This window comes from Brucella gallinifaecis (genome assembly GCF_006476605.1).
In the GTDB taxonomy this organism is placed as follows: domain Bacteria; phylum Pseudomonadota; class Alphaproteobacteria; order Rhizobiales; family Rhizobiaceae; genus Brucella; species Brucella gallinifaecis.
On record NZ_ML636801.1, the window covers coordinates 113,862 to 344,547 of the forward strand.

The following is a 230,686-nucleotide window of genomic DNA, read 5'->3' on the forward strand; positions in this document are numbered from 1 at the left end:
CGGTAATGTATATCGTCAGGCTGGACGTCTTGATCAGGCATTGAGCGATTACAATCAGGCTATTGCGTTGCAGACGACGGATGGTCGCGCTTATCACAATCGTGGTCTGATTTATCAGGCCAAGGGCCAGCACAAGCAGGCGATAGAGGATTTTTCAAAGGCGATCTCGCTCAATTCGACAGCACCAGAACCTTATAATGGCCGCGGTATTTCTTATGTCGCACTGGGCGATTACGATAACGCATTTGATGATTTCAACACGGCAATCACGCTTGATGGCAACATTGCTGAAAGCTGGGCCAATCAGGCACTGGTATACGAACAGCGCGGTGACAAGGCCAAAGCTGCAAATTCCTACACACGTGCGATACAGCTTGATCCGGGCTATCAGCCAGCAAAATCAGGCCTTGCCCGTACGCGCAGCTGAGAATCGTGGGTGATATGTAACAAAGTGGCGCTCGCTTGAGTTGTAGTCGCCACTTTCCTTTCCATTCAGCTGGCATATAATAGTTTGTATGTCGCTTTTCGATCATATCGGCTTTGCAAGCAAAGATATTCGCCGCAGCCTTTCTTTTTATGAAAGCTGCATGCCCAGGCTTGGTCTTTCCGTTGTTGCCCATTCGGACAGTGGTTTCTTTGTGAGTGGTGGCGAAAGGGCGCCGGTGCCTTTTCTATGGATTCATAAGGGGCAGAATAAGGGTGCTGATGCGCCTGATAGCAAGCCGGGTAATCATCTACATCTGATGTTCAATACGAGCAGCCGTGAGGCTGTTGATGCTTTTTTTCATGCGGCGGTTCAAAGTGGTGGAGCTGAGAGCAGCCCACCTGCCCATCAGGGACCGGAAGAGATGGGTTATTATGCGGCCATTGTCTATGACCCTGATGGAAATACGCTGGAAGCGGGTTTTCGTGAGAGGAAGCGTTAGTACTGAGGTCAATTTTTGACAGTTAAAGTCTTGCCCCTAAGTGATACGAATATCAGATCTACTACATTAGCGTGTGACGCTAGCCCAGATAGCCTTGAGGTGGTGCATCTAAAGTATATTATGCTTTATCATATTCAGATGACACGCTAGCTCCCTTTATTTGAAGCATAATCTTATCGATCCTCGTTTTGCTCCGATAGGACTTATGCTCTAATCTTTTGTTTTCATGCATGTTTTTGTCTCAAGCCGGTTCCTGCTTTCAGGAGATGTTTTAGGGGGCGGAACTGCGTTGGCGGTTGTGTCCCTTCCGGGGGCTGTGTCTTGACTTACCTGTTGCTGACACTTATCAAGCTTTAATTATCCTCACTAATGACGAACGGATTTTCTGATGCGGCCTTTGCGCAAGGTTGGGTATTATATATCAAATTTCGCCGTGGATAATTTCTCTACATATATATACAGTGAACGTTTCTATTCTCTTATAGATTCATATCCCATTGATGAAATTATCAGATCTTTTGACAGACTAAATTATTATAATAAGTTAAGTCATGAATTTTCATTAAGTAATTGTAGGGAGATTGGTAATATAGAAAAAAATAGTAGTATGTATTACTACGATTTGAAAGAGTATGCGCGGTTCTTTCCAAAGAAGTCCAAAATCTCCTATGTTTTTGGTGATATTACAGAAATTCCAGCTACGCCATCTATTGTGAAGAGCAGGCCGATCAACGGTGACAACTCAAACTCCGTTATCCTGAATCTCGATAAATTCCGGCATTATTATACTGTGAAGGACAGGCGCGATTTTCGTACCAAGCTTCCTAAAGCCGTATGGCGGGGCAGAAATAACAACAGCAAGAGGCTGAAGCTCGTCGAAAGCTTCCATGATCATCCATTGTGTGATGTCGGTCTCGTACATGAAAATCTTCTAAAAGAATACACTAAACCTTGGTTATCGCTAAAACAGCAGCTTCAGTATCGATATATTATATCAGTGGAAGGAAGAGATGTTGCGACAAATCTGAAATGGATTATGTCCAGCAAATCCTTGTGCATGATGCCAAAATGTATCTACGAGACGTGGTTTATGGAAGGCCGATTGATACCCGGATTTCATTTCGTTCTGCTGAATGATGATTTTTCAGATTTGCCAGAAAAAATTGAATATTATAATAAGTATCCGTTGGCGGCGGAAGAAATAATCAATAATGCGAATGATTATTGCACTGATTTTTTTGATAAGGATAAAGAGAAGCTAGTATCTCTTCTCGTATTGATGAAGTATTTCTACCTCAGTGGACAAATTGATTTGCCAGATCGTTTGAAAGATTTACGCTGGTGTTAGAGCACTGATCTGATTGAATTAGATCAGTGCTATAAGTCTTTTTGTTTGTTTTTACGTATGTCTTTATCCCGAAACCGGTTCCTGCTTTCGGGAGATATGCTTTAACGTTCATAGGTGTTCATGCCGAGAAACTGTTCCTCGATATGGGTGTAATGAATGCCGGTCTCAGACTCTCAGATTGCGCTTGTCAAGGCGGTTGACCAAACGATCACCGATCCATTGGATTCCGCACACCATGATGATCAGAATGATCACCACAGCAATCATGATCTGTGTTTCAAAACGTTGATAGCCATATCGAATGGCCAGATCGCCCAAGCCGCCAGCGCCAATGGCGCCAGCCATTGCTGATGCGCCAATAAGCGTGATTATGGTTACGGTAAAGCCTGCGATAATGCCGGGGAGGGCTTCTGGCACCAGCACTTCACGCACGATTGTCCAGCGGTTTGCGCCCATCGAGCGGGCCGCTTCAACAAGGCCGTTATCCACTTCACGCAGCGAGACTTCAGCAATACGCGCATAATAGGGAATTGCAGCAATCGACAATGGCACGATGGATGCCCATGTGCCAATTGATGTGCCGACGATAAAGCGGGTCACTGGAATGAGTGCGACCAGCAAAATGATGAAAGGAACCGAACGGAACCCGTTGATGATAGCACCGAGGATGGTGTTAACGGTCAAATTCTGTGCGAGGCCACCGCGCTCGGTCAGAATCATGATGAGTGCCAGCGGCAGACCGACGACGAGCGAAATCAGGCTCGAAAAGCCGGTCATGATGATTGTTTCCCAGAAGGAGCGCCAGAGAAGATCAAGCATTGCTTGAGACATAGCCGAGAACCTCCGTAGCGTCTGCATGGGTGTTGAAATAGGCGATAGCGGCGTCCAGTTTTGCCTTGTCCCGGGTGGGCAAGCCAATGAACATGGTTCCAACCGGTTCACCCTGAATAGTATCCATGCCGCCATGGATCAGTTGCAGCGCAATATCTGTTGCCAGTGTTGCTTCGCTGAAAAATGCACCCTTGGCAGCGAGGCCCGAGAGCTTGACCCTGGTAATGGCAAGATCGCCGGTTGTGCCAAGGCGCTCGCGCCACACGGCAGGCAGTTCCGGCTCCAGAACTTGCAACATGCTTTGCGTGATGGGCGATTGCGGATTGGCAAACACTTTCCAGACCGGGCCTTGTTCGGCGATTATGCCGTGATCCAGCACGATCACCCGGTCAGCAATACGGCGGATAACGTCCATTTCATGGGTGATGAGCAGGATGGTCAGGCCAAGCTTGGTGTTGATATCTTTTAGCAGCGCCAGAATCGACTGGGTTGTTTCTGGATCGAGCGCCGAGGTTGCTTCATCAGAAAGCAAAACAGCGGGTTCGGCAGCAAGGGCGCGTGCAATGCCGACGCGCTGCTTCTGGCCGCCGGAAAGCTGGGCCGGATATTGCGTGGCCTTGTCGGAAAGACCGACCAGTTCAAGCAATTCCGCTACACGCTTGATGCGTTGCTTTTTTGCTATGCCTGCGATTTTGAGCGGCAATGCAACGTTTTGCGCAACGGTTTTGGCAGATAGAAGATTGAAATGCTGGAATACCATGCCGATGCGGCGGCGTACGGGACGTAGCGCATCTTCACCAAGGCCGGTGATTTCACGGCCTTCAATTTTAATTGAGCCGCTATCGGTTTTTTCAAGACCATTGACGCAACGGATCAGCGTGGATTTACCCGCGCCGCTGCGACCAATGATGCCGAGAATTTCGCCCCGTGCGACAGAAAGAGAGACGCCATTGATCGCCGGAGTTTCGCCGAACATTCGGCGCACGTCTTTCATTGCGACGATGGGCGCTAATGCGGCGGGAGGCTGTTCAATGGTCACGGTCGTTTCTTCTGTTTTTTATGTCGCGGTAAAAAACCACGGCTTGCTAAATCGACAAGGCTTCAAGGAAGATGACGCCAAATGTCATAAGCGCTTCTAATTAAAGGTGCGTCGATGCTTTTGGGCAATTTTTTTGCATACGTCAATAAAAGCCGCGCCGGAAATGATATCCGGCGCGGTATTTCAGGCTGCTGAAAAATCAGTTCCAGGCTGGAATGCCTGTGCCCTTATAAACGCGGTCCAGTTCGGCCTTGACGGCATCATTCTGGAAGGAGGCAACAAGGTTCTTTACCCAGTCAGCATTTTCATCCTCAGTGCGCACTGCAATGAAGTTATTATACGGGTTGTTTTCCTTGGATTCCCAACCGATCGCTTCTTCTTTCTTAAGGCCAGCCTTGCCAGCCCAGTCATTGTTCACGATTGCCACATCCAGATCGTCAATCGAGCGACCAACGACACCGGCGTCGAGTTCCTTGATTTCGATTTTCTTTGGATTTTCAATAATATCGATTGGCGTTGCGAGGATACCTGCTTCAGGATTGAGCTTGATGAGGCCGCTTGCTTCGAGAACGCGCAGGGCACGGCCTTCATTCGATGGATCATTCGGCACGCCGACAACGGCGCCCTCTTTGAGTTCATCAAGGCTTTTGACCTTGCGTGAATAGATGCCGATTGGCCAGACAGCCGTGTAACCTGCAACGCTGATCTTGTAACCGTGCTGCTTGATCTGCTCATCAAGATAAGGCTTGTGCTGGAAAGCGTTTGCGTCGATTTCCTTGCGCTCCAGCGCTTCATTTGGCTGGTTGTAATCGTTGAAGGTTACGCGCTCAATGATGAGACCGTGCTTCTTGCCTTCTTCGGCAACGACTTTCCAGACGTCTTCATCTTCACCACCCATGATACCGACCTTGATGGTCTTGTCTTCGGCGTGGCCTGGGGCACTTGCAAAACCGAGTGTCAGGGCGGCTGCGGTGAAAAGAGCGGCTTTCAGACCGGCGCGGCGGGTCAGCGAATAACGGGAAAGGACTGACGACATTCTTTTTTCCTTGTCTAAAGTTTTTTGGGGAGCCAGATCCGGGAAATAATCATTTTAGATGATCTTTCTCCTTCTGCCCACCTTGAGGCCGATCATTTCTGGTTATGAGGCAAGAAACAAGAAAAATTATTTCAGTTTTGCCGGATTCATCGTGAGTAAAATTGCGTTCGCATCATAATGAGCGGATTGTCTTTTCCATTCACGGGGTTGACCAGAATATGGTTCTAACAATCATCCATGCTGCCCTTTTTAAAACGTCAGCAAGCTTTCAGATATGGGTATTGGGGATTTTAAAGCAATCCACCAGCGATTGCATAAATGCAGGTGATGATAAGCGCACTGAAGCCAAAACCAATAATGAACAGATTAAGTATGCGCACTTTCTCCTCCCGATGAAGCCCGGGCGGTTATGTGCGAGTTGAACGGAAATGTCTACCTTAAATTGTATGCATTCAAACTAAAGTTGTAACGTCTGTATTAGGGCCTGACCCTAAGGTTGGCCGGGGCTTGCTCCGACCAACCTTAGAGCGCCAATCTGATTCAATCAGATTGGCGCTCTAACTCCTTTTACTTGAAGCATAATCTTATCGATCTTCGTTGAACGAAGGTCGGATCATGCTCTCGTGAAACTCTGTAATATGAGACCTGTCAGCGTTGTTTTGCCAGTCCCTGTTCCCGCATTTGGCTTAATGTCATTTTGGGTGAAAGCGCTTCAGGGTCAATGCGGATTTCAATAAGGCCCGGCTTGCCAGACTGCTCGCATTGTTTGAAGGCTTTAGCAAAGTCTGCCGTTTTTTCTACCGTTTCCCCATGCAGGCCATAGGCACGGGCAAGGGATGCAAAGTCAGGATTGGCAAGAGCTGTACCAGATACGCGACCCGGATAGGTACGCTCCTGATGCATGCGGATTGTGCCATACATGCCATTATTGATGACGATAAAAATTGCCTTGGCGCCATATTGTGCGGCGGTTGCAAGTTCCTGGCCGTTCATCAGAAAACAGCCATCTCCAGCAAAGCAAATGACGGTGCGCTCCGGTGCTGTCAATTTGGCTGCGACGGCTGCCGGAACACCATAGCCCATCGAACCGTTGGTTGGCGCCAATTGGCTGCGATAAGTGCAATATTGATAGAAGCGATGCGGCCATGCTGAATAATTGCCGGCGCCATTGGTAATTATTGCATCTTCAGGCAGATGGGCACGCAACCATTCCATGATCTCGCCCATCTGGACATTGCCCGGAATGGTGGGTGTTTTCAGATTGTCGCGGTAATCAGCATTGGTGCTTTCTGCCCATGCTGTCCAGCGAGGATTGGGGATTGCGTCAAGTCTGGATGCCGCTTTGGTGAAGGCGGGCATTGTGGCGTTGACAGGCATATCTGCGTGATAGACACGGCCCAGCTCTTCCGCGCCTGTGTGAACATGGATGAGCTTCTGCCTGGGCACCGGTATATTGACCAGCTCATAGCCTTGTGTGGTCATTTCGCCAAGGCGTGCGCCAATCACGATTAAAAGGTCTGAACCCTTGACGCGGGCTGCCAGTTTCGGACTGATTGATGTACCCATTTCGCCAGCATAAAGCGGGTGGGTGTTGTCGAACATATCCTGACAACGGAAGGATGCAGCAACCGGCAGTGACATATTTTCTGCAAAGCTTTGCAGATCGCGGACCGCTTGTGCATTCCAGCCACCGCCTCCGACGATCATTAATGGACGCTCTGCCTTTTCGAGAAGCGCTTTCATGTCCTGCAACTGCTCGTTGCCGGGATGTATCTCGATCTGCTTATAGGGCGGTGCATCGCTGACGGTCGCAAGTGATGTCAGCATATCTTCAGGAAGGGCAATGACGACAGGGCCTGGGCGTCCATTGACGGCTCGGTGAAAGGCTTGGCTGACCAGTTCCGGGATACGCGCGGCATCATCGATCTGCACGACCCATTTGGCCATCTGGCCGAACATGCGGCGGTAATCAATTTCCTGAAATGCTTCGCGTTCCACCTGATCGCTTGCAACCTGTCCGATGAATAAAAGCATCGGTGTGGAGTCCTGAAAAGCTGTATGAACACCGACAGAAGCATTGGTGGCACCGGGACCGCGCGTGACAAAACAAATTCCGGGCTTGCCGGTCAGCTTGCCATAGGCTTCGGCCATGTAAGCCGCGCCACCTTCCTGACGACAGACGATAAGATCAATTTGCTCACTCACGTCATGAAAAGCATCAAGGGCTGCAAGATAGCTTTCACCGGGCACGCAGAAAACGCGGTCGACACCGTGAATGTTTAAAGCATCCACCAATATCTGGCCGCCATTGCGTGCGTTGGAGCTGGTTATGGATTTGTGCATTTCCCCTCCTCTCAAAATGTCGAAACGACTTTGGCGCAATGCGTTTTATTTTTTGCAATATGATCCGATATCTTGTCTTCGATATCTGGCTCCTCCTCGCAAACGCCATAAGGGATAACAGCATAGTGAAGCATGCGAATACAGCGTCAACATGATGAGGAAAGCTGATGAACTCATGTTGGGTAATTATGGATAAAATGCGCTGGAAAATGCCAGTCATGATCTATGGGCTGTAATGGCCTTGATTGATCGTCCGAAATGATGCGTCTTTGCATCTATTGTTTTTGTGAGTCTCGAGTCGACCATGCCGAAGTTTGATACGTCTGCCCTTGAAACCTTCGTTCGCCACATTCCGCAAAATTATAAAGGCCCGGGTGGTGTGGTCGCTGTATTGAAAGATGGCGAAGTTATCTTGCAGCATGCCTGGGGTTTTGCAGATCTTCGTGCACGAAAGCCCATGACGGCAGAAACACGGATGCCGATCTGCTCGGTCAGTAAACAGTTTACCTGTGGAATATTGCTTGATGTGGTGGGCGAACCAGAGCTTCTCGATGATGCGCTGACGGCTTATCTCCACAATTTTGAAGCAGAGCGCCCCGCCGTTCGTGATCTTTGTAATAACCAGTCCGGCTTGCGTGATTACTGGGCATTGAGCGTTTTATGCGGTGCTGAGCCGGAAGGTGTTTTTTTGCCTGAACAGGCGCAAAGTCTGTTGCGCCGCCTCAAGAGCACACATTTTGAACCCGGCACGCATTATTCTTATTGCAACGGCAATTTCCGCATTCTTGCTGATTTAATCGAAACCTATACCGGACGCCGTTTGATTGATCTTTTGCGCGAGCATATTTTCAAGCCTGCGGGTATGAAGAGTGCCGAGCTTATTCCCGATACGGCGCTGTTTGATGAGTGTACAGGCTATGAAGGCGATACGGTTCGAGGGTTTTTACCTGCAACCAATCGCATTCACTGGATGGGGGATGCCGGTATTTGTGCCTCGCTCAATGATATGATTGCCTGGGAACAATTTATTGATGCAACGCGCGATGATGATGAGGGGCTTTATCGACGATTGAGCAGCCCCCAGACGTTCAGGGATGGGTCACAGGCACCTTATGGTTTCGGACTCCGCTTTGAAGAGCTTGGTGGAAAGCGCTTGAGCGGCCATGGTGGTGCATTGCGCGGCTGGCGCTGCCAACGCTGGCATTGTGCGGATGAGCGGCTTTCGACAATCGCCATGTTCAATTTCGAAGGCGGGGCTTCCGAAGTTGCTTTCAAACTGATGAATATTGCTTTGGGCCTGTCGACGACTGATGTGTCAAAGGTCGAGGCTGATGCAGCATGGTTTGGTTCATGGCTGGATGATGAAACAGGACTTGTTCTGAGTCTGGAGGATGCCGGTCGTGGTCGCATGAAAGCGCGCTTTGGCACCAGCCCTGAAATGATGGATGTGGTCAGTCCAGATGAAGCCCGTTCATCTGTCACCAGAATTCGTCGTAAGGGAGATGTTATTACGCTTAACCGACCGGAAGAGAAGCTTAGTCTGACCATGCATCGTGTTAAAGGCGCGGCCAGACAGGATATTATCGGGCGCTATCACAGCGATGAACTGGATGCGGATTTGCTTCTGGTTTCCAAAGGTGGCGCGATCTATGGCGCTTTTGAAGGCTTTCTCGGCAAAAGCGATATGTATCCGCTTTACAGCGTCGGGGCAGATGTCTGGCTGCTGCCGGTTCAACGCTCGATGGATGCACCGTCTCCGGATGAGTGGAAGCTTGTTTTTCGCCGTGATGATCAGGGTGAGATCACAGATTTGAGCGTTGGTTGCTGGCTTGCTCGTGGTGTTGAATACAGGAAAGTTTAGCCACAAAGGGATTGAAAACAAGCACCTGTGCAACAGGCGTAATCAGATTGCCTCGAGAATGCGTTTAACGCCAAATGTAATCACGCCTTCCATGGTTGCGCGTGCTTTTTGCTGGTCGCGTGATGCGATTGCATGGGCGATGCGCAAATGATTGGCCGCGCATTCGGCAATGCCTTCGGGTGAGCTTGCAGGGGAGGAGAGCTGGAACGAAATGGCAAGAGCCGCCTCGATCAGGCTGCTGACCGAGCGCATAAAAGGATTTCCGGACATGCGTGCGATTGCCAGATGAAAATCCAGATCCACTTTGGCAATGGATTCAGGCGTATGCTTTGGATCGTCGAATTTGGCTGCAAGAGCATAGAGTTCAACAAGTTCTTCGCTGGTTGCATTTTTTGCGGCCGCTGCCGCTGCCGCAGGCTCCAGCGCCATGCGCATTTCGGCCAGATGATCGACAAAGACTTCATCGAAGCCAGCTTCAAAACGCCATGTCAGCACATCGGGATCGAAGAAATTCCAAGAGCTGGCACCAAGGACACGGGTGCCAACCTTGGCTTTTGCCTCGATCAATCGTTTGGCTGCGAGCGTTTTCATGGCTTCGCGCAGAACAGTACGGGAAACGCCAAAGCGCAGTGACAATTCATTATCACCCGGCAGTATCGAGCCTTCGGCAATGGTGCCTGCGACAATGCCACGACCAAGCTCATCGACAACAACTGCATGGCTGTTATAGCGCTTGCGTCCGGTTATGGCCGTTTCCAGCAGTCCCAATTCAGACCTCCTTCATGCGTTGTCGGGCTATCCGTATATTGGAAAACCATACAAGTCCCCGCTGTAGCGCAATGAACAGGAACAGCAAGATGCCGAGTGCTATTTTTGTCCACCACGAGGACAATGTTCCATCAAATACGATATAGGTCTGTATCAGTCCCTGTATCAGAATGCCGACAAAAGTTCCTGCCACCAGACCAGCCCCGCCGGTCAGAAGCGTGCCGCCGATCACCACTGATGCAATGGCGTCAAGCTCCACTCCAACGGTTGCAAGGGAATAGCCGGATGAAGTGTAAAGCGTATAGACGATCCCTGCTATGCCAGCAAGTACGCCTGACATGGTGTAGATGCCGATGGTGGTTCGGCCAATGGGCACACCCATCAGTTCGGCTGATTGTGCGTTTCCACCGATGGCATAGATATTGGCGCCAAAGCGCGTCCGCTTTGCAATAATGGCACCAATGACGAAGATCAGCAGCATCAGCATGGCAATGAAGGTCAGCCTTCCGCCGCCCGGCAACCGAAAATAAAAGCCTTGCAGCGTTTCGATGAAGGGATGCGAAATCGGCACTGATTGTGTGGAAATCAGGAAGGCTGCACCGCGTGCCAGAAACATACCGGCCAGGGTTGCTACAAAGGGCGGGATGCCAAGGAAATGAATCATCATTCCCATCCATGCGCCAAAGAGGGCTGCGATTATTAAAACGAGGCCAAAGGCCATCAGTGGATGCACACCCAGTTGACCAACGAGTACGGCTACAAAAACACTGGTGAAGGCGATGACTGAACCGACAGAAAGATCGATGCCGCCTGAGATAATGACAAAGGTCATGCCAACGGCTGCGATGCCTAAAAAGGCATTGTCGGTCAGCAGATTACCGATCACCCGCGTTGACAGCATGTTTGGAAACTGGATAACGCAGATTGCATAAGCGATCAGGAATATCGCGAGCGTTGTGACAAAAGGCAGATTGCGAAGCACTCTCATTGCCGTGCTCCTTGCTGGTTCTGGTGAGATGTGTTGAGCGTGTTGCCTTTGCGTTCAGCACGCAGAAAAGTAATAAAACTGACGATTGCCGGTGACTGGAATGTCAGCACAATCACGATAATGCCAGCCTTGATGATGAGGTTGAATTCCGGTGGAAAGCCTGCCATCAGAATGCCGGTATTGATCGCCTGGATGATCAATGCGCCCAGCAGCGAAGCCATAATTGAAAAACGCCCGCCATTGAGGGATGTGCCGCCAATGACGACCGCCAGAATGGCGTCGAGTTCAAGCCAGAGACCGGCATTATTGGCATCTGCACCGTGAATATCAGCGGTGGCGATCAGCCCGGCCAGTGCCGCACAAAGGCCAGAAACCGCATAGACGCTGAACAGGAGAAAACGTGCTTTAACGCCCGCAAGCATTGCTGCGCGACGATTGATGCCGGTGGCTTCAATCAGAAAACCCAGTGCGGTGGATCGTACAACAAGGCCGATTGCAATCCCGGCCAGAATCCAGATCAGGATGGGTATCGGCACGCCAAGGAAGGAACCGGAACCAAGGGCTGCAAAGGAATCATTGTTGAAGGTGAGGATTGCGCCTTCAGTGATAAGCTGGGCGATACCGCGTCCTGCGACCATTAAGATCAGCGTTGCGATGATCGGTTGAATGTCGAAAACGGCCACGAGAAAGCCGTTCCACAAGCCACAGACCAGACCGACGCCAAGGGCTACGGGTATGACGATTGCCAGTGGATAGCCTGCAACGATGAGCGAGGCGGCTGTTGCACCGCTGATTGCCATGACCGCCCCGACCGACAGATCGATGCCGCGTGTGGCGATCACCAATGTCATGCCGATCGCGAGAATGGCAACAGGAGCTGCACGCACCAGAATATCAATCAGGCTTCCATAGAGACGTCCGTTTTGAAAGGAAATACCCAGAAAACCCGGCGCAATGATGGTATTTGCGGCCAGAATGAGCGCAAGGGCAGCCAGTTGAGGGCTAAGTCGTTTGAGCTTTCTGCCTATACGGGCGATCATGCTGCCGCTCCCTTATCGCTTTCAGTCTCGGCAATCGCCCGTACAATATTGTCGGCGGTGATTTCTTCGCCCTTGAGTTCGGCCACATGGCGGCGGTCCGAGAGCACCACGACACGGTTTGCCACGGCTGCAAGCTCTTCAAATTCTGAGGAAATAATGACCAGTGACATGCCTTGTGTGCAGAGTTCGCCGATCAGTTTGAGGATTTCGGCATGGGCGCCGATGTCGATACCGCGTGTTGGTTCATCAAGGATCAAAAGGCGCGGATCAGTGGCCAGCCAGCGTGCCAGAATGGCTTTTTGCTGGTTGCCTCCCGATAAAAACTTGATCGGCTTGTCCGGGTCCGGCGGGCGAATATCAAGCGTTTCGATATAACGTTGGGCGAGAGCCGCTTTTTCGCGCGTGGAAACCGGCTTCGACCAGCCGCGCTTTGCCTGTATGGCGAGCGCAATATTTTCGGCTACGGAAAAATCACCGATGATACCGTCATTTTTGCGTTCTTCCGGGCAGAAGGCAAAGCGTTCGGCAATGGCTGCGACAGGCGAGGGCAGTTTTGTATCCTTGCCGTCGATGGTGAGGGTGCCGCTGTCGGCCTGGTCCACGCCGAACATGAGCAAAGCGGTTTCTGTGCGGCCAGAGCCGAGCAATCCGGCAATGCCGACGGCCTCGCCCGGTTTAATCGCAAGATCAAAAGGCATGACGCTGCCTTTTTTGCCAAAACCGGTGAAATGGATCGGGGCGGACTTGTTGTCGCTTGTTTCCTCTGTCCGTTGCCGCTGGACGGTTTCCTGCAGCTGATGACCGAGCATCATCGAAATCAGATCGGTGCGGGGCAGTTCCGAAAGATGGCGGCTGCCGACCAGCCGACCATTGCGTAGCACTGTGGCGCAATCGGCAATAGCATAAACCTGATCCAGAAAATGCGTGATGATAATGATGCCAAGGCCTTCAAGCTTCAATTGACGCAAAACCCCAAACAGCATTTCGACTTCATGGGCGTCGAGACTGGCAGTCGGCTCGTCCAGCACAAGCACCTTGCCGGAGACATCGACGGCGCGTGCGATTGCGATAATTTGCCGGATAGCGACTGAATAGGCGGACAAGGGGGCACCGACATCGATTGTCAGACCGTAGCGGGCAAGAATGGCAGCTGAGTCTTTTTCCATTAAACTGTTGTTGATGAGGCCAAGGCGTCGCGGCTGGCGACCGAGAAAAAGATTTTCGGCAACCGTCAGATTTTCAAGGAGATTGACCTCCTGATAGACCGTGCCAATGCCAAGTGCCTGTGCCTGCATGACGGAAGCCGGAGCAATCGGCTTGCCCTCAAGCAATATTGTGCCGTCAAACCCGTGATAGGCGCCGGTTAATATCTTGATAAGCGTTGATTTTCCTGCACCATTCTCGCCAAGCAGCGCATGGATTTCACCACGATGCAGCTCAAAATCGACGTGATCGAGTGCCGTCACACCTAAAAAGGATTTGGTTATTGAACGCGCTTCAAGAAGCGGTGTTGCTGGCGTCTCGCGCACAGCCATGTCAGGGCGAGCCATAGCAGTCTTCCGTTTGCGGATTGCAAAACTCGCTTCGGACCATGACGAGACATGGCCCGAAGTCGTTAACAGTGATGCGAAATCAGTAGCCGAGGCCTTTTTTGGCTTCGTAAACGGCTTTCGGATCATCCGCCTGCGTATAGAGTTTCGACTCTGTCTGGATCCACTTTGGTGGAACTGTGCCTTTTTCTTTGAAGACCTCGATCACGTCGAAAGCCGGGCCTGCCATGTTCGGCGTCAGTTCAACCGTGGCATTGGCTTCACCATTGGCCATGGCCTGGAAAATATCCGGTACGGCATCGATGGAGACAACCTTGATGTCGGTGCCGGGCTTGAGACCAGCTTCCTTGATGGCCTGAATAGCGCCGACCGCCATATCATCATTATGCGCGTAAACTGCGCAGATGTCCTTGCCGCCATTTTCAGCCTTGATGAAGCTTTCCATGACTTCCTTGCCCTTGGTGCGGGTGAAGTCGCCGGTCTGTGAGCGGGAAATCTTGATATTGTCGTGACCGGCAATGGCTTCTTCAAAGCCTTTCTTGCGGTTGATTGCCGGTGAAGAACCTGTGGTTCCCTGAAGCTCGACAACCGAGCAAGGCTTGTCGCCCACTTCCTTGACCAGCCAGTCGCCTGCGACCTTGCCCTCATGGACCTGATCGGAGGTGACAGCGGTCAAATAAAGGTCTTCCGGCGCATCAATCTGTCGGTCGAGAAGCACGACAGGAATTTCCGCTTCCTTGGCTTCCTTCAAAACCGCATCCCAGCCGGTTGCGACAACCGGCGCGATCAGGATGGCGTCAACGCCCTGAGCAATAAAGCCGCGAACTGCCTTGATCTGGTTTTCCTGCTTTTGCTGTGCATCGGCAAATTTGAGTGTATGGCCGCGCTTTTCAGCCTCCTGCCTTGTTACGCTTGTTTCAGCGGCACGCCAGCCCGATTCTGAACCGATCTGCGAAAAACCAACCGTCAATGAGGCGGCAGATGCGCTTGAAATCAATGCAAGTGAAAAGGCGGTTGTCAGGGCGGCCGTCATGGCCGTCAAACTGCGTTTCATATTCGTTCCTCCCAATAAAAGGCTCTCCCAGCCTTGTGGTTTATGAAGCATATAATATTACTTTATGGCAAGTGCATTTCGTGAATTCCTTCAGGATTGGGGGTGCGACAAACGTGCATATTTTATAATTTTATATTAAAATCATATAGTTATATGCCAGGATGGGACTGTCTTCCGTGAGGGGGTATCGGCAGGGTGTTTCCCTTGCTTGACAAAATCATGTTTGACGAAATAGTCATATTAATAAGAAGAAACCATTGATTGGTAGATTGGTGCTTTTTCAATGGTCGGGAAGCATGTTCCACATCGGATTTGTGGAAAAGGGAGGTTCAATGTTGCGTCTGGTACAGTTCCGCAATGCAAGCGGAGAAACACGTGTGGCTGCGTGCGATGATGAGGGCGCGGCACATGTCGTCAATGGCGTAACGACGACCTATGAACTGGCATGGGCCGCAATTAGCGCAGGTATCAGTCTGAATGAGCAGGTAGAGCGCAATGGCAAGGGCGAAGCCGTTGATATTGATGCAGCGCTCGCTGACGGTAAGGTGGGTTTGCCGATCACCCATGAAGACCCGGCGCATCTGATTGTTGCAGGCACCGGTCTTACCCATCTTGGTTCTGCTGACGGTCGCGACAAGATGCATAAGGCCGCACAGGCTGCTGAAAAACCGACTGATTCCATGCGTATGTTTTTGATGGGCGTTGAAGGCGGCAAGCCAAAGCCCGGTGAAACAGGCGTGCAGCCGGAATGGTTTTATAAGGGCGATGGTTCGGCGCTGGTTGAAACGGGTGGTGCGCTTGTCTCGCCAGCTTTTGCCGAAGATGGTGGTGAAGAACCGGAACTCGCAGGCATCTATCTGATCGGCCCGGACGGTACGCCGTTTCGCCTTGGTTTCTGCCTTGCCAATGAGTTTTCGGATCATGTGACGGAAAAGCAGAATTATCTCTGGCTGGCGCATTCCAAATTGCGTCAGGCTTCGCTTGGACCGGAGCTTTATGTGGGTGATCTGCCGGATCATGTGGAAGGCGTTTCGCGTATTCGCCGTGGTGATCAGGTGATTTTTGAAAAGCCGTTCCTGTCGGGCGAAGCCAACATGTCGCATACGATTGCCAATCTGGAACATCATCATTTCAAATATGAACTGTTTCGTCGTCCGGGCGATATTCATGTGCATTTCTTTGGCACGGCAACATTGTCTTTCTCCGAAGGCGTGAAGACGCAAAACGGTGATCAGTTTGAAATTTCGGCCAAGCCGTTTCGTTATCCGCTGGTCAACAGGCTGGCTGAGGCGCAGGCTGAAGATATTGTCGTGAAGGCGCTCTGAAATGGTGGCTATATCCAACATTAATCTTGCAATTATTGGCCTTGGCAAGATAGCACGCGACCAGCATCTGCCAGCGATTGAAGCTGTTGACGGCATTGAGCTGAAAGCCATTGCCAGCCGCAATGCCGGTCTTGATGGTTTGCCTTCGTTTCATGATATTGAACAATTGCTTGAGAGCGATATTGCCATTGATGCGGTGTCGCTTTGCACGCCGCCGCAAGGCCGTTTCAATCAGGCCTATGCAGCACTGAAAGCTTTTAAACACGTGATGCTGGAGAAACCTCCGGGTGCCACCCTTTCAGAAGTGCAGGCATTGGCGCGTTTTGCCGAAAAGCAGGGCGTCACGCTTTATACGACATGGCATTCGCGCGAAGCCGCAGCGGTTGAACCGGCCCGTGAATTTCTGAAAAATGCTGCAATCAAGTCCGTTGCGGTATCGTGGAAAGAAGATGTGCGCCATTGGCACCCCGGCCAGCAATGGATCTGGGAGCCGGGCGGTCTTGGTGTGTTTGATCCGGGCATCAATGCGCTGTCCATTGTTACGCAAATTTTGCCGGAACGTTTTTTCCTCACCAAATCCGATCTTTATTTCCCTGAAAACCGGGCGGCACCGATTGCGGCGGATCTTGCATTTGAGACGGAAAGCCGCGTGCCTGTTTCTTTTGAACTCGATTGGCGTCAAACGGGGCCGCAGACATGGGATATTCGTGTCGAGACCGATAAGGGAACGCTGCTTCTCAGCCATGGCGGTAGCCAGCTGAGCATTGCAGGAGCTGAAAAAATAGCTGAGCCTGATCGCGAATATCAGCGCCTTTACCGCAATTTTGTGCAGCTCGTTCATGACAAGCGCAGCGATGTCGATTTGGCGCCGCTCACTCATGTTGCCGATGCTTTCCTTTTAGGCCAGCGCCATATCGTTGAAAAATTTGAAGATTAGGAAATGAGACCGCGCGGCGGTCTCTTACCCAGCAGGACAATGAAATGAATAAGCCCGTCGATCCAAAAATGCCACGATTCCGTTCTCGCGCATGGTTCGATAACCCGGACAATGTCGACATGACTGCGCTCTATCTTGAGCGCTACATGAATTATGGTCTCAGTCAGGAAGAGCTGCAATCGGGTCGGCCCATCATCGGTATTGCCCAGACCGGTTCCGATCTGTCGCCATGCAATCGTCATCATCTCGAACTCGCAAACCGCGTACGTGAAGGCGTGCGTGAAGCGGGTGGTATCGTGATCGAGTTCCCGGTTCATCCAATTCAGGAAACCGGTAAACGTCCGACTGCCGGCCTTGATCGCAACCTCGCATATCTCGGTCTTGTCGAAGTGCTTTATGGCTATCCGCTTGATGGTGTTGTGCTGACAATTGGTTGCGACAAGACCACGCCTGCCTGTCTGATGGCTGCTGCAACCGTCAATATTCCGGCAATTGCGCTCTCGGTTGGCCCGATGCTCAATGGCTGGTTCCGGGGCGAACGCACGGGTTCGGGCACTATCGTCTGGAAGGCACGTGAATTGCTTGCCAAGGGCGAGATCGACTATGCGGGCTTTATCAAGCTGGTTGCCTCATCCGCTCCGTCAACGGGCTATTGCAATACGATGGGTACGGCAACGACGATGAATTCGCTTGCTGAAGCGCTCGGCATGCAGCTTCCGGGCTCAGCGGCAATCCCAGCGCCTTATCGTGACCGTCAGGAAGTGGCCTATCTGAGCGGACGTCGTATTGTGGAAATGGTCTATGAAGACCTCAAGCCTTCCGACATCATGACCAAGGAAGCTTTCATCAATGCAATCCGCGTCAATTCAGCCATTGGCGGCTCGACCAATGCGCCGATCCATCTCAATGCTTTGGCGCGGCATGTCGGTGTGGAGCTTACTGTCGATGACTGGCAGAAATATGGTGAGGACATTCCGCTTCTGGTCAATCTTCAGCCAGCGGGTGAATATCTTGGCGAAGATTATTACCATGCGGGCGGTGTGCCAGCGGTTGTCAATCAGCTGATGGGGCAGGGGCTTATTCATGAGGATGCGCTGACTGTTAACGGCAAGACCATCGGTGAAAACTGCAAGAATGCCACGATTGAAGACAGCAATGTTATCAAGACCTATGATGAGCCATTGAAGAAACATGCCGGTTTCCGTGTGCTGCGCGGCAATCTGTTCTCGTCGGCGATCATGAAACTGAGCGTTATTTCGGAAGAATTCCGCAATCGTTATCTTTCTGACGACAAAGACCCGAATGCCTTTGAAGGCAAGGCAATCGTTTTTGATGGCCCGGAAGATTATCACCACCGGATTGATGATCCGTCGCTGGAAATTGATGAGCGTTCGGTTCTGTTCATGCGCGGCGCAGGGCCAATCGGCTATCCGGGTGCGGCGGAAGTCGTGAACATGCGGGCACCGGATTATCTGCTCAAGAAGGGCATCAGTTCCCTGCCTTGTATTGGCGATGGCCGTCAGTCGGGCACGTCCGGTTCGCCTTCGATCCTCAATGCTTCGCCGGAAGCGGCTGCTGGCGGTGGTCTGGCGCTGCTTAGAATGGGCGACCGGGTGCGTATTGATCTGGGACGTGGCACCGCAGATATTCTGATTTCAGACGAGGAACTTGCAGAACGCCGCAAGGCTCTGGAGGCGGCTGGCGGTTACAAATATCCGGAAAGCCAGACACCATGGCAGGAAATCCAGCGTGCGGTTGTCGGGCAGATGGAAACGGGTGCGGTTCTCGAAAACGCAGTCAAATATCAGGACATTGCGCATAGGCGCGGCCTGCCGCGAGATAATCACTAAATGTCCGGCGCAAGAACACCGTTTGTAGCAGTTGCGGACTGGGGAACCACCCGGTTCCGCCTCTGGACGCTGGATGTTGATGGCAATGTCATCAATGAAAACCGCGGTGATGACGGATTGTTGCATGCAAAAGAAGCGAGTTTCGAGGTAACGCTCGAACGGCATCTGGCTCAGGTTGATGCACCCGATGATCTGTCGGTTGTCATCTGCGGCATGGCGGGTTCTAGAACTGGCTGGATCGAAGCGCCCTATATGAGCCTGCCTGCCGGGCTGGAAGGTATCGTTGCGGCTGCGGTTCGCGTGCCTGCGAAACGTCCTGTCATCATGTTGCCGGGTGTGGCACGGCGCAGCAAGGATGCGCCTGATGTCATGCGCGGCGAAGAAACCAAGCTGCTTGGTCTGGTGCATCGTGGCACGGTTGATGCTGTGGTGGTGATGCCCGGCACGCATGCGAAATGGGTGCAGTTATCGGATGGCCAGCTCAATGATTACCGCTCATTTATGACAGGCGAATTATTCGCGCTTCTCAAAGACAGGTCGGTTCTCTCCGGTGCACTTGAAGGAGCAGGGCCGGTTGAGCCTGAGAGTGCTGCATTTGCGGCCGGTGTTAAAGCTTCGCTTGAAACACCTGAGCTGATTGCCAATGCGCTCTTTACGGTGCGTGCTGGCTGGCTGGTGCATGATTATAAGCCGTCCGATCAGCTTGCACGTCTGTCGGGTCTTTTGATCGGGCTGGAAATTGCCGGTGGCCGCACTCTGTTTGGAAAAGCACGAGAAGTCCTGCTGCTTTCCGATGGTATGATGGGTGCGCTTTATGCGTCGGCGCTTGAGATTGCTGGCGTTAAAGTAAACCGCATCGAAGCCGATGAACTGGTGCGTGACGGGTTGTTCATGGCAGCCCGATACGCATTTGCAGGAGGTGCGCAATGAGCGGACATATCACATGGCCAAAGCTTCGCTATCCTCTGGTGGCAATCCTGCGCGGCATTCACCCTGATGAAACTGAAGCTATTGTTTCTGCCTTGATCGAAACAGGCTTTGAGGCGATTGAAATTCCGCTCAACTCGCCTGATCCATTCGTGTCCATTGAAAAGGCTGCGAAACTCGCGCCCTCTGATGTGCTGATTGGTGCTGGCACTGTATTATCGGTCGAGAATGTGGATCGGTTGAATGATGTTGGTGGCAGGCTTCTGGTCAGCCCCAATGTCGAGCCTGATGTTATTCGACATGCGACCAGGCATGGCATGGTGACAATGCCGGGTGTGTTTACACCGAGCGAGGCTTTCAGCGCCATTCATGCAGGTGCATCGGCACTGAAATTCTTTCCGGCCAATGTGCTGGGTGCTGATGGCATCAAGGCTATTTGTGCCGTGCTGCCAAAAGATATTCCGGTGGGTGCTGTGGGTGGTGTCTCGGAAAATGATTTTGCAACCTATCGGGCAGCAGGAGTGAGCTGCTTCGGTTTGGGTTCCAGTCTGTACAAGGCTGGATTGACAGCCGCGGAGGTGCGCGATCGTGCGTTACGGGCTGTTGAAGCATGGGACAAGATCGCGGGCTAATTCTTGCCTGTGATGTGTTTGGAGGAATTCCGCAAGCCTGATCGGCGGGGGCGGAAATATGGGAGAATGGCAGGCTCAACGAGCCTGTTCCACTATGGGAGAGAGACAATGGCAGGCATAAAAACATTTACTCTTGCTGCGGCATTTGCCGCTTTTGCCTTTACCGGCTTTGCGCAGGCAGAAGACAAAGGTCTTGTTGGCGTAGCAATGCCAACCAAGTCGTCGGCACGCTGGATTGCCGATGGCGACAATATGGTGAAGGTGCTTCAGGAGCGTGGTTACAAGACCGATCTTCAATATGCTGAAGATGATGTTCCAAACCAGCTTGCACAGATCGAAAATATGGTCACGAAGGGTGCGAAAGTTCTGGTTGTGGCATCGATTGATGGCACCACATTGTCTGATGTTCTGGCAAAGGCCAATGACGCAGGCATCAAGGTTATCGCCTATGACCGCCTGATCCGCGACACGCCGAATGTGTCTTATTATGCAACCTTCGATAATTTTCAGGTTGGCGTGTTGCAGGCACAGTCAATCGAGAATGCCCTTGATCTGAAGAACAAGGAAGGCCCGTTCTATATCGAGCTGTTCGGTGGTTCGCCTGACGATAATAATGCCTATTTCTTCTATAATGGCGCAATGTCGGTTCTCCAGCCTTATATTGACAGCGGCAAAGTCATTATTGGCAGCGGCCAGACCGGCATGGACAAGGTAGCGACGCTGCGCTGGGATGGCGCAACCGCTCAGGCGCGTATGGATTCGATCCTGTCCGCCTTCTATTCCGATAAGAAGCTCGATGCTGTTCTGTCACCATATGACGGTATTTCCATCGGTATCCTGTCGTCATTGAAGGGTGTCGGCTATGGCAGCGGCGATATGCCAATGCCGATTGTCTCCGGTCAGGATGCTGAAGTGCCTTCGGTCAAGTCGATCCTAGCCGGTGAACAGAATTCGACCATCTTCAAGGATACCCGCGAACTGGCAAAAGTGACTGTTGATATGGTTGACGCTGCGATGAGCGGCAAGGAGCCGGAAGTCAACGATACCAAGACCTATGATAATGGCGTCAAGGTTGTGCCGTCTTATCTGCTCAAGCCGGTTATCGTCGATAAATCGAACTGGAAAGAAGTTCTGGTCGATAGCGGTTACTACACAGAAGACCAGATCAAGTAAATTTTGTGCCCGGACGCGCTTGTAAAGGCGCGTCCGGAAAGCCTGCTGCATTGCCATCTTTTCCTGTCCCGTTTTGAACCGGGTTAGGCACAAGGGATGACAGCGCTGTCTTTTTCAAGTGCGGGGGCATCTTTAAATGGACGGCACAGCAGGTTTGTTATGGGAGCGAGCGAATGAATGTAGCCAATTCTGTCCCGCGTGAGACGGGCAGTGAAAGAGCACATATACATGGCCAGCCGCTGCTTGAAATGCGCGGCATCAGCAAATCCTTCGGTGTTGTGAAGGCGTTGAGCGACGTTAATTTCACAGTTATGCCGGGCGAGATTCATGCTTTTGTCGGTGAAAATGGCGCAGGCAAATCCACATTGATGAAAGTGTTGTCAGGTGTCTATCCCTCTGGCAGCTATGAAGGCTCGATTGTCTTTGATGGTGAGGAACGCCACTTTCGCGATATCAATGATTCCGAAGCGCTGGGCATTGTCATCATCCATCAGGAACTGGCACTTGTGCCGCTGATGTCGATTGCCGAGAATATTTTTCTGGTCAATCCACCCGGCTCTTACGGGGTGATTGATCGCGGCGAGGTCTATCAGCGCACGAAAGTTCTGTTGAAAAAAGTGGGCCTGACAGAATCGCCTGACACATTGGTAACGGATATTGGTGTGGGCAAGCAGCAGCTTGTCGAGATCGCCAAAGCGCTCTCCAAGCGAGTGCGGCTATTGATCCTTGATGAGCCTACTGCAAGCCTGAATGAAACAGATAGTGCGGCACTTTTGGCATTGCTGAAGGAGTTTCGTGCGCAGGGCATCACCTCCATTCTGATTTCGCACAAGCTCAATGAAATTCGTGAGGTTGCAGATAAAATCACGGTGCTGCGCGACGGACGTACGGTTGCGACGCTGGATTGCCATGAAGGGGCGGTCGAGGAAGATGATATCATCCGCAAGATGGTCGATCGTGATCTTGAAAGCCGCTATCCAAAGCGTGAGAAGAAGATCGGTGATGTAATTTTCGAGGCTGAAAACTGGTCGGTTTATCATCCGCTGCACCCGGAGCGGCATTCGGTCAAAAATGTTTCGTTTCATGTGCGCGCCGGGGAAATCGTCGGCATTGCGGGTCTGATGGGGGCAGGGCGTACTGAATTTGCCATGAGCCTGTTTGGACGGTCATGGGGCACGAATATTACCGGCGAAGCGCGGATGCATGGCAAAGCAGTTGATATTTCTACCGTTGCACGCGCTATCAAGTCGGGGCTTGCCTATGTAACCGAGGACCGCAAGAAGCTGGGCCTTGTGCTTGGCGAGAATATTTCGCGCAATATATCGCTTGCGCATTTGCGCGGTGTCAGCCCCAAGGGCGTAATTGATAGCATCCGTGAAATGAAGGTTGCGAATGATTATCGCGCCCAAATGAGCATTCGCTGCCATAATGTCTATCAGGAAACGGGCACGCTTTCAGGGGGTAACCAGCAGAAGGTGGTGCTGTCGAAATGGCTGTTCACCGGGCCGGATGTGCTGATCTTGGATGAGCCGACGCGCGGCATCGATGTGGGCGCAAAATACGACATTTACACAATCATCAATTCATTGGCCGATAGCGGCAAGGGCGTGGTCGTCATTTCATCTGAAATGCCGGAGCTGATCGGTATCTGCGACCGCATTGTTGTCATGCATGAGGGAGCCTTCGTTGGCGAAGTGGCAGGCAGCGAGGCAACGCAGGAAAATATCATGCGAGCGATCATGCGCAATAAGGGAAAACAATCATGAGCGAGAACGTAGTCCAGAGTGGTCAAAGCGGCCAGAAAGCGCCGGGCGGTATCGGGCGCTATCTCAAGAACAATCTGCGTGAATCGGGCATGTTGCTTTCTCTGATTGCGATCATGATCTTTTTCCAGATCATGACGGGCGGTGTGCTGATGAAGCCGCTGAACCTCACTAACCTCGTGTTACAAAACAGCTATATCGTCATTATGGCGCTTGGCATGTTGCTGATTATTGTGACCGGCCATATTGATTTGTCGGTCGGGTCAGTATGCGGATTTATCGGCGCACTTGCGGCAGTGATGATGGTGCGATGGGGGATTCCGTTTCCGATTGCTGCTGTTCTGTGCCTCATAGCCGGTGGTATTATCGGTGCGATGCAAGGTTTCTGGGTTGCCTATTTCAATATCCCGTCCTTCATCGTAACCCTTGCCGGGATGCTGGTGTTCAAGGGCTTGATGCTTGCCGTTCTTGGTGGACAGTCGGTTGGACCCTTTCCACCGATGTTTCAGAAATTGTCATCGGGCTTTATTCCTGAATTTATCGGGGTAATGGGCGGCGTTTACATGACCTCGCTTGTCCTTGGTCTGGTGCTTGCCGGTTTTCTCGTCTGGCAGAGCACAAGATCACGCGCACGGCATATTGCGCATGAGGTGGAAACAGAACCTTTTGCTTTGTTTGTGATCAAGAATATCTTGCTCTTTGCCGGTATCGCCTATCTCGCATTGCTGATTTCTTCACATCGCGGCATGCCCAACGTATTGATTATCATGGCAGTTCTGATTGCCGCTTATGCGTTTTTAACCACGCGCACGGTGATCGGTCGTCAGGTTTATGCGGTTGGTGGCAATCGTCATGCGGCCAAACTTTCGGGCGTCAAGACCGAGCGGCTGACTTTTCTTGCTTTCGTCAATATGGGTGTGCTGGCAGCGCTTGCCGGTCTGGTTTTTGCAGCGCGGCTGAATACCGCAACGCCCAAAGCCGGACTTGGTTTTGAGCTTGATGTGATTGCTGCCTGCTTTATCGGTGGTGCGTCAGCCTATGGTGGTGTGGGACGTGTAACAGGTGCTGTGATTGGTGCATTGATCATGGGCGTGATGAACAATGGCATGTCGATCCTGGGGATCGGGATTGACTATCAGCAAGTGATCAAGGGTATCGTTTTGTTGGGGGCAGTCTGTATCGATGTCTATAATCAGCGCCGCTAAAATGGGATTTGCCACGGGTTTGCCATATTATTGACATGGGTTTGCCCCTGAAATCACAATTTTAACATCGCTTTTTTGCATGAAATGCGCACAAAAAGCACAAAATAACGGTTTTGCTCCGCCCTTTTGGGGGAGGAAGGGCGGGAGCCAGTCGGGTCGGAACTCAGTTCCGGCCCGATCTGTTTTCAGTCTGGCTATTATTTTTCAGATTGCAGTACGGCGTGCATGGTCAAGATAAATTTCACGCAGCTTGAGCGCGACAGGACCGGGTTTTCCGCTGCCGATTGGCTTGTCATCAATAAACGAAATCGGCGTTACAAAAGTGCCGGCACTGGTCAGGAATGCTTCTTTTGCAGCATAGGCTTCATCAATCGTGAAAAGACGCTCTTCAAGCTTCATGCCGGTTTCAGCAATGAGTTGTAAAAGAGACAGGCGTGTGCAGCCGGGAAGCACGGCATTGCTGTTCGGGCGGGTGACGATGACATCATTTTGCGTGACGATATAGCCAGTCGAAGATGCGCCTTCGGTGACAAAGCCATCCTCTAACATCCATGCTTCATCGCAACCGGCATTTTTGGCGATCTCCTTGGCGAGAGCCTGTGGCAGAAGGCAAACCGTTTTGATGTCGCGGCGTTTCCAGCGCAGATCATCAAGTGAAAGCACGCGGATTCCGGTTGCGGATTCCGGCCTGTCGGCGAGGGCCTTGACTTGAGTGAACAGAACCACTGATGGCTTGAGGCCCTGGGCTACAAAATCACGGTCGCGACCGTCGCCGCGCGTAACCTGCAAATAGACCAGACCTTCATTGAGATTGTTGCGGCGGATCAGTTCGCGCTCGATCTCAACTATTTCATCTTCGCTCATCGGCATTGGGATTCCAATTTCGCCTGTGGAACGACGCAGACGCTTCATATGCGGGGCGCTATCGACCAGCTTGCCGTCAAGGACTGCGGTTACTTCGTAAATTCCGTCACCAAAGAGAAAACCACGATCAAAGATCGAGATTTTTGCATCACGGGCGCTAACATATTCGCCATTGACATAAACGATACGGTCTTCAATTTCTGCTGAAACGCTCATGTTTGAAAGGTCCTGAAAATAGTGCATCCCGAAAAATATACAGTGTTTATCGGAACAGATGCGAGCAAACGTAAATAAGAATGATTGAGAAATAGTCGCAATCATTCTTAGGACATCATTTATTGAGTTGGAATAATAATTTCAGGCAGCCTGCTGATACATTTGGGTGCAAATAAACCAGCAGGTCCGGGCTTTCTGTCCAGACAGGGCGTCAGGAATCCTCTCTTCACTGAAAGGATCAGATTTTTCATAGATTATTGATTATGTTTGAATAATCGAAATCCGATAGATGATTCCCTTACCAAGAAGTTCTGGAGAAAACTGAGTCTCTCCCGACATGATCAAGCAATCATGCGTGCTTAGATGTGCGGTTTCCTTATCTGTTTTCAGATCGAAATTTCCTTCTGCACAGAAAGCAAGCATTGTGTTGGCGTCTGGGGCAAGCACTAACGAATCATCAATGACCATACGGTCGACATGATGCGCAAATTTTCCGCGTCGCGTCATGACATTGAGATCGGTGATCGGACCGTTTATCAGGCAAGCGCCGGAGCTGGCATCGGCGGCAAAAGCAAAGGGTGGAGTTTCGCGGGTGAGGGTGGTTTTTGCACCTTCCACATCAAGGACAATGCCGTTGCCTTCAAGCACCGACAAGGTGCGGTCAATGCCCGGAAAAACCGAGAAGGGGCCGTCATTGGCAACACTTGCTGTGGAAACACGCCAGTCGAAATTATCGACTGACGCATGGATCGGATGGATTGCAATTTCGATCGTGACGCCGCCGCCATTTTTCCATGGCATGCGGCGATGATCCTGCGCTTTAAGGATCTTGAAACCCATCAGTTCAACCAGCCGTTTGATACCGCCCAGAAAGCAACCGGAGCTGTGAGCAAGATGCTCAACGCCGTACGGATATACCAGATGACAATCAGGTCGCGGAATTTCAGCGGGACAGATGTTGCCAATACGCAAGGAATTGATGCCGAAAGAAACAGAACCTGACTGACGGAAACGACAGCAGCCACAAATTTCAAGGCGACATCGGCGTCTTTGAGAAGAATGGCAGGCAGGAACATTTCGGCCAGACCGGAGGCCATGGATTTTGCTGCAAGCATCGGATCTGAAAACTGTGCCAGCCAGGTGAATGGATAAAGCGCCAGACCAAGAATATCAAAGAGCGGTGTATATTTTGCTGCAAGAAGACCGAGGAGTCCAACGGCCATGATGCTTGGCAAAATCATAGATGCCATGCGCAGGCCGTCGAGGAAAGTTGCCCAGAGCAGAGGCAGGATTTTCGGTGCGCTTTGCGCCTGTGTAATGCCTGCATCAATTGCGGTTTCAATGCGTCCCTTACCTTCAGGCAGCGGCATGTCGCGGTCTGCGGGATGATCCATCTTGCTCAGAGGCCAAAGCCTTGCAGTGATGGCCGATACAATGAATGTAACGAAAAAAGTTGTCCAGAAATACAGGTTCCATGATTCCATCAGACCAAGTGTCCGGGCGACAATAATCATGAAGGTTGCGGAAACAGTCGAAAAGCCGGTTGCAACGATCGCCGCTTCCCGCGCTGTATATTTACCTTCCTTATAAACCCGGTCCGTAATCAGAAGTGCCAGCGAATAGCTGCCGACGAAAGATGCCACCGCATCAATGGCCGACCAGCCGGGTGTACGCCAGATCGGGCGCATCACGGGCTGCACAATAACACCGGTAAATTCGAGCAGGCCATAACCGATGAGGAATGCAAGCGCCAATGCACCGATTGGGACAATCAGACCAACGGAAAGCACCAGCTTGTCAAACAGGAAAGGCAGCATGTCAGGGGTGAACAGCAATGCCGGACCGGTATTGGCGAGATACATAGCGGTGAGAACCAGACCAAGCAGGCGCAGAACCGAGAAGATTTTTTCGGTCAGGTTCTTCTTCCATGTTCCATTGAAGAATGGCCCAAAGGCGCCATAGGCGATGAGCAGGCAAACAAGCGTCAGAGCGAGCGGGCGAAGCTGCGCTGCGAGTGCTGTTGCTGCGTGATCGAGCAGGATAGTCGATTTGCCACCAATGGTTACAGGTACAAAGAAGAAAAAGATCCCTATGAAGCTGTAAATAACCAGCTTCAGGGCTGCAATTGTGCGAGAGGGCTGCTGGCCGCCAAGCGTTGTGTCTGTCATCGGTATTCCCCGGTATTAGGTGTTTTTTGAACATGAAAAAAGGCGGCCCCCGAAAAGGCCGCCTTGAATTGGATTTTTAATTTCCAAGGATTGCCGGAAGGCGAAGTCCCTGTTGCTTGGCCCAGTCGAGGGCTTCTTCATAGCCTGCATCGGCATGGCGCATGACGCCGGTTGCCGGATCATTCCACAATACGCGGCCAATGCGTTCATCGGCCTCTTGTGTGCCGTCACAGCAGATAACCATGCCCGAATGCTGAGAAAAGCCCATGCCGACGCCGCCGCCATGATGGAGCGATACCCATGTTGCACCCGAAGCTGTGTTGAGCAGCGCATTGAGCAATGGCCAGTCGGACACGGCGTCTGAGCCGTCTTTCATGGATTCGGTTTCGCGGTTTGGCGAAGCAACGGAGCCTGAATCAAGATGATCGCGACCGATGACGATCGGTGCCTTCAATTCGCCATTGCGGACCATTTCGTTGAATGCAAGGCCGAGGCGGTGACGATCACCAAGACCAACCCAGCAGATGCGGGCTGGCAGACCCTGAAACTCGATACGTTCCTTTGCCATGTCGAGCCAATTATGCAGGTGCTTATTGTCCGGCAGCAGTTCTTTCACCTTGGCATCGGTCTTTGCAATATCTTCGGGATCACCGGAAAGCGCTGCCCAGCGGAATGGTCCGATGCCGCGGCAGAACAGCGGGCGAATATAGGCAGGCACGAAGCCCGGGAAGGCAAAGGCGTCTTCCAGGCCTTCTTCGAGCGCCATCTGACGGATGTTGTTGCCGTAATCAACCGTTGGAATGCCTGCATAATGGAAGTCGAGCATGGCCTGAACCTGCACTTTCATCGAAGCACGGGCGGCTTTCGCAACTGCTTGCGGATCGCTTTCCTGTTTCGTGCGCCATTCGGCAACGCTCCAGCCGATTGGCAAGTAGCCATGGACCGGATCATGGGCCGAAGTCTGGTCGGTCACGATGTCGGGACGCACGCCGCGCTTGACGAGTTCGGGGAATATTTCAGCGGCATTGCCAATGAGAGCTATGGATTTGGCAACGCCCGCCTTGGTCCATTCATCGATTTTGGCGAGAGCTTCATCAAGGCTGTGGGTTTTTTCATCGACGTAACGGGTACGCAAACGGAAATCAGCGCGGGTTTCGTCGCATTCAACAGCCAGACAGCAGGCACCAGCCATGACGGCTGCAAGAGGCTGTGCGCCGCCCATGCCGCCAAGTCCGCCGGTCAGAATCCATTTGCCCTTGAGGTTGCCGTCATAATGCTGGCGACCGGCTTCGACAAAGGTTTCATAGGTGCCCTGAACGATGCCCTGTGCGCCAATATAAATCCACGAACCGGCGGTCATCTGGCCATACATGGCGAGACCCTTCTTATCCAGTTCGTTGAAATGATCCCATGTTGCCCAATGGGGCACCAGGTTGGAATTGGCGATCAGAACACGCGGGGCGTCTTTATGGGTGCGGAACACGCCGACCGGTTTACCGGACTGCACCAGCAGGGTTTCGTCGTCATTGAGTGTTTTCAATGTTGCAACGATGCGGTCAAAATCATCCCATGTTCGGGCAGCGCGGCCAATACCGCCATAGACGACCAGCTCATGCGGGCGCTCGGCAACATCGGGGTCGAGATTGTTCATCAACATGCGCAGCGGGGCTTCGGTAAGCCAGCTTTTGGCGTTGAGCTCGGTGCCGCGAGGGCTGCGCACTTCGCGCTCGTTATGACGTGGGTCAGACATGGTTTACTCCTCAGGATTTCAGCTCGGCGGCAATGTTTTCGAGCCGCTCAAGAATGGATTTGAGATGCACTCGAAGCTTTGCAGCCTTCGCCTCGTCATAGGCAAAGGGAACGGTTTCGGTGGTTAAATGGGTTGATTGCGCCAGCTCCATCTGGATTGCGTGCACGCCGGTTTCGGGCCTGCCGTAATGGCGGGTTGTCCAGCCACCTTTGAAGCGGCCATTGAGGATGGATGTGTAGCCGGTGGCGTTTTGAGCGATTTCAACGACGGCAGCTTCGACCTTTGGATCGCAAGTCTTGCCAAGGTCTGTGCCAATGTTGAGATCCGGCAGCTTGCCTTCAAACAGGAATGGAATATGCGAACGGATCGAGTGGCAATCATAGAGGATTACCACGCCATGGATCGCCTTCACCCGTTCAATTTCAGCGATCAAAGCATCGTGATAGGGCTTGTGAAAACGCGCCATGCGATCTGTAATATCGGCTTCACCGGGCGCTTCACCGTCTTTCCAGATGGCCAGACCGTCAAAATCGGTTGTTGGTATCAGACCCGTGGTGTTCTGGCCCGGATAGAGGCTCACACCTGCCGGGTCGCGATTGGCATCGATGCAATAGCGATGAAACGTGGCGCGGACGGTGGTGATATTGTCCAGAAGCCCCTCATAGAGCTTATGGATATGCCAGTCGGTGTCGGCAAGAATACGGCCATTGTCATTCAGTCGTGCCCAGATGTCTTCGGGCACATCTGTTCCGGTGTGGGGCAGGCCAAGAATGACGGGTGATGACCCTTGATGGACTTCAAAAGCACTCATATTACGACTCCAGAGATGGCAGAATGTTTGCGCTGATGCTGCCGATGAAGGACCCATCGGCAATGATGGTGCTAGCGGCTGCAAGATCATTCGCCATATAGCGGTCCACATTGAGCGTCGGCACATGCGCACGCAGAACGGCGATGGCAGCTTTTAATTCGGGGCTGGTTTCAAGCGGTCCGCGTAGTTCGACACCGAGCGCACCGGTCAATGCTTCAATGCCGATGATTGCGTTGAGGTTTTCGGTCATCTGCAACAGGCGGCGTGCACCATGGCAGGCCATGGACACATGGTCTTCCTGATTGGCGGAGGTTGGTGTGGAATCAACCGATGCCGGATGTGCCATTTGCTTGTTTTCGCTCATCAGTGCGGCGGACGTGACTTCCGCAATCATCAGACCCGAATTAAGGCCCGGCTTTTTTGCAAGGAAGGCTGGAAGTCCGAAGGAAAGGGCAGGATCGACCAGAAGTGCAATGCGGCGCTGGGCAATTGCGCCGATTTCGCACACAGCAAGGGCGATCTGGTCGGCGGCAAAAGCAACCGGTTCTGCATGGAAATTGCCGCCTGACACGACGCTGTTGTCCGACAGGACAAGCGGATTGTCGGTGACGGCATTGGCTTCGATTTGCAATGTGCGGGCAGCCTGGCGCAGTATATCGAGGGCTGCACCATCAACCTGCGGCTGGCAACGGATGCAATATGGATCCTGCACGCGCTGGTCGCCTTCAAGGTGGCTCTCGCGAATGACCGAACCAGACAGCAGATTGCGCAGTGCTGCTGCCGTATCGATCTGGCCCTGATGACCGCGCAATGTATGAATATCCGGGTGGAAGGGTGCAGTTGAACCCATGGCCGCATCGGTCGAGAGTGCGCCGGTGACAAGGGCTGCCTGTAATGCGCGATGTGCGCGGAACAGTCCGGCCAATGCCAGTGCGGTCGATGTCTGCGTGCCGTTGATGAGTGCGAGACCTTCTTTTGCAGCCAGAATAACCGGCCTGAGACCGGCTTGTTCGAGGGCTTTCGCCGATGGCATACGCTTACCCTGATAGAAGGCTTCGCCTTCGCCAATCATCGTCGCTGCCATATGCGCAAGCGGCGCGAGATCACCCGATGCGCCGACCGAACCCTTGGCGGGGATCATCGGGATCACGCCTTTTTCAAGCATGGCTTCGATAAGCGTAATGAGTTCAAGCCGTACACCCGATGCACCACGGCCAAGCGAAATAAGCTTCAGCGCCATGATAAGGCGCACGATGTTTTCGCTCAGAGGTTCGCTCACACCGCAGCAATGCGACAGGATCAGATTGCGCTGTAACGTTGCTACGTCTTGCGCCGCGATGCGGATAGAGGCGAGCTTGCCAAAACCGGTATTGATGCCATAAACCGGCGTGTCACCTGCGGCAATTTCGGCAATGCGGGACGCTGCTTTTTCAACGCCCTTATGAAAAGATGGATCAATGCGAACGGCATGGTTTTCGCGGTATATTTGCTCAAGAATGCCAAGCGACACGCTGCCGGGATGAAGAATAAGGGTCATGGAAAACTCCATTGAAAATTACTGATAGCGGCCTTTGAAAACGCGCTTCCAGAGCGGGTTGAAGCCGATGCGGTAAACAAGCTCTGCCGGGCGCTCGACGTTCCAGATTGCGAGATCTGCATCCTTGCCGACTTCCAATGTTCCCGTATGGTCAAGAATGCCAAGGGCGCGGGCGGCCTCACGGGTGACACCTGCAATGCATTCATTGACCGTCATACGAAACAGCGTTGCGCCCATATTCATGGTGAGCAAAAGCGAGGTCAGCGGTGAAGTGCCGGGATTATTGTCGGTGGCAAGCGCCATTTTAGTGCCAGCCGCACGGAAAAGATCGACGGGGGGCTTTTGCGTTTCGCGGATGAAGTAATAAGCGCCGGGAAGCAGAACGGCGACAGTTCCGGCCTTGGCCATGGCGGCTGCACCTTGCGCATCAGCATATTCGACATGATCGGCGGAAAGCGCATTGTAAGAGGCTGCGAGCGCTGCGCCATGCAAGTTGGACAATTGGTCGGCATGGAGTTTCACAGGCAGATTATGCGCTTTTGCAGCATCGAACACGCGGGCGATTTCATCCGGCAAAAATGCAATGCCTTCACAGAATCCATCTACCGCATCGGCGAGATTTTTGGCTGCAATAGCAGGCAGCATGTCATTGATGATCTTGTCGATGAAAGCTGCTTTATCGCCATTCATTTCCGGCGGCAGGGCATGCGCGCCCAGAAAGGTGGTGCGGATAGCGACATCGCGTTCATCCGCCAGACGGCGTGCGGCACGCAGTGATTTTATCTCGCTTTGCGTATCAAGACCATAGCCTGACTTGACTTCAACCGTGGTCACGCCTTCTGCAATCAATGCATCAAGGCGGGGCAGGGTTTCGCGGACCAGATCATCCTCGCTTGCTGCCCGCAGGTTTTTGACCGATGAAACAATGCCGCCGCCAGCACGGGCGACTTCTTCATAGGTGGCACCATTCAGCCGCAGCTCAAATTCATGGGCGCGATTGCCTGCATGGACCAGATGTGTGTGACAATCGATCAGGCCGGGTGTGATCAGACGGGTTTCGCAGTCGATTTTCTCAAACGCAGCATATGCGGCGGGAAGGGCATTTTCTGCGCCTATATAAGCGATTTTGCCATTTTGAACGGCGATCGCTGCGGCTTCAATCAAGCCAAGCCCTTCTGCCTGCTCGTTGAGCGTGGCGATGCGTGCATTGGTCAAAACGAAGTTCGATTTTTGTGACATGAGCGTTTTCTCGCTTCCCCTGTTTTTCGATAATGTATATACATATTAGCGAAGCCGCCAAGAGAAAAAATGCATCCGATTACGAACTGTTGAAAAATGGTTCTGCAAAACGGGTGCAAAGAGGAGCGAAAAAGCATGTCAGCCATGGTCGAAAAAACGCAATTTATTCATGCACAACAAGCGCTTTTGCAAAGCGGCTGGGCAGAAGATGTGCGGCTTGGCCTGGCTCATGGAAAAATTGCTTCTGTGGAGACTGGTGTTCAAGCCAGGCCGGGAGATGAGCACTATGAGGTGATTGTCCCCGGCATGGCAAATCTGCACAGCCATGCGTTTCAATATGGCATGGCCGGTCTTGCTGAGCGGCGCGGGCAATCGGCTGACAGTTTCTGGAGCTGGCGCGAGATCATGTATAAATTCGCACTGACCATGACGCCGGAACAGGCGGAAGCGGTGGCATTGCGGCTTTATGTCGATATGCTGGAAGCGGGTTTTACCCGCGTTGGCGAGTTTCATTATCTGCATCATGATCGCGACGGCACGCCATATGGAAATATTTCGGAAATGGCGGATCGCATCGTGTCGGCAGCGCAAGCTGCAGGCATTGGCCTGACCCTGTTGCCGGTGCTTTATGCGCATTCAAGTTTTGGGGGTGCCAAACCCAATGAAGGTCAGCGTCGTTTCATCAATGATCAGGCAAGTTTTTCGCGATTGATTGAAGGCTGCCAAAAGGCGCTTTCAGGTTTTGATGGTGCCGTGCTTGGTGTAGCGCCGCACAGTCTGCGTGCTGTCACCCCGGATGAGCTGACATTTGCAGCAAGTCTGTTGCCCGATGCACCTTTGCATATTCACATTGCCGAACAGGTCAAGGAAGTAGAGGATTGCATTGCGTGGTCTGGCCAGCGGCCTGTCGAATGGCTGCTTGAGCATCAGGAATTGTCATCACGCTGGTGCCTCATCCATGCAACACATATGAATGACACGGAAACTCTGCGCATGGCTCAAGCCGGTGCGATTGCCGGTCTTTGCCCGGTTACGGAAGCCAATCTCGGCGATGGCACCTTCAATGCCACCGTGTTCGATGCCAATGGTGGCCAGTTTGGTATTGGTTCTGATTCCAATGTGCTGATCGGTATTGGTGATGAGTTGCGCCAATATGAATATTCGCAGCGTCTCAAACATGGCGCACGCAATGTGCTGGCGAAAAATGAAGGCTCGACCGGGCGTTCCATATTTGATGGCGCCGTGGCTGGTGGCAATATTGCAATGGGTCGTGAGGGTGATGGATTGCAACAGGGCGCCTCGGCAGATTTTGTCTCACTTGACGTTGGGCGTCTGCCCCATGCAAAAGGGGATGCAGTGCTTGATGGCTGGATTTTTGCCGGACGTGCGCGGGCATCTGATGTGTGGGTGCGTGGTGTGAAACAGGTGGAGGGTGGACAACACCACTTGCGCGATGTGGCAGAGCGTGCTTTCCAGAAAGTGATCGGCGAATTGCTGAACTAATTAAAGGGAACAAAGTGCAGGATACTTCATCCAGACAAAGCGAAGCTACGACATCGCTGCATAAACGTATTCTGGATGATATTGAAACGCGCATCATTTCCGGTGAATGGCAGCCCGGTCATCGCATCCCGTTTGAGCATGAGCTGACCGAGCATTATAATTGTTCGCGCATGACCGTGAACAAGGCGCTGACCCAGCTTGCAAAAGCCGGTCTGATTGAGCGCAAGCGCCGTTCGGGCAGCTTTGTTTCCTTTCCGCAATCACAAGCCGCGATTCTCGAAATTCATGATATTCGCGATGAAGTTGCAGCGCTTGGGCAGGCTTATCGTTTTGAGCTGCTTAAAAGAGGTGAGCGCCTGAGCGGTCCTTACGATGCGCGTCATATCGACATGCCGCGGCATACACCGCTGGTCGAACTGGTCTGCCGTCATTATGCGGGAAAGCGGGTCTTTGCGCTGGAAGAGCGTATCATCAGCCTTGATGCCGTGCCGGGCGCGGCTGAGACCGATTTTGCAGAGCATTCACCCGGTCCATGGCTTGTTGCCTGTGTGCCATGGAGCAATGCGCAGCATTCGATCCGGGCTGTTGTGTCAACGGAGAAGAATGCGGCGATGCTTGGTGTGCCTGCCGGTTCGCCCTGTCTTGTTGTGGAGCGCCAGACATGGAATGCCGATCAACCGGTGACGCATGTGCGTTTTACTTATCCCGGTGACAGTCATGCGCTGGTGGCGAAGTTTACACCGTCACAAAGCTGATTTTTGCAATGTAATGTAACGTTATTACGCTTTTGGAGGTTTCGCGCGTAGTGGCTGCTAATATGATAATGCGCAGAATCCTTTGCGCAATATTTCAGATAATGTGATTCATAAAAAAGTCGCCGCAAGGAGAAATCTCGATGCGGCGCTCTGTTGTGGCATTAGAGCGCATTTCGATCTGATTGAATCAGATCGGCGCACTAAATATTTGTTTTAACGCGCATCTTTGTCCGAAAACCGTTTCACACTTTTCGGGATGCGCTCTAATGGGGGATCAGGCGGCGCGTTTCAATGCATCTGCGATCATGGAAACGATTGTGTCGATCTGTTCTTTTTCCACGATGAGCGGTGGGGAAAGCGCGATCACATCGCCTGTGACGCGGATCAAAAGGCCCTTCCTGAAGCAATCGACAAAGACGTCATAAGCGCGTGCGCCAATAGCGCCTTCGCGTGACGACAGCTCGATTGCGCCAACAAGGCCCAGATTGCGGATGTCGATGACATTTGGTGCGTCTTTGAGCGAATGCAGCGCATTCTGCCAATGCTCGGCCAGTTCTGCGCCGCGGGTCAGCAGACCTTCTTCGGCATAGATTTCAAGCGTGGCAAGACCGGCAGCACAGGCAACCGGATGGCCGGAATAGGTGTAGCCGTGGAACAGTTCAATGGCGTTTTCAGGACCGGTCATCAATGCGTCATAGACTGTGCGGCTTGCAAAGACAGCACCCATCGGAATTGCGCCATTGGTCAGCCCCTTGGCAGTGGTGACGAGATCAGGTTTGACGCCGAAATAATCAACAGCAAATGGCGTGCCCAGGCGTCCGAAGCCAGTGATGACTTCGTCATAGATCACCAGAATACCGTGCTTGTCAGCAGTTGCGCGGATGCGCTCGAGATAGCCTTTTGGTGGCAGAACAACACCGGCGGAACCGGACATGGGTTCAATGATGACGGCAGCAATTTTTTCTGCACCATGCAATTGCACCAGACGTTCGAGATCATCGGCCAGTTCAATGCCATGGGCTGGCAGACCTTTTGAGAATGCATTGCGCTCAATATCGAGTGTATGGCGCATATGGTCGGCAGGAATCTGCGGGAAGACGCGGCGGTTATTAACAAGACCACCAACAGAAATACCGCCGAAACCAACGCCATGATAGCCTTTTTCCCGACCGATCACGAGGGTACGGGTGCCCTGACCAATGGCACGCTGATAGGCGATGGCAATTTTTAGTGCTGTATCAACCGATTCCGAGCCGGAATTGGTGAAGAACACGCGGTCAAGCTTGGCATCAGGGCCGCCGGGTGCAATGGCTGCGAGCTTTTCGGCAAAGTCGAAAGCGATATTGTGGCCCATCTGGAAGGTTGGCGCGAAATCCATGGTCGAAATCTGGCGCTCAACTGCCTGCGTAATCTGCTTGCGGCCATGACCGGCATTACAACACCAAAGGCCAGCCGTTCCATCCAGAACCTGATTGCCGTCGACATCGGTATAATACATGCCCGAAGCGCTTGCGAGCAGGCGTGGGGCGGCCTTGAACTGGCGGTTTGCCGTAAAAGGCATCCAGAAATTTTCAAGACTTGGTGTGTTACTAGGTGCATTGCTGGGTGAATTGGTGTTGTTAAGCATTGGAACCTCCTATTTGTGACCAACAGGCCATGCTTTGTTGAGGGCAACAAGTCCTTTTCTTCAGAAGTTTAAGCTATTGAAATTATGTGCTTTGAAAACGAGATTTGTGATATATCGAACATCATAAACAATAAGGGGACGCATCTATGAGCATCGATATCGGTGGCAGGCTTCGTTATGTGCGCATGCGGCAGAATTTGTCTCAGCGTGAGCTTGCAAAACGCGCTGGCGTGACCAATTCCACCATATCGCTGATCGAAGCCAACCAGTCCAATCCATCCGTTGGTGCATTAAAGCGTATTCTGGACGGGATTCCTATCGGCATGGCTGAGTTTTTTGCGCTTGAGCCGGACGCGCCGCACAAGGTTTTTTATCAGGCGGATGAGCTGGTGGAGATTGGCAAGGGGCCGATTTCCTATCGGCAGGTGGGCGATCATCTGTTTTCGCGCTCGCTGCAAATCCTCAAGGAGCGCTATGAGCCGGGATCGGATACCGGCAAGGTTCTGCTTATGCATGAGGGCGAGGAGGGCGGGATCGTCATTTCCGGTCGTATTGAAGTGACGGTCGGCAGCGAGCGTCGAATCCTTGGGCCGGGCGATGCCTATTATTTTTCAAGCAAGCTGCCGCACCGGTTCAAATGTGTGGGGCCAGTGGCGTGCGAGGTGGTGAGCGCCTGCACACCACCGAGTTTCTAATAAGCCTCCCTATTCAATGGGCTAAATCAAATCATTGTGGATTTGATTCAGGAAACATTATGCGTAGCGCGAAATGCCCAGATCATCGGCCTGAATATCCGGCTTGTTACCGGAAATAAGATCGGCAAGCAGCTTGCCTGATCCCGGTCCCATGGTCCAGCCAAGCGTGCCATGGCCCGAATTGATAAACACGTTATCAAAGCGGGTTGCACCGATGATCGGTGTTGAATCCGGCGTCATCGGGCGCAGGCCAGACCAGAAGCTTGCAGCCTTGAGATCACCACCCGGGAACAGATCGCTCACTGACAGATCAAGCGTTGCACGGCGTGCGGCTGGCAGGTCTTTGGTGAAGCCTGAGACTTCGGCCATGCCGCCCACACGGATGCGGTCGCCAAGGCGGGTGATGGCGATCTTGAAGCTCTCATCCAGCACGGTGGAGACCGGAGCCAGTTCTTCATTGATGATCGGTGCGGTAATCGAATAGCCCTTGACCGGATAGATCGGGGCATTCAGCCCAAGCGATTTGATCAGAGCAGGCGTATAGCTGCCCATTGCCACGACATAGCGATCAGCGCTCAGAATACCTTGCGAAGTTTCAACACCGGAAACCTTGCCGCCGGACATCAACAGCGATTTGATGTCGACGCCAAAGCGAAACTTGACGCCCAGACCTTCAGCGATTTTTGCCAGTTCATTGGTGAATTTGAAGCAATCGCCGGTTTCATCATGCGGCAGGCGCAGGCCACCGACGAATTTGTCTCTGGCGCGGGCCAGAGCCGGCTCAACACGCACGCAATCTTCGCGGTCGAGAACTTCAAACGGTACGCCATCCTGACGCAGAACTTCAATATCCTTGCCAATACCGTCGAGCTGATATTGCTCGCGGAACAATTGCAAAGTGCCCTGCGTGCGCTGGTCATATTGAATGCCGGTTTCGTCACGCAGTGCGACAAGGCAATCACGGCTATATTCTGCCACGCGCACCATGCGGCTTTTATTGACCTTGTAGCGGCTCTCGGTGCAGTTGGCGAGCATCTGCAACAGCCAGCTATACTGCTTGGGGTCTGTGGTCAGGCGCAGAACCAGCGGTGCATGTTTCTGAAACAGCCATTTGGCGGCTTTTAATGGAATGCCCGGTGCTGCCCAGGGTGAAGCATAGCCCGGCGAAACCTGTCCGGCATTGGCGAAGCTGGTTTCCAGTGCCGGGCCTTCTTCGCGATCAACGACAGTGACCTCATGACCAAGCTTTGCCAGATAATAGGCTGTGGTGACCCCAATAACGCCGCTGCCGAGAATGATGATCTGCATGTTCGCCTCTTATTATTATGATTTAGAAACTTCGCTATCCACGTAAATGCGGGCATAGCGATTGCCTAATGAAGTCAGGATTTCATAGGGAATGGTGTCGCAATCTCGCGCCACATCCTCGAGCCGCTGATGTGGTCCAATGAGTTCGACCAGACTGCCGAGTTTAAGTGTGCCTTCAGGCAGCTCAGTTACATCAAGTGTGATCGAATCCATCGAAACGCGACCGACAATCGGCAGGCGCGTATCACCATAAAAAGCCGCACCCTTGTTGCTTAAAGACCGGAACCAGCCATCGGCGTAACCGACTGCAATGGTGGCAATCCGCATCGGCTTATCAGCTATGAAAGTTCCGCCATAACCGACCGCGGCACCCTTATCAATGTCGCGCACTTGAATGACGCGGGCGGACAATTCCAGCACGGGTTTTATAGGGTTTTCGCCTGTTGCAGGACCGACGCCATAAAGAGCTACGCCGGGACGGGCGAGGTCGAAATAATAGGTGTTATCAAGGAAACAGCCGCCGGAATTTGAAAAGGCGACTGGCATTTTGGGTAAACGTTTGAGGGCCGCATTCATGGACGCAAGCTGGCGGGCATTGGCTGGATTTTCCGGCTCATCGCCGCTCGCCAGATGGCTGATGACAAATTTTATATCAATAGGGTCAAGCAGATGCCGGTCTTCGACCAATTGGTCAAGTTCCTTGGGCGAGAGACCAAGACGCGACATGCCGGTATCGATCTGCAACAGTGCTGGCAGTTTTTCATTGAGGCTTGCAGCAAGTGCTGACCAGTTTTCAATCTGTTCCAGTGAATTGAGGACAGGCAGGATTTTTTCGCGTGCGCAGGCAGCTTCTGTGCCGGGCTGAAGGCCGTTCAGTACATAAAGCGTCGCATCAGGATTGAGAAAGGGGCGCAGCGAAATTGCTTCGCCCAGATGGGCGACAAAGAAATCGCGACAACCAGCTTCGTAAAAAGCAGGCGCAACGCGATCCGCACCCAAACCATAAGAATCAGCCTTGACCACTGCTGCTGCACGGCTTGGCGCAATGCGCTTTGCAATGGTCGAATAATTATGGCGAAGAGCCGCAAGATCGATGGTGAGCACACCGCCTGCGGCGAGGTCTCGTTCTGTTTGTGAAAAATGCATCGACATAGGGCTCATTTCCAACGCGCCAGATATGATAAAGGGAGGCTGGAATCTCATCCGCTTCCTCCCAAAGCTTTGAATATTATGATAATCGAAGACTATTCGAATGTTTTTGCTATTTATCGAATATTATGCGAATTATAGCATGATTTACGCACTTATTAGCTTATAGATCGAAGATTATGCATGGCGACACTCGATAGCATCGACCGTAATATCATCCGATGCCTGCGCCGTGACGGGCGCATGACCAATAGCCAGCTTGCAATTGAAGTTGGTCTTTCACAGTCAGCCTGTCTGCGGCGTGTGCAGATATTGGAGGAAAGCGGCGTTATTCGCGGCTATACGGCAATTGTCGGTTCATCGGATGGTGATGAACGGCTGGTTGCGATTGTTCGTATCACGCTGGACCGGCAGACGGAAGAATATCTCAATCGTTTTGAAGAAGCCGTGCGTCGTCATCCTGAAGTGCAGGAATGTTATCTGATGACGGGTGATGCGGATTATATCCTGCGGGTCGAGGCTGAAAATGCGGCTTCCTATGAAATTATTCATAAGGAAATCCTGTCGCGTTTGCCCGGTGTTGCCCGTATTCATTCGAGCTTTGCAATCCGCACAGTGCTCTTATCAAAAACGCCCGTTACGAGGGCGTAAAAAAACCCGGCCTGAGCCGGGTTTTATAGATGTCTGATGCGCTCTAAATATTTGTTTTAACGCGCATCTTTGCCCGAAAACCGTTTCACACTTTTCGGGATGCGCTTTAATTGAACTCGTAGCGAAGACCTGCGCGAACCGTGTGGAGGTTGAACCCGTTATCATGGGCCTGTGTACCGGTTGCACCTGGTCCTACGGCGTTGCCATAAGGATTTGGATTGCGATCATCGGCGTCGTAACCATAGGCCTTGCCGCCATTGATACGCAGATAGCGATAGCCAAGATCAAGTTTGAGTTGCTGGGTAAGATCATAGCTCACACCAGCCATCAGACCCATGGCAAAACGCCAGCTGTCAAGGCCCCCTTTGTCGCTGGTATATGTACAACCTGCGCAAACTTCGTGGGATTTGAAAGTGTCATAATTGACGTAAGCGGCACCAAGTCCTGCACCAAAATATGGTGTCAAGGCGCCCACTTTTGGCAAATCGACATAGGCATTAGCCATTGCTGTCCAGATATTTGCTGTCGATGAATCCTCATAGTGGCAATTGTCCAGAACAGGATTGAGGCCTTTGGAGGATTTGATATAGCTTGGGCAGTTGGTACGGCCTTTTATGCCTGCGCGGAAGAAATCCAGCGTTGCGTCTGCGCGGAACATTTCGTTGAAGCGATAACCGACACCGACCCCGTAAGATGCGCCGCCTTTGAGCGTGAAATCATCATATTTGAAGGTGTCGTCAATGCCGCGCCAAGGCGGATCAAACTGATTCCAGAAAGCCCAGTCGCCATCTGTCTTGCTTTTGAAATTATAGCCAATATCGCCGCGAATATACCAGTTAGAGGCTGCTGGTGGCGCTACTACTACTGGCGGCTCTTCATAAATAATGTCAGCGGCTTTCGCGCCATTTGTAGCCACCAGCACACCAAATGATATGAGCGCTATTGCAGAAACATATCTCATCAATCCAACTCCAACCGAAAATAAATGCGGTTCTCGCACCGTTAGTTGATCATGGTAAATGAATATGCTTAAGCGAAGGTTACTTTTTATGAGTGAGTGCTAAACTTAAAAGTGTGTCCGGCAGCGTTTGGCCCGGTTCTTTTGCAAAAGAAACCCGGCCTGAGCCGGGTTATGCAATTTTCAATTGAAATTAGTTTCAATCAAAATTCATGGCGTGGATGATTGAGTGGTCTATATCATTAATATCCCGCTTGCCGCAAAGCGCCATGGTAATGTCGAGTTCCTTACGAATGATCTCGAGTGCCAGCGAGACGCCTTCCTTGCCCATCGCACCAAGTCCATAAAGGAACGGCCGCCCGATGAATACGCCTTGTGCGCCGAGTGCACGGGCCTTGAGGACATCCTGACCTGAGCGTATGCCGCCATCCATATGCACTTCGATCTTGTCGCCAACGGCATCAACAATCGGCTTGAGCATTGAGATGGACGAGACTGCACCATCGAGCTGACGACCGCCGTGATTGGAGACGATGATTGCATCTGCGCCGGATTTTGCAGCCATTTTTGCATCTTCAACGTCGAGAATGCCCTTGAGGATCAGCTTGCCGCCCCATTGCTCCTTGATCCATGCAACATCATTCCAGTTCAGCTTTGGATCAAACTGCTCTGCTGTCCAGGAGGAAAGCGAAGACAGATCGGTGACGTTTTTCGCGTGGCCGGCAATGTTGCGGAAGGTGCGGCGCTGCGTGCCTAACATGCCCAGGCACCAGGCGGGGCGGGTTGCCATCTGCCAGATGTGCTTTGGTGTGAATTTCGGTGGCGCTGAAAGTCCGTTGCGCAGATCTTTATGGCGTTGTCCAAGAATCTGAAGATCAAGGGTCAGTACCAGAGCTGAACAGCCTGCGGCTTTCGCACGGCTGATCAGGTTTTTGACAAATTCGCGGTCTTTCATCACATAAAGCTGAAACCAGAACGGCTTTTTGGTTACGGATGCCACGTCTTCGATCGAGCAGATGCTCATGGTTGAGAGGGTGAAAGGAACCCCGGCTTCTTCGGCAGCCTGTGCCGCCAGCATTTCACCATCAGCATGCTGCATGCCGGTGAGACCTGTCGGGGCAAGGGCTACTGGCATTGAGACCTTTTCACCGATCATTGTTGTTTCAAGCGAGCGATTGGTCATGTCAACCAGAATGCGCTGGCGCAGCTTGATTTTCGCAAAGTCGGATTCGTTGGCGCGATATGTCGATTCGGTCCATGCGCCTGAATCTGCATAATCGAAGAACATTTTGGGCACACGGCGTTTGGCCAATCGCTTCAGATCCGCGATTTCAACGATTTTGGGCATTCTCCACCTTTGTGGTCAGTTTTGTTTACCAGTCGCATGAAGGATTGTGTAACCGAAATCAAGAGCTAAAGCATGTCGCGGAAAAGTGGGAACCGGTTTTCTGATAATGACATGCGTAAAAACAAAAAGTTGAAGCATTTTGTATGAACAGAATAAAATGCATCACGCTTTAAAGGATGATCTGCTACAGTTTGCTCCCGGTTATTTGATCCCATGTCGCTTTCAATTATACTATCAGGTGGTTTTGTGGCTGAGATGTTGATGCCATATGTTATCGGGTAAAGAATGTGTTGCGCCGTTTACGGCTACAATCCGGGCGAGGATAGAAAAATGAGCAAATCTCATGACACCGGGTTTATCGGTAAAAAGTCCAGTGCTGCAGGTGGGTGGGGTGCATTGAAAAGCTGCGGCAAGCAATTGCTGGCCAGCGGTGCGCCTTTGACGGGCGCACGCGCACTTTTCAAAGCCAATCAGCCTGACGGTTTTGATTGCCCGGGTTGTGCATGGGGTGATCCCGAGCATGGTTCTTCCTTTGAATTTTGTGAAAATGGTGTGAAAGCCGTTGCATGGGAAGCCACGGAACGGCGCACAACGCCAAAATTCTTCACCGAACACAGGGTTTCCGAATTACGTTCATGGACGGATTATGCGCTGGAAAATACGGGTCGTCTGACGCATCCGATGCGCTATAATGCGCAGACAGATAAATATGAAGCTGTTGAATGGGATGAGGCTTTTGCCTCTATCGGAAAGATTTTAAAGAGCTTTGATACGCCTGATCGGGTCGAGTTCTATACATCGGGCCGCGCTTCCAATGAGGCAGCATTTCTTTATCAGCTTTTTGTGCGTGCCTATGGCACCAATAATTTTCCAGACTGCTCTAATATGTGCCATGAAGCGAGTGGTGTTGCGCTGACGCAAGCGGTTGGTGTGGGCAAGGGAACGGTTCTGCTGGAAGATTTTGAGCATGCGGATGCGATTTTCGTTGTTGGCCAGAATCCCGGCACCAATCATCCGCGTATGCTCGGCGATCTCAGACGCGCGGCGGAGCGTGGCGCGAAGATTGTGGTTTTCAATCCTGTGCGCGAGCGTGGTCTGGAGCGGTTCTCTGATCCGCAGAACAAGCTTGAAATGATGCATGGCGGCAGCGAGGCGATTGCCAGCGATTATTATCAGCCGCGTCTTGGCGGTGATCTGGCGGCTTTTCGCGGCATGGCAAAGGCGGTATTTGCCGCTGATGATGCCGCACTTGCAGCAGGCAGGCCGTCAGTGCTTGATCGGGAATTCCTGGCGCAGCATACGGCAGAGTTTGAAGCCTATCGCAAAGCCGTTGATGCGACATCATGGGAGGCGATAGAAGACCAGTCCGGCCTGCTTCGTCAGTCGCTTGAACATGCGGCACGGATCTATATGCAGGCCGGTAAAGTCATCTGCACATGGGCGATGGGTGTTACGCAGCATCGTCATTCGGTGAGCATCATTCGTGAAATCACCAATTTCATGCTGCTGCGCGGCAATATCGGCAAGCAGGGGGCTGGCCTGTGCCCTGTGCGCGGACATTCGAATGTGCAGGGTGATCGTACAGTCGGTATCAATGAAAATCCGTCATCGGCATTTCTTGATGCTTTGGAAAAAGAGTTTGCTTTCAAAGCGCCACGCAAGCCGGGGCACAATGTTTTAGGCGCTATTGGCGCCATGCTTGACGGGTCTGCAAAGGCTTTTATCGGTCTTGGCGGTAATTTTGCACGCGCTACACCGGATAGTCCGATGATTGCCAGAGCATTGTCCAGCCAGCGATTGACTGTGCATATTGCAACCAAGCTCAATCATTCACATCTTTTGCCGGGCGAGGATTCATTCATTCTCCCCTGTCTTGGCCGTACCGAGATTGATCTTAATTCCAAAGGCGTTGCACAGATTGTTACGGTTGAAGATTCCATGAGCATGGTTCATGGATCGGGCGGTATCAACCGTCCGGCATCGCCGCTTCTGCGTTCGGAAGTTGCAATCATTGCCGGCATGGCCAATGCAACCCTTGGGGCAAAGCCGGTTGACTGGCTGGCTCTTGCGGATAATTATGATCTGATCCGCGATCATATTGCACGGGTTCTGCCTGATTTTTATGATTTTAATGAGCGTGTGCGGGTGCCGCGCGGTTTTCACTTGCGTAATGCGGCGCGTGAACTGGAATGGCGCACGCCAGCGGGCAAGGCGACTTTCTGGAGCGGGCCGCTGCCTGAAGCCATCGAGCATCAGCAGGCGCGCGGGATGCCGGGACGATATGTGCTGCAAACCTTTCGCAGTCATGACCAGTATAATACGACAATTTACGGTATGGATGACCGTTATCGCGGTGTTTATGGTGAAAGACAGGTTGTTTTCATGAACCCTGCCGATATGTCGGATATTGGTGTCAGCGCTGGGGATCGCGCTGATATTATTGGTGATTTCAATGACGGGATTGAGCGTATCGCGCGTAATTTCCGTTTTGTGCCTTATGATATTCCGCGTGGCTGTATTGCCGGTTATTATCCTGAAATGAATGTGCTGGTACCGATTGGCAGTGCAGGCGAAGGCAGCGACACACCGACTTCCAAATCGGTCATTGTTTCGTTTCGTCCTTTGCAGGCAGCCGCTGCCTGATGGAGGAAGCTCAATATCTGGCCTTTGTTGATGCGCTGGAAGGGCAGTCGGGTAAGATCTCGCGACTAGGCGCAGGGATCATTGCGGCTCTGGCGCTTGAGATTGCAGCCGATAGCCGGAGCTTTGCGCGAATATTCGGGGTGGCTCATGCTCTTGTATTGCGCGAGCTTGTGGTGCTTGGTGCAAAAGACGGTTATATCCGCATCCGGCAAAGGGATGAGAGGACGCAGCGCACACGTTATGAGTTGAATGGAGCCGGTGTCCGGCTCGTGGAAGAAACGCACTCTAATTAATTTTATTTATGGCGCTTCCAATTTAGGGTCAGGACTCATTAATTTGACGGGAATGGTGTGAGGCCATCCGTTCGGATTTGATAAGAAAAGGCGAAGGAAATGTGGTTCATTTTCAAGCCTTTTCGACGAAGTAGGCCGGACGGATGGGCCACATCCTTCGGACATCGAAATGACTTGGCGATCTGCTGCGTCGAGCCGCTCAACCGGGGGACCCCCCCCGGTCCTCACGTCTCTCCTAGCATAGTCTTCTCATTTCAGATGCCATTCTCATCAAATTAATGGGTCCTGACCCTAACTGTTTCTAGCCTTGATCCTAAATCTGTTTATAAAGCCTGTTATCGGGGGCATCCTTCAGGTTGCATCCTCTGTGCGAATAAACCAGTGAGATTCGTTTTAATGACCTCAGGAAATTTTCCTCTTGTTCATGTCATGCAAGGGCTGTGCAAAAGAGTTGCCAGCATTGTTATTGCCATGACAGCGGTTCTTGCTGCCGGCCTTGTGGCCCGTGCAGAAATGAGCGGTATCATCCCGGTCGCAGTGATGGAAAGCAAGCTGGTTGATTACCAGCCGCAATTGACCTTGTCTGGCGCGATTGCAGCCCGCTCGCTGGTCAATGTATCCTTTCGCCTGAATGGTCAGGTTACTGAGCGCATGGCCGAAATTGGCCAGCATGTTGACAAGGGCGCAATTCTTGCGCGTATCGACAATGCCGAGCAGCAAGCCAATATGCGTGTTGCACAGGCATCGCTGGATGCTGCGAATGCGCAGCTTGTGCAGGCGGAGGCGAGTTTTAAACGTCAGCGGGTCTTGTTGGAGCAGGGGTTTACGACACGCAGCCAATTTGATCAGGCGCAACAGGTTTTGCGCACGGCTGAAAGCATGCTCGAAAATGCACAAAGCCAGCTTGGCAACGCGCGTGATGAGCTGTCCTATACGCAACTTCATGCGCCTGTATCGGGTGTCGTGACTGCCCGCAATATCGAAACGGGGCAGGTGGTGCAGGCAGCCCAGACGGCTTTCTCGATTGCGGAGGATGGTCCGCGTGATGCAATTTTTGATGTTCAGGAAACCCTTGTGAACCATGCCAGAATTGGAATGGATGTAACTTTGGCCCTGTTGTCGGATGACACGGTTCAGGCTGAAGGGAAAATTCGCGAAATATCACCCGTTGTCGATGCACGTACTGGCACAGTGCGGGTCAAGGTTGGCATTGCCGATACACCAGAGCAAATGGCGCTTGGTGCGATTGTAACAGGCACGGTGCATATGGGTCATCAGCAGGTTTTTGTGCTGCCATGGAGCGTATTGACTTCAGATACCGGGACTTCAGATGCGGGGCATATGGCTGTCTGGCGGGTCGCAAAAGATACAAAGATTGCCACTCTTGTTCCGGTTGCAGTTCTGGCTTTTGAAAAAGAGCGGGTCATCGTCACATCCGGCCTGAATGAAGGCGAACTGATTGTCACAAAGGGAGCACAAATGCTGCGTTCGGGTGCTCAGACACAGATTGTTCAGGGGTTTGGGGAAGAGGCTGCTGAATGAAACTGGCGATGATTTTCTGGCGCCGTCTGGCCATGGCTTCTCTGCTTATCACGCTTGCAGCCTGTGGCAAGGATGACGGGCAGACAGAGCAGGCCCAAGCCATTCGCCCTGTACTCTATATGGTTGTCACACCCAAACCTGCCATGCAGACCAGTTTTGCAGGGACGATTGAGCCGCGTTATTCGACCGATCTTGCCTTTCGGGTGCTTGGCCGCATTATAGAACGTCCGGTTAATGTGGGCGATCTTGTCAGCAAAGACCAGATGGTTGCGATGATCGATCCCGCAACGCTTGATCTTCTGGTGCAGTCGGCACGGGCAGATCTTGCCAGCGCACAAGCGCAATTTGCCAATGCATCTGCCAGTGAAGAGCGGTTGCGTATCCTGCTTGAAGGGAACAATATTTCGCAGGCCGATTATGATGCGGCCAAGCAGTCGCGTGACAGTGCGCAGGCAGGGCTTGAGAAGGCCAAAGCAGGTTTACGCAAAGCACAGGATCAGCGCCTCTATGCTGTTTTAAGCCCGGATTTTGACGGGGTGATTTCTGCAATCCATGCAGAAGTGGGGCAGGTCGTGGCAGCCGGACAAGCTGTGATGACGGTCGCAAGGCCCGATATTCGTGAGGCCGTTCTTGATATTCCTGACCGTATGACGGATTATTTTGTGGTTGATACACCGTTCAGGGTTCAGTTGCAGGCGGATCCCGGCGTGACAGGGCAGGGCAGAGTGCGTGAAGTTGCACCACAGGCTGATGCGCAAACCCGTACACGGCGCGTTCGTATTGCACTGGATAAGCCGCCGCAAGGTTTCCGGCTTGGCGCTACCATTCGTGCAGGGCTTGCAAGAGCGGAAGAAAACCATGTGCTGTTGCCAATACAGGCTTTGTTTGAAAAAGACGGCAAAACAGCAATCTGGCTCGTTGATCCCAAAACACAGACCGTAAAGCTTCAGGATATTAAGATTGTCGAACGGCGCGGTGATGGCTTTATCGCCAGCAATGTTGAAGCAGGCAGCTATATCGTCACCGCAGGCGTGAATGCGCTGAAAGACGGACAGAAAGTCCGCCTTGACAAGAAAGGAAGCGGCCTGTGAAAAAAGGTTTCAATCTTTCTGACTGGGCTTTGAACCATCGTTCGCTGGTGTGGTATTTCATGCTGGTATTTCTGGTGGCGGGTCTTGTTTCCTATCTTGATCTGGGGCGTGCTGAAGATCCGGAATTTACCGTCAAGACAATGGTGGTGCAGGCCAACTGGCCGGGCGCATCCATTGATGAGACGATGAATCAGGTCACAGACCGTATTGAAAAGAAACTCGAAGAGCTGGATACGCTCGATTACACCCGCAGTGTAACGACGCCCGGTAAATCGGTCGTGTTCGTGTTTTTGAAAGATACGGTGCGCAAGAAACAGGTGACAGATGCCTGGACGCAAGTGCGGCATATGCTCAATGATATCAAGCCTGATTTGCCGGAGGGTGTTTACGGTCCTTATTACAACGATAAATTCGGCGATGTGTTTGGCAATATCTATGCTTTTACATCCGATGGTTTATCGCTGCGCCAGCTTCGCGATTATGCGGAAGATGTACGCACAAAAATCCTGACCATTCCAAATGCCGGCAAGGTTGAGCTGATCGGTGCGCAGAATGAGGCCATCTATCTTGAATTTTCAACCCGGCAGGTGGCGGCTCTTGGCCTTGATCAGCAGGCGATTCTGAAAGCGCTTCAGGATCAGAACGCCATCACACCTTCAGGTGTCGTGCAAGCCGGGCCGGAGCGTATCAGCGTGCGGGTGAGCGGCCAGTTTAATTCCGAAGATGATCTGCGTGCGGTTAATTTGCGCGTCAATGACCGTTTTTTCCGCCTGTCGGATGTTGCCACCATCACCCGTGGCTATGTTGATCCGCCAGCCTCGATTTTTCGTGTCAATGGCGCGGATGCGATAGGGCTTAGTATTGGCATGAAACCAAATGGCAATTTGCTGGAATTTGGTGCGCAACTTGATGCAATGATGAATGCGGTGAAGGCGGAATTGCCGGTTGGCATAAGTGTTTCCAAAGTTGCTGATCAGCCTGAAGTGGTTCAGGATGCCGTATCTGGCTTTACCAAAGCACTTTTTGAAGCGGTTGCGATTGTTTTGGCCGTGAGCTTTATCAGTCTTGGACTGCGGGCCGGTTTTGTGGTGTCGCTATCGATCCCGCTGGTGCTGGCGATTACCTTCCTTGTGATGTCACTGATGGATATTTCGCTGCAACGGGTGTCACTGGGTGCATTGATCATCTCGCTCGGGCTTCTGGTCGATGACGCGATGATTGCAGTTGAAATGATGGTGGCGCGGCTTGAGCATGGTGATCCCATCCATAAGGCTGCGACTTATGTTTATTCGCACACGGCATTTCCAATGCTCACAGGTACGCTTGTGACGATTGCTGGTTTTATACCGATTGGTCTTAATTCCAGTCAGGCGGGTGAGTATACTTATACGCTGTTTGTTGTCATCGCCGTGTCGCTGATTGTGTCGTGGATTGTGGCCGTGTTGTTTGCGCCTTTGCTTGGCGTCACGGTGCTGCCGAAAACAATGAAACGCCATTCGGAAAAGCGCAGCCGCTTTTTTGAAACTTTCTCCAGAACGCTGCTTCTGGCGATGCGCTATAAATGGACCACAATCATTGCAACAATTGCACTGTTTGTCGTTTCCGTTTTCGGAATGGGCTTTGTTGAGCGTCAGTTTTTCCCGCAATCGGACCGTCCTGAACTGGTGATCGACTGGACCTTGCCGCAAAACAGCTCAATTGCTGATACCAAAGCGCAGATGGAGCGTTTTGAACAGACGGTTCTCAAGGACAATCCCGATATTGAGCATTGGAGCACGTATATCGGGCAGAGTGCCATCCGCTTTATCCTGTCCTTCGATGTGCAGCCAGCCAACCCCTATTTCGGGCAGATGGTTGTGGTTGCCAAAGATGTTAAAGCGCGTGATCGCCTGAAAGCAAAATTCGATGAGATTTTGCGTAAAGACTATGTCGGTACAGACACATTCGTGAAGTTTCTGGAGCTTGGCCCGCCGGTTGGCCGTCCTGTGCAATATCGCATCTCCGGTCCTGATATTCAGCAATTGCGCGGCATCGCGCAGGATTTTGCCGGTATCATGGGTGCCGATAAACGTCTTGGTGTTGTCAGCTATAACTGGAATGAGCCGGGCCGGGTTGTTCGTGTCGATGTGATGCAGGACAAAGCCCGCAAGCTCGGGATTTCATCAAAGGACATTGCGACGACATTAAATGGCGTTGTGGGCGGCATTCCGATCACGCAAGTGCGCGATTCCATTTATCTGATTGATGTCATCGTGCGGGCGCAAAAAGACGAACGCGATTCCATCGATACGTTGCAGAGCCTGCAAATCGCAACAGGCAGTGGTACGTCGGTTCCGCTCGCAGCCATTGCCAATTTCCGCTACGATCTTGAGCAGCCGGTGGTTTATCGTCGTTCACGCCTGCCGACCATTACGGTTGCCGCCGGTATCAATGACAAGACAATGCCTGATACAATTGTCAGTGAGTTGCAGCCTGCGGTGAATGGTTTCATCGAAAACCTGCCAGCGGGCTATTCGATTGTGACAGCCGGTACGGTTGAGGAAAGCGGCAAGAGCCAGGGACCGATTGCGGCCGTGGTGCCGTTGATGCTGTTTGTGATGGCAACAGTGCTGATGCTGCAATTACAGAGCTTCCAGCGGCTGTTTCTGGTGGTTGCCGTGGCGCCTCTTGGGTTGATCGGCGTTGTTGCAGCGTTGCTGCCAAGCGGTAAACCGCTTGGTTTTGTAGCAATCCTTGGTGTTTTGGCATTGATCGGAATTCTCATCCGCAATTCGGTCATTTTGATTGTTCAGGTCGAAGAGCATATAAGTGAGGGCATGCATCCGTGGGATGCAGTCGTGCAGGCAAGCCAGCATCGTATGCGGCCCATTGCATTGACCGCTGCGGCTGCAAGTCTGGCGCTTATTCCGATTGCACGCGAAGTGTTCTGGGGACCAATGGCCTATGCCATGATGGGCGGGATTATTGCCGGAACAGCGATTACGCTTCTGTTTCTGCCAGCACTTTATGTTGCATGGTTTCGCATCAAGGAACCCGAGGTGAAAAACCCATAGGCAAAATGCATCCTTATCTGAGCGGATTATGATCTTTATGCATTATCGACTTGATAGCGCAATCCGGTCAGTGCATTACGCATTCTGGCATGGTTGGCGCTGTACCGTATACTAGAAGTGACGGTGTGGTTGCGCTTGCGTAATAGAGGAAGTTCCTGATGCATAATTTTGTCCTGACCGTCACCTGCAAATCCACACGTGGTATTGTTGCTGCCATTTCGGGTTATCTTGCGGGCAGGGGGTGCAACATCATCGACAGTGCCCAGTTTGATGATCTGGACACTGGTCGTTTTTTTATGCGTGTCAGCTTCATTTCCGAAGATGGTGAGGCGCTTGAGGTGTTGCGTGAAGGATTTGGTCCGGTCGCGGCACCGTTTGAAATGGATTTTGATTTCCACGATAATGCCCATCGTACCAAGACGCTGTTGATGGTGTCGCGCTTTGGTCATTGTCTCAATGATCTGCTCTATCGCTGGAAAATCGGTGCTCTGCCAATTGATATTGTCGGCGTCGTCTCGAACCATTTTGATTATCAGAAAGTTGTCGTCAATCACGACATTCCCTTCCATCATATTGCCGTGACCAAGGCCAATAAGCCGGAAGCAGAGCAGCATTTAATGGATATTGTCGAGAATACGGGCACAGAACTGGTTGTGCTTGCACGTTACATGCAGGTTCTGTCTGATCAGCTTTGCCAGAAAATGTCAGGCAGGATCATCAATATTCATCACTCGTTCCTGCCGTCCTTCAAGGGTGCAAACCCTTACAAGCAGGCCTATGAACGTGGCGTGAAACTGATCGGTGCAACAGCCCATTACGTGACTGCGGCTCTCGATGAAGGTCCGATTATCGAGCAGGATGTGGCACGGGTGACGCATGCGCAAAGCGCAGCAGATTATGTGTCGATTGGCCGTGATGTTGAAGCGCAGGTACTGGCCCGCGCCGTTCACGCCCATATTCATCACCGTTCATTCCTGAACGGCAACCGCACCGTCGTCTTCCCGGCGTCACCCGGGTCGTTCGCCTCCGAACGCATGGGCTGATCGACCAGTCGATATTTACGCACTGACGGCCTGCAAATGACGCCTCTCTGCGCTTCCGGTGCTCATGTACCCAAAAGTACACTCCGCTCCGGTTCTCGAGAGATCACCATTTTCGCCGCGTCATTGCAAAAATCTCAACCAGTCGATGCATTGCGGCTTATAAAAGAAAACCCCGTTTTTGACGGGGTTTTCTTTTGATCTATCGTGAGATCGATCAGTCGATGTCGAAGGAAACGCCCTGTGCCAGTGGCAGAGCTTTTGAGAAGTTGATGGTGTTGGTTGCACGGCGCATATAGCCCTTCCATGCATCCGAACCCGATTCACGGCCACCGCCGGTTTCCTTTTCGCCGCCAAATGCGCCGCCGATTTCAGCACCCGAAGTGCCGATATTGACGTTTGCAATGCCGCAATCCGAACCTTCAACCGAAAGGAAGCGTTCTGCTTCCTGCAGATTGAGTGTGAAGATCGACGAGGACAGACCGGCGCCAACTTCGTTATGGCTCGCCAGAACATCGTCGAAGTCGGAATATTTCATGACATAGAGGATCGGTGCGAAGGTTTCTTCGAGGACCGGGCCTGTCTGTTTTGGCATTTCAACGATAGCCGGGCGCACATAATAAGCGTTTTCGTAGCCAGTATCGACACGTTCGCCGCCCTGTACCTTGCCGCCATGAGCGGCTGCTTCTTTGAGTGCCTTCTGCATGTTGTCGAAAGCAGCCTTGTCGATCAATGGACCGACCAGAGCTGTGGTTTCGAGGGGTGAGCCGACGGTAACACTGGCATAGGCTTTTTGCAGGCGCGGAACGAGTGCGTCATAAACGCTTTCATGTACGAAAAGACGACGCTGCGTGGTGCAGCGCTGGCCAGCAGTGCCCATTGCGCCAAAAGCAATCGCACGCAGTGCCATGTCGAGATCTGCCGATGGGCAGACGATGCTTGCATTATTGCCGCCAAGTTCGAGAATTGCGCGAGCAAAACGCTTTGCAAGGCGTGGGCCAACTTCACGGCCCATACGGGTCGAGCCAGTTGCCGACACAAGGGGAACCTTCGGGCTGTCGACAAGAACTTCTCCCACTTCACGATCGCCGAGCAGCAGCAGCGAAATGCCTTCCGGTGCTTCGCCGAAACGCTTGAGCGCACGCTGGAAGATCGCATCGCAGGCAAGAGCGGTAAGCAGGGTCTTTTCTGAAGGCTTCCAGACAACCGAGTTGCCGCAGACAATTGCCAGAGCCGTATTCCACGACCATACAGCAACGGGGAAGTTGAAAGCTGTGATAACACCGACAACGCCAAGCGGGTGCCAGGTTTCCATCATGCGATGGCCAGCGCGTTCGGTTGCGATGGTGAGACCGTAAAGCTGGCGCGAAAGACCAACCGCGAAATCACAGATGTCGATCATTTCCTGCACTTCGCCAAGGCCTTCCGAAGGAATCTTGCCTGCTTCGATTGAAACAAGACGGCCAAGATATTCCTTGGAAGCGCGGAGTTCTTCGCCAAGAAGACGGATCAGTTCGCCACGCTTTGGAGCCGGAACAGTGCGCCATGCGCGAAAAGCTTGATCAGCCTTGTCGATGATCTTGACGGCATCATCCTTGCTGTGGGTCTTGATCGAAGCGATCTGTTCACCGGAGACAGGGCTGAAGCCAGCCAGATCGCCCGACGTGTAAAGAGCTGCGTCAACGCCAAGCTTTGAAAGCAGCTCGGTTGCTTCCTTTTTCACGTCGAGTTTTTTAACAGCGGTGTTCATATTTATCCTCTTAGCCTGTCTTAATCACGAGAGCAGTTTAAATCAGTGCGATTTCGTAGTTACTGCTCTCGTTGTTTATATTTACGCATTGTCCGACGCAAAACCGCTTCGCACTTTTGCTGGAAATGCTTTTATTCCGCTGCTTCAAGACCGCTCAGGCGGGCTTTTACAGCTTCAATGGAGCAGCGTTCGATGCGGGCATAATGCTCGAATTCATTAAGAACCTTTGCGCCAAGGTCTTCCTCGAAACGCTTCTGGTTCGGGCTTTCCACAAAGTCCTGTGTGTCATCATCGCCCAGATTTGACTGGAAGATACCAGCAGCACTGACCGGCAGGAAGTCTTCATAGATGATCGGATCGAACTGGACCGCGCCGCCTTCGATCAGGGTCTCAATATCGGTACCGGGTTTGAAAGCTGCAAGACGTGCAGCATCTTTCAGCGAATAGGCGAAATAGCCAAGACCCTCTTCGCGAATTTTAGCCCATGTATCCGGGAAAGCGGCGAAGGTGTCGCTCAATGCTTTCATATATTCAGCCGCGTTTGAACCATCGGGGGCCGGACGGGCAATTGCTCGCGTGTCGTTGAGCAGCTTGTCGTAGAGTGCGCGGCCTTTTGGCGTGAGCGCTATACCGCGCTGTTCGATTTCACCAAAACGGGCCGTGTGCGAGCCGGGGGTCCAGCTGCCGTCACTATTGACGAATGAGACTTCTTCTTCCAGTGCCTTGAACGATGTCTGGCGCAGAAGGATCGGGCATTTGCGGGTTGGCGGACCTTCGACAACAGCCTTCGGGTTGATACCACGATCCGGCATCTGAACCTGCACGGCATCAATATCGAGCGTGCGTGGTGTCAGGTGGTTGATGTGCGGACCCTTGAAGGAGACAACATCGGCAATCAGCCGATGCGCATCGTGGAGGCGATGATACAGATCGGCACTGACATTGGCATGATCGTGCCAGCGGAACGTCTCTAACACTTCTGCGACGAAGGTCTTTGCGTCTGTTTCATCAAGGCCGCCATTGGCTTCTGCCTTCTCGACAAGTGCGATTGCGCCGGGCGTGAATATCCGGCGCTTTGCGAGTACTGCTTCCGATTCTTCGCGCAGCTTCTTATCCGAAATCAGATCAAGACGCAGGAGAGAGGTGAAAACACGGAACGGATTGTGCTTGAGTGCGCTATCCTCAATCGGACGGAATGCCGTTGAATGAACAGGCACACCGGCAGCGCTCAGATCGTAATAGCCGACCGGAAACATGCCCATGACCGAGAAAACACGGCGCATCATCGACAGCTCTGCGGCGGTGCCAAGCCGGATTGCTCCGTGACGTTCTTCGGAAATACGTTCAAGTGAATCGGTTTCCGTCAGGCGCTCATAAAGATGCTTGTCGTCTTTGAGAACTTTTGCGTTCACGTCCGAGACAAGTTCCATCAATGTGCCGTAAGCAGGCACTTCTTCCTTATACATGGCCGACATTGCTGCCGAAAAGGCAGAGCGAATGGCGTCTGGCGAAACGAATTTCTGCTTATTCATTGCGAAGGCTTCCGTAGAAGTTGGATGGTCTGCTTAGGGGCATGTCTGAAAATAAAAACATACCGTCATTATGATGATTATGTATCATATCAGCCGATTTGCCGTTATGATTGCGACGAACGCAACTATGTTAATGCGAGATTGGAATGAAGCTTAGCAGGAGACTGATCCCCGACATTGCCACTTTACAGGCATTTGAATGTGCGGCCCGGCATGGCAGTTTCACGCAAGCCGCCAATGAACTTAATCTTACACAGAGTGCTGTCAGCCGTCAGATCAAGGATCTCGAAAGCCAGCTTGGGGTCTTGTTATTTGAGCGTATTCGTCAGCGCATTCTTTTGTCTGATGCAGGGCGCAAGTTTCTGCCGGAAGTGCGGCGTCTGCTCCACCAGACCGAAGACACGATGCTGCGTGCCATGGCCTCGGCACAGTCGACATCCTCATTCAGTGTGGCGACGCTACCGACATTCGGCACGCGCTGGCTGATGCCGCGGATTCCTGATTTTGTTGAAAAACATCCTGGAATTGCCATCAATGTGGCTTCGCGTTCCGGCGTTTTTGACTTTGAAGAACAGCCATTCGATCTTGCTATTCATTATGGCCAGCCCGTCTGGGCCCATGCGACCTGCACGTTTTTGTGTTCGGAAGTGATTGTGCCTGTTGCAAATCCGGCTTTTCTTAAAGCACGCCATCCGGCAAGCCCGGAAGAGCTGGAAAATGAGCCATTATTGCATCTGGCGACGCGGCCTAAAATGTGGGCGCAATGGTTTGAAAGCTGCGGTGTTGAAGGCAAGTCCGCTTATCGGGGGCATCGTTTCGATCAGTTTTCGATGGTAATCGGGGCCGCTCTTGCAGGTCTTGGTTTTGCATTGCTGCCGCTTTATCTGATTGAACAGGAATTGCGCAATGGTGAGCTGGTCATGTTGTTTGAGCAGCCAATGCGGACCGAGAATGATTATTATCTGGTGGTGCCCGAAGGCAAGCTTGAGAACCCGCTGACGCAGGTTTTCTGCCAGTGGATTGCGGGCCAGGTTGGCAATGCTGTAACTCAGGGTTAGTTCATTCCCATTCGGCATGAATTGTTGCCGAAATATTGCTGTTCTTGAAGCTTCCGGTGCATGAAATAGCATGGGCGGTAAAAGCCGTCTGTTTTCCACTATTTAAAATGGTTGCTTTCAATGTTGAACGATCCGCGCTCGCATGGCCTTTGGGAAAAGACCGCTCCTGCTGCACCAAAAACCGATGCGCTTAAAGGCGATCTCACGGCTGATGTGGTGATTGTGGGTGGCGGATTTACAGGCCTTTCGACGGCTTTGCATCTGGCAGAAAAAGGCACCAGCGTTATCGTGCTGGAAGGTATTGAAATCGGCTATGGCGGCTCGGGCCGCAATGTGGGTCTGGTCAATGCCGGTATGTGGGTGATGCCGGATGATCTGCCGGGCGTGCTTGGTCAGAAATATGGTGATCGTTTGCTTGACGTACTCGGCAATGCGCCAAAGCTGGTTTTTGAATTGATCGAAAAGCACAAGATTGCCTGTGAAGTTGAAAAGCAGGGCACACTGCATTGTGCTGTTGGCAAAAAGGGTCTCAAGGAACTTGAAGACCGTTATGAACAATGGGCGCGGCGTGGCGCCAATGTGAAATTGCTTGATGCAAAAGAAACCGAAGCCAAGGTCGGCAGCAAGGCCTATGCCGGATCGCTGCTTGATTTGCGGGCCGGTACAATTCAGCCGCTTGCCTATGTGCGCGGCCTCGCTCACGCTGCCATTGCTGCCGGTGCCCGGATTTTCACGCAAAGCGTGGTGACAGGTGTCAGCGAGCAGAATGGAAAATGGGTGGTGAAGACCGCTTCCGGCATGGTTACGGCTGACTGGATTGTGGTTGCAACCAATGCCTATACCAATGCGCCATGGCCGGAAATACGTGCCGAGCTTGTGCATCTGCCTTATTTCAATATGGCCACCAGGCCTTTGTCAGACAATTTGCGAAAGAGCATTTTGCCAGAACGTCAGGGCGTGTGGGACACCAAGGAAGTTCTGTCGTCTTTCCGCTTTGACAACCAAGGTCGTCTGGTGTTCGGCAGTGTTGGTGCGCTGCGCAATACGGGTGCAGGCGTGCATAAGGCATGGGCGAAGAAATCGCTGAAGCGTCTCTTTCCGCAGATTGGTGATGTCGAGTTTGAATCGGAATGGTATGGCAAGATCGGCATGACCAATGACAGTCTGCCGAAATTCCATCGCCTTGCACACAATGTTGTTGGCTTTTCCGGCTATAATGGGCGTGGCATTGCACCGGGCACTGTCTTTGGCCAGTATCTTGCCATGCTTGTCTCTGGGGAAATTAGCGAGGCTGATCTGCCATTGCCGGTCAGCGATCCAAAAGAACAGAGTTTGCGTGGTTTGCGTGAGGCTTATTATGAAGCTGGTGCACAGGTCGCGCATGTAGCCGAGATAATACTTTGAGCTTGTCATATAATTGAAGCCTAAGCCCTTTATGGCATCCGCATCGCTTCCAGAATGGAAGAGATGCGGAAGGTCAAATGAGCAATGCCCTTCTGCGGATTAGAAATCTGCCGGAGGGCATTTTGCTTTCTGAAACCAGTTTCGATTTGAAACCAGTTTCGATTTTTTGGCGGATGCTTTAGAGATTTGTTTGACAGGTGAGTCATGAACAGGAATGATCGCGCTTCTCGATATGACAGTATCTGCGCCATTTCAGCTCGTATGCAGCGTAATCACGCCGGAGCGGTTGCGCATGCTGCCGAAAACCACACAGAGATTCGAGGAAAAAACGCCATGACCAAGATGTTGAAGCGGGCCACAGCAGTTCCTGCTCTTCTTGCTCTGTCTATTGTTGTTGCACAGGCTGATACACTCACCCTTTACACATCGCAGCCAGAAGCTGATGCGACCAAAACGGTTGAAGCTTTCCGCAAGGTAAACCCTGATACAGATGTGCAGATTTTCCGCTCAGGTACGAGCGAACTCCTCACCAAGCTTGCTGCCGAGTTTTCGGCTGGTGCGCCACAGCCCGATGTTCTGCTGATTGCCGATGCGGTGACAATGGAAGGCCTCAAGAAGGACAAGCGCCTGCTGCCTTATACGGATGCCAAGCTTGATGGTTTTTCTGCTGACAGCTATGATGCAGACAAGACCTATTTCGGCTCCAAGCTGATCACCACTGGTATTGCTTATAATACGAGCGCCGCCCAGAAGCCTGAACATTGGGCCGATCTTGCCAAGGCCGAGTATAAGGGGCAGGTCGTCATGCCAAGCCCGCTTTATTCGGGGGCTGCGGCCTATTTGCTGAGTGGTTTTGCACTGGATAAGGATCTCGGCTGGGATTATTTCAACAATCTCAAGGCCAATGAACTTTCAAGCGTTAAAGGCAATGGCGCTGTGCTGAAGTCGGTTGCGAGTGGCGAAAAGCCATATGGTATTCTGGTTGATTTCATGGCGTTGAACGCCAAGGCCAAGGGTTCGCCGATCGAATTCGTGTTTCCGTCGGAAGGTGTGCCGGCTGTGACCGAACCCGTTGCGATCATGGCGACCGCCAAGAATGTCGATGGCGCCAAGAAATTCGTTGATTTTATCCTGTCGGATGATGGCCAGAAACTGGCATTGGAACAGGGTTATCTGCCTGCCAAGGAAGGCGTTGGCCGTCCTGCATGGCTGCCGGAAGGCACCAATATCAAAATCATGTCGATTGATACCCAGAAGGTTCTCAATCAGACGGATGCCGACAAGAAGCAGTTCTCTGAGCTGTTTGGCGGATAATAAGCTAACATGCGCATGTTTCGAGATATTCAGGGCCGTGATGCGGCCCTGATTGTTGGTGTAACGCTGATTGTTGCAGTGCTGTCGCTGTTGCCAATGATGCGCCTGCTTGTGGAACTTGTTGCGCCACAGGGACAGCTTTCGACATCCGTTTTGACTGAAACATTGAGCCACCGCTCGACATGGATTGCCACATGGCATTCTGTGCAAATTGGCATTGGCGGCACATTGCTGGCGCTGGTGTTTGGCATTGTAGCGGCGTTGCTCGTTGGTCTCACTGACATGCGCGGACGCAATGTGTTCGTGCTTTTTTATGTGACGCCGCTGCTGATTGCGCCACAGGTAACTGCACTTGCCTGGCTTCAGCTTTTCGGACCTTCCAGCCAGTTTCTCAAGATTATCGGCATGGCGCCGCCGCTTGGCAGCCGTAACCCGCTTTATTCTGTCTGGGGCATTATTTTTCTGCTCGGCGTGCAATATGGACCGCTGGTCTTTCTGATCGTACGCGCTGGTCTGCGCAAGCTCCCGCGCGAGCTGGTGGAAGCGGGCCTGAGTGCGGGTGCCAGCAAATGGACGGTTCTGCGCACCATTATCCTGCCGCTGATGACGCCATCAATCATAGGTGCAGCGGCCTTGGCTTTTGTGTCCTGCGTCGGCAATTTCGGCATCCCGGCATTTCTTGGTATTCCGTCGAATTATCTGGTTCTGCCAACGCTGATTTATCAGCGTCTTGCAGGTGGTGGGCCAGCCGTGCTCTCCAGCGTCGCCGTGCTTTCTGTGCTGATCGGTCTGATCGCCATGGCAGGGATCGCCGCACAGGATTATGCCTCGCGCCGCCGTGATTTCCGCATTGTTTCAACCTCGCTGCCAGCCGCACCTTTTGCGCTTGGTATATGGCGCATCTGGGCGGAGCTGGCTGCATGGCTGTTGATCGTGATCGTGCTGTTTCTGCCGCTGATTGGTTTGACCCTTTCGGCACTGGTTCCAGCCTATGGCGTGCCGCTGACATTTGCGACCGCAACGCTTGAAAATTTCCGCTTTGTGATGCTTGAACATGGTGGTTCGGCACGGGCCTTTGGCAATAGTCTGATGCTGTCCTTTGCGGCTGCCATATTTGCTGTGCTGATTGCAGTTCCGCTGGCCTATATGCTGGCATGGCGCAAACGGCGCTGGACCCCGATCCTTAATTTTGCAGCCGAGATGCCCTATGCGCTTCCGGGTGTCGTACTGGCCATTGCCTGTCTGTTGATGTTCCTGAAGCCGCTACCGGTTGTTGGTGTCAGCCTTTACAACACGCTCTGGATCATCCTGTTTGCCTATCTTGCACGCTTCTTCGTGCTGGCGCTGCGGCCAACGGTGGCTGGCCTGCATCAGATTGACCGTGCGCTGGAAGAAGCCGCACGAATTGCAGGTGCCGGGCTTTTCTGTCGGCTCAGGACCATTATATTTCCTCTTGTTGCACCAGCGACGCTTGCAGGCAGCGTGCTCATTTTCATGACCGCCTTCTGTGAGCTGACGGTTTCGGCGCTTTTATGGGCGTCGGGATCGGAAACGCTGGGCGTGGTGATGTTTTCTTTTGAACAGGCGGGGGATTCCGCCTATGCGGCTGCCATATCCATTCTGGCCGTTGCGGTGACATTCATGCTGATGCTTGCAACAAATCTGTTTGCGCGGCGTCTTCCAAACGGAGTGCTGCCATGGCGCGACTGAAAATCACTTCTGTTTCCAAGAGCTTCAATGAGTTTCAGGCCCTGTCTGAAGTGTCTCTCGATGTGAAGGATGGTGAGTTTGTTGCCATTCTCGGACCATCAGGCTGTGGCAAGACCACGCTTTTGCGGATGATTGCCGGTTTTGAAGAAGTCGACGGCGGCGAAATCCATATTGGTGACAGTCGCGTTTCCCATGTTGACGGCAATGTGCCGCCGGAGAAGCGGCAGGTCGGTATCGTCTTCCAGAATTATGCGCTCTGGCCACATATGAGCGTCGCCGAAAATGTCGGCTATAGTCTGCGGGTGGCAAAGGTCGCCAAAGCCGAGCGTGAACGTCGTGTGAAAGAAGCGCTGGCGCTGGTCGATCTTGACGGGTTTGGTGATCGCCGTCCGGCCAATCTTTCGGGCGGTCAACGGCAGCGTGTGGCTCTGGCGCGGTGTCTCGTTGCAGCTCCTTCGCTGGTCTTGTTTGACGAACCGCTTGCCAATCTCGATGTGCATTTGCGTGCTTCGATGGAAGACGAGTTTGCGGCTTTCCACAAGCGCACCGGCACGACAATTATCTACATCACCCATGATCAGGCTGAGGCCATGGCGCTTGCCGACCGGATTGCAGTGCTTGATCATGGCAAGCTTCAGCAGTTTGATACGCCGCGCAAGCTCTATGAGGAACCGGCCAGTGAAATGGTTGCGTCCTTTATTGCGCACGGCATGGTGCTGCCTGCGGAGGTCGTATCTTTTGCGCAAGCGGGGCATTGCGAGGCTTTGGTCTTGGGAAGCCGTGCGCAAGTGCGCTGCTCCGGCATTGAAATGCCGCGTGCCAATGCGCAGCTCTGTGTTCGGGCAGAGGATTTGCAACTGGTGGAAACAGGGGGCATCCCTGTGCGGGTCAAGCGCTCTGTCTATCGCGGGGGCGGTTCGCGCATTGAGGCTTCACCTGTTTTCAAGTCGGATATTCACCTGCATTTTGAAGTGCGTGATCCGGTGCGGCTGGAAGAAGGCGATGAAGTGCGTGTCGCGATTCAAAATGGCTGGATCATCCCCACCGATGAAATGCCGGTGAGAAAAATCTCCACCGGCTTTCCAATTGGCAACAAGATTTAGCTTATTTCTTTTTCATTGCTTCAAGAAGCGCTGCGCCGAAACCGCCGGTTGAGGGCTGCTCCTGTTTGCGCGGGGCAAAGTTTTGTTTTGGTGTGGGCTTCGTATCGCGCTGCGCATTGTTGCGTGGAGCCGGGGCTTCGCCGCCATCCTTTCTCATCGTGAGACCAATGCGCTTGCGTGGTACATCGACTTCCGTCACGCGCACCTTCACCACATCGCCAGCCTTGACCACTTCATGCGGGTCTTTGACAAATTTATCGGCAAGTTGGGACACATGGACAAGCCCGTCCTGATGCACGCCGATATCGACAAAGGCGCCGAAGGCCGCAACATTGGTTACAGTGCCTTCCAGCATCATGCCGGGTTTGAGGTCCTTGATGTCATCAATGCCATCGGCAAAGGTTGCGGTCTTGAAGCCCGGACGCGGATCACGGCCCGGCTTGTCCAGCTCTGCAATGATGTCGCGCACGGTTGGCAGGCCAAAACGCTCATCAACAAAGATGCGTGGATCGAGCGCTTTCAATGCCGCACTGTCACCCATGAGGCTGCGCACATCGCGGCCACAGGCGGCAACGATCTTTTTTGCAACGCCATAGGCTTCCGGGTGAACAGAGGATGCATCAAGCGGCTCGGTGCCGTTGGCGATACGCAGAAAGCCTGCGCATTGTTCAAAAGCGCGATTGCCAAGGCGGGCGACTTTCAACAGCTCCTTGCGGTTTTTGAAAGCTCCCGCTTGATCGCGATGGGCAACAATTGCTTCGGCGAGAGATTTACCAAGCCCCGATACACGCGCCAATAGCGAGGCGGATGCCGTGTTGAGATCAACGCCGACAGCGTTCACCGCGTCTTCGACCACGGCATCAAGCGAACGGGCAAGGCGTGATTGATCGACATCATGCTGATACTGGCCAACGCCAATGGATTTAGGCTCGATCTTTACAAGCTCGGCCAGAGGGTCCTGCAAGCGGCGGGCGATGGAAACCGCACCGCGCAGCGAAACGTCGAGTTGCGGGAATTCGGCAGCTGCGGCTTCTGACGCAGAATAGACCGACGCGCCTGCTTCCGATACGATGACTTTGAGCGGCTTTGGCGCTGGCAGATCATTGAGCATATCCACGACAAGCCGTTCGGTTTCGCGGCTGCCTGTGCCATTACCAATCGCAATCAGCTCAATCTTGTGTTTGCGGATCAGGCTTGCAAGTTCGGCCTGAGTGCCGCGCACATCGTTCTTTGGCGGAAACGGATAGACGGTTGTTGTGTCGAGCAGCTTGCCGGTACCATCGACAATTGCGACCTTGACGCCGGTGCGGATGCCCGGATCAAGACCCATGGTGGCACGCGAACCGGCGGGGGCGGCCAACAACAGGTCTTTCAAGTTACGGGCAAAGACGTTGATAGCTTCTTCTTCAGAACGTTCACGCAGCTCGCGCATCAGATCAAGCGACAGGGAGAGCGAGAGTTTGACGCGCCATGCCCAGCCTGCAACTTCCATCAGCCATTGATCGCCGGGTAATGTCCCGCCGATATTGTAAGCGCTCGCGATCTTGCGTTCGACCGGCTTTACAGGGGAAGTGTCGTCGGCGTCGATTTCAATATCGAGCGACAGAAAGTCCTCGTTGCGACCGCGCAGCATGGCAAGAGCGCGGTGGCCGGCAACATTGGCCCAGCGCTCGGAATGGTCGAAATAATCGGAGAATTTTGCACCAGCTTCTTGCTTGCCCTCGATAACGCGCGAGCGCAAAACTGCACGTTCTTTGAGATAATTGCGCAGATTGCCGATCAGCTCGGCATTTTCTGTAAAGCCTTCGGCGATGATGTCGCGTGCGCCTTCAAGGGCTGCTTTCACATCGGCAACGTTTTCGTTGATATATTGTTTGGCAATCTCGGCGGGAACCAGTCTGCGGTCGGCAAGAATGGCCTCAGCGAGTGGGCCAAGGCCGCGTTCGCGGGCAATTTCCGCACGGGTCCGGCGCTTGGGCTTATAGGGAAGATAAAGGTCTTCAAGCTCGGCCTTGGTCTGGACGCCTGCAATTTTCAATTCCAGCTCCGGCGTCAGCTTTTCCTGTCCGCGGATTGATTCCAGAATGGAAATGCGTCGTGCTTCAAGTTCACGCAAATAGGAGAGGCGCTCTGAAAGCTGGCGCAGTTGTGTGTCGTCAAGCCCTCCGGTGACTTCCTTTCGGTACCGCGCGACGAATGGCACTGTTGAGCCTTCGTCCAGCAAGCCAATGGCGGCAATTGCCTGTTCCGGCTTTGCGTTGATTTCCGCTGCAATGATTGCGGCAATGCGCTTGATGTCGTTGGCCATTCATTATCCCAATTCAAAATATATAATGCGAACATAGTCGGATAGCGCTTTGACGCAATCAAGAGCGTCATAATGGTCCACAGGAAAGCATGATTTTTTCTCTTCACGTGCCTGTGAACAAGCGAGGTCTTTAAAAATCGAAATTCAACGATACATATATCGTTAAATGACGATATGAATGAAGATCAGCGAGGTGGCCATAATGTCGGAGATTGAAACTATAGCGCAGTCTGATTCATTGGCTATGCCTTTGGACGAGATACTCAAGGCGCTTGGCCATCCTGTTCGTCTCGACATTTTAAGCTGGCTCAAAGAGCCGGAGAAACACTTTTCCACCCAGCACATGTCCTTGGAGATGGGTGTGTGTGCCGGTCAGTTTGAACGGTGCGGCCTGTCGCAATCCACCGTTTCTGCCCATTTGTCCGTGTTGACCAAAGCGGGGCTGATTACGCCGAGCCGCGTTGGTCAATGGACCTTCTACAAACGCGATGAAAAGGCGATAGCCGCCTTGCTTGAATCACTGTCCGATCTTTAAATATCTCTCAATCTAAAGGAAAATGCCTATGACCACATTGTTTGATCCGGTTACTATTGGCGATTTGAAGCTTTCAAACCGAATTGTTATGGCACCTTTGACGCGCAATCGTTCACCCAAGGCTGTGCCCAATGATCTCAATGTTACCTATTATGAACAGCGTGCAAGCGCTGGTCTGATTATCACAGAAGCAACACCGATCAGCCATCAGGGGCAGGGCTATGCCGATGTTCCGGGCCTATATTCTGATGAGCAGCTTGCAGGTTGGAAGCGCGTAACCGATGCTGTGCACAGCGCAGGCGGCAAGATCGTCGTGCAGATGTGGCATGTGGGTCGTATTTCGCACAACAGCCTGCAGCCAAATGGCGGCAAGCCGGTCGCGCCATCAGCTATTACGGCCAAGTCGAAAACCTATCTTGTGCATCCAGACGGCACCGGCGAATTTGCACCGACGTCTGAACCGCGTGCCCTTGAAAAGAGCGAGTTGCCGGAAATCGTTGCAACCTATGCCAAGGCTGCCAAGGATGCTGTTGAAGTGGCTGGTTTTGATGGGGTCGAAATTCACGCTGCAAACGGTTATCTGATTGATCAGTTTTTGCGTTCAGGCAGCAATCACCGCACCGATGAATATGGTGGTTCGATTGAAAATCGTGCACGCTTTTTGTTTGAAGTGGTGGATGCGATTACCAAATCTGTTGCGCCGGGCAAGGTTGGCATTCGTCTTTCGCCGGTAACACCTGCCAATGACGCATCAGATCCCGATCCGCAGCCATTGTTCGATTATGTGATTGAAAAGCTGGCCGCCTATGGTCTTGCCTATATTCACATCATTGAAGGTGCAACCGGCGGTCCGCGTGATTTCCAGCAGGGTCCGCAGCCATTTGATTATGCGCGTCTCAAGCAGGTCTATCGCGATGCCGGTGGTAAAGCTGCATGGATGGTCAATAATGGTTATGATCGTGAACTGGCGCAAAAGGCTATCGAAACTGGCCTTGCCGACGTTGTTGCCTTTGGCAAACCGTTTATCTCAAACCCTGATCTGGTGCGGCGTTTGAAGGAAAATGCGCCGCTTAATGAAATCAATCAGGAAAATATGTATGGCGGTGGTGCCAAGGGATATACGGATTATCCAATCCTCGCCTAGTGTCTGTTCCAAAATCCGCCATGCCGGTCTGCAAATGGCAATTTGTCTGCGTTCCGATGCTCATGTACCCAAAAGTACACTCCGCTTCGGTACTCGAAAATCACCATTTTCGCCAGGGCCTGCCGCTTTTGGATTCAGACACTTACTCATAAAATAAAAAGCCCGGCCTTGCGCCGGTTTTTTTTTATTAAAGACTGTATTTTGACTACAGTCTGGCCCGTGTTGAGCGCGGCGTTGCCAGAAGAAGATTGGTTTCGCTTGCCTTGATGCCCGGCACCAGTCGAATGCGGCGCAGGACTGCATCAAAATCGGTCAGCGTTGCAGCACCCAGTTCTACCACCAGATCGAAGCGACCATTGGTGGTGTGGATTGCTGAAATTTCCGAGAAGCCGCCCAGCGATTTTACCACGCGGTCGGCGACATGACCTTCGATTTCGATCATCATGATACCGCGAACGGGAAGATCAACTGCGTCAGAGCGCAGGATCACCGTATAGCCGATGATATCGCCTGATTGCTCCAGCTTTTCCATGCGAGCGCGAACCGTTGCGCGTGAAACGCCGATATCAAGGGCTATATCCGAAATGCTGCGGCGTCCATTATGGCGTAAAAGCGTGATAAGCTTTTCGTCCAGATCGTCCATGTTTTCTCCAATTTGAAAAGCCAATCCACCATTCTGATAAACCAAACCGTTAAAATTGCCAATCCGGTTGCTTCACATCGCCAAGCTTAAATGGTGAATTTCAGGTAGAAAAAAGAAGGATTCCTACTTTATGCATTGCAAGATTTTGGGATTGCCTGTTCAGGAAGGTACTGGACGCCTCGGCTGTAATATGGGCCCGGATGGCTATCGCGCTGCCGGTATTGCAAAAGCCATTGAAGAACTCGGTCATGCGTTCACGGATCTTGGTAATCTGGTGCCGGCAGAGCTGCGTTCGTTCGATCACCCGAACAAGGCGCTCAAAGCACTCCCGCATGCAGTTGCATGGATTGAAGCAATCAGTGAAGCCGCCTATCGTGAGAGCGAGGAAGGCTTTCCGATTTTTCTTGGTGGCGATCATCTGCTTGCCGCAGGCACGGTTCCGGGTATCGCACGGCGTGCGAGCGAAAAAGGGCGCACCCAATTTGTGCTCTGGCTTGATGCGCATACGGATTTCCACACATTGGAAACCACGGCGAGCGGCAATCTGCATGGCACGCCGGTTGCTTATTATACGGGGCAGAAAGGGTTTGAAGGCTATTTCCCTGATCTGGCCGCTGCTGTTGATCCCAAGAATGTCTGCATGATGGGGATTCGCAGTGTCGATCCGGCAGAGCGCGAAGCCATTCAAAAGACCAAGGTTTCGGTTTTCGATATGCGCCTGATTGACGAGCACGGCGTTGCTTCGCTTCTTCGTCGCTTTCTTGAGCGCGTGAAAAGCGAAAACGGTCTTTTGCATGTCAGTCTTGATGTGGATTTCCTTGATCCTGCAATTGCTCCTGCGGTTGGCACGACCGTTCCGGGTGGTGCGACCTTCCGTGAAGCGCATCTCATCATGGAAATGCTGCATGACAGCGGACTGGTGACAAGTCTTGATCTGGTTGAACTCAATCCGTTTCTTGATGAGCGCGGACGCACGGCAACCGTCATGGTAGATCTGATGGCCAGCCTTCTGGGCCGCAGTGTCATGGACCGTCCGACCATCAATTATTGATTATTCGTTGCTGGCGAGCCAGCAGAGCTGGCCCTAAGGAGCTGGAATGACCCAACCGAACCTTAATATCGTACCTTTTGTCAGTGTCGATCACATGATGAAACTGGTTTTGTCTGTTGGCGTTGAGACTTTTCTCAAAGAGCTTGCGGATTATGTCGAAGAGGATTTCCGCCGTTGGGAGAGTTTTGACAAGACGCCGCGTGTGGCATCGCATTCGGATGAAGGCGTGATCGAGCTGATGCCGACAAGTGATGGCACGCTTTATGGTTTCAAATATGTGAATGGGCATCCGAAAAACACACGCGATGGACTTCAGACAGTAACCGCTTTTGGTGTTCTGTCGGATGTTGGCAGCGGATATCCGATGTTGCTGACTGAAATGACCATTTTGACTGCGCTGCGCACGGCCGCAACGTCAGCAGTCGCTGCCAAGCATCTTGCGCGGGAGAATGCACGCACCATGGCGATCATCGGCAATGGTGCGCAGAGCGAATTTCAGGCTTTGGCATTCAAGGCAATTCTGGGTATCGACAAGCTTCGCCTTTACGATATCGACCGTACGGCATCTGAAAAATGCGCTCGTAATCTTGCTGGTGCCGGCTTTGATATCGTGATTTGCAAGGATGCGGAGGAGGTTGTCGAGGGGGCGGATATTATTACGACCGTTACCGCTGACAAGCTCAACGCGACGATCCTGACTGACAATATGGTTGGCGCTGGCGTGCATATCAATGCAGTTGGCGGGGATTGTCCCGGCAAGACTGAACTTCATGGCGATATCCTGCGCCGCTCAGATATTTTTGTCGAATATCCGCCGCAAACCCGCATTGAAGGCGAAATTCAGCAGCTTCCGGAAGATTATCCGGTCAAGGAACTCTGGGAAGTGATTACCGGCAAGATTGAAGGCCGCACGGATGCGCGGCAGATTACACTGTTCGATTCTGTTGGCTTTGCGACGGAAGACTTTTCTGCGCTGCGTTACGTGCGTGACAAGCTCAAAGATACCGGTTTTTACGTGCAGCTTGATCTGTTGGCTGATCCTGATGAGCCGCGCGATCTTTTTGGCATGTTGCTTCGGCACGAAAAACAGCTTCAGAGCTAAGAACCAAACCTGTCGCTAAAATTTGAATGCCTGCCTTCTCTATGAGGCAGGCATTTTTTTATAATGGTTTGCGCGAATGACGCGGGGTGGAAAATGTTCCGCCATGCGTTGCAATGGCCATTTCAAAACTATCGGCGATACGCCTTGCGCGGTCGATAAAGATGACGGCAGCCTCTGGCGGAAATATCTCGCGGGCTGTTTTCTCAAATAATTCCAGCCAACGGTCAAAATGATCGCCTTGTAGTCCCAACCGTAAATGGGGCGGCATGGGGCGGCCTTCATAGCTGCCAGTTTTAAGAATAACTGAAGACCAGAATTCCGATATCTGCGCCAGATGATGATCCCAGTCGCTAACGGCTTTCGCGAAAATCGGACCTATCAGATCATCTTCACGTGCCCGGCCATAAAAAGTGTTCACAAGCTGGCTGATCGACGCTTTGTGTATGGATGGATGAGGCTGATTGATAAGCTGGATCATAGTCTTTTGTTTGCCTCTCACTGCGCTTCATTACTGGATACGGTTATTTTTTCCACTCGTGGCGGATAACCAGATAAATGAGGATAACAAATGTTACGACAGCGAAGATGCTCGACGTATAGAGCATGACGATTGCATCGCCGATTCGTTCATTGGCAATCATCCAGCTGGCTATGGACAGGCCACAGGCTATGCCGAAAATCCATGCGATGAATAAGGTCAAGAATCTCATTTCAACTCCGCTTTATTGTTTTGCTGCGTTTCCTGGAGCATTGCCTGTCTAGGGTCCTGACCCTGGATTGAACCATTGTGTATGCTCTAGATATAAGAAGTTCTTATGGTGAAACGAGGTTATGTATGATGGTCAGAACATAGACGGCTGCTTGTCCCAGTGCAGCAATAGCCGCTGCTGTGGCTGCCGCTTTATTGTATTGCGTTGCTTTAACCCAGCCCTTGTGGTGTGAATCGAGATTAGATGCGACTTCATTTATCCAGGCGGCTGACAAGGAACCATCGGATTCCCGCAGCTTTCTTGAGGGTTTGATAGCAGGTACATTCACACTTGCAGACCGCATCCAGAGAATGCCGGCGGCAACACCGCTCACTACAGAAATCAGATGAAGTGCAAGAAAAACAAAATTCAGATCAATCATATCGCCAACTTATAGTTCCCGTTGATGATTACAACAGTTCGACTGCTTTGTTGATCTGAAAATGACTTGAAACTGTGAATGTTTTGCTGGTGCGCTGGTAGCGGAGGACGGATTCGAACCGCCGACACAAGGATTATGATTCCTCTGCTCTAACCTACTGAGCTACTCCGCCAACCTGTTGCAAGATAGGTATAACTGTTTCCAGTTATCCAGATTGATATCTCGCAAGGAATGGCGGCGGTATATGTGGGGAACTTAACCCTGTCAAGCATTCTTAGGGTCAGGATTCACTAATTTGATGAGAATGGCATCTGAAATGAGAAGACTCTGCAAGGAGAGACGTGAGGACCGGGGTGGTTCCCCCGGTTGAGCGGCTCAACGCAGCAGATCGCCCAAATCACTACTTGGCATTTCGATGTCCGAAGGATGTGGTCCATCCGCCCGGCCTACTTCGTCGTAAAGTCTCGCAAATGAACGACATTTCCATCGCCTTTTCTTATCAAATCCACCCGGATGGCCTCACACCATTCCCGTCAAATTAATGGGTCTTGACCCTAGACTGGAGCGGGAAATTATATTTTAGGGCATGGTCTGCTTTGCATTACACCTGAAAAAGTAACCGCGCATAAAGCCATATATAGCTTTCGCCTTGTTTTCCGTGTCGTGCATGGATAAATAACCGGTGGAAAGCAAAGGCTTAAGTTTATGGCACCTCGTATTGCGGTTTTGGGTTGTGGCTATTGGGGCGGCAATCATATTCGTACCTTGAAGGGGCTCGGTGTCCTTCACGGTGTTTCTGACGCGAACCCACTCAATGCGCAGCGATTCGCTGCTGAGTTTGGTGTTCCTGATATTCCGGTTGATGAGCTTTTCAGGCATCCCGATATTGACGGCATCGTTATGGCGCTGCCTGCGCAGTTTCACGCACAATATGCGATTGAAGCGGTCAGAAACGGCAAAGACGTTCTGGTTGAAAAGCCGATTGCGCTTCAAGTCGCCGATGCCGAGGCGGAAGTCGCGGCAGCACGTGAAAATAATCGCGTATTCATGGTTGGCCATATTCTGCGCTTCCATCCCGCATTTGAGAAACTGCTTGAGATGGTGAAGAGCGGTGCTATCGGCGATGTTCGCTATGTGCATTCTCATCGGGTCGGTTTTGGCAAGTTTCATGACAAATTCGATGCGCTGTGGGATCTTGCACCGCATGATCTGTCGATGATTCTCGCCATTACCGGTGAAGAGCCATCAGCCGTTCGCGGCGAGGGTACGGCCATTATCGACAAGATCAGTGATTTTGCGCATGTGCATCTGGAATTTCCAAGCGGTATTCGCGGTCATCTCTTCGCTTCGCGGTTGAATTCCTATCGTGAGCGCCGTTTGAGTGTCACCGGAACCAAGGGAATGCTGGTATTTGATGATGCTGAGCCGTGGGATCGCAAGCTCGCATTTTACAAGCATGAAGTCTGGCGGGAAAATGATCAGTGGGCTTTCAAGTCGGTTGAGCCAGAATATGTCGCTGTTGAAGAAGGCATGCCGCTGACGCGCGAATTGCAGCATTTCCTGCATTGCATTGAAACGCGCGAAACCCCGCGCACCGATGGTCAGGAGGCAATCAATGTATTGCGTATTTTGACCGAAGGTTCGGTTCGTCATTAATGGGTCCTGACCCTAGTTAATGGCCAGATAATTCGGGTTTGACAGAATTTTCTGTCAACTGGTGTTACGAAACTCGTAAAACTTTGAACGCTTCACCCATGGTCGTTCGAGGCGGGAAGGAATAAGAGAATTGTCGTGGATTCGCTTCTGATGGGGCGAACCAGATATATTGGAGCCAACATGCAGTTCATTGATCTTGGAGCGCAACGCGCACGTATCGAAGACCGTCTTAATGCCGCCGTTTCCAAGGTAGTTGCGGAAGGCCGTTATATTCTTGGGCCTGAAGTGGCTGAGTTTGAAAAGAAGCTTGGCGAATATCTGGGCGTTGAACATGTGATTGCCTGTGCCAACGGTACTGACGCGCTTCAGATGCCTTTGATGGCGCGTGGCATTGGTCCGGGTCATGCCGTGTTTGTTCCGTCGTTCACTTTTGCGGCAACTGCTGAAGTTGTTGCCCTTGTCGGTGCCGAGCCGGTTTTTGTCGATGTCGATGCCGACACATACAACATGAATGTTGAGCAGCTTGAAGCGGCTATCGCTGCGGTTCGCAAGGAAGGCCGTCTTGAGCCAAAGGCGATCATTCCTGTTGATCTGTTCGGCCTTGCTGCCGATTACAATCGTATTAGTGCTGTTGCCGATCGTGAAGAGCTGTTTGTGATCGAAGATGCAGCGCAGTCGATTGGCGGTAAACGCGACAATGTGATGTGCGGTGCTTTCGGTCATGTCGGTGCAACGAGCTTCTATCCTGCCAAGCCACTGGGCTGTTATGGCGATGGTGGAGCAATGTTTACCAATGATGCTGAACTTGCGGATACGCTGCGCTCTGTGCTGTTTCACGGCAAGGGCGAAACGCAATATGACAATGTTCGCATTGGTATCAATTCGCGTCTTGATACGATTCAGGCAGCTATTCTTCTGGAAAAGATGGCGATTCTCGAAGATGAGATGGAGGCGCGTGACCGTATTGCCAAGCGCTACAATGAATTGCTCAAGGATGTGGTCAAGGTGCCTGACCTGCCTGCTGGCAACCGTTCGGCCTGGGCACAGTATTCGATTGAAAGCGAAAACCGCGATGGTCTGAAAGCGCATCTTCAGGCGGCGGGTATTCCATCGGTTATCTATTATGTGAAGCCGCTGCATTTGCAGACTGCATACAAGCATTATCCGATCGCTCCGGGCGGTCTGCCGGTTTCGGAAGCCTTGCCTGCACGAATTCTGAGCCTGCCGATGCATCCTTATCTTTCGGAAGAAGATCAGGACAAGATCATTGGTGCGATCCGTGGTTTCCACGGCAAATAAGTTTGATAATCAGTGATTACGAAAAGCCCGGCGAAAGCCGGGTTTTTTTTATTGTTGGCGCAAGCCGGGTTTTTTATTGTTGTTGTTTCTTGACTATCGAAGCTACAAAACGGGCAATTGCCGGGCCAGCAAGCAGAACGATGAAAAAACGGCTGGTTTGCATGGCAATGATAAATGGCAGATCAACATTGCTCGAGGCTGCAATAATGGCCACTGTGTCAGCTCCGCCGGGGCTTGTGGCGAGATAAGCGGTGAGGGGATCAAGGCCCAGAAAATGGCCAAGCATCATGCCGAACAGCCCACAGACAGCGATCAGAATAAGCGTTGCACCAAAGACTGCCGGAAAAGCGCGCGCTGCATGGGCAATGATGCTGCGTGTGAAACCAAGGCCGATGCGCCAGCCAATGAAAATATAGCTACCCGCCAGCAACCATGGTGGCAGATCAATGGTCATGAGGCCAATATCTTGCAGCAATGCACCTAAGGCGAGCGGTATGAGCATGGCGCCTGTTGGAATGCGTGATAATTGGCCGAGATAGGCACCGCAGACGATCAGGGCGAGTGTTGGACCAAGTGTGTGCCAGTTTATCGCAGGAAACCATTCTATGGCCGCAGGCGCCGCTATTTCGATGTCGGTTGTCAACATGACGACAAGTGAGGCTGTGGTGGCAACGAGGACCACGCGCAGATATTGCATGAAGGCAATCAGTCTTGCATCAGCGCCAAAGGATTCAGACATAATCACAATTGCAGTGGCGGCTCCCGGCGAAATCCCCCAGACAGCAGTTGTGCCGGGTAACACGCGAAAGCGTGCGAGGAGATAGCCGACCGTTGTACTGGCGAGCAAGGTGAAGCCGGTCGAAAACAGGATGATCGGCAGATGTTGCCCCAAATTGCTGAAAAATTCCTGCGTCATGGCGCGTGCTATCAACAGGCCGACAATTGCCTGAGCAAAAAGCGATATATGGGTATGAACCTTGATAGCGCTTTCGCGTGATGCCAGCACGATTGCGCCAAGCATGGCTCCGAGAAGGAATGCGGCTGGCAGTTCCAGTCTCTCGCCAATGTAAATAAAAAAAGCAGATGCAATCAGCAGCAAGCCCCATTGAATCGGCTTTGCTGTATTGCCGAGTGCAAATTTGGCACGGGCTTTATCTTGTCTGGGCGGGATAGGGTCATGCATCACATCATATCCCTATAACCAGCCGTGGCGGGAATGCAAACCAAGAATTGGTGCATGGTGTCACGTTGATGTTTAATGCAGAAAAGCACCGCCTGTGATAGGCGGTGCTTTTGAGGATAGCCCGAAATTTTATTAGCCGATCATCGCGCGACGCTGGTTGAGCGGGCGCTCAACGATTTCGCGAGGTGCCTTGACGCCGTCGCGCTCTTCCAGCGCTTCTGCTTTCGCAAGGTCGGCTTCAGCGACGACCAGTTCTGCTTCGGCGGCTTCTTTTTGCTGCATCAGGTCACGAATCGAGCCAACGAGATTGTCGCGGCGCTGACGTGCAGCTTTTGCAAAGGTTGGATAGGCAAAATGATTGATGTCAGTGATGCCTGCCTTCTTCTCTTCCGATAGAATCTGGGCGTCGAGTTCCCCGGCCATCCGTTCGAACTCACCCATCATCAGATCAAGTTGACCCAGTTGACGGCGCTTTTCCTTCACCTGGAACAATTTCAGCCTGACGAGGCTTTCACGTGGCTTCATACGCAATACTCCTTGAACACCAACCAGCTCTCTTAATGTTGGGGCGTTCCCCCCGACTTTATTAACAGGCATATCAGGGAGCCGTTTTCCCGTAATATGCCATCTAAACCATTGCAAAGACTTGCTTTTTTACATGCAAGCCATGCTGCCAAGCATAAGAAATGTCTGTTCAAGCGAAACAAAAAGTTAAGATTTCGCTCTTTTGGTAACCATTCCTTTACCGGCAACGTTAATCATATGCGTTAGGAATTAAGGCTCGGTAAATAGAGTGTGGTTTTTGAGTAACAGGCGAAAGCTAGAGTCAATTGAATCACTTAAGAGGTTTTCTTAATGTGATTCATGAGTGTCGAGTGAACAGAAGAATTGCATATGATTCAGTTGGATAAGAGTTTTCTCTAATCAGGAAAAAATTATGCTTGCTAACCGGAATCATATTTTGTTAACCATTTGCAGGCACCTTCATGCTAAGGCAACGACAGTTCCGTCAGCTGCCGTGAGGGAAAACTGGTCAGCGGCGGAAAGGGGATAAGATATGCGCGTCCTTTTGATTGAAGACGACAGTGCTATCGCACAAAGCATTGAACTAATGCTTAAGTCCGAGAGCTTTAATGTTTACACCACCGATCTTGGTGAAGAAGGTATCGATCTCGGCAAGCTCTATGATTATGATATCATCTTGCTTGATCTGAACCTGCCGGACATGTCCGGTTATGAAGTTTTGCGTACATTGCGCCTTTCAAAGGTCAAGACGCCAATCCTGATCCTCTCCGGCATGGCCGGGATTGAGGACAAGGTCCGCGGTCTTGGTTTTGGCGCAGACGACTATATGACCAAGCCATTTCACAAGGATGAGCTGATCGCCCGTATTCATGCGATTGTTCGTCGTTCGAAGGGCCATGCCCAGTCGGTCATTACAACTGGCGATCTGATTGTTAACCTCGACGCCAAGACGGTCGAAGTTGCTGGTCAGCGCGTGCATCTGACTGGCAAGGAATATCAGATGCTTGAGCTGCTTTCGCTGCGCAAGGGCACCACGCTTACCAAGGAAATGTTCCTCAACCACCTTTATGGCGGTATGGACGAGCCTGAGCTGAAGATTATCGATGTCTTTATCTGCAAGCTGCGCAAGAAGCTTGATGCTGTTTCCGGCAGCCAGAGCTTCATCGAAACTGTCTGGGGTCGTGGCTATGTGCTGCGCGAGCCGGATGGTGCAGAGCTGCGTGAAAGCGCGTAAGCTTTCGCACATTGTTGAATTGAAAAAGGCTCCATTGAGTTGAGAAAGGTTCCGGGCACCCGGAGCCTTTTTCTTTTGGAGCTGGTCAGCAAAAAAGGCGCAGGGCTTAACCTTGCGCCTTTTGTTGTGTGTGGTGTTCTTTATTCAGCCGAGAAAACGATGTCTTCTGCAGTTGCGTGAATAGAAATTGTCATACCGGCTTCTTCAGCGAGCAGCAGCGTGTAATATGGCTGCACCGAATGCGCATCGATTGGTTCTTCCGGTTCTGCGCCGGAATGCAATTCAAGAAATTTCGGCGGTACGCGCAGCATCCGCCCCTTCACAGTAATGACAAAACGCGGATTGGTATCGTCATTTTCAAGACGAACATTCAGCGAGCCGCCGCGCGGGATCGCAGCATTGCCGATCAGCATCAGGTTAAGCAGCAGCTTGACCTTGTTTTTTGGCAATAAAACGCGCGTACCTTCCCATGTCAGTTCCGGCTTTTCATTGGCAAAATATTGCGTGGCGACATGCTGGGCGTCGCCGGTATCGATCTGCACGCCTGCGGAACCGGCTGCACCAAATGCGATGCGGGCAAATTGAAGGCGGGCCGAGGCATTGCGTGCGCTTGATTTGATGAGTGCCATTGCGTCTTCATCTGCACCGCCTTCTTCCAGCAGTTCAAGGCCATTGTTAATGGCACCGACCGGTGAAATAATGTCATGACAGATGCGGCTGCACAGAAGCGCACCAAGATCGAGTGCGGAAAGGGTCACAGGCAATGGCATGGTGTTTTCTCCAGGCGCTAACCAGCTCTGCTTATCGACCTATAGTCGAATGTCAGGCGGAAATCAGTTGATCAATATAGCCCCCGACGAATCATCATATGAGGCCTTGGGAAACTGGATACACGTGACATCCGGTTACCGCAACAAAGCTGTTTTTGCCGCCATTCTAAAGCCAATTTCAGCAAATAAAGATTTAGACAATAAATTAGCGTTTAAAATAAGCGCGATTCGGTAAAAGCGTTCACAAGAAACGTATACGAGGGGCAGGACCCCAGGCTTTTAACAGGGCTGTCAGATAGAGAAGCTGGTAGGCAAAAGGAATTATAAATGGCCATACCGTCCCTGTCGCAGATCAGGTTCCGCAATGCGATCTATTTTATCGCGTTTTTTGCGGCTTTACTGATTTCAATTATCGCCGTGCCGCATCATGCGCAGGCACAGAGCAGCAACACATATTCAGCCCAGGAAGTTGTTGAATCCGGGCATCGTTTTTTTGGATCGACTTCCGGTGGTATCGCCAGTGCTGTCGAAAAAGCTTTTCAGAGTTTCGGTCTCCCGAATGGTTACATTTTGGGTGAAGAAGGCTCAGGCGCGTTTATTGGTGGTCTGACTTATGGTGAAGGCACGCTTTATACAAAGAATGCAGGCGATCACCGCACGTTCTGGCAAGGGCCATCGCTTGGCTGGGATTTTGGCGGGCAAGGCTCCCGCGTCATGATGCTTGTCTATAATCTTGATGATATTCAAAGTCTCTATGGTCGTTATGCCGGTGTTGCCGGTTCGGCCTATGTCATTGCCGGTGTTGGCTTTAATGTGCTCAAGCGCCAGAATATCATGCTTGTGCCAATCCGTACGGGAGTTGGTGCGCGTCTGGGTATCAATATCGGTTATCTGAAGCTTTCCGCTTCACCAACATGGAACCCGTTTTGATTTTTGTCATGAACACTCGTCAGTCATTGCAGTGGCTGACGCCTTCTTTCTTTTCAACGCGCATCCCGAAACGTGTTTCACATTTTTCGGGATGCGCTCTAATGTGAAAAAATTGTGATCCAGTCTGCGCTCATTTTCATACTTGGCATTCTTGTGGCGGTTTTCGTCGTGGTTCTGCTTGGGCCATCGGTCTGGCGACGTGCCTTTGTTCTGGCGCGACGTCAGGTTCATGCGGAGTTGCCGGTAACGCTTGCAGAAATTCGCGCAGATCGTGACGGGTTGCGTGCAGAACATGCCGTGGTTGCGAGCAGGCTTTCGCAACAACTTCGACAGGAGCGCGAGAAAACATCCGCCCAGCTTATCAGGATCGGCGAGCAATATGATGAGTTGAAGCGATATTCAGCCCTGGAGACGGAGCTTGCAACGCTTCGGGAAACGCTTGTTGCAGGTAACAAGCTTATCGAAGAAATCAGTGCGGAGCGTGATAGTGCTGCGCATAAAACAGAAATTGTTGAAGCAGAAGCAAAGCGCCTTGAGAAAAATCTTTCATCTCTTCAGGAACTGGCGGATATGCTTCGTATCGAGATCACGACCAAAGAAGCCGAGTATAGCCGTTTAGTTAATGAAATGACTGAGATGCGTCGGGATCGTAAAGATGCATCTGCCCATTATAACGAGGTCGCGACCCAATTGACTGCAGTCCAGACTGAACTGAAAACCCAAAAGCGCCGCAATATGGAATTGCAGCAGAAGCTTGACAAGCTGATCGCTGATTTTTCAGACGCACAGGAACGGCTTGAACGCTATGCCCGCAAGGGCGATGCGGGGACTGTTGTTCCTGCCGAAATTCTGAAAGAAAATGCAGCACTTCGGGAGGAAATGGCCGTTCTGGCAGCAAAGATGGTCGCTGCAACAGCAGAGAATGAAGGTGATGCTTCACCGATCCATAAGCTGCTTGAAGGTGAAAGCGTTGAAAAATCTGGCAAGCGGCCTAAAAGCCTTGCCAGCAGGATTCGCGAGCTTCGTTAGGGTCAGGACTCATTAATTTGATGAGAATGGCATCTGAAATGACCAGATTTGCCCGAATATTCAAAGAGAGGGACGTGAGGACGGGGTAGTTCCCCCGGTTGAGCCGCTCGACGCAGCAGATCGCCCAAATCGCATATTTGTCATTTCGATGTCCGAAGGATGTGGTCCATCCGCCCGCCTACGTCGTCGAAAAGTCTTGAAAATGAACCACATTTCCTTCGTCTTTCCTCCTCGTATCCGAACGGATGGCCTCACACCATTCCCGTCAAATTAATGAGTCCTGACCCTAAAAATCACTCATCGGTAATGACATCTGCCCATTCGCTGTGACGCTTTGCCTGTACCTGCATGAAGCTGCATCGGGGTATGATTTTCCAGCCTGTTTTCCGGGCATCTTCAATTGCATTGAGCGCCAGTGCTTGCGCAATGCCTTTTCCGCGCATCGAATCGGGCACGAAAGTGTGATCAATGGCAATGAGCGACGGAGCTAATTTTAAATAGGTCATTTCAGCTTCATCACCATCTATGTTGATGAAATAGCGACCGCTATCGGCCGTATCGCTTTTTGAGATCTTCATATTTTCAACCATGACCAGATTTTCTTAGAGCGCGTTTCGATCTGATTGAATCAGATCGGCGCTCTAAATATTTGTTTTAACGCGCATCTTTGTCCGAAAACCGTTTCACACTTTCCTGGATGCGCTCTAAGTGCAGGTATTTTCATTTTATATAGGTCAGGCGATAAAAATAAAAACCCCGGCCAGTAAACTGGCCGGGGTTTGATTTTGCGTTTTGCTGTTTCAAGAAAGCAGCAAAAAAACCTAGTGTCTATATTGCTGGATTCGCGTTGTCCTGAGACCGGCGAGACCATGCTCGTCGATTGAGGACTGCCAACCCAGAAATTCCTCCACTGTCAATGTATAACGCTGGCATGCTTCCTCAAGGCTGAGAAGACCACCGCGGACAGCGGCGACAACTTCAGCCTTTCGGCGAATGACCCAGCGCCTCGTTGAGGCGGGGGGGAGGTCTGCGATAGTCAGCGGACTGCCATCGGGACCAATAACATATTTTATACGCGGTCTTGTCAGATCGGTCATTGTACTCTCTACACAACACTCAAGGACCTAATCGAGACCGAGACTAACCCGACAGCTTTAAGAATTACCTAAACAGGCGGTAACGCTCTGGTAACACTTGCCAAAAAAAGCCATATTTTGAGAGAAAGTCATAAAAAAACCGGATGGACGGGTGTTTTTTTCTCCGGCTCACGCGAAGTTGTGGCGCTTTTCGAGCAAAATAAGCGTTGTTTTCGCTGCGACATCTTGGCAAGCGCCTATAGTGTGACCTATATAGAGCGCAAATCTAAACTTTGAAAAGCAGGGCATATGCCCGGAAGCTGGATACAATCATGAGCTTGAACAGCCTCGATCTGCCGGGAAAGCCGGAAGACACGCGCGTTGTCGTCGCCATGTCTGGTGGTGTCGATTCCTCTGTTGTGGCCGGTATCCTCAAACGTGAGGGCTATGATGTCGTTGGCGTGACATTGCAGCTTTATGATCATGGTGCGGCTGTGCATCGCGCTGGTTCATGCTGTGCTGGTCAGGATATTGAAGATGCGCGGCGCGTTTCGGAAAGCCTCGGTATTCCTCATTATGTTCTCGATTACGAAGCGCGGTTCCGTGAGGCGGTAATCGATACATTCGCCAATTCTTATGTCAGTGGCGAAACACCGATTCCCTGTGTTTCGTGCAATCAGACCGTGAAGTTTGCGGATTTGTTACAGACGGCGCGTGAGCTTGGCGCCGATGCTCTGGCAACCGGCCATTATATCCGCAGCGGCTTTAATGGCGAACATCGCGCGATGTTCCGCCCGGAAGATTCTGATCGTGACCAGAGTTACTTCCTGTTTGCGACCACGCAGGATCAGATGGATTATCTGCGCTTCCCGCTTGGTCATCTGCCCAAGGCGCGGGTGCGTGAAATCGCGGAAGAAATGGGGCTGAGCGTCGCCAAGAAGCAGGACAGTCAGGATATTTGTTTTGTGCCGCAGGGCAAATATACCGATATTATTTCCAAGCTGAAGCCGGAAGCGGCAACACCGGGCGATATTGTTCACATCGATGGACGTGTATTGGGCCGTCATGATGGTATCGTTCACTATACGGTCGGCCAGCGTCGCGGCATTGGTGTGGCCACGGGTGATCCGCTTTATGTGGTGCATCTTGATGCCGCCAATACCCGCGTTATCGTTGGACCGCGCGAGGCACTTGAAACCCACAAGGTCTTTCTGCGTGACGTGAACTGGCTCGGTGATGACACGCTGGATGCGCTGCCCGAAGGCGGTCTGGAAGTGTTTGCCAAGGTTCGTTCGACACGTCCGCCGCGCCCTGCTGTTTTGCATCATGCCGATGGCAAGACATGGGTAGAGCTGGTTGATGGCGAAAGCGGCATTGCCCCCGGGCAGGCCTGTGTTCTTTATTCAGACGATAGCAATAAAGCGCGTGTCTATGGCGGCGGGTTTATTGCACGTTCTGAACGGGAACCCCGTGCTGAGGAAATGTTGCGCCGTCTTGTTGCCGGATCTGCGAGTGTTTCGGCTGCCTGAGGCTTTTGCGTAATTATTTGAACTTGCTGAAGCGGGAGAGGGCGATGCCTGATGCCGTCGCAACATTGAGACTGTCAAATTGTGATGACATCGGAATGCGTGCGCTTGTGAACCGCTTGAGCAGATGCGCGGGAAGTCCTTCGCCTTCGGTGCCCAATAGCAGTGCCTGCCGGTCATGATGCGGCGCTTGATAGATGCTCAGTTCTGATGAGGGGCTGAGCGCCAATATGTTGATTCCGGCTTCTTGTATCTGTTCGACAATTGTTTCGATGGTTGCGCCGTGAAAATAGGGGACTTTCAAGGTGGCGCCAACCGAAACGCGAATGGCTTTTCGATAGAGCGGATCGCAGCAGGTTTCATCCATCAATATACAATCGGCCTCAAAGGCGGCCGCATTGCGGAAGATTGATCCGACATTGTCGTGATTTGATATGCCGCACAAAACCACGACTAACGCGGTTGCAGGCAGTCGGCTGATTATATCTGTGAGGTCGGGTTGGTGTTTGCGTTTGCCGACAGCGAGAATGCCGCGATGGACATGAAATCCGGCCACACTATCCATGACGGATTGCGGTACAGAATAGACTTCTACGCCGGAGGGTAGCTGTGCAAGCTGCTCTTCAAGGCCATTCAGCCGGTTTTCCAAGACAAGAAGCGATTCAGTTTCAAATCGTGCCGCTTGCGAAAAAAGAACATTGAGAACGACTTTTCCCTCAGCGATAAAACGCTGCTGGCGTCCTACCAGGTCTTTTTCACGGATATTTTTATACGCCGCAAGCCGTTGATCCCGGGCGTCAGAAATCTCGACGACAAAGTCGTGCGATCCGGTTTTGTTTTCCTTCATCGCACGACTTATGCCTCATGAGATGCGAATTATTGGTGAAGCGACGACACTAATTCGTGTTGACGCGGAGCTGGACTCATATAGAGGCTTGATAGCGTCGACAACATCAATTCGATATGTGGCGACGAAACCATATAATAGATTGTTTGTGCATCGCGTCGTGTTGATACGAGGTCAAGGGCACGTAGCTTGGCGAGATGCTGTGAAAGTGCAGATTGGCTTAAGTCAATTGCTTTTGCCAGAGCGCCAACAGACATTTCATTATGCAACAATTTGCATAAAATAAGTAATCTTTTGTTGTTGGCAAGAGCTGATAAAAAATCAGCAGCAGAAGAAGAATTATCTACTAAATCAATAAATTTTTTTTCTGTAGTCATTTGCAGTCATACCCCCGTAAGACAGCAGAAGGTTAAAAAAGCCAGCCATTTATTTGGTATCTGGCGGGTTAAAATTAATACTATATGGAGGAATTGAAAAGAGCTTGCTTATATTAGTTGACAAAAAAAGAGTGGTGATTTGTCCCAAAATTATAGGCTTTTTGTTCCATGGGCCAGATTCTGGCATTTTTGCCAGTTGTGTTGAGTATTTTTCTATAGATGGGCGAGGGTGGCGGCTTCCGGGTCTGATCCGATTATTTTGCTGCCTGTGGCATGGTTTTTGGGTCTTGCAGGGTAGATATTGATAATTATTGGCATGCACTGCGTTCAAAGTCTCAAGCAGCTTTTCGTGAGCCTTTGCGATAGCTCGTAAAGCGAGCCTGTCGGATATAAGGCCATTCTATTCAGGGTGAACAGCTTTCCTATTATATATCAGGGTTGTGAATATTATTATAATTTTATTACATTTAGCGCAATTTTCTAAAATGTGGCACATATAAGAAATTATAATCTACAAATTTTGTTTAAAAGTGGTTGAGAATACGATAATTTTCTAAAAATACCGCTTGCATTGTGGTGTGTCACACGTTTCCATAAGGGTTCGGTCCATAAGGTCCGGCTGTGCGCTTAGGGTGTGTGCGGCATGATTTTCCGTGGAGGCGGGTATTAAATGAAATTTTATAAAACACTTCTGGCGGCAACGGCAGTTCTCGCTCTGATGAGCGGTGCAGCTTCGGCCAAGACTTTTGTATATTGCTCGCCAGCTTCCCCTGAAGGCTTTGATCCTGCTGCTTATACGGGTGGCGATACATTTGATGCGTCCGCGCATCCTGTCTATAACCGTCTGGCAGAATTTGAAAACGGTACAACAGAAGTTGTTCCGGGTCTTGCAGAAAGCTGGGATGTTTCTGAAGATGGGAAGGAATATACTTTTCATCTGCGCAAGGGTGTTAAGTTTCATTCGAGCGATGCATTCACGCCAAGCCGCGATTTCAACGCCGATGATGTGATCTTCTCGTTTGACCGCATGGCCAACAAGGAAAATCCCTGGCATGAATATACGCCCGGCATTGTCTACGAATATTTCGATTCGATGGAAATGGGCCCGTTGATCAAGGAAATCCAGAAGATCGACGATAATACGGTCAAGTTTGTGCTGAACCGCCCGGAAGCTACATTTCTGGCAAATATCTCGATGCCTTTTGCTTCGATCATTTCCAAGGAATATACCGACAAGCTTGCAGCAGACGGCAAGCAGTCAGATCTCAATCAGTTCCCGGTTGGTACAGGCCCTTTCCAGTTTGTAGCTTACCAGAAAGACGCTGTTGTTCGCTACAAGGCCAATCCCGACTATTGGGGTGAAAAGCCGAAGATTGACGATCTTGTTTTTGCAATCACGACTGATCCGGCTGTTCGCGCACAGAAGCTCAAGGCTGGCGAATGCCATCTGATGTCCTATCCTGCACCAGCCGATATCAAGGATCTTCAGGCTGATCCCAACCTCAAGGTTGATGAGCAGGCTGGTCTGAATGTTGCTTATTTTGCTTACAACACAATGGTTGCTCCGTTTGACAAGCCGGAAGTGCGTAAGGCGCTTAATCAGGCTGTAAACAAGCAGGCAATTGTTGATGCGGTTTATCAGGGGCAGGGCCAGGTTGCCAAGAACCCGATTCCACCGACAATGTGGAGCTATAACGACAAGATCGAAGATGACAAATATGATCCGGAAGCCGCCAAGAAGGCTCTTGAAGCTGCTGGCGTCAAGGATCTCAAGATGAAGCTCTGGGCAATGCCTGTCAGCCGTCCTTACATGCCAAATGCCCGTCGTACTGCCGAACTGATGCAGTCCGATTTTGCCAAGGTTGGTGTGGATGCCGAAATCGTTTCGATGGAATGGGGTGAATACCTCAAGAAGTCCGGCGAAAAAGACCGTGACGGTGCTGTTATTCTTGGCTGGACCGGTGACAATGGCGACCCGGACAACTTCCTTGGTACACTTTTGGGCTGTGCAGGTGTTGGCTCCAACAACCGTGCGCAGTGGTGTTATCAGCCATTTGAAGATCTGATCCAGAAGGCCAAGGTTTCGATTGATCATGACGAGCGCGTGAAGCTTTATGAAGAGGCACAGGTGATCTTCAAGGAGCAGGCTCCATGGAACACCATTGCTCATTCGACTGTGTTTGTGCCAATGTCGGCCAAGGTTACAGGCTTCAAGCAGAGTCCGCTTGGTGATTATCGCTTCGAGGAAGTTGATATTTCCGAGTAAAAATCCCGACAACACCAGCGGCCGGGTGCGGAGGGTTTCTCTGCACCCGGTCGGAGTTTTTGTATGTTTCGTTTTATATTGAACAAACTGCTTTATCTGATACCGACTTTCATCGGTATCACGATTGTGGCTTTCGCTTTCGTCCGTGTTTTGCCGGGTGATCCAGTGTTGCTGATGGCGGGTGAACGCGGCGTAAGCCCGGAGCGACATGCGCAGCTTCTGGCGCAGCTCGGCTTTGATCGTCCGCTATGGGAGCAATATCTCAATTATGTGTGGAATCTTCTGCATGGCGATTTCGGCCAGTCATTGGTGACGAAAAAGCCTGTTCTTTCAGAATTTTTTGCACTGTTTCCGGCAACGATCGAGTTGGCAGTCTGCGCAATTATTGTTGCTGTCATGCTGGGTATTCCGGCAGGTGTTATCGCAGCGGTCAAGCGCGGATCGTGGTTCGATCAGGGATTGATGGGCATATCGCTGGTTGGCTATTCGATGCCGATTTTCTGGTGGGCTTTGCTGTTGATCATATTCTTTTCGGGCATGTTGCAATGGACGCCGGTCTCAGGCCGCATTTCATTGCTTTATTATTTCCCGCCAGTGACAGGCTTTATGCTGATTGACAGTCTTCTGTCTGGACAGAAGGGCGCCTTCACATCGGCGGTGTCGCATCTGATATTACCGACGATCGTGCTTGCAACGATCCCGCTTGCGGTGATTGCACGTCAGACCCGTTCGGCGATGCTGGAAGTTCTAGGCGAGGATTATGTGCGGACTGCGCGTGCAAAAGGTCTGCCGGTTCGCCGCGTTATCGGTCTTCATGCGCTGCGCAATGCAATGATTCCGGTCATTACAACAATTGGTCTTCAAGTCGGTGTGCTGATGGCAGGTGCTATTCTGACTGAAACCATCTTTTCATGGCCTGGCATTGGCAAATGGATGCTCGATTCTATTTCGCGCCGCGACTATCCGGTCGTTCAAAGCGGATTGCTGATCATTGCGTTCATCATCATGATCGTAAACCTTATCGTTGATCTGCTTTACGGCCTGATCAATCCGCGTATCCGGCATCAGTGAGGGTATCATGACAGACCCAACAATTCAGTCGGCAGCAATTCTGCCGGAAGCTGAAATGGAAGTCGGGAAACTCCGGGCTTTAAAAGATTTCTGGTTCTATTTCAGCGTCAATCGTGGCGCTGTTATCGGTCTTTTCGTATTTCTGGCATTAGTGATCGTTGCGATTCTCGCGCCTTTTATCGCGCCGCATAATCCGAGCGAACAGTTTCGTGATTATCTGCTTACACCTCCTTTCTGGGAACAGGGCGGTACAACGCAGTTTCTGCTTGGAACGGATGCGGTTGGTCGCGATATGCTCTCACGCTTGATTTATGGCGCACAATATTCACTCCTTGTCGGCTTTGTTATCGTCATCATTTCGATGTGCCTTGGCATTACCGTTGGTGTGATTTCCGGTTATTTCGGTGGCGGCATCGATACGGTTTTCATGCGGATCATGGATGTCATTCTGGCGTTTCCGTCGCTGCTTCTGGCGCTGGTTCTGGTGGCTATTCTCGGACCGGGCCTGATCAATGCGGTGCTTGCGATTACGCTGGTTCTGCTGCCGCATTTTTCGCGCCTGACGCGTGCAGCCGTGATGGCGGAAAAGGAACGTGAATATGTGACGGCTGCAAAACTTGCCGGTGCAAGCAAGCTGCGTCTGATGTTCAAGACGATTCTGCCAAATTGTCTTGCACCATTGGTCGTTCAGGCCACCATGTCGTTTTCCAATGCCATTCTTGACGTTGCAGCGCTTGGCTTTCTTGGCATGGGTGCGCAGCCGCCGACACCGGAATGGGGCACAATGCTTGCTGAAGCGCGTGAATTTATCATGCGTGCATGGTGGGTTGTAACCTTCCCCGGCCTTGCGATCCTGATCACTGTTCTTGCAATCAATCTGATCGGCGATGGTCTGCGTGACGCGCTTGATCCGAAACTGAAAAGGAGCTGATCGATGGCTTTGCTTGAAATCAAAAACCTGACAGTTTCGTTCGATACTTCGACCGGGCCATTCAAGGCTGTTGATGGGATTGATATTTCGGTCGATAAGGGTGAAGTGCTGGCGATTGTCGGTGAATCCGGCTCTGGCAAATCAGTGGGCATGCTTGCCGTCATGGGGCTTCTGCCCAAGACTGCGACCGTTACTGCCGATAGTATGACATTTGACGGGCAAGACCTGAAAAACATGTCCGACAAGGAACGTCGCCAGATTATCGGACGCGATATTTCGATGATCTTTCAGGAACCTGTTGCAAGCCTCAATCCATGTTTTACCGTTGGCTATCAGCTTGAAGAGGTGCTCAAGCGCCATTTGGGGCTTAAGGGTGCTGCCAGCCGTGCCCGCGCGATTGAACTGCTGGAACTCGTCGGCATCCGCGATGCGGCTGAACGCCTGTCGAGCTTTCCGCATCAGATGTCGGGTGGTCAGTGCCAGCGTGTGATGATTGCGATTGCGATTGCATGTAATCCGAAACTGTTGATTGCTGATGAGCCAACAACCGCACTTGACGTTACAATTCAGAAACAGATTCTTGATTTGCTTATGAATTTGCAGGTTGAACATGGCATGGGGCTGATCATGATCACCCATGATATGGGCGTTGTGGCAGAAACTGCGGATCGTGTGATCGTGCAATATAAGGGGCACAAGATGGAAGACTCCGACGTGTTGTCGTTGTTTACCGCACCAAAGCATCCTTATACACGCGCACTGCTTTCAGCCTTGCCGGAAAATGCGACCGGCGACCGGCTGCCGACGGTTTCCGATTTTGTTCTGGCCAATAATGCCGCAGGAGAAGCGTGATGAGCGAGATCGTTCTCGAAGCGCGTGATATCAAGCGCGATTATCATGTTGGCGGCGGTCTTTTTGGCAAGCCAAAGGTTGTTCATGCCGTCAAGGGCGTGAGTTTCAAGCTTGAAAAAGGCAAGACGCTGGCAATTGTCGGTGAATCGGGTTGTGGCAAGTCAACACTTGCTCGCATTCTGACTATGATTGACCCGCAAACTTCCGGTGATCTGCTGATTGGCGGCAAGAATGTGAATATTGCCCGTGATGGTCTGACTGCCGAAATGCGCCAGAAGGTGCAGATCGTGTTCCAGAACCCCTATGGCTCTCTCAATCCGCGCCAGAAGATCGGTGATGTTCTGGCTGAGCCTTTGTTGCTCAATACCAATATGTCTGCCAGTGAACGTCGTGAAAAAGCGATGGAAATGCTTCAGAAGGTCGGTCTCGGGCGTGAGCATTTCAACCGCTATCCGCATATGTTCTCCGGCGGTCAGCGTCAGCGTATTGCCATTGCACGTGCATTGATGCTCAATCCGAAGCTGCTCATTCTTGATGAGCCGGTTTCAGCGCTCGATCTTTCGGTGCAGGCGCAGGTGCTCAATATTCTTGCGGATTTGCAGGAAGAGTTTGGCCTGACCTATGTGTTTATCAGCCATGATTTGTCGGTTGTGCGTTACATCGCTGATGATGTGATGGTGATGTATTTCGGTGAAGTTGTGGAATATGGCTCGCGTGACGAAGTCTTCAACAACCCGCAGCACGATTACACCAAGAAGCTGTTTGCTGCGACGCCGCGTGCGGATGTGGATGCAATCCGTGCGCGTGTGGAAGCGCGTGCGCAAGCACGTCAGGCTGCACATCAGACTGCTTAGGCGTAGAGCTGTTTAAATTGGAAATGAAAACGCTGCCCTTTGAGGCGGCGTTTTGTTTTAATGCTGTCCGCGCTGCTGATGCCAGGCGAGTGCGCGTACAATGTCATCGGCACTGATCTTGCCGATAATCGCACCATTCTCGACAATGCCGACATCGCCGCTGCTGTCAGCGACAGCATTCATCAGTTCCCGAACCAGTGTTTCGCGCCGTGCAGTTGCTGCAAAGGGGCGCGGTGCTGCATTGCGGTCAAATGGCGTCATGATATCGCCAGCTTGCAGGACACCGAGCGGGTTCATATGGGCTACAAAATCCGTAACATATTGGTCCGACGGATGAAGCAGGATGTCTTGCGGCGTACCGCACTGAACAATCCGTCCGCCTTCCAGAATGGCAATGCGGTTGCCGATTTTCATAGCTTCGTCGAGGTCGTGGCTGACAAAAACGATGGTCTTTTTGAGCCGTGACTGAAAAGTCAGAAGTTCATCCTGCAGGCGTGTGCGGATCAGTGGATCAAGTGCGGAGAATGGCTCGTCCATTAACAGAATTGGTGCGCCGGTGGCAAAGGCACGGGCGAGGCCGACACGCTGCTGCATGCCGCCTGAAAGCTCGCTCACTTTGCGTTTTGCCCAGTCTTGAAGCCCAACCAGTTCGAGCTGGTCGCGTGCCAGAGCAAGCCGCTCCTGTTTGCTCATCCCCGATATTTCGAGGCCAAAGGCCACGTTTTCCTCAACCGTGCGCCATGGCAGCAGACCAAATTGCTGAAACACCATGGATACAAGCTCTGTTCGCAGGTGGCGCAGTGTCTTGCGGTCGGAATTGCCCACGTCAATGGTGTTTTCGCCATCGCGGATCAGAACACGACCGCGCGAAATTGGATTAAGGCGATTAATGGCACGCAGAAGCGTTGATTTGCCCGAGCCGGACAGTCCCATCAGGACCAGAATTTCGCCTTCCTGAACATTGAGCGAACAATCATGGACGCCAAGAACCAGATCGGTTTCAGCCTGAATTTCGGAACGCGATGCTCCGCGATCTGCCAAGTCCAGTGCGTTATCGACATTTTTGCCAAAAATGATGCTGACATTTTCTACAGCAATGATTGTCATGGTCGTCTCTTTTTTATTTTAGCGCATAATCTTGTCCGAAAAGTCATGCAACTTTTCGGGATGATGCTCCTACTTGTCGCGTGAAGCGCGGAAGATGCGGTCAAGCACAATGGCGACGACGACGATCACAAAGCCCGATTCAAAACCAAGCGATGTATTGACCGAGTTGAGTGCGCGAACCACCGGCACACCAAGACCGTCTGCACCCACAAGGGCCGCAATGACAACCATGGAGAGTGACAGCATGATCGTTTGCGTGAGACCTGCCAGAATTTGTGGCATGGCATAGGGCAATTCAATCTTCCAGAGAAGCTGTCTGCGCGATGCTCCGAAAGCTTCGCCTGCCTCGATGAGTGCGGCTGGTGTTGAGGAAATACCCAGATGTGTCAGACGTATGGGGGCAGGCAACACGAAAATTGCCGTTGCCAGCAGTCCCGGAACCATGCCGATGCCGAAGAAGACTATAGCCGGGATCAGATAGACGAAGGTTGGCAGCGTCTGCATCAGATCAAGGATAGGTCGCATGACGGTATAGAGCTTTGGGCGATGGGCTGCGAGAATGCCGAGCGGGACACCGAGTACCATACAAAGAAAGCAAGCTGAAAGCACGAGTGTCAGTGTTTTGAGCGTCGCATCCCAGTAGCCTTGATTGATGATGAACAAAAAGCCGATGATGGTGAGGATCACCACGGAAATGCGGCGCTGTATAAACCATGCAATGGCAGCGAAAATGATGATCAGGACAAGCGGGTGCGGCAGTTGCAACAGGTATAATAATCCATCAATGAGCCACTGCATGACAGCGGCAAGCGTATCGAAAAAGCCGCTCATATTGTCTGTAAGCCAGTCCACTACCGATTTGGCAGTTGGTCCGACCGGAATTTTATAGTCCGTCAGCCAGTTCAACGATGATGTCTCCTGCTGCGTGCTTTTTCATTTTCACGTTTTAAAAAAATGAGCCGCGGTGATCCGCGGCCCGATGTCATGAGCAAGATTATAAGCCCAGAGCTGCCTTGACTGCTGGCAGACCTTCCTTGCCGTCAACAGTTGTGACACCGTCCAGCCAATTGTCGAGAACGGCAGGATTTGCCTTGAGCCATGAGGTTGCCGCTTTCGCAGGGTCTTCACCGTCGTCAAGAATCTTGCCCATGATTTCGTTTTCCATTTCAAGCTGGAATTCGAGATTGGTCAGGAATTTGCCAACATTCGGGCATTCCTGCGTATAGCCTGCGCGGACATTGGTTTCGACCGTTGCGCCACCAAGATTGGGCCCGAAGAAATCATCACCACCGGTGAGATAGGCAATTTCAAAACGCTTGTTCATCGGATGCGGCTCCCATGCGAGGAAGACAACCGGATCCTTACTTTTAATGCTGCGTGCGACCTGTGCCAGCATGCCCTGTTCTGACGATTCTGCCAGTTCAAATGATTTAAGGCCAAATGCATCCTTGGTGATCATGTCAAGGATCAGGCGGTTGCCATCATTGCCCGGTTCAATGCCATAGATCTTGCCGCCGAGCTTGTCCTTGAAAGCTGCAATGTCCTTGAAGTCTTTCAGACCTTCATCATAGGCATATTTTGGCACGGCAAGGGTGTATTTTGCGCCTGTCAGATTGGTGCGCAGTGTTTCGACACTCTTGTCATCGAGATAGGGCTTGAGATCCGCGCTCATGGATGGATTCCAGTAGCCAAGAAACACATCAATGTCTTTTTTGCTGAGCGATGCATAGGTTACTGGAACGGAGAGAACCTTGATGTCAGTCGTGTAGCCAAGGCCTTTGAGCACCTCAGTTGCCACAGCCGTGGTTGAGGTGATGTCGGTCCAGCCCACATCGGAGAAGCGCACGGTTGAGCAGCTTTCAGCTTCCGCAGCGCTGGCTGTGGCCGGAATGGCGAAGATTGCTGTTGTCATTGCCAGCATATGCAGCACGCTTCTCATCGAAGGCGTTGATGGTAACTTCATTTCTCTCTCCATTTGAGCGCTTTTGGTCTGATTAAATCAGATCGGCGCCCTCATTATTTGTTTTAATGCGCATCTTACCCAAAAAATATTTCACAGTTTTTTGGGATGTGCTCTCACCGGGCCCCTTTGTCGCATTGATTGTTTTCCGGTTCCGGCTTTAGCAAACACCAAAATTTTCGCCGATCAAGTACCATTGCGGCGAAAATATTTATGATTGCGACTTTCTGGGATATTTTACTCGATTTTCCGGACCATCAGGCAAAAAGTTCGGCATAAAAAGTGGGTTGGCCGAAGCAGGCGAAGTGGTGCAATGTTACTTACGTATTGCCGTGTTTCAACCCTTCAAGCAGGAAAAGCTTCGATAATTATCCTGTGATGGCCGTCAATAGTTGTCGAAATGCCAGTCACACTCTATGTGATGAAAGATAAAAGTGTCATCATTTGTCGGCTGGCGACAGCTTGCCTTTGCGGATGCTGCCACCGACAGAAAAAAGTGTCAGAGAGCCTGTAATTGCAGGCAACAGGAAGGATTTGATATAGTGTGGAATGCAGTTCGAGGCGTTTTCTCCTTCCTTGGCCGGTTCATTGCAGCGCTGGCACGTTTGATCGCTGTGCCACTGGGTGCTTTATGGCGGCTTTTTTTGCAGCTTGGAAATTTGTGGAAAGTTGCAATTGCTCTGTTTGTGATCGTTTTTGGCGGTCTCTATGTCTATTTTATCTGGCAAACACAGGTCTGGACCAACTTCAATCCTGATTATCCTGCCAAATACAGCTATCAGACTGCCATAACGCCGGGGGAAGAGGTGCAAACGACAGCTGCACCACTTGTATCAACGCCTGCGCCAGCGCCTTCTGAAAGCAGCACAGGCGATACGGATGACACAGTTTCTGCCGGTGATGCTGATACAACATTGCCGCCTGAAACCCAGACCCAGCAGGCAATGCAGGCGGCACAGATTCCATCAAGCGCACGCAAATGTTCACCATCAGCCATTGCCGAAGTGGCTGCTGATCTTACTGATTTCAATGTAAACCAGAATGCATGGATTTCTTCCATGCTGCTCTACAAGCTTGGTTTCTTCGGGATGGACTGGGATCGCACTCCGTTTCTTGATAACAAGGCGTCTTTCCAGCGCGGTATCAATGCAGCCGTTCGCCGGACGGCTATCGAGCTTGTCGATAATATTGGCCGTTTGCGTGGCACATCGCAGATTGACGGTGATCTGCAAAAAGCACGCGGTAATTTACAATTTGCAGAAGATTCGTGGTATTTTGGCATAAGCCCGTTTGGTCCCAAGACCCCGACACCAAGCTATTATCGTTCAGCAATCAAGGATTTGCGTTCATTCAATAGTCGCCTTGAAAATTGTCAGGCGACATTTGATGCGCGTGCCGACAATCTGATCCAGTTTGTGGATCGTATTGCGAGTGACCTTGGCTCAACCTCTGCAATCCTCAAGGATCGTGCCGAGAATTACCATGCCGGCTGGTTTGATACCCGTGCCGATGATCGCTTCTGGTTCGCCTATGGTCAGCTATATGCCTATTATGGCTTGCTGCGTGCGGCACATTCCGATTTCCGCGGTGTGTTGGCGGAAAAGCATCTTGATGGCGTGTGGGATGAAATGGAACGGCAATTGCGTGCAGCGCTCGATATGCAGCCCTTTATCGTTTCCAATGGCAGCCCGGATGCATGGTTTACGCCGTCACATCTGACGACGATGGGTTTTTACATCCTGCGTGTGCGTTCCAATCTGGTGGATGTGAAACAGGTTCTGGAGCGTTAATTTATAATGGAATTGCCACCACTCTTGCGTCAGGCTGTAGACGCGGCGCTTGAAGGGGTGGCTTTGGCCGACCTCAAGCATGCATCGGCAGTTTTATCAAAGCGCTATCGTGCGGAAACGCGCGATGGGCGTCTGCATATTTCAGATGAACTTGCGGCCAAAGCCTATCTTGCTGCCCGATTGCCTGCGACCTATGCAGCAGTGCGATCAAGTCTGGAAAGTGTTGCAGAAGTCTGTTCTGATTTTATACCGCAAACCATGCTGGATGTTGGCTGTGGACCGGGAACTGCACTTTGGGCAGCACGTGATTGCTGGCCTGATTTGCAAACGGCAACGATGATTGAAGCAAGTCCGGCAATTCGCGCTGTGGGTCGTGATCTTGGACAAAATGCCGGTCTTGAAATTGAATGGCGTGCGGGTGATGTGATCAGGGAAAAGATCGATTTTCCCCATGCCGATCTGGTGACAATAGCCTATGTGCTGGATGAGCTGGCGCCCCATGATCGTCAGATACTGGTGGAAAAATTATGGGCTGCAACACAGCATCTGTTCGTGATTGTAGAGCCGGGAACACCGGCCGGATGGCAGCGTATTGTGGATGCACGGGCTGCTCTCATGAAACAAGGTGCGCATATTGCAGCGCCTTGCACCCATCAGTTTGATTGCCCGATCAGCGCACCAGACTGGTGCCATTTTTCACGCCGCGTTGCACGCTCGCGCATTCATCGTCAGACAAAGGATGCGGAAGTGCCGTGGGAAGATGAAAAATTCATTTATCTTACAGCAATGCGCGATCCATCTCTTGCTGTATCGGCAAGGGTAATTGCGCCAACGCGCGTTGGCGGTGGCAAAGTTTCAATCAAGCTGTGCAAGGATGACGGGTCTGCGCAAGAGCGTCTTGTGACCAAGCGTGACGGCGAGTTTTTTCGCTGGGCTCGCCGTGCCGATTGGGGCGACGCATATTTATGACATTTGCAATTGGGGCTGCTGTCTTGGACGCGTGATGAGAAACACCATTGCAGCGGCTGCAAAACACATGGCTCCGGCAAGGATGAGAGCTGGTGTATAGCTGTCATAATCGGTGCGTACAAAACCGGCAAAAGCGGCTGCGGCGGCGGCACCCACCTGATGTCCGGTGAAGACCCAGCCGAAGATCATGCCTGCTTTTTCAGGGCCGAATTTTTCGGCTGCAAGCTTCACGGTTGGCGGCACGGTTGCCACCCAGTCAAGGCCATAAAAGACGGCAAATAGCGCCAGTTCATAGATCGAGAAGTCGGTAAATGTGAGATAGATCAGCGACAGGCCGCGCAGCGCATAGAACCAGAACAGCAGCCAGCGATTGTCATAGCGATCAGTAAGCCAGCCTGAGGCGATGGTTCCAATCAGATCGAATGCACCGATGACAGCAAGAATACCGGCAGCGCCGACAGGAACGATGCCATAGTCTCCGCAAAGAGCAATCCAGTGCGTCTGGATCAGGCCATTCGTTGAAAACCCACAGACAAAAAAGGTCAGAAACAACACCCAGAACGTGGTTGTTGAGGATGCCTCACGCAATGTCACCAATGGGGATAACAGCATGGCACCAAACTGCTTTTTGGGTTCTGGTGCAGGCATGGGAGCGGTGCGGCCATAGGGCTTTAATCCGACATCCGATGGCTTGTCGCGCATTAAAGCCAGCACAAGCACAAGTGCTGCCAGCAAGAAGGCAATGACAATTGTCAGTGACATGCGCCAGCCTATATTCTGGCTTACACTGGCCAGAATGGGCATGAAGATAAGTTGTCCGGTTGCGTTGCTGGCTGTCATCATGCCAACGACGAGGCCGCGCCGTTTTTCAAACCAGCGTGCGGCGACGGTTGCGCCGAGCACAAGGGCGGTCATGCCGGTACCAAGCCCTATAACGACACCCCAAAGTGCTACCATCTGCCATTGCTGGGTCATGAAAATAGAACCGACAAGGCCGGATGAGATCATGATCAGTGCTGCCATGACAACGCGGCGCAAGCCAAACTGGTTCATGAAAGCAGCTGCAAATGGCCCCATCAAGCCGAACAGGACAAGGCGCAGGGCCATGGCGAAGGAGATATCTGCATTTGTCCAGCCGAATTCGCTTTGAAGCGGCTCAATCAATATGCCAGCCGAACCCATGGCTGCGGCTGTCGCCAGCATGGTCAGGAAAGTGATGCCGGCAATAATCCATCCATAATGGATGTTTCTTTGCGCGAGAAAGCTGGCCAGGCTGTTTGAGATCATCGTCGGCACTTTCTGTTTTGGCTGGGTTTCAATCGACTAAAGATTGGAAGACCAAAATCTGTTATTATTGCTGATGCGGGGTTCGGTCATTGTTTCTAGTCAAGCAGGTGCAGCACGGCTTACAATGCATCAAGAAGCATTTGTAATTGTTGCATGCCTTCATGCCCAAGCCGTTTTTCAATTTCGATTTGTGCCTGATCCCACAAGGGTTCTCCCAGCCTGACGATATTATGCCCTTCATTACTGAGCGTAAGACTGGCTTCACGATGATCTTTGCCCGGTGCAGGTTCAATCAGGTTCATTTTTTGCAGCACTTTTGCATTGCGCCCCATTGTCGATCGATCCAGCTCGGCACTGCGGGCCAGTTCTGTCAGTGAAACTGTACCGGCCCGTGAGATTTTTCGCAGCAGGCTGAATTGCGCCACACTGATGCCAAGGGGCGCCAATGCTTCATCATAAATGGCTGAAGTTTTTCGGGCTGCCTTGCGCAGATGAATGCATATACATGGCTTGGACATAATGCGGGTATATACCCGTATCATGTCTCTGGCAATATGCTGTGATGGAGTTTTGTGATGTTGTGCAAAATAGCGGGCGGGAAATCCGGCCGGTTAAACGGCTATATGTGAGGTTTCCTTGACCTCTTCCATCACGGCGTAAGTGTGTGATTCACGCACACCGGGCAGTGAAAGCAATGCTTCGGAAAGAAAGCGCCGGTAATGATCCATGTCGGAAACGCGTGCTTTTATCAAATAGTCAAAGCCACCGGCAACCATATGACATTCCAGAATGTCAGGGTGGCCACGTGTGAAAGTGGAGAAATTTTCAAAGACTTCAGGTGTGGTGCGGTCAAGCTTGATTTCAATAAAAACCAGCATCGATCGATCAAGCATTTTGGGTGACAGACGGGCCGAATAGCCAAGAATATAACCCTCGCGGGTCAGGCGCTTGACACGTTCGGCGGTTGCCGTCTGGGAAAGATTGATACGATCTGCAAGTTCCGTATTGGTCAGACGGCCATTTTCCTGAAGCGCAGACAGAATGTTTCTGTCCATTACATCGAGATGTTTCATTGTTATCCCCATTGGACCGGCTTGAAGGACGGTTCTTATTGTTTGTTTATGAATGTTCTGCGCACGAAATGAATCCGAAATCAATGGCCGGTGCAAGGTGAAAATGCACCCAGTCATACAAACAGTTATGGTCACGGCCTAAGCATATTATACTTGCATAAATTAAATAATTCATTTCCGGCATGTGTGTAGTTTTAAAATGAAAGCAGTAGATGCAATGTTTTACAGGGCTGGGGATAAAGTTTAAGCCTGATAACAATCTCAAGTTGCATTTTTAATACAACCTATGATAGAGTATATTTGTACTGAAAGTTATATTAGACTTATAAATTTTACCTTCCGGGCTTTGCCCGATCTGATCAGTGAAGGGTCCCCGCTACCTTTTCACTGCATTGTCCTCATTAAGGGCAAGGAGGAAATCCGGGCTACTTTACTGGGTCCGGATTTTCTTTGCGTGGTTTGATAGTGCACAAATTTTCTCGTTTTATTTTGTCTGAATTTTCCGGTTGCAAGCGAAGCAAGGGAAGGCTAACAGTATCGTCATGAACATTTCGCGCATTGAAACAAAAATCTGGTGGTGGGCTCGCTAAAAGCGGCCACGCAGGCGTTTGTGCATTTGCGTTTTAGATAAGGCCGCTGGGATTGTCCGGGCGGCCTTTTTGTTTGGCTGTTTGAATGATACCGGGTTTTGGAAGTGCTCGATAACGAATAACAGTTGGGAATTGCCAGTCATGAATGCGAAGATTGCGGATAGCGAGATATTCACGCACGAAACAGTGGGCGGCATTGTTGTCGAACGCGTGCGTCATCTGACTGCTTATAAGGGAGCTATCGAGACTTATATCGATGCTCTCAATGAGCGGCGGGGTGCGGTGTTTTCTTCCAATTACGAATATCCGGGTCGTTATACGCGATGGGATACGGCAATTGTCGATCCGCCGGTGGTGATCACGTCTCGCGCCCGTAAAATGCGTATTGAAGCGCTGAACAAGCGGGGCACAATTCTGCTGCGTCCGATCCTCAAGACGGTTCAGGCACTTGTGGAAGTGACGCTCGACAAGGCTGATGAAGATCGTATCGAGCTGACGATTGCTGAACCGACCGGTACATTTACCGAAGAAGAACGTTCGCGCATGCCTTCAGTCTTCACTGTGCTGCGGGCGATTGTCGGGCTTTTCTTCTCTGAAGAAGATGCCAATCTTGGTCTTTATGGTGCGTTCGGCTATGATCTGGCGTTTCAGTTTGATCCGATCCAGTACAAATTGAAGCGCCCGGATGATCAGCGCGATCTGGTTCTTTTTATTCCGGATGAAATCTTTGTTGCCGATCACTATTCAGCACGTGCCTGGGTGGATCGTTATGAGTTTAGCTGTGGCGGTTCATCCACCCATGATCTTGACCGGGCAACGCCGGTGCAGCCATTCAAGCCCGCAGAGCGCGATCTGCCGCGTGGCGATCATAATCCGGGCGAATATGCCAAGTTGGTCGAACGCGCGAAGGAAAGCTTCAAGCGCGGCGATCTGTTTGAAGTCGTGCCGGGGCAGACTTTCTATGAGCGCTGCCACACGGCGCCATCAGAAATTTTCCGTCGCCTGAAATCGATCAATCCGTCGCCTTATTCGTTTTTCATTAATCTGGGTGAAAACGAATATCTGGTGGGTGCATCACCGGAAATGTTTGTGCGTGTTAATGGTCGCCGCATCGAGACCTGTCCGATTTCCGGCACCATCAAGCGCGGTGAGGATGCAATTTCAGACTCTGAGCAGATTCTGAAATTGTTGAACTCCAAGAAAGACGAATCTGAGCTGACCATGTGTTCGGATGTTGACCGCAACGATAAAAGCCGGGTCTGTGAGCCGGGTTCGGTGCGGGTGATCGGTCGTCGTCAGATTGAGATGTATTCGCGTCTGATCCATACGGTGGATCATATTGAAGGCCGTCTGCGCGACGGTATGGATGCTTTTGACGGTTTTCTCAGCCATGCATGGGCTGTGACGGTAACGGGTGCACCAAAGCTGTGGGCCATGCGTTTTCTGGAAGAAAATGAGCGTAGCCCGCGTGCATGGTATGGCGGTGCCATCGGCATGATGCATTTTAATGGTGACATGAATACGGGGCTGACGCTGCGTACGATCCGGGTCAAGGATGGTGTGGCTGAAATCCGTGCGGGTGCAACGCTGTTGTTTGATTCTGACCCGCAAGAGGAAGAAGCGGAAACCGAATTGAAAGCATCCGCTATGATTGCTGCTGTGCGTGAAGCACAAAAGAGCAATCAGGTGGCTGAAGAACGGGTCGCATTCAAAGTGGGCGAGGGGATAAAGATCCTGCTGGTCGATCATGAAGATTCCTTCGTGCACACATTGGCCAATTATTTCCGCCAGACGGGTGCAATTGTTTCAACCGTGCGTTCGCCGGTCGCAGATGAGGTGTTTGATCGCGTTGATCCTGATCTTGTCGTGCTGTCGCCAGGGCCGGGTACACCACAGGATTTTGATTGCAAGGCAACCATTGACAAGGCACGCAAGCGCAAGCTGCCGATTTTCGGTGTCTGTCTTGGTCTTCAGGCCTTGGCAGAAGCTTATGGCGGTACGCTGCGTCAGTTGCGCGTGCCAATGCATGGCAAGCCGTCGCGTATCCGGGTTTCAAAGCCTGAACGCATCTTCTCCGGCTTGCCAAAGGAAGTAACGGTCGGTCGCTACCATTCGATTTTTGCTGATCCTGAAAGGTTGCCGGATGATTTTCTGGTGACGGCGGAGACGGAAGATGGTGTCATCATGGCTTTTGAACACAGACACGAGCCTGTGGCGGCGGTTCAGTTTCATCCCGAATCCATTATGACATTGGGTCATAATGCGGGCATGCGCATGATCGAAAATGTCGTGACACATCTGGCGGCCAGGCACAAAACACGCCGTACCAACTATTAAGCTTCATTTTACGTGACAATTAAAGAACCGGCCGTGGTGAAAACTGCGGCCGGTTTTGCATTTATCGTTCTATAAAATCAGGGTTTTTTCAACATGCTCTGGCAAGTCATTTGCAACTATAATGCATTGCATTTGCAAGAGAAAATTAAATGGGTGAAGTAAAAAAGAGGGGTTCGATAATCCATTTTTCTGGGTTATAGAACGTCTGTCGAAATGCTGCTGACTGGCCTGGCCAGCGTGAATGCGCAGTGAGCTTAAGCTTAAGCTCAAACCCGGTTGTCGGGATAAGAATTTAAAGAATTAAGGTTCGTGATGGACGCGAGTGTAAAAGTTCGGCGGCTTGCCGCATGGTCGATTCCTGTTGCGTTTGGCGTAATGGGTTTGAAATATCTCGCTTATGCGCTGACCGGCTCTGTTGCGCTTTATTCGGATGCGCTTGAATCCATTGTCAATGTGATCGCGGCTTTTGGTGCCTGGTGGGCGATCAGCGTCAGCTACAAGCCAGCCGATGAAAATCACCCGTTTGGACATCATAAGGCTGAATATATATCGGCAGTTGTTGAAGGCGTTTTGATCACGATTGCTGCGCTTTTGATTGCCAAAGAAGCATGGTCTGCGATGCAAACACCGCGCCAGATGGACGAGCCATGGCTGGGGCTTGCAATCAATTCTGTTGCAGCAGCGATCAATTGTTTCTGGGCGTTGCTGCTGATCCGCACGGGTCGCAATGCGCGTTCACCTGCTTTGGAAGCCGATGGGCAGCACATCATGACGGATGTGTTTACCTCGGTCGGTGTTCTGGTTGGTCTTGTGGGAGCCGTTATTACCGGCTGGGCCATTCTCGATCCGCTGCTTGCCATTCTGGTTGCGATCAACATTCTCTGGCAGGGCTGGGGTGTTATCAACAAATCCGTGCAAGGATTGATGGATATTGGTGTCGAGCCTGCCGAGGAAATGCGTATTCGCGATGTGATTTCAGCAAGTGCAGGTGGTGCGATTGAAGTTCATGATCTCAAGACCCGGATTGCTGGCCGTGTTACCTTTATCGAGTTTCATCTGGTGGTGGCCGCTGAAATGAGCGTGGGTGATGCGCATGTCATATGCGACCGAATCGAAGATGCCTTGAAATCACAGATCGAAAGCGCACGTGTTGTGATCCATGTTGAACCGGAGGATGAAGCAAAATTGCCGATTGGTACAAGCTCAGTTCCGTTTGCGTGAGCGAAATAGCAGCTTGCGCGTTTAGAACCTCACGTGTAAAAGCGATTGCATGGTAATGAAGAACGCAACATCTTTGGAACATTCTGCCGCCGCTTTCAGCGCGCGTGTGAATGTTTGCGTTCTAAACTCGCTTCTTACCCTCGGCCTTAGCGGCGATCGCCGGGCTCGTTGAAAGGAGCGTCCGGCGGTCGATTGAAGTCCCGCTGACGCATGCTCCTTTCTCAAAATCCGAGTTTGAATTTTAGAAGAGATGACCGGGTCGTTATGACAGTAGAGAACTGTCCCATGCGCCGGGAGGATGAGAAGACCATGAACCAGAATGTAAATACGCCCAATTCCGCAACGAGCCATATGGAAACTACGCAGACGCAAACCAAGTACAAGGGTATGCCTGATGCTGCGGTGAAGTATTCACCCTTTCCTTATCCGAAACTTGACGACCGCACATGGCCATCAAAACGCATTGAAAAGGCACCTGTCTGGTGTTCGGTCGATCTGCGTGACGGTAATCAGGCGCTGATCGATCCAATGGGCCACGACCGCAAGGAGCGCATGTTTCGCTTGCTGGTCGATATGGGTTTCCCGGAAATTGAAATTGGTTTTCCATCGGCTTCGCAAACCGATTTTGACTTCTGCCGCTGGGCAATCGAGCAGGGTGATACGCCTGATGAGGTTGATTTGCAGGTGCTGGTTCAGTGCCGCCCTGAATTGATCACCCGTACTTTTGAAGCGCTGGAGGGTGCCAAGACGCCAATCATTCACTTCTACAATTCGACCAGTGAATTGCAGCGTCGTGTGGTGTTTAACAAGGATGTCAAGGGCATCAAGCAGATTGCAACCGATGCCGCCAAGATGATCATGGATATGGCTGCGAAAGCTGGTGGCGGTTATCGCTTCCAGTATTCACCGGAAAGCTTTACCGGAACCGAGCTGGAAGTGGCGCTGGAAATCTGCAATGCGGTGACGGAAATCGTCAAGCCGACGGCTGAGCACAAACTGATTCTCAATCTGCCATCGACTGTCGAAATGAACACGCCAAATGTTTATGCCGACCAGATTGAATGGATGTGCCGCAATCTCGATAATCGTGAAAACCTGATCATTTCGCTGCATCCGCATAATGATCGTGGCACGGGCATTGCTGCGACCGAACTGGGCCTGATGGCTGGTGCTGATCGTGTTGAAGGCACATTGTTTGGCAATGGCGAACGCACCGGCAATGTCGATGTGGTGACGCTGGCGCTCAATATGTATACGCAAGGTATTGATCCGCAACTCGATTGCCGTGACATCAATCGCATGAAGGATGTTTACGAATATTCCAACCAGTTGAAGATTGCCGAACGTCATCCTTATGTGGGTGAACTGGTTTATACTGCTTTCTCAGGCTCGCATCAGGATGCAATCAACAAGGGTATGAAGGTTCGCAAGACCGCCAATTCTCCGGTCTGGGAAGTGCCTTATCTGCCGATTGATCCGCAGGATGTTGGCCGTTCTTATGAAGCGATTATTCGCATCAATTCCCAGTCGGGCAAGGGCGGCATCGCCTATATTCTGCAAGCTGATTACGGTCTTAATCTGCCACGCAATTTGCAGGTGGAATTCCGTGAAATCATTCAGAACATTACCGATGTTGAAGGCAAGGAGCTGCCATCAAAGCGTATTCATGACGAATTCCAGAAACTCTATGTCGAGCAGGCGGATGGGCGCATCAAATTTGTTGATCACCATACCTATCCTGATCCTGACCAGAAGGGTCGTCGTATTCTGACCGCTGAAATCACCGATAATGGTGTCACGAAGACTATAGAGGGCCGGGGAACCGGTCCGATTGACGGCTTTGTTGATGCTTTGTCGAAATATCTCGGTGTTGAGATGTCGATCATTGATTATTCCGAGCATTCGCTGAAACAGGGTTCAGACGCTGCGGCAATTTCTTATGTTGAAGTTGCTTATCCGGGTGGAAAACTGTTTGGCGTCGGCATCAATGACAATATTGTCAGCGCTTCACTTGAAGCCATTGTTTCAGCAGCTAATCGTGTAGTTATGAATTAGTATTAAGTGAAAAAAGGCGGCTGTTTGGCCGCCTTTTTTGTAAATAAAGAAGTATTTTGAAATTTATTATTATAAAATCTGCAATATAAAATACATAATTATTGTTGCCATTAAAAATTCACATTTTGCACTAATGACTATATTTGTTTTCAATTTTATTGTGAGTTATTAATGAAAAATATAGTTGTTTGTTTTTCCATTTTGGCTGTTGTTTCAGGATGTGCATCGAAAGCAAAGAATATTGCACCAAGTTATGTTTCAACTGCTGTTTATGATTCAATGTCTTGTTCTGCCATGAAAGAGGAAGGTGTTCGCCTTTCTCAGGCTGCTGCCGCGGCGATTGGTAAGCAGGATTCTGCTGCTACGGCTGATGCTGTAAAAACCGGCGTGGGGATTGTATTCTTCTTGCCCGCCTTGTTCTTCAATGAAGGGGACGGCATCAAGGCTACAGAAGTTGCCCGTTTGAAAGGCGAAATGGATGCATTGCAGCGCGCATCTGTGCGCAAGAAATGTAATATTTCATTCCAAAAGCGCTGATCGTATTTTCGCCAGAGCGCCGCGCATGTTACGAATGGCCATGTGCGACGCTCTGCTCTGTCGAGCCGCCAGGATTTTGACCCTGAACGGGGGAACTAGTAAAGCGTCTGCTCCGAAATCTTGATTATGCGTTGGCTTTCGTCTTCGATGCCGTGCTGTTCCCACTGGCATTGCCAGCCGCCTTCCGGTCTTCGGTCAATATCGAAGATGTTATAACGTGCAGGTGGTTTGTGTCCGCCGAAATTCTGGCTGGCCGAGGGCACGCAGATAACCGGAACTTTTCCATTCGGCCCATCGATATCATAGCGGGTTGCCAGATGCGTGTGCCCGTGAATGATCAGTTCGGCACCATGTTTTTGAATGATTTTCTGAAATTTGCGAATACCATAGAGCCGTTTATGGGTGTGTGTTGCCCCATGGATTGGTGGGTGATGGATCATCACCACGCGAAAAAGCCCACGCGATCCCGCTTCATCAAGCGCCAAGGCAAGGCGTTTGGCCTGTGCCGAACGAAAATCACCGCTGGCCATGAAAGGTGCCGTGGCACGCGCTGATGAAACGCCAATCATTGCAACCGGTCCGCGTTCACGCATATAAGGGAAGATGGGGCGTTTGCCGTGGTTATTGACACCATCGCCGCGCATCCATGACTCCCATTTGCGGCACGATTTATCGAGCGCACCCGGCACATAGGCATCGTGATTGCCGGGAACGACAGAAACATTGTCCGGATCGCCGAGGCTCAACAGCCAGTCATGAGCGATATCTATTTCAAGATTGAGCGCCAGATTGACGAGATCACCTGTTACGGCAATATGGTCCGGCTTTTGTGCCAGCATATCAGCAATCAGAGTATCCAGCACCGTTGTGTGCATGGCGCCTTTGCGATTGCGCATCCAGTTGATGTAACCGGTGATGCGCTTTGATGCCAGCTCGCGATAGCGGATGCGCGGCAGAGGCGACAGGTGGATGTCTGAAATATGGGTGAGACGAAACATAGTATGGGTGTACTGTATTATTATTTAAATCGAAACCGTATTTAGAGAGTTTTTATTGATGTCTTTGGTACAATGATGTTGCGAAGAAAACATGTCCGGGATTGACGGTATGCGCTTGCGCCATTTTTTATTTCATACCTATTTTTTATTGAGGCGTCCAATGACGCTGGGCGTCAGGGCAATTGTGTTTGATGAAAAGCGCAATTCCGTTTTTCTGGTGAAACATACTTATGTTTCCGGCTGGCAATTGCCGGGCGGTGGTGTCGATAGTGGTGAAACATTCGGGCAGGCTCTGGAAAAAGAGCTGCGCGAAGAAGGCAATATTCTTCTGACAGGCCGGCCGGAGCTTTTTGCGCTTTACAAGAATGCGCATGCTTCAAAGCGTGATCATGTTGCGCTTTATATCTGCCGGTCTTTTACGCAAACCGAACCGAAAAAACGAGACAGGGAAATTGCAGAAGCCGGTTTCTTCCGGCTTGATGATTTGCCTGAAGGTACAACGCCATCCACCAAGCGGCGCTTGCAGGAGGCGCTGCATGATCTGGAACCTTTGCCCAACTGGTAAAAGAAAGGGCGCTTTCGCGCCCTTGTCTATGCTTAGAAACGGTAGGTGATACCGGTACCGATCAGCCAAGGATTGAGCTTGGCCTTGCCGCTTACCTGTGTGCCACCGACCAGTGTTGCATCGAATTTTGGTTCAAGGAACAGCTTTTTCACGTCGAAGTTGATACCCCAATGCTCATCGAGCATATAGTCGAAGCCGATCTGAAGCGCGCCGCCGAAGGTGTTCTTCACTTTCAGATACTCAACGCCTGCTGCATCCTGATTATAGAAGATCGTATAGTTCACACCTGCGCCGACATAGGGCTTGAAAGCACCAAAGTTGGTGAAATGATATTGCATGGTCAGCGTTGGCGGCAGCATCCATACTTTGCCAACCTTGCCAAGACCTTCAATCGAGCCGGTGCCATTGATATTGGCATAGGTGGTGCCGAGTATGAGTTCAGCGGCCAGATTGTCGGTGAAATAGTAGGTGATGTCGAGTTCCGGCGTAATTGACTTTGAGTAATCAAGACCCGAACCAGGCGCTTCGTTTACATAGCCTTTGTTTTCAGCGATCACGCCAAGGGCGCGTACACGGATCTGCCATGGTGACAGAGCCTGCGGAACGGCGATGATTTCGGTTGCGGGCTGTGCGACAATCGCATCTGCTGCAAAAGCAGCGGGTGCGGCAAATGTCAGCGCGGTTGCAGCAAGAAGCCCTTTGGCAAAGCGGTTCATCAGTCTCTCCTGAATTCTGGCATAAAGCCGTAGTCTGAAAAATCTTGGGTAGTGATGGGTGCAGTTTGAACCTGACAGCAAAGCGCCCCATTGATCAGGATCAAAGGGGCGCACAAGATTTTATAAATCAAAGACGTTCGGAAGAGACTGTTGCAAAAAAAGCTCAGTTATCGCGCTTGCCCCGATTGTGGGGTGCTGTAAAATCGATATCCGGGCCAGCAGGAACGATGGCTGTCGGGTTGATCGTCCTGTGACTGCGATAATAATGGTCCTTGATATGTTTCATATTCACAGTCTCTGCCACGCCGGGCACCTGATAGAGTTCACGTGTATAATTCCACAGGTTTGGATAGTCTGCGATTCGACGTAAATTGCATTTGAAATGCCCGACATAAACCGGATCAAAGCGCACAAGTGTCGTGAAAAGACGCCAGTCGGCTTCGGTAAGGCTGTCGCCTGTCAGATAGCGGTTGTTTGACAGGATATTTTCTATCTTGTCGAGCGCACTGAATACTTGTTCGACGGCTTCTTCATAAGCATCCTGTGTGGTGGCAAAGCCTGCACGATAAACACCATTATTGATGTTTGGATAAATGAAATCATTCAATGCATCGATTTCACTGCGCAGCTCTTCTGGATAGAAATCAAGCGCAGCATCGCCAAATTGGTTAAAAGCGCTGTTCAACATGCGTATGATTTCAGAAGATTCATTTGAAACGATGGTTTCACCCTGCTTGTCCCAAAGAACAGGAACCGTCACCCGGCCAGAATAATGCGGATCGGCACGGGTATAGATCTCGTGCAGACGTTTTGCGCCATAAAGCGCATCTCCGCTACTGCCTGTGGTGCCATAGAAGGTCCAGCCTTCTTCCAGCATCAACGCATCGACGACAGAGACAGAAATAACATTTTCGAGCTTTTTCAATGCGCGAAAAATGAGCGTTCTGTGCGCCCATGGGCAGGCATAGGAAACGTATAGGTGATAACGTCCGGCTTCGGCCTTGAAACCGTCCTCGCCAGCTGGACCGGCGCTGCCATCTTCCGTTACCCAGTTTCTGAATTGCGATTTTGAGCGCTCGAAACGGCCCTGGGTGGCTTTCGTATCATACCAGACATCATGCCATTTGCCGTCAACCAGAAGTCCCATGCTTATTTCTCCTTTTGATAAGTAAAATAGCGGGAAAGCTGCCATTTGACAGGCTTGCAAGGCGTGAACAGTGCGTAACCGTATCAAAAAGATAAGTTCAGGCTGCCGTTTTGAAAGAAATTGTTTTACCTGTGATCAATTTGGTGTTAGGCAACTGGCAAATTGCGGTATCATTCAATTTGCCCACGCTGGAGAGAATAATGACTGGAATGCGTTTCATCCGACGATGAAAGTTGGAACTGTGCTCAAACTGCGCAGATTGCATTCCATTGGCTTTATCGCCACCAGCTTCCTTTTCAGGCAATTTTACCATGCAGCAACTTGAACTGACCTTTGCACAGGAAAACCCGGCGCATGACCTCGAGATCGAGGCGATCAATGCCGAGGCTTTTGGTCCCGCACGTTTTACCAAGGCAGCCCATTTTATTCGTGAAGGTGGCCCGCACGATCTCAGCCTGTCTTTTGTTGCGCTGATGGGGGGTATCGTGGTTGGCTCTGTACGTCAGACGCCTGTTGTGGTGGGAAAAACACCAGCCTTGTTGCTCGGTCCGCTGGCGGTACGGCCTGAATGGAAAAATCGCGGCATTGGTGGCAAGCTGATGCGCATGTCGATCGAGGCTGCTGGGAAAGCCGGTCACAAGCTGATTGTTCTGGTCGGTGACGCGCCTTATTATGCACCATTTGGCTTCAAGATGGTGCAGCCCGGTTGCATGATCATGCCTGCACCTGTTGATCCGCGCCGGATGCTGGCCTGCGAGATCGCGGCCAATGCGCTTAATGGAGTAAGCGGCATTGTTCAGCATGCAAGCAGAGCGTGAGAATTAAAATGAGGGGCTTGTTTTACCGCCCCTCACGATACCACATTGCGCCAAAGATCATAAGCAGGGCGGCCAGCGCAAACAATCCTGAGAACAATGGCAGACGGTTGACGCTTTTCAATTGTGTATCTGTCGTCTCACGCAAGCCGATCCAGTCATTGCCGCTTGCGGCACGGCCAGCCGCAACAGCCGCGATTGCTGGCAGCGAAACTGAACTCTGAGCAGTTTCATGCACGCGATGGACCGAACCACCGGTCGCATCTGCCAGCGGTTGCAGGCGGTCAATTGTCGAAATGCTGTCTGAAAATTCAGGTGCATCGACAGGTCCGACATGGGCGAGTGTTTCCAGATCGCCATTTTTCACGCGGAAAATGCCTATTTCATCAGTTTGCAATGTGCCGTTGAACAGGCCGGGTTTGCCTTCAGTAAGATTGACCTGCAATTCTTTGCCCGATGGCGTGGTGATGATTGCCTGACCGGGATTATCGCCCATCGTCTGACGATGGATGGTGAGCGTGCGGCCATTGCCGCCTGCTGTCAGTGCTTCTTCTTCCAGTTCCGGTTCCTGCATCAGCCAGTGGGCGATGCGGCGATAAAGCGAGGCATAGGGACCGCCGCCTTCAAAGCCACGCGCCCAGAGCCAGCCCTGATCAGATAAAAACATGCCAACACGACCTTTGCCCACGCGATCAAGCACAAGCAAAGGCTTGCCGTCAGCGCCATTCATGACGGTTTCGCCGCGCGGTTCGCTAATGTCGATTGTGCGGAACCAACGGCTCCAATGCGGCGGTTCCTGATCGCTGCCATCAAGGCCGCGGGTGACGGGGTGGCGTTTGCCCAGCTCTGTCAGGCGCGGATAAAAGGCTTTTTCCGTGATTGTGCCGGTCGGCATGGCGGGCAGGGCGCTGTAAAGTGGTGTCTGGGCAATCGACATATTGCCAGCATATTCCGGTCCTGCTGCAACCAGCAATGCGCCGCCATTTTCCACATATTGCGCGATATAATCATAATAGAGCAGCGGCAGCACATCGCGGTGCTGGTAACGGTCCAGAATGATCAGATCGAACTCATTGACCTTGTCGACGAAAAGCTCGCGTGTGGGAAAAGCAATCAGCGACAATTCGTTGATCGGTGTGCCGTCCTGCTTTTCAGGTGGGCGCAGAATTGTGAAATGGACGAGGTCCACGGCGGCATCGGATTTGAGCAGATTGCGCCATGTGCGTTCGCCATTATGCGGCTCGCCTGAAACCAGAAGCACACGCAGGTTTTCGCGAATACCGTCGATTGTTGCGACAGCGCGATTATTGGCATCGCTCACTTCGCCAGAAATTGCTGGCGTGGTGATTTCGACAATATTGACGCCAGCACGCGGCAGTTCAATCGTGATCGGGGTTTCCTGCCCGACCTGCGCTTGCTCGTCCCTGACCTTCTCGCCATTGACGCGGATTTCGACTGGTGCCGGGCTACCGAGGCTTTTTCCCTCATCAATGACGGTAAAGGACATTTCCAGCGGCTTGCCGCTAATGCCATAGCGCGGCGCTTTGTTGAATTTGATGCGACGGTCGAACTCGTCCGGCTTGCCGGTGATGAGCGCATGGACAGGCGCATCAAAGCCGAGGGCGTTTTTATTGGCCGGAATGTCATGCACCTGACCATCGGTGATCAGAATAGCGCCTGCAACACGTGATGGCGGAACATCAAGCAATGTCCGTGCAAGCGGTTCGAACAGGCGCGTTGCATAGCCATCATTGTTTTCGCCGGGTTCGGCTGCTTCGACCACCCGCGTTTCAAATTGCGGCAGGGTTGCAAGCTGATCCTGCACGGCTTTGAGCGTTATATCTGTATCCGCGTGGCGTTCGCCCAGTTGCTGGCTCTGGCTGCGATCCACCACAACGGCCACAACGCTTTTCAGCGGTTCACGCTCTTCACTGACGATGACAGGGTTAAGCAGTGCCAGCGCAAGGGCAATGGCTGCAAGACCACGGAGAATTCCGCCGCGCATGCGCAGGAATATCGTTATCAATACGAGCAGCGCCAAAGGCGCCAGAATGCCAATCAGCCATGGCAGAGAGAGGAAGGGTTCAAACTCTATATTCATGTCAAACTTCCCCGCGCATGTTTTTGCCGGAAAACCGGTTTCCACTTTTCCGAAACATGCGTTAATTCCCCAGCCGTTCCAGCAGGTCGGGAACATGGACCTGATCAGATTTGTAATTGCCGGTGAGCATATACATGACGATATTCACGCCGCCACGAATGGCATAGATGCGCTGCATTGGATCGTTTGGAACCGTTGGCAACAGCGGATTGCCCTGTTCATCCACGGCCCAGGCGCCTGCAAAATCATTGGCAGTGATCATGATGGGCGAAACACCATCGCCGGTGCGCACTGGCCGATCCCGCGCTGCATCAGGCGATGCAGCTGCTTCAACCCATAGGGGACTGCCTTGATAACGACCGGGAAAATCGGGCATGATGAAAAAGGATTTTGTCAGCACATGATCATGGGGAACCGGCTCAAGCGGCGGCACATTCATGCTATTGAGTATGGTTCGCAGGCGCTGATTGGCGGGGGAGGCCGATGCATCAAGACTTGCGCCCGCCTGCAATTGATCACGCGTGTCAAAAAGCACGGTTCCGCCCTGCTGCATATAGGCGTCCACTTTGGCGATTGCCTCAGGCGTTGGCATTGGCGCATCGGGATCAATCGGCCAATAGATCAGCGGATAGAAGGCCAGTTCGTCTTTCGCGGGATCGACACCAATCGGATCGCCCGGTTCCAAGGCTGTTTTATCACCAAGTGCATAAGTCAGACCGCGCAAGCCGGCTTTGCTGATGTCATCAGTCGCAGCATTGCCGGTGATGATATAGGCAAGGTGGGTTTGTGAAACCGAATTGATGATGGTTTCATCGCCCGGCTTGCTGTCATTATATATCTGTTGCGCCTCGGCGGGTGGCACAGATACGGGCATAAGGCCGATAGTGGATGCCGCTGCAATGAGAATGGCCAGACTTGCAATTTTCGAGCGGGTTTTCATGCGACGACGCAATGCGCCGCGCAGCCAGAGCATGAGCAATGTATCAAGCGCCAGAAGCATCGCGGCAAGCGCAAAGAACGGACCACGCAGAGAAATTGACTGATCTGCACCATAGAATGCAGGCGTTAATCCAACTGAAAGCGTGGGCGGGATCATTGGCAATAGTTTGGTATCGATTCTTGCAAAAATATTGAGCGCTTCCAGACCATCCTCATTGCCGTAAAAGCCGGGTGGCGTGTTGATGCTGACATCGGGCAATCTGTCTTTTTCCACCACAATTGGCTTTGCTTCCGATGAGGGCGGTGTGAGTTCGCCATATGCTGATAAAAGCTGGTAAGGCGGCAGCGAAACGGACTGCTGATCAGCTTCTGAACTGGTGCGCTGCGAGAGCGACACGATGCGGCGCAGCATTTCGACAAAGGAGCCGGAAATTGGCAGGTTCGACCATGTGGCATCGGGCGAGCTGTGGAAGAGAACCACATTGCCACGGCCACGGCTCTCGCCTGTGACAAGCGGCGTGCCGTCTGCCAGTGTCGCATAGGCCTTGTCGTTGAGATCAAAGGAAGGTTCGGCCAGCACCTGTCGTGTGACTGTTACATCATCCGGTACATTCAGTCCCGCAAAGGGACCATTACCTGAAAATGAGCGCAGTTTTTGCGGCTCGGACCAGGACAGTGTTCCACCCAGAGCGCGTTCTCCTTTGCGCAAACGGACAGGCAGAAGCGGGTCGTTTTCGCTGGCGCCGGCAAGGCGAGGTCCGGCAAAGCGCACCAGCGTGCCGCCATCTTCGACCCATTTTGAAAGCTGTCCTTCTACAGGCTTGGGCAGGGTGCCAATATCGGCCATGATAAGAACAGAGGGCTTCATATCAAGCAGTTCCGGCACGGTTTTTGTCAGGTCTGCCGAGCGCGGTTCGATCAGGTTTGCATAGGGCGAAAGCGCACGCGAAATATAATGCAGCGGTGACAATAGCGGCTGGGCAAGATCACCATCGCCGCTGGCAAGAAGACCAATGGTGCGGCGCTCTGATCCGGCATCGATCAGGCGTGTCGCTCCGGCTTGCTGGACGCCGTCAATGCGGATCACGCGGAAATCATTGCGCAATTCGACCGGCAGATTAAAGCTTGCTGTCGCTTCTGTGCTCCCCAGAGCAAAAGACAGAGGTGCTTCGGCGATCCGGCGGCCTTTGTCGTCAAAGGCAGCAGCTCTTAGCATGCGCGGCATGGTTATGCCTTCGGGACGGATTGCTTTTGCTTCAAGGCTGTTCACCTTGTTTTCAACGCTGGTCAGCACCACAAGGTGGTCGAGATCAGCCGCATACCAGAGCACTGAGGCCAGTCGTCCCTGCTGGTCAAGCTGTGCAAACATATCCTTGTCGGTGTCGGTGTCGGTGGCCAGCCCGTCATTCATGAATGCCAGACGTATTTGTTCGCCTTGCGGCAGGGTTGATGCAAGACGATCAAATGCTGCCTTGCGATCAACAGGAATTGGCCGCGGCTGCAAGGCTTGCAGGCGCTCAATCGCGCGGATTGTATCATAAGGTCCAATATCCGCATTGGCTGGTTCTGCCGTGCCAAGTACATAAATCTGTGCGTTTGCGCTTTTTGTATCGGCAATCAGTTTTTCTGCAGCCGCCACACGTTGCGTCCAGTCTTCTGCCGATGCCCAGCCATTATCAATGACGATGGCCAGCGGTTCATTGCCGGAAAGGGCGAGAGGGCGTGGGTTCCAGACGGGTGAAGCAAGCGCGAAAATAACAAGAGCAGCAATGAACAGGCGCAGCAGTGTCATCCACCATGGGCTTTTGGAAGCGACTTCTTCGCGTTTGAATAATTGTGCCAGGATGCGCAATGGCGGGAAGGTTTCTTCCTGCGGACGCGGTGGCGTCATGCGCAGCAGCCACCAGATAAGGGGCAGCGCAACAAGGCCGGCCAGAATGAGTGGGGTGCCAAAAGCCAAAGGCAGGAAATTCATCAGCCTATGCCTCCTGAAGAGGATACACTCAAAGAATCATGCAAACGCGACAAAGCCTGTGTCGCAGGTGTGTCGGTGCGATGCGTGGTAAAACTCCAGCCAAGACGTCGGCAAAAATCTGCCAGTGTCTCGCGGCGTGCGGCATAGAGACGGCGATAGTCTTCCCGATAGGTTTCTGCACGGCCTGCAATCAATGTGTTTCCTGTTTCAGGATCACGAAACTCGGTACGTCCCGAATAGGGGAATATTTCTTCTGCCGGGTCTGCGACTTCGACCAGATGCGCACGAACACCGCGACGTGCCAGATCGTCAAGCAGGCTTGTCAGTTCATCAAGCGGTTGCAGGAAGTCTGAAACGAGCACCACTTCAGAAAAGCGGCGGATCTGATCAATATCAGGTAAGGGGCGTGAGGCGGTGTCATGCATCAAGGCGCTTGCCAATCGTTCCGCACCATTGCGGGCTGAAAAAGGCTGCAACAGCGATGGGAATGCAATGCGCTCGCCCGAACGCGACAGAATTTCGGCCAAAGCCAAGGTTAGCACCAGTGCTCGCGCTTCTTTGGAAATGGTTGAGAATTGCGATTGATAGAGCATTGAGGGCGAGAAATCGCACCACAGCCAGACCGTATGCGCGGATTGCCATTCGCGGTCGCGCACATAGGTATGATCGTCACGCGCCGAGCGCCGCCAGTCGATATGGGCGAGTGTTTCGCCCTTTACATAAGGTCGGAACTGCCAGAAATTTTCACCGGGGCCACGTTTGCGGCGGCCATGCCAGCCATTCATCACAGTGTTGACGACACGTTGCGCTTCAACCAGAAGATCGGGAATACTGGCTGCGCGCGCTCGTGCACGTGCCAAAGTATCCTTGCGGTTTGCTGTTGAAACTTCTGCGCCAATCACCATCAGGCGGCAGCCTTCACCAGATTGGCGATGACATCACGCACATACATACCATCCGCACGGGCTGCAAAATTGAGCGTCATGCGATGTTGCAAAACCGGCTCGGCCAGTGCTTTCACATCATCAATGGAGGGAGCGAGGCGGCCTTGATACAAGGCCCGTGCCCGTGCGCACAGCATCAGCGCCTGACTTGCGCGTGGACCCGGACCCCATGCGATGTGCTTTTTCGCATGTTCATTATCAGCATCAGGTCGTGCAGAACGCACAAGTTTGAGAATTGCATCAACCACGCTTTCCGAAACCGGCATGCGGCGCACCAGTGTCTGCATTTCTTGCAGTCGTTGTGCATCCAGAACCGCATGTGCCTTTGCTTCACTGACACCAGTTGTTTGAAGCAGAATGCGGCGTTCGGCGTCGAGTTCAGGATAGAGAATATCGATCTGCATCAAAAAGCGATCAAGCTGCGCTTCGGGCAGCGGATAGGTGCCTTCCTGTTCCAGCGGGTTTTGCGTTGCAAGCACGTGAAAAGGCGCAGGCAAATCATAACGCTGACCGGCGACGGTCACATGATATTCCTGCATAGCCTGCAAAAGGGCGGACTGGGTACGCGGCGAGGCGCGGTTGATTTCATCGGCCATTAAAAGCTGCGTGAAGATCGGGCCTTTGAGATAGCGGAAAGAGCGGCGTCCATCGGCATCCTGTTCCATCACTTCCGAGCCGATAATATCGGAGGGCATCAGATCGGGCGTGAACTGAATGCGCTGGCCTGAAAGGCCAAGCACGGTGCCGAGCGTTTCGACGAGCTTGGTTTTTGCAAGGCCCGGAACACCGACGAGCAGTGCATGGCCGCCAGCCAGAATTGCAACAAGCGTGCGTTCAATAACGCTTTCCTGCCCGAAAATAACCGTGCCTATATTTTCCCGGATAAGTGCGATATCGGCGAGGGCATGTTCAGCCTGTGCAATAATCTCATCGGGATTGGTTATTTCGGGGGTAACGACAACGCTCATATGGACCTCGCAAAACTATCCGCACCTGAATGTTACGATTTAAACAACTATATATGCTGACAAGCCGTGAAACGGTGACTATTTCATGACTTTAAGAATTTTAATCACATTCGCACAGGGATAACCGAGTCGGATGACAAAAAGCACCCCTGACGGCAAACAAGAGCCGCAAAGTGCATTGAAGGCTCCAGCAAGCGCAAGCGGGCTGGAAGCGCTGATTGCACGCGCTCATGATGATGCAAGTAGCGGTCCTTCCACCAAAGAGCGCGGGATACCGCCTGTCGAGCGCTGGAATCCGGCATTTTGTGGTGATCTGGATATGGAAATCCGGGCCGATGGAACATGGTTCTATATGGGCACGCCGATTGGTCGACCGCAACTTGTACGGCTTTTTTCGACCGTGTTGCGCAAGGACGAGGACGGCAAAACCTATCTTGTGACGCCGGTGGAAAAAGTGGGTATCCGTGTGGAAGACGCGCATTTCATTGCCGTTGAAATGCAGGTTTCGGGCGAGGGAGAAGCGCAGAAACTGACTTTTCGTACCAATGTTGGCGATGTGGTCGAGGTGGGCAAAGATCATCCTTTGCACTTTGTCATTGAGAAGGAAAGTGGTGGTCTCAAACCCTATATTACTGTGCGGGGACGACTTGAGGCGCTGGTCGGGCGTTCTGTCATGTATGATCTGGTGGCGCTGGGTGAAGAGATCGACATTGATGGCATGATCATGTTTGCGGTCCGGTCAAATGGTGTGGTTTTTCCGATCATATCTGCGGATGCATTGGAGGCGGCATTGCATGAATGAGCATGTTAAAGACAAATTTTCAGCCAATGATTTTGCGCAGCGCGTGCGTCGCTGGCAGCCGGATCATGATGATCTGACGGGTGATCATGTGCTCAATCCCGACTTTACCCAATTTATGGTGACAGCAAAAATGCGCGATGCGGCTGTGCTGGTGCCGGTGGTGGATCGCGGGTCGGAAGCGACATTGCTGCTTACGCGTCGTACGGAAAAATTGCGCAAACATTCCGGCCAGATTGCTTTTCCGGGAGGTGCTATTGATCCTGATGACGGAACGGCTGAAAATGCAGCCCTGCGTGAGGCTAATGAAGAAATCGGACTGGTTTCTGATCGGGCTGAAATTATCGGACATATGCCGCGCTATCTGACAGGCAGCGGCTTTTCCATCACGCCGGTTCTGGCGGTGGTCAATACGCCTTTTGATGTGTATCCGAACCCGGATGAGGTTGCGGATATTTTTGAAGTGCCTCTTTCTTTTTTGATGAATCCGGCCAATCACCGACGCGAAAGCCGTTTGTTGAATGGTCAGGAACGTTTTTATTACGCAATGCCATATCACGAACGATTTATCTGGGGCGTCACCGCAGGTATTATTCGTGGACTTTATGAAAGGCTCTATGCTTGAGCGATAGAATGAATATTTTTGACAAGGCCGAGTGGCTGCATGAAAAGCCATTGCAGGCATTTTTTGCCGCATTTAATCGCGATGGCGGTGAAGCGCGTGTGGTGGGCGGGGCTGTTCGCAATACGCTGCTTGGAACAAAAGTCAGCGATATTGATATTGCAACGACACATCTACCGCAAGAAACGGTACGACTGGCCAAAGAAGCGGGCTTCAAGCCTGTGCCGACGGGTATTGAACATGGCACTGTAACGGTTGTTGTGCAGGGACAGGCTTTTGAAGTCACGAGTTTGCGTAAAGACATCGAAACCGATGGCCGTCATGCAAAGGTTGCCTTTGGCACTGACTGGAAGATGGATGCCGAGCGGCGTGATTTCACTATCAATGCGCTTTATGCAACAGCCAATGGCGATGTGATTGATCATGTCGGGGGGCTGGCTGATATTGAATCGCGCACGCTTCGGTTCATTGGTGATCCTGAGGATAGAATCCGTGAAGATTACCTGCGCATTCTCCGGTTTTTCCGCTTTTTTGCATGGTATGGTTCCGGGCGTCCTGAAGCGGAAGGTCTGCGTGCCAGTGCAAGGCTGAAAGACGGCCTTGATCAGCTTTCCGCCGAGCGTGTCTGGTCTGAACTTAAAAAACTTCTGGCCGCCCCGGACCCTTCGCGTTCACTGCTCTGGATGCGGCAGTCGGGCGTGTTGAGCGCCATTCTGCCTGAGAGTGAAAAATGGGGCATTGATGCCATTCATGGGCTTGTGCGCACGGAAGCTGATCTCGGCTGGCCGATTGATGCGCTGTTGCGGCTTGAAAGCATGGTGCCGCCAGATGCGGCACGCATGGCGGAAATGGGCAAGCGGCTGAAAATGTCGAATGCCGAGCGAGCACGCCTTGAGGCTTGGGCAAGGGCAGATGCTATCAAGTCGGAAATTTCTGAACAGGCATTGAAGAAACTGATCTATCGCGGCAGTGCGCAGGCAGTGACTGATCGTATTCGGCTTGCTTATGCTGCGGCGCGTCAGGAAGCGGCAAGCAGCGATGAAGCGATGATCCGCGCTGGTGGCTATTCCCGGCTACTTGAAGCGGCTGAAAACTATGAGCCGCTGGTGTTTCCTGTGACGGGCAGTGATCTGCTTGCGCTTGGTGTTGAAAAAGGTCCGGGGCTTGGCGAGGTGTTACGCAATCTTGAAACTATCTGGATAGACTCCGGTTTTAGTCTTGACCGCGAAGCGCTTCTGGACAAACTTGATCGCAATAAAATGAACGGCTGAGGACTTGCAAAATTCAGCCATAGTTTCATTCACTTATGAACAGTGTTTACTGGTTTTGTTTTGAAAGTGTCCCGGCATGTCCAATCCTGATACATCAACTACGCAGAGCGCTGCTTCTGATCCCCAGCAGAATTTTGGCACGCAAGGCATTGCACCTATGGAGCGTCCAGGGGCCGTTACACGTTTCTTTATGGGTATTGTTGCATGGGCAGAGCGGCTTAATCTGAAATATGCCAAGCTCGGCAATCCGCCTGTTTATGATAATGCGACATTCCCATGGGCGGCAGAGGTGGAGAAAGCCTATCCGGCCATCCGTGCCGAACTTGAAAAGGTGCTGGTACGCCAGAGCGAATTGCCATCGTTTCAGGATATTTCGTCGGATGTGAAGACGATCTCAACCGATAATCACTGGAAGACCTTCTTCCTGCTGGGTTTTGGTGTGAAGTCCGAGCAAAACATCAAGGCATGCCCCAATACGTGGAATGCGGTGCAGCATATTCCGGGTCTGACGACGGCCATGTTCTCGATTTTTGAGCCGGGCAAGCATCTGCCGCCGCATCGTGGTCCTTATAATGGTGTGCTGCGCCTGCATATGGGCATGATCGTGCCGGAACCGGCTGACAAGCTTGCGATCCGTGTCGACAAGCAGATCTGCCATTGGCAGGAAGGCAAGGTTCTGATTTTCGATGATGCCTATGAGCATGAGGCATGGAACCACACGGAGCATACACGTGTGGTGCTGTTTGTTGATTTTGTGAAGCCGCTGAAATTCCCGGCGCGTTTTGTCAACTGGGCCTTGATGAACCTGGCGATCTTCACCCCCTTCATCAAGGAAGGGCTGGATAACCACAATGAGTGGGAAAAGAAATTCTATGCGCAGGCTGAAAAGCTTCGCAATCAGCCAAAGTCATAAAGCATTTCCAGCAAAAGTGGGAACCGGTTTTGCGTAGGATAATGCTTCAAGAAAAAGGGCGGGAAATTTCCCGCCCTTTTCATTTGAATTTTATGGCCATTTCACCACTGGCGGCATGGATGAGAGAATGGAATTCACATTGCCGCCGGTCTTGAGACCAAAGATCGTGCCGCGATCATAGAGCAGGTTGAATTCGACATAGCGTCCGCGGCGGATAAGCTGCTCTTCGCGGTCTTGCGGGGTCCAGTCCTTGTTGAAGTTCTGACGCACCAGATGCGGATAGACAACCGAGAAACCGCGGCCCACATCGCGGGTGAAGGCAAAGTCCTTGTCCCACCCGCCTTTTTCTTCAGATGAATGCAGCCAGTCATAGAAAATGCCGCCTGTGCCACGCGCTTCATCGCGATGCGGCAGGAAGAAATATTCGTCGCACCATTCTTTCAGACGCTGATAGTCGACGATGTCCTTATGCTTTTCACAGATGAAGCGGAAAGCCTTGTGGAAGGCGAGGGTGTCCGGGTCTTCCTGTGTGCGGCGGCGATCAAGGACAGGCGTCAGGTCCGCACCACCGCCGAACCATTGGCGCGAGGTCACGACCATGCGGGTGTTCATATGAACGGCTGGCACATTCGGGTTTTGCGGATGGGCGATGAGTGAAATACCGCTGGCCCAATAGCGCGGGTCTTCTTCGGCACCGGGTATCTGCTTGCGAAATTCCGGGGTGAATTCGCCATGTACAGTCGAGACATGCACACCGACTTTTTCAAAGACGCGGCCATGCATGATCGACATGACGCCACCGCCGCCATTGCCGTCATCCTTTTGCCATGGCGTGCGAACAAAGCGCCCCGGTTCCTGATCCGAGAGCGGGCCCTGCAATTCATCTTCAAGTTGTTCGAAACTTGCGCAGATACGATCGCGCAATTCTTCGAACCAGTTTTGGGCTGCAAGTTTTTTTTCTTCGATATCTTGCGGGATGATTGCCGGAATTTCGTCGCGCTGCATTTTTCTATCCTTTTACGCAATGTATCGTCATAATTCTTCGCAGATGACTTAGCAAAGTCCGGCCTTCTGGCAAAGCGAGAAGATGTCAGGCCCGTGCGACGTGATTTGCTCTCCCCAAGAAAAGACTCGTCATAAGCGCGTTGCTTCCCTATCTTAAATGATCAAGGGATCATAATTCCTTTAAAGGGAGGTGATTGCATGAAAGCACCTACGCCCCACCCGCCGCTGGAAGGCTTGCGCAAGCAGCTTGAAAAAGGTCGTGCGAGTAAAAGCAGACTTCCGCGTGATGGCTTTATCCGTGAGACATTTGCCCTGCCGCGGCAGGCGGCGCGCGATAAGGCACGTGAATGGTTCGAGAGTTTTCCAAAGGCTGCTTACTGGACTGAAATCGAGAGCTGGTGTGAGCGACCGGATGATGTGATTGAATTCACCATGCGCAGGTTGCCAACATCTGATTAGAGAGAAGATTCAGTTTTTGAGCCTAATACATTGAAACGAGATTCAGATTAGCAATTTAAAAAAGCACCCTTCGGTAACACCGAAAGATGCTTTGAATGATGAGTCGTTATAGCATTACAGGCTTATTTTGCGTCTGTCTGCGGTGCCTGTTCCCATGACTTCCAGTCATTGATGATGCTGTCGGCATAGGTTTTGCCAACGCGATAGGCATTGGTTGTAGCCAGTGGGAAACCGCCTGATTTTGCTGACAAGGATTCAGCCGCGCTCTGGTCCTTGCCCTGACGGTCAAAGTTTGAAGCGGTGCGCAGAAGTGCCACGCGGTTGAAGTCAAGCTTGCCTGCTTCAGCTGCGCGTTTGAGGGCAGTCAATGTTGCATTGTCTTCCATCTGCGATGTGCAATATTCGCCCTTGCCATCAGTCAGGAGCTTCGTCCATTGTTCGGTTGCCTCGGCAAGCTTTGTTCCATGCCAGTAGGTGTCAGCCGATGCTGTGTCGCAAATCGTAACTTTTGGCGCATTGGTTGCAGCCTCTTGCGTGTAATGTTTGCGATATTCCCTCGCATCGTCACTGTCGAGAAGTTCGATCCCTTGGGTCGTTGCCAGTGCGTAATCGGCCAGCTTGCCGTTGAGTTCAAAGACTTCTGTGCCTGCTGCCCATTTTGGCTTTTCGCCCGGTTTTGATGCGCCGAGGCCGAAGAAGTCTGTTGCCCAGCCTTCCGGTGCTTCGCGAATATCAATGCGATGGTTGAGATTGGCATCAACGGCATATTTTGCCCAATGGGCCGAACCGAGTGTGCCATGTTCTGGATCAACGCCTGCGATCCCGGCAATGAGAAAATAAGTGTGCTTCAGGTCAAGCTTGTCGCTTAGCGCCATGGCCGAAACTGAACTGGCGGCATTGGCAAAACCCATGGCGGTGGTCATGTGGCACAAGCCTTCTGCCGTGCAATCGATCTCAGGATATTCCGTGCTCAGACCCGGCAGTTTCAGTTTCTGTGTAAATTTTTCACCTTGCAGCCAAGGTTTTGCCTCCTCACCAAACATGGTGATGACCATGACCTTGGGGGCAATGGTTTGCGTGCCTTGTGCGAATGCAGGCGAGGCAATAGCTGTTGCGAGAAGATATGCGGAAAGAATAGATGTGTGAAGCGAGGGTTTCATAGAAAAAAGAACCATTTTGGGCCGGAAAAGGGAGGGAGGGCCTTGCATGGCCGGCAATCATGCAAAGAAAAATTTATCGGGCTCGGGAACTGATTCCGCTTTCTTATCTATGGAATTGAAACGGAATCATTAGCGTTTCAGCTGCCGTATAGCTTCGCCTGTCGTGAGCGCAACTGAAACGGCAAGATTGAGGGAGCGAGCGCCCGGCACCATGGGAATGATCAACCGTGCATCAGCCATGTCCTGAATATTTTCAGGAACGCCAGCAGATTCGCGGCCAAACAATAAGATGTCATTTTCCTGAAACTGATATTCAGTATAGGGAATTGCAGCCTTGGTGGACAGCAGAACCAGCCGTTTGTTTGCCTGAATACGCCAGTCATTGAAGTGCAGCCAATCCGCATGGCGGGTAAGGGCGGCCTGTTCGAGATAATCCATGCCGGCACGTTTCAGCGATCGGTCGGACACGTCGAAACCCGCAGGCTCGATCAAGTCCACCGCAAAGCCAAGGCATGCGGCCATACGCAGGATTGTTCCCGTGTTGCCGGGAATGTCGGGCTGATAAAGGGCGATACGAAGATCCATGTCAGGCGCGTAGCTCACAAATTGATTGGTCGCAAGTCGTGACACTATACATGGCAAGGTATCTGGATTTTAATTTCTTCATAGATCACGAAAATATTCCCTATTTGTTCCCATTTCAACTTGGATTTTTTTCAAGCTGCCCGTAAAAGGATCGCCATGTTTACATGGTTTGAAAAACGACTCGAAGCCTATCCTGAAGAACCGCTGCGCAAGCCTCCGCGCGGGCTGGTCGCTTTTTGTATGTATTATACCCGTGGCTCCTGGCCATGGATTATCGGAATGGCGATTTTCACAACATTGATTGCGATCATTGAAGTGTCGCTGTTTGCCTTTATGGGCAATATTGTCGACTGGCTTTCCAACCAGTCGCGGGAGACATTTCTGAGCAATGAAGGTTGGCGGCTTTCATTGATTGCAGGTGTTGTTCTGGTTGGTTTGCCGGTTGTTGTGCTGATCCATTCGCTGCTCATTCATCAGACATTGCTTGGCAATTATCCGATGCGTGTGCGCTGGCTGATGCATCGCTATCTGATCCGCCAGTCGATGTCATTCTTTCAGGACGAATTTGCCGGGCGTATCTCGACGAAACTGATGCAGACCTCTCTTGCCGTGCGTGAAACGGTGATGAAGGTGCTTGATGTGCTCAACTATGTCATCGTTTATTTTGCAGGCACGCTGTTTATCGCGGCTTCTGCGGATATTGTCTTGATGATCCCCTTTGCCGTCTGGCTGGTGGTTTATCTGATCCTGCTTCGTGTTTTTATCCCGCGTTTGAGGGTGATTTCCGAGCAGCAGGCAGATGCGCGTTCATCCATGACTGGCCGCATTGTTGACAGCTATACCAATATTGCAACTGTAAAACTGTTTTCGCATTCAAGCCGTGAAGAAGCTTATGTGAAAGAAAGCCTTGATGGTTTTCTGGGTACTGTGCATCGCCAGATGCGCATGATCACCATGTTTCATTTCACGCTCTATCTGTCGAATTGCATTTTGCTGTTTGCAGTAGGTGCAATTGGTATTCAGCTCTGGATGCATGAAGCTATTTCTGTTGGTGCTGTGGCTGTCGGTATCGGCCTTGTCTTGCGCCTGAATGGCATGTCGCAATGGATCATGTGGGAAATGTCGGCGCTGTTTGAAAATATCGGCACAGTAGAAGACGGCATCACCACGATTTCGAAAGCGCATGAAGTCGTCGATGTTGAAAACGCACCGCGGTTGCATGTCAAAAAAGGTGCGCTCGATTTCGATAAGGTCGGCTTTCATTACGGCAAGGGCAAGGGTGTTATTGAAGGCCTGTCGCTTGAGATCAAGGCGGGGCAGAAAGTTGGTCTTGTCGGGCGTTCAGGTGCCGGTAAATCCACGCTGGTTAATCTGCTGTTGCGTTTTTATGATCTGGAAAAAGGTCGTATCCTGATTGATGGTCAGGATATTTCCAAAGTCACGCAGGATTCCTTGCGTGCCAGCATCGGCATGGTGACGCAGGACACCTCTTTGCTGCATCGTTCGGTGCGAGAGAACATCATGTATGGTCGCCCGGATGCGACGGATGAAATGGTCGAACGCGCTATCCGTCTTGCGCAGGCAGATCAATTCATTCCACTTTTGACCGATGCCAAAGGCCGGCGCGGACTGGATGCGCATGTCGGCGAGCGTGGTGTGAAGCTTTCCGGTGGTCAGCGTCAGCGTATCGCGATTGCACGTGTGATGTTGAAAGATGCACCGATCCTTATTCTGGATGAGGCAACTTCTGCACTTGATTCAGAAGTGGAAGCAGCCATTCAGGACAGTCTCAATACGCTGATGGAAAACAAGACCGTTATTGCTATTGCGCATCGCCTTTCAACGATTGCAGCGCTCGACCGTCTTATCGTGATGGATCAGGGTAAAATCGTTGAAGACGGAACGCATGAGGAACTGGTTGCGCTCGGTGGTATTTATGCTGGACTATGGGCGCGACAATCAGGCGGCTTCCTTGGCTTTGATGAGCAGGGTCAGGCGGAATTGACACAATAAGGACTGGGCAATTGATGAAAGCGGTTTATAGCCTGTTCGAGCGTTGGGTTGATCCCTTCCGAGAACCGGATCAGCTCAGACCGCCTTCAACTATACTGGCTTTTCTGTGGCATTATGCACGTCAGGCCAAATGGCCGCTTGCGGCAGCGCTTGCTGTTGGCGGTCTTGCGCCGCTGGTTGAAGCGGGATTGTTTTATTTTACCGGCAGGCTGGTTGATATTCTCGATCAGGTAGGCCGGGCCGGTGCCGGGCGAAGCTGGTCGGAACTGTTTCAGGCGGCTGGCCCTGAACTGCTGTTCATGGCGGTTACGGTGCTTATCATTCGCTTTGTCGTTATGGCGCTTACGACGATGCTCGAAGGGCAAACATTATCGCCCGGCTTCTACAACATGATCCGCTGGCAGGCGAATTCCTATGTGCAACGGCAGTCCTATGCATTTTTCCAAAATGATTTTGCCGGGCGCATTGCCACAAAGGTCTGGCAGGCGGGGCAGGCCGCAGGCGATCTGATTGAAAGCCTCATTCAGGTCGTCTGGTTTATGGCGATCTATAGCATCACGACATTAATTCTGGTCGGGCAACTTGACTGGTGGCTGGCCGCAGCCGTTATTGTCTGGATTGTGGTCTTTGGTCTGATCGCAAGACACTATTTGCCGCGTATTCGCAAGAATGCGGAAGCGTCTGCTGAAGCAGGTTCAATGATCAATGGCCGCATCGTAGACAGCTATTCCAATATCCAGACAATCAAGCTGAATACGGTTGATGATGACGAGCGCTATATGCGTGACGGTTTCAAGCGCTATCTTGCGGCAATATTTCCGCTCATGCGTTCACTGACCGGCGTGCGGCTTGCCATGACCGGGCTGTCGGGTGTGATGATTGTGGTGATTGCATCCATCACTATCGATTTGTGGACGAAAGATGCGATTACCGTCGGGCAGGTGTCCTTCACGCTTGGTCTGGTCTTGCGTCTGAATATGCTGCTTGGCCGGTTGATGATGCAGTTAAACGGCATGCTGCGGCAGCTTGGTCTCATTGAGAACTCGATGAAGCTTTTATCTGCTCCTCTTGGTCTGGAAGACAAGCGCGATGCGAAACCATTGCGCATTACCGAAGCACGCATCGATATTCAGAATGTTACTTTTCATTATGGCAAGGCAGCCGGTGTTCTCGACAAAATCAATTTTTCCATCAAAGGCGGAGAGCGTATCGGGCTGGTGGGGCATTCGGGTGCTGGCAAGTCCACGCTCGTCAATCTGATCCTGCGGCTTTACGATGTCGAAAAGGGCGCAATCCTTGTTGATGGGCAGGATGTACGCGATGTGACGCAGGCTTCACTCAGACGCGCTTTTGCGGTCGTCAGTCAGGAGACAGCCCTTTTGCACCGTTCGTTGCGCGATAACATCATGCTGGCACGTGATGATGCCAGCAATGATGATCTCATGCTGGCTGCACGGCAGGCGGAAGCAGACGAGTTTATCGCCAGGCTTGAAGATTTTAACGGGCGCAAATCTTTTGATGCTTTTGTCGGCGAGCGTGGTGTGAAGCTTTCCGGTGGTCAGCGCCAGCGTATTGCGATTGCACGGGCAATCTTGAAAGATGCACCTGTTCTCATTCTGGATGAGGCAACTTCTGCGCTCGACTCAGAGGTTGAAGCTTCGATACAGGAAAACCTGCGTCAGCTCATGGATGGCAAGACAGTTATTGCAATTGCGCATCGATTGTCGACCATTGCAGCGCTTGACCGGCTTATTGTTATGGATAAAGGGCGCATCGTTGAAGAGGGCACCCATGATGAGCTTATCGCACGCGGTGGTATTTATGCTGGCCTCTGGGCACGCCAATCGGGTGGTTTTCTGGGTATAGAGAACTGATTTCCAGCGATGCAGCACGCTGCGTATAAAGCGATATTTGAGCGGGCAGTTTTGTCCGGCCTTATTTTCAAGATTGTAAAAACCTGCCCTGCGACATGGTGCCGTCCCTGAGGCTTGGCGTCTGGACAAGGGATTTCAACCTGCCTACACCTTAGTGTTGAGATGGAGGGAATATCGTTCTGCAAACACTTGTAGAACTGCTTTTTGCGCGTGAGCGCAAAGGGCGGCATGGCTTTTGCACAAGTGCAAGCCGAACGAGGGGAGTTTTAAATTGGATATCCAGGTTAAAAAGGAATTGGCACGTGAGCGAACACGACACGGCTGAGCCGACACGGCGTGATTTTTTGTATATTGCGACGGGAATGGCCGGTGTCGTTGCTGTCGGTGGCCTGGCATGGCCGTTTATCGACCAGATGCGTCCTGATGCTTCGACACTCGCTGCAGCTTCTATTGAGGTTGATGTATCTTCGCTTGAAGAAGGCGCATCGATGACCGTCAAATGGCGCGGCAAGCCAATTTTCATTCGCAATCGTACTGCCAAGGAAGTTGAAGAAGCCAAGGTGACAGCCTTGAGCGATCTGAAAGATATTGCTGCGCGCAATGCCAATCTTCCTTTGGATGCGGAAGCGACGGATGTCGCCCGTTCGGCAGGTGAAGGCAAGGAAAACTGGATCGTCATGGTTGGCGTCTGTACGCATCTTGGTTGCGTACCTCTGGGTGAATCCGGTTCATTCGGTGGCTGGTTCTGTCCGTGCCACGGTTCGACCTATGATACGGCCGGTCGTATCCGCAGCGGTCCCGCCCCGGAAAATATGTACATCCCGGAATATGCATTCACTTCCGATACGGTCATCAGGATCGGCTAAACAGATCTTGGGGAGATAAAATATGAGTGGTCATCACTCCACATATACGCCCTCGACCGGCATCGAAAAATGGGTCGATGAGCGGCTGCCTTTGCCGCGCCTCGTTTATGATTCCTTTGTTGCTTATCCGACGCCGCGTAACCTGAATTATATGTATACGTTTGGCGGCATTTTGAGCTTCATGCTTATTGCACAGATCATTACCGGCATTGTGCTGGCGATGCATTATGCTGCGGAAACGACGATTGCGTTCAATTCGGTCGAAAAGATCATGCGTGACGTCAATTCGGGCTGGCTGCTGCGCTACATGCACGCAAATGGCGCCTCTTTCTTCTTTATTGCGGTCTATCTGCATATTGCCCGCGGACTTTATTATGGCTCCTACAAGGCGCCGCGCGAGCTTTTATGGATTCTCGGCGTGGTGATTTTCCTGCTTATGATGGCGACAGCCTTCATGGGCTATGTGCTGCCATGGGGTCAGATGTCGTTCTGGGGGGCCACGGTTATCACGGGCTTCTTTACAGCCTTTCCGGTGATAGGCGAGCCGATCCAGCAATTGCTGCTTGGAGGGTTTGCGGTGGATAATCCAACGCTGAACCGTTTCTTCTCGCTGCATTATCTGCTGCCGTTCATGATTGTGGGCGTTGTTATCCTGCATGTATGGGCGCTGCATGTGACAGGCCAGACAAACCCGACCGGCATTGAAGTCAAATCGAAGACCGATACTTTGCCGTTTACACCTTATGCAACCATCAAGGATGCTTTTGGTGCGCTCGTCTTCTTTGTTTTCTTCGCTTATTTCGTTTTCTATATGCCGAACTTTCTGGGGCACCCGGATAATTATATTCCGGCAGACTCTTTGAAGACGCCAGCGCATATTGTGCCGGAATGGTACTTCCTGCCGTTTTACGCGATGCTGCGTGCGATCACCTTCAATATCGGCCCGATCGATTCCAAGCTTGGTGGCGTTCTGGTGATGTTTGGCTCGATTGCGATCCTGTTTGTCGTGCCATGGCTCGATACTTCCAAGGTTCGTTCGGCGGTTTATCGTCCCTGGTTCAAGCTGTTCTTCTGGCTGTTCGTGATCAATGCCATCTTCCTTGGCTGGCTGGGTTCGCGTCCTGCGGAAGGCGTCTATACGCTGCTGGCGCAGTTTGGCACGTTCTACTATTTCGCATTTTTCATCATCATCATGCCGGTGCTTGGCCTGATCGAGACGCCGAAGCGTCTGCCAAATTCGATTACCGAGGCCGTGCTTGAGAAGAGCGAAAGCAAGGCCGGGATTACCCCAGTGGAAATCAAAGGCTGATGCGCGAGATGAAGGACGTAACAATGAAAAACATCCTCAAGAGTTTCGCTGCTTTCGGTATTGCTCCGCTGGTAGCACTCGGTCTGACAATGGGAGGAGCCTTTGCTGCCGATGGCGGCGAGGGTGAGCCTGAACATTTTCCGATCCATCATCCGAAACAGGAAAAATGGAGCTTCTCAGGCCCATTTGGTACTTATGACAAGGGGCAGCTTCAGCGCGGTCTCAAGGTTTATAAGGAAGTCTGTTCGGCCTGCCATTCACTGGATCTGGTGGCGTTTCGCAATCTGGAAGCGCTTGGCTATTCACCGGATCAGGTAAAGGCTTTTGCTGCGGAATATGAAGTTGAAGACGGTCCAAATGCAGATGGTGAAATGTTCACCCGCAAGGCCATAGCGACGGATCATTTTCCAGCACCATTTCCGAATGCGGCAGCGGCAGCGGCTGCCAATAATGGCGCTGCACCACCGGACTTTTCGCTGATTGCCAAGGCGCGTGCGGTTGAACGTGGTTTTCCGACCTTTATCTTTGACATATTCACGCAATATGCCGAAGCAGGCCCGGATTATATTCATGCGCTTTTAACCGGTTACGATGAACAGCCACCGGCAGGCGTGACGGTTGCGGAAGGGACTTATTACAATCCGTATTTTATCGCGGGTAAGTCGCTTGCCATGGCCAAGCCGCTAAGTGACGATCAGGTGACGTATGATGATGGTTCACCGCAGACGGTGGATCAATATGCGCGTGACGTTTCTGCATTTCTGATGTGGTCTGCCGAGCCGCATCTGGAAGAACGCAAGAAGATCGGCTTCAGGGTTATGATCTTCCTGATCCTGTTTGCTGGCCTTGTATACATCGCCAAGCGTTCGATCTGGTCAAATATAAAGCACTGATTGATCATTCAGCATATTGAAAAGGGCGCCTCACGGCGCCCTTTTTGTTGGCGCTGCATTAAGTTTCTCAAAAAAGTGTAAAGCCACTTGGCTCAATGGGCATATCGTGGTTGAAGGGAATTCACGATAGTTGATCAAGAGAAAGCCGCTGGCTTCTCCCCTGAAAGGACTGAAAATGGAATCCGGGTTCAAAGCAACTTTGAAGGACGCGATCAGAACAATTCCTGATTATCCGAAGCCGGGGGTCCAGTTCCGTGATGTAACGACACTTATGGGGGATGCGCGAGCGTTTCGCCGGGCGGTTGACGAATTGGTCTATCCTTTTGCAGGCAATCAGGTGGATAAGGTTGCGGGTATTGAAGCGCGTGGTTTCATTCTTGGTGGTGCGATTGCCCATCAGCTTTCGGCGGGTTTTGTGCCAATCCGCAAGAAAGGCAAGCTCCCACGCGATACTGTAAGGATTGCTTACAGCCTTGAATATGGCATTGATGAAATGGAAATGCACCGCGATGCTATCGAGAAGGGCGAGCGTATCATTCTTGTTGATGATCTGATCGCAACTGGTGGCACGGCGGAAGCCGCAGCCAAGCTTTTGTTGCAGATGGGGGCTAATATCGTTGCGGCCTGTTTTATCATTGATCTGCCAGACCTTGGCGGACGCAAAAAGCTTGAAGCGCTTGACGTGCCGGTGCGTACGCTTGTCGAGTTTGAAGGCGATTGATTTTCTTGAAAAAGCAACGGTGCCTGATGCGTGACACCGTTGCTTTTTTTATGATGGCAGCTTGACCATTGCGGCATTGTCGAAGGACAAAACCTTGTCGCCATGCTGGTTATAAGCATTGCTGCTCATGGAGAGCATCGACCAGCCGGGACGCGAGCTGAGCGGGCGAACCGCATGCACTGTGCGCTTATAAGTGATTGTATCGCCTGCATAGACCGGACGCAGCCATTTGAGGTTCTCAAAGCCGGGTGAGGGGCCGAATGTCGGCGGGATCTCGCCGCGCTTCATAGCGTCTTTGGTTGCCTCGACAATCGCTGCCACATTGAGTTTCATGAAGACGGCTGTCGTATGCCAGCCTGACGCGCAAAGGCCGCCCAGAACGCTGTTTTTTGCCGCTTCTGCATCCAGATGAAATGGTTGCGGATCAAATTTTGATGCGAAGTGCGTAATTTCTTCCGCGGTGAATCTATGGCTGCCGATGGTCAGCTCTTCACCGAGATGTTCTTCGATGAAATTCATGCCGCTTCTCCTTCGATCTCAGGATTGCGAAGGCCCATCATGATGATGTGCTGAAGCTCGCAAACGACCTCGCCGCGTTGATTGACGATTTCGTTATGAATGGTGAGAATACCTATATGCGACATGGATTGAGACCGACGACGCTCAATTACAGTCGAGACACCGCTTAGCGTGTCGCCTGCAAGCACAGGCCGTTTCCAGCGGTTAAATTCAATGCCTGGGCTGCCCTGCGAAGTGGAATCCTTGAGATAAGCATCCCAGATCATGCGCATGTAAAGAGATACAGTATGCCAGCCGGATGCAGCAAGGCCGCCAAGAACGCTCGCTTTGCCTGCTTCTTCATCAAGGTGGAAGGGCTGGGGGTCAAACTCGCGGGCGAATTCGATTATTTCTTCTTTGGTAATGTTGCGCGGACCAAAGGGAAGTTTCAGTCCAGGCGTGAAATCTTCATAAGCATATTTGGGTGCTTTGTCAGTCAATCCGGTCTCCTCCCGAATAAGAAAAAAGCCACCGCTCTCACGGTGGCCTGATCGTATCAGGTATTAAAGCGGAACAGCATCACATCGCCGTCATGGACGATATATTCCTTGCCTTCGTCCCGCGCTTTGCCTGCTTCCTTGGCGCCGACTTCACCATTATATTTGATATAGTCTTCATAGGCGATGGTCTGGGCACGAATGAAGCCACGCTCGAAATCCGTATGGATGACACCGGCTGCGCCCGGAGCCTTGGTTCCACGCTTGATGGTCCATGCGCGTGTTTCCTTGGGACCAGCCGTGAAATAGGTGATGAGGTCGAGAAGCTTGTAGCCTGCGCGAATAAGACGATCGAGGCCCGGTTCTTCAAGGCCCATGGCGTCCAGATATTCCTTGGCTTCCTCGTCCGCAAGCTGGGCAACTTCTGCTTCAATTGCAGCAGAAATGATGACGCTTTCAGCGCCTTGTTCAGTGGCCATTTTTGCAACCGCTGCACTGTGTTCATTGCCCTTGGCGGCATCGCTTTCCGCGACATTGCAGACATAAAGCACTGGCTTTGAAGTGAGCAGGTTCAAACCTTTGAGGATCAGCAGGTCATCTGGCGCAATGTCTTTGAGCATCAGGCGAACCGGTTTGCCATTTTGCAACAGCTCCAGAGCCTGTTCCATCACAGGTAAAACAGTGACGGCTTCCTTGTCCTTGGAAGAGGCACGCTTGCGGATCTGCACAATGCGGCGCTCGATGCTTTCAAGGTCCGAGAGCATCAGTTCTGTTTCTACGGTTTCTGCGTCTGAAACGGGATCGATGCGACCTTCAACATGGGTGATGTCGTCATCTTCAAAGCAACGCAGGACATGCACGATGGCATCGACTTCGCGGATATTGGCAAGAAACTGGTTGCCAAGACCTTCGCCCTTGGAAGCACCGCGTACAAGACCTGCAATATCAACGAAATTAATGCGGGTCGGGATGATTTCCTTCGAGCCTGCAACCTTGGCGATACCATTCTGGCGTGGATCGGGAACCGCCACTTCACCAGTGTTTGGCTCGATGGTGCAGAATGGATAGTTTGCAGCCTGTGCTGCCGCAGTCTTGGTCAGCGCATTGAAAAGCGTGGACTTGCCGACATTGGGCAGGCCGACGATGCCGCATTTGAAACCCATGATCTTACCTGTCAGACTAGAATAGAATTAGTGTCGTTATACAACTTGAATAAAGCCAGTGCCGCTATGCGACATGTAACTACGAAGCGTCAAGAGCAGCGCATGAAAGTCGTGCTTTAATCTTTTTTTCCCAGGAGTTTCCTGAGCATTTCAGCCATTGTTCCGTTTACCGGAATATTCGGTTTGGCTGCGTTTTGACGCGCCTGCCTGATATGGCTTTGTGCTTTGGGCGGGGCTTTTTCCAATTGTGTCGGATCAGCCTTGAAACCGTTGGGACGCTTGCTGCCATCGCCCATGGCGATTGCGACGCGGTTCATGAAACCATTGTCGTCACCTTTGGCAAGCATACCGATATTATCCGATATGGCGCCAAACAGCTTGTCCAGCCATTCACTGTCGACCTTGGCAAAATCGCCCAGAACATGATTGTGAACCAGTTCTTTTGCACCGGGATGGCCGATACCAAGGCGCATGCGGCGATAATCTTTGCCCTTGGGGAAAGCCTGCATATGGGCATCAATGGACTTGATCCCATTATGTCCACCTGAACCGCCACCTGTCTTGATACGCAGCTTTGCAGGTGCCAGGTCAAGTTCGTCATAGATCACGACGAGATCGGCAGGGGTGAGTTTATAAAAGCGCATGGCCTCGCCAATCGACTGACCGGAAAGGTTCATGAAAGTCATTGGTTTGATAAGCAGCACTTTTTCGCCATCAATCACACCATCGGCGATCTCGGCCTTGAACTTTTTCTGCCAGTTGGAAAATCTATGGCGGCGGAATATTTCATCCACCGCCATAAAACCGATATTGTGTCGGTTATGCGCATATTGAGGGCCGGGATTGCCAAGTCCTGCGATGAGCAGCATGGTTTTCTGACCCTCAAATGGGACAAGCGATTATTCGCCGTCCTTGGCTTCGCCTTCTGCATTTTCTTCCGACTTGAAGCCGGCAGGTGCAGCAATTGTTGCAACCGTGAAATCACGATCCTGAATGACAGGTGTGACGCCCTTAGGCAGTTCAACGGAAGAAATGTGAATGGCATCACCAATTTCACGACCGCTCAAATCGACGATGATTGCATCGGGAATTGCGTTGGCTGGAGCATGAAATTCAACTTCATGGCGCACGACATTAAGCATGCCGCCGACCTTGATGCCCGGTGCCTTGTCTTCATTGATGAACTGCACAGGAATGCTGACTTCAACAATCGACTTCGCAGTTACGCGAAGGAAATCGACGTGCTGAGGGAAGTCACGGACTGGATCGAGCTGGTAATCCTTAGGGAGAACCTGAATCTTCTTGCCGTCTACTTCGATGGTGGCAACAGTGGTTTTGAAACCGCCGCCGTGAATCTTGTAGAAGATTTCCTTATAGGAAACCGCAATAGGGAGTGGCTCCTGCTTGTCACCATAGATGACTGCTGGAATCTGGCCGTTGCGACGCAGTTCGCGGGAGGACCCCTTACCAACCCGGGTACGCAGATCGGCCTTGAGCACGTAATTATCGCTCATGGCATTTCCTTTCAAAGTTACTGGAGTGTCGCCCGCAGTTTAAATTCAGCGAGTGACATGAAACAGCCCACGCTGTCTTTTACCCCGTATTGTTTTCACACAGTGCAAGACTAGGCTGCTTCATCCCGCGTTGCCTCCAAGGGTGTCTACGCGGATGGCGGTGCTATAGAACAAAGGTGCTTTTCATGCAAGGTGCTGCACGGCTTCTGTGGGCTTTTGTCTTAACGACTGGCATTAGCCGCGTCAAAAATGTTAAGCGCGTGGCAGACGGATTACAGGTTTACTTGCCGAGTCGTCACAAGATTCGCCGAAGCGCATTTCGATCTGATTAAATCAGATCGGCGCTTTGGCTCTTTTACATCAAGCATAATCTTATCGATCCTCGCTCCGCTCCGGTCGGATTATGCTCTAAACAAAGGAAACGAGATGCAGGTCGGTATCGACATGGGTGCTGTTGCTGGAAGTGGTTCTGCCTCGGCAGCGGCGCTTGGTGGTGGCAAGCAGGCCATGCTTGATCTGGAAGAGCTTCTCGCAACGCGGCTTCTGGTGCAGGGCAATTCGGGATCGGGCAAGTCGCATCTTTTGCGCCGCCTGCTTGAGCAAAGTGCGCAATGGGTGCAGCAGTGCATCATTGATCCCGAAGGTGATTTTGTCACTCTGTCCGATCTTTACGGTCATGTGGTGGTTGATGCTGCGCGTTCGGAAGCCGAACTCACCCGCATAGCAAGCCGTATCCGACAGCACCGTGTTTCGGTGGTGCTTAATCTTGAAGGGCTTGATGTCGAGCAGCAGATGCGTGCTGCCGCAGCCTTTCTGGGTGGCCTGTTCGATGCCGAGCGTGACTACTGGTATCCGATGCTGGTGGTGGTTGATGAGGCGCAGCTTTTTGCGCCCGCAGTTGGTGGCGAAGTATCGGATGAAGCGCGTAAGCTTTCGCTTGGTGCCATGACCAATCTCATGTGCCGTGGCCGCAAACGCGGTCTTGCCGGTGTGATTGCCACGCAGCGCCTTGCAAAACTTGCCAAGAATGTGGCGGCCGAAGCATCGAATTTCCTGATGGGGCGTACGTTTCTCGATATTGACATGGCGCGTGCTTCCGATCTGCTGGGTATGGAACGCAAGCAAGCGGAGATGTTCCGCGATTTGCAACGCGGTCATTTCATTGCGCTTGGACCGGCTTTGTCGCGGCGTCCATTGCCGATTAAAATCGGCAAGGTTGAGACCTCTGCGCGTTCGTCGTCGCCAAAGCTGATGCCTTTGCCGGATGCACCCGAAGATGCCCGTGATCTTATTTTCACGCCGGCGCCTGAAGAAATCAGAACCGTTGTGCGGCGCACGCCACCACCGCCTCCACCACCGTCGACCGCAGAAATTCTGGCACAGGTGGCAAAGCCAAAGCCGGAAGCAGAACCTGTCGAAGCGCCTTTATTCCCCGGTATTGTGGAAGCCGAGCGTGATAGTCTGCTTGATAAAGTCATGCGCGAGATTGTTGACGATCCCGAAGCATCTTTCCGTTCGGTAGCGGTGCTTTATCAGGATTTTCTGGTGCGCTGCCGCATTCACCGGGTTCCGGGTGAACCGCTGGCCTTGCCTGCCTTCCGCCGCCGGCTTGCGGTTGCGCAAGCCAGTATCGAAAGTGACGTGGCGACCAGTGAGACATGGCAAAAGGCGCTGGCTCTTTCAGAAAGCCTGACCGACGATGTGCAGGGGGTTTTTCTGATTGTCGCGCAGGCAGCGGTAACAGGTGCCGTGTGCCCCTCGGATGCGGCGCTGGCACGTGCTTACGGCACGCATTCTCTAAGTCGTGCCCGTCGTTTGCTGACTTATTTTGAAGAGCGTGGCCTGCTGGTCGTGCGCAATGATTTCAAAGGTTTGCGGATCGTCAATTTCCCTGATCTCGAATGCGAGACGGCACCGGGCGATCCAAATGCTCCTGATGATCAGGCGGATGAAACGGTGGCTGCTGAATAGGGCAGTTTTGCCAAGATTATTGTTTAACAGCCTGAAACTCGACATGCCGCTGGTTTATTGTCTGCGGCATGTCTTTGCGATCTTAGGTGATTAATCGAACAGGCTTGAAACCGATTCTTCAGCGGCGGTGCGGGCAATCGCTTCACCGATCAGGCTGGAAATCGACAGAACGCGGATATTTGGCGCATCGTTGATTGCTGTGGTGGGCTGGATCGAGTCAGTGATGACCAGTTCTTTCAGCTTTGACGAAGCGATACGCGCAACAGCGCCGCCGGACAGAACGCCGTGGGTGATATAAGCAGTCACGCTGTTGGCGCCCTTTGCAAGCAGTGCTTCTGCCGCGTTGCACAGTGTGCCGCCGGAATCGACGATGTCGTCGAACAGCAGGCAGTCTTTGCCGCTGACATCACCGATAACATTCATCACTTCCGATTCACCCGGGCGTTCGCGGCGCTTATCAACGATCGCAAGCTGTGCATCAATGCGTTTTGCGAGCGAACGGGCACGAACCACACCGCCCACGTCTGGCGAAACCACCATGCAGTTGCCACTGGCGTAGTTGGCCTTCACGTCACGCGCAATGACCGGGACCGCATAAAGATTATCGGTCGGGATATCGAAGAAACCCTGAATCTGACCTGCATGCAGATCAAGGGTCAGAACGCGGCTTGCACCGGCTTCGGTGATGAGGTTGGCAACAAGCTTTGCCGAGATTGGTGTGCGCGGGCCGGGTTTACGATCCTGACGTGCATAGCCAAAATATGGCAGAACGGCAGTGATGCGGCGTGCTGAGGAGCGACGGAACGCATCGATCATGATCAGCAGTTCCATCAGATTGTCATTTGCCGGATAGGAGGTCGATTGCAGAACGAATACATCTTCGCCGCGCACGTTTTCCTGAATCTCTACGAAGATTTCCTGATCGGCGAAACGGCGCACTGTGGCCTTGCCGAGCGGAATGTCGAGATGTTGAGCAACGGATTCGGCAAGAACCCGGTTGGAGTTGCCTGCGAAAAGTTTCATTCTTTTTGCCTCTGAAGCCGGAGCAGTTTCGTTCTGTCGCAAAAAGTCCGTGAAACGGACGTAATCTCTTATCTGGTTGCAGACCGAAACTGGCCGGGCTGCATATTCACACTCTTAAAAACTTTAAAGCCGCCTACTATCACCCAATGGATCAAGCAGCGCAGCTTTCAAGGTTTTCTCGAATGAGCGGCCTATTGCAAAGAGTCACCGTCATTGCAAGTCCTGTCCGGTCACATTTGCTGTAAAAAGCCTTATCCGAGTGCTTTCCAACAGGGTTATAACCATGATTCAGCAAGATATTTCAGTCCTTTGCCGCGTAAGCTCTTTTTCATGCGCGATTTGCCGCAAGCCAGCTCGAATATTCTTGCATGGTCTTGTCAGCAATGGATTGCATGGCAGAGGCAGGGACAATGCTCCATGAGTCTGCCGCAGCGCCCGGTACTTTTTCCTGTCCCTGAATGCGATGCAGACGGTTGCCGGCATTATCCAGAACATCCCAGACATAAAGAACAGTTGTCTGATTGTCTTCTGACAGAACCGAGAAATAGCCTTTCATGACATAGGTTGCATCAGTGCCATTATTGCCGGCAAGCTCGACACCTTTGGCACGCGCATCATCATTGATGCGGTGCGCGAGAGGCGTTACGATATTGACCGGCGCACCGATGATTGGTGCTATATAAAGCTTGCCCGGTTGCAAAGACGCCGAGCGCGGGGCCGTTTGTGCGGGTGCTGTCGTTGCTGTTGCGGGCTGGACAGGTGTCGTCGTGTCTTGCGCGGGTTGCTGGTTGGAACCCTGTATGTTTAATGCATTTTCAGTGCTGTTACATGCGGCCAGAAGTGCAGCAAGCAACAACATCATCGAAAGATGTGCCTTGTTCATGTTCAGCTTCATGCTCCAGAAAACGCAGACCATTCCTGCGCCGTGAATGCCGTTTATCGCTTATCCCGGCTCACTTGACAATCATATCTGCCGAATGCCGCGTGAGAGGCACGGCTGCACCATTGGTGGTAAGATATGTCCGGCCAAGCGTCATGGCCGTTTGTGTGTCTGAATCCATGATGATCATATGCGCAAACAAGGTCATATCCGGCTGGATGTTTTCCGGATTGCCGGAATAAAACATTTGCGGGTCCATCCATGATGGCGCAAAGCGTGCGCCGACGGAATAGCCGCAGGCATTCAGACGATGGCGCGTAAGACCATGCGCCTCCATGGTGCGTGAATAGGCGTCAAAAACATTGCCGAAAGTTGAGGCGGGCGTCATGGCCGTTTCAACAGCTTCCAGCGCTTCACGGGCCGCTTCATAGAGTTTATGATGTTCAGATGTTGGCTGACCAATGATGATGGTGCGCATCATGGGCGCATGGTAGTGACGAAAAACACCTGACCATTCAAGTGTCAGCTGATCATTGGCTGAAATTGTGCGCCGTCCCGATTTATAACGGCAGAGCAGGGCATCAGGGCCTGAGCCGATAATATATTCATTGGCAGGATAATCACCATCGCCTGCAAAATTGGCGCTCATCATTGCAGCAAGAATATCAGCTTCACTGGCACCTGCACTGGTCAGTCCAAGGGCGGCATCAAGTATGTCATCGCTTAGTTCTGCCGCATGTTTGACAAAAGCGATCTCAGCCGGGCTTTTGAGCAGGCGCAGACGGTCCACCATGCCCGATGCATCATAGAGTTTGGCAAAGCTCTGTAATTGTTCATCCAGTTTGCGGGCATTGGCGCCTGTCAGGCCATGGGCCTGATATTCGATACCGATGCGCATGCCAAGCAGATCAAGTTCTGTGAGAATATTGCGCAGATCGATTGCGGGATTGGCATTATCGCGGTCTGTCCAGACGGCGATATTCTCGATATTGGATGTGTGACGCGCCTGCCTGAGATCGGCAGAGCGTGTCATCAGGACAGTCGATCCGTCGGCCTTGACGACGAGACACTGGAAAAAACAAAAACCAAATGTGTCATAGCCGGTCAGCCAATACATGCTTTCCTGTGCAAACAGCAGCAAAGCATCCAGTTTCTCTTCCTCCATCTTCAGGATCAGACGGTCGCGACGTGCGGCGAATTCTTCCGGCTCGAAGTGAAGGGCCATGCGGTTCTCCCTAGTCGGTTACAATAGCGATGGCAGCGATTTGACGTCCATAATCCGGCTCACCACGATGGGTTGTGCGCCGATAGGAATAAAACTGCTTTTCATCGGCATAGGTGCATTGACGCAGTGCCTCTGCCTTGACGCCTGCGGCAGTCAGCCGGTCGGTGATAAAGGCCCAGAGATCAAAAAGCTTGTGGTCGTCTTTGGCCGATGGCTGGAAATATTTGGCAAAAGATGGGTCTTTGCCTGTAAATTCGGAATAAAATTCTGGTCCGATCTCATAATTTTCAGGGCCGATGGTTGGGCCAAGCACTGCGATGATATTCTCGCGCTTTGCGCCAAGTCTGATCATGGCCTCAATGGTGTTTTCGAGAACACCGGTAAAAGCGCCACGCCAGCCGGCATGGGCGGAGCCGATAATGCCTGCCTGATGATCGGCAAACAGGACCGGACCACAATCTGCCGACAAGGCGCCAATCGCAATGCCCGGAATGTCTGTGACCATCGCATCAGCCTTGGGGCGTGGTGTGCCCAATGGTTTCGTAACATAAATCACATCAGGCGAATGAACCTGATGCACAGTTATCAGGTGATCCGGTGCAACGCCGAGTGTTTCAGCGACGCGACGACGATTTTCTTGCACCAGTTGCGGGACGTCATTTGAGCCGCTGCCGACGTTAAGACCTGAATAAATGCCTTCCGATACGCCGCCCTTGCGTGTGAAAAAGCCATGTACAATATGCTTGCCGTTTTGACCGGCAGGGCCGTCCAGCAATGGGGAGCGAAGCGGTTGTGGCTTATCGGACATGGATTTTCTCTTTTCAAAGGACGGGATGGTGAGGGACGCAGATTGGCTTGTCAATTGAAGCTTTTTGACAGTGGGTTTTGTCAGTTCGTATTGAACGGAAAAATCGGGGTCTTTGAATCGCTGATGGCCAGCACTTTGAAAAGTGTTCCCATTTGATCCGGTGCAGCCAATCGTTCGGCGTCTTCGCGAATTTTGTTCTGGAAAGCCTCATCGCGCCCGGAACCCAAACGTCCTGCGCGATCAATCAGCCCCATGGAAAGCAGAAAATCGCCCTGGGTCATGGTTGCGGTCATGCAACCGCAATTGCGTGCAGTTTTTTCCAGCATGTCGAAATCAACATGGCTGGTCAGATCCGCTTCTCCGGGGTGGGCGAAGACATCGTCATAATTGTGTTTAAGCATGGCTTGCAGGGTATCGCCGAAGCCTGATTGCAGATGACCGTAATCAATTGTCAGTGCTGCACCGTGTGAAGCAATGATGCGCTGCGCAATTTGCTGCATGAGAGCAGTACGCGCCGGGGCCGCTTCAAAAATTGTGCCTTCAGGTGCTGCCTGATGCCCGGCAGGTAACAATGCTTCATCAATGCCAGCTGCACCGCTGACAAAGTGGAATTCGCCGTTTTCATCAAGGGCGATCATTCGTTCGACAAAACGCCCATTGGATTTCACAAATTGCCGGAAAGGGATTGCGTCGAATAGTTCATTGGAAACGAGGATCAGTGGTCCTTCTGGAATGTCTGAAAACTTTTCATACCATTCAATTGAGATTTTCTGATCTGCAAGCGTCTGTTTTTGTTTCTCTATCAGACGCGGACTGGTTTCAACCATTGCAACGCGCATGGAATGCGATATTTGCGGTGCAAGCCTGGTAATTGTGCGCAGCATGTCGCTCATCAATGTGCCACGGCCGGGACCGATCTCGCATAAAATGGCATTGGCCGGGCGTTCGAATCCCTCCCCCACGCCCACACACCAGATGCCGATCAATTCACCAAACATCTGGCTTATTTCGGGAGCGGTGATGAAATCGCCATCGCGCCCAAAAGGCTCGCGCGTCGTGTAATAGCCTGCTTCCCGGTCGCCAAGACATGCAGCCATATAATCGGCAATGCTGATCGGTCCCGTGGTGCGGATCAGTCGCTTCAGCCGGTCTTTCAGTGATGTATCAGGCATGTTTTGCGGCTGCCCGATTGGCACGCAACATGGCCCATAGACCGATAAGCACCATTGGAAGCGACAGAATCATACCCATGGTGAGCCATCCGCCGAACAGATAGCCAAGCTGTGCGTCCGGTTCGCGGAAGAACTCGACGACAATGCGGCTGAGACCGTAGCCTAAAACAAATGTGCCTGCGATAAATCCCGGAGCTTTCAGCTTTTTGCCGACCCATATAAGCATGAACAGAACGAAAAAAAGCACGAAACCTTCGAGGAATGCTTCATAGAGTTGGCTTGGATGGCGTGGAACGCCGCCGCCATTGGGGAAGCGTACTGCCCATGGGACATCGCTGACGCGACCCCAAAGTTCATCATTGATGAAGTTTGCAACGCGCACCACACCGAGGCCAACAGGAACACCGGCAGCGATCGTATCAAACATGCTCCAGACCTTGATTGCGCGTGAGCGTGCAAACCAGATCATTGCAATTGTGGTGCCCAGGATTCCGCCATGAAACGACATGCCGCCATCCCAGACGGCTGGTATCGCTAATGGATTGGAGAAGTAATAGGCAGGGTTGTAGAAGAGCACATAGCCCAGACGTCCGCCGATCACCACACCAAGTGCTGCCCAGATCACAAAGTCATCAAGAGCTTGCGGCTGCATCGGTGGCTGATTGTTGGCCCACAGGCGATGATTGCGCAGGAGCTTTTTGCCATACCACCATGCAAACATGATGCCGATGACATAACCCAGACCATACCAGTGCACGGCAAAGGGGCCGATCGAGAAAATGACCGGATCGATGTTTGGAAAGGCGAGGCCTGTGGCAGACTGCAAAGTCTCCATAATATAATAACTCCGTTTTCTGGCGGACCATGCGCGACGATATCCAAGTGGTCAAGTTATCACGTTTATACAGCTTCACTTGCATCCGAACCGAGACGGCCCTATTTCAAATTGAGGTTTTCAACAAGACCGTATCGAAACAGGGAAAAAAGCCATGACCAGCGGATCAAACCGGGTTCTTGATGAACTCGCCAAGCTTGTGACGGATGCGGCAGGTGCTGCGCAAGGTGTGCGTCGCGAAGTCGAGACTGCTTTGCGCTCGCAGAGTGAGCGCGTGCTCAACACGCTTGATGTTGTGCAGCGTGAAGACTTTGAAGCGGTGCGTGAAATGGCAATAAAGGCGCGTGCTGAAAATGCTGCTTTGCTTGTCAAAATCGAAGCAGTCGAAGCACGTCTTGCTAAATTTGAAGTTGATTCGACTGCGAAAGCGGCAAAAAACTCTGCTCAGGCAGCGAAATCCAAAGATAATTCATAATTTTTTATTAACAGGCCGCAAGTGCCAAAAACCCTTGTCTTAGAGTCGCTTAAGGCAAGGGTTCATGTCTGTCCCTTTCATATTTCCACATGCTTTAATGCCTCTTTTCAAGAAAGGGGCTGGCGTTCAGATTCAGCATCAATAGACTGAAAACACTACATGATTCGTAATAGCGTCATGTAGGCAGCGGCGAGGGGCTGTCGTTTCAGGTTTTGGCGTCTTCAGGCTGCTTTCCAGTATCAGTTGCGTATGTGCGTGGGCCATTGAGTCATTGCATACTGTTTCAGTGTGCCAATTTCTCAACAGATCAATTCGTGTCTTTTTTCTGCACTTGTTCTTATGCGGAAGCGACACGGGCGAGCAATGATTTGCGCGCCAGGAATTTGGAAGTGTTTTTGACAAATACTTCCCAGAACAGGAAACGGACATGAGCCTTCTTGAGCTTGAATTTGCACGCGAAGCGCATCCGGTGGATGTGATTGAGTATGTCGCAAATTCAAACGACTGGACGTTCGAGCGGACTGGCGACGATGAAATTGCAATTTCGGTGGCGGGTAACTGGACCGACTACCATATTTCCTTCTCCTGGATGGAGGATTTTGAAGCGCTGCATCTGGCCTGTGCCTTCGACATCAAGGTTGCTGAGCCTCGCGTCAATGAAGTGATGCGGTTGCTGTCACTGATCAATGAAAAGCTTCTGATGGGCCATTTCGATCTCTGGCAGCAGGAAGGCGCGATCATGTATCGTCAGTCGCTTCTGCTTGCAGGGGGGGCGGAACCAACCAGCCGGCAGGTGGAAGTGCTGCTTTCTGCAGCGCTTGAAGCATGCGAAAATTATTTTCAGGCGTTTCAGTTTGTGGTCTGGTCCGGTGTGAGTGCACGCGAAGCGCTGGAAAGTGTTTTGTTTGAAACCGTCGGACGGGCATAATATCTGATCCCGGTCGATTGAGCCGGGATGAACTTCAGGGGGATGAAATGAGTGGAACTGAAACGATTGCCTGGGCAGATTTCGAGAAAGTCGACATTCGCACGGGAACAATTGTTGAAGCCGTGCCGTTTCCTGAAGCACGAAAGCCAGCCTTCAAGCTGAAGATCGATTTTGGTGATAAAATCGGCATTAAGAAATCCTCTGCGCAGATTACCAGACATTACCAGCCGGAAGATCTGATCGGTCGTCAGATTATGGCTGTGGTCAATTTTCCGCCGCGACAGATCGGCCCTTTTATGTCCGAAGTTCTGACGCTTGGTTTCCCTGATGAAAATGGTGATGTTGTCCTTGCCGCAGTCGATAAAAAAGTTCAGGACGGCGTTAAATTATTCTGATCCTTTAAGCCCGATTTATAATGCACCTAAAATCACTGGGATAAGCAGATGCAGGGAACAATTGTCGTCGCAATTGGCGGAGCGCTGGGGAGTGTCCTGCGCTATTGGTTTTCGCTCTGGCTGGCACCGATCAGCCGCGATCTGCCATGGAGTACAATTGTCGTCAATATTATAGGCTCTTTTGCCATTGCCTTCTTTGGTGCGATGACGATTGCATCCAGCCGCTTTGAATTGCCGGAAATCTGGCGGGTGGCTTTTCTCGTCGGTTTCTGTGGCGGGTTCACCACTTTTTCCTCATTCAGTATGCAGACCGTTGATCTGCTGCGCCTCGGCATGCCGGGACGCGCTTTGCTGAATGTCGGTATTTCGCTGGCTGCATGTTTTGCTGCAACGGCTCTTGGTTATCTTGCAGCGCAGGCATTGAACAAAGTTTAGGGTCAGGACTCATTAATTTGACGGGAATGGTGTGAGGTCATCCGTTCGGATACGAGAAGGAAAGGCGAAGGAAATGTGGTTCATTTTCAATCTTTTCCGACGACGTAGACCGGGCGGATGGACCACATCCTTCGGACATCGAAATGACTTGCGATCTGCTGCGTCGAGCCGCTCAACCGGGGGAACTACCCCGGTCCTCACGTCTCTTCTTGCATATCTTGTCATTTCAGATGCCATTCTCATCAAATTAATGAGTCCTGACCCTAAGCCGGGATTCTGATAATTGCTCTCAAGCCACCTTTGGGCGCATTTTCCAGTTCAATATCCCCGCCATGGCTTCTGGCAATGTCACGAGCAATTGCCAGTCCAAGCCCGCCTGTGCCGCCTGAATCCTGTGTGCGTGCTTCATCAAGGCGCACAAAGGGTTTGAACACATCTTCACGGCGATCCTCTGGAATACCCGGACCATCATCATCGACGACAATTTTCAGCCAGCCATTTTCATGGGTGACGCTAAGTTCTACATTTTGCGCATGGCGGAACGCATTTGAGACAAGGTTGCTGACCAGACGCGAGAAGGCATTGGGCCGCACATTCACTTCGCTGCCACCTTCAATGGAATAATGGAAGCCGCGCTCGCGCAGTCGGGCTTCATTGGCAAGCTTGTCACAGAGCAGGCGCATATCATAGGTGGCTGCTTCTTCAGAACCTTCGCCGCGAGCAAATGCCAGATAGCCCTCAAGCATGGTTTGCATATCTGCAATATCCTGATTGAGCGGCTCGGTATCGATCGCATTGCCGGTCAGCGCCAGTTGCAGCTTGAAGCGGGTCAGAATAGTGCGCAAATCGTGGCTGACGCCGGAAAGCATGGCGGTGCGCTGTTCGATCTGACGCTCGATGCGTGAGCGCATCTGGATAAATGCAATACCTGCGCGGCGCACTTCTTCTGCACCATGGGGGCGAAAATCTTCCGGCATTGGCCGCCCTTTACCAAAGCTTTCCGCAGCCTGTGAAAGTTGCTGGATCGGTTTGATCTGGTTGCGCAGAAAAGCAATAGCGATGATCAGAAGAACCAGCGCGGTGCCGATCATCCATGTCAGGAAGATGCCGGTATTGGACGCATAGGCCTGGCTGCGGCGTGCAAAGACGCGCAGCACCTTATCGTCAAGTTTGATGCGGATTTCGATAAGATCAGAATCACCAACCGTATCCACCCAGAAGGGGCGATTAATCTGGCGGGTAATCTCTTCGCTTAAGAAATAATCGAGAATGGCGAAGAACGGTTTTGGCCCCGGTGGCGGCAACGGGTCGGGCGGCAGGATCGAAATATTCAATCCCAGACGCTGTTGCGCAATGCGGATCAGATTGTCATAACCGGGTTCCTGCGGATAGGTTTCCAGCGTGTCGATGATTGCGGAAATATCGCGAACAACGGCTGTAGAAAGCCGCTCTGTCACCATTTGCCAGTGCCGCTCCATGAACACATAGGCAATGACCGACTGGAGCAGCACCATTGGCGCGATGATGATGATGAGCGAGCGTGCATAAAGCCCTTTGGGCATGCGACGCGCCAACCAGCGCAGGAGGGTTTTCCAGAGGGACGTCATCGTCTCAGAATACTCCAGACGGTTTTGCTGTTAGCATATATTCGGTCACGCTCTGAAATTTGTGACGCTCCGCTGTTTGGTTCTGTTTTATTCGATGCTCAGCTTGTAGCCAATACCGCGAACCGTTTGCAGCCAGACCGGGTTGGCCGGGTCCTGCTCGATTTTGCGACGCAGGCGATTGATCTGCACATCGATTGTGCGCTCTCCAACATCGCCATCTTGTCCGGTCAGTTCATGGCGTGGAATTGTATCACCAGCCCGCTCGGCAAAAATAGCCATAATGTCCTGCTCGCGGTCTGTCAGCTTGATTGTCTCGCTGCCTTTTTTCAGCTCGCGCCGCGGAATGAAGAATGTATATGGACCAAAAACGATTTGCTCGATCTTGGGTTGCGCGGGGGCTGCACCGCGGCGCAAAATATTATTGATACGCAAAATCAGTTCACGCGGGTCAAAAGGCTTTGGCAGATAATCATCTGCACCCGCAGATAGTCCATCAATGCGGCTGTCGGTTTCCGACAGGGCGGTCAGCATCAGGATTGGCACGCTTTTCTGCTCACGCAGAGAACGGGTCAGTGAGACACCGGTTTCGCCCGGCATCATCACATCAAGGATCAATAGATCGAAATCGATGCCTTCAAGCTTGCGGCGTGCTTCTGCAGCACTTGCCGCCATGGTGACACGGAAACCACTTGTCGTCAGATATTGCGACAGAAGACTGCGAATTCTTGTGTCATCATCGACAACAAGAAGATGAGGTGCGTCATCCGAAAGGTTCTTTTCTTCTACAGACTTTTTTTCTTCGACAGTCATGGCGCCGCTCGATCCCATCCTGTTCATATTGCCGCTTTCTGTATCTTAGTCACTGTAAGACGGCACGTCTATGTGCGCTGGTATTGTTGTTTGTTAGGCCCCAACCTTGTCAAGCTTAGGGTCCGGTACATCACAGGCCGTTTCGGTGGCTGCAAAGTCATCAATCTGGGTGCGGCGTTCAGGATTGACCATATTGTATAAAAACCGTTCAATAATTTGCCGTTCTGCCGTTCCCGATTCTTCCAATGCCCGTGCGATGCGGCGCGACTGTGGCAAAGCGAGCGCAAGCGTCAATTCCCGTCCAGCTTTTGTCGGGTAAATTTTACGATGGCGGCGGTCATCTACGCCGGTGGTTTGAATAACATGACCGGTATCGATGAGTTGCTTGAGAACGCGCGACAGGCTTTGCTTGGTAATGCGCAGAACTTCCAGAAGTTCTGCAACCGTCATGCCGGGTTTGCGATTGATGAAATAGAGAACACGGTGATGCGCCCGGCCAAATCCGATCTTTTCAAGGATCAGGTCTGGATCCGCGGTGAAATCGCGATAGGAGAAGAATAGAAGTTCAATGACGTTAAGATCGTCAGCCTCCCGGGATGTCAGAGGGGTGCTGATATAGTTCACGTCGTTGGTCGAATTCACATCGAGGCTCCATCCTGTTGCGATAAATATGTCAGCATTGTTGACATATTTCAATCACCAAGATAATTTTTGGTAAGTGCAGACTGGTTTTTTGGGAATAAAGTTTGTGCTGTAGCATGTTGGAGGAGAGATAATTACGCAGTTTGCTGTGACATACTGTCCAATAAGGACGGTGCCGCATAATAGCGAGCGTTATTTTCCGCAATTGACGGAAATATCTATGTTTTACATGCCTTATATGGCCGGTTGACGCATATTTGCTTGTGCGAAAATCAGTGTATCTGGTTGTAAAATGCCTCTGTAGTTGACGAAAAATACGTCTTACTTGCTGGTTAATCGATTTAACTTGTAGAAAAAGACTAGAAAAGGTCCGATTGGACCAAACGGGCTGGCAGGAAATGAAGCCCAATTTTGAGGAAGCTAAATGGCTGGGATTCCATTCGATCAACGTGACGGGTTTATCTGGCAGGATGGCGAGTTCGTCGCCTGGAAGGATGCGAAGGTTCATGTGCTGACCCATGGTTTGCATTATGCAAGTGCGGTTTTGAAGGTGAGCGTGCTTATGGCGGCGAAATTTTCAAATTGACGGAACATAGTGAGCGTTTGCATGAATCCGCTCGTATTCTTGGTTTTGAGATTCCCTACAGCGTTGAAGAAATCGACAATGCCTGTCGTGAATTGTTAAAAAAGCAGGGTTTTGAGGATGCTTATGTGCGTCCGATTGCCTGGCGCGGCTCGGAATCCCTTGGTGTTTCGGCACAGAATAACCGTATCCATCTGGCAATCGCAATCTGGCAATGGCCGAGCTATTTTTCGCCGGAAGAAAAAATGAGGGGTATTCGCCTCGATATTGCAGATTATTGCCGCCCTGATCCGCGCACAGCACCTTCGCGATCCAAGGCTGCTGGTCTTTATATGATCTGCACGATTTCCAAACATGCAGCCGAGGCCAAGGGCTATGCTGATGCCTTGATGCTCGACTGGCGCGGACAGGTGGCAGAAGCGACCGGGGCCAATGTTTTCTTTGTGAAAGACGGTGTTTTGCACACGCCAAAGCCTGATTGTTTTCTGGATGGTATTACCCGTCGCACGGTTATTGAACTTGCAAGGGGCCGTGGTCTGGAAGTTGTTGAACGGGTTATCATGCCCGAAGAGCTGGCGGGTTTCAGCGAATGTTTTCTATGCGGAACTGCCGCTGAAGTGACACCGGTTTCAGAGATTGGGAAATATTATTTTACTCCCGGTGAAATTACGCGCTTGCTTATGCAAGACTATATGAATGAAGTTCATCCTGCGTGAATATCAGCTGAATGATGTTGTTTTGAACAGAAAAAATCGGCTTTTTGGCCGATTTTTTTATAAATTGGTACTTATTGTTTGACATTGTCTGTTTTCAGTTCAAGGCTTTTGTAGTCGGAATTCCGTTATTTCGATTTTAACTCAGATCAGGGTGACAATTATGGAATCTCTACTACCTATCATTCTTCAGCTTGTTTCGGGTGCAGTTGGTGGCAACATTGCTGGTGCCGTCAAAAACCTGAGCCTCGGTACTGCTGGTAATACGGTTGCCGGTGGTATTGGTGGTGTCATTCTTGGCCAGCTTCTGCCGATACTGTCTGGTGGCGGGCTGGACTCTGTTCTTAATGGCGTCATCGGCCAGGTGGCAGGTGGCGGTGTTGGCGGTCTCGTTCTTACGGCAATCGTCGGCCTGATTAAAAACTCGCTTGCAAACAAAGCTTAGGCAAATGGTACGGTTGCTGGAATTGCAACCTGTTGAGGTTTTGCGAGAGGGGAAACGGGCGGCCAGTGCCGCCCGTTTATTATGCAGGGGCTTTGCAAGCTTGCTGCATCGCATTATCCGATGGATTGGTCATTTCAATCATACTGTCTGAATGGAGTTTTCTATGGGACAATTGCAGGCAATCATCGTTCCGGTGACACCGTTTCAGCAGAATTGCACAATCCTGTTTGATGGTGAGGCCAAAAAGGGTGTGGTGATTGATCCGGGTGGCGATATTGATCGTATCAGGGAAGCCATCGCATCGCAGGGTGTCGAGGTGGAAGCAATCTGGATCACCCACGGGCATATTGATCATGCGGGTGCGGCGGCAGATTTAAAGGATGCTCTGGATGTTGAGATTATTGGTCCGCATAAGGCTGATCAGTTTCTGCTTGATAATCTGGTTGCAACCGGCCTGAAATATGGGCTGAGCGAAGGCGTGCGCAATGTCACGCCGGATCGTTGGCTGGAAGAGGGCGATAGCGTTACTGTTGCTGGCCACAGGTTCGAGGTTTTTCATTGTCCGGGCCATGCGCCGGGACATGTGGTGTTTTATAGTCCTGAAGCCCGTTTTGCGATTGTTGGCGATGTCCTGTTTCATGGCTCGATTGGCCGGACCGATCTGCCGGGCGGCGATCATGATGCGCTCATCCGTTCAATCAAGGAAAAGCTTCTGCCACTGGGAGACGATATCGGTTTCCTGTGTGGCCATGGTACAGGCAGCCGTTTTGGAGAGGAGCGCCGCAATAATCCTTTCCTGAACGATCTTGGATATGTGTGATTTGATTGATTTGCTATGAAAAAAGCCGCTTGTTGAGGCGGCTTTTTTATGTGTGATATAGGTTAGTTCGCCGAGCAAAAATGATCCCGGCCATCATAGCCCCGATAGGTCCCGGTGCTGGGATTGAATGAGCGATAACGGTTGGAACAATATTGATACCAGCCACGGCTCCATGGTTCATAACCAACGCGATATGCGGCGCTGCGGGCAGGCGGAGCCGGATAATATACAGGTGGCGGTGGCGGCGCATAGACTGGTGCCGGCTGGACATAGGTTGGCTGTTGCTGGCTCAGGGCGCTGCCGATGAGCGCACCTGCTGCAAGGCCAATAACGCCCGCAGCGAGAGCATCTCCACCACGATTACGGTGGTGACGATAATAGGGGCGATTCCATCCGCCCCGATTCCAGCCACCCCGGTTCCAGCCACCATTGTCCCAACCTCTGCGTTCCCAGCCGCCACGGTTCCACGAGTCAGCTTGAGCCGCTGCGAGCGGTGCCGAGATTGCTGCTATTGAGGCCACTGCCAGAATAGCTGTTTTGAGTAGTTTATTCATTATCTGCTCCTTTAGAAGCACAACTGCAATTTCTTAAATCAGCAGGGCCGGATTGGCACACTGCTTCAATCATGAATAACAAGTTAACAGTTTGGACATGAATGGAGGCTGAACAATGGTGGCGGGTGTGAAAAGTCCGGTAATCCGGTCAATTACAATCAGCGCCGGCAATATTTTGCGCTTTGTTCAGGCCTAAATGACAGTTTGGAAAAATTTTATGCTCATGAAAAGTTTCAAGAACATTATAAGTCAGAAAACAAAACCCCCGGCTTGGGCCGGGGATCAAATTCTTTACCGGTAAGATATTGATTTTACTCAGTGACCGAGATGTTTACGGCCTTTGGACCTTTGCCGCGGCGATCAGGTTCTGTTTCATAAGAAACTTTCTGATTGTCGGCGAGGCCTGCCAAACCAGAAGCCTGTACAGCAGAAATATGTACAAAGATGTCTGCACCGCCATCATCAGGTTTGATGAATCCGAAACCTTTTTCGGAGTTGAAGAATTTGACCTGTCCGGTCTGTGCCATGGGATCCGTTCCTTTTCCTTGGCGCCACTGCTTAATGAAAGACAGTGGAATTATAACTTCTGCCGAACGCACCACACACCCGGCAGAGGGTCATGCAGGCAGTTATCGACATAGGAAAGGAACCGATCATTGCCGGAGACTATGCTCCAACCCGGAACTTCTAGCGGTTCCGGCACGCCGTTCTTCCAGTCTTCCGTTGTACTCAAATTGCCCGGACAAGTGAAGACTGATCTAAGATGCGTTGTTTGGCAAGCAAATTTTTCATCCAATACGAGATTGGTCATCTTTGTACCGGTATCGTTGTAATTTTTTACAAAAATTACCTGAATAAAGCTAATTTAATATCAAAACAAAACAAACTAATGAAAATATATCTCATAATACTATGGTATAGTATGCAGATATGCTTATTTATTTCGTAAAACTATGCATGCTCCACCAGCGGAACGTAATTTATTGCAGATATTATCCGCTTCATTGCGCGTGTTGGCGCCGATGCGGACCGCATAGATGCCGCGTCGTGCGATTGGTGTGCGCATGCGGCTGATAACTGGATTATGCCGGGCAAGCACGGAAGGAAATTGCTTGCGCAGCCTGTTCCATTGGTTGACAGCGACACTGCGCCGGAAATTGCCGGCGACCTGTATTCCCCATGGTTTAGGTTTGACCCGTGACATGGGAATTGTTGCGGTGCGGATAATGGGCAGCTGCTGACACGCTTCTGCAAAGCTCAGCTTGGCATCAAGCGGGCGATTGATAATTTCGTTACCTGAAGCAAAATTGTCCGCTGGTGCGCCGGTTAGATCCAGCACATAATCTTCTGTTTCCAATGGCAGAAATCCACCTGAGCGCATCCAGTTGGAAACACGGCCCGGGCCGGCATTATAGGCCGCTGCCGCCAGCCCCCAGTTTCCAAAAGCGTCTTTGAGTTCATGCAAAAAATCCGCTGAGGCAGGGATTGCCTGTTCGATGTCAAATGGATCAGCCAGCCCACGCTCTTTGGCGGTATAGGGCATGAATTGTGCAATGCCCTGTGCACCGACAGGACTGACGGCACGGTGATCAAACCGGCTTTCTTTCCAGATCAGCCGGGCAAAGAAGTCCTTCGGAATAGATTTTGCTTCGGCGCTGGTCTCGATCAATTCGCAGATACGCGCCACTGTAGGCTCTGCTTTTTCAGGAGGCATCGCCGGGCCATGGATTTTGGCTTCATTCGCAGCAAATGCTGCCCCCATGTTTTCTGAGCAGTCAAAGAGCTGGAAAATGCCAATCGTCACCATAGCCAGACGCAAATGCTTCATGCAGCTTTTCCCGCCATTTTTCCCCCGATAGTGGGATAAGAGAGTAAAGCAAGTTTCTGACTTGTCGATACGGGTTTTGAACATGGATATAGGTTATACGTTGATATGTTCTTGTTTTGACGTAATGCTGCGCCATTTTAGCAATTAGGCTCTGCCATAAGACGTATGAAGCGGACTTGAGAATGCGGGAAAAAGAGAGAGACAGGACATTCTCAGGGTTTGATCCGAACTGGAAATATTTTGGACAGGAGAGGAAAAAAGCCATGTTTTTAAACAGGGTGAGATGCATGGGTCTGATAGCGGGGGCCTTGTTTCTGACAGGTTGTGTTGCCGAAGGCGGGCCGGATTATCGGCCTCCGGTACGACCTGGTTCATCACAGCCGCAAATGTGTCCAATGATCTATGCACCGGTTTGTGGTGAGCGCGGGTCATCGCGCAAGACATTTGGCAATGCCTGCCAAGCCCGTGCTGATGGCTACCGGATCGTTGGAAACGGGCAGTGTCGTTCAAGACCGATTACGGGTCCGGGTTCAGGCTGGGGTGGCGAACGTCCAGGCCGACCACCGCATCAGGGGCACAGGCCCGGACGTCCAGGCCCGGGAGCTGCGGCGTGCACCCGCGAATATATGCCGGTCTGTGCACGCAGAGGGAATGCTAAACAAACATTTCCGAACCGTTGTGAAGCCGAACGCGCAGGCTACCGTATCACGAATAACGGTCAGTGCCGGTAAGCACGAGAGCGTGTCCCGAAAAGTGTGAAACGGTTTTCGCAAAAAATGCGCGTTAAAACAAATATGCAGAGCGCCGATCTGATCCAATCAGATCGGCGCTCTGAACGCTTCTGAATTATCGCCCCGGTCGGCCAGTCTTGCCGGGGCGACGCTTCTTGCGGGCGGTTTCAGCCGGATCTTCATAGGAGCCAATGCCAGAACGTTCGCGCCGAAGGAGAGCATCGTCAGCACCGGCCGGTTTTTCTGTCCGTTTGACGGTCATTTCATCCAGCGTGTTCTTGCGAAACAGTGGTTTGGCCATATCTGTGCCCGGACCCATATTGTCGAGCGAAGGCTTGGCAAAGAGCGACTTTTTCGGTGCATCATCGACTGTGCGGTGTGCTTTGCGTCCCGCATTATGGCGGCCTTTTGTACGACCTGTTACAGGGCTTTCAAGCTCTACCTCACGCGCCATCGGATCATCGGCAATCGCCAGTTCCATTTCACGCAGTCGCTTGACTTCATCACGCAGTCGCGCAGCCTTCTCAAAGTCGAGATCGGCGGCAGCCTCGCGCATCTGCTTTTCCAGATGTTCGAGATGGGCGGCAAGATTATTGCCCATCATCGACCCTTCTTCAGCAAAACCGGAAATATCAGCGCGGACGTGATCCTGCTCGTAAACAGAATTGAGAATATCGGAAATATTCTTCTTCACTGATGCAGGCGTAATGCCATGTTCGCGGTTATAGGCTTCCTGTTTTTCACGGCGACGGCTGGTTTCATCCATTGCGCGTTGCATCGAGCCCGTAATATTATCGGCATAAAGAATGACTTTGCCGTCAACGTTACGTGCCGCACGGCCAATTGTCTGCACGAGCGAGGTTTCCGAACGCAGGAAACCTTCCTTGTCGGCATCGAGAATGGCGACGAAACCGCATTCTGGAATGTCCAGCCCCTCGCGCAGCAGGTTGATCCCCACCAGCACGTCGAACGCGCCAAGTCGCAAGTCGCGGATGATTTCGATGCGTTCGAGCGTGTCGATGTCCGAATGCATGTAACGCACGCGAATACCCTGTTCGTGCAGATATTCTGTCAGGTCCTCTGCCATGCGCTTGGTCAGCACCGTGCAAAGCGTGCGATAGCCCTTGCGTGAAGTCTCGCGGATTTCGCCCAGCACATCATCAACCTGATTTTTGGCAGGACGCACTTCAACCGGCGGATCGATCAGGCCCGTCGGACGGATGACCTGCTCGGCAAATACGCCGCCAGCCTCTTCCATTTCCCATTTGCCGGGCGTTGCTGAAACAGCAATGGTCTGGGGGCGCATGGCGTCCCATTCCTCAAAGCGCAATGGGCGGTTATCCATGCAGGAGGGCAGGCGGAAGCCATATTCGGCAAGGGTCGCTTTGCGCCGAAAGTCGCCGCGATACATGCCGCCAATCTGCGGTACCGTGACGTGGCTTTCGTCGAGAAATACCAGTGCATTGTCCGGGATATATTCAAACAGGGTTGGTGGTGGTTCACCGGGTTGCCGTCCGGTCAGATAGCGCGAATAGTTTTCGATGCCGTTGCAAACACCGGTTGCTTCTAACATTTCAAGGTCGAAATTGGTGCGTTGTTCAAGCCGTTGTGCTTCCAGCAGTCGGCCTGCGCGGGTCAGTTCTGCAAGACGGTGTTGTAATTCTTCCTGAATCGACTTGATTGCCTGATTAAGCGTCGGACGCGGTGTCACATAGTGCGAATTCGCGTAAATCTTGACCGATTGCAGGTCGCCGGTTTTCTGGGCGGTCAAAGGATCAAATTCGGCGATGGATTCAATCTCGTCGCCAAACAGCGATATGCGCCATGCGCGATCTTCCAAGTGGGCCGGGAAGATTTCAATTGTATCGCCACGCACACGAAACGAGCCGCGCACGAAGTTGATATCCTGCCGCTTATATTGTTGTGCCACAAGGTCAGCGAGAAGCTGGCGCTGGTCAAGCCGGTCGCCGATCTTCATCTCGAATGTCATGGCGGTATAGGTTTCGACCGAACCAATACCGTAAATGCATGAAACAGAGGCCACGATGATAACGTCATCGCGTTCGATCAGCGCACGCGTTGCCGCGTGGCGCATCCGGTCGATCTGCTCGTTTACCGTTGATTCTTTTTCAATATATGTGTCTGAGCGTGCGACATAGGCTTCCGGCTGATAGTAATCATAATAGGAAACGAAATATTCAACGGCATTGTTCGGAAAGAAGTTTTTGAACTCTCCGTAAAGCTGTGCAGCCAATGTCTTGTTTGGCGCCAGAATAAGTGCGGGACGCTGCGTTTCCTGAATGACCTTGGCCATGGTGAAGGTCTTGCCGGAGCCGGTGACGCCGAGCAGAACCTGCGTGCGCTCCTGATCTGCAAGGCCACTGACCAGATCGCGAATGGCAGTTGGCTGATCACCGGACGGCTCGAAACTCGATTCCATCTGGATTGCAATGCCGCCTTCCGATTTTGGTGGCCGGGCAGGGCGATGCGGTGTCCATAATTCGCCATTCTTGAATAATGGATTGCCGGATTCAATCAGATCTGACAGCGCCTTGACGGTCGCTGTGGCGCCCGTCGGGTTCAGTTCTGTAGCTTCTTCAAGACTGATGTCCAGACCGGAAACCGGATTAAGTCCGGCGGCTGCACGTTCTTTGGCCGAAGCTGCACCACCAATGGAAGTGCCACGGGCACTGCGTGAGGAATCCGCGTTGCTTTTCGCTGCTTTTTTGGGTGCTTTTGCTGTTTTGGCTTTTGGCTGAGGCTTGTCGGCCTCTTCGCCAATGTCTTTGGCCCAATCAGAGATCGAGCTTGAAAATGGTGTGCCTGACAAATCGCGCTGTGGCATTTCGCCAAAGCCGCGCGTTTCGTCATGCGAATCCTGAGTATATTTGTCTTTTGAGGAAGCCATGCTGCTAATATGTAATTTCACAACAGAAATGAAAAGAGCGCACCGGATTTAATCCGGGCGCTCCTTGTATATTTTCCATGACTCCTGACATCAGGGTGTCAGGAGCTGGCTTTACCGGGGGCGCCAGCGATTGCCCGGGCCGAAGAAATTCGGATGATAGCCAGGGTGATCGCGCCAGCCGGGCCGGTCTCCCCAATGCGGACGCGGTGGTCCCCAGTGGCCTGGGCCTCGCCAGTTCGGACCCGGACGAAATGGACCCGGACCCCAGCCTGGACGACCCCAGCCCGGACGTCCCCAACCTGGGCGGCCCCAACCTCCACGGTAGGGACGCGGTCCCCAGCCCGGACCATCATTCCATCCATTATTGTTGATAGCAGAGCCGATTGCCAGTCCGGCAATCAGCGGTATGCCAATGGCAGCAGCAGTCGATCCAAAATTATCATTCGTGGTGTAGCCGCCACGACCTGTCTGGACCGCAATGTAACGGGAGGATGCCCAGCCATCGAGGCCGGAATAATTGACGCGGCACCAGCCATAACCGTTTGTGCAGCCTGCGACCCCAATCACAACACCGTTTGGAATACGGCCTATGGACGGATATTGAGTGCCCGGACCTGTACGAAGATTTATATTGGCAGTTGCGAGGCCGCTGGAGGCTTCTGCACCTGTTGCAAAAAGAAATGCTAATGCAGCAATAGATGATTTTAAAATAAGTCTCATTATTTGCTCCACGTTAAAATTAAAACTGTTGTATATATGAATGATAATACACATATTTACTTGAAAATCTTTGTATTGTTATTGTTATGCTTAATAGTTAAAAATTTACTCTTTTAATTGTAATGGTCCTCAATTTGCATAGCTGGGGTGATGATGACGCACTTTCCCTTGAGGAAGGCTTGCCACATAATCTGGCTGACTCTTTTTTGATGATTGAAGGAAATACCGATGAATGACTTGAATGCGCCCAATGGCATGTTGACTGTGCGTACGCAGGCAATGCCTAACGATACCAACGCAGCCGGAGATATTTTTGGTGGCTGGGTTATGGCGCAGATGGATATTGCGAGTGCTATTCGCGCTTCAGAACGTGCCAAGGGGCGTGTCGTGACGGCTGCGGTGCGCGAAATGTCTTTCGCCAAGCCGGTCAAGATTGGCGATGTCCTGTGTGTTTATACTGAAATTACCAAGGTTGGCCGCACATCCATTACGCTGCGTGTTGAAGCATGGGCGCAGCGTTATCTTGCCGATGAAATGGATCTGGTCACGCATGGCGAATTTGTCATGGTTGCGCTGAATAAGAGTGGGCTGCCGACACCAGTTCCTGCCGAATAAGGACAACTCGCCCCGATTATATCCGGGGCCGGGTATCTTTTTTCATTTCCCGGAAACCCTTGACATTTCATTGGCGTGATTTTCGATTTCTTCCGCCAGTCCGATGACGCGTGGTTCTTGTGGCGTGTCAGCAGGCACGGCAGGAATAGATGCTGAGATAACAACATTGTTGCTGACATTCGCTTGCGGGCGAGGCGGGCGATTGCCCGAACAACCCGCAGCAAGTGTGACAAGCGCAAGGGTTGAAACTATCGCGGAGGTGTGAAAGCGATTGGACAGTGCAAAATTCATGTCCATGCCTTTCGTTTGGAACTTGGTTTTCTTCTTATCAGCTCATAAGCATAAATGAAGAGTCTGTGTCTATTTTGGGGTGGATATAACAAGATCGGTGAAATCCCTATTGCTTTTTGGTAGTGCTTTTGAGCGGTTTCGGGCCAAGCCGTTCATAATATTTTCCGGTCCCCAAAGATATTCTCATGTCAGCACTTATGTCGCCAAGCGTCCTGCCGATCCTGCTGCTCATCGGCTCCAATGTTTTTATGACCTTTGCCTGGTACGGGCATTTTAAATTTCCCAATACGCCGCTGGTGACAGTTATCTTCATCAGCTGGGCCATAGCGCTGATTGAATATTGCATGGCGGTGCCTGCCAATCGCATCGGTCATGAGGTCTATTCGGCAGCACAACTCAAGACCATGCAGGAAGTTATCACATTGGTGATCTTCAGCCTGTTCTCGGTTTTTTATCTCAAGGAAGCTTTTACATGGAATCATGTGCTGGGCTTTGCGCTGATTGCTGGCGGGGCCGCACTGATTTTCAGAAGCTGAACAAGCTGTTGTTGCGGCAAGTATTTTTAAAATACATGCGTTGGCACTAATGCGTCTTAACTCGGGTGAGATAATATACAGGAAGGCTATTGGGCTCCTTCTACCTGCATAGATATGCTATAAGCGGATATATGGGTGCAACCGGCACAATTATCATTTAACGGGAAAGAGGTATCATGTTCTCTCGTCTCTATAATCATAAGGCAAGGTTTGCTCTCGCATCGATTGTGGCGATTTTAGGCGGCATTGGTTCAGCTTCGGCTGCTTTCAAAGAGATTCGTGATAGCTGGGTTCTGTGCGATTATGCATCCAATTGTACACTCACGCTGAAAAGCAATAATCAGTCTGCGCCGACATTCAGCCTCTATCGCAGCAGTGATGCCGGTGCGTTGCCGCATTTGCGCTTTTCCGGTTTTGATCCAAAGCCTGTATCGGGAAAACTGAGCATTTCTGTTGATGGCAAGCCGGTTGTTTCTGCCGACCTTTCGGCATTGAAAATGCACAATGACCAGTTCGATTATGCCAATGCATCAGATGTGGCAAAGCTGATCGATGCGATGAAATCTGGCCAGAAGCTGACGCTGCAACTCAATAACAAGACTTATGAATATTCGCTTTCAGGCTTTGTTGGCGGGTTGATCTATGTTGACGAACAGCAGGCACGTAACGGTACGGTTGCGGCTTTACAGGCCAAAGGTAAAAAGCCTGCGCCATCAGCACCTGATGTTTCGCTGATTACGAAAATTGATCAGTTGCCAGCGCAGATCCGGCCCGATTTCAGCGATGAAAACGGTGTTTGCGGCACGAATAGCGGCAATTCATTTGCGACAGGTGGCGGTTTTAACGCAAAAATCGCTGACGGGCTTAATCTTATTGCAATGCCATGCGGTTCTCCGGGGGCCTATAATCAGTCTTATGTTTTCTACAGCCAGTCTGATGACAAGGTTGTGCCAATTCCTTTGCCAACGATTTCTGATGATGGTCCGAGCACGGTGGATGAAGCGTGGAATATTGACTGGACGCAATCCACAAAGATGCTGACAGCCTTTTTCAAGGCGAGAGGATTGGGGGATTGCGGCAGTTATGATGTCTGGAAAGCGACTGATGATGGTGAAGGCAAAGTCCGCTTTGTTTTGATTGAAGAACGCTCGAAAGGCGATTGCGACGGCAATTATGCTGGCGGCCCTGAAAAATGGCCTGCAAGCTGGCCTGTTTCTGCAAAATAGGGCTTATTTTTTAAGCACTATTAACAGGCTGAAATTTTTGTTCGTGAAATGATCTTTGAAAATGCTATAGTTTTACCAACATCTCTTTGAACGGTACCGAGGCATCCGCTTCGGGGACCGTTTTCTTTTTGTGTACCGGCGGGTGATTATACCGTCCGGGCGATGGAAAGGACTGGACTGGGTATGGAAAAGTTCCCGATGACTCCTGGCGGTTTTGAAAACCTCAAGGAAGAACTGCGTATGCGTCAGCAAGTTGAGCGCCCTCGGATTATTGAGGCAATTGCAGAAGCCCGTGCACATGGCGATCTTTCGGAAAATGCTGAATATCATGCAGCGAAAGAAGCGCAGAGCCTGAATGAAGGCCGAATCAACGAGCTTGAAGATCTTGTTGGCCGTGCGGAAGTCATTGACGTTACCAAGCTCTCTGGCGACAAAATCAAGTTTGGTGCCACTGTCACGCTGGTTGATGAAGATACTGAAGAAGAAAAAACCTATCAGATCGTTGGCGATCAGGAAGCCAATGTGAAGGAAGGCCGCATTTCGATTTCCTCACCCATTGCGCGTGCGCTGATCGGCAAGGGCGAAGGCGATACGATTGAGGTGAATGCGCCCGGTGGTTCGCGCTCTTATGAGATTCTCGGTTTCAAGTTTGTTTGATGTCTGAAGTAACGGTTCCCGTTGATCAGGTTGAGGTTGTTGCGCCCAATTTCAAGCGCCGCCTTTCGGGTGTGACCTCGACCATTGTGCAGCTTATCCCCTTGCAGCGTGCAAAGGGGCTGGGCATTGCGACAATGGGGCCGGGCCTGCCTGACAATCTGCCACATCTTGGTTGGTCGGCGCTTTTCTCCTTTTGGAAAAAACCTGCGCAGCGACGTTTTCGTATCTGGCATGCGCGACGCAATATCGAGATGCTGTCCGGGATTTTCATGCGCGATGTTTTGCGCATGAAATTGCGGCTGGTATTTACCTCGGCTGCGCAACGCCACCACAAGCCATTTACCAAATGGCTGATCCGCCGCATGAATGCGGTGATTGCAACCAGTGGTCGCTCGGGAAGCTTTCTCGAAGTTCCGCATGACGTGATTATGCATGGTGTTGATCTTGAACGCTTTCATCCGCCGGTGGGTGCTGATGATATGTTCAGCGCCTCCGGCTTGCCGGGTAAATATGCTATTGGCTGCTTTGGCCGGGTGCGTCATTCCAAGGGGACTGATCTGTTTGTCGATGCGATGATTGCGCTTTTGCCAAAATACCCGGACTGGACGGCAATCATTACCGGGCGCACAACTGCTGAACATCAGGCCTTTGAAGATGACCTCAAGGCGCGGATCGCGCAAGCAGGTTTACAGGATCGTATTCATATTCTTGGCGAAGTGCCGGATATACGCATCTGGTACCGGCGTTTGACGTTGTATGTCGCACCATCACGCAATGAAGGTTTTGGATTGACGCCGCTTGAAGCCATGGCGTCCAGAACTGCGGTCGTTGCAAGTGATGCCGGTGCCTATGCCGAAATGATCGCAGAAGGCACGGGCAGTTTTGTTGCCGCAGGTGATGGTAAGGCACTGCGCGATGCAATCGAGCCATATCTTGCCAATCCGGCCATGGCTGAGCGCCATGGTGAAAATGCGCTTACTTATGTGCAGTCAGCTTTCCCGCTCGAAAAGGAAGCTGCTGCAATCAGTGCAGTTTACGAGCGGGTCTTCAGCGCCAAGTAATTGATTAGACCGCTTCGCAGTTTGCGGGAAATGTTTTAGAGCGCATCTTTGTCCGAAAACCGTTTCACACTTTTCGGAATGCGCTCTAGAGAATCATCAGTGGTTCGTCCTTAACCGGACGAATGGTCAATGCTGTACGGACCGAATCCACATTGGGAGCCGCAGTCAGCTCTTCGATAACGAAGCTCTGGAACGTGTTGAGATCACGGGCAACGCAGTGAAGCAGGAAATCGGATTCGCCCGATACCATCCATGCGCGGCGTACCAGTGGCCACTGCTTTGTCTTTTCGGCAAAAGCCTTCAGATCGGCATCTGCCTGACGGTGCAGGCCAACGGAACAGAAGGCTACCAGATCCTGACCAAGCGCATTGCCATTAAGAATGGCGCGATAGCCGCGGATGACGCCGCTTTCCTCTAATTTACGCACACGGCGCAAGCAGGGAGGGGCCGAAATTCCGACCCGCTCAGCGAGTTCGACATTGGTGATGCGCCCGTCATTCTGGAGCTCCCGAAGGATTTTCCAATCGATGTCATCCAGATCAGCCTTGATAGGCATATAAAACTCCGCGCAACGAAATTTCAGTCAGTTGTAATTATAAAACACTTAGCACCGTTATGGCGCAATGTTATCTTGCTCATACCAAAAGAAATGACAGGATGTAAACCGTCTAAAGTGTGGTTAGCGCATCCAGAAAGTACGTGTGAACAGAATAAAGATGGTGATCAGCTCAAGACGGCCAACCAGCATGAGAAATGAGAGTACCCAAAGTGCGGGATCATGGATGGTCGAAAAATTGCCAACAGGGCCGATAATGTCACCAAAGCCCGGCCCGACATTGGACAGTGCGGTCAGGGCGCCGGTGAAGGCGGATACGAAATCCAGGCCAAGAGATGCCAGCAGAACCGCGCCGATAATGAGCGATGCAATATAAAGAAACAGATAGAGCAATACGTTTTGCGCGATCTCTCCAGAGACTTCCGAAGAGCCGTACCGGATTTTTATGACGGCATGGGGCATGACAAGGCGGGCGAGATTAGCGCGTGTCAGGTTCCACAAAATGATCAGCCGGTTCATTTTGATGCCGCCTGATGTCGAGCCTGCGCATCCGCCAAGAAAGCTTGCAAGGAAGAAAATGCCGATGGCTGGTGGTCCCCATAATGAATAGTCTTCAGTGGTAAAGCCTGTGGTGGTGATGACTGAAACAAAATGGAATGACGCTGCAATCAGCGCTTCGCCAAAGGGGATATGCGTGCCAAGGCGCAAGACGACTGCAAGAATGAAGCTGAAGCCGATAATGAGGGTGAAAAACAATTTTACCTGTGGGTCGGCCAGAGATTCCAAGCGCCGTGGCATGAAGGCCTTGATGTAAAGCACAAAAGGTAAGGCGGAGAGCGCCATGAAGATGGTCGAAACGACCAGCAGCATCTGATTATTTTCATAATAGGCGAAGGAATTGTCATGGGTCGAAAAGCCTGCGGTTGCGACCGTTGCCAGACCATGATTGACCGCATCGAATATGCTCATGCCGACAGCAAAATAGGCGATCATGCAGGCTGCTGTCAGGCTGAGATAAGCGGTGATGATGCCAAGCGCAATCTGGTTCATCCGGGGCAGGATTTTTTCCGATTTATCGGAGTTTTCCATATGAAAGAGCGCCAGACCACCTGCACGCAGCGATGGCAGCATCAAAAGCGCCAAACCAATAAAGCCCACGCCGCCGATCCAGCATAGAAGTGAGCGCCAGAGCAAAATGCCGCGCTGCATATCGTCAAGGCCGGTAAGGGCGGTCGCCCCTGTTGATGTCACGCCCGACATGGCTTCAAAGAAAGCGGTCGCATAGCTGATTGGCAGATGCGAAAAATAGAGCGGGATTGACCCAAGAAAGCTTGCTGTCAGCCACAGGCATGCCGTTAACAGAAAACCAAGACGCGGTGTGAAGCGCGTATTCTGGTTTTGTGTGGCAAGCAGAATGAGGGCTGAAAGTGCGCTTGTTGCAGCAGCTGAACGCACAAAGATCAGCCAGTCATCGCTGCCGTCGCGCAGATCGATGGCCGCAGGCAGCAGCATTGCAACAGCCATGACAAGGCCGAAGCGCGCACATATATTGGCAACTGTCTTATAGATGGCTGTCGGCTCCAGAGTTTTTGAAAGCTGCTTCTTGCTTTGTGTGTTTAACGCGGGAATTTGCCGGCTGCAATGCGCCTGTGGCTTATTGGCTTTTCGCAATGGCACTATAAGGCTTGGAGAACGTATTTCTGATGGTGGTCTTGTCTTGCAATGGCAGGGTGAGCAGCCTACCTTGGTAAGCAATATCAGGATATTGGCCAAGCTGCGCATGTGCGCTGGCTTGCATGCCCAAATAGCCTGAAACGATTTTCGAGCGGAGAACTTCCTTATGTCACAGCGTCACGCGCCCGTTATCATTATCGGCTCAGGTCCGGCGGGTTATACCGCCGCAATATACGCAGCGCGTGCGATGCTTAAACCGATCATCATTACAGGTTTGCAGCAAGGCGGGCAGTTGATGATCACCACTGATGTTGAAAATTATCCGGGATATGCCGATCCAGTGCAGGGTCCATGGATGATGGAGCAGATGGCTACGCAGGCACAGAATGTCGGTGCCGAAATCCTGTATGATATTATTACTGAAGTCGATACCACGTCACGCCCATTTCGGTTGATGAGCGATTCCGGTACGGTTTTCACCTGTGATGCACTGATTATTGCGACCGGGGCACAGGCCAAGTGGCTGGGTCTTGAAAGCGAACAGACCTTTATGGGTGGTGGCGTTTCAGCCTGTGCGACCTGTGACGGATTTTTCTATCGCGGCAAGGATGTGGTGGTGGTTGGCGGTGGTAACACGGCTGTCGAAGAAGCGCTTTATCTCTCGCATATCGCAAAGAGCGTGACTGTTGTGCATCGCCGTGAAGGTTTCCGCGCTGAAAAGATCATGCAGGACCGTCTTTTGTCGCGCGAAAATGTCCATGTTGTCTGGAACAGTGTGATTGACGAGATTGTCGGTACTCAAGCCAAGCCGCCAATGGGGGCGACCGTGACAGGTGTGCGTCTCAAGAATATTGTTACAGGTGAGACACATATTCATGATGCTCACGGCGTTTTTATTGCCATTGGCCATGCTCCAGCCGTTTCCTTGTTTGAAGGTAAACTTAAACAGAAGCCAAATGGTTATCTTTGGACGGCGCCTGATTCAACGGCCACGGATGTTCCGGGTATTTTTGCTGCGGGCGATGTGACGGATGATATTTACCGGCAGGCTGTAACGGCTGCCGGTATGGGTTGTATGGCGGCTCTGGAAGCAGAGCGCTGGTTGGCTGCACAGGAACCGCTGCACGAAGCTGCGGAGTAACGAGAGGGGAAAAAGGTGGTCGCACCGCTTGACTGGGATAAACTGCGCATATTCCATGCTGCTGCGGAAGCGGGGTCTTTTACCCATGCTGCGCAAACATTGCATCTGTCGCAGTCAGCTATTTCGCGCCAGGTCAGTGCACTTGAGCAGGATGTCGGTGTTCCGTTGTTCCATCGCCATGCGCGTGGGCTTATTCTGACGGAGCAGGGCGAAACGCTTTACCGTACGGCGCATGACGTGCTGATGAAGCTTGAAAATGTTCGCTCCAAGCTTGCAGAAAGCAAAGAGAAGCCAACAGGTCGTCTGCGTGTCACCACGACGGTTGGTCTTGGTTCTGGCTGGCTGATCGAACGTATTCAGGAGTTCGTTGACCTGTATCCTGATATTCAGTTGCAGCTTATTCTTGATAATGAAGAGCTGGATCTGACCATGCGTCATGCGGATTGTGCTATCCGCCTGCGCCAGCCCCAGCAACCGGATTTGATTCAGCGCCGGCTGTTTACTGTACATATGCATCTCTATGCATCGGCAGGCTATGTCTCCAAACATGGGAAGCTGGATTCGGTCGAGGAAATCGATCAGCATCGTGTGGTGACATTTGGTGAGCCTGCGCCAAGCTATCTGACGGGACTGAACTGGCTGGAAATTGCGGGGCGCACAGATGGCAGTACGCGTGTTCCCGTTTTGCAGGTCAATAATTTGCTTTCTATCCGTCGTGCAGTGCAGCGTGGTGTCGGTATTGCAGTCTTGCCTGACTATATGGCTGACAAGGAATCCGGTCTGGTACAGCTTCTGCCGGATCTGGAGGAAATTCCGTCCTTTGATACATTCTTCTGCTACCCGGAAGCTTTGAAGAATTCGGCCAAGCTGCATGCGTTCCGGGATTTCCTTTTCTTAAAAGCAAGAAACTGGGCGTTTTGATTTTTGATCAAATTTAAAGGCCGCACTGACATCAGCGCGGCCTTTATGTTTTTGCTCTGGCAATCAGGCAATGGACTGCTCAGTCTCCTGTTCATTGCGGTCCCTGTTTGCATTATGCGGATAAACCTCATGGATAACGTCATCAATGAGATAAGGTGTCAGTTCTTCAATATGGACTATCTGGCTTGTGGCTGTGTCGCCCAGATCATGAACAGCTGCTCCCAGAATGCGTTCTCCCGGCAGGTCGCGCTCGATTGATCCGACAACGAAAGCCGCAGCCGGTGCCCATATATAACGGGTGCCGTTCGCTTCTCCTGACCAGGCGCGATGCAGATGGCCGCTTGCATGCAGCTTGACATTATGGGCGGCAAACAGATCAAAAAGCCTTTGACGCGCTATCGGGCGAATGCCCCAATAGCCTGTGTCACCTTCATCAGGATGATCGACAAAAACCGGTTTATGGGCAAAGATTGCGACCGGTTTGCCCTGGCTATTGCCGAGTTCTGTTTCAAGCCACTGAAACTGCTCTTCTTCTTCATCAGTATTTGCACCAATGATAAGGCTGTTAAGACCGATGATCTGCCATTGGCCAATATTTTCTGACCAGCGGTCAGCGCCGAAATATTCACGCCAGCGTGCAAAACGCTCGATGTTAACCGGCTGATGGCTGCCGGGCAGGTGGCCAATGTCATGATTGCCGGGCAGGCTGAGCACACGGACAGGAAGTTCTGCAATTTTATCGCGGCAGAATGCGAGGTCTCTTTCAATATCCGCGCCATCAATGCTCAAATCACCGGTATGGATGATCAAATCCGGCTTTTGTGCTTTGACCCATTCCACCAGTGGTGCCCAGTTGCTGTTGAAATGGTCTTTGTCTGGACTGAGATGGGTATCGGTAATCTGAATGATTCGCATAGGACATCCTTCCTGGAAATGGTGCCTGATTGCAGCGTAATGCATGCAACGGTGCTCCTTGCGAGGGCTTCTATGCCTGTTGTGTGACAGATTGGATGCGGTGCCGTGATCGTTTTATGACAGTGCGGTTACAGCGCCTGTAGAGGCTGACTGCTTCGCTGATTTGCTAAATTTCGAGGCATCCATTGCTTGTTGTTGCCTATCAATTGGGCTGTTATAACAGGAGGCATTTATTAAATTAATTTTGTGGTTAATGGATAACATATTGAAATTTAATATATTTTTTCTGATTTCGAGCTATGCGAAAAATGCATAGCTGTATTGTGATAAAGTTGAGTTGCAAAAACAATAATCACAAGGCATATAGAAGTCATCTTAGCGTTGCGTTTCCTCCTCCCATTTGCGCGCGCTAAGTGTTCCCCTCTGGAGGTTCGCCTTAAAGGCACCTTCAAAATTCAAAGCCAGACATTTGTCTGGCTTTTTTTTTGGCTTTACGCTCAAGCAAAGCATTTTAAAAATAAGCAGATACGAAAAAGGAGCCTTTCGGCCCCTTCGTCATTGCTTTTCTCTGAAGATTTTAGCGCAGGCTTGCACAGAAGCGCTGAATGCGTGTGCAGGCTTCTTCAAGCAGTTCGTCAGAAGTCGCATAGGAAATGCGGAAGTTTGGTCCAAGGCCGAAAGCAGAACCGTGAACGACTGCAACACCTTCTGCTTCGAGCAGTTCAGTTACAAAGTCTTCGTCGGTTTCAATAAGCTTGCCAGCTTCCGTTTTCTTTCCAATCAATCCGGCGCATGACGGATAGACATAGAATGCACCTTCTGGCGTCGGGCAATGAATGCCGGTTGCCTGATTGAGCATGGAAACGACCAGATCACGACGTGCCTGGAAGATTTTCTTGTTTTCCGGGATGAAGTCCTGTGTGCCATTGAGCGCTTCGACAGCAGCCCACTGGGCGATGGAGCAGGCACCCGAGGTCTGCTGACCCTGCACCATGTCCATGGCCTTGATGAGCTGCAACGGGCCTGCTGCATAACCAATACGCCAGCCGGTCATGGCATAGGCTTTCGACACACCGTTCATGGTGAGTGTGCGCTCATAAAGCGAAGGCTCGACCTGAGCGGGTGTCGTGAAGACAAAATCACCATAGACGAGATGCTCATACATATCGTCGGTAAGAATCCATACCTGCGGATGGCGCACAAGAACGTCGGTCAGGGCCTTCAGTTCGGATTCTGTGTAAGCTGCGCCTGTCGGGTTTGATGGCGAGTTGAAGATCAGCCATTTGGTCTTAGGGGTGATCGCCTTTTCCAGATCGCTTGCAGTCAGCTTGAAGTTGTCTTCGATCTTGGTGTTGACAAAAACCGGGGTTCCGCCGTTGATCGCAACCATTTCAGGGTAGCTGACCCAGTATGGAGCAGGGATGATCACTTCATCACCCGGGTTCAGGGTTGCCATGAACGCGTTAAACAGAATTTGCTTGCCGCCGGTGCCTACAATGACCTGTTCAGGCTTGTAGTCGAGACCGTTTTCGCGCTTGAACTTGGCAACGATGGCCTGACGCAATTCAGGAATACCGGCAACAGGGGTATATTTGGTTTCGCCGCGGTTGATCGCGTCGATAGCAGCCTGTTTGATATTGTCTGGAGTGTCGAAATCGGGTTCACCCGCTCCAAGACCAATCACGTCCTTGCCCTTGGCTTTCAGTTCGCGTGCTTTCTGGCTGACCGCAATAGTCGCAGATGGTTTTACACGGGAAAGGGCGTCGGCGAGAAATGCCATGATAGATCTCCATAGATGGCAGGATCAGATAACCGGCACCGGGCATGGTCCGGTCTTGCGGACTTTCTATGTCGCATTGGCGCGTGAATCGCAACAAAAGCTTTGCTGTTTCGTAATAAATTCCGGCAACATCACGTGATGTGTTGCCGAAATGGTCGTTTCTATCAGCGACTCGCATATATTCATTCAATGAAACTGATTGAACAGTTTCCAACCGGATCGTCATATTATCCTAAATAAAGAAAAAGGCGGGGTGTGGCCCCGCCTTTTTTATTTTATCGCATACCTTATCCCAAAACCGGTTCCCGCTTTCGGGAGACATAGCTCAGCCTATCCGGGCCTAGCCTATCCGGCAAAATTTATGCTGCGACGAGGTTGTCGGCAGACGAACGGCCCGAACGACGGTCTTCTACGATTTCGTAGGATACCTTCTGGCCTTCATCAAGGGTAGCGAGGCCCGCGCGCTGAACAGCGGAAATATGGACAAAAATGTCCGTGCCGCCCTGATCAGGCTGAATGAAGCCGAAGCCCTTGGTCGTGTTAAACCACTTAACTGTTCCCGTAGCCATGGGAAATTCCTTTGTAACATTAGTAGTCGTTAGTCCGCATGCTTCGCATACGTCCCTGTGGATCGAATTTATGGACAGGAGATCGTCAGGAAGCACGGCAGGCCGGGCGGGTCGCAAAGTCACTTGACCGAAAAATCGATGATCAAACTATATGCGACAAATTTGACCAGCACAAGACAAGCTTTTCTATCTTTCAAAGCCTATTTCTGTAATGTTTTTTCTGCTGCATATCCGGTCCCGGCTGGTTTCGGAGACTATATTTGTTCAATAATATCGTTCATATGAAATTGCAGGTTCAGTGAGGAAAGTCGTCGTGTCCCAATCAAAGCGGCAAGGCATGGATCAGCATGACGGCAGCGGTCTTTTTTCACAGATTCGCCTGATGATAAGTGCATTCTGGGTGTCGCCTGTGCGCAACCAGCTTATTGCACTGGGAACAGGCATATTTACCCTCATCGTTCTGATCGCAGTGGGACAGGTGGCGATTAATCGCTGGAATGTGCCGTTTTATAATGCGCTTTCGGATCGAAATCTGAGCGCCTTTTTCCATCAATTGCTGATCTTCTTTGCGATTGCCGGGTCAATTCTTGTTCTCAACGTGTCGCAGACATGGCTCAATCAGATGTTCAAACTGAAATTGCGTGATGGGCTGGCGCGTGATCTGGTGGGGCAGTGGTTACAGCCCGGCAGGGCGTTTCGTCTGGCGAAAGCGGGCGAGATTGGTATCAACCCCGATCAACGCTTGCAGGAAGATGCCCGGCATCTGGCAGAGACGACAAGCGATCTTGGTATCAATCTGCTGCAATCGACAGTTATTCTGGTGAGTTTTGTCGGTGTTTTATGGTCGCTTTCAAGCGGCTTTGTATTTCATGTCGGGGGCTATAGTTTTTCAATCCCCGGTTACATGGTGTGGGCGGCGGTGATTTATGCCGGTTCTGCATCGCTGCTTTCCTGGTTTGTGGGACGCAGTCTTGTTAATTACAATGCCAATCGCTATGCGCGTGAGGCAGATTTTCGCTTTTCGCTGATGCGTGTGAATGAGCATATTGATGCCGTGACGCTTGCGCGGGGTGAAGCCGATGAGCGCCGCAGACTGGATCGTGATCTTGATGCGGTGCTGGCGGCGATCAAGCGTATTGTCATTGCTACAACAAATCTCACATGGGTTACAGCAGGTTATGGCTGGTTTACCATTGTTGCGCCAATCCTCGTTGCAGCACCGGTCTATTTTTCGGGCGGGTTGACATTTGGCGGACTGATGATGGCAGTCGGTGCTTTTACACAGGTGCATAATTCACTTCGCTGGTTTGTCGATAATTTTGGCGCCATTGCTGACTGGCGTGCAACATTGCTGCGGGTTGCAAGTTTTCGTCAGGCCATTCTGCGTATGGATGAGATCGGGCATCTGGATCGTCAGATCAGTGTCGAAATCAATCAGGGTGAAAAGCTGACAATTGATAATCTTTCAATCGCAGCGCCTGATGGCTGTCTCAATCTGATGGAAAAAGATGTCGTCATTCAACCCGGTGAACGTCTGATTGTAAGCGGGGCAACCGAGCAAGACCGCAGCCTGCTGTTTCGGGCTTTGGCTGGATTATGGCCATGGGGAAGCGGGCGGATTGGCCTGCCAGCGGGGGATCGTATCGCCTTCATCCCCCATGCACCCTATATACCGCCGGGCAGTCTTCATGATGCGGTTGTCTATCCGCTTAATGCTGTCGATTTTTCAAAAACACAGGTGCTTGAAGTTCTTAAGTTTGCCGGTCTGGAGCGGCTGGAACCCCAGATTGATCGTGTTTTGCGCTGGGACAGAACACTGACGGCGGATGAAAAGCAGAGCCTTGCTTTCGCACGGCTTGTTTTGCAAAATCCAAGCTGGGTGGTGATTGATGGTGCGCTTGATGGAATGGATGAAGATGCGCGCAAGCGTGCCTATGCTATTCTGACGGGGCCATTAAAAAACACGGCCGTTATCCATATTGGCAAGGGCATTGGCCATAATGAGCTGTTTACCCGCCAGCTTCAAATTGAGATGGATGTGCATGCTGATCCGTTGCGTCTGCCGCATCAGAGCTGAAAAATCCCGAATTTAGTGCGAAAAGAAAAAGCCGCAGATTGTCATCTGCGGCTTTTTCAGTTCCTGCAATTTCCGCTTATGCGTGGAAATAATCCTGCAATGGACGTACTTCCATCGAACCGGCTTTAAGGGCTGCAATTGCTTCTGCGGCTGCTTCTGCCCCTGCCATGGTGGTGTAATATGGCAATTTCTGCATCAAGGTTGCACGGCGGATCGACTTGCTGTCGGAAACAGCACTCGCACTGTCGGTTGTGTTGAAGACCAGATGAATCTGGCGATTGCGAATCGCATCCTCAACATGCGGACGACCTTCGATGACCTTATTGATCTTGACTGCTTCCACACCATGGGCTGCAAGGAATTGCTGCGTGCCGCCGGTTGCCATGACCTTGAAACCGATGCTTGCCAGTTTGCGTACCGGACCAAGGACCCGTTCCTTGTCTTCGTCGCGAACGGACACAAAAACCGTGCCTTCGCGCGGAAGTTCTACGCCTGCACCAAGCTGTGCCTTGGCAAAAGCGAGAGCGTAATCATAGTCGAGGCCCATGACTTCACCGGTTGAGCGCATTTCCGGTCCGAGAAGTGTATCAACACCTGGGAAACGTGCAAAGGGGAAGACGGCTTCCTTGACGGCAATATGCGGGCGGGAAGGGGTTTTGGGCTTGCCGCCATAAGCGCCGAGTGCTTCTTCAAGGCTTTCGCCTGCCATGATACGGGCTGCAACCTTGGCAATCGGTGTGCCGATAGTTTTGGCAACAAATGGCACCGTACGCGAAGCGCGTGGGTTGACCTCAAGAATGAAGATTTCTCCATCCTTGATGGCAAACTGCACATTCATCAATCCGCCGACATTCAGCGCTTTTGCAAGGGCTGCGGTCTGGCGTTCCAGTTCGGTGACGATTTCGGAAGAAAGCGTATGCACAGGCAGCGAGCAGGCGCTGTCACCTGAGTGAATGCCTGCTTCTTCAATATGTTCCATGATACCGGAAACAAAGCTGTCCTTGCCATCGCAAAGACAGTCAACGTCCACTTCGATAGCCTGTGTCAGATAGGTGTCGAACAGAAGCGGGTTTTTGCCAAGAAGCGTATTGATCTGGCCGGTCTTGTCGTTTGGATATTTGGCCTTGATGTCTTCCGGCACCAGTTCAGGAACGGTATCAAGAAGATAGGTCTGCAATCCACGTTCGTCATGAATGATCTGCATGGCGCGACCACCCAGAACATAGGAAGGACGCACTACCAGCGGGAAGCCAAGATCGGCAACGATCAGGCGGGCCTGTTCAACCGAATAGGCAATGCCGTTCTTTGGCTGGTTGAGGCCAAGCTTGATCAGCAGCTTCTGGAAACGATCACGATCTTCTGCAAGGTCGATTGCATCCGGCGATGTGCCGAGAATTGGAATGCCGGCTTTTTCCAAAGCGTTTGCAAGCTTGAGTGGTGTCTGGCCACCAAACTGCACGATTACACCATGGAGTGTGCCTTTTTCTTTTTCGACACGCAGGATTTCCAGCACGTCTTCTTCTGTCAGCGGCTCGAAGTAAAGACGATCCGATGTATCATAATCGGTGGAAACCGTTTCCGGGTTGCAGTTGATCATGATGGCTTCATAATCGGCGTCATTGAGTGCGAAAGCCGCATGGCAGCAGCAATAATCGAACTCAATACCCTGACCAATGCGGTTTGGACCGCCGCCCAGAATGACAACCTTTTTGCGATCCGACACTTCTGCTTCTGAACGTGGCTGACCGACAAAAGGTGTTTCATAGGTCGAATACATATAGGCGGTTGGTGAAGCAAATTCGGCAGCACAGGTATCGATGCGCTTATAGACCGGGTGGACATCAAGTTCGCCACGCAGATTTGCAATATCTTCTGCGTCTTTGCCGATAAGCCCTGCAAGACGGGCGTCAGAGAAGCCCATGGCTTTGAGCATACGCAGGTTTTCTGCGTCCTGTGGCAGGCCATGTTCACGGATACGCGCTTCGGTATTGATGATTTCTTCAATCTGCTCAAGGAACCACGGATCGATTTTTGATACATCGTGGATCTGTTGTGTGCTGAGGCCGAGACGCATTGCCTGTGCAACCATGCGCAGACGGTCTGGCGTCGGTGTGCCAATAGCAGCACGGATTGCATTTTTTTCATCACCTTCCTCAATATTTGGAATGGTGATTTCATCAAGACCGGTGAGGCCGGTTTCAAGGCCGCGAAGCGCTTTTTGCAAGCTTTCCTGAAATGTACGGCCAATCGCCATCACTTCACCGACCGATTTCATGGCTGTGGTCAGAATTGGCGAAGAGCCGGGGAATTTTTCAAAGGCAAAGCGCGGAATCTTCGTGACAACATAATCGATCGAAGGTTCAAACGAGGCCGGTGTTGCGCCACCGGTGATGTCATTATCCAGCTCATCCAGCGTGTAGCCGACAGCAAGCTTGGCTGCGACCTTGGCAATCGGGAAGCCGGTTGCCTTGGAAGCAAGTGCAGACGAACGCGATACGCGCGGGTTCATTTCAATGACGATCATCCGGCCATTGGCAGGGTTGATCGCAAATTGCACGTTCGAGCCGCCGGTTTCGACGCCGATTTCGCGCAGCACCGCAATCGAGGCGTTACGCATGATCTGGTATTCTTTGTCAGTGAGCGTCAGCGCCGGGGCCACAGTAATAGAGTCGCCCGTGTGAACGCCCATCGGATCGAGGTTTTCGATCGAGCAAATGATGATGCAATTGTCCGCCTTGTCGCGGACAACTTCCATTTCATATTCTTTCCAGCCAAGAACCGATTCTTCGATCAGCACTTCGGTGGTTGGCGACGCATCAAGGCCGCGTTCGATGATCTCGAAGAACTCCTGACGATTATAGGCAATGCCGCCGCCGGTGCCGCCAAGGGTGAAGCTTGGGCGGATAATGGCAGGCAGACCCACAACGTCGAGCGCCTGAGCGGCCTTTGCAAGCGCGTGGCTCATATAGCGTTGCTTGCGCTCGACTTCGCCGAGCTGCCATTCGGTTTCCAGCTTGTCGAGCGCCTTATCCAGATCATCGCCGGAATATTGCGATTTCACTTCCGCGCGTCTGGCTTCGTGGTGCTTGCGGTCTTCGTCCTTGATCTCAGTCGCGTTGGCGAGCATGGAGTTCGGCGTATCAAGGCCGATTTTTTCCATGGCTTCGCGAAAGAGCGCACGATCTTCCGCCTTGTCGATAGCTTGCGCATTCGCACCGATCATCTCAACATTATAGCGCTCCAAAACTCCCATGCGGCGGAGCGACAATGCAGTGTTGAGTGCGGTCTGGCCACCCATGGTCGGCAGCAATGCGTCCGGGCGTTCCTTGGCGATGATCTTGGCAACCACTTCCGGGGTGATTGGTTCGATATAGGTTGCATCTGCCAGGTCCGGGTCAGTCATGATGGTCGCCGGATTGGAATTGACGAGGATGATGCGGTAGCCTTCCTCTTTCAGCGCTTTACAGGCTTGCGTGCCGGAATAGTCAAATTCGCAAGCCTGACCAATGACAATGGGCCCTGCGCCGATGATCAGGATCGATTTGATATCTGTACGTTTCGGCATGGGGGCGTCCTATTCTGTGGTTTTAGCCTGCCAGAAAAGCCCGCACGGTTTTCCGGCGGGTTGGCAGAAGTGTATTCTGTGGGCTAAGTGGGCCTTATAGGCAATGATGAGCGAAAGCGGAACCCCACAAATGTCCTTATTTCAAAGAAAATGAGGGCATATAGCAAAACTTATGGGCTGATTGGCTGTGGTGTGGCTTATCTGTGCGAATATTGCAGGCATGTTTTTGTTTGTAATTCATGCTGATTTACTTTTTATGTTGCCGCACCAACTGTTTGTGCGACAATTATATGCAATAGTCAGGTGCTACCTTTTGGGGGTGCACGGTGAAGGGGAGTTGGTCCATGCGTTGGCAAGGCCGTAGGCAAAGCGATAATGTTGAAGATGTGCGTGGCCAGCAAAATAGTGGCCTGGGCGGTGGTTTTGGTCGTGGCAGTGGTATGGGTGGCGGTCCGGGCTTCCGTATCATGCGCGGCGGTGGCCTTTCTGGCATAATCATTCTTGTCGTGATGTTTTTTGTTCTTCGTGCGGTTGGTATCGATCCGCTGCCGTTTTTGTTCGGCGATGGCAGTATCAACTCGACCCAGACTTCACAGCAGAGCAGCGGCGGCAAGGTTGCCAATGATGAGGCAACGCAGTTTGCGCGTACGATTCTCGCTGAAACCGAAGACACATGGAGCGGTATTTTCCAGTCGCGCGGGCAGACCTATGCACCGCCGACAATGGTTCTGTTTTCCAACGGTGTGCGCTCAGCTTGCGGTATGGCATCCTCCGCATCCGGGCCATTTTATTGCCCCGGGGATCGCAAGCTTTATCTTGATCTCAACTTTTTCAACGAGCTTGCAACCAAGTTTGGTGCATCGGGGGATTTCGCCAATGCTTATGTGATTGCACATGAGGTCGGGCATCATGTGCAGAACCTGCTTGGTATTCTGCCGCGCTTTAACCAGATGCGCCAGCAGATGAATGAAGCGCAGGCTAACCAGATGTCGGTGCGTGTGGAGTTGCAGGCAGATTGCTTTGCAGGTGTCTGGGGCTATTACACCAATCAAAAGGGTATTCTGGAAGCCGGTGATCTTGAAGAAGCGATCAATGCGGCGCATCAGATCGGCGATGATACGTTGCAAAAACGCTCACAGGGTTATGTTGTGCCGGAGAGCTTCAATCATGGCACTTCAGCACAACGCGCCAAGTGGTTTCAGCGCGGCTTTGACAGCGGCAAGATTGATTCCTGCGATACATTCAGTGGCGATATCTGATTGCTTGAATAAACAAGACAAAGAAAAAGCCGGGCTTTTGTCCCGGCTTTTTCATTTTTAGCTCGTACACAGTTTTATGCAGCTTCTTCGCGTTCAGGCAGCCGGGTTTCGCCCTTGCTCTCGCGGATTAGATTGATGAAGCGGCGGAACAGATAATGGCTGTCCTGCGGGCCGGGAGAGGCTTCCGGGTGATGCTGTACGGAGAAGACTGGTTTGCCGATCACGCGCAGGCCGCAATTGCTGCCGTCAAACAGTGACACATGGGTTTCTTCGACATGATCCGGCAGACTGTCGGAATCAACCGCAAAGCCGTGATTCATCGATACGATCTCAACCTTGCCGGTGGTGTAATCCTTGACCGGATGATTGGCGCCATGATGACCCTGATGCATCTTTTCGGTTTTTCCGCCGAGTGCGAGGGCCAGCATCTGATGGCCCAGACAAATACCGAAAACCGGCAAGCCGCTATCAACGAGTTTCTGGATTGTCGGCACTGCATAGGTGCCGGTTGCAGCCGGATCGCCGGGGCCGTTTGACAGAAAAATGCCGTCTGGCTTGTAAGCCAGCACATCGTCTGCCGTGGCAGTTGCAGGCAGAACGGTCACTTTTGCGCCGAGACCTGAAAGCAGGCGCAGGATATTGCGCTTCACGCCAAAGTCGAGAGCAACGACGTGATATTGTGCTTCGGCCTGTGTGCCATAACCTTGCCCAAGTGCCCAAGGGGTCTCATCCCAAGTCCGGCTCTGGCCGATGGTAACGTCCTTTGCGAGGTCCAGATTTTCAAGCCCGCTCCAGCTGGCGGCGCGAAGTTTCAGTGCGTCGAGGTCGAATTTGCCTTCCGGGTCGTGCGCGATGACGGCATTTTGTGCACCGCGTTCGCGGATGAGCGCAGTGAGGGCGCGTGTATCGATGCCGGTCAGGGCGATGATGCCGCGGTTTTTCAGCCATGCGTCGAGATGTTCTTGAGCGCGAAAATTGGATGGGGTCGTGATGTCTGCCTTGAAAATCGCACCGACCGCGCCGTGACGGTTGGCCGGTGTCAGGTCTTCAATGTCTTCTACATTTGCGCCGACATTTCCGATATGCGGAAACGTGAAGGTGACAATCTGGCCTGCATAGGAAGGGTCGGTCAGGATTTCTTCATAACCGGTGAGGGCCGTGTTAAAAACGACTTCCGCTTCAATTGCGCCTGTTGCGCCTACGCCCTGACCCTCGATGACTGTTCCGTCTGCAAGCACCAGAACAGCGGTTCGCTTGGCAATTGTCCAGGGTGCGGTCTTTGATTGCATTTCGGTCATGGCGTGCACTCCTGCGTGGTTTAGCAGCGCCTTCTGGCGCGCATTTTGGTTTATCAGTCATGCGGCATGTGTCCGCTTCTCAGAGACTCACGCGTGAGCAACTTGAAAAACGGTGTTCTGGAGCCATATATGCGCCAAAAAGCAGCGGGGGTGAAACTTCCCGCCGTGAGCACATGCCGATGTCCTGCTAAGCTTTGAGCAATAGAGAAACTTGTACTCCGGGTCAATCGTTTGAATGCAAGCTTTTCAGGAAATGTCGGGAACAGGTCTTTTCCTTCATCCCCGGATAGGGCGTATGATTGCTTATGTACCCGCTTTTGGACTAGAAGCATTTCTAATTCATTATTTTACTCATATCAGGAGATATATATGCTGCGCCAGGAGATTTCTCAGGCAATGACCGATGCCATGAAGGCTCAGGACAAGCTTCGTTTGTCGACGCTTCGTCTCATCATGGCTGCGGTCAAGGATCGTGATATTGCCAATCGTGGTGCGGGAAAAGACCCGGTTGGTGATGAAGAATTGCTCGGTATTCTTGGCAAGATGGTCAAGCAGCGTGAAGAATCTGCCCGCATCTATGAAGAAGGCAATCGCATTGAACTGGCTGAAGGTGAGCGTGCCGAAATTGCGATCATCAGTGATTTTCTGCCGGTTCAGATGAGCGAGGATGAGGTCAGGGCAGCTTGTGAGACGGTTATTGCTGAGATTGGCGCACAGGGGCTGCGTGATATGGGCAAGGTCATGGCCGCACTTAAAGAGCGTTATGCAGGGCAGATGGATTTCACAAAAGCCAGTGCTCTCGTAAAAACCTTGCTGCAATAAGGTGCTTTGAGTTGCTCTGATTGCATGGAATTATGCAAAGCACAGACTATCAATATCGGAGGGACGACAATGGAAACCACACAACTGCATCGCGGTCGGCTCATCGACCATATTCAGCTTGTTGTTCGCGACCTCAAGGCCAGTCAGGATTTTTATACGGCTGTGCTGGCAGTTCTGGATATTCCTGTCATTGATACGGATGATGGTTATTTCTGGGCTGATGAACTTGTTGTGTCGTCAGCAGATAGTCCGGCAGCGCTTGGCGTGTTGACGGGGCGTCACCATTTGGCCTTTCAGGCAAAGGATCGCGCGACAGTGGATGCGTTTTATCGTGCGGCGCTGGATAATGGCGGGCAGGATAATGGTGCTCCGGGTGAGCGTCCTTATCATCCTGATTATTATGCAGCTTTTGTACTCGACCCCGATGGTAATAACATCGAGGCCGTCTATCATGGTGAGGCACGGCGCAGCGCAGCCTCTGTGGTGATCGATTTTTAGGGAACAGCCAGAAAAGCAAAAACCGGCTTTTGGAACCAGTTGTGCGTGATATTTAAAAAGAGGCTGTTTATGAGCCTCTTTTTGCTGTTCTCAAACGTGTGTCTCTCAGCAAACCCTGTTCTTCCAGAACCGGATAGGCCATGGATGCCAGGAGTGAGTTGATCTGCTTGAGATCGCGAATGGTATCGAGATGGATCGTACTGGTTTCGATACTGCGGGTTGAACCATCGCGCAGGCGTGAGAAATGGCGCATACTCGTCTGCTTTTCCAGCTCACGCAGATTGTCTTTCTCCTGCACGAGTTGACGTGCCGTATGTCCATCGCGAGAAACAATCACGTTAAAGGCCATATGCGCATTGGCAAGCACCATGGCGTGGAAGTGGCTGAGTTCCTTCCAGCCTTCTTCTGTAAATTCCAGATTGTGATCCATTTTCTTCTGCACATGAACAAGCATGTTGCGGACGATAATATCGCCTACCTGTTCAAGCTTGACGCAGGCGCCCATCAGCTCCTGCATGCGTAGTGCTTCAAAATCATCGAGATCCTTGCTGGCAAGCCTGGTCAGATAGAGTTTGATCGCGGCATGTTTCTCGTCAACGCGGTCATCAAGCAAAGCCAGTTCATGGATGCGGGCCTGATCCGGTTTTTCATAAAGCTCGATAATACGGCGCAGCATGACTTCAATCGTGTCGCATACGCCGACAACTTCGCGCGTTGCATTGGCAAGCGCTTGTGATGGCCGGTCGAGAACGGCATTATCCAGTGCGCTATATTCCTCGACTTCAAGGGGCTGGGCAGGGGCGTTTTTATCCGCGTTAAGATGTACCAGCGCTTCGGTCGCCCGCAGGACCAGTCCTGAAAGTGGAATACCTGCAATCATGACAATGACATTGAACAGAATATGCGCGTTGACGACCTGCGAAACCGGATCGTTGCCAAGGAAAGCAAGCGATGGCCTGAATGTCTCAAACAGGATCAGCATGATCAGTGACCCTGCACCACGCATCAGCAGATTGCCAAGCGGAACAAAACGCGATTCAGGCGGCGCATGACGGGTGAGAATTGGTGCGATGATCGAGGAACCAAGATTGACGCCCAGAACCATGATTACGGCCAGTTCCGGCGTAATCAGTCCACGCGATGCGAAGGTGGTGAGCAGGATGACCGCAGCAATGCTTGAATGAAACAGCCATGTCATAAGAGCTGCCAGAAGATAGGCCGTGACCGGATCGCTTGAAAGATAGTCGACGATAATGGGCAGCAATTCGCTTTGGCGCAGCGGTTCGGTTGCTTGTCCTGTCATTTCCAGTGACATGATCAGCAGGCCGATACCGACCAGAATACGCCCGATCTGCCGCCAGTCGCGGCGCTCGGTGGTCATGAAAATAGCTGTTCCGCAGACAAGGCAAAGCGGTACCAGAATGGTCAGATCATAGCTCAGGATTTTGACGACAAGTGCTGAACCAAGCTCGCCGCCGCGCACAGCCATCAGACCTGCGACACCGCTGACAATGCCTGATCCGACAAAAGAGCCAACCAGAAGTGTCACCGCTGTCGAGCTTTGCAGCGCAATTGCCAATACAAGCCCAAAACCTATTGAAAGCAGCGGGTTTTGCATCTGGTTGCGCAGACGGCGTCGTAAACGATCGCCATAAGCGCGTTCCACGCCCGTTCGCACCATGCGTGTTGCCCACAGCAAAAGTGCAACAGCACCGGCAAGATGCAAAAGAACAAGAGAACCGTTCACTTAAACTCCTTTCGGGGTGGGGGATGAGGAGCAGAATTCTCTATTTAGTCCGTAATTTTCTATTAGAGCGGATTCCGATCTGATTGAATCAGATCGACGCTCTAACTCCTTTTATTTGAAGCATAATCTTATCGATCCTCGTTGAACGAAGGTCGGATTATGCTCTAAGTAGTGGCACTGAAAAGAGAAAAAACATGTTCCGGCTAATTATATAATTTCGATAATATGGGCTTGAAACCAGTTTAAATCAAGCTTGGTTGCCTCTGTGTGAAAGATATATGTCAGTTTTGTGACAAAATCTCACGCTCTGCCTGATCGGTCCATGCATGTGATTAGCGGGGAGGGTTGTGTGTGAGCAATGGACTGTATCTGTGCACCAGCCTATATAGGTTTTGAATAACAGTCTTATGACCCGAAAGAGATAAGCCTAATGCGTTTTCCGCCCTCCTTTCTTGATGAGATAAGAGATCGCGTGCCGATTTCGACGCTGATCGGAACGCGCGTTTCGTTTGATCGTAAAAAGAGCAATCCGCAAAAGGGTGACTTCTGGGGCTGTTGTCCTTTCCATGGCGAGAAAACGCCCAGCTTTCACTGTGAAGACCGCAAAGGTCGTTACCATTGCTTTGGTTGCGGGGTGACGGGCGATCATTTCAAGTTTCTGACCGAGCTGGAAGGTGCAAGCTTTCCTGAAGCCGTTGAGCGCGTTGCCGATATGGCAGGTGTGCCGATGCCTGCACGTGACCCGGAAATGGAAAAGCGTGAGGCGCAGCGTGCTTCACTTTATGATGTGATGGAACTTGCTGCGCAATTCTTTGAAAGTCAGTTGCAAATCGGGGCCGGGGCCAAAGCGCGTGCTTATTTGCGTGACCGCGGACTTTCAAGTGCTACACAACAGACATTCCGCATTGGCTATGCGCCTGAATCGCGCAATGCTCTGAAAGAGTTTCTGGCGTCAAAGGGCGTTGCAAAAGACCAGATTGAGGCCTGTGGTCTGGTGGTGCATGGCGAAGGCATTGCTGTTTCCTATGACCGGTTCCGGGATCGCATCATGTTTCCGATCGAGGATTTGCGCGGGCGTATTATTGCCTTTGGTGGTCGTGCGCTCTCTGCTGATGCGCCTGCGAAATATCTCAACTCGCCGGAGACTGAACTCTTTCACAAAGGCCGGGTGCTTTATAACGGCTTGCGTGCGCGTAAAGCCTGTCAGCCGCAAGGCGGTGAAGAAGCAAAGCCGATTATTGCCGTTGAAGGCTATATGGATGTGATTGCGCTGGCACAGGCGGGCATTCATCAGGCCGTGGCGCCTCTTGGTACAGCACTGACGGAAGAGCAGCTTGAATTGCTCTGGCGTATCAGTCCTGAACCGATTCTGTGTTTTGATGGCGATGGTGCGGGTGTGCGTGCGGCCTATCGTGCGGCTGATCTCGGGCTACCTGCATTGCAACCGGGAAAATCTCTGCGTTTTGCAATGCTCCCCGAAGGGCAGGACCCTGATGATCTGGTCAAGGCAGAAGGTCCGTCTGCTTTTTATGCTGTGCTGCGTGATGCAAAGCCGCTGGTCGATATGGTCTGGACGCGGGAAACTGCAAGTGGTGTTTTTGATACGCCGGAGCGCCGTGCAGAACTTGAATCCCGCTTGCGCGAAATTACCAATCGTATCGCCAATGAGGATATTCGGCGTCATTATAGTCAGGAAATGCGTGACAGAGCGCAGGCATTTTTCGGGCGGCGGCGACAAAACAATGGCGGCAATGCGTTTAATCGCGATAAAGGAAAGGGCCGGGGCCCGCAGCAACAAGGTCGCGGCGGGACCGCCTTTGGCGGACGTCTGGCTTTTTCAGACAGCTTGACGCGCTCCAATATGGTCAAAGGTCGTAATGCGTCATTGCGTGAAACGGCAATTGTTTTGATGCTGCTCAATCATCCGCGTTTGATCGAAGATGATTTTGAGGCGATAGCGGCGCTTGATCTTGAACATGAAGCTTTGAAAGTCCTGCATTTTGCCATGCTTGATGTGCTTGCATCGGGGCGTGTCGAAGACGGTTATGCCATGCGCAAGGCACTGGTTGCTGCGGGGCATGGAGAACTGATTGAAACGCTTGAAGCGGTTGTTCGCCGTACCCGCGAATGGACGGCGACTGCACAGGCTGCCGAAGATGATGTGCGTGAAGCTTTGAAACAGGCACTTCACTTGCATCAGCGTGCCCGTACCCTACATAGGGAATTGCGTGCAGTTGAGGCATCGCTGGACAGTGATGAAACAGGTGAAGTCTTTGCCCGGCTTATTGATATTCAAAAGCAGATTGCCCAGGCAGAGGCGACTGAAGCCTTGATTGATGGTTTTGGACTTTCCTCGGGGCGTGCTCCCGGTGCTTCGTAATTTGAAATAAGCGAATCACAACAGATTGTCAGGCTTTAAAACCCTGCGGGCTGTGCTTATTTATAGCAAATATCATTGCCTGAATGCCCCGCAAAGGTGCCGCGACAATAAATGATTCGCTTTTTAGACCCGAATCAGGTGAGTCGCTCTTGACGTGCGGCACAAATGACGGAATCACGGCAGTTCGAGCAAGGATTAAAGAACTGATATTGATCAAAATTCCCTGAATGGATTTCTGAAATCTTTCTGGATGGGCATTATATGAAGAACGGGACAGGCTCTTGAAGATGACCATTGATCCCGGATCAGCCACAGAATTTTAGAGGTATCGGGGTTCGTTAATGAGCGCAGGGTTAATTCGGCATTAACGTGAAATCAGCTATTCGCAGAATCAACAGTTAAACGGAGCTCTCGTAAAACCGTTTGACCACTCTATATATCTTAGAAGCGACTGGTGTCGCCTGGAGACGAGCAATATGGCAACGAAGGCTAAGGAAAACGAAGAAGCCGAAGTCGAGCGCGAAGGTGCGACCGACGGGCCGCTTCTCGACCTTTCTGACGATGCTGTCAAGAAGATGATCAAGGTTGCGAAGAAGCGCGGCTACGTCACGATGGACGAGCTGAATGCTGTGCTTCCTTCCGAAGAAGTGACATCTGAGCAGATCGAAGACACGATGGCTATGCTGTCGGATATGGGCATCAATGTTGTTGAAGACGATGAGCAGGAAGCTGATCGTGAAGACAATAATGATGAGGAGCAGGAAGAAGGCGGAGATCTGGTTGAAGCAACCGGCACTGCCGTTGCTGCGACCACCACCAAGAAAGAACCAACGGACCGCACCGACGACCCTGTGCGCATGTATCTGCGTGAAATGGGAACGGTGGAGCTTCTTTCACGTGAAGGCGAAATCGCCATTGCGAAACGTATTGAAGCGGGTCGTGAAACGATGATCGCCGGGCTTTGCGAAAGCCCGCTGACATTCCAGGCAATTATCATCTGGCGTGAGCAGCTGAATGAATCCAACATTCTGCTGCGTGAAATCATCGATCTTGAAACCACCTATGCCGGCCCTGAAGCCAAGCAGGCGCCGATTGTCGAGCGTGTGGAAGAAGAAAAGCCGCGTGATGACAAGGCGCCGCGGCGTTCGCGTGATGATGACGACATTACCAATGTCGGCGGTGATACGCCTTCTGAAGAAGATGACGACGACGAGGATGAGGCCAATCTGTCGCTGGCGGCTATGGAAGCCGAGCTGCGTCCACAGGTCATGGAAACGCTTGATCTGATTGCGGACACCTATCGCAAGCTGCGCAAATTGCAGGACCAGCAGGTTGAAAGCCGTCTGGCGGCGACGGCAGACTTGTCGTCCGGTCAGGAACGCCGTTACAAGGAACTGAAAGATCAGCTGATCAAGGCGGTCAAGTCGCTTTCGCTGAACCAGAATCGTATCGAGCAGCTTGTCGAACAGCTTTATGATATCAACAAGCGCCTTGTTCAGAATGAAGGCCGGCTGTTGCGTCTTGCTGAATCCTTTGGTGTGCGTCGTGAAGATTTTCTGAAAGAATATCAGGGTCACGAACTCGACCCGAACTGGGTTGAACGCATCAGCACTTTGTCGGCTCGTGGCTGGAAAGAATTTGCTGCGAAAGAGGAACGTGCGATTGATCGTTTGCGTTCTGAAATTCAGATGCTGGCCACTGAAACCGCGATTTCGATTGGCGAGTTCCGCCGTATCGTCAATCAGGTTCAGAAGGGTGAACGCGAAGCAACCATCGCCAAGAAGGAAATGGTGGAAGCCAACCTTCGTCTCGTTATCTCGATTGCCAAGAAATATACCAATCGTGGCCTTCAGTTCCTCGACCTTATTCAGGAAGGCAATATCGGCCTGATGAAAGCGGTCGACAAGTTTGAATATCGGCGCGGTTACAAGTTCTCGACCTATGCGACATGGTGGATCAGACAGGCAATCACCCGCTCGATTGCCGATCAGGCGCGTACCATCCGTATTCCTGTGCATATGATCGAAACGATCAACAAGATCGTCCGTACATCGCGCCAGATGCTGCATGAAATCGGTCGTGAACCAACGCCGGAAGAATTGGCTGAAAAGCTGGCCATGCCGCTTGAAAAAGTGCGTAAGGTTCTCAAAATCGCCAAGGAACCGATCTCGCTTGAAACGCCGGTGGGTGATGAAGAAGATTCACACCTGGGTGACTTCATCGAAGACAAGAATGCGCTGCTGCCAATTGATGCAGCTATTCAGGCTAACCTTCGCGATACGACGACCCGTGTTCTTGCTTCACTCACGCCGCGTGAAGAGCGCGTGCTGCGTATGCGTTTCGGTATCGGCATGAATACTGACCATACGCTTGAAGAAGTCGGGCAGCAATTCTCGGTAACACGTGAACGTATCCGTCAGATTGAAGCGAAGGCACTGCGCAAGCTCAAGCATCCGAGCCGTTCGCGCAAGCTGCGTTCGTTCCTCGACAGCTAAGAATTTTCGCCCGTTGCCAGATATGGTTTCGGGCGAATTTTATAAGAGCGCATCCCGAAAAATGTGAAGCGGTTTTCGGGATGCGCTTCAAGACAAAGACTTGGAGCGCCGATCTGGTTTAAGCAGATCGAAACGCGCTCTCAAAGAGAGGGAGCGTTATGTCTTTTTTGAAACGTCTTTTTGGTGGTGGTTCCGCGCCAGAAACTCCGGCAGCACCAAAAGAGGCTGGACGTCTTGAACATAAGGATTTCCTGATTATTGCAACGCCTTACAGTGAAGGTGGCCAGTATCAGGTTTGCGGTGTGATTTCCAAAACGATTGATGGCGAATTGAAAGAGCATCGCTTTGTACGTGCGGATCGTTGCCCGGGCCTTGAAGATGCTGCCAGCATTTCGCTTAATAAGGGCCGCCAGATTATTGATGAGCAGGGCGAGGCGATTTTCCGCTGAACCATGAAAGAGATTTGAAAAAGCCGCGCATGAATATTGCGCGGCTTTTTTTATGCTCTAGTTATTTATCTTACGCAAAATCGCTATGCTCTAATGCGGATGGCAGACAAAGCTGACTATTTTCCGAACCACTGGCAGGATGGCAAGCAGAACCGGGAAGGCGATTACCCAGGACAGTGCCCATGACGTCATCCAGCTATAGGTGAGATCAGGGTGCGTAAGGCCGAGGCTTTTCGCCGTTGCGATCAGCGAGACGACGAATGTCATCATGATCGACAGAATAAAAGGCATTACAATCGATGCATATCGCGCTGGCAGTTTTCGGCGGCGTGAACCGTTAAAATCAGACATATGAATTCCTGAATATTATGCGGGAACGCGCAACGAAACATCAAAGCGGATAGCTGTTCCCGGCTAGATTGATGCGTTGCCTGACGTAAGACGCTTACGGCCATGAGGGTGACAAAAAATGTGTAAACCAACAAGTTCCGGCATTCAATAGCGAAGGGCGGCGATTTGCCCATGCCCAAAAATATATAATTGCTCTATATGCAGCACCATGGATAAGAAACCTTTCTGGCAAACAAAATCTCTTGAGGAACTGAACCGACAGGAGTGGGAAAGCCTGTGTGATGGCTGTGGTCAATGCTGCCTGCATAAATTGCTGGATGATGATACCGATGAAGTCTACTGGACAACCGTTGCCTGTACGCTGTTGGATGCGCAGAGCTGCAAGTGCAGTGATTATCCGAACCGTGGCAAGACAGTGCCTGATTGTGTGTTTCTGACGCCTGAGATTGTGTATGAGGTCAACTGGTTGCCTGCAACCTGTGCTTACCGTCTGGTTGCAGAGGGTGCTGATCTTTATTGGTGGCATCCACTGGTGTCAGGTTCACCGGATACGATCTATGAAGCGGGCGTCTCTGTTCGTGGCAAGGTAACAGCCTTTGATCATGAGCTGGTGGACGAAGAGGAATATCTCCAGCATATGGTTCCGCTGGTTTGAAAGTTTTTTTAAGAGCATTAATTAAGTTTAATGTTCAGATTCCGGTGATCTTTTCATATTAATTTTTAAGTTAAATATTTGTTTTTATTGAATTTTATTCTGATTTGTCATGCATGCGATTTGTAATCTTTACCAAGCTGAATGCATTATGAATGCAAGCTTGTCTTTCTGTTCATCTTCCATGGATTACTTGTTCTGTGTCTCGGGTGAAGAGCACCTGATAAAAGTTTGAAAGGGTTTGAAGATGTCCGCAATTTCGTTCAAGTCGTTCGTTGTCACAGCTGCAATTGGTCTTGCTGCAGTCTTTACTGCCGGTGCATCTGCAAATGCAGCACCGTCTGCTGCCGCCCCTGCATTTAATGCATCGGCACATTCTTCTCTGATCCAGATTGATCATCGCAGCAATCGCCATCACGGGCGCCCTGCTTATCGTGGTCCGGCCTGTTCAGTTGAAAACGCCAAGATGAAAGCACAGCGTATGGGCATTCGTAATGCACGTGTTGCATATCGCGGAAAATCAGTTCAGGTCCGTGGCTCGCGCCACGGTCGCCCGGCCAGTGCAGTATTTGCCAATACACGCGGATGCCCGACCATCCGCTAAATATATCCCGGCATAAAAAAGCCAGCCTGAAATTCAGGCTGGCTTTTTGTTATCTTGGATCAAGAAAAGAAAAAGGGGCGAGCGAGCGCCCCTTTCTATCCTTATTCCTTGATTTCAAAGACGACATTAACCGAAACATTGTAGCTGTTTTCACCAGCGGCAACCGGAACAGAATCTTCCGGTGCTGCCGCTGCCATCATCTTGGCCTGACGTACGATTGGCACAGGCATATATCCACGATTTTGTTCACTGATCTCAATAACACGGCCCAGATCCACATCAGCTGCCTCAGCAAGGGTCTTTGCCTTGGCAATAGCGTCTGCGACAGCGCGTTTGCGTGCTTCATTTATTGTCGCTGCCGGATCGTCATTAACAAAGCTCAGATCGCCGCCCTGATTGACGCCGAGTGTTACGGATTCATCAAGAACATTGCCAACCTTGGCCAGATCACGCACGCGAACAGTGAGACTGTTGGAAACACTGTAGCCGCTGATTTTTGGTTCTTTCAGACCATTCTTGTCATCTGGATAGACATAACGCGGCTGAATATTGATGCCGCTTGTCTGTAAATCACGCTCTTCCACCCCAGCCTTTTTCATTGCCTCAAGCACTTTGGCCATTGCTTCATTATTGGCGGTCATGGCTTCGCGGGCAGTTTCTGCATCACGCAATACAGTGAGGTTGAGAATCGCCATATCAGGCGCAGAGGTCATTTTGCCTTCGCCGGTAACGGTGATACGTGCGGGCTGTCTCGTCATCTGGTTCTCCTGTGCTTTGGACGGTAGCGTCAGTGCGCCTGCGAGCAGGAGTGCCGAAACTGAAGTGACAAGAAGGGAGGTCGCGCGTTTTTTCATGATATCTCCTGTAGAGAGTTTTGAGGCATATTGTGTAAAATAATCCTCTGATCTGCTGTTTTATTTGGTTGTTTATGTGCTGAATACCCTTTCAAGGGAAAGCATTATATTATTCGATTTGAAACCTTATTGAATGGCAATTAACCGGGCTTGGTCGCATTAATTTTGTTTGAGCTGCATGAATGGCAATCGAATATGTGCGTATTAGGGCAACTTGTGTAATTGACAGCTTGTGTCTTTCGTTTCTTTAGGGTAGGTGCAGTGTTGCGTGGGGCCTGTAGCTCAATTGGTTAGAGCCGGCGGCTCATAACCGCTTGGTTGGGGGTTCGAGTCCCTCCGGGCCCACCATTTTATAAAAACAAGAAAATCAATGCGTTAAGACTGGCTAAAAAAGGTCAGTTAAAAGGTAGCCTTTGCGTTTTAACGAAGCGACGTGGCTTGCCTATCATGGCGATCTTCTTTGATCGCCATGTACCTAAGACTTTTGAAAGGCCGTCTTGAATCATGATTCAGCTGGTTTGGAAAACCACTTTGTCAGGCAATACTAGCACCGATCGACGCGCTGAAGTGATGCGGATAAGCCCATGAGTGAAAATGTGTAGCGTGTCTGTGTGCCACGCTGTGATGTAGCTTGCACATTGACTGAACGACCTGAACGCATGGCTTGAATGATTTTTGCTTCATCGCCTTCATTTTGTGCCCATGCACGATTGCCTTCAGCAAAAAATGGAAATTGAACGCCATCCACGATCACTTTTACTGTGCTTCCGGCTTTCATATCGTAGCCCATCACCAGTTGAGGGCTGTAATGTGATCCAGACTTGGTAATAAGTATAAAATTATTGCCATGCCGAACACCTGCCGGAAGAAAACTTGACGGTACAGTGAGTGCATAGCACTTATTCCCGGGTAACTGAGTGTTCTGATAAACGCCCCAATCCCTGAATTCGCCAATACGGCTTGTTTTAGCCGAAGCTGCGAGAGAACTCGCCACCAACCCTGCAAGCGCCAACGCAACAGCGGTTGTTTTTATAATCATTGCCTCGATCTCCATATTCATTCAATCACGAAGCTTAAAAAATTGTTTCAATACGTTACGATTTTCTTAACAAAACCCTAAAAATTTGTTGAATGAGAGGAATGGGCCGTTTCATCGGATAAAACAGCCATTATCCATTCCTCATAGGCTGGATTAATTCTTATGTGTTTCGGCTGGGGTTTGTTGCAGCGATAAAGCGTCGTCTTGCGATCTGCTTGTTTCGTTTTTCTTCTTTTTGTCTTGATCATAATGCCACTTAATGGCGAAGAACATACAAATGCCCAATACAATAACCTTGAATGCCATCAAGACTATAGGAATCCATTCCATTTTTTGAATATTCCTTACTGCTCTTTATGGCGCAGAGCATTAGCACAATATAATTGATTCAACAGATCACTTTTTGCCTATCACGGTGTTAAATATTTTTCACAGGTGAGGGATCAGAACTGGCCTCATCTAACGATTAAAAATCGTCTTATAGCGAAGGGCCTTATAATCGACATTTCATTTCCGGTCTTAAATTCAATTTAAGGTAACGCTGTTATTGATGGGCTGACTTGCAAAACTTGCACGAGAGCGCGTTGCGATCTGATTGAATCAGATTGGCGCTCTGAATATTTGTTGTAACGCGCATCTTTGTCCGAAAACCATTTCACAGTTTTCGGGATGCGCTCTAGAGGGTAGAAATGATTTTAGATTTCACAATCGGTTCAGCGGTCGGGATGACAGTGATGTTCGTTCACTTGTTGGCCACACTCACTGTCTATTCACTGGTTCATCTAATCAGCCATAAAATTGATGAGAACAGGGTACTGTTTCTCACTCTGTCATTGATCACATTATACTTGATTTTGTTTCTTTGCTTATGTTGCAGCGTGCTGATCTGGGCAACCACCTATTATCATTTGGGTTTAACCGATAATTTCGGAGACGCTTTTTACTCGGCCATGCTCAGTTATACGACATTGGGTACAGGCGATCTTACTCAAGTCGCAAAAACACGATTGTTTGGCCCGATCACAGGTGCAAGCGGCATCATCATGTTTGGCTGGTCGGCTGCATTGCTGGTTTATATCATTCAGCTGCATCTGCCTGTTATTCTAAAAAAGAAATGGGAAAAAAACTAAAAACAAAGACTTCAGTATAGTAAGGCTTATATATAACAAGGCTGGTTCATCTGTTCAGATGTTCCGGCCTTTTTGTTATTCCTGTCAAGTTCACAGGTCCTGACCTCAGGAAAATGAAGCCCTGCAATCATGCAGGGCTTCATTGATCATTATCATGGATAGTTCAGAAAACAGTATGATCTGATAAAATCAGAATAATATATTCAGAGCATATTTTAAATTCCAAGGAATTTGAACGGTTTTGCGTCCTTGAAGTTTTCGTTCACCACACCGGAGAAAATATTGCGCTGATCAGGGCCAAGATCGAGTTTCTGAACTTTGCCCTTGTCAGCTGAAAAGTCGATCGTGTTAAGATCAACCCAGAAGATATTGGGTGTCAGTGCCGATTCAAAGAAATAGAGCTTACGTTTCTGATCTGAAACCGTGCGCCAGCGTGTAGATGAAATGTTCGGCTGGTCTGGCGTTGTGAGGCCATATGGTACGGAAACATTGCGGATTACACTGAAAACACTGGCGATGGATTCGACCGGGTCTTCAACTTTTGGCACGGCATTGATGTAGAAGGCTGCGCGTGTGAAGCGGTCTGATGCACGGTTCGTACCGGGCAGCATGACGGTCCCACCGATCTGTGTCCAATATGAGTGAAGAGCCAATTGTTGCTCAAAAGTAGGGGAGTTGGTCAGAACCTGATAAGTAGGGCTGTGATGGATGACCTGCTTACCGTCGATATATTCTACAATTGCGCTATCCCCGGATGCATCAGAAATTGCGAGATGAAGAGTTGCCAGTCTGTTTTCGCCCGGTACGTAATCGGTGACGATTGTGAATGGATTAGTGCTCAGTTCCTTGACGGCTTCATCCACCGTTGCGAAATTATCGAGGATATATTGGGCCCATGCTGCAATAGAAAGCCCAGGGCCGGTCCCGTCATATTTAGGATATTCAGATTCTACGAGCCATAGAACATTGGCAACAAGGCCTTTTTCATTCATGCCATCAGTGGTTGAAATGTCATAGCCTGAAGAAATGACGCTGCCATATTTTGATGTCCATTTGATGGAATTTGGGCCTGCTTCGCCGCTGCGATCCATGCCGCGCGGAAAAATCCACAAATTGGTTCCGACATCCACCTTCCAGTCCATGGAACGGGCTGTAATTACCTGATTGTCGGCACCCAGATAAACCGCACGGGTGCATGCTTCTGCAACCGGCGCGGTAAGCATGCTGAACGCAACCAGTGCGCTTGTACATGCTGCGGCAAAGGACTTCTTCAGAATAGCCATAGGTAATCCTCGTCGTTGAATAAGTTGCATATTACGCATCATGGAGCTTTTTATAAAAGCTGTTTGTGATATTTGGGTAAATAGCCGGGCTTAACTTATCTTTTACCGCCATATCCCCGGCGTTTCCATTCAGATAAAAGCATGATGTCGGGGAGCCCTCCACCTGCTTCATACCATGAATCAACCGCCCATTTTTCATTGTAGCTATCAAGTATGACGGCGGTCCAATGCGGATAACGCCCATCAAAGAAATTTCCTCGTGTCGTTTTCCGGCCTGGCTGGTGGTGTTTCAGCCAGCCACGCGAATAAATATAGCGAATGAAATTGTCCGTATTGGTAGATTCGTCCACGCAATCCATTTGCCCCTTGATACGGGCTTTCCCAAATTGCATCCTTGGCTTGTCACGGATGCCAATTGCCGCTGTGCTGCGCTCTTCGAACAGGGCAATCGAACTGCGCAGAGCTTTTCTTTCTGCATCTGGAGATTGAGCACTCTGAAACAGTTTCTGAATGCGACGCAAATCTTGTGCTGACAGGTTTACTTTAGTGTTGTAGTAACAATCATAGCCATGACAGACGCGAAATGTGGCAGCGGTGGCCTGTTCAGGTGTGACAACAAATATAGCAGAAGTTACTGCTATAGCAATAATTGCGATAATATTATTTACTATTGGTCTATTCTTTATCATGTGGGATTATTATTTGTGAACAGGTGTGACGGTTCTATGCGTTCAAGCCCTTGATATGGATTGGCATGTATTGCCAGAATCCATAGGCAAAAGGCGGCTGTTGTCGCATATATGATAAGAGCTTTTATGCCTGCTACCACGCGGTCCGCATGGGTGGTTGCAATGGTGATCGCTGTCAAAACCGTCAGGAAAAGAAGCAAGCACCATTTATATGTGTCGATAGAAGCGGAACCCACCGAAAGGCGGCTGTTTCGAGCGTCTTGCAATTCATCGAAATCATGAACGAGCTGAGAAATGATCGGCGCTGGAATATCTGTTCTTGCGAGATCGACGATTTGTCTGCGGATCTTTTGTAATACGGTTTCAACTGTCGGCGAGGGGGCAATATTGTTGTGCTTTAGCCATTCATCATTGATTACTGCTTCGCGATATTCAATCAGCGTGTTGCGCAATTCTGGCAGGTCCAGAATTTTTGGGCTGGCCGCTCCAATCAGACGATAAATAGATGATCGTTCTTGAGTGGTTGCCTGATCTGCCTTGGAGTTTTCAGACCAGATATCAGCAGCCACAAAGCCCAGAGACAAGGCCCATGCGGTTGCTATTGTGCTGATGAATGTTCCAATGGGGATGGAGAGAATGTCATTCTTTGCATGTTTGGAAAGAAGGTACAGCGCTAAACGCCCGATGAAGTAAATACCGAAGCCAAGTAAAGAAAATACAATGAATGAACTATAGACTGGCAGTTCAAAAATCAGCCTCATGCTTACCTCGTGGCTTATAGCATAATTGGACCTTCTTCAACGAGGATCGATAAGATTATGCTTCAAATACAAAGACTTTAGAGCGCCGATCTGATTCAATCAGATCGAAATGCGCTCTAGAAAATTTCTGGGTTGAACTGAATCATCAGAAACTCTCTATTTATTTGTTTTTACTAACGTTTCTTTCCAAAGACTATGCCTTGTCATGAAACGGCATAGCCGCATCACTATCACCGGCGAGGTTAGAAGTCCAAATGCCTCAAATGTAAATTGTATGCTTTTGTTATAAATAAAGCGTTTGCACGCAATTCAACATAGAACTGCAATAAAAAACCGCCCGACATGGCGGGCGGTTGATATTGTTGCGGCGTATTTTTTAAAAAATGATCGACACGCCGATGACCGGACCATGCTGGGTCACGTCGTATTTAAACTTTTCTCGGCCTTCATTATCATTGAAGTCCTGATAGAGTACGCGATATCCTACACGCCAGATCGTTGGAAGGTCGAATGTCTTGGTGCGATAGCCAAGATAAGCCTGACCATTCGCGCTCAGCTTTGTTCCAGCGCCAAAGCCGCCAATGTCAGCCTCGGCGGACAGGTTCCAGCGGTCGCTGATATCATAGAGTATGCGGGTTCCCACAAATGGATCAGTCCATTGTGTCTTTCGCGTTTCGCTAAACGGGCCAACATTAAGCTGCGCCTTGAGCTGTGTCCAACGGATGCCCACTGTTGGTTCAATAGCGAAAACCCGTTGTTTTCCGAAATAGGTCAGGCCTTCAAGTTCCTGCTCATAGGCGCGGTAGAAAACACCGCCTGCAAGCGTTGTCGAAATAATGTCCAGATCAAGGCGCTCGTGAAGTACGTCCTCTTCTTGACTGGTCTTGGTATATTGCCCGTCAAAATAAATGCCAAATTTTCCATTGGTTATTTCGATATTGCCCATGGCGCTCATGTCGAGATTACTGAAAATCTCTTTGAAAGGCACGTCAACCTTGGTTGACAGGCCAAACAATCCGGCATTGCCATTCAGGGATGCGCCCCAGACATAGGGACTGAAGATCACGCGCCAGCGCTGCTGGTCCTGAAATTCGGTTTGATTTGGTGAAGGCGCAATGATGTCCGCAGCATTAGCATAGGTTGCTGACATTAACATGATAACACTTGCTAAAGTAATCTTACGCATATTAGTGCCTGTAAAATGATTTCTACCATCGCGCGAATTCAGCTTCATAACCAAAATCCCCTAAGAGTGTAACTTAGAATAACCTAAAGTATAATCTGAAACTTCCATTTACATCAATATGTTAATCATACTGAAAAATAAACTAACATTTTTTAATATTAAGAAGATTTACTCTGTTGACATTTTGCAAGACGGTTCATCTTATTTGCTGATAGTTGTGGTTTGTGAAAGTGCACTCATATTCCGATCTGTTTTCAAATCTATCTATTCAGCCATTTATTTACGTAGTGAGGCTTATCATGCAAGAGAAATTATCAGGTTATAAGCTTACCATCAGGGGGCTGGTCCGCGGCTTGGGCGCAACAATGCTGGCACTGGGCCTGATCGCTCCGCAAGCCGCAATTGCTTGCACCAGTTTCGTTTTGCCTACAAGTGACGGCAGCAGGGTCTATGGCCGTACTATGGAGTTTGCTTATCCGATCAATTCGGAAATGATTGTTCTTCCACGTAATTACAGTTTCAAGGCAGATATGCCTGAAGGCCAGTCGGGGAAGGCCTGGGAATCCAAATATGCGGCCGTTGGCATGAATGCTTTTGGTGTCACGGCACTGGCTGACGGGATGAACGAAAAAGGGCTGACCGGTGGTGTGCTTTATTTTCCCGGTTTTGCTGGCTACGCTGAGCCGGGCACTGGCAAGTCAGATGACAGTCTGGCGCCTTGGGATTTTCTGACCTGGGCACTGACCAATTTTGCAACAGTTGCCGAGGTTAAAGCGGCGCTGGATAATGTTTCGGTTGTGGGTGTGCAACAGAAAGATATGGGGATTGTGCCTCCCTTGCATTATACACTGCATGATGCGACGGGCGCATCGATTGTCATTGAGCCGGTTGACGGTAAATTGACGGTTCATGACAATCCTTTGGGCGTGATGACAAATGCACCGTCTTTTGATTGGCATATGACCAATCTGAGAAATTACGTAAAGCTGTCGCCGCAGAATGTTAAGCCTGTAAAAATTCTTGGAACTGAAGTCAGTCCATTGGGTGGAGGTTCAGGCATGTTGGGTATTCCGGGCGATACGACCCCGCCGTCACGGTTTATTCGGGCAAGCGCTTTTGTTCTGTCCGCCCAGCCGGTGGCGAGTGGCGTTGAAAGCGTCCGGCTGGCAGAACATATCGTCAATAATTTCGATATCCCGAAAGGCTGGATTGATGCGCCTGGCATGCCGCTTGAATATACCCAATGGAGCACGATTGGGGATATCAAAAATCAGGCCTATTACATCAAGACCTATGATGATCCTGTTTTGCGCGGTGTAGAATTCAAAAATCTTGATCTGGATGCCAAGGATGTCAAAATTATCAAGATGCAACCTAAGCTTGAGCCGCAACCGCTAGACGTTGCTCAATAATAATTATTTTCTCGAAGGGCCGCTTTTCAGTGGCCCTTTTTATTTTCTGTGATCACGTAATCTTGAGTTCTGCCTTTTTTCGTGAACACAATTTTGCCATTGTTTTTCTTGTTAGCCGCATCCGGGCTTCTTACATAGGCTGTGCGCCGCAGGAATAGTGCCGTTTATATGGTGTTTCACCAGATCGATAGTGCGGCCTGCCTCATCAACATGATACCCAAATGGTTTGCGATGACCACTTTTAGATATTTTACATGGCCTGTGATCTTCACGGTCATTGGTTTGTTTTGTGCCCTGTGGCTTGGTTATTCGACGACAGGCACGATCGGAGGCATGATCTCCGTTTTCATCATCTGTGCCGTATTGAGCGTTCTCGAAATATCGCTTTCCTTTGATAATGCGATTGTTAATGCGCGTATTCTGCGGGATATGACGCCGAAGTGGCAGCATCGATTTCTGACCTGGGGCATCATTATCGCGGTTTTCGGCATGCGTATCGTGTTTCCGCTTGCAATTGTTGCAATTGCAATGTGGACGGATCCGATCACGGCACTGAAACTCGCTATCTGGCAGCCCAATGAATATGCGCGGGTGATTGCAGATGCACATACTGGTATTGCGGCATTTGGTGGCACATTCCTGTTGATGGTCGGCATGAAATATTTCTTCGATGTCGAGAAGGACGTGCACTGGGTCAAAATCATTGAAAGCCAGATGTCGAAATTTGCTTCCGTTCAGGGCGTGGAAATCGGCATTGCAGTCGCGCTGATCCTGTTTTTCTCATACCAGCTGGATGCTGAACATTCGCATACTTTCCTTGTCGCGGCGCTGTTTGGTCTGCTGACTTTTCTTGCTGTTGAGGGACTGGGTGCCGTGCTTGACGCTTCGCAGGAACAGGTGGATCTGGTGCAGCGTGGCGGTCTTGGCGCTTTTATCTATCTGGAAGTGCTTGATGCCAGCTTTTCGTTCGACGGCGTGATCGGTGCTTTTGCGCTGACAACGAACCTGTTTGTGATTGCGATCGGTCTTGGGATCGGTGCATTTTATGTGCGTTCGCTTACCATTATGCTTGTCGAGCGCAAGACGCTTGGACAATACCGCTATCTGGAACATGGAGCTTTCTATGCGATCCTTGTTTTGGCAGTTATCATGTATGTGCAGACATTGTTCCATATACCGGAAGTTATTACCGGGCTTATTGGTGCGGTGCTGATTGGTCTCTCATTCATGTCGTCAATTCGTTACAACCGGAACAACCCGGAATGGCAGAATGAGGCTGATGAGAGTACGAGGGATTAAAATGTGAGCAGATTTATTATGAAAGGCGGCTTTAGCTGCCTTTTTTGTTGACTGGTTGACAAGAGTTGGCAAGCTTTACTGTGCTTGTGGTATGGCTCTGCTGGAGCGTAACTTAATATGCGGCATGCCTGAGAAGGATGCAGCTACGACTTTTCTGGAGAGGGGTTTTCCATGGTCGTCACCCGTTTGAGTAAAACCGCCTTTGTTGCGGCAATTGCTTTCTTCGCGACACTCGTATCATTTGGTAATATTACCGATTATGGCAGCAATTTTGCATTCGTTCAGCATGTTTTGTTGATGGATACGATCTTTCCTGATGCCACGATCAAGTATCGTGCTATTGAAAGCGATACGCTGCATAATGCCGGTTATATTCTGATTATTGCCTTCGAAACACTCACAGCAATTTTGTGCTGGATTGGTGCTTTCGCAATGCTGGGCCGTTTGAGTGGCGATGCGAAAAGCTTCAATCACTCTAAAAAATGGGCCATTGCAGGTCTTTCGGTCGGTTTTCTTGTCTGGCAGGTAGGTTTCATGTCAATTGGCGGTGAATGGTTTGGCATGTGGATGTCATCCACATGGAACGGTATTGAATCTGCATTCCGTTTCTTCATTACGATCATTGCCGTATTGATTTATGTCGTATTGCCGGATGGTGAGATCGAAAAATAATCAGATAAAATGAGATGATAAGGCGGGTTCGTTGATGAATTCAACACCCGCCTTTTGCATCTTGCCAAGCATTGCATCCATTGATCCGCCAAGATCGATGCCACGACATGCATCAAGGCGCACACGAACCTGAAAGCCATGTTCTATTGCGTCAAGGGCTGAATAGGCCACGCAAAAATCGGTAGCCAGACCTGCCAATGTGAGCGAGCCGATATTTCTTTCACGCAGATAGCCAAAAAGCCCTGTGGGCGTCTTGCGGTCATTTTCAAAAAAGGCGGAATAGCTGTCTATGCCGATGCGGAAGCCTTTGCGGATCACAAGCTGGGCGCGTGTCCATTGCAGATCTTTGTGAAAATCCGCACCATGAGTACCCTGCACGCAATGATCGGGCCACAATGTTTGCGGACCATAGGACATTTCAATGGTGTCGAAAGGTTTGGCTCCGGGGTGGGTGGTTGCAAAGCTGGAGTGACCTGCCGGATGCCAGTCCTGTGTCAGAATGACATGTTCGCTCTCGTCAATCATGCGGTTGATTGCGGGCAGAATCTCATCCCCTTTATCGACGGCCAGTGCACCACCGGGGCAAAAATCATTTTGCACATCAATAACGAGAAGGGCATGATCGATCATAAAACGCTCCTGAATGCTTTGCCGCAACTATAGTCAGTGAGAAGTGGTGACGCCAGTCATTATCCGCGTTCTGGTATTACATCGCCTTTGGTGCTACCGACCCCTTATATTTACTTTGACAGGAGACGACTATGAGTGATGAAATCACCCGCGACAGCAATGGAACACAGTTGAATGACGGTGATTCCGTTACGCTTATCAAGGATTTGAAGGTCAAGGGAACCTCGACGACGCTCAAGCGCGGCACGCTGGTCAAGGGTATTCGCCTGACCGGAAACCCGGATGAAGTTGATTGCAGCACAAAGCAGGTTAAAGGCCTCGTTTTGCGTACCGAATTTCTGAAAAAAGCCTAGTGTGGTGGATTTGAAGTTCCTATCATTTGTATTGCATTCACGTTTAGAAACTTCAAATCCGTAAACCACACCAGATTCAATAATATACCAGGGTCAGGCATCAATTTCGACGCGACCACGCGGGCGGCTGCAACAGGCAAGAATGTAGCCGTCGGCGATTTCGTCATCGCGAATACCGCCATTGTGGTTCATTTCCGTTTCGCCGCTGATGCATTTGACTTTACACGTGCCGCAAATGCCAAATTCGCAGGCGCTTGGAATTTTAAGCCCGCCATTACGTGCTGCAAGCAGGATCGTGTCGTTTTCAGTACATTCGACTTCAATGCCCGACATGCTGAAAACAACATTTGCCGTGGCTATGGCAGGTTTTGCTGGAGCGGCATGGTGATATGCATCTGCGCTATCAAGCACAGCAGAGGCTGCCGGCACATCAGAGATTTCTGAGGCAGGCTGAAAACTCTCCTGATGATAGTTAGCCATGTTGAAGCCGGACTGCTCCAATAGTCCACGAACGCCATTCATGAATGGTTCGGGTCCACAACAGAAAATTTTGCGGTGTAAAAAATCCGGCGCCAACAGTTCAAGCCGTGCGTGATTAATGCGACCATGCAGACCCAGCCAGACATGGCGTGCTGATGATTGTTCGACAATGAATGCCAGTCGCATGGCCTCCATACGGCTTGAGAGAAGTTCGAGTTCCTTTCGAAAAATAATATCATCCGGCGAACGGGCGCAGTTGATGAAGGCGACGTCGGTTTCCGGGGCGCAATCAAACAGCCAGCGCGTCATGGAAACCATGGGTGTGATGCCGGAACCTGCCGAGATGAACAGATATTTTTCACCCGGATGATTGGCGAGTGAAAAATCGCCATTAGGCCCATAGGCCTTGATGGTCATTGGCGGGCGCAGATGGTCGAGCATCCAGCGGGTGCCGATACTGTCCTTTTGCGCCTTTACGGTGACAGAGATATGATAGGGCCGGGAAGGGGTTGATGACAAAGTGTAGGTGCGCAGTACCGGACCCTGTCCATCGTCCCGCTCAATCGGCAGTTCAAGGGTGACAAACTGGCCCGGCGTGTAGCGGAACCAGTTGTCTTCAAGGGACTTGAAAGAGAAGGTCATAACGTCTGGCGCTTCTTCGATGGCCGAGATGCATTGGAGCATCTGCAACCTGTCGTTCCACGGCAGCATCTCGTCCAGATATTTCAGAGGCTGCATGGCCTTCCCACTTCTCTTATATCTTGTTCTACGCGCATTTTGCTCCGAAATTGGCTTCCCACTTTTCGGGATGTGCTTAGTTTTAAGCGGCGCGGCTAAGCTTCGCTGCTTCGTCTTTCAGGCGTGGTGTGATTGTATGGGTGTACCATTCAAGGAATTGCATCACGCCACCTTCATGTTCGACAGAATAGGGGCCGGGCTGATAGGCGGGTGAGCGGATACCAACCGCGTTTTCCTCAACGATCCGGCGATCCTGATCATTGGTCTGAAGCCAGACATGGGTCAGCTCGTCCAGATCGTAATCAACGCCTTCTACCGCATCCTTGTGGACCAGCCATTTGGTTGTCACCATGGTTTCGTCCGCGCTGATCGGCAAAATGCGGAAAGATATGGCGTGATCGGCCATCAGATGGTTCCAGGTCGATGGGTAATTGAAGAGCAGCATTGCACCAATATTGGTGTTACCCGATACTTGGTTGCCCAATGGTATTTTAACGGCTGGTTTGCCCGACATGGTGTAGCTCACTGCATCACGCAGAAGCGGGATGCGGGTGATGCGAAAACGGCCATCTTCCGACATTCTGAATTCTGCGGGCAGGTTTATGGAAGCGCAATTCTTCCACAGCTGGTTGATCTCCGGGTCTTCCATGACGCCTTGAACGCCGGTCGCACTCGGAGCTTCAGGATAGGTGCGGCATAATTCTGGATGATTGGCTGCGCAATGATAGCACTCGCGATTGTTCTCCCAGACAAGCTTCCAGTTGCCTTTTTCGATGATTGAACTTTCAAGGGCGACCTTCGCATCCTTGATATTATGGGGCGCGAGGTAAGGTTCCACGAGAGTGCGGAAGCTGTTGAAGTCAGGTGCGTCATTTGCAAGGCAGACATAGATATAGCCTGCGACGGTCTCACAGTGAACCTGCTTCAGACCATATTCAGCAGGTTTGAAATCTGGTCCTACCTGGCGTGCAAATAATAGCCGACCATCAAGTTCGTAAGTCCACTGGTGATAGGGGCATACGAGCTTGGCGGCAGTGCCTTTTTCAGCAGAACATAGGCGCGAGCCACGATGACGGCAGGAATTATGGAAGGCACGGATGCCACCTTGCGCATCTCTTACGATAATAACGGGATAGGCTCCGATCTGAACGGTCATGTAAGAGCCGGTTTTCGGCAATTCGCAGTCATGGCCGACAAATAGCCAATCGCGATAGAAGATGTTTTCCAGATCGAGCTTGAAGAAGTCCGGATCCGTGTAAAACTTCTGTGCCAGGCTGAAATTGGGGTCGCGCCCGGTCAAAAGCCCCAGCATTTCATTGCGAACGTCCATAGAAACGACCCTTTGCGTCCGTATCCAGGTCTGGTTCGTGCTATTCTCGTAGCGACGTTTGCCCGACCGAATGTTCCCTTTATCTTCCAGAAGCAGAGCTTTTCTCATTATCTCAATAGTTTGCCCGTTCATTGGCTTGTGTTCAGACCTGCTTCTGTTGTCATGATTCAATCATCGAAATGTTCTAAACACGCATTGGGATGCGACATGATTTTCACGTAAAGACGACACGCTGTTATTGAGGCAAGGTTATGTAATTATGTGAGAGATGTGCGCTTGCGGGATTGTCAGGAGTTCACAAAGACAGTTACCAAATGACTGCACCTATTTTGTTTCATCCCCTAGGAGGCTAAAAATAATGAAACGCTCCGAAATTAACGAGATCATTCGCGAAAGCGACGCTTTTATCCGCTCATTTGGCTATGTCATGCCGCCATTTGCCTATTGGACGCCGGAAGAGTTGAAACTGCGCACTTCAAGCGATGCAAAAGCTATCCTTGATGGGCGTCTTGGCTGGGATATTACGGATTACGGACAGGGAAAATTTGCTGATCTTGGTCTGTTTCTTTTCACGACACGCAATGGCAATGCTGAAGATCTCAAGCGCGGCGGCGGAATGCTTTATGCCGAGAAGATTATGATCTCGCGCAAGAACCAGATTTCACCAATGCATCGCCATGTGGTGAAGGCGGAAGATATCATCAATCGCGGTGGCGGTACTCTGGTGCTGGAGCTTTTCAATTCGCACCCTGATGGCAGTATCGATGAAGAAACAGATGTAACGGTTGCAAGTGATGGCCGTCTTGTGACGCAAAAAGCCGGTGCTCATCTTAAGCTGCAACCGGGCGAAAGTGTTACGCTTTTGCCGGGCAACTGGCATGCTTTCTGGGGTGAGGGAGGCGATGTGCTGATTGGTGAAGTATCAACGGTCAATGACGATCTCACAGATAATATTTTCCGCGAGCCGATTGGCCGTTTTTCCGATATTGAAGAGAATGAAAAGCCAATACATTTATTGGTTTCTGACTATGACAAGTGGCTTTAGAGCGGATTCTGATCTGATTGAATCAGGTCGACGTTCTAACTCCTTTTATTTGAAGCATAATCGTATCGATACTCGTTTAACGAAGATAGGACTTATGCTCTAAGCGAAATTGAAGGACTGATTTATGAAGCTGGCGATGATCGGAACGGGCTATGTGGGGCTGGTTTCGGGGGTATGTTTTGCCGAATTTGGCTTTCACGTTACCTGCGTCGATAAAAACCCGTCTATTATCAAACGGCTTGAAGCGGGTAAGGTTACTATTTTCGAACCCGGGCTTGATGAATTGATGTCGCGTAATATCCGCGATGGCCGATTGAGCTTCAGTACCGATCTTGCATCCAGTGTTGCAGATGCTGATGTCATCCTGATTGCTGTTGGCACTCCATCACGACGTGGAGACGGGGAGGCTGATCTGCAATATATAGAGGCGGCTGCCGATGAAATAGCATTTGCCATGAAGCCAGGTGCAGTGGTCGTTATCAAATCGACCGTTGTGGTTGGTACCAATGCGCGTATCCGTGATCGAATTGCGCAGGCGCGTCCAGGCATTGATTTTTCGATGGTTTCAAACCCGGAATTTCTGCGTGAAGGTTCTGCGATTGAAGATTTTATGCGCCCTGATCGTGTTGTGGTGGGTGTTGATGATGAGCGTGGCAAGGCTGCCATGCAGCGGCTTTACCGTCCGCTTTATCTGCGCGAGACGCCAATGGTTGTTACCTCATTGGAAAATGCCGAAATCATCAAATATGCCGCCAATGCCTTTCTTGCGATGAAAGTGACATTTATCAATCAGGTGGCTGATCTGTGTGAAAAAACCGGCGGTAATGTGCAGGAAGTAGCGCGTGCAATTGGTATGGATAATCGAATTGGCTCCAAGTTTTTGCATGCCGGGCCGGGTTTTGGTGGTTCATGCTTTCCAAAAGATACACGCGCTTTTGCTGCAACGGGTAAAAAATATGGTGCGCCGCAGTCGCTGATCGAAGAAGTGATCTCAGTCAATGAAGCGCGCAAGCAATCAATGGCAGAGCGCATTGTTGCGGCAGCGCATGAATGCGGCACAAACACAGTTGCAGTTCTTGGTATCGCCTTTAAACCGAATACCGACGATATCAGAGAATCGCCTTCGCTGGATATTATTATGGCTATTCAGAAAGCTGGAATTTCTGTTCGTGCGCATGATCCTGAAGCAATGGATGCAGCAAGGTCTGTATTGTCAGATGTTACATGGTGCAGTTCCGCTTATGAAGCAGCGGAGGGTGCTGGTGTTGTGGCATTGTTGACCGAATGGAATGCTTATCGGGCACTCAATCTCGAACGTCTGGCAAATGTCATGAAGGGCAATGTGTTGATTGATTTGCGCAATGTCTACAAAGCAGATGATGTGGTTGGAACGGGGCTTGATTACCGCTCTGTTGGGCGCATTTTATAATTTTGAAAATAAAAATGCCGATCTGTTTATTATTGATCGGCATTTTTGCAAGTAGAAATGGTTTAGCTGGTTGTCTTCAATCGCTTTTTCTCGTTGGCGATGAGCCAGAGATTGCGAATATAGACTAGAAGCCCAAATCCCTGTCCGGCTATAAAAACAGGATCTTTGCGCTGGATGGCATAGATGAGCAGCAGTGTTCCCCCAATTAATGAAAAGAACCAGAAAGCAACCGGCATTACGCTTTTTTTTGCTTTTTCCGATGCTAGCCATTGGACCACAAAACGCATGGTGAAACAGGCTTGTGCTATAAAGCCCAGAATAATCCAGCCGTCCCATTGAGCAACGAAAACATCGTGCAGCCATTGGGCAAGGCTGTTAAATATATCAGTCATGGGTGATCTCCGTCACGCGCGGCACAACTTTGCGGCGCTTACGTAGCCACCAGACACCATAAAGGTCCAGAACACCGCGTAGACCGCGGTCCAGAATACCGTAATTTGATTTTCCATGACGGCGTTCGCGGTCAGTAACATCAATATGCACGACATCAAAGCCTTCACGAAGAGCGAGTGCGGGCAGATAACGGTGCCAACCGTCAAAAAATGGTAGTTGGCGGAAAAGTTCAGTGTGCAGTGCTTTTAGACCACAGCCGGAATCGCGTGTTTTGTCCTTAAGGATTGCGCCGCGCAGATTATTGGCAAAGCGGGAGGAAAGCTGCTTTAGCTTTGTATCAGTGCGTTTGAGGCGTTGACCGGCAGCAATACCAAAGGCAGGGCCAGCATTGACGAGCGCATCAACCAGGATTGGCAGATAGGCGGGATTGTTCTGTCCGTCACCATCCATTGTTACAATGATTTGTCCACGCGCTGCAAAAACGCCCGAGCGCAGGGCCGCGCTTTGCCCGGAGGAACGATCATGGCGAATATGGCGCAGTGGTTTGCCCGCATGGATGCGGCTTGCAAGGACGTCGCCGGTTGAATCAGTTGAGCCATCGTCTACGACAATGACCTCATAGGCGCGACCCAGCATGGCGCTATCGACTTCATCCAGCAGAAAAGCGAGATTGTCGGCTTCATTGCGGCACGGTATGACCACAGAAATCGTCGGTATTGACAAGCGGAGCTTCCTTCATTCCTTGCGCATTTACAGTAAATAAGTGTGCATAATATTTCAGTAAAAGGTGCCCTGTATCGCGCAAGGTGGGCTCCTTATCATTGATTTACGGGCAAACCAAGGTGTTTCAAGAAATCGTGAGTATGCCCGATCGTTAAAGATCAGCTGCTTTTAACCGGACTTTCGTTCAGACGGAAGTGCCTCGCCAAGCCAATCCAGAAAATTCTGCGTCACCTCACTTCGGTTGAGGTCGTTCAAGCTTTCGTGTCGTGTATCGGGATAGATTGTGCAAGTGACATTGCTGAAGCCCATTGCCTGCATTCTCATAGCCAGTTTTTTAGTGGCTCTGGCTTTGTCTGTTGCCGGATCGTCAGTGCCACCAACCAGATTAAAAGGCAGGTCTTTACGGATATTTTTAAAGTTTCGATCGGTGGCGCCAGCTTTCATCATGCGAAAAATATCGATCCATAATGCGACACTTGCATCAAAGCCGCAGAGCGGGTCTTTCATATAGGCTTCAACCTCTTTCGGATCACGCGATAGCCAGTCGAAAGGCGTTTTATGGTCCGATATGGAGTTGCCCCATGCGCGGAAAGTCAGTTTTGGCAGGATCGAGCTTGGAACATCTGATCCTTTGAGCATCCGCTCAATTTTCAGAAGTGTCATCGCCGCATGGTTTTCGATGCCGCCATTGAAATTGGCGTTCCATATGGCTGCGGCATCAATCGTTTCAGAGTGCTTGAATGTGTAATTGAGTGCGATCAGCCCCCCCATGGAATGGCCGAATAAAACCACTGGCAAATCGGGATGCGTTGCATGAATATGGCGGTTGAGGGAAAGAACATCACCAATTGCCGCTCTATCACCGTCCTTTAATGCAAATATTCCCTTTGGTGTATGGGCATTAATATTCGCGCCATGCCCGCGGTGATCATGGGCATAGACATTGTAGCCGGCTATATTCAATGCTTTTGCAAAACGCGCATAGCGGGCTGAATGTTCTGCTAGGCCATGGCAGATGTGCACGATAGCTTTTGGTGCAGTAATCAGTGATTGCCGAAACGGCAGCGCGATTCCATTATCAAGCGGCAGGTGATGTATGGTTTCAAATGACATGGGTTCATCTGAGTTTATGCTGTGTAAATAGTCAAACTTTCTTTTGGTGGTGTCTTTTAAAAAGGCATCCAGAGGTTGAGTGAGTTAATTTTAGGCAATTGCAATTTTTGAGCAAATTCCGCTTGAAAACTGCAAATTACTGGGCAAATCTATCTTTAACAGGGATGCTGAGAGAGTTTTGAAGAAAGCTCATGACGCTGAATTTGATTTTTTAAGGCATGACCAGCAGGCCATTCGGTGAAAGGGAGGATACTTTCCCGGGTGGTGGCCAGAGGGAAAACCGGGTGACGGAAATATCCGCGCCCGGTTTCGTTGTATTAAGACATATTTCAAGCCGAAGTTTGCGCGATGATATTTGCTTCTGTGCTTTATTTCGCCTACATAGAGCGCGATGCGCCCTATAGGCGCACAAAGGCCGCTCTAACGTTTTGATTTGCTGCATAACTTTTTCTTAAATTGATTTCAATTTTAGAAAAAGTTATGCAGCGGCCTAAAGAATTTTATCGGCGGTTCGGCTTTTAGGTCGTTCACGCTCTCTAACTCGTGGAGACGACGCGCTTTATGGCTCGCCAATTCATTTATCATATGTCCGGGCTGAACAAGGCCTATGGCGCTAAAAAGGTTATCGAAAACCTTCATCTGTCATTCTATCCAGATGCGAAGATTGGTATTCTCGGCCCGAACGGCGCCGGTAAATCGACAATCCTCAAGATCATGGCCGGGCTCGACAAGGATTATACGGGCGAGGCATGGCTTGCTGAAGGTGCGACCTGTGGTTATCTTGCACAGGAACCGCATCTTGACCCTGAAAAGACAGTTCTTGGCAATGTGATGGAAGGCGTGGCTGAAAAGACAGCTATTCTCGACCGTTACAATGAGCTGATGATGAACTATTCTGATGAAACCGCGGACGAAGGTGCGGCTCTTCAGGACGTTATCGACAGCCAGAACCTCTGGGATCTCGACAGTCAGGTTGAAATGGCGATGGAAGCTCTGCGCTGTCCGCCAGCTGACGCTGATGTCACCAAGCTTTCTGGTGGTGAACGCCGCCGTGTTGCACTTTGCAAACTGCTGCTCTCAAAGCCTGATTTGCTGCTGCTCGACGAGCCAACCAACCATCTTGACGCAGAAACCACTGCATGGCTTGAAAAGCATTTGCGTGAATATGAAGGCGCAGTGCTCCTAATCACGCATGATCGCTACTTCCTTGACAATGTTACCGGCTGGATTCTTGAACTCGATCGTGGTCGCGGCATTCCGTATGAAGGCAATTACTCTGCTTATCTGGAAGCCAAATCCAAGCGCATGATTCAGGAAGGCCGCGAAGACGATTCCCGTCAGAAAGCCCTTGAACGCGAACGCCAGTGGATTGCGGCAAGCCCGAAAGCACGTCAGTCGAAGTCGAAAGCCCGTATCAAGGCCTATGATCAGTTGGTTGAAGCTGCCAATAATCAGCGTCCGGGCGATGCCCAGATTCTGATTCCGGCTGGTGAGCGTCTCGGTCAGGTGGTTATCGAGGCTGAAGGTCTGACCAAATCATTTGGTGATCGCATGTTGATCGAAAACCTGACATTCAAACTGCCTCCGGGCGGTATTGTCGGTGTTATCGGTCCTAACGGTGCCGGTAAGTCGACGCTGTTCAAGATGATCACCGGTCAGGAAAAACCGGATTCAGGTTCTATCCGTATCGGTGATACTGTTCAGCTTGGTTATGTTGATCAGAGCCGCGATCATCTTGATCCAAACAAGAATGTCTGGGAAGAAATTTCCGGCGGTAATGACATTATCAAGCTTGGCAAGTTTGAAATGAATAGCCGCGCTTATTGTGGTGCATTCAATTTCAAGGGTGGCGATCAGCAAGCCAAGGTTGGCAATCTATCCGGTGGTCAGCGCAATCGTGTGCATCTTGCCAAGATGTTGCAGGCTGGCGGCAATGTTCTGCTGCTTGACGAACCGACCAACGATCTTGATACCGAAACGCTGGCAGCGCTTGAAGATGCGCTTGAAAAATATGCTGGCTGCGCTGTTATCATTTCCCACGATCGTATGTTCCTTGATCGCTTGGCGACGCATATTCTGGCGTTTGAAGGCGATAGCCATGTCGAATGGTTTGAAGGTAATTTCCAGGATTATGAAGCCGATAAGGTTCGTCGTCTCGGACCTGAAAGCGTCAATCCGAAGCGGGTTACTTACAAGCCGCTGACGCGCTAAAGAAAATCACAGGGCCGGTGCATTGCACCGGCCCTTTTTATATAAGGGGATGTCGTGAAAGATTGGTCTGCACAGCAATATCTGAAGTTTGAGGATGAGCGCAGCCGTCCGGCTGCGGAACTTTTGTCCCAGATCAAAATCGATAATCCGCGCAAGGTGGTCGATATTGGCTGTGGTCCGGGCAATTCTACGGAGCTTTTGGCGCAGCGCTGGCCCAATGCGAAAATATCGGGTTTCGATACATCGCCGGATATGATTGAGAAAGCCCGGCAACGCTTGCCTAAGCTGGATTTCGCGCTTGGTGATCTCACCAAATTTGTGCCAGATGCTGATACTGATGTGTTGTTTTCCAATGCTGTTTTCCAGTGGGTGCCTGATCATCTGGAACAAATGCAAAGATTGCTGTCAGGACTTCAGACAGGCGGCTGTCTGGCTGTGCAGATGCCGGATAATATTGCTGAACCAACGCATCAATTGATGCGCGAAGTTACCAAAACACATCCGTTCAAGGCGAAGCTTGGCGATAAGGGCAGGGCAGCGCTACCGCCTGTTGCAGATTATTATAATGCTTTGATTGGTCATGCATCGCGGGTCGATATCTGGCATGTGATTTATAATCATCAGCTGAAAGATGTAGATGCTATCATCGAATGGGTAAAATCTACGGGTTTGCGCCCGTTCCTTGATCCGTTGGATGATGATGAAAGGCATGAATATCTGAGCGCTTATAAATCTCGTCTTGAGGAATTTTACCCGATTTTGAATGATGGCCGTGTATTGTTGCGATTCCCACGTATTTTCATCATTGCCAGAAAGTAGGTTGACGTTATCGTGGGGCTTTTCACGAATACTTTACCGGAGCATTAAAATTAGTTTTTTATAAAACCTATAAAATTCAAATTGTTGATATTTCTGTCTGTGGTCTCTTAGCGGATAGTCGTATGCGGTGACAGATTGCGTGTAAGCGATATTGCTCCTATGGCTTTGTGATTGAATCATGCGCTTTCAGATCAAAAACCAAGACCGGACTATCTGCCGACTATTATGAGATCAGCGATTATTGTTTTGCTTTCTTAAGCGGACGGTGATCGCACAGTCGTTTTTTTTACGGCTGCTATCAGGAGTTTCAGAATGAGCAATGCAGAAATGCACAGCGATGCCAATGGCGAGATTGAAGAGAAACACGATGCTCATGACACGCGCCGACGAATTTATTCGATCGTTGCCAGTGCTTCGGGCAATCTTGTCGAATGGTATGATTTCTACGTCTATTCCTTTGGTGCACTTTACTTTGCATCACAGTTTTTTCCGGCTGAGGATCAAACCAGTCAGCTGCTGAATGCAGCGGCCATTTTTGCTGCCGGTTTTCTTATGCGACCAATTGGAGGCTGGCTGTTTGGGCGACTGGCTGACAGGCTAGGCCGTCGCACATCCATGCTGATTTCTGTCAGTATGATGTGCCTTGGTTCTTTTGCAATCGCAATTCTGCCAACCTATGAGACGATTGGTCTTTGGGCGCCGTTGCTGCTTCTGCTCGTCCGTCTGTTGCAAGGGCTTTCTGTTGGTGGCGAATATGGAACGACGGCTACCTATATGAGTGAGGTTGCACTTGCCGGGCGTCGCGGTTTCTTTTCGTCATTCCAGTATGTGACCCTGATTGGCGGTCAGCTTCTGGCTGTTCTGGTGCTGGTTATCCTGCAACTCTTCCTGACCTCGGAACAGTTGCATGAATGGGGCTGGCGTATTCCGTTTGCCATTGGTGGTCTGGCCGCAGTCGTTGCTCTGTTTCTGCGTAGAAACCTGCATGAAACATCAACCGAAGAATCCCGTAACAACAAGGCTGCTGGCAGTTTTGCTACTATCTGGAAGCATCACCGCAAGGCGTTTCTGGTCGTTGTGGGTTTCACGGCTGGCGGTTCGCTGACCTTCTATACATTCACGACTTATATGCAGAAATATCTGGTCAATACGGCAGGTATGAGCAAAGAAACAGCCAGTGCGGTCATGACCGCTGCGCTGTTTGTATTTATGCTTTTGCAGCCGTTATTTGGTCATATATCTGATAAGGTTGGCCGCAAGCCGATGATGATCGCATTTGGCGGTGTGTCGGTTCTGACGACCATTCCATTGCTCACCGTGATTGGTTCGGTTCAAAGCTCGACCATGGCATTTATCTATATTGCTATCGCTATGGCGATTGTCAGTATGTATACGTCGATTGGTGGCATCGTGAAGTCGGAACTGTTTCCGGCTGAGGTTCGCGCTTTGGGGGTCGGGTTTTCTTATGCTATTGCCAATGCGATTTTTGGCGGCACTGCTGAATATGTGGCACTGTGGTTCAAGAAAATTGGTCTGGAAAGTGGTTTCTTCTGGTATGTGAGCATTATGATGGTGATTGTTTTCATCGTCGGATTGATCATGCCCGATCCACGCAAACATGGCTATTTGCAGGGACACAGCACGCATTAATATCTGAATCAGTTAAACGCTGCTTTGGGGGGGCAGCGTTTATATTTCGACTTTTTCGTCGTCATCGGCAGTGACAAGTCGTGTGGCGCGCCATTCGGTCAGTTTTCTATTGATCGCATCCAGCACAAAAAAACGTGCTGAATCCTTATCATAACCATCATCACGCAAGGCGTCATAATCCGTATAGGCATGGCGGACATGCGCAACGGTTGCAAGCCATACAGCAATAGATGGCGGGAGAGATTTCATATGCGGTGCAAGTGCTGCCGCACGGATGGGTTCTGAATCCGAATAGGGAACTGCGGGGAGCAAAAGTGTAAGCGATTTTGCAATTGCCTTTTGTCGTAAAGTGCTTGCGCCCATAATCGTTCTCCTTTCCTGCTTGCAGCAAGATTCGTAAGAAGCATAATCTGCTTGTTCATCTGTTCCAATGCCTATGCGTGAGACATGACGCTTTACTGTGCGGGGGAATGGGAAAGTACTTGCGTTAGATCTGCACTTCACATAAACATATCTTTATATGTTTTGTATTTGTGGAGGTTGAGAATTGCGTTTGCAGCTCGATCAGATGGTGGATGTTTTAAAAGCGGTGGCTGAGCCAAGTCGCTTGCGCATTCTGGCGCTTCTTTCCAGAGGCGATTTGACTGTATCGGATCTCACGACAATTCTTGGCCAGTCGCAGCCGCGCGTGTCGCGTCATCTCAAATTGCTGGGTGAGGCCGATCTCATCGACCGTTATCAGGAAGGTGCATGGGCTTATTTCCGTTTATCGGATAATGCAGTCTGTGGTGAAGTTGTGCGCAATCTTCTGACGAAGCTTGATGGTGTGGACGCTTTGCTTGAACGGGATATGGAACGGCTTTCGCAGGTTAAATCCAGCCGACAGGAAAAGGCAGCAGCTTATTTTAGTGCCAATGCAGGTAGCTGGGATGAAATCCGCAAGCTGCATGTGTCTGAAAATGCCGTTGAATCCGCTCTTAAGACGATTGTGGGCAATAAGCCATTTCAGGCAATGCTTGATGTAGGCACCGGTACCGGTCGTTTGCTGGAAGTATTCTCAAAGCTTTATGTGCGTGGGCTTGGCATTGATATTAATCGTGACATGCTGTCTGTGGCGCGTGCCAATCTTGATCTCGCATCGGTTGACAATGCTCAGGTACGTCAGGGTGATGTTTATGCATTGCCGGTTGAACGTGAGAGTTTTGATCTCGTAACCATTCATCAGGTTCTGCATTTTCTTGATGATCCGCAGGCTGCAATTCGTGAAGCAGCCCGTGCGCTGCGTCCGGGTGGGCGGTTGCTGGTTGTTGATTTTGCACCGCATAAGCTTGAGTTTTTGCGTGAAGAACATGCGCATTTAAGGCTTGGCTTTAGTGACGAGCAGATGCTTGGATGGCTGAAAGAAACAGGACTTGAGCCTGTTACAACGACTGAATTGGGGCCAAAGGCTGCAAATGGCAGCGATGGATTGACGGTCAAGCTGTGGCTTGCGCGTGATCCACGTATGCTGATTGCTGATCCTGCCTCACGCAATGAAAGCATGACGGAGACAGTTTAATGGGCTTTTATGGTCTTTCCCGCCGATCCGATATTGGCCAGACCACCCGGGTCTCGTTCGAATTCTTCCCGCCCAAATCGGAAGAAATGGAACAGCGCCTGTGGGAAACGGTAACGCGGCTGGCACCGCTCAAGCCTGAATTTGTCTCTGTGACTTATGGTGCAGGTGGTTCGACGCGTGAGCGTACGATACGCACGGTTGCACGTATTCTCAAGGAAACAGATGTTGCACCTGCGGCCCATCTGACCTGTGTTGATGCAACATGTGAGGAAGTGGACCGTGTTGCGCAGGAATTTGCAGCACTTGGCGTTAACCGCTTTGTGACGTTGCGTGGCGATCCGGCTGCTGGTATTGGCGAAAAATATGTGCCAACGCCGGGGGGGTATCAAAATGGTGCAGAACTGGTCGGAGGCTTACGCAAGCTGGCCGATTTTGACATTTCGGTTTCTGCTTACCCGGAAAAGCATCCTGAAAGCCCGGATTTTGCTACCGATATCGATATGCTCAAGCGCAAGGTCGATAATGGGGCGACGCGTGCGATCACGCAGTTTTTCTTCGATAATGATCTTTATGAACGTTATGTAGAACGTGTGCGCCGCGCAGGTATTTATATTCCAATCGTTCCGGGTGTTCTGCCCGTGCATAATTTCAAACAGGTTCACAATTTCTGCGCCCGCTCGGGAACGCATATTCCGGCATGGCTGGCAGAGCGGTTTGACGGGTTGGAAAATGATCCACACACGCATCAGCTTGTAGCAGCTGCCATCGCTGCCGAGCAGGTTATGGATCTGATTGAGCGTGGCATACAGGATTTCCATTTCTACACGATGAACAGGGCCGATTTGCCCTATGCTATTTGCCATATGATTGGCATTCGGCCTCAAACAGAAGTGGCGTGAATTAAAAAAGCCCGGTTTGAACCGGGCTTTTCTTTTGTTTAAGACATATCGGTCCATCCTCAAAACCGATGCTGTCTAATGGCTTGGGCTTTCCCCAATCAGGGAATAACGCCCACTATCAACGCTGCAACAAATGCAAATGCTGCACAGATCATGAGGACGTTCAAAGATCGCGTTAGTCCCATTGGTCTGTCTCCTATTATGCGCCCGATAAGATCGAGTGCGCGTTGGTAGAGAACCTGAATCTAAGCGCAAAATGGCTCAAACAAAAGAAGATTTCTTTCTGTAATGTGGTGTGATCGTGAAAAAAACCTTCTGTTTACTACCTAAGTCTTTGAAATATTTAACTGTAAAAATTTGTTCACATTTCATGAAAAGTGCCGCCAAACCATTCATTCTGGCTATGGTTTTCGATGTCTGGTTTTTAAATCTCAACGCATGAATGCCAGAAAAGCAGACAGAGTCACCACTGAAATGATTGTCGAGTAGAGGATGACATTTGATGTAATTGCAGCCTCGCGACGATAATGTTCAGCCAGCATGAAAGGGCCGGTTCCAGCCGGTAATGCAGCGAGAAGCGTTGCACTTTGCGCAAGATGTATCGGTAATTTGAACACGTAAATTGCCAGTAGCCATGTGATAAGCGGCATGATGACAAGCTTGACTGAAACAAGGAAAGCAATGGCATTGACGCTTTCGCGTTCGATTTTTCGAGGCTGCCAGGAAAAGGCCGAGTGCAACAAGAGCACAAGGCGAGGCAGCACCGCCCAGCATTTTCAGAAATGTTTCAGCGGGAGCCGGAATGGTGAGGCCGGTTACAGCCATCAAGCTTCCGAAGAATGGCGCAATGAGCAGCGGATTGCGGATAAGTGATCCTATAACTTTCCATGCCAGATGCAGAGGCTTTTTTTCACTTTGCAGTCCGATTTCGATCAGAATAATGGCAAAGGCAAAAGTTACGCAAACAGTGATTATGATAGTGATCGTTGTTGCGGCAAGAACGCCTGAGCCAAACGCAATCATTGAAAGCGGAATGCCCATATAGCCTGTATTGGGATAGGCGGCGTTAAGACCATCAAGCGCATTGTCGGCAAGCGGTTGCTTGCCTCGAAGTCGAATGATGAAGGGCAGTGTAAAAGCACTGGCACTGCTGAGTAAAAATACGGCGATGAAGCCCGGTTGCCATAACTCGCTGCCATGGGTGTTTGCCATGATGTCGAAAAGCAGGGCAGGCAGGGCGAGATAGACTACAAAGCGATTCAACTCCGCAATTGCATGGGATCCCAATATTTTCAGCTTGAACGCCAGCCAGCCTGAGAAAATCAGGGCGAATACGGGCAAAACAATGACCAGAGTGGAAAGCATGGTGGTGGATCAACTGCCAGAAATTGAAAAAAGCGCGGAGATTGTCCGCGCCTTTCTTTAAAAATTAATCAGAGCTTTTCAAGCAGTTCTGGTGTTGGCCATGAGTCGGCTGGCATTCCAAGGCGCAATTGTTCATTGCGCACTGCGTCACGGGTCAATACGCCGAAAACGCCGTCGATCTTGCCCATTTCATAGCCGCGGGCCTGTAATTTTGTCTGCAATTCTTTCATCTGTTCCTGCGTCAAACCCTGATCGGGATTACCAGGATTGAAAGCAGGCGCACCTGCGAGGCGCGTGGCAAAATAGGCTGCCGTGGTCGCATAAACGATTGACTTGTTCCATTCGACGAAAATATCAAAATTGGGGTAGGAGAGGAACGCGGGTCCCTTGCGGCCCAGCGGCAGAAGCAGCGATGCATCACCATCATCAGGGCCGAGCGGACCATTGAGGCCAGTGACACCATGTTGCGCCCACCACGAATGTGGTTTGCGATTGGTGCGGATGGATTCTTCCCATGGCAGATCCTGAGTGATGCGCACTTCTTCAAGCCATGGTTCGCCACGCTTCCAGCCGAGTTCGGAAATCATCCGGCCTGCTGTCATCATTGCATCAGGAACGCTGTTTTTCAGATCGACCTTGCCATCGCCGTCACCATCGACGCCGCGTTCAAGATAATCCTTTGGCAAAAGCTGCATCATGCCAATTTCACCAGCCCATGCACCCGTTGTGGCTGCATCGACCACGCCGGTGTCAAATAGTTTGAGAAGGGCGATCAGCTGTGGACGGAAAAGTTCCGGGCGGCGGCAATCGTAAGAGAGCGTCACAAGGGCGTTGAGTGTATCGAAATCACCCTGAATGGCGCCATAATCGGTTTCAAGACCCCAGAAAGCTGCCAGCACCGGGCCCGGCACGCCATAGGTTTCTTCGACCTTTTTAAATATATCGGCATATTTGACGAGGTTGTTTTGACCGTTTTTCAGGCGTGCTTCGGAAATCAGACGCTTGGAGAATTCGGTGAATGTCAGGTTGAAGACAGTTTGCTTGCGGTCGCGATCAAGAACTTTCTGCTCAAGCATAGCCTTGTGCAGCTCCGCTATGCCCTTTTCACCCACGCCTGCCTCGCGTGCTTCCTTGGTGAGATTGTTCATCCACTGGCCGTAATCAATCTCGCATTCGGGCTTTTGCAGATTGGCCGTATCGGTTGTCGTAGCCGGGGTGGGAGAAGCGAGAGCCTGGGAAAGAGCAGTTGATGCCAGTAAAGCGGCAGCTATCACTGAAGCGATAAGTTTCATTGAGAGAACTCACAATTAAAGGGGAGTAGCTCCCCAATCTGTTTTTTAAAGTTAGTGCCTCATCACGCAACGGAAATGAAGCAAAACTTAGTGTGAGTTGTCATTTGATGCCGAGTTAACGGACCTTGTTGCTTTCCAGCCACTTTTTCCATGCACTGGCACTGCCCGCAAACACATTGATGTCGGCATCACCTTTGATGCCCGGAATGGTTCCGGTGCCAGTATATTGCCAGAAGGTCCATGGGTGTGGTCCGTATTTTTCCGTTGGATGGCCAGCGGTAGACCGCAGCCAGAACGGATATTCACGCATCTGGTTGAGGTCGTTTTCGTCGAAGAAATCGACTGTTGTGTAGATGATCGGGCGCTTGCCATAATGTTTTTCAACAGCATCAAGGAAAATCTTCATTTCCTTGCGTACCACGACAGCATTTGGCCTGAGCTTGCAGCTTGGTGAGTGCGCATTCCATTCCATATCGAGAACGGGTGGCAAGGCACCGGGATCGCGCGGAACATTCCTTATATACCAGCGTGCCTGTTCGATTGCCGGACGGCAGAAATAATAGAAGTGATAGGCGCTGCGCGGAATGCCAGCTTTTTTTGCGCCATTCCAGTGCTCGGTGAAACGCTCATCAAAACGATCGCCGCCTTCGGTTGCCTTGATAAAGACAAAGGAAATACCGCTGCGGCGCACCGTGTTCCAGTCAACATCAACCTGATATTTGGAAACATCCGTACCATGGATCGGATAATGCCATGGTGTGCGGCCTGTCCATTCAAAGGGTTTGCGATCACCAAACCGCGGCGCCTTTACGGAACCCGTCGGACGCGCCATCTGCTGCACCGAATTGCCGGGTTTTTTAACATCGGCAAAATCGTAATCGACTGTGGTGCAGCCGGCCATAAGTAACATGCCAAGGGCTAGAATGCTGCGGTTGGCTATAGGGTTCATAAAGTGGTCCCGGTGTCGCGAATCAATCCTGACAAGAGTTACGCGATCCGGGGGCTGACGTCATCAGTTGGTGGCAAGCTTTTGTGATAAACAGATTAGGGGCAGAACCCTACATAGCACTGTTTGTAACTGGCCGGCTACGGATGGTCACTATCCATGTAAAACCACGATACAGCACCTTGTGTGTGGAGCTTGCATTCTGCTCTTGCGCCATGTGGCCGGTTACACTCAAAAGATCGTTACGTGGTGTTACGTGGAACCATTTGAGCCATGTGAAGAGCGCTTTTTTAAACCAGCGCGGCAGTTTTTGCTGATCACCAAAATCGACGATATGAAGTTCGCCGCCGGGTTTGAGGTGGCGAATGCTTTCAGCAATGACGGGTTGCCATTGCGGGATCATCGAAATGGCATAGGAAATGAAGATGCGATCAAAGCTGTTCTGGCCAAACAGAGACCCGGGATCGAAATGTGTCGCATCAGCCTGTTCAAGCCTGATGCGTTGCGCAACTCCTGCGCGTTGAGCCGCATCATGGGCCGTTTCCAGCATTTGAGCTGAAATATCGATGCCAAAAAGCTTTGCATCCGGATAGGCCTGCGCGGTTTTGACAAGGTTACGACCTGTACCGCAACCGATTTCGAGAACATGACCATCGGCTGGTATATTGAGACCGGCTATCATCGTATCGCGACCGAGCAAGTAATATTTACGGGTGGCATCGTAGAAATGCCGTTGCCGCTTATAGACCCGGTCCATCAGGCTCGCATGGTCCATGCCGCGAAGCTGTTTGTGATCGGTGCGCATTCAGGCCTCTTTCAAGACATAAAGATGGAAGCCGCCATAGATGGAAGAGCGGTCGCGATCATGCAGTGCGCGTGATTCATTTTCGCGGTAATCCCAATGGGCAAGGGTGGAAGGGTCAACACGACCAGGCAGAAGGCTTGGTTCTGCTGCCGTACGGAAAATAACGCGGGCGCCCGGAGCTGCCGTGCGGGTGATTTCGGTCCACAGAGCATTGAGCTGGTCATCATTCATCCAGTCCTGTGCATCGAGCAGGATGTAACGATCTACCGATGAAGCAGGCTTTTGAGCAAGAAACTCTGTGTAATTTGCATTATATACGCTCATGCGATCAACACGGGTGCGGACTGTGTCGAAGTTGGCGCGTGAAAGATAGGGTGGCAACGGACCGGTTTCGTCATCCTGATTATAACTGCGACCAAAAGCCTGCCACGCAAAATAGTTTTCGCTCAGTGGAAAAGCACAGGCGAGTTTTTCAAGCCGCGCACGAAGCACGAAAGCCATGTCGCCATTACCCGCTGTTGCCAGTGCATCATATTGTTGCGGCGGGATGCCAAGGCCAAACAGTGATGATTTACGCGCTGTCGCCCATCGCACCATGCGTTTTTCAAACAGGGGGGCAAGTGCCGTGTCGAAGAATGTGCGCTGTTCTTCCATCGTGCGTGCTTTAAGAATATCACGCGGATCAATGCCATATAAACGCGCAACACGGTGCCCCATGCCGATGAATACACCCAGCAAACCATGGCGATAAAGGTCACGGGAGAAAATCGAGAGGCGCTGGCGGCCACTCAATTTACGCTTTTCCCAATAAGCGCGGCTTTCATGATCGAGATGTGGGCGGATAAAGCGATGATAGGCGTTGAGATTGGCCTTATCATCGGCCTTGCCATAAAAGCGATAGAAGGTGGCATAGTCTGGCAGGTGTTTGAGAGCTGCAAGCTTCAGGCGATTGAAGGCTACGTGGGCACGGTTGAGATCGACAGCCTCGACGCGGGCCGGATCCGCAGTCAGGTAGGAAAGTGCATTACAGCCACCTGATGCAATGGTCACAATATGATGACCGGGCTGTATGGCCAGTGCCGCCATATCGACCTCAGGGTCTTCCCATATTTGCGGATAGACCAGACCTTTGAACAGCCAGGCAAAAAGACGCTCTGAAAAGCCTTGCGGCGAAAATACATGATTTTGTGTGACTGCGCGTTGCAGGATCGTATTGTTGGCGTCTTGCCCTGTCATGCCCTGTTCCCGTGTTATTGAACGCACCAGATATTGTTTTCACAAGTTAAGCACTTGCTGGTGACAAGGGCGTGACGGCGGTTGGGGCGGATATTTTTCTCAAAGAAGCAAAAAGAATGACAAATGATGCATATGTTGGAAACAAAGATGAGGTTGCTGCGTTTTCTGTGTTCAAACGTCGCTCCTCTTCAGCTATTGCTTTTATCATGAGACGCAATTTTTTGTTTTTGATTTCCGCAGCCGTCCTGATTGCCCTTGCTGCTTGTGGCAAAGGAGAGGACGAGCAGACCGCTGTTCCGGCAGAGCCTGCACAAACGAAACCTGCTCAAGCCGCATCTGATGATGCACAGGCGGGGCCGGATTTGATCAAGGCTTTGCATGATAATGCTGGTGTTTTGTCGCCGGAACAACAGGCTGAGGCTATTGAGCGTGCACGCCGCAATGCAGAAGCTGCTGCGAAAGCTGTCGGACAAAATGAACAACAGGCGCAGGCCGCGGGCGAAGCTGCAGCAAGCGCTGCACAGCGGTCTTTTATGGAGCGCCAGCCACGGTAACTATTATGTTTATTGCTAAGTTATGGCTTTTCCGTTGTTTGCAGCCTTCTTGGGAAGTAGATAGAAACGATTCATGTCAATCTGGGTCCGCATCGGTGAGTTTGTCACCTCTGTAACGCTCAACGCTTTTTCAAGCGTTATTGAAGCCGTGCGAACTGTTTTTGAAGGCGATGCGGATACAAGAAGGCGGGTTGCCTTTTCCATTGCAATGATTGCACTTTCGGCAAAAATGGCAAAAGCCGATGGTGTGGTGACGCAGGATGAATTTCGTGCCTTTCAAAGCATTTTTTCAGTGCCGCCGGAAGAACATGCTCACGTGGTTCGTCTTTATAATCTCGCGCAGCAGGATGTCGCAGGTTTTGAAAGCTATGCACGGCAACTTGCCGGCCTTTGTCGTGAGGGCGATGATAATTGCCATTTGCTTGAAGATATTCTCGATGGTCTTTTTCATATCGCAACCGCTGATGGTTACGTGCATGACAAGGAAATGGCGTTTCTTTCAAGCGTTGCCCAGATTTTCGGTTTTGATGAAGAAGGCTTCGAGCGCATCGCCATGCGCCATGTCAATCGCGGAGAAGGCGATCCCTATGCGGTTCTTGGGTTGGTACGGGGCGTTTCGTTTGAAGATGCGCGTAAACGCTATCGTTCCTTGGTGAAAGAGCACCACCCTGACCGGCTGGTGGCGGAGGGACTTCCGCTTGAATTCATCAAGATTGCAAATACACGTCTTGCCGCTATCAATGCAGCCTGGGCAAGCGTAGAAAAACAGTTGGAAGCCGCATGAACAGCGCCGATTTATCAGAAGAAGAACGCCTGACTGCACTTGTTTTGGACAAGCCTGACTATCCGGCGGCCATAATCGATGCATCGCCGAATTTCGGTGTGCGCAAGGATGGCAAGACGCCGATCTATCTTGTCTTACATTATACAGGCCTTGCCACGGCGCAGGAGGCGCTTGATATTCTCAAGTCGAAAGAGATGGAAGTTTCGGCCCATTATCTGGTGCATGAAGATGGCCGGGTTGTGCAGATGGTGTCTGAAAAGGCGCGGGCGTGGCATGCAGGCAAAAGTTTCTGGAAGGGTGAAACCGATATCAATTCGGCATCAATCGGCATTGAAATTGTCAATCCGGGCAATCTTGAAAATTATCCGCCTTTTGCCGATGCGCAGATTGAAGCTCTTATCGTGCTGTGCCGCAGCATATGCGAGCGCTATGCTATCAGGCCGGAAAATGTGCTTGCGCATTCCGATATTGCGCCAGAGCGAAAAACAGATCCGGGCCAGAATTTCCCCTGGAAACGGCTGTATGATGCAGGCATCGGTCATTATATCGAGCCCACACCTGTCCGGGGCGGGCGCTTTCTCGCACGTGGTGAGCAGGGGCAGCCGGTTGAGGCTTTGCAATCCATGCTCGCGCTTTATGGCTATAAAATCGAGATCAATGGCATCTATGATGAGGCCACTGAAACGGTGATTAAGGCATTCCAGCGGCATTTTCGGACACAAAATGTGGATGGCGTAGCGGATGTATCTACTATAGATACCCTCTACAGGCTTATTTTTTCATTGCAAAATGTTACCGCGTGAGCATCAGTTTCCATGTCCTGGCGCGAGCGCTTGGGGTTTCATATTTCTGTAATAATTTCATTAAATTAGAGCTGTTCCATTTTTCAACAATTGTGTTTTTCAATTTAACTCACCTCACGAAGTGTAACAGCTCTTATTACAACCTGTAAGATTATTTTACTTTTTTAACCAATCTTCGGCTGCATTTGCCCATCAAATGAGCAGCCATTCCCGGCAGTGATGAGCGTGTGAAGTGCTTGTTGAGCGGGATCAAAAATTAAACGGCTTTGCTGCCCCAAGACCAGCAAATCCCCATAAAAAGATCCAAGACGGTAGGTTATGAAAATAAAATTTGTTGTTGCATGCGCCCTTATTGGCGCCATGAGTTCTTTTGGCCTCAATCCCGCAATGAGTGCTCCGGTGAATGAGCCAACCAATCTCGTAGCGCTGCTCAAGATGCGGGCTCAGGACAAGGCTGCTGAAACCGGCAAGGCACAAAAGGTTTCGCGCTCTGCGCAGTCAGAAAAAAAACAGGCTGCCAAAAAGCCCTCGGTCAGCACCAGGCGTGCAGCACCAAAAGTAAAGAATACAAAGCGCATTAAGACAGGCTCTGTAACCCGGAAGTCTGCAAAGGTTGGCGGTAAGGCTTATTCGCAGATCATTAATCGTTATGCTGCGACTTATGGCGTTCCTTCTTCGCTGGCCCATGCAGTGGTGCGCCATGAAAGCAATTTCCAGCCAAATGTTCGTGGCGCGGCCGGTGAAATCGGCTTGATGCAGATCAAGCTCTCGACGGCTCGCGGTCTTGGCTATACCGGTTCGGCAAAGGGGCTTTATGATCCTTCGACCAATATTCAGTTTGGTATGAAATATCTCGCCATGGCGCAGAAGCTGGGCGGTGGCAGCACTTGCGGTACAATCCTCAAATATAATGCCGGTCATGGCGCCAAGCGTATGAACCCGACTTCGGCAAAATATTGCAGTTCGGTTAAATCCTATATGGCCGGGTTGTAATCCCTGAATTTGCATTGTCAGCCGCGTTGAGTTTCAGGCCGATAATGTAGACGAAAAGCCGGTAGCGGTTTTGCTGCCGGCTTTTTTGTATGTGAAGATTTTTTCTAAACACGGTTCCCACGCGGTTCGATCATGCTATATACGCGCCGTCAGTCGGTCGGGCAGCCGCGCTTGTCATATGTCGAAAGACGGCAGGTGAGGAAAGTCCGGGCTCCATGGAAACACGATGCCGGGTAACGCCCGGCGGGGGCGACCCCAGGGACAGTGCCACAGAAAGCAGACCGCCCCGTCTTCCGTACCGCTTGTCAAAGCGGCAGGGATGACGGGGTAAGGGTGAAAGGGTGGGGTAAGAGCCCACCGCGCCGGTGGCAACACAGGCGGCACGGTAAACCCCATCGGGAGCAAAACCGAATAGGGACGGCGTACCGGTTCGCAAGGATCGGTAATCAGTTTCCGGATCAGCCGTCCGGGTGGGTTGCAAGAGGCGGGTGGCAACATCCGTCCCAGATGAATGGCTGCCACGTTGGACGCAAGTCCGGCCATACAAAACCCGGCTTATAGACCGACTGACATTTTTCCATTGTTTGGGACCGCGCGAGAAGAAATCGCGGATGATGTTCATGTGTGTTTTTTACAAATTATAACGGTTCATTAAGCTTAATATCCGATAACTGTTTGAACGAATCCGTCAAATCGACACCCGTCTGAAATTAGACGGAATTATGCGCAAAACACTGGATAGCGGGACGTGATCCCGGGAAAGGATCGGGATGATGGCTAGCCTCGGCGGAGACCAATCTCAAGCCGAAGGGGCTCAGCTCCGTCACATTCCGGTGCTTATCTCCGAAGTGATTGACGCTCTGAAACCTGAAAGCGGCAAAGTAATTGTTGACGGTACTTTTGGTGCCGGAGGCTATACAGGCTGCATTCTTGAGCAGGGTGCAAATGTGATCGCCATTGATCGTGATCCGACCGCGATTGCTGCGGGACAGCGGATGGTGCAGCAGTTTAATGGCAGGCTTGATCTCGTTGAAAGCCAGTTTTCCAGGCTTGACTGGGCTGTTGAGCAGGTGTTGGGAGAAGGGGCCAGGGTTGATGGCGTTGTGCTTGATATCGGTGTTTCTTCGATGCAGATCGATGAGGCCGAGCGCGGCTTTTCTTTCCAGAAAGATGGCCCTCTTGATATGCGCATGTCGCGTAAGGGGCCGAGTGCCGCCGATGTTGTGAACCGTCTCAAAATGGGTGATCTTGCCCGGATTTTTAATTTCCTTGGCGAAGAACGTCATGCGGGTCGTATTGCGCGTATGATTGAAAAGCGACGCGAAACACAGGTTTTCACGCGCACACTTGATCTCGCCAATGCCATTGAAGCGCTGGTCGGGCGCAATCCGAAAGTGCCTATTCATCCTGCAACGCGGGTGTTTCAGGCACTGCGTATCTATGTGAATGATGAACTGGGTGAGCTGGCGCGGGCATTGCTTGCTGCTGAACGCATTCTCAAACCCGGTGGCCGACTGGTTGTGGTGACTTTCCACTCGCTTGAAGACCGCATGGTCAAGCGCTATTTCGCGGATCGTGCCGGAGGCAGCGCCGGATCGCGGCATCTGCCTGAAACGCATGTCCGGCTGCCGAGCTTTACGCCTGCGGTGAAGGGGGCTGTTGGTCCGACCGCTGAAGAAGAAGAGCGTAATCCGCGTTCCCGTTCTGCAAAATTGCGTGCGGGTGTGAGAACTGAAAACCCTGTTCTTGAAGATGATCTTTCGCTTTTCGGGTTGCCAAAGCTACCTGAAACGCATGAACTGGCCCGGAGTTGAACGAGTGCTGCGTACTTTTGAACTCATCATGATAGCGGCGATGCTGATGGCAGCAACAATCACCTATACCATCAAATATGATGCGGAAAGGCAGATTGCAGTTATTGCCAAGCTCAAGCGTCAGATCGATTCCGAAAAGGATACGATCACGCTTCTGCGTGCTGACTGGGCATTGATGAACCAGCCGGGGCGTTTGCAAAGCCTTGTAGGAGTCTATGCAAATGAGCTGAAGCTTGCACCCATTGAAGCTGAACAGCTTGCGATGGGCGTGGAAGATATTCCAGAACGTCCGCTTGATGACATTCAGAAACTGATTTCAGGCAGTGATGATCTGCTTGCAAGCGGTATGCTCAAACCGGACACAACGACTACTGGAAGTATCAAGAAGAATGGAGCGAGGCACTGACCATGCGGCTGAAGCTCGGATTTTCCAAAAAGAACAAGCAGAATATCAATGACGGTGTTGAGCCGGCTGGCAATGAAAAGCTGGCTGGCAATATGGCTTTTGTTGGTTTGCGCAAGCGTCATGGTAATCGTGCGCGCAATCGTTTGTGGATGGCAATTGTCTGTTTCGTCGGCATTTATGGGGTGATTGGCGGTAAACTGGTCTATTTTGGTGTGATTGGTGGCGACGATGATGAATCGAACGGCCCCGCCATACAACAGCTTGCATCGCGTCCCGATATTCTGGATCGCAATGGTGAAATTCTGGCAACAGACATTAAAACGGCGTCCTTGTTTGCCGAGCCACGCAAGATTGTTGACCCGGATGAAACCATAGAAATGCTTTCAACGGTCATTCATGATCTGGATTGGGAAACGACCTATCGCCGCCTTAAAAGCGGTGCGGGTTTTGTCTGGATCAAGCGTGGTTTAACACCGCGGCAGCAAAGCCAGATTATGGCTCTTGGTGTTCCGGGCATTGGTTTTCGTACAGAAAAACGCCGCTTTTACCCGGGTGGCCCGACTGCTTCCCATATTCTGGGCCTCGTCAATGTCGACAATCAGGGTATTGCCGGCATGGAAAAATATATTGATAGTCAGGGCTTAAGCGATCTGCGTGCTGCTGGCATGGCAACAGCGCAATCTCTGGAGCCGGTCAAGCTGTCGATTGATATTCGTGTCCAGCACATCATGCGCGATGTTCTGGTCAAGGCCGTCGAGCGTTATCGTGCAATTGCTGCGGGGGCGGTTGTTCTCAATGTGAAGACCGGTGAAGTCATTGCCATGGCTTCGGTGCCGGATTTTGATCCGAACAATCCGGTCAATGCCCTCGACAAGGATCGTTTGAACCGTATGTCGGCGGGTACCTATGAGATGGGATCGACGATCAAGAGTTTCACGACGGCAATGGCGCTCGATTCTGGCAAATTTAATCTCAATTCCAGAATTGATGCATCGCGACCTCTGGTGATCGGTCGTCAGACCATTCGCGACTTTCATGGTAAGGGTCGTGTTCTGACATTGCCGGAAGTGTTCATTTTCTCCTCCAATATTGGCTCTGGTCATGAAGCCAATGTGGTTGGTATTGAGGGGCATCGCGCGTTTCTTAAGAAAATGGGCCTGTTGGACCGGATGCAGACCGAACTTCCTGAAGTGGCGCGTCCTGTCGAGCCGCGCGTGTGGAGGAAGGTGCATTCAATGACCATTTCGTTTGGTCATGGCATGATGACAACGCCATTGCAGACTGCTGTGGGAACAGCAGCACTGATGAATGGTGGTAAGCTGATCGAACCGACTTTCCTTGTGCGCACACAGGCTGAAGCCAATCAGGTCGCGCAGCAGGTTATCCATCCTCAGGTTTCAGCTGATATGCGTTACCTCTATCGTCTGAACGCGACCGCGCCGGGTGGTTCTGGCAAGCGTGCAACAGTTCAGGGCTATCGCGTTGGCGGCAAGACCGGGACGGCTGAAAAGGTTGTGAATGGTCGTTATTCCAAGGATGTGCGCTTTAATGCCTTCCTTGCAGCCTTTCCAATGGATGATCCAACCTATGTCGTGTTGACCATTATTGATGAACCAAAGCCGGAAGAAGGCAAATATAGTGCAACCGCCGGTCTTAATGCGGCACCAATGGTTGCAGAAATTATTCGTCGTTCGGCTACTTTTTTAGGTGTTAAGCCCGATTTTAAACAGGAATTTGCGCCAGCAGAATCGGAGATTGCATCTGTTGATTCTGTAAATGACTGACTCATGTAACGAGCTGTAACCCATAATAGCCTGCGTCCCTGTATCTGGAATTGGTATGACCATGAAATTGAAAGAAATTACACTTTTAAGCGACTATACCATTGGCTCGGCAGGAGACGTGGAAGTTACAGGCGTTACCTCGGATTCCCGCAAGGTAGAGCCGGGCTTTCTGTTTGCTGCGCTCAAAGGTGTCAAGGCTGATGGCTCTGCTTATGCGATTGATGCTGTCAAGCGTGGTGCAGTGGCGATTATTGCAGGCAAAGATGCACGTTTTGACAATCCTGGTGTGCCGGTTCTTCATGTGGAGGATCCACGTCATGCGCTGGCCATGGTCGCGGCTCAGTTTTATGGCAGGCAGCCTGAAGTCATGGTTGCTGTAACCGGCACCAGCGGCAAGACCTCTGTTGCTTCATTTACCCGCCAGATTTGGGCTTATGCCGGTTTTCCTGCGGCCAATATCGGAACCACCGGTGTTTTTTCGCCAACACGCAGCGATTATAATTCACTGACGACGCCTGATCCGGTTGAGTTGCATCGCGTTCTTGCAGAACTTGCTGATGAAGGCGTGACCCATGCTGCAATGGAAGCTTCTTCGCATGGTCTTGACCAGCGCCGTCTTGATGGCGTGAAGCTTGCTGCGGGTGCTTTTACCAATCTAGGTCGCGATCATATGGATTATCATGCGACGATTGAAGAATATTTGCATGCCAAAATGCGTTTGTTTGAAAAGCTGCTGCCCAAAGGTGCGCCTGCGATCATCTTTGCAGATGATCAGTTCTCGCCTCAGGCAATTGACGCGGCTAAAGCGGCTGGTTGTGATGTAAAGACCGTTGGTCGCAAGGGCGATTTCATCACTATCAAGCGCGTTGAGCATGAGCGTTTCCGTCAACATGTGGAAATTCGTGTTGCTGACGAAATTTTTGAAATTGAACTGCCGCTGGCGGGTGATTTTCAGGTTGCCAATGCACTTGTTTCGGCGGGTCTTGCCATGGTCACAGGAGTTCCGGCTGCTGCTGCCATGCGGGCGCTTGAGCGTCTTAAAGGCGCACCGGGCCGCCTTGATCTGGTGGGGGCCACGCAAGAGGGGGCGCCTGCCTATGTCGATTATGCTCATAAGCCGGAAGCGCTTGAAAATGTGTTGACTTCTGTGCGTCCATTTACAACTGGCCGCGTCATTATTGTGTTTGGCTGTGGTGGGGATCGTGACAAGGGCAAGCGCCCGATCATGGGTGAAATTGCTGCACGTCTTGCAGATGTTGTGATCGTTACCGACGACAATCCACGTTCAGAAGTGCCTGCGCAAATCCGTTCGGAAATCATGGCTGCGGCACCGGGCGCCACGGAAATCGGTGATCGTCGCGAGGCGATCTTCACGGCGGTTTCCATGATGATGCCGGGCGACACTCTGGTCGTTGCGGGAAAAGGACATGAAGAAGGTCAGATCGTTGGCAATATTACCTTGCCGTTTTCTGATCATACGGAAGTTGCGGCAGCATTGGCTGCCCGTCTTGATAGTAAAAAGTCTTGAAGAACATAAGGCTTGAGGAGCACAAAGAATGAGTGACTGGCTCTGGACATCTGCCGATATGGTGGAGGCCATGGAAGGCCGGCCTTTCGGTACGCTGCCTGAGGGAATAACCGGAATTTCCATCGATAGCCGTACACTCAAAGAAGGTGAAGCCTTCTTTGCGATCAAAGGCGACATGTTTGACGGTCATGATTTTGCAACGGCTGCCATGGCGGCGGGTGCGGGTTTGCTGGTTGTGAATGAATCGCGTCTTCCGGCATTCGGCAATCTTAAAGTGCCGATGATCGTTGTCGAGGATGTGCTTGAAGCGCTCACCAGGCTCGGGCTTGCATCGCGTGAGCGTTCCAGAGCGCAGATCATTGCTGTCACAGGCTCTGTCGGTAAAACAACAACCAAGGAAGCGCTGCGTCATGTATTGGCCGATTCAGGCAAAGTTCATGCTTCGGTTGCTTCGTTTAACAATCACTGGGGTGTGCCGCTGACGCTTGCCCGCATGCCTGCCGATACCGATTATGGTATATTTGAAATCGGCATGAACCATCATGACGAAATTCGCCCGCTGGTGAAAATGGTGCGTCCGCATGTGGCGCTGATTACGCTGATTGCGCCTGCCCATCTTGGTCATTTTGCCAATCTTGAAGAGATTGCAATGGCAAAATCCGAGATTTTTGAAGGTGTGGTTCCGGGTGGTTATGCGCTGCTTAATCGTGATGACAAACGTTTCAGGCAGCTTGAAGAACTGGCTGAAAAAGCCGGTATTGAGCATGTTTTTACCTTTGGTGAGAATGCGCAGTCCAATTATCGCTTGCGTGAAGTCAAAATGCATCCGACCTGTTCATGCATGACTGTTAAAATCGGTAATGAAGAAGCGGTCGTAAAAGTCGGCATGCCCGGACGCCATATCGTGCAGAATATGCTTGCGGTTCTGGGTGCTGCCCATCTGGTTGGTGCTGACATGGCCAAGGTTGCCATTGCGATGGCGACGCTGAGTGCAGAAGGTGGACGCGGCGCACGGCATGTATTGCAACACCCGGATGGTGGCTCGTTTACGCTGATTGATGAAAGCTACAATGCCAATCCGACTTCGGTGCGGGCCTCGCTTTCGCTGTTGCAGGCAACCCCGCCAGAAGGCTCACGCGGTCGCCGCATTGCCGTTCTTGGTGATATGCTGGAGCTTGGACGTCAGTCCGGCAAGCTTCATGCTGATCTTGCGCGTCCTATTGTCGATGCCGAAGTGAATGTAGTTTTTATCGGTGGCCGTGAAATGTCGGTGCTCAAAAATGCCTTGCCGGTTGAAATTCATGTCGAATACAGGCAGAGCACCGATGAATTATTGCCATTGGTGATGAAAGCAGTCCGCCCCGGTGATGTCGTCATGGTGAAATCGTCCAAAGGGATCGGTTTTTCCAGGATCGTCAAGGCGCTGACTGACAAGTTTCCGCCGGTGGTGCCTGCCGAATAGGCGTGTTTGAGGGATTTTTCTCCGTATGTTGATGCTTCTTGCAGTTTTTGCCGATCATGTGACACCGTTCAACGTGTTTCGCTACATCACGTTTCGTACTGGCGGTGCGATGATTACTTCGGCACTGATCGTTTTTCTGTTTGGTCCTGCGATCATCAATTCGTTGCGTGCGCGGCAAGGTAAAGGTCAGCCAATTCGTGCTGATGGGCCACAGACCCATTTCAAGAAAGCCGGTACGCCAACCATGGGCGGCCTTATGATCATGACCGGCATTCTCGTGTCATGTCTTTTGTGGGCCAATCTTTCCAGCGTTTATGTCTGGGTTGTGTTGATGGTCACGGTCGGCTTTGGTGCGATCGGCTTTTATGATGATTATCTGAAAGTGACAAAGCAGTCGGACAAGGGCTTCTCCGGCAAGTCGCGGCTGGCGATCGAATTCTTCATTGCAGCCGTTGCTGCTTTCATCATCATGCGTGCGGGGCAGGAACCTTTTTCATCTTCGCTGACCTTTCCGTTTGTAAAACAGTTCGTGCTTAATCTCGGCTGGTTTTTCATTCCGCTTGCTGCTTTCGTTATGGTTGGTGCAGGCAATGCGGTGAACCTGACCGATGGTCTTGATGGTCTTGCAATCGTACCTGTGATGGTTGCGGCTGCTTCGTTCGGCTTTATTGCCTATCTTTCGGGTAACGCGATTTTTGCTGATTATCTGCAAATTCACTTTGTTCCGGGCACGGGTGAACTGGCTGTGGTTCTGGGCGCTGTGATCGGCGCGGGGCTTGGGTTCCTTTGGTTCAATGCGCCGCCTGCTGCGATCTTCATGGGAGATACGGGTTCGCTCGCACTTGGCGGTATGCTTGGCACTGTGGCTGTTGCTACCAAGCACGAGATTGTGCTTGCAATCATCGGCGGCCTGTTTGTCGTTGAAGCGCTTTCGGTCATTATTCAGGTTGGCTCGTTCAAACTGACCGGCAAGCGCGTGTTTCTGATGGCGCCCATTCATCACCATTTTGAAAAGAAAGGCTGGACGGAAAGTCAGGTCGTGATCCGTTTCTGGATCGTGGCGATCATTCTCGCCATGATCGGTCTTTCCACACTCAAGCTGAGATAAGGCAAACGCATGATCCCGATCACCGCTCTTAAAGACAAGACTGTCGCCCTGTTCGGACTGGGCGGGTCGGGTATTGCAACCGCCAAGGCTATTGTGGCCGGAGGTGCCAAGATCATTGCCTGGGATGATAATCCCGACAGTGTGGTTCGCGCCCAGAGCGCAGGCATTGCAACAGGTGATTTGAGGCAGGCGGACTGGTCACAGTTTGCTGCCTTTGTGCTTTCGCCCGGCGTGCCGTTGACGCATCCAAAGCCGCATTGGACGGTGGATATGGCACGAAGTGCCGGGGTTGAAATTATTGGTGATGTTGAGCTTTTCGTGCGTGAGCGCAATCATATTGCGCCGGATTGCCCGTTTATCGCTATCACCGGCACCAATGGTAAATCGACAACGACCGCGCTGATTGCGCATATCATCAAAGCGTCAGGCCGTGATATGCAGCTTGGCGGCAATATAGGCACGGCGATCCTGACACTGGATGCGCCAGCGAAAAACCGTTTTTATGTGGTTGAGTGCTCTTCCTACCAAATTGATCTGGCACCTTCGCTTAATCCAAGTGCCGGTATTTTGCTTAATCTGACGCCGGATCATCTTGACCGTCATGGTTCGATGGAAAATTATGCCGCCATTAAAGAAAGGCTGGTTGCGAAAAGCGATCTGGCAATCATTGGTGTGGATGATGGATATTGCGCAAGCATTGCGTACCGTCTTGATAGCAAAGGCGTAAAAACCGTCCGTATTTCCAAGGATAAGCGCCTTGAAAATGGTGCTTTTGCGGAAGGTGCACAGCTTTATAGCGCTGAAGATGGCAAGATCGAAGCGCTTGCTTCGCTTGAAGCTATCGGGTCTTTGCGCGGCGCACATAATGCACAAAATGCTTTGGCTGCGATCACTGCATGTCTTGGCGTTGGTCTTTCGATCGAAGAAATTCGTGCAGGCCTCAAAAGTTTCCCCGGTCTTGCGCATCGCATGGAACAGGTTGGACATCGTGGCAAGGTTCTGTTCGTGAATGATTCCAAGGCCACCAATGCCGAAGCAACAGCACCTGCTTTATCGTCTTTTGCCAATCATATTTACTGGATTGCCGGTGGTGTGCCAAAGGCTGGTGGCATCAGCGCCTTGTCGGAGTTTTTTCCGCGTATTACCAAAGCCTATCTGATAGGCGAAGCTGCGGCGCAATTTGCCGCCACGCTTGGTGATGCGGTGCCGTTTGAAATTTCCGACACGCTTCTTGCTGCTGTTGACCATGCTGCACGCGATGCAGGCAATGACGCTTCAAGCGAGCCGGTTGTTCTGCTTTCGCCTGCCTGCGCGAGCTTTGACCAGTTTCAGAATTTTGAAAAACGCGGTGATGCATTTCGCAGCGCCGTTCTCGCACTCCCGGGTATTGAGCCAATCGGAGGGAAAAGCTGATGGTAAGTCGCGTTGACCGTGGTGCTGTCGCCAATTGGTGGTGGACAATCGACCGTTACTTTCTGGCTGCATGTCTGGCCTTGATGGGACTGGGTGTGCTGCTATCCTTTGCAGCAAGTCCTGCGGTCGCGCAGCGTATTGGTCTTGATAGTTTTCACTTCGTCGAACGCCAAACCCTGTTCATGATTCCGGCTGTTGGGGTCATGATCGGCGTGTCGTTTCTTTCACCGCGTCAGATCAGACGTTTTGCATTGCTGTTGCTTTGTGCATCGCTTTTCCTGATGGCTGCGGCTTTGTTTGTCGGTATCGAGATCAAGGGTGCGCGTCGCTGGGTCAGTTTTGCAGGCGTTTCCATACAGCCGTCCGAGTTTATGAAACCGGCTTTTGTTGTAATCTGTGCATGGCTTTTCTCCGAGCGTGAACGCGGTGGCAATATGCCGGGTTATTTTCTGGCCATGGTGCTGTTTTGCGTCACTGCGGGGTTGTTGATGCTGCAACCGGACTTTGGTCAGACCATGCTGACTACCGGTACCTGGGGGGCGATGTTCTTTCTCGCTGGGCTACCGATGTTCTGGATTCTGGTGCTTGGCGGCATTGCGATTGTCGGAGCGTTCGGCGCTTATATGACGCTTGATCACGTTGCGGGCCGTGTGAACCGCTTTATGACCGGCGAAGGTGACACATTTCAGGTGGATGCGGGGCGCGAAGCCATTTTACGCGGCGGCTGGTTTGGTCAGGGACCGGGC

At 51.3% G+C, this 230,686-nt stretch carries 207 protein-coding genes, 2 tRNA genes, 1 other RNA gene and 5 pseudogenes (2 of these 215 only partly in view); 113 read left to right on the plus strand and 102 right to left on the minus strand.

The window, feature by feature from the left end; all coding sequences use genetic code 11:
• From FHY56_RS02730 to FHY56_RS02740, 3 genes are all read left to right on the plus strand, one after another.
• A protein-coding gene (locus tag FHY56_RS02730) for a tetratricopeptide repeat protein (protein WP_376890160.1) crosses the window boundary here: on the plus strand, positions 1-427 show its final stretch. The gene continues 476 nt to the left of window position 1, outside the view; only the last 427 of its 903 coding nucleotides appear in the window; its start codon lies off the left edge, out of view; it ends in the stop codon at positions 425-427.
• An 88-nt stretch (positions 428-515) separates the two neighbouring features.
• Positions 516-926: a VOC family protein gene (locus FHY56_RS02735; RefSeq protein WP_140903652.1), complete on the plus strand. Its 411-nt coding sequence runs from the start codon at positions 516-518 to the stop codon at positions 924-926.
• Between the two features lie 388 nt (positions 927-1,314).
• Positions 1,315-2,274 (plus strand): glycosyl transferase family 90, encoded by a 960-nt coding sequence (locus FHY56_RS02740; protein WP_140903653.1) that lies wholly within the window; start codon positions 1,315-1,317, stop codon positions 2,272-2,274.
• 165 nt (positions 2,275-2,439) lie between these two features.
• Here FHY56_RS02740 and FHY56_RS02745 read toward each other — a convergent pair whose 3' ends face one another.
• The 4 genes from FHY56_RS02745 to FHY56_RS02760 form a co-directional block, all read right to left on the minus strand.
• Positions 2,440-3,105 carry a methionine ABC transporter permease gene (locus tag FHY56_RS02745; RefSeq protein ID WP_140903654.1) on the minus strand — a complete coding sequence of 222 codons (666 nt, stop codon included), beginning with the start codon at positions 3,103-3,105 and terminating at the stop codon, positions 2,440-2,442.
• Positions 3,086-4,144: a methionine ABC transporter ATP-binding protein gene (locus FHY56_RS02750; RefSeq protein ID WP_140903655.1), complete on the minus strand. Its 1,059-nt coding sequence runs from the start codon at positions 4,142-4,144 to the stop codon at positions 3,086-3,088. The genes FHY56_RS02745 and FHY56_RS02750 overlap by 20 nt, the downstream gene beginning before the upstream one ends.
• A gap of 199 nt (positions 4,145-4,343) precedes the next feature.
• On the minus strand, positions 4,344-5,180 hold the full coding sequence (locus tag FHY56_RS02755; RefSeq protein WP_140903656.1) for a MetQ/NlpA family ABC transporter substrate-binding protein: 837 nt from the start codon (positions 5,178-5,180) through the stop codon (positions 4,344-4,346).
• Positions 5,181-5,828: 648 nt separating this feature from the next.
• A complete protein-coding gene (locus tag FHY56_RS02760) occupies positions 5,829-7,511 on the minus strand; it encodes a thiamine pyrophosphate-binding protein (RefSeq protein WP_168927582.1) in 1,683 nt (560 codons plus the stop codon).
• Between the two features lie 316 nt (positions 7,512-7,827).
• On the opposite strand from FHY56_RS02760, the gene FHY56_RS02765 reads away from it, so the two are divergent.
• Positions 7,828-9,384 (plus strand): D-aminopeptidase, encoded by a 1,557-nt coding sequence (locus FHY56_RS02765; RefSeq protein WP_140903658.1) that lies wholly within the window; start codon positions 7,828-7,830, stop codon positions 9,382-9,384.
• A 42-nt stretch (positions 9,385-9,426) separates the two neighbouring features.
• On the opposite strand, the gene FHY56_RS02770 is transcribed toward FHY56_RS02765, so the two are convergent.
• The 5 genes from FHY56_RS02770 to ytfQ all read right to left on the minus strand — a co-directional run bounded on the left by FHY56_RS02770 (position 9,427) and on the right by ytfQ (position 14,763).
• Complete coding sequence (locus tag FHY56_RS02770; RefSeq protein WP_140903659.1) at positions 9,427-10,152, minus strand: FadR/GntR family transcriptional regulator; 726 nt, start codon at positions 10,150-10,152, stop codon at positions 9,427-9,429.
• Between the two features lies 1 nt (position 10,153).
• Positions 10,154-11,140 (minus strand): galactofuranose ABC transporter, permease protein YjfF, encoded by a 987-nt coding sequence (yjfF, locus tag FHY56_RS02775; RefSeq protein WP_140903660.1) that lies wholly within the window; start codon positions 11,138-11,140, stop codon positions 10,154-10,156.
• Complete coding sequence (locus FHY56_RS02780; RefSeq protein WP_140903661.1) at positions 11,137-12,180, minus strand: ABC transporter permease; 1,044 nt, start codon at positions 12,178-12,180, stop codon at positions 11,137-11,139. The genes yjfF and FHY56_RS02780 overlap by 4 nt, the downstream gene beginning before the upstream one ends.
• On the minus strand, positions 12,177-13,730 hold the full coding sequence (locus FHY56_RS02785; RefSeq protein WP_376890164.1) for a sugar ABC transporter ATP-binding protein: 1,554 nt from the start codon (positions 13,728-13,730) through the stop codon (positions 12,177-12,179). Before FHY56_RS02785 ends, FHY56_RS02780 begins: the two co-directional genes overlap by 4 nt.
• 82 nt (positions 13,731-13,812) lie before the next feature.
• On the minus strand, positions 13,813-14,763 hold the full coding sequence (gene ytfQ, locus FHY56_RS02790) for a galactofuranose ABC transporter, galactofuranose-binding protein YtfQ (protein ID WP_168927583.1): 951 nt from the start codon (positions 14,761-14,763) through the stop codon (positions 13,813-13,815).
• Between the two features lie 353 nt (positions 14,764-15,116).
• On the opposite strand from ytfQ, the gene araD1 reads away from it, so the two are divergent.
• The 8 genes from araD1 (at position 15,117) to mmsB (ending at position 24,596) form a co-directional block, all read left to right on the plus strand.
• The gene (araD1, locus tag FHY56_RS02795) at positions 15,117-16,109 is read left to right on the plus strand and encodes an AraD1 family protein (protein ID WP_140903663.1); all 993 of its coding nucleotides are present in this window, start codon (positions 15,117-15,119) and stop codon (positions 16,107-16,109) included.
• A gap of 1 nt (position 16,110) precedes the next feature.
• Positions 16,111-17,046: a Gfo/Idh/MocA family protein gene (locus FHY56_RS02800; protein WP_140903664.1), complete on the plus strand. Its 936-nt coding sequence runs from the start codon at positions 16,111-16,113 to the stop codon at positions 17,044-17,046.
• A 44-nt stretch (positions 17,047-17,090) separates the two neighbouring features.
• Entirely contained in the window at positions 17,091-18,896 is a 1,806-nt protein-coding gene (locus FHY56_RS02805) for an IlvD/Edd family dehydratase (RefSeq protein WP_140903665.1), read from the plus strand.
• Positions 18,897-19,826 (plus strand): 2-dehydro-3-deoxygalactonokinase, encoded by a 930-nt coding sequence (locus FHY56_RS02810; RefSeq protein ID WP_140903666.1) that lies wholly within the window; start codon positions 18,897-18,899, stop codon positions 19,824-19,826.
• Entirely contained in the window at positions 19,823-20,455 is a 633-nt protein-coding gene (locus FHY56_RS02815) for a 2-dehydro-3-deoxy-6-phosphogalactonate aldolase (protein ID WP_140903667.1), read from the plus strand. The genes FHY56_RS02810 and FHY56_RS02815 overlap by 4 nt, the downstream gene beginning before the upstream one ends.
• Before the next feature lie 108 nt (positions 20,456-20,563).
• A complete protein-coding gene (chvE, locus tag FHY56_RS02820; protein WP_140903668.1) occupies positions 20,564-21,628 on the plus strand; it encodes a multiple monosaccharide ABC transporter substrate-binding protein in 1,065 nt (354 codons plus the stop codon).
• Positions 21,629-21,801: 173 nt separating this feature from the next.
• Positions 21,802-23,394, plus strand: coding sequence for a multiple monosaccharide ABC transporter ATP-binding protein (gene mmsA / locus FHY56_RS02825; RefSeq protein ID WP_140903669.1), 1,593 nt, complete (start codon positions 21,802-21,804; stop codon positions 23,392-23,394).
• Positions 23,391-24,596: a multiple monosaccharide ABC transporter permease gene (gene mmsB / locus FHY56_RS02830; RefSeq protein WP_140903670.1), complete on the plus strand. Its 1,206-nt coding sequence runs from the start codon at positions 23,391-23,393 to the stop codon at positions 24,594-24,596. Before mmsA ends, mmsB begins: the two co-directional genes overlap by 4 nt.
• A gap of 204 nt (positions 24,597-24,800) precedes the next feature.
• Here the strand turns inward: mmsB and FHY56_RS02835 are convergent, their stop codons facing one another.
• The 7 genes from FHY56_RS02835 to hutI all read right to left on the minus strand — a co-directional run bounded on the left by FHY56_RS02835 (position 24,801) and on the right by hutI (position 33,181).
• On the minus strand, positions 24,801-25,676 hold the full coding sequence (locus FHY56_RS02835) for a D-amino-acid transaminase (RefSeq protein WP_140903671.1): 876 nt from the start codon (positions 25,674-25,676) through the stop codon (positions 24,801-24,803).
• A gap of 261 nt (positions 25,677-25,937) precedes the next feature.
• On the minus strand, positions 25,938-26,516 hold the full coding sequence (locus FHY56_RS02840; RefSeq protein ID WP_140903672.1) for a HutD/Ves family protein: 579 nt from the start codon (positions 26,514-26,516) through the stop codon (positions 25,938-25,940).
• Positions 26,516-27,844 (minus strand): YjiH family protein, encoded by a 1,329-nt coding sequence (locus FHY56_RS02845; RefSeq protein ID WP_140903673.1) that lies wholly within the window; start codon positions 27,842-27,844, stop codon positions 26,516-26,518. The genes FHY56_RS02840 and FHY56_RS02845 overlap by 1 nt, the downstream gene beginning before the upstream one ends.
• Before the next feature lie 76 nt (positions 27,845-27,920).
• The gene (gene hutU / locus FHY56_RS02850; protein ID WP_140903674.1) at positions 27,921-29,594 is read right to left on the minus strand and encodes a urocanate hydratase; all 1,674 of its coding nucleotides are present in this window, start codon (positions 29,592-29,594) and stop codon (positions 27,921-27,923) included.
• Positions 29,595-29,604: 10 nt separating this feature from the next.
• Entirely contained in the window at positions 29,605-30,405 is an 801-nt protein-coding gene (gene hutG, locus FHY56_RS02855) for an N-formylglutamate deformylase (protein ID WP_140903675.1), read from the minus strand.
• A 1-nt stretch (position 30,406) separates the two neighbouring features.
• The gene (gene hutH, locus FHY56_RS02860) at positions 30,407-31,942 is read right to left on the minus strand and encodes a histidine ammonia-lyase (protein WP_140903676.1); all 1,536 of its coding nucleotides are present in this window, start codon (positions 31,940-31,942) and stop codon (positions 30,407-30,409) included.
• 18 nt (positions 31,943-31,960) lie between these two features.
• Positions 31,961-33,181 carry an imidazolonepropionase gene (gene hutI / locus FHY56_RS02865; RefSeq protein ID WP_140903677.1) on the minus strand — a complete coding sequence of 407 codons (1,221 nt, stop codon included), beginning with the start codon at positions 33,179-33,181 and terminating at the stop codon, positions 31,961-31,963.
• Positions 33,182-33,316: 135 nt separating this feature from the next.
• Between hutI and FHY56_RS02870 the strand changes: the two genes are divergently transcribed.
• Entirely contained in the window at positions 33,317-34,684 is a 1,368-nt protein-coding gene (locus FHY56_RS02870) for a formimidoylglutamate deiminase (protein ID WP_140903678.1), read from the plus strand.
• Positions 34,685-34,698: 14 nt separating this feature from the next.
• On the plus strand, positions 34,699-35,439 hold the full coding sequence (gene hutC / locus FHY56_RS02875; protein WP_140903679.1) for a histidine utilization repressor: 741 nt from the start codon (positions 34,699-34,701) through the stop codon (positions 35,437-35,439).
• Positions 35,440-35,713: 274 nt separating this feature from the next.
• Here hutC and FHY56_RS02880 read toward each other — a convergent pair whose 3' ends face one another.
• A complete protein-coding gene (locus FHY56_RS02880) occupies positions 35,714-37,066 on the minus strand; it encodes an omega-aminotransferase AptA (protein WP_140903680.1) in 1,353 nt (450 codons plus the stop codon).
• A gap of 146 nt (positions 37,067-37,212) precedes the next feature.
• Here FHY56_RS02880 and FHY56_RS02885 point away from each other — a divergent pair, with 146 nt between their 5' ends.
• A complete protein-coding gene (locus tag FHY56_RS02885; protein ID WP_140903681.1) occupies positions 37,213-37,761 on the plus strand; it encodes a cupin domain-containing protein in 549 nt (182 codons plus the stop codon).
• Between the two features lie 57 nt (positions 37,762-37,818).
• Here FHY56_RS02885 and FHY56_RS02890 read toward each other — a convergent pair whose 3' ends face one another.
• Positions 37,819-39,069 carry a D-amino acid dehydrogenase gene (locus FHY56_RS02890; protein WP_140903682.1) on the minus strand — a complete coding sequence of 417 codons (1,251 nt, stop codon included), beginning with the start codon at positions 39,067-39,069 and terminating at the stop codon, positions 37,819-37,821.
• Between the two features lie 15 nt (positions 39,070-39,084).
• Positions 39,085-40,230 (minus strand): alanine racemase, encoded by a 1,146-nt coding sequence (alr, locus tag FHY56_RS02895; protein WP_140903987.1) that lies wholly within the window; start codon positions 40,228-40,230, stop codon positions 39,085-39,087.
• Between the two features lie 171 nt (positions 40,231-40,401).
• On the opposite strand from alr, the gene FHY56_RS02900 reads away from it, so the two are divergent.
• Positions 40,402-40,869, plus strand: coding sequence for an Lrp/AsnC family transcriptional regulator (locus FHY56_RS02900; RefSeq protein ID WP_140903683.1), 468 nt, complete (start codon positions 40,402-40,404; stop codon positions 40,867-40,869).
• Positions 40,870-40,975: 106 nt separating this feature from the next.
• Here FHY56_RS02900 and FHY56_RS02905 read toward each other — a convergent pair whose 3' ends face one another.
• Together FHY56_RS02905 and FHY56_RS02910 are read right to left on the minus strand one after the other, a co-directional pair.
• Complete coding sequence (locus FHY56_RS02905; protein WP_140903684.1) at positions 40,976-41,830, minus strand: outer membrane protein; 855 nt, start codon at positions 41,828-41,830, stop codon at positions 40,976-40,978.
• A gap of 196 nt (positions 41,831-42,026) precedes the next feature.
• Complete coding sequence (locus FHY56_RS02910; protein WP_140903685.1) at positions 42,027-43,175, minus strand: alpha-hydroxy acid oxidase; 1,149 nt, start codon at positions 43,173-43,175, stop codon at positions 42,027-42,029.
• A 330-nt stretch (positions 43,176-43,505) separates the two neighbouring features.
• On the opposite strand from FHY56_RS02910, the gene FHY56_RS02915 reads away from it, so the two are divergent.
• The 6 genes from FHY56_RS02915 to purU all read left to right on the plus strand — a co-directional run bounded on the left by FHY56_RS02915 (position 43,506) and on the right by purU (position 52,840).
• Positions 43,506-45,818 (plus strand): FdhF/YdeP family oxidoreductase, encoded by a 2,313-nt coding sequence (locus tag FHY56_RS02915; protein ID WP_140903686.1) that lies wholly within the window; start codon positions 43,506-43,508, stop codon positions 45,816-45,818.
• Complete coding sequence (locus FHY56_RS02920) at positions 45,818-46,111, plus strand: hypothetical protein (protein WP_376890169.1); 294 nt, start codon at positions 45,818-45,820, stop codon at positions 46,109-46,111. The genes FHY56_RS02915 and FHY56_RS02920 overlap by 1 nt, the downstream gene beginning before the upstream one ends.
• Positions 46,112-46,540: 429 nt before the next feature.
• On the plus strand, positions 46,541-47,653 hold the full coding sequence (locus FHY56_RS02925) for an efflux RND transporter periplasmic adaptor subunit (protein ID WP_140903988.1): 1,113 nt from the start codon (positions 46,541-46,543) through the stop codon (positions 47,651-47,653).
• Entirely contained in the window at positions 47,650-48,744 is a 1,095-nt protein-coding gene (locus tag FHY56_RS02930) for an efflux RND transporter periplasmic adaptor subunit (protein ID WP_140903688.1), read from the plus strand. Before FHY56_RS02925 ends, FHY56_RS02930 begins: the two co-directional genes overlap by 4 nt.
• Positions 48,741-51,797, plus strand: coding sequence for an efflux RND transporter permease subunit (locus FHY56_RS02935; protein WP_140903689.1), 3,057 nt, complete (start codon positions 48,741-48,743; stop codon positions 51,795-51,797). Before FHY56_RS02930 ends, FHY56_RS02935 begins: the two co-directional genes overlap by 4 nt.
• A 158-nt stretch (positions 51,798-51,955) precedes the next feature.
• Positions 51,956-52,840: a formyltetrahydrofolate deformylase gene (purU, locus tag FHY56_RS02940; protein WP_140903690.1), complete on the plus strand. Its 885-nt coding sequence runs from the start codon at positions 51,956-51,958 to the stop codon at positions 52,838-52,840.
• 214 nt (positions 52,841-53,054) lie between these two features.
• Here the strand turns inward: purU and amaB are convergent, their stop codons facing one another.
• Entirely contained in the window at positions 53,055-54,587 is a 1,533-nt protein-coding gene (gene amaB, locus FHY56_RS02945) for an L-piperidine-6-carboxylate dehydrogenase (RefSeq protein WP_140903691.1), read from the minus strand.
• Between the two features lie 131 nt (positions 54,588-54,718).
• Positions 54,719-56,119 (minus strand): 2-oxoadipate dioxygenase/decarboxylase HglS, encoded by a 1,401-nt coding sequence (gene hglS, locus FHY56_RS02950; RefSeq protein WP_140903692.1) that lies wholly within the window; start codon positions 56,117-56,119, stop codon positions 54,719-54,721.
• 146 nt (positions 56,120-56,265) lie between these two features.
• Here hglS and FHY56_RS02955 point away from each other — a divergent pair, with 146 nt between their 5' ends.
• The 5 genes from FHY56_RS02955 to FHY56_RS02975 all read left to right on the plus strand — a co-directional run bounded on the left by FHY56_RS02955 (position 56,266) and on the right by FHY56_RS02975 (position 62,708).
• Entirely contained in the window at positions 56,266-57,177 is a 912-nt protein-coding gene (locus tag FHY56_RS02955; RefSeq protein ID WP_140903693.1) for a LysR family transcriptional regulator, read from the plus strand.
• Between the two features lie 120 nt (positions 57,178-57,297).
• Positions 57,298-58,581 (plus strand): NAD(P)/FAD-dependent oxidoreductase, encoded by a 1,284-nt coding sequence (locus FHY56_RS02960; RefSeq protein WP_140903694.1) that lies wholly within the window; start codon positions 57,298-57,300, stop codon positions 58,579-58,581.
• Positions 58,582-58,914: 333 nt separating this feature from the next.
• Entirely contained in the window at positions 58,915-59,895 is a 981-nt protein-coding gene (locus FHY56_RS02965; RefSeq protein ID WP_140903695.1) for an ABC transporter substrate-binding protein, read from the plus strand.
• Positions 59,896-59,904: 9 nt separating this feature from the next.
• On the plus strand, positions 59,905-61,605 hold the full coding sequence (locus FHY56_RS02970; protein WP_140903696.1) for an ABC transporter permease: 1,701 nt from the start codon (positions 59,905-59,907) through the stop codon (positions 61,603-61,605).
• Positions 61,593-62,708, plus strand: coding sequence for an ABC transporter ATP-binding protein (locus FHY56_RS02975; protein WP_140903697.1), 1,116 nt, complete (start codon positions 61,593-61,595; stop codon positions 62,706-62,708). The genes FHY56_RS02970 and FHY56_RS02975 overlap by 13 nt, the downstream gene beginning before the upstream one ends.
• Before the next feature lies 1 nt (position 62,709).
• Here FHY56_RS02975 and FHY56_RS02980 read toward each other — a convergent pair whose 3' ends face one another.
• On the minus strand, positions 62,710-65,016 hold the full coding sequence (locus tag FHY56_RS02980) for a Tex family protein (protein ID WP_140903698.1): 2,307 nt from the start codon (positions 65,014-65,016) through the stop codon (positions 62,710-62,712).
• Positions 65,017-65,218: 202 nt separating this feature from the next.
• Here FHY56_RS02980 and FHY56_RS02985 point away from each other — a divergent pair, with 202 nt between their 5' ends.
• From FHY56_RS02985 to FHY56_RS18115, 3 genes and pseudogenes are all read left to right on the plus strand, one after another.
• Positions 65,219-65,551 carry an ArsR/SmtB family transcription factor gene (locus tag FHY56_RS02985; protein ID WP_376890174.1) on the plus strand — a complete coding sequence of 111 codons (333 nt, stop codon included), beginning with the start codon at positions 65,219-65,221 and terminating at the stop codon, positions 65,549-65,551.
• Between the two features lie 28 nt (positions 65,552-65,579).
• On the plus strand, positions 65,580-66,695 hold the full coding sequence (locus FHY56_RS02990; protein WP_140903699.1) for an alkene reductase: 1,116 nt from the start codon (positions 65,580-65,582) through the stop codon (positions 66,693-66,695).
• A 34-nt stretch (positions 66,696-66,729) separates the two neighbouring features.
• Positions 66,730-66,839 (plus strand): annotated as a pseudogene (locus tag FHY56_RS18115) (flagellar basal body P-ring protein FlgI); the annotation flags it as partial.
• Positions 66,840-66,900: 61 nt separating this feature from the next.
• Here the strand turns inward: FHY56_RS18115 and FHY56_RS02995 are convergent.
• On the minus strand, positions 66,901-67,338 hold the full coding sequence (locus tag FHY56_RS02995; RefSeq protein ID WP_140903700.1) for an Lrp/AsnC family transcriptional regulator: 438 nt from the start codon (positions 67,336-67,338) through the stop codon (positions 66,901-66,903).
• Positions 67,339-67,468: 130 nt separating this feature from the next.
• Between FHY56_RS02995 and rocF the strand changes: the two genes are divergently transcribed.
• Both rocF and FHY56_RS03005 read left to right on the plus strand, forming a co-directional pair.
• On the plus strand, positions 67,469-68,389 hold the full coding sequence (gene rocF / locus FHY56_RS03000) for an arginase (protein WP_140903701.1): 921 nt from the start codon (positions 67,469-67,471) through the stop codon (positions 68,387-68,389).
• Positions 68,390-68,435: 46 nt separating this feature from the next.
• Positions 68,436-69,491, plus strand: a complete 1,056-nt coding sequence (locus FHY56_RS03005) for an ornithine cyclodeaminase (protein WP_140903702.1) — start codon at positions 68,436-68,438, stop codon at positions 69,489-69,491.
• A gap of 58 nt (positions 69,492-69,549) precedes the next feature.
• Here the strand turns inward: FHY56_RS03005 and FHY56_RS03010 are convergent, their stop codons facing one another.
• From FHY56_RS03010 to FHY56_RS03025, 4 genes are all read right to left on the minus strand, one after another.
• The gene (locus FHY56_RS03010) at positions 69,550-69,969 is read right to left on the minus strand and encodes a group III truncated hemoglobin (RefSeq protein WP_140903703.1); all 420 of its coding nucleotides are present in this window, start codon (positions 69,967-69,969) and stop codon (positions 69,550-69,552) included.
• 43 nt (positions 69,970-70,012) lie between these two features.
• Complete coding sequence (locus tag FHY56_RS03015; RefSeq protein ID WP_140903704.1) at positions 70,013-70,201, minus strand: hypothetical protein; 189 nt, start codon at positions 70,199-70,201, stop codon at positions 70,013-70,015.
• 103 nt (positions 70,202-70,304) lie between these two features.
• The gene (locus FHY56_RS03020; protein ID WP_140903705.1) at positions 70,305-70,622 is read right to left on the minus strand and encodes a hypothetical protein; all 318 of its coding nucleotides are present in this window, start codon (positions 70,620-70,622) and stop codon (positions 70,305-70,307) included.
• A 95-nt stretch (positions 70,623-70,717) separates the two neighbouring features.
• A tRNA-Met gene (locus tag FHY56_RS03025) sits at positions 70,718-70,794 on the minus strand.
• Positions 70,795-71,327: 533 nt separating this feature from the next.
• Here FHY56_RS03025 and FHY56_RS03030 point away from each other — a divergent pair.
• Both FHY56_RS03030 and FHY56_RS03035 read left to right on the plus strand, forming a co-directional pair.
• A complete protein-coding gene (locus tag FHY56_RS03030) occupies positions 71,328-72,278 on the plus strand; it encodes a Gfo/Idh/MocA family protein (protein WP_140903706.1) in 951 nt (316 codons plus the stop codon).
• A 180-nt stretch (positions 72,279-72,458) separates the two neighbouring features.
• Positions 72,459-73,577 (plus strand): DegT/DnrJ/EryC1/StrS family aminotransferase, encoded by a 1,119-nt coding sequence (locus tag FHY56_RS03035; protein ID WP_140903707.1) that lies wholly within the window; start codon positions 72,459-72,461, stop codon positions 73,575-73,577.
• A gap of 73 nt (positions 73,578-73,650) precedes the next feature.
• On the opposite strand, the gene FHY56_RS03040 is transcribed toward FHY56_RS03035, so the two are convergent.
• Positions 73,651-74,760, minus strand: coding sequence for an AbrB family transcriptional regulator (locus FHY56_RS03040; protein WP_140903708.1), 1,110 nt, complete (start codon positions 74,758-74,760; stop codon positions 73,651-73,653).
• Between the two features lie 132 nt (positions 74,761-74,892).
• Complete coding sequence (locus FHY56_RS03045) at positions 74,893-75,285, minus strand: flagellar export protein FliJ (protein WP_140903709.1); 393 nt, start codon at positions 75,283-75,285, stop codon at positions 74,893-74,895.
• A gap of 532 nt (positions 75,286-75,817) precedes the next feature.
• On the opposite strand from FHY56_RS03045, the gene ctrA reads away from it, so the two are divergent.
• Positions 75,818-76,519 carry a response regulator transcription factor CtrA gene (gene ctrA, locus FHY56_RS03050; RefSeq protein ID WP_140903710.1) on the plus strand — a complete coding sequence of 234 codons (702 nt, stop codon included), beginning with the start codon at positions 75,818-75,820 and terminating at the stop codon, positions 76,517-76,519.
• Between the two features lie 140 nt (positions 76,520-76,659).
• Here the strand turns inward: ctrA and chpT are convergent, their stop codons facing one another.
• Positions 76,660-77,289 carry a histidine phosphotransferase ChpT gene (gene chpT, locus FHY56_RS03055; protein WP_140903711.1) on the minus strand — a complete coding sequence of 210 codons (630 nt, stop codon included), beginning with the start codon at positions 77,287-77,289 and terminating at the stop codon, positions 76,660-76,662.
• Between the two features lie 327 nt (positions 77,290-77,616).
• Between chpT and FHY56_RS03060 the strand changes: the two genes are divergently transcribed.
• Both FHY56_RS03060 and FHY56_RS03065 read left to right on the plus strand, forming a co-directional pair.
• Positions 77,617-78,219, plus strand: a complete 603-nt coding sequence (locus FHY56_RS03060) for a DUF1134 domain-containing protein (RefSeq protein ID WP_140903712.1) — start codon at positions 77,617-77,619, stop codon at positions 78,217-78,219.
• A gap of 138 nt (positions 78,220-78,357) precedes the next feature.
• Positions 78,358-79,248 (plus strand): coiled-coil domain-containing protein, encoded by an 891-nt coding sequence (locus FHY56_RS03065; RefSeq protein ID WP_193556760.1) that lies wholly within the window; start codon positions 78,358-78,360, stop codon positions 79,246-79,248.
• 293 nt (positions 79,249-79,541) lie between these two features.
• Here FHY56_RS03065 and FHY56_RS03075 read toward each other — a convergent pair whose 3' ends face one another.
• Entirely contained in the window at positions 79,542-79,838 is a 297-nt protein-coding gene (locus FHY56_RS03075) for a GNAT family N-acetyltransferase (RefSeq protein WP_168927577.1), read from the minus strand.
• Between the two features lie 231 nt (positions 79,839-80,069).
• Entirely contained in the window at positions 80,070-80,345 is a 276-nt protein-coding gene (sciP, locus tag FHY56_RS03080) for a CtrA inhibitor SciP (protein ID WP_094505279.1), read from the minus strand.
• Positions 80,346-80,656: 311 nt separating this feature from the next.
• Between sciP and mnmA the strand changes: the two genes are divergently transcribed.
• Entirely contained in the window at positions 80,657-81,853 is a 1,197-nt protein-coding gene (mnmA, locus tag FHY56_RS03085) for a tRNA 2-thiouridine(34) synthase MnmA (protein ID WP_193556752.1), read from the plus strand.
• Between the two features lie 13 nt (positions 81,854-81,866).
• Here the strand turns inward: mnmA and FHY56_RS03090 are convergent, their stop codons facing one another.
• Together FHY56_RS03090 and FHY56_RS03095 are read right to left on the minus strand one after the other, a co-directional pair.
• Positions 81,867-82,697, minus strand: coding sequence for a TrmH family RNA methyltransferase (locus FHY56_RS03090; protein WP_140903715.1), 831 nt, complete (start codon positions 82,695-82,697; stop codon positions 81,867-81,869).
• A 29-nt stretch (positions 82,698-82,726) separates the two neighbouring features.
• Entirely contained in the window at positions 82,727-83,074 is a 348-nt protein-coding gene (locus FHY56_RS03095; RefSeq protein ID WP_140903716.1) for an ArsR/SmtB family transcription factor, read from the minus strand.
• A gap of 670 nt (positions 83,075-83,744) precedes the next feature.
• Between FHY56_RS03095 and FHY56_RS03105 the strand changes: the two genes are divergently transcribed.
• From FHY56_RS03105 to FHY56_RS03125, 5 genes are all read left to right on the plus strand, one after another.
• The gene (locus FHY56_RS03105; RefSeq protein ID WP_140903717.1) at positions 83,745-85,340 is read left to right on the plus strand and encodes an ABC transporter substrate-binding protein; all 1,596 of its coding nucleotides are present in this window, start codon (positions 83,745-83,747) and stop codon (positions 85,338-85,340) included.
• A 63-nt stretch (positions 85,341-85,403) separates the two neighbouring features.
• Entirely contained in the window at positions 85,404-86,411 is a 1,008-nt protein-coding gene (locus FHY56_RS03110) for an ABC transporter permease subunit (RefSeq protein WP_140903718.1), read from the plus strand.
• Positions 86,412-86,418: 7 nt separating this feature from the next.
• Positions 86,419-87,342 (plus strand): ABC transporter permease subunit, encoded by a 924-nt coding sequence (locus FHY56_RS03115; RefSeq protein ID WP_140903719.1) that lies wholly within the window; start codon positions 86,419-86,421, stop codon positions 87,340-87,342.
• A 3-nt stretch (positions 87,343-87,345) separates the two neighbouring features.
• Positions 87,346-88,194: an ABC transporter ATP-binding protein gene (locus FHY56_RS03120; protein WP_140903720.1), complete on the plus strand. Its 849-nt coding sequence runs from the start codon at positions 87,346-87,348 to the stop codon at positions 88,192-88,194.
• The gene (locus tag FHY56_RS03125) at positions 88,194-89,048 is read left to right on the plus strand and encodes a dipeptide ABC transporter ATP-binding protein (protein WP_140903721.1); all 855 of its coding nucleotides are present in this window, start codon (positions 88,194-88,196) and stop codon (positions 89,046-89,048) included. The genes FHY56_RS03120 and FHY56_RS03125 overlap by 1 nt, the downstream gene beginning before the upstream one ends.
• Before the next feature lie 57 nt (positions 89,049-89,105).
• Here the strand turns inward: FHY56_RS03125 and choV are convergent, their stop codons facing one another.
• The 3 genes from choV to FHY56_RS03140 all read right to left on the minus strand — a co-directional run bounded on the left by choV (position 89,106) and on the right by FHY56_RS03140 (position 92,094).
• Positions 89,106-90,155, minus strand: coding sequence for a choline ABC transporter ATP-binding protein (choV, locus tag FHY56_RS03130; protein ID WP_140903722.1), 1,050 nt, complete (start codon positions 90,153-90,155; stop codon positions 89,106-89,108).
• A 69-nt stretch (positions 90,156-90,224) separates the two neighbouring features.
• Positions 90,225-91,061, minus strand: coding sequence for a choline ABC transporter permease subunit (choW, locus tag FHY56_RS03135; protein WP_140903723.1), 837 nt, complete (start codon positions 91,059-91,061; stop codon positions 90,225-90,227).
• Between the two features lie 88 nt (positions 91,062-91,149).
• Complete coding sequence (locus FHY56_RS03140; protein ID WP_140903991.1) at positions 91,150-92,094, minus strand: choline ABC transporter substrate-binding protein; 945 nt, start codon at positions 92,092-92,094, stop codon at positions 91,150-91,152.
• Between the two features lie 563 nt (positions 92,095-92,657).
• Here FHY56_RS03140 and FHY56_RS03145 point away from each other — a divergent pair.
• Together FHY56_RS03145 and FHY56_RS03150 are read left to right on the plus strand one after the other, a co-directional pair.
• Positions 92,658-93,905, plus strand: coding sequence for a DUF2333 family protein (locus FHY56_RS03145; RefSeq protein ID WP_140903724.1), 1,248 nt, complete (start codon positions 92,658-92,660; stop codon positions 93,903-93,905).
• A 6-nt stretch (positions 93,906-93,911) separates the two neighbouring features.
• The gene (locus FHY56_RS03150) at positions 93,912-94,874 is read left to right on the plus strand and encodes a small ribosomal subunit Rsm22 family protein (protein WP_140903725.1); all 963 of its coding nucleotides are present in this window, start codon (positions 93,912-93,914) and stop codon (positions 94,872-94,874) included.
• On the opposite strand, the gene FHY56_RS03155 is transcribed toward FHY56_RS03150, so the two are convergent.
• The 3 genes from FHY56_RS03155 to FHY56_RS03165 all read right to left on the minus strand — a co-directional run bounded on the left by FHY56_RS03155 (position 94,869) and on the right by FHY56_RS03165 (position 97,234).
• Positions 94,869-96,161, minus strand: a complete 1,293-nt coding sequence (locus FHY56_RS03155; RefSeq protein ID WP_140903726.1) for an MFS transporter — start codon at positions 96,159-96,161, stop codon at positions 94,869-94,871. The two genes, FHY56_RS03150 and FHY56_RS03155, sit on opposite strands and share 6 nt — an antisense overlap.
• Before the next feature lie 119 nt (positions 96,162-96,280).
• Complete coding sequence (locus FHY56_RS03160; RefSeq protein WP_140903727.1) at positions 96,281-96,679, minus strand: MarR family winged helix-turn-helix transcriptional regulator; 399 nt, start codon at positions 96,677-96,679, stop codon at positions 96,281-96,283.
• Between the two features lie 93 nt (positions 96,680-96,772).
• Positions 96,773-97,234, minus strand: coding sequence for an Lrp/AsnC ligand binding domain-containing protein (locus FHY56_RS03165; protein ID WP_140903728.1), 462 nt, complete (start codon positions 97,232-97,234; stop codon positions 96,773-96,775).
• 731 nt (positions 97,235-97,965) lie between these two features.
• Between FHY56_RS03165 and FHY56_RS03175 the strand changes: the two genes are divergently transcribed.
• The 4 genes from FHY56_RS03175 to FHY56_RS03190 all read left to right on the plus strand — a co-directional run bounded on the left by FHY56_RS03175 (position 97,966) and on the right by FHY56_RS03190 (position 103,974).
• The gene (locus FHY56_RS03175; RefSeq protein ID WP_140903729.1) at positions 97,966-100,161 is read left to right on the plus strand and encodes an anthranilate synthase component I; all 2,196 of its coding nucleotides are present in this window, start codon (positions 97,966-97,968) and stop codon (positions 100,159-100,161) included.
• Between the two features lie 312 nt (positions 100,162-100,473).
• Entirely contained in the window at positions 100,474-101,382 is a 909-nt protein-coding gene (locus FHY56_RS03180) for a cation diffusion facilitator family transporter (protein WP_140903992.1), read from the plus strand.
• Positions 101,383-101,691: 309 nt separating this feature from the next.
• Positions 101,692-103,437 (plus strand): 2-isopropylmalate synthase, encoded by a 1,746-nt coding sequence (leuA, locus tag FHY56_RS03185; RefSeq protein ID WP_140903730.1) that lies wholly within the window; start codon positions 101,692-101,694, stop codon positions 103,435-103,437.
• A gap of 171 nt (positions 103,438-103,608) precedes the next feature.
• On the plus strand, positions 103,609-103,974 hold the full coding sequence (locus FHY56_RS03190; protein WP_140903731.1) for a hypothetical protein: 366 nt from the start codon (positions 103,609-103,611) through the stop codon (positions 103,972-103,974).
• A 95-nt stretch (positions 103,975-104,069) separates the two neighbouring features.
• On the opposite strand, the gene FHY56_RS03195 is transcribed toward FHY56_RS03190, so the two are convergent.
• Entirely contained in the window at positions 104,070-104,972 is a 903-nt protein-coding gene (locus FHY56_RS03195) for a metallophosphoesterase family protein (RefSeq protein ID WP_140903732.1), read from the minus strand.
• Between the two features lie 109 nt (positions 104,973-105,081).
• Here FHY56_RS03195 and FHY56_RS03200 point away from each other — a divergent pair, with 109 nt between their 5' ends.
• Positions 105,082-105,537, plus strand: coding sequence for an NUDIX domain-containing protein (locus tag FHY56_RS03200; RefSeq protein ID WP_140903993.1), 456 nt, complete (start codon positions 105,082-105,084; stop codon positions 105,535-105,537).
• 32 nt (positions 105,538-105,569) lie between these two features.
• Here FHY56_RS03200 and FHY56_RS03205 read toward each other — a convergent pair whose 3' ends face one another.
• The 3 genes from FHY56_RS03205 to FHY56_RS17740 all read right to left on the minus strand — a co-directional run bounded on the left by FHY56_RS03205 (position 105,570) and on the right by FHY56_RS17740 (position 107,713).
• The gene (locus FHY56_RS03205) at positions 105,570-106,253 is read right to left on the minus strand and encodes an OmpW/AlkL family protein (protein ID WP_140903733.1); all 684 of its coding nucleotides are present in this window, start codon (positions 106,251-106,253) and stop codon (positions 105,570-105,572) included.
• A gap of 163 nt (positions 106,254-106,416) precedes the next feature.
• A complete protein-coding gene (locus FHY56_RS03210) occupies positions 106,417-107,400 on the minus strand; it encodes a glutathione S-transferase family protein (RefSeq protein ID WP_140903734.1) in 984 nt (327 codons plus the stop codon).
• A 97-nt stretch (positions 107,401-107,497) separates the two neighbouring features.
• Positions 107,498-107,713 carry a hypothetical protein gene (locus tag FHY56_RS17740; RefSeq protein WP_158447726.1) on the minus strand — a complete coding sequence of 72 codons (216 nt, stop codon included), beginning with the start codon at positions 107,711-107,713 and terminating at the stop codon, positions 107,498-107,500.
• On the opposite strand from FHY56_RS17740, the gene FHY56_RS03220 reads away from it, so the two are divergent.
• The gene (locus FHY56_RS03220; RefSeq protein WP_140903736.1) at positions 107,712-108,218 is read left to right on the plus strand and encodes a GNAT family N-acetyltransferase; all 507 of its coding nucleotides are present in this window, start codon (positions 107,712-107,714) and stop codon (positions 108,216-108,218) included. The genes FHY56_RS17740 and FHY56_RS03220 overlap by 2 nt on opposite strands.
• A 22-nt stretch (positions 108,219-108,240) precedes the next feature.
• Here FHY56_RS03220 and FHY56_RS03225 read toward each other — a convergent pair whose 3' ends face one another.
• From FHY56_RS03225 to FHY56_RS03240, 4 genes are all read right to left on the minus strand, one after another.
• Positions 108,241-110,316: a hypothetical protein gene (locus FHY56_RS03225; RefSeq protein WP_140903737.1), complete on the minus strand. Its 2,076-nt coding sequence runs from the start codon at positions 110,314-110,316 to the stop codon at positions 108,241-108,243.
• A gap of 61 nt (positions 110,317-110,377) precedes the next feature.
• On the minus strand, positions 110,378-113,230 hold the full coding sequence (locus FHY56_RS03230) for a DUF4159 domain-containing protein (protein ID WP_140903738.1): 2,853 nt from the start codon (positions 113,228-113,230) through the stop codon (positions 110,378-110,380).
• Positions 113,230-114,135 (minus strand): DUF58 domain-containing protein, encoded by a 906-nt coding sequence (locus FHY56_RS03235; protein WP_140903739.1) that lies wholly within the window; start codon positions 114,133-114,135, stop codon positions 113,230-113,232. The genes FHY56_RS03230 and FHY56_RS03235 overlap by 1 nt, the downstream gene beginning before the upstream one ends.
• Positions 114,135-115,142, minus strand: coding sequence for an AAA family ATPase (locus FHY56_RS03240; RefSeq protein ID WP_140903740.1), 1,008 nt, complete (start codon positions 115,140-115,142; stop codon positions 114,135-114,137). The genes FHY56_RS03235 and FHY56_RS03240 overlap by 1 nt, the downstream gene beginning before the upstream one ends.
• 133 nt (positions 115,143-115,275) lie before the next feature.
• Between FHY56_RS03240 and FHY56_RS03245 the strand changes: the two genes are divergently transcribed.
• The 4 genes from FHY56_RS03245 (at position 115,276) to FHY56_RS03260 (ending at position 118,747) form a co-directional block, all read left to right on the plus strand.
• Positions 115,276-115,944, plus strand: a complete 669-nt coding sequence (locus FHY56_RS03245; RefSeq protein ID WP_140903741.1) for a DUF1285 domain-containing protein — start codon at positions 115,276-115,278, stop codon at positions 115,942-115,944.
• Positions 115,937-116,566, plus strand: coding sequence for a CoA pyrophosphatase (locus FHY56_RS03250; RefSeq protein ID WP_140903742.1), 630 nt, complete (start codon positions 115,937-115,939; stop codon positions 116,564-116,566). The genes FHY56_RS03245 and FHY56_RS03250 overlap by 8 nt, the downstream gene beginning before the upstream one ends.
• A gap of 8 nt (positions 116,567-116,574) precedes the next feature.
• Positions 116,575-117,834 carry a CCA tRNA nucleotidyltransferase gene (locus FHY56_RS03255; protein ID WP_140903743.1) on the plus strand — a complete coding sequence of 420 codons (1,260 nt, stop codon included), beginning with the start codon at positions 116,575-116,577 and terminating at the stop codon, positions 117,832-117,834.
• 76 nt (positions 117,835-117,910) lie between these two features.
• Positions 117,911-118,747, plus strand: coding sequence for an ornithine lipid ester-linked acyl 2-hydroxylase OlsC (locus tag FHY56_RS03260; RefSeq protein WP_140903744.1), 837 nt, complete (start codon positions 117,911-117,913; stop codon positions 118,745-118,747).
• 90 nt (positions 118,748-118,837) lie between these two features.
• Here FHY56_RS03260 and hemF read toward each other — a convergent pair whose 3' ends face one another.
• On the minus strand, positions 118,838-119,752 hold the full coding sequence (gene hemF, locus FHY56_RS03265) for an oxygen-dependent coproporphyrinogen oxidase (RefSeq protein WP_140903745.1): 915 nt from the start codon (positions 119,750-119,752) through the stop codon (positions 118,838-118,840).
• 198 nt (positions 119,753-119,950) lie between these two features.
• On the opposite strand from hemF, the gene FHY56_RS03270 reads away from it, so the two are divergent.
• Positions 119,951-120,211, plus strand: coding sequence for a hypothetical protein (locus FHY56_RS03270; protein ID WP_140903746.1), 261 nt, complete (start codon positions 119,951-119,953; stop codon positions 120,209-120,211).
• A gap of 122 nt (positions 120,212-120,333) precedes the next feature.
• On the opposite strand, the gene FHY56_RS03275 is transcribed toward FHY56_RS03270, so the two are convergent.
• Positions 120,334-121,371: a purine-nucleoside phosphorylase gene (locus tag FHY56_RS03275; protein WP_140903747.1), complete on the minus strand. Its 1,038-nt coding sequence runs from the start codon at positions 121,369-121,371 to the stop codon at positions 120,334-120,336.
• Positions 121,372-121,500: 129 nt separating this feature from the next.
• The gene (locus FHY56_RS03280; RefSeq protein ID WP_140903748.1) at positions 121,501-121,956 is read right to left on the minus strand and encodes a tRNA (cytidine(34)-2'-O)-methyltransferase; all 456 of its coding nucleotides are present in this window, start codon (positions 121,954-121,956) and stop codon (positions 121,501-121,503) included.
• A 156-nt stretch (positions 121,957-122,112) separates the two neighbouring features.
• On the opposite strand from FHY56_RS03280, the gene FHY56_RS03285 reads away from it, so the two are divergent.
• The 6 genes from FHY56_RS03285 to FHY56_RS03310 all read left to right on the plus strand — a co-directional run bounded on the left by FHY56_RS03285 (position 122,113) and on the right by FHY56_RS03310 (position 129,632).
• Complete coding sequence (locus tag FHY56_RS03285; RefSeq protein WP_140903749.1) at positions 122,113-123,969, plus strand: ABC transporter ATP-binding protein; 1,857 nt, start codon at positions 122,113-122,115, stop codon at positions 123,967-123,969.
• Between the two features lie 14 nt (positions 123,970-123,983).
• On the plus strand, positions 123,984-125,843 hold the full coding sequence (locus FHY56_RS03290; protein ID WP_140903750.1) for an ABC transporter ATP-binding protein: 1,860 nt from the start codon (positions 123,984-123,986) through the stop codon (positions 125,841-125,843).
• Between the two features lie 302 nt (positions 125,844-126,145).
• Positions 126,146-126,709 (plus strand): ubiquinol-cytochrome c reductase iron-sulfur subunit, encoded by a 564-nt coding sequence (gene petA, locus FHY56_RS03295; RefSeq protein ID WP_140903751.1) that lies wholly within the window; start codon positions 126,146-126,148, stop codon positions 126,707-126,709.
• A gap of 22 nt (positions 126,710-126,731) precedes the next feature.
• Positions 126,732-128,018: a cytochrome b gene (locus FHY56_RS03300; RefSeq protein WP_140903752.1), complete on the plus strand. Its 1,287-nt coding sequence runs from the start codon at positions 126,732-126,734 to the stop codon at positions 128,016-128,018.
• A 23-nt stretch (positions 128,019-128,041) separates the two neighbouring features.
• Positions 128,042-128,911 (plus strand): cytochrome c1, encoded by an 870-nt coding sequence (locus FHY56_RS03305; RefSeq protein WP_193556754.1) that lies wholly within the window; start codon positions 128,042-128,044, stop codon positions 128,909-128,911.
• Between the two features lie 175 nt (positions 128,912-129,086).
• Positions 129,087-129,632, plus strand: a complete 546-nt coding sequence (locus FHY56_RS03310) for an adenine phosphoribosyltransferase (RefSeq protein WP_140903753.1) — start codon at positions 129,087-129,089, stop codon at positions 129,630-129,632.
• Between the two features lie 48 nt (positions 129,633-129,680).
• Here FHY56_RS03310 and FHY56_RS03315 read toward each other — a convergent pair whose 3' ends face one another.
• The 5 genes from FHY56_RS03315 to FHY56_RS03335 form a co-directional block, all read right to left on the minus strand.
• A complete protein-coding gene (locus tag FHY56_RS03315) occupies positions 129,681-130,151 on the minus strand; it encodes a MaoC family dehydratase (RefSeq protein ID WP_140903754.1) in 471 nt (156 codons plus the stop codon).
• Complete coding sequence (locus FHY56_RS03320) at positions 130,148-130,630, minus strand: MaoC family dehydratase (RefSeq protein ID WP_140903755.1); 483 nt, start codon at positions 130,628-130,630, stop codon at positions 130,148-130,150. The genes FHY56_RS03315 and FHY56_RS03320 overlap by 4 nt, the downstream gene beginning before the upstream one ends.
• Positions 130,631-130,686: 56 nt before the next feature.
• Positions 130,687-131,790: a redox-regulated ATPase YchF gene (ychF, locus tag FHY56_RS03325; protein WP_140903756.1), complete on the minus strand. Its 1,104-nt coding sequence runs from the start codon at positions 131,788-131,790 to the stop codon at positions 130,687-130,689.
• Positions 131,791-131,906: 116 nt separating this feature from the next.
• On the minus strand, positions 131,907-132,659 hold the full coding sequence (pth, locus tag FHY56_RS03330; RefSeq protein WP_140903757.1) for an aminoacyl-tRNA hydrolase: 753 nt from the start codon (positions 132,657-132,659) through the stop codon (positions 131,907-131,909).
• A gap of 30 nt (positions 132,660-132,689) precedes the next feature.
• Complete coding sequence (locus tag FHY56_RS03335) at positions 132,690-133,304, minus strand: 50S ribosomal protein L25/general stress protein Ctc (protein WP_140903758.1); 615 nt, start codon at positions 133,302-133,304, stop codon at positions 132,690-132,692.
• 426 nt (positions 133,305-133,730) lie between these two features.
• Here FHY56_RS03335 and FHY56_RS03340 point away from each other — a divergent pair, with 426 nt between their 5' ends.
• Positions 133,731-135,275, plus strand: coding sequence for a helicase HerA domain-containing protein (locus FHY56_RS03340; protein WP_140903759.1), 1,545 nt, complete (start codon positions 133,731-133,733; stop codon positions 135,273-135,275).
• Positions 135,276-135,365: 90 nt separating this feature from the next.
• On the opposite strand, the gene FHY56_RS03345 is transcribed toward FHY56_RS03340, so the two are convergent.
• The 6 genes from FHY56_RS03345 to lgt form a co-directional block, all read right to left on the minus strand.
• Positions 135,366-136,298 (minus strand): ribose-phosphate pyrophosphokinase, encoded by a 933-nt coding sequence (locus tag FHY56_RS03345; protein WP_140903760.1) that lies wholly within the window; start codon positions 136,296-136,298, stop codon positions 135,366-135,368.
• Positions 136,299-136,626: 328 nt separating this feature from the next.
• A complete protein-coding gene (locus FHY56_RS03350; protein ID WP_140903995.1) occupies positions 136,627-137,193 on the minus strand; it encodes a hypothetical protein in 567 nt (188 codons plus the stop codon).
• A gap of 58 nt (positions 137,194-137,251) precedes the next feature.
• Complete coding sequence (locus tag FHY56_RS03355; protein ID WP_140903761.1) at positions 137,252-138,403, minus strand: M24 family metallopeptidase; 1,152 nt, start codon at positions 138,401-138,403, stop codon at positions 137,252-137,254.
• A gap of 10 nt (positions 138,404-138,413) precedes the next feature.
• Positions 138,414-139,211, minus strand: coding sequence for a peptidoglycan editing factor PgeF (gene pgeF / locus FHY56_RS03360; protein ID WP_140903762.1), 798 nt, complete (start codon positions 139,209-139,211; stop codon positions 138,414-138,416).
• Positions 139,212-139,291: 80 nt separating this feature from the next.
• Positions 139,292-140,383 (minus strand): class I SAM-dependent methyltransferase, encoded by a 1,092-nt coding sequence (locus tag FHY56_RS03365; protein WP_140903763.1) that lies wholly within the window; start codon positions 140,381-140,383, stop codon positions 139,292-139,294.
• Positions 140,376-141,221, minus strand: a complete 846-nt coding sequence (gene lgt / locus FHY56_RS03370) for a prolipoprotein diacylglyceryl transferase (RefSeq protein ID WP_140903764.1) — start codon at positions 141,219-141,221, stop codon at positions 140,376-140,378. Before lgt ends, FHY56_RS03365 begins: the two co-directional genes overlap by 8 nt.
• Before the next feature lie 151 nt (positions 141,222-141,372).
• On the opposite strand from lgt, the gene FHY56_RS03375 reads away from it, so the two are divergent.
• The 4 genes from FHY56_RS03375 to crcB all read left to right on the plus strand — a co-directional run bounded on the left by FHY56_RS03375 (position 141,373) and on the right by crcB (position 143,451).
• Positions 141,373-141,693 carry an accessory factor UbiK family protein gene (locus FHY56_RS03375; protein WP_140903765.1) on the plus strand — a complete coding sequence of 107 codons (321 nt, stop codon included), beginning with the start codon at positions 141,373-141,375 and terminating at the stop codon, positions 141,691-141,693.
• Positions 141,694-142,120: 427 nt separating this feature from the next.
• Positions 142,121-142,621 (plus strand): type III secretion system chaperone family protein, encoded by a 501-nt coding sequence (locus FHY56_RS03380; RefSeq protein WP_140903766.1) that lies wholly within the window; start codon positions 142,121-142,123, stop codon positions 142,619-142,621.
• Between the two features lie 47 nt (positions 142,622-142,668).
• On the plus strand, positions 142,669-143,016 hold the full coding sequence (locus tag FHY56_RS03385) for a tRNA-binding protein (RefSeq protein WP_140903767.1): 348 nt from the start codon (positions 142,669-142,671) through the stop codon (positions 143,014-143,016).
• A gap of 48 nt (positions 143,017-143,064) precedes the next feature.
• Positions 143,065-143,451: a fluoride efflux transporter CrcB gene (gene crcB / locus FHY56_RS03390; RefSeq protein WP_140903768.1), complete on the plus strand. Its 387-nt coding sequence runs from the start codon at positions 143,065-143,067 to the stop codon at positions 143,449-143,451.
• Positions 143,452-143,714: 263 nt separating this feature from the next.
• On the opposite strand, the gene FHY56_RS03395 is transcribed toward crcB, so the two are convergent.
• From FHY56_RS03395 to FHY56_RS03405, 3 genes are all read right to left on the minus strand, one after another.
• Positions 143,715-145,058: an ATP-binding protein gene (locus FHY56_RS03395; RefSeq protein ID WP_140903769.1), complete on the minus strand. Its 1,344-nt coding sequence runs from the start codon at positions 145,056-145,058 to the stop codon at positions 143,715-143,717.
• Positions 145,059-145,145: 87 nt separating this feature from the next.
• Complete coding sequence (locus tag FHY56_RS03400) at positions 145,146-145,886, minus strand: response regulator (RefSeq protein WP_193556762.1); 741 nt, start codon at positions 145,884-145,886, stop codon at positions 145,146-145,148.
• A gap of 75 nt (positions 145,887-145,961) precedes the next feature.
• Positions 145,962-146,510 carry a MarR family winged helix-turn-helix transcriptional regulator gene (locus tag FHY56_RS03405; RefSeq protein ID WP_140903771.1) on the minus strand — a complete coding sequence of 183 codons (549 nt, stop codon included), beginning with the start codon at positions 146,508-146,510 and terminating at the stop codon, positions 145,962-145,964.
• A 424-nt stretch (positions 146,511-146,934) separates the two neighbouring features.
• Between FHY56_RS03405 and FHY56_RS03410 the strand changes: the two are divergent.
• The 3 genes and pseudogenes from FHY56_RS03410 (at position 146,935) to FHY56_RS03420 (ending at position 149,071) form a co-directional block, all read left to right on the plus strand.
• Positions 146,935-147,809 (plus strand): annotated as a pseudogene (locus tag FHY56_RS03410) (branched-chain amino acid aminotransferase).
• Between the two features lie 160 nt (positions 147,810-147,969).
• Positions 147,970-148,251 (plus strand): hypothetical protein, encoded by a 282-nt coding sequence (locus tag FHY56_RS03415; protein WP_140903772.1) that lies wholly within the window; start codon positions 147,970-147,972, stop codon positions 148,249-148,251.
• A gap of 163 nt (positions 148,252-148,414) precedes the next feature.
• Positions 148,415-149,071 (plus strand): MBL fold metallo-hydrolase, encoded by a 657-nt coding sequence (locus FHY56_RS03420; protein ID WP_140903773.1) that lies wholly within the window; start codon positions 148,415-148,417, stop codon positions 149,069-149,071.
• Between the two features lie 62 nt (positions 149,072-149,133).
• On the opposite strand, the pseudogene FHY56_RS18335 reads toward FHY56_RS03420, so the two are convergent.
• From FHY56_RS18335 to FHY56_RS03435, 4 genes and pseudogenes are all read right to left on the minus strand, one after another.
• Positions 149,134-149,424 (minus strand): annotated as a pseudogene (locus FHY56_RS18335) (BA14K family protein); the annotation flags it as partial.
• A 92-nt stretch (positions 149,425-149,516) separates the two neighbouring features.
• Positions 149,517-149,625: pseudogene (locus FHY56_RS18340) on the minus strand (BA14K family protein); the annotation flags it as partial.
• A 311-nt stretch (positions 149,626-149,936) separates the two neighbouring features.
• On the minus strand, positions 149,937-150,152 hold the full coding sequence (locus FHY56_RS03430; RefSeq protein WP_140903996.1) for a cold-shock protein: 216 nt from the start codon (positions 150,150-150,152) through the stop codon (positions 149,937-149,939).
• A gap of 407 nt (positions 150,153-150,559) precedes the next feature.
• Positions 150,560-151,387, minus strand: a complete 828-nt coding sequence (locus tag FHY56_RS03435) for a transglycosylase SLT domain-containing protein (protein WP_376890259.1) — start codon at positions 151,385-151,387, stop codon at positions 150,560-150,562.
• Between the two features lie 353 nt (positions 151,388-151,740).
• Between FHY56_RS03435 and FHY56_RS03440 the strand changes: the two genes are divergently transcribed.
• Positions 151,741-152,184: a Kazal-type serine protease inhibitor domain-containing protein gene (locus tag FHY56_RS03440; RefSeq protein ID WP_235889411.1), complete on the plus strand. Its 444-nt coding sequence runs from the start codon at positions 151,741-151,743 to the stop codon at positions 152,182-152,184.
• 115 nt (positions 152,185-152,299) lie between these two features.
• Here the strand turns inward: FHY56_RS03440 and uvrB are convergent, their stop codons facing one another.
• A complete protein-coding gene (uvrB, locus tag FHY56_RS03445; RefSeq protein WP_140903776.1) occupies positions 152,300-155,092 on the minus strand; it encodes an excinuclease ABC subunit UvrB in 2,793 nt (930 codons plus the stop codon).
• Positions 155,093-155,203: 111 nt separating this feature from the next.
• Positions 155,204-155,812, minus strand: coding sequence for an SH3 domain-containing protein (locus tag FHY56_RS03450; RefSeq protein ID WP_140903777.1), 609 nt, complete (start codon positions 155,810-155,812; stop codon positions 155,204-155,206).
• Positions 155,813-156,040: 228 nt separating this feature from the next.
• On the opposite strand from FHY56_RS03450, the gene FHY56_RS03455 reads away from it, so the two are divergent.
• Positions 156,041-156,427 (plus strand): acyl-CoA thioesterase, encoded by a 387-nt coding sequence (locus FHY56_RS03455; RefSeq protein ID WP_140903778.1) that lies wholly within the window; start codon positions 156,041-156,043, stop codon positions 156,425-156,427.
• 42 nt (positions 156,428-156,469) lie between these two features.
• Here the strand turns inward: FHY56_RS03455 and FHY56_RS03460 are convergent, their stop codons facing one another.
• Positions 156,470-156,718, minus strand: coding sequence for a hypothetical protein (locus FHY56_RS03460; protein ID WP_140903779.1), 249 nt, complete (start codon positions 156,716-156,718; stop codon positions 156,470-156,472).
• Between the two features lie 185 nt (positions 156,719-156,903).
• Here FHY56_RS03460 and FHY56_RS03465 point away from each other — a divergent pair, with 185 nt between their 5' ends.
• The 4 genes from FHY56_RS03465 (at position 156,904) to FHY56_RS03480 (ending at position 160,198) form a co-directional block, all read left to right on the plus strand.
• The gene (locus tag FHY56_RS03465) at positions 156,904-157,254 is read left to right on the plus strand and encodes a DMT family protein (RefSeq protein WP_140903780.1); all 351 of its coding nucleotides are present in this window, start codon (positions 156,904-156,906) and stop codon (positions 157,252-157,254) included.
• Positions 157,255-157,430: 176 nt separating this feature from the next.
• Positions 157,431-158,480, plus strand: a complete 1,050-nt coding sequence (locus tag FHY56_RS03470; protein ID WP_140903781.1) for a DUF1176 domain-containing protein — start codon at positions 157,431-157,433, stop codon at positions 158,478-158,480.
• A gap of 183 nt (positions 158,481-158,663) precedes the next feature.
• Entirely contained in the window at positions 158,664-159,137 is a 474-nt protein-coding gene (greA, locus tag FHY56_RS03475; RefSeq protein WP_140903782.1) for a transcription elongation factor GreA, read from the plus strand.
• The gene (locus FHY56_RS03480) at positions 159,137-160,198 is read left to right on the plus strand and encodes a glycosyltransferase family 4 protein (protein ID WP_140903783.1); all 1,062 of its coding nucleotides are present in this window, start codon (positions 159,137-159,139) and stop codon (positions 160,196-160,198) included. Before greA ends, FHY56_RS03480 begins: the two co-directional genes overlap by 1 nt.
• Positions 160,199-160,283: 85 nt before the next feature.
• Here FHY56_RS03480 and FHY56_RS03485 read toward each other — a convergent pair whose 3' ends face one another.
• On the minus strand, positions 160,284-160,754 hold the full coding sequence (locus tag FHY56_RS03485; RefSeq protein ID WP_140903784.1) for an Lrp/AsnC family transcriptional regulator: 471 nt from the start codon (positions 160,752-160,754) through the stop codon (positions 160,284-160,286).
• 123 nt (positions 160,755-160,877) lie between these two features.
• Positions 160,878-162,278 carry a TrkH family potassium uptake protein gene (locus tag FHY56_RS03490; RefSeq protein ID WP_140903785.1) on the minus strand — a complete coding sequence of 467 codons (1,401 nt, stop codon included), beginning with the start codon at positions 162,276-162,278 and terminating at the stop codon, positions 160,878-160,880.
• A gap of 316 nt (positions 162,279-162,594) precedes the next feature.
• On the opposite strand from FHY56_RS03490, the gene trxB reads away from it, so the two are divergent.
• Both trxB and FHY56_RS03500 read left to right on the plus strand, forming a co-directional pair.
• Complete coding sequence (trxB, locus tag FHY56_RS03495) at positions 162,595-163,569, plus strand: thioredoxin-disulfide reductase (protein WP_140903786.1); 975 nt, start codon at positions 162,595-162,597, stop codon at positions 163,567-163,569.
• A 15-nt stretch (positions 163,570-163,584) separates the two neighbouring features.
• Positions 163,585-164,490 (plus strand): LysR family transcriptional regulator, encoded by a 906-nt coding sequence (locus FHY56_RS03500; protein ID WP_140903787.1) that lies wholly within the window; start codon positions 163,585-163,587, stop codon positions 164,488-164,490.
• Positions 164,491-164,553: 63 nt separating this feature from the next.
• Here the strand turns inward: FHY56_RS03500 and FHY56_RS03505 are convergent, their stop codons facing one another.
• From FHY56_RS03505 to FHY56_RS03520, 3 genes are all read right to left on the minus strand, one after another.
• Positions 164,554-165,405 carry a metallophosphoesterase family protein gene (locus FHY56_RS03505; RefSeq protein ID WP_140903788.1) on the minus strand — a complete coding sequence of 284 codons (852 nt, stop codon included), beginning with the start codon at positions 165,403-165,405 and terminating at the stop codon, positions 164,554-164,556.
• 577 nt (positions 165,406-165,982) lie between these two features.
• Positions 165,983-167,185 (minus strand): pyridoxal phosphate-dependent aminotransferase, encoded by a 1,203-nt coding sequence (locus FHY56_RS03515; RefSeq protein WP_140903789.1) that lies wholly within the window; start codon positions 167,183-167,185, stop codon positions 165,983-165,985.
• Between the two features lie 359 nt (positions 167,186-167,544).
• Positions 167,545-167,754 carry a cold-shock protein gene (locus tag FHY56_RS03520; RefSeq protein WP_140903790.1) on the minus strand — a complete coding sequence of 70 codons (210 nt, stop codon included), beginning with the start codon at positions 167,752-167,754 and terminating at the stop codon, positions 167,545-167,547.
• Between the two features lie 337 nt (positions 167,755-168,091).
• On the opposite strand from FHY56_RS03520, the gene FHY56_RS03525 reads away from it, so the two are divergent.
• A complete protein-coding gene (locus tag FHY56_RS03525; RefSeq protein WP_140903997.1) occupies positions 168,092-169,831 on the plus strand; it encodes an ABC transporter ATP-binding protein/permease in 1,740 nt (579 codons plus the stop codon).
• Positions 169,832-169,907: 76 nt separating this feature from the next.
• Here the strand turns inward: FHY56_RS03525 and carB are convergent, their stop codons facing one another.
• Entirely contained in the window at positions 169,908-173,396 is a 3,489-nt protein-coding gene (carB, locus tag FHY56_RS03530; RefSeq protein ID WP_140903791.1) for a carbamoyl-phosphate synthase large subunit, read from the minus strand.
• A 344-nt stretch (positions 173,397-173,740) separates the two neighbouring features.
• Here carB and ypfJ point away from each other — a divergent pair, with 344 nt between their 5' ends.
• A complete protein-coding gene (gene ypfJ, locus FHY56_RS03535; protein WP_140903792.1) occupies positions 173,741-174,655 on the plus strand; it encodes a KPN_02809 family neutral zinc metallopeptidase in 915 nt (304 codons plus the stop codon).
• 74 nt (positions 174,656-174,729) lie between these two features.
• On the opposite strand, the gene carA is transcribed toward ypfJ, so the two are convergent.
• On the minus strand, positions 174,730-175,953 hold the full coding sequence (carA, locus tag FHY56_RS03540; protein WP_140903793.1) for a glutamine-hydrolyzing carbamoyl-phosphate synthase small subunit: 1,224 nt from the start codon (positions 175,951-175,953) through the stop codon (positions 174,730-174,732).
• 369 nt (positions 175,954-176,322) lie between these two features.
• On the opposite strand from carA, the gene FHY56_RS03545 reads away from it, so the two are divergent.
• Both FHY56_RS03545 and FHY56_RS03550 read left to right on the plus strand, forming a co-directional pair.
• Positions 176,323-176,775 carry a GatB/YqeY domain-containing protein gene (locus tag FHY56_RS03545; protein ID WP_140903794.1) on the plus strand — a complete coding sequence of 151 codons (453 nt, stop codon included), beginning with the start codon at positions 176,323-176,325 and terminating at the stop codon, positions 176,773-176,775.
• A gap of 69 nt (positions 176,776-176,844) precedes the next feature.
• Positions 176,845-177,273, plus strand: a complete 429-nt coding sequence (locus FHY56_RS03550; protein ID WP_140903795.1) for a VOC family protein — start codon at positions 176,845-176,847, stop codon at positions 177,271-177,273.
• 67 nt (positions 177,274-177,340) lie between these two features.
• On the opposite strand, the gene FHY56_RS03555 is transcribed toward FHY56_RS03550, so the two are convergent.
• Positions 177,341-179,020: a Na/Pi cotransporter family protein gene (locus tag FHY56_RS03555; protein ID WP_140903796.1), complete on the minus strand. Its 1,680-nt coding sequence runs from the start codon at positions 179,018-179,020 to the stop codon at positions 177,341-177,343.
• Between the two features lie 430 nt (positions 179,021-179,450).
• On the opposite strand from FHY56_RS03555, the gene dnaG reads away from it, so the two are divergent.
• The gene (gene dnaG, locus FHY56_RS03560; protein WP_140903797.1) at positions 179,451-181,400 is read left to right on the plus strand and encodes a DNA primase; all 1,950 of its coding nucleotides are present in this window, start codon (positions 179,451-179,453) and stop codon (positions 181,398-181,400) included.
• Positions 181,401-181,428: 28 nt separating this feature from the next.
• Here dnaG and FHY56_RS17745 read toward each other — a convergent pair whose 3' ends face one another.
• Entirely contained in the window at positions 181,429-181,695 is a 267-nt protein-coding gene (locus FHY56_RS17745; RefSeq protein WP_158447727.1) for a hypothetical protein, read from the minus strand.
• A gap of 181 nt (positions 181,696-181,876) precedes the next feature.
• Between FHY56_RS17745 and rpoD the strand changes: the two genes are divergently transcribed.
• Together rpoD and FHY56_RS03570 are read left to right on the plus strand one after the other, a co-directional pair.
• Positions 181,877-183,895 carry an RNA polymerase sigma factor RpoD gene (rpoD, locus tag FHY56_RS03565; RefSeq protein WP_140903798.1) on the plus strand — a complete coding sequence of 673 codons (2,019 nt, stop codon included), beginning with the start codon at positions 181,877-181,879 and terminating at the stop codon, positions 183,893-183,895.
• Positions 183,896-184,053: 158 nt separating this feature from the next.
• Positions 184,054-184,344, plus strand: coding sequence for an HlyU family transcriptional regulator (locus FHY56_RS03570; RefSeq protein WP_140903799.1), 291 nt, complete (start codon positions 184,054-184,056; stop codon positions 184,342-184,344).
• A 90-nt stretch (positions 184,345-184,434) separates the two neighbouring features.
• Here FHY56_RS03570 and FHY56_RS03575 read toward each other — a convergent pair whose 3' ends face one another.
• Positions 184,435-184,695: a DUF2798 domain-containing protein gene (locus FHY56_RS03575; RefSeq protein WP_140903800.1), complete on the minus strand. Its 261-nt coding sequence runs from the start codon at positions 184,693-184,695 to the stop codon at positions 184,435-184,437.
• A 208-nt stretch (positions 184,696-184,903) separates the two neighbouring features.
• Here FHY56_RS03575 and FHY56_RS03580 point away from each other — a divergent pair, with 208 nt between their 5' ends.
• Together FHY56_RS03580 and FHY56_RS03585 are read left to right on the plus strand one after the other, a co-directional pair.
• Complete coding sequence (locus FHY56_RS03580; RefSeq protein ID WP_140903801.1) at positions 184,904-185,350, plus strand: YcgN family cysteine cluster protein; 447 nt, start codon at positions 184,904-184,906, stop codon at positions 185,348-185,350.
• A gap of 244 nt (positions 185,351-185,594) precedes the next feature.
• Positions 185,595-185,951, plus strand: a complete 357-nt coding sequence (locus FHY56_RS03585; RefSeq protein ID WP_140903802.1) for an antifreeze protein — start codon at positions 185,595-185,597, stop codon at positions 185,949-185,951.
• A gap of 101 nt (positions 185,952-186,052) precedes the next feature.
• Here FHY56_RS03585 and FHY56_RS03590 read toward each other — a convergent pair whose 3' ends face one another.
• Positions 186,053-186,805, minus strand: a complete 753-nt coding sequence (locus tag FHY56_RS03590; protein WP_140903803.1) for an SIMPL domain-containing protein — start codon at positions 186,803-186,805, stop codon at positions 186,053-186,055.
• 271 nt (positions 186,806-187,076) lie between these two features.
• Here FHY56_RS03590 and FHY56_RS03595 point away from each other — a divergent pair.
• Positions 187,077-187,153, plus strand: a tRNA-Ile gene (locus FHY56_RS03595).
• Between the two features lie 196 nt (positions 187,154-187,349).
• Here FHY56_RS03595 and FHY56_RS03600 read toward each other — a convergent pair.
• Entirely contained in the window at positions 187,350-187,844 is a 495-nt protein-coding gene (locus FHY56_RS03600; RefSeq protein ID WP_140903804.1) for an invasion associated locus B family protein, read from the minus strand.
• Positions 187,845-188,578: 734 nt separating this feature from the next.
• Between FHY56_RS03600 and FHY56_RS03605 the strand changes: the two genes are divergently transcribed.
• Complete coding sequence (locus FHY56_RS03605) at positions 188,579-188,974, plus strand: ion channel (RefSeq protein WP_158447728.1); 396 nt, start codon at positions 188,579-188,581, stop codon at positions 188,972-188,974.
• Positions 188,975-189,189: 215 nt separating this feature from the next.
• Here the strand turns inward: FHY56_RS03605 and FHY56_RS03610 are convergent, their stop codons facing one another.
• From FHY56_RS03610 to FHY56_RS03625, 4 genes are all read right to left on the minus strand, one after another.
• Positions 189,190-190,257: a linear amide C-N hydrolase gene (locus tag FHY56_RS03610; protein ID WP_140903806.1), complete on the minus strand. Its 1,068-nt coding sequence runs from the start codon at positions 190,255-190,257 to the stop codon at positions 189,190-189,192.
• Positions 190,258-190,352: 95 nt separating this feature from the next.
• Positions 190,353-190,946, minus strand: a complete 594-nt coding sequence (locus FHY56_RS03615; protein WP_235889412.1) for a hypothetical protein — start codon at positions 190,944-190,946, stop codon at positions 190,353-190,355.
• Positions 190,943-191,707, minus strand: coding sequence for a bestrophin-like domain (locus FHY56_RS03620; protein ID WP_140903807.1), 765 nt, complete (start codon positions 191,705-191,707; stop codon positions 190,943-190,945). Before FHY56_RS03620 ends, FHY56_RS03615 begins: the two co-directional genes overlap by 4 nt.
• 376 nt (positions 191,708-192,083) lie before the next feature.
• A complete protein-coding gene (locus FHY56_RS03625) occupies positions 192,084-192,893 on the minus strand; it encodes a hypothetical protein (RefSeq protein ID WP_140903808.1) in 810 nt (269 codons plus the stop codon).
• 299 nt (positions 192,894-193,192) lie between these two features.
• Between FHY56_RS03625 and FHY56_RS03630 the strand changes: the two genes are divergently transcribed.
• The 3 genes from FHY56_RS03630 to FHY56_RS03640 all read left to right on the plus strand — a co-directional run bounded on the left by FHY56_RS03630 (position 193,193) and on the right by FHY56_RS03640 (position 196,276).
• Positions 193,193-194,305, plus strand: coding sequence for a linear amide C-N hydrolase (locus FHY56_RS03630; RefSeq protein WP_140903809.1), 1,113 nt, complete (start codon positions 193,193-193,195; stop codon positions 194,303-194,305).
• Between the two features lie 231 nt (positions 194,306-194,536).
• Positions 194,537-195,604, plus strand: a complete 1,068-nt coding sequence (locus FHY56_RS03635) for a DUF475 domain-containing protein (RefSeq protein ID WP_140903810.1) — start codon at positions 194,537-194,539, stop codon at positions 195,602-195,604.
• 171 nt (positions 195,605-195,775) lie between these two features.
• Entirely contained in the window at positions 195,776-196,276 is a 501-nt protein-coding gene (locus FHY56_RS03640) for a DUF2165 family protein (protein WP_140903811.1), read from the plus strand.
• Here FHY56_RS03640 and pncA read toward each other — a convergent pair whose 3' ends face one another.
• A complete protein-coding gene (pncA, locus tag FHY56_RS03645; protein WP_140903812.1) occupies positions 196,277-196,906 on the minus strand; it encodes a bifunctional nicotinamidase/pyrazinamidase in 630 nt (209 codons plus the stop codon). It lies immediately after the preceding gene.
• A 131-nt stretch (positions 196,907-197,037) separates the two neighbouring features.
• Here pncA and FHY56_RS03650 point away from each other — a divergent pair, with 131 nt between their 5' ends.
• Positions 197,038-197,259 (plus strand): alkylphosphonate utilization protein, encoded by a 222-nt coding sequence (locus FHY56_RS03650; protein ID WP_140903813.1) that lies wholly within the window; start codon positions 197,038-197,040, stop codon positions 197,257-197,259.
• A gap of 93 nt (positions 197,260-197,352) precedes the next feature.
• On the opposite strand, the gene FHY56_RS03655 is transcribed toward FHY56_RS03650, so the two are convergent.
• Together FHY56_RS03655 and FHY56_RS03660 are read right to left on the minus strand one after the other, a co-directional pair.
• Positions 197,353-198,477: an FAD-binding oxidoreductase gene (locus tag FHY56_RS03655; RefSeq protein ID WP_140903814.1), complete on the minus strand. Its 1,125-nt coding sequence runs from the start codon at positions 198,475-198,477 to the stop codon at positions 197,353-197,355.
• An 82-nt stretch (positions 198,478-198,559) separates the two neighbouring features.
• On the minus strand, positions 198,560-199,807 hold the full coding sequence (locus FHY56_RS03660; protein ID WP_140903815.1) for an aromatic ring-hydroxylating oxygenase subunit alpha: 1,248 nt from the start codon (positions 199,805-199,807) through the stop codon (positions 198,560-198,562).
• Between the two features lie 358 nt (positions 199,808-200,165).
• On the opposite strand from FHY56_RS03660, the gene FHY56_RS03665 reads away from it, so the two are divergent.
• Positions 200,166-200,852 carry a D-lyxose/D-mannose family sugar isomerase gene (locus FHY56_RS03665; RefSeq protein ID WP_140903816.1) on the plus strand — a complete coding sequence of 229 codons (687 nt, stop codon included), beginning with the start codon at positions 200,166-200,168 and terminating at the stop codon, positions 200,850-200,852.
• 124 nt (positions 200,853-200,976) lie between these two features.
• Positions 200,977-202,281, plus strand: coding sequence for a UDP-glucose dehydrogenase family protein (locus tag FHY56_RS03670; protein WP_140903817.1), 1,305 nt, complete (start codon positions 200,977-200,979; stop codon positions 202,279-202,281).
• Positions 202,282-202,343: 62 nt separating this feature from the next.
• Here FHY56_RS03670 and FHY56_RS03675 read toward each other — a convergent pair whose 3' ends face one another.
• The 3 genes from FHY56_RS03675 to FHY56_RS03685 all read right to left on the minus strand — a co-directional run bounded on the left by FHY56_RS03675 (position 202,344) and on the right by FHY56_RS03685 (position 204,510).
• Positions 202,344-202,673, minus strand: a complete 330-nt coding sequence (locus FHY56_RS03675; RefSeq protein WP_140903818.1) for a lipid-A-disaccharide synthase N-terminal domain-containing protein — start codon at positions 202,671-202,673, stop codon at positions 202,344-202,346.
• A complete protein-coding gene (locus tag FHY56_RS03680) occupies positions 202,666-203,397 on the minus strand; it encodes a glycosyltransferase family 2 protein (protein WP_140903819.1) in 732 nt (243 codons plus the stop codon). Before FHY56_RS03680 ends, FHY56_RS03675 begins: the two co-directional genes overlap by 8 nt.
• A gap of 168 nt (positions 203,398-203,565) precedes the next feature.
• Positions 203,566-204,510, minus strand: coding sequence for an alpha/beta fold hydrolase (locus FHY56_RS03685; protein WP_140903820.1), 945 nt, complete (start codon positions 204,508-204,510; stop codon positions 203,566-203,568).
• 561 nt (positions 204,511-205,071) lie between these two features.
• On the opposite strand from FHY56_RS03685, the gene ettA reads away from it, so the two are divergent.
• The 3 genes from ettA (at position 205,072) to FHY56_RS03700 (ending at position 209,190) form a co-directional block, all read left to right on the plus strand.
• Positions 205,072-206,721, plus strand: coding sequence for an energy-dependent translational throttle protein EttA (ettA, locus tag FHY56_RS03690; protein ID WP_140903821.1), 1,650 nt, complete (start codon positions 205,072-205,074; stop codon positions 206,719-206,721).
• A 54-nt stretch (positions 206,722-206,775) separates the two neighbouring features.
• Positions 206,776-207,540, plus strand: a complete 765-nt coding sequence (gene tam / locus FHY56_RS03695) for a trans-aconitate 2-methyltransferase (RefSeq protein ID WP_140903822.1) — start codon at positions 206,776-206,778, stop codon at positions 207,538-207,540.
• A gap of 312 nt (positions 207,541-207,852) precedes the next feature.
• Positions 207,853-209,190 carry an MFS family transporter gene (locus tag FHY56_RS03700; protein ID WP_140903823.1) on the plus strand — a complete coding sequence of 446 codons (1,338 nt, stop codon included), beginning with the start codon at positions 207,853-207,855 and terminating at the stop codon, positions 209,188-209,190.
• 39 nt (positions 209,191-209,229) lie between these two features.
• On the opposite strand, the gene FHY56_RS03705 is transcribed toward FHY56_RS03700, so the two are convergent.
• On the minus strand, positions 209,230-209,553 hold the full coding sequence (locus FHY56_RS03705) for a DUF2293 domain-containing protein (protein WP_140903824.1): 324 nt from the start codon (positions 209,551-209,553) through the stop codon (positions 209,230-209,232).
• A 205-nt stretch (positions 209,554-209,758) separates the two neighbouring features.
• On the opposite strand from FHY56_RS03705, the gene FHY56_RS03710 reads away from it, so the two are divergent.
• Positions 209,759-210,748: an ArsR/SmtB family transcription factor gene (locus FHY56_RS03710; RefSeq protein WP_140903999.1), complete on the plus strand. Its 990-nt coding sequence runs from the start codon at positions 209,759-209,761 to the stop codon at positions 210,746-210,748.
• Positions 210,748-211,647 (plus strand): methylenetetrahydrofolate reductase [NAD(P)H], encoded by a 900-nt coding sequence (gene metF / locus FHY56_RS03715; protein ID WP_140903825.1) that lies wholly within the window; start codon positions 210,748-210,750, stop codon positions 211,645-211,647. Before FHY56_RS03710 ends, metF begins: the two co-directional genes overlap by 1 nt.
• Positions 211,648-212,078: 431 nt before the next feature.
• On the opposite strand, the pseudogene FHY56_RS03720 reads toward metF, so the two are convergent.
• From FHY56_RS03720 to FHY56_RS03740, 5 genes and pseudogenes are all read right to left on the minus strand, one after another.
• A pseudogene (locus FHY56_RS03720) lies at positions 212,079-213,012 on the minus strand (AEC family transporter).
• A gap of 68 nt (positions 213,013-213,080) precedes the next feature.
• Positions 213,081-214,304, minus strand: a complete 1,224-nt coding sequence (locus FHY56_RS03725; RefSeq protein ID WP_140903826.1) for a lytic murein transglycosylase — start codon at positions 214,302-214,304, stop codon at positions 213,081-213,083.
• A gap of 115 nt (positions 214,305-214,419) precedes the next feature.
• A complete protein-coding gene (locus FHY56_RS03730; RefSeq protein ID WP_140903827.1) occupies positions 214,420-215,253 on the minus strand; it encodes a glycoside hydrolase family 25 protein in 834 nt (277 codons plus the stop codon).
• Between the two features lie 109 nt (positions 215,254-215,362).
• Entirely contained in the window at positions 215,363-216,055 is a 693-nt protein-coding gene (locus tag FHY56_RS03735; RefSeq protein WP_140903828.1) for a class I SAM-dependent methyltransferase, read from the minus strand.
• The gene (locus FHY56_RS03740) at positions 216,056-217,291 is read right to left on the minus strand and encodes a BtaA family protein (RefSeq protein WP_140903829.1); all 1,236 of its coding nucleotides are present in this window, start codon (positions 217,289-217,291) and stop codon (positions 216,056-216,058) included. It abuts the gene before it with no gap.
• Between the two features lie 116 nt (positions 217,292-217,407).
• On the opposite strand from FHY56_RS03740, the gene FHY56_RS03745 reads away from it, so the two are divergent.
• The 13 genes from FHY56_RS03745 to ftsW all read left to right on the plus strand — a co-directional run.
• Positions 217,408-217,845 (plus strand): hypothetical protein, encoded by a 438-nt coding sequence (locus FHY56_RS03745; RefSeq protein WP_376890215.1) that lies wholly within the window; start codon positions 217,408-217,410, stop codon positions 217,843-217,845.
• A gap of 73 nt (positions 217,846-217,918) precedes the next feature.
• Positions 217,919-218,629: a J domain-containing protein gene (locus FHY56_RS03750; RefSeq protein WP_140903830.1), complete on the plus strand. Its 711-nt coding sequence runs from the start codon at positions 217,919-217,921 to the stop codon at positions 218,627-218,629.
• Positions 218,626-219,432, plus strand: a complete 807-nt coding sequence (locus FHY56_RS03755) for an N-acetylmuramoyl-L-alanine amidase (protein WP_140903831.1) — start codon at positions 218,626-218,628, stop codon at positions 219,430-219,432. The genes FHY56_RS03750 and FHY56_RS03755 overlap by 4 nt, the downstream gene beginning before the upstream one ends.
• Positions 219,433-219,750: 318 nt before the next feature.
• Positions 219,751-220,425, plus strand: a complete 675-nt coding sequence (locus tag FHY56_RS03760) for a lytic transglycosylase domain-containing protein (protein ID WP_140903832.1) — start codon at positions 219,751-219,753, stop codon at positions 220,423-220,425.
• A gap of 149 nt (positions 220,426-220,574) precedes the next feature.
• An RNA gene (rnpB, locus tag FHY56_RS03765) (RNase P RNA component class A) lies at positions 220,575-220,999 on the plus strand.
• Between the two features lie 196 nt (positions 221,000-221,195).
• Positions 221,196-222,239, plus strand: coding sequence for a 16S rRNA (cytosine(1402)-N(4))-methyltransferase RsmH (gene rsmH / locus FHY56_RS03770; RefSeq protein WP_193556755.1), 1,044 nt, complete (start codon positions 221,196-221,198; stop codon positions 222,237-222,239).
• A gap of 4 nt (positions 222,240-222,243) precedes the next feature.
• Complete coding sequence (ftsL, locus tag FHY56_RS03775; protein WP_140903833.1) at positions 222,244-222,645, plus strand: cell division protein FtsL; 402 nt, start codon at positions 222,244-222,246, stop codon at positions 222,643-222,645.
• 2 nt (positions 222,646-222,647) lie between these two features.
• Positions 222,648-224,429 carry a peptidoglycan D,D-transpeptidase FtsI family protein gene (locus FHY56_RS03780; RefSeq protein ID WP_140903834.1) on the plus strand — a complete coding sequence of 594 codons (1,782 nt, stop codon included), beginning with the start codon at positions 222,648-222,650 and terminating at the stop codon, positions 224,427-224,429.
• Positions 224,430-224,484: 55 nt separating this feature from the next.
• On the plus strand, positions 224,485-225,957 hold the full coding sequence (locus FHY56_RS03785; RefSeq protein ID WP_140903835.1) for a UDP-N-acetylmuramoyl-L-alanyl-D-glutamate--2,6-diaminopimelate ligase: 1,473 nt from the start codon (positions 224,485-224,487) through the stop codon (positions 225,955-225,957).
• Between the two features lie 28 nt (positions 225,958-225,985).
• A complete protein-coding gene (locus tag FHY56_RS03790; RefSeq protein ID WP_140903836.1) occupies positions 225,986-227,419 on the plus strand; it encodes a UDP-N-acetylmuramoylalanyl-D-glutamyl-2,6-diaminopimelate--D-alanyl-D-alanine ligase in 1,434 nt (477 codons plus the stop codon).
• A 25-nt stretch (positions 227,420-227,444) separates the two neighbouring features.
• Positions 227,445-228,527, plus strand: coding sequence for a phospho-N-acetylmuramoyl-pentapeptide-transferase (gene mraY, locus FHY56_RS03795; protein WP_140903837.1), 1,083 nt, complete (start codon positions 227,445-227,447; stop codon positions 228,525-228,527).
• A gap of 9 nt (positions 228,528-228,536) precedes the next feature.
• On the plus strand, positions 228,537-229,940 hold the full coding sequence (gene murD / locus FHY56_RS03800; RefSeq protein WP_140903838.1) for a UDP-N-acetylmuramoyl-L-alanine--D-glutamate ligase: 1,404 nt from the start codon (positions 228,537-228,539) through the stop codon (positions 229,938-229,940).
• On the plus strand, positions 229,940-230,686 hold the 5' portion of the coding sequence (ftsW, locus tag FHY56_RS03805; protein WP_140903839.1) for a putative lipid II flippase FtsW. 411 nt of this gene lie beyond the right edge of the window; only the first 747 of its 1,158 coding nucleotides appear in the window; its start codon is at positions 229,940-229,942; its stop codon lies beyond the right edge, outside the window. The genes murD and ftsW overlap by 1 nt, the downstream gene beginning before the upstream one ends.

Coding starts and splice junctions, on each gene's coding strand:
- FHY56_RS03780 (WP_140903834.1), top strand. CDS start 222,648: ATGCGGCTGAAGCTCGGATTTTCCAAAAAGAACAAGCAGAATATCAAT.
- hutG (WP_140903675.1), bottom strand. CDS start 30,405: ATGAGTGCTTTTGAAGTCCATCAAGGGTCATCACCCGTCATTCTTGGC.
- FHY56_RS03195 (WP_140903732.1), bottom strand. CDS start 104,972: ATGTTTCGTCTCACCCATATTTCAGACATCCACCTGTCGCCTCTGCCG.
- FHY56_RS03160 (WP_140903727.1), bottom strand. CDS start 96,679: ATGTCCAAGCCATGTATATGCATTCATCTGCGCAAGGCAGCCCGAAAA.
- FHY56_RS03190 (WP_140903731.1), top strand. CDS start 103,609: ATGAAAAATATAGTTGTTTGTTTTTCCATTTTGGCTGTTGTTTCAGGA.
- FHY56_RS17745 (WP_158447727.1), bottom strand. CDS start 181,695: ATGGTCATCTTCAAGAGCCTGTCCCGTTCTTCATATAATGCCCATCCA.
- trxB (WP_140903786.1), top strand. CDS start 162,595: ATGTCACAGCGTCACGCGCCCGTTATCATTATCGGCTCAGGTCCGGCG.
- FHY56_RS03730 (WP_140903827.1), bottom strand. CDS start 215,253: ATGAACCCTATAGCCAACCGCAGCATTCTAGCCCTTGGCATGTTACTT.
- FHY56_RS02840 (WP_140903672.1), bottom strand. CDS start 26,516: ATGGGTTTCAAGATCCTTAAAGCGCAGGATCATCGCCGCATGCCATGG.
- FHY56_RS03020 (WP_140903705.1), bottom strand. CDS start 70,622: ATGATTGATCTGAATTTTGTTTTTCTTGCACTTCATCTGATTTCTGTA.
- FHY56_RS03105 (WP_140903717.1), top strand. CDS start 83,745: ATGAAATTTTATAAAACACTTCTGGCGGCAACGGCAGTTCTCGCTCTG.
- carB (WP_140903791.1), bottom strand. CDS start 173,396: ATGCCGAAACGTACAGATATCAAATCGATCCTGATCATCGGCGCAGGG.
- FHY56_RS03710 (WP_140903999.1), top strand. CDS start 209,759: ATGGTGGATGTTTTAAAAGCGGTGGCTGAGCCAAGTCGCTTGCGCATT.
- FHY56_RS03650 (WP_140903813.1), top strand. CDS start 197,038: ATGAGTGATGAAATCACCCGCGACAGCAATGGAACACAGTTGAATGAC.
- FHY56_RS03350 (WP_140903995.1), bottom strand. CDS start 137,193: ATGAAGCTGAACATGAACAAGGCACATCTTTCGATGATGTTGTTGCTT.
- FHY56_RS03385 (WP_140903767.1), top strand. CDS start 142,669: ATGAGTGGAACTGAAACGATTGCCTGGGCAGATTTCGAGAAAGTCGAC.
- FHY56_RS03075 (WP_168927577.1), bottom strand. CDS start 79,838: ATGGTTGAAAATATGAAGATCTCAAAAAGCGATACGGCCGATAGCGGT.
- FHY56_RS03705 (WP_140903824.1), bottom strand. CDS start 209,553: ATGGGCGCAAGCACTTTACGACAAAAGGCAATTGCAAAATCGCTTACA.
- FHY56_RS02985 (WP_376890174.1), top strand. CDS start 65,219: ATGTCGGAGATTGAAACTATAGCGCAGTCTGATTCATTGGCTATGCCT.
- FHY56_RS03250 (WP_140903742.1), top strand. CDS start 115,937: ATGAATGAGCATGTTAAAGACAAATTTTCAGCCAATGATTTTGCGCAG.
- FHY56_RS03575 (WP_140903800.1), bottom strand. CDS start 184,695: ATGTCTGATTTTAACGGTTCACGCCGCCGAAAACTGCCAGCGCGATAT.
- FHY56_RS03570 (WP_140903799.1), top strand. CDS start 184,054: ATGTCTTTTTTGAAACGTCTTTTTGGTGGTGGTTCCGCGCCAGAAACT.
- FHY56_RS02965 (WP_140903695.1), top strand. CDS start 58,915: ATGACCAAGATGTTGAAGCGGGCCACAGCAGTTCCTGCTCTTCTTGCT.
- FHY56_RS03485 (WP_140903784.1), bottom strand. CDS start 160,754: ATGCCTATCAAGGCTGATCTGGATGACATCGATTGGAAAATCCTTCGG.
- yjfF (WP_140903660.1), bottom strand. CDS start 11,140: ATGAGAGTGCTTCGCAATCTGCCTTTTGTCACAACGCTCGCGATATTC.
- greA (WP_140903782.1), top strand. CDS start 158,664: ATGGAAAAGTTCCCGATGACTCCTGGCGGTTTTGAAAACCTCAAGGAA.
- murD (WP_140903838.1), top strand. CDS start 228,537: ATGATCCCGATCACCGCTCTTAAAGACAAGACTGTCGCCCTGTTCGGA.
- FHY56_RS03545 (WP_140903794.1), top strand. CDS start 176,323: ATGCTGCGCCAGGAGATTTCTCAGGCAATGACCGATGCCATGAAGGCT.
- FHY56_RS03640 (WP_140903811.1), top strand. CDS start 195,776: ATGGTCGTCACCCGTTTGAGTAAAACCGCCTTTGTTGCGGCAATTGCT.
- FHY56_RS02900 (WP_140903683.1), top strand. CDS start 40,402: ATGGCGACACTCGATAGCATCGACCGTAATATCATCCGATGCCTGCGC.
- dnaG (WP_140903797.1), top strand. CDS start 179,451: ATGCGTTTTCCGCCCTCCTTTCTTGATGAGATAAGAGATCGCGTGCCG.
- FHY56_RS03465 (WP_140903780.1), top strand. CDS start 156,904: ATGTCAGCACTTATGTCGCCAAGCGTCCTGCCGATCCTGCTGCTCATC.
- FHY56_RS03700 (WP_140903823.1), top strand. CDS start 207,853: ATGAGCAATGCAGAAATGCACAGCGATGCCAATGGCGAGATTGAAGAG.
- FHY56_RS03430 (WP_140903996.1), bottom strand. CDS start 150,152: ATGGCACAGACCGGACAGGTCAAATTCTTCAACTCCGAAAAAGGTTTC.
- FHY56_RS03280 (WP_140903748.1), bottom strand. CDS start 121,956: ATGGATCTTCGTATCGCCCTTTATCAGCCCGACATTCCCGGCAACACG.
- FHY56_RS02810 (WP_140903666.1), top strand. CDS start 18,897: ATGTCCGGCGCAAGAACACCGTTTGTAGCAGTTGCGGACTGGGGAACC.
- FHY56_RS02980 (WP_140903698.1), bottom strand. CDS start 65,016: ATGGCCAACGACATCAAGCGCATTGCCGCAATCATTGCAGCGGAAATC.
- FHY56_RS02880 (WP_140903680.1), bottom strand. CDS start 37,066: ATGCTTAACAACACCAATTCACCCAGCAATGCACCTAGTAACACACCA.
- rpoD (WP_140903798.1), top strand. CDS start 181,877: ATGGCAACGAAGGCTAAGGAAAACGAAGAAGCCGAAGTCGAGCGCGAA.
- FHY56_RS03175 (WP_140903729.1), top strand. CDS start 97,966: ATGAATGCGAAGATTGCGGATAGCGAGATATTCACGCACGAAACAGTG.
- FHY56_RS03625 (WP_140903808.1), bottom strand. CDS start 192,893: ATGCGTAAGATTACTTTAGCAAGTGTTATCATGTTAATGTCAGCAACC.
- FHY56_RS03685 (WP_140903820.1), bottom strand. CDS start 204,510: ATGTCATTTGAAACCATACATCACCTGCCGCTTGATAATGGAATCGCG.
- mmsA (WP_140903669.1), top strand. CDS start 21,802: ATGAATGTAGCCAATTCTGTCCCGCGTGAGACGGGCAGTGAAAGAGCA.
- FHY56_RS03470 (WP_140903781.1), top strand. CDS start 157,431: ATGTTCTCTCGTCTCTATAATCATAAGGCAAGGTTTGCTCTCGCATCG.
- FHY56_RS03030 (WP_140903706.1), top strand. CDS start 71,328: ATGGCACCTCGTATTGCGGTTTTGGGTTGTGGCTATTGGGGCGGCAAT.
- FHY56_RS03015 (WP_140903704.1), bottom strand. CDS start 70,201: ATGAGATTCTTGACCTTATTCATCGCATGGATTTTCGGCATAGCCTGT.
- FHY56_RS02990 (WP_140903699.1), top strand. CDS start 65,580: ATGACCACATTGTTTGATCCGGTTACTATTGGCGATTTGAAGCTTTCA.
- FHY56_RS03365 (WP_140903763.1), bottom strand. CDS start 140,383: ATGCCTGATACATCACTGAAAGACCGGCTGAAGCGACTGATCCGCACC.
- FHY56_RS03580 (WP_140903801.1), top strand. CDS start 184,904: ATGGATAAGAAACCTTTCTGGCAAACAAAATCTCTTGAGGAACTGAAC.
- FHY56_RS02995 (WP_140903700.1), bottom strand. CDS start 67,338: ATGGACGATCTGGACGAAAAGCTTATCACGCTTTTACGCCATAATGGA.
- FHY56_RS03200 (WP_140903993.1), top strand. CDS start 105,082: ATGCGCTTGCGCCATTTTTTATTTCATACCTATTTTTTATTGAGGCGT.
- FHY56_RS03435 (WP_376890259.1), bottom strand. CDS start 151,387: ATGGGGGCAGCATTTGCTGCGAATGAAGCCAAAATCCATGGCCCGGCG.
- hemF (WP_140903745.1), bottom strand. CDS start 119,752: ATGCAGCGCGACGAAATTCCGGCAATCATCCCGCAAGATATCGAAGAA.
- FHY56_RS03440 (WP_235889411.1), top strand. CDS start 151,741: ATGGGTCTGATAGCGGGGGCCTTGTTTCTGACAGGTTGTGTTGCCGAA.
- ychF (WP_140903756.1), bottom strand. CDS start 131,790: ATGGGTTTCAAATGCGGCATCGTCGGCCTGCCCAATGTCGGCAAGTCC.
- ytfQ (WP_168927583.1), bottom strand. CDS start 14,763: ATGACGGCCGCCCTGACAACCGCCTTTTCACTTGCATTGATTTCAAGC.
- FHY56_RS03115 (WP_140903719.1), top strand. CDS start 86,419: ATGACAGACCCAACAATTCAGTCGGCAGCAATTCTGCCGGAAGCTGAA.
- araD1 (WP_140903663.1), top strand. CDS start 15,117: ATGTTGCGTCTGGTACAGTTCCGCAATGCAAGCGGAGAAACACGTGTG.
- FHY56_RS02870 (WP_140903678.1), top strand. CDS start 33,317: ATGTCAGCCATGGTCGAAAAAACGCAATTTATTCATGCACAACAAGCG.
- FHY56_RS03205 (WP_140903733.1), bottom strand. CDS start 106,253: ATGAACCGCTTTGCCAAAGGGCTTCTTGCTGCAACCGCGCTGACATTT.
- amaB (WP_140903691.1), bottom strand. CDS start 54,587: ATGAACACCGCTGTTAAAAAACTCGACGTGAAAAAGGAAGCAACCGAG.
- FHY56_RS02765 (WP_140903658.1), top strand. CDS start 7,828: ATGCCGAAGTTTGATACGTCTGCCCTTGAAACCTTCGTTCGCCACATT.
- FHY56_RS03060 (WP_140903712.1), top strand. CDS start 77,617: ATGGCCATACCGTCCCTGTCGCAGATCAGGTTCCGCAATGCGATCTAT.
- purU (WP_140903690.1), top strand. CDS start 51,956: ATGCATAATTTTGTCCTGACCGTCACCTGCAAATCCACACGTGGTATT.
- FHY56_RS03235 (WP_140903739.1), bottom strand. CDS start 114,135: ATGGTGATTGGCGCAGAAGTTTCAACAGCAAACCGCAAGGATACTTTG.
- FHY56_RS03010 (WP_140903703.1), bottom strand. CDS start 69,969: ATGATCCAGCTTATCAATCAGCCTCATCCATCCATACACAAAGCGTCG.
- FHY56_RS03355 (WP_140903761.1), bottom strand. CDS start 138,403: ATGGCCCTTCACTTCGAGCCGGAAGAATTCGCCGCACGTCGCGACCGT.
- FHY56_RS03615 (WP_235889412.1), bottom strand. CDS start 190,946: ATGATAAAGAATAGACCAATAGTAAATAATATTATCGCAATTATTGCT.
- hutH (WP_140903676.1), bottom strand. CDS start 31,942: ATGACCCTTATTCTTCATCCCGGCAGCGTGTCGCTTGGCATTCTTGAG.
- FHY56_RS02845 (WP_140903673.1), bottom strand. CDS start 27,844: ATGACAGACACAACGCTTGGCGGCCAGCAGCCCTCTCGCACAATTGCA.
- FHY56_RS02815 (WP_140903667.1), top strand. CDS start 19,823: ATGAGCGGACATATCACATGGCCAAAGCTTCGCTATCCTCTGGTGGCA.
- FHY56_RS03505 (WP_140903788.1), bottom strand. CDS start 165,405: ATGCGAATCATTCAGATTACCGATACCCATCTCAGTCCAGACAAAGAC.
- FHY56_RS03550 (WP_140903795.1), top strand. CDS start 176,845: ATGGAAACCACACAACTGCATCGCGGTCGGCTCATCGACCATATTCAG.
- carA (WP_140903793.1), bottom strand. CDS start 175,953: ATGACCGAAATGCAATCAAAGACCGCACCCTGGACAATTGCCAAGCGA.
- FHY56_RS03120 (WP_140903720.1), top strand. CDS start 87,346: ATGGCTTTGCTTGAAATCAAAAACCTGACAGTTTCGTTCGATACTTCG.
- chpT (WP_140903711.1), bottom strand. CDS start 77,289: ATGCCATTGCCTGTGACCCTTTCCGCACTCGATCTTGGTGCGCTTCTG.
- mraY (WP_140903837.1), top strand. CDS start 227,445: ATGTTGATGCTTCTTGCAGTTTTTGCCGATCATGTGACACCGTTCAAC.
- FHY56_RS03635 (WP_140903810.1), top strand. CDS start 194,537: ATGACCACTTTTAGATATTTTACATGGCCTGTGATCTTCACGGTCATT.
- mmsB (WP_140903670.1), top strand. CDS start 23,391: ATGAGCGAGAACGTAGTCCAGAGTGGTCAAAGCGGCCAGAAAGCGCCG.
- FHY56_RS02800 (WP_140903664.1), top strand. CDS start 16,111: ATGGTGGCTATATCCAACATTAATCTTGCAATTATTGGCCTTGGCAAG.
- FHY56_RS03225 (WP_140903737.1), bottom strand. CDS start 110,316: ATGAATATAGAGTTTGAACCCTTCCTCTCTCTGCCATGGCTGATTGGC.
- FHY56_RS03420 (WP_140903773.1), top strand. CDS start 148,415: ATGGGACAATTGCAGGCAATCATCGTTCCGGTGACACCGTTTCAGCAG.
- FHY56_RS02780 (WP_140903661.1), bottom strand. CDS start 12,180: ATGATCGCCCGTATAGGCAGAAAGCTCAAACGACTTAGCCCTCAACTG.
- FHY56_RS03125 (WP_140903721.1), top strand. CDS start 88,194: ATGAGCGAGATCGTTCTCGAAGCGCGTGATATCAAGCGCGATTATCAT.
- FHY56_RS03255 (WP_140903743.1), top strand. CDS start 116,575: ATGAATATTTTTGACAAGGCCGAGTGGCTGCATGAAAAGCCATTGCAG.
- FHY56_RS03155 (WP_140903726.1), bottom strand. CDS start 96,161: ATGATCTCAAACAGCCTGGCCAGCTTTCTCGCGCAAAGAAACATCCAT.
- FHY56_RS03665 (WP_140903816.1), top strand. CDS start 200,166: ATGAAACGCTCCGAAATTAACGAGATCATTCGCGAAAGCGACGCTTTT.
- FHY56_RS03400 (WP_193556762.1), bottom strand. CDS start 145,886: ATGGGATCGAGCGGCGCCATGACTGTCGAAGAAAAAAAGTCTGTAGAA.
- FHY56_RS03045 (WP_140903709.1), bottom strand. CDS start 75,285: ATGAAGCCACGTGAAAGCCTCGTCAGGCTGAAATTGTTCCAGGTGAAG.
- FHY56_RS03300 (WP_140903752.1), top strand. CDS start 126,732: ATGAGTGGTCATCACTCCACATATACGCCCTCGACCGGCATCGAAAAA.
- FHY56_RS03380 (WP_140903766.1), top strand. CDS start 142,121: ATGAGCCTTCTTGAGCTTGAATTTGCACGCGAAGCGCATCCGGTGGAT.
- FHY56_RS03745 (WP_376890215.1), top strand. CDS start 217,408: ATGACAAATGATGCATATGTTGGAAACAAAGATGAGGTTGCTGCGTTT.
- FHY56_RS03740 (WP_140903829.1), bottom strand. CDS start 217,291: ATGACAGGGCAAGACGCCAACAATACGATCCTGCAACGCGCAGTCACA.
- FHY56_RS02890 (WP_140903682.1), bottom strand. CDS start 39,069: ATGCAGATCATCATTCTCGGCAGCGGCGTTATTGGGGTCACCACAGCC.
- FHY56_RS03750 (WP_140903830.1), top strand. CDS start 217,919: ATGTCAATCTGGGTCCGCATCGGTGAGTTTGTCACCTCTGTAACGCTC.
- hutI (WP_140903677.1), bottom strand. CDS start 33,181: ATGTCACAAAAATCGAACTTCGTTTTGACCAATGCACGCATCGCCACG.
- FHY56_RS03345 (WP_140903760.1), bottom strand. CDS start 136,298: ATGAAACTTTTCGCAGGCAACTCCAACCGGGTTCTTGCCGAATCCGTT.
- FHY56_RS03270 (WP_140903746.1), top strand. CDS start 119,951: ATGAAAGCACCTACGCCCCACCCGCCGCTGGAAGGCTTGCGCAAGCAG.
- sciP (WP_094505279.1), bottom strand. CDS start 80,345: ATGACCGATCTGACAAGACCGCGTATAAAATATGTTATTGGTCCCGAT.
- rsmH (WP_193556755.1), top strand. CDS start 221,196: ATGATGGCTAGCCTCGGCGGAGACCAATCTCAAGCCGAAGGGGCTCAG.
- FHY56_RS03590 (WP_140903803.1), bottom strand. CDS start 186,805: ATGAAAAAACGCGCGACCTCCCTTCTTGTCACTTCAGTTTCGGCACTC.
- FHY56_RS03735 (WP_140903828.1), bottom strand. CDS start 216,055: ATGCGCACCGATCACAAACAGCTTCGCGGCATGGACCATGCGAGCCTG.
- FHY56_RS02885 (WP_140903681.1), top strand. CDS start 37,213: ATGAGCATCGATATCGGTGGCAGGCTTCGTTATGTGCGCATGCGGCAG.
- leuA (WP_140903730.1), top strand. CDS start 101,692: ATGAACCAGAATGTAAATACGCCCAATTCCGCAACGAGCCATATGGAA.
- FHY56_RS03585 (WP_140903802.1), top strand. CDS start 185,595: ATGTCCGCAATTTCGTTCAAGTCGTTCGTTGTCACAGCTGCAATTGGT.
- FHY56_RS02925 (WP_140903988.1), top strand. CDS start 46,541: ATGCAAGGGCTGTGCAAAAGAGTTGCCAGCATTGTTATTGCCATGACA.
- FHY56_RS02755 (WP_140903656.1), bottom strand. CDS start 5,180: ATGTCGTCAGTCCTTTCCCGTTATTCGCTGACCCGCCGCGCCGGTCTG.
- FHY56_RS03275 (WP_140903747.1), bottom strand. CDS start 121,371: ATGAAACCCTCGCTTCACACATCTATTCTTTCCGCATATCTTCTCGCA.
- ctrA (WP_140903710.1), top strand. CDS start 75,818: ATGCGCGTCCTTTTGATTGAAGACGACAGTGCTATCGCACAAAGCATT.
- FHY56_RS03260 (WP_140903744.1), top strand. CDS start 117,911: ATGTCCAATCCTGATACATCAACTACGCAGAGCGCTGCTTCTGATCCC.
- ettA (WP_140903821.1), top strand. CDS start 205,072: ATGGCTCGCCAATTCATTTATCATATGTCCGGGCTGAACAAGGCCTAT.
- FHY56_RS03315 (WP_140903754.1), bottom strand. CDS start 130,151: ATGAATTTCATCGAAGAACATCTCGGTGAAGAGCTGACCATCGGCAGC.
- FHY56_RS03150 (WP_140903725.1), top strand. CDS start 93,912: ATGGAATTGCCACCACTCTTGCGTCAGGCTGTAGACGCGGCGCTTGAA.
- ypfJ (WP_140903792.1), top strand. CDS start 173,741: ATGCGTTGGCAAGGCCGTAGGCAAAGCGATAATGTTGAAGATGTGCGT.
- FHY56_RS02835 (WP_140903671.1), bottom strand. CDS start 25,676: ATGAGCGTTTCAGCAGAAATTGAAGACCGTATCGTTTATGTCAATGGC.
- mnmA (WP_193556752.1), top strand. CDS start 80,657: ATGAGCTTGAACAGCCTCGATCTGCCGGGAAAGCCGGAAGACACGCGC.
- FHY56_RS03335 (WP_140903758.1), bottom strand. CDS start 133,304: ATGAGCGATAATTACGTGCTCAAGGCCGATCTGCGTACCCGGGTTGGT.
- alr (WP_140903987.1), bottom strand. CDS start 40,230: ATGAGCCCTATGTCGATGCATTTTTCACAAACAGAACGAGACCTCGCC.
- FHY56_RS03655 (WP_140903814.1), bottom strand. CDS start 198,477: ATGCAGCCTCTGAAATATCTGGACGAGATGCTGCCGTGGAACGACAGG.
- FHY56_RS03480 (WP_140903783.1), top strand. CDS start 159,137: ATGTCTGAAGTAACGGTTCCCGTTGATCAGGTTGAGGTTGTTGCGCCC.
- FHY56_RS02735 (WP_140903652.1), top strand. CDS start 516: ATGTCGCTTTTCGATCATATCGGCTTTGCAAGCAAAGATATTCGCCGC.
- FHY56_RS03760 (WP_140903832.1), top strand. CDS start 219,751: ATGAAAATAAAATTTGTTGTTGCATGCGCCCTTATTGGCGCCATGAGT.
- FHY56_RS03140 (WP_140903991.1), bottom strand. CDS start 92,094: ATGAGAAGCGTGCTGCATATGCTGGCAATGACAACAGCAATCTTCGCC.
- FHY56_RS02910 (WP_140903685.1), bottom strand. CDS start 43,175: ATGCCCAAAATCGTTGAAATCGCGGATCTGAAGCGATTGGCCAAACGC.
- FHY56_RS03285 (WP_140903749.1), top strand. CDS start 122,113: ATGTTTACATGGTTTGAAAAACGACTCGAAGCCTATCCTGAAGAACCG.
- uvrB (WP_140903776.1), bottom strand. CDS start 155,092: ATGGCTTCCTCAAAAGACAAATATACTCAGGATTCGCATGACGAAACG.
- FHY56_RS03090 (WP_140903715.1), bottom strand. CDS start 82,697: ATGAAGGAAAACAAAACCGGATCGCACGACTTTGTCGTCGAGATTTCT.
- FHY56_RS02785 (WP_376890164.1), bottom strand. CDS start 13,730: ATGGCTCGCCCTGACATGGCTGTGCGCGAGACGCCAGCAACACCGCTT.
- FHY56_RS03455 (WP_140903778.1), top strand. CDS start 156,041: ATGAATGACTTGAATGCGCCCAATGGCATGTTGACTGTGCGTACGCAG.
- metF (WP_140903825.1), top strand. CDS start 210,748: ATGGGCTTTTATGGTCTTTCCCGCCGATCCGATATTGGCCAGACCACC.
- FHY56_RS03675 (WP_140903818.1), bottom strand. CDS start 202,673: ATGACTGATATATTTAACAGCCTTGCCCAATGGCTGCACGATGTTTTC.
- pth (WP_140903757.1), bottom strand. CDS start 132,659: ATGCTGCTCATCGCAGGACTTGGCAATCCCGGCCCTCAATATGCGCAT.
- FHY56_RS02905 (WP_140903684.1), bottom strand. CDS start 41,830: ATGAGATATGTTTCTGCAATAGCGCTCATATCATTTGGTGTGCTGGTG.
- FHY56_RS03290 (WP_140903750.1), top strand. CDS start 123,984: ATGAAAGCGGTTTATAGCCTGTTCGAGCGTTGGGTTGATCCCTTCCGA.
- FHY56_RS17740 (WP_158447726.1), bottom strand. CDS start 107,713: ATGGTAAAATTGCCTGAAAAGGAAGCTGGTGGCGATAAAGCCAATGGA.
- FHY56_RS03525 (WP_140903997.1), top strand. CDS start 168,092: ATGGATCAGCATGACGGCAGCGGTCTTTTTTCACAGATTCGCCTGATG.
- hglS (WP_140903692.1), bottom strand. CDS start 56,119: ATGAATAAGCAGAAATTCGTTTCGCCAGACGCCATTCGCTCTGCCTTT.
- FHY56_RS03490 (WP_140903785.1), bottom strand. CDS start 162,278: ATGGCTGTTGCAATGCTGCTGCCTGCGGCCATCGATCTGCGCGACGGC.
- crcB (WP_140903768.1), top strand. CDS start 143,065: ATGCAGGGAACAATTGTCGTCGCAATTGGCGGAGCGCTGGGGAGTGTC.
- FHY56_RS03230 (WP_140903738.1), bottom strand. CDS start 113,230: ATGAATTTCCTGCCTTTGGCTTTTGGCACCCCACTCATTCTGGCCGGC.
- pncA (WP_140903812.1), bottom strand. CDS start 196,906: ATGATCGATCATGCCCTTCTCGTTATTGATGTGCAAAATGATTTTTGC.
- FHY56_RS03670 (WP_140903817.1), top strand. CDS start 200,977: ATGAAGCTGGCGATGATCGGAACGGGCTATGTGGGGCTGGTTTCGGGG.
- FHY56_RS02975 (WP_140903697.1), top strand. CDS start 61,593: ATGGCGCGACTGAAAATCACTTCTGTTTCCAAGAGCTTCAATGAGTTT.
- FHY56_RS03785 (WP_140903835.1), top strand. CDS start 224,485: ATGACCATGAAATTGAAAGAAATTACACTTTTAAGCGACTATACCATT.
- FHY56_RS02930 (WP_140903688.1), top strand. CDS start 47,650: ATGAAACTGGCGATGATTTTCTGGCGCCGTCTGGCCATGGCTTCTCTG.
- FHY56_RS03630 (WP_140903809.1), top strand. CDS start 193,193: ATGCAAGAGAAATTATCAGGTTATAAGCTTACCATCAGGGGGCTGGTC.
- FHY56_RS03515 (WP_140903789.1), bottom strand. CDS start 167,185: ATGGCATTTCTCGCCGACGCCCTTTCCCGTGTAAAACCATCTGCGACT.
- pgeF (WP_140903762.1), bottom strand. CDS start 139,211: ATGTCCGATAAGCCACAACCGCTTCGCTCCCCATTGCTGGACGGCCCT.
- FHY56_RS03395 (WP_140903769.1), bottom strand. CDS start 145,058: ATGACGTCCCTCTGGAAAACCCTCCTGCGCTGGTTGGCGCGTCGCATG.
- FHY56_RS02915 (WP_140903686.1), top strand. CDS start 43,506: ATGAGCAAATCTCATGACACCGGGTTTATCGGTAAAAAGTCCAGTGCT.
- FHY56_RS03040 (WP_140903708.1), bottom strand. CDS start 74,760: ATGCATGACCCTATCCCGCCCAGACAAGATAAAGCCCGTGCCAAATTT.
- hutU (WP_140903674.1), bottom strand. CDS start 29,594: ATGTCTGACCCACGTCATAACGAGCGCGAAGTGCGCAGCCCTCGCGGC.
- FHY56_RS03520 (WP_140903790.1), bottom strand. CDS start 167,754: ATGGCTACGGGAACAGTTAAGTGGTTTAACACGACCAAGGGCTTCGGC.
- FHY56_RS03240 (WP_140903740.1), bottom strand. CDS start 115,142: ATGAGCGTTGTCGTTACCCCCGAAATAACCAATCCCGATGAGATTATT.
- FHY56_RS02805 (WP_140903665.1), top strand. CDS start 17,091: ATGAATAAGCCCGTCGATCCAAAAATGCCACGATTCCGTTCTCGCGCA.
- FHY56_RS02740 (WP_140903653.1), top strand. CDS start 1,315: ATGCGGCCTTTGCGCAAGGTTGGGTATTATATATCAAATTTCGCCGTG.
- chvE (WP_140903668.1), top strand. CDS start 20,564: ATGGCAGGCATAAAAACATTTACTCTTGCTGCGGCATTTGCCGCTTTT.
- FHY56_RS03605 (WP_158447728.1), top strand. CDS start 188,579: ATGTTCGTTCACTTGTTGGCCACACTCACTGTCTATTCACTGGTTCAT.
- FHY56_RS02955 (WP_140903693.1), top strand. CDS start 56,266: ATGAAGCTTAGCAGGAGACTGATCCCCGACATTGCCACTTTACAGGCA.
- FHY56_RS03375 (WP_140903765.1), top strand. CDS start 141,373: ATGACCAGCGGATCAAACCGGGTTCTTGATGAACTCGCCAAGCTTGTG.
- rocF (WP_140903701.1), top strand. CDS start 67,469: ATGCATTGCAAGATTTTGGGATTGCCTGTTCAGGAAGGTACTGGACGC.
- FHY56_RS03610 (WP_140903806.1), bottom strand. CDS start 190,257: ATGGCTATTCTGAAGAAGTCCTTTGCCGCAGCATGTACAAGCGCACTG.
- FHY56_RS03600 (WP_140903804.1), bottom strand. CDS start 187,844: ATGATTATAAAAACAACCGCTGTTGCGTTGGCGCTTGCAGGGTTGGTG.
- FHY56_RS03110 (WP_140903718.1), top strand. CDS start 85,404: ATGTTTCGTTTTATATTGAACAAACTGCTTTATCTGATACCGACTTTC.
- FHY56_RS03095 (WP_140903716.1), bottom strand. CDS start 83,074: ATGACTACAGAAAAAAAATTTATTGATTTAGTAGATAATTCTTCTTCT.
- FHY56_RS02960 (WP_140903694.1), top strand. CDS start 57,298: ATGTTGAACGATCCGCGCTCGCATGGCCTTTGGGAAAAGACCGCTCCT.
- FHY56_RS03180 (WP_140903992.1), top strand. CDS start 100,474: ATGGACGCGAGTGTAAAAGTTCGGCGGCTTGCCGCATGGTCGATTCCT.
- FHY56_RS03340 (WP_140903759.1), top strand. CDS start 133,731: ATGCAGGTCGGTATCGACATGGGTGCTGTTGCTGGAAGTGGTTCTGCC.
- FHY56_RS03460 (WP_140903779.1), bottom strand. CDS start 156,718: ATGAATTTTGCACTGTCCAATCGCTTTCACACCTCCGCGATAGTTTCA.
- FHY56_RS03305 (WP_193556754.1), top strand. CDS start 128,042: ATGAAAAACATCCTCAAGAGTTTCGCTGCTTTCGGTATTGCTCCGCTG.
- FHY56_RS03620 (WP_140903807.1), bottom strand. CDS start 191,707: ATGAGGCTGATTTTTGAACTGCCAGTCTATAGTTCATTCATTGTATTT.
- FHY56_RS03450 (WP_140903777.1), bottom strand. CDS start 155,812: ATGAGACTTATTTTAAAATCATCTATTGCTGCATTAGCATTTCTTTTT.
- FHY56_RS03310 (WP_140903753.1), top strand. CDS start 129,087: ATGGAATCCGGGTTCAAAGCAACTTTGAAGGACGCGATCAGAACAATT.
- choV (WP_140903722.1), bottom strand. CDS start 90,155: ATGACAATCATTGCTGTAGAAAATGTCAGCATCATTTTTGGCAAAAAT.
- FHY56_RS03165 (WP_140903728.1), bottom strand. CDS start 97,234: ATGAAACATCTCGATGTAATGGACAGAAACATTCTGTCTGCGCTTCAG.
- FHY56_RS03790 (WP_140903836.1), top strand. CDS start 225,986: ATGAGTGACTGGCTCTGGACATCTGCCGATATGGTGGAGGCCATGGAA.
- FHY56_RS02745 (WP_140903654.1), bottom strand. CDS start 3,105: ATGTCTCAAGCAATGCTTGATCTTCTCTGGCGCTCCTTCTGGGAAACA.
- FHY56_RS02970 (WP_140903696.1), top strand. CDS start 59,905: ATGCGCATGTTTCGAGATATTCAGGGCCGTGATGCGGCCCTGATTGTT.
- FHY56_RS03035 (WP_140903707.1), top strand. CDS start 72,459: ATGCAGTTCATTGATCTTGGAGCGCAACGCGCACGTATCGAAGACCGT.
- FHY56_RS02920 (WP_376890169.1), top strand. CDS start 45,818: ATGGAGGAAGCTCAATATCTGGCCTTTGTTGATGCGCTGGAAGGGCAG.
- FHY56_RS03245 (WP_140903741.1), top strand. CDS start 115,276: ATGACAAAAAGCACCCCTGACGGCAAACAAGAGCCGCAAAGTGCATTG.
- FHY56_RS03755 (WP_140903831.1), top strand. CDS start 218,626: ATGAACAGCGCCGATTTATCAGAAGAAGAACGCCTGACTGCACTTGTT.
- FHY56_RS03210 (WP_140903734.1), bottom strand. CDS start 107,400: ATGGGACTTCTGGTTGACGGCAAATGGCATGATGTCTGGTATGATACG.
- FHY56_RS03005 (WP_140903702.1), top strand. CDS start 68,436: ATGACCCAACCGAACCTTAATATCGTACCTTTTGTCAGTGTCGATCAC.
- FHY56_RS03725 (WP_140903826.1), bottom strand. CDS start 214,304: ATGAAACTTATCGCTTCAGTGATAGCTGCCGCTTTACTGGCATCAACT.
- FHY56_RS03415 (WP_140903772.1), top strand. CDS start 147,970: ATGGAATCTCTACTACCTATCATTCTTCAGCTTGTTTCGGGTGCAGTT.
- FHY56_RS03660 (WP_140903815.1), bottom strand. CDS start 199,807: ATGGACGTTCGCAATGAAATGCTGGGGCTTTTGACCGGGCGCGACCCC.
- FHY56_RS03220 (WP_140903736.1), top strand. CDS start 107,712: ATGCAGCAACTTGAACTGACCTTTGCACAGGAAAACCCGGCGCATGAC.